This window comes from Cellvibrio sp. ARAG 10.3, from assembly GCF_051846955.1.
GTDB lineage: Bacteria > Pseudomonadota > Gammaproteobacteria > Pseudomonadales > Cellvibrionaceae > Cellvibrio.
Genome location: NZ_JBPYCU010000008.1, coordinates 1 through 216,624 on the forward strand (window position 1 = coordinate 1; position 216,624 = coordinate 216,624).

Annotated in this window: 188 protein-coding genes and 1 tRNA gene; 64 read left to right on the top strand and 125 right to left on the bottom strand. The window is 52.3% G+C overall.

Annotated elements, in window-relative coordinates; genetic code table 11:
- Window positions 1–14: 14 nt before the first annotated feature.
- From ACSV5M_RS11480 to ACSV5M_RS11500, 5 genes are all read right to left on the bottom strand, one after another.
- The gene (locus tag ACSV5M_RS11480; protein ID WP_439176337.1) at window positions 15–359 is read right to left on the bottom strand and encodes a hypothetical protein; all 345 of its coding nucleotides are present in this window, start codon (window positions 357–359) and stop codon (window positions 15–17) included.
- Between the two features lie 127 nt (window positions 360–486).
- Entirely contained in the window at window positions 487–867 is a 381-nt protein-coding gene (locus ACSV5M_RS11485; RefSeq protein ID WP_439176338.1) for a hypothetical protein, read from the bottom strand.
- 91 nt (window positions 868–958) lie between these two features.
- Window positions 959–2,014 (bottom strand): AbiJ-NTD4 domain-containing protein, encoded by a 1,056-nt coding sequence (locus ACSV5M_RS11490; RefSeq protein WP_439176339.1) that lies wholly within the window; start codon window positions 2,012–2,014, stop codon window positions 959–961.
- 1,063 nt (window positions 2,015–3,077) lie between these two features.
- Window positions 3,078–3,575: an FKBP-type peptidyl-prolyl cis-trans isomerase gene (locus ACSV5M_RS11495; RefSeq protein ID WP_439176340.1), complete on the bottom strand. Its 498-nt coding sequence runs from the start codon at window positions 3,573–3,575 to the stop codon at window positions 3,078–3,080.
- A gap of 250 nt (window positions 3,576–3,825) precedes the next feature.
- Window positions 3,826–6,078 carry an Orn/Lys/Arg decarboxylase N-terminal domain-containing protein gene (locus ACSV5M_RS11500; protein WP_439176341.1) on the bottom strand — a complete coding sequence of 751 codons (2,253 nt, stop codon included), beginning with the start codon at window positions 6,076–6,078 and terminating at the stop codon, window positions 3,826–3,828.
- 360 nt (window positions 6,079–6,438) lie between these two features.
- Between ACSV5M_RS11500 and mgrA the strand changes: the two genes are divergently transcribed.
- Complete coding sequence (gene mgrA / locus ACSV5M_RS11505; protein ID WP_439176342.1) at window positions 6,439–7,452, top strand: L-glyceraldehyde 3-phosphate reductase; 1,014 nt, start codon at window positions 6,439–6,441, stop codon at window positions 7,450–7,452.
- Window positions 7,453–7,564: 112 nt separating this feature from the next.
- Here mgrA and ACSV5M_RS11510 read toward each other — a convergent pair whose 3' ends face one another.
- From ACSV5M_RS11510 to ectA, 6 genes are all read right to left on the bottom strand, one after another.
- Complete coding sequence (locus ACSV5M_RS11510; RefSeq protein WP_439176343.1) at window positions 7,565–9,085, bottom strand: BCCT family transporter; 1,521 nt, start codon at window positions 9,083–9,085, stop codon at window positions 7,565–7,567.
- A 64-nt stretch (window positions 9,086–9,149) separates the two neighbouring features.
- Window positions 9,150–10,049 carry a TPR end-of-group domain-containing protein gene (locus tag ACSV5M_RS11515; RefSeq protein ID WP_439176344.1) on the bottom strand — a complete coding sequence of 300 codons (900 nt, stop codon included), beginning with the start codon at window positions 10,047–10,049 and terminating at the stop codon, window positions 9,150–9,152.
- Window positions 10,037–11,473, bottom strand: a complete 1,437-nt coding sequence (locus ACSV5M_RS11520) for an aspartate kinase (protein WP_439176345.1) — start codon at window positions 11,471–11,473, stop codon at window positions 10,037–10,039. The genes ACSV5M_RS11515 and ACSV5M_RS11520 overlap by 13 nt, the downstream gene beginning before the upstream one ends.
- A gap of 76 nt (window positions 11,474–11,549) precedes the next feature.
- Window positions 11,550–11,948 carry an ectoine synthase gene (locus ACSV5M_RS11525; RefSeq protein ID WP_439176346.1) on the bottom strand — a complete coding sequence of 133 codons (399 nt, stop codon included), beginning with the start codon at window positions 11,946–11,948 and terminating at the stop codon, window positions 11,550–11,552.
- 63 nt (window positions 11,949–12,011) lie between these two features.
- Window positions 12,012–13,286 carry a diaminobutyrate--2-oxoglutarate transaminase gene (gene ectB / locus ACSV5M_RS11530; RefSeq protein ID WP_439176347.1) on the bottom strand — a complete coding sequence of 425 codons (1,275 nt, stop codon included), beginning with the start codon at window positions 13,284–13,286 and terminating at the stop codon, window positions 12,012–12,014.
- Between the two features lie 135 nt (window positions 13,287–13,421).
- Window positions 13,422–13,958, bottom strand: coding sequence for a diaminobutyrate acetyltransferase (gene ectA, locus ACSV5M_RS11535; RefSeq protein ID WP_439176348.1), 537 nt, complete (start codon window positions 13,956–13,958; stop codon window positions 13,422–13,424).
- Window positions 13,959–14,205: 247 nt separating this feature from the next.
- On the opposite strand from ectA, the gene ACSV5M_RS11540 reads away from it, so the two are divergent.
- Window positions 14,206–14,679, top strand: coding sequence for a MarR family winged helix-turn-helix transcriptional regulator (locus tag ACSV5M_RS11540; protein ID WP_439176349.1), 474 nt, complete (start codon window positions 14,206–14,208; stop codon window positions 14,677–14,679).
- Window positions 14,680–14,734: 55 nt separating this feature from the next.
- Here ACSV5M_RS11540 and ACSV5M_RS11545 read toward each other — a convergent pair whose 3' ends face one another.
- Both ACSV5M_RS11545 and ACSV5M_RS11550 read right to left on the bottom strand, forming a co-directional pair.
- A complete protein-coding gene (locus tag ACSV5M_RS11545) occupies window positions 14,735–15,508 on the bottom strand; it encodes a hypothetical protein (protein ID WP_439176350.1) in 774 nt (257 codons plus the stop codon).
- 312 nt (window positions 15,509–15,820) lie between these two features.
- Window positions 15,821–17,221 carry a carbohydrate-binding protein gene (locus ACSV5M_RS11550; protein WP_439176351.1) on the bottom strand — a complete coding sequence of 467 codons (1,401 nt, stop codon included), beginning with the start codon at window positions 17,219–17,221 and terminating at the stop codon, window positions 15,821–15,823.
- A gap of 655 nt (window positions 17,222–17,876) precedes the next feature.
- Between ACSV5M_RS11550 and ACSV5M_RS11555 the strand changes: the two genes are divergently transcribed.
- The gene (locus tag ACSV5M_RS11555) at window positions 17,877–19,058 is read left to right on the top strand and encodes a helix-turn-helix domain-containing protein (protein ID WP_439176352.1); all 1,182 of its coding nucleotides are present in this window, start codon (window positions 17,877–17,879) and stop codon (window positions 19,056–19,058) included.
- Between the two features lie 111 nt (window positions 19,059–19,169).
- Window positions 19,170–21,377: an FdhF/YdeP family oxidoreductase gene (locus tag ACSV5M_RS11560; RefSeq protein ID WP_439176353.1), complete on the top strand. Its 2,208-nt coding sequence runs from the start codon at window positions 19,170–19,172 to the stop codon at window positions 21,375–21,377.
- An 18-nt stretch (window positions 21,378–21,395) separates the two neighbouring features.
- Here the strand turns inward: ACSV5M_RS11560 and ACSV5M_RS11565 are convergent, their stop codons facing one another.
- The 9 genes from ACSV5M_RS11565 to ACSV5M_RS11605 form a co-directional block, all read right to left on the bottom strand.
- Complete coding sequence (locus ACSV5M_RS11565) at window positions 21,396–23,579, bottom strand: EAL domain-containing protein (RefSeq protein WP_439176354.1); 2,184 nt, start codon at window positions 23,577–23,579, stop codon at window positions 21,396–21,398.
- Between the two features lie 471 nt (window positions 23,580–24,050).
- Window positions 24,051–25,418, bottom strand: a complete 1,368-nt coding sequence (gene gorA / locus ACSV5M_RS11570; RefSeq protein ID WP_439176355.1) for a glutathione-disulfide reductase — start codon at window positions 25,416–25,418, stop codon at window positions 24,051–24,053.
- A gap of 141 nt (window positions 25,419–25,559) precedes the next feature.
- Entirely contained in the window at window positions 25,560–25,799 is a 240-nt protein-coding gene (locus tag ACSV5M_RS11575) for a hypothetical protein (protein WP_439176356.1), read from the bottom strand.
- A 179-nt stretch (window positions 25,800–25,978) separates the two neighbouring features.
- A complete protein-coding gene (cysG, locus tag ACSV5M_RS11580) occupies window positions 25,979–27,385 on the bottom strand; it encodes a siroheme synthase CysG (RefSeq protein ID WP_439176357.1) in 1,407 nt (468 codons plus the stop codon).
- A 1-nt stretch (window position 27,386) separates the two neighbouring features.
- The gene (gene serS / locus ACSV5M_RS11585; RefSeq protein WP_439176358.1) at window positions 27,387–28,667 is read right to left on the bottom strand and encodes a serine--tRNA ligase; all 1,281 of its coding nucleotides are present in this window, start codon (window positions 28,665–28,667) and stop codon (window positions 27,387–27,389) included.
- Window positions 28,668–28,706: 39 nt separating this feature from the next.
- Window positions 28,707–29,081, bottom strand: a complete 375-nt coding sequence (crcB, locus tag ACSV5M_RS11590) for a fluoride efflux transporter CrcB (protein ID WP_439176359.1) — start codon at window positions 29,079–29,081, stop codon at window positions 28,707–28,709.
- Window positions 29,082–29,106: 25 nt separating this feature from the next.
- Entirely contained in the window at window positions 29,107–30,450 is a 1,344-nt protein-coding gene (locus ACSV5M_RS11595) for a replication-associated recombination protein A (RefSeq protein ID WP_439176360.1), read from the bottom strand.
- A complete protein-coding gene (lolA, locus tag ACSV5M_RS11600) occupies window positions 30,450–31,073 on the bottom strand; it encodes an outer membrane lipoprotein chaperone LolA (protein ID WP_439176362.1) in 624 nt (207 codons plus the stop codon). Before lolA ends, ACSV5M_RS11595 begins: the two co-directional genes overlap by 1 nt.
- 18 nt (window positions 31,074–31,091) lie before the next feature.
- Window positions 31,092–33,449, bottom strand: coding sequence for a DNA translocase FtsK (locus ACSV5M_RS11605; RefSeq protein ID WP_439176364.1), 2,358 nt, complete (start codon window positions 33,447–33,449; stop codon window positions 31,092–31,094).
- Between the two features lie 257 nt (window positions 33,450–33,706).
- Between ACSV5M_RS11605 and trxB the strand changes: the two genes are divergently transcribed.
- Complete coding sequence (trxB, locus tag ACSV5M_RS11610) at window positions 33,707–34,654, top strand: thioredoxin-disulfide reductase (RefSeq protein ID WP_439176366.1); 948 nt, start codon at window positions 33,707–33,709, stop codon at window positions 34,652–34,654.
- A 583-nt stretch (window positions 34,655–35,237) separates the two neighbouring features.
- Here trxB and ACSV5M_RS11615 read toward each other — a convergent pair.
- From ACSV5M_RS11615 to ACSV5M_RS11690, 16 genes are all read right to left on the bottom strand, one after another.
- Window positions 35,238–35,933, bottom strand: coding sequence for a YbgF trimerization domain-containing protein (locus ACSV5M_RS11615; RefSeq protein ID WP_439176367.1), 696 nt, complete (start codon window positions 35,931–35,933; stop codon window positions 35,238–35,240).
- Window positions 35,934–36,012: 79 nt separating this feature from the next.
- Window positions 36,013–36,489 carry a peptidoglycan-associated lipoprotein Pal gene (gene pal / locus ACSV5M_RS11620; RefSeq protein ID WP_439176368.1) on the bottom strand — a complete coding sequence of 159 codons (477 nt, stop codon included), beginning with the start codon at window positions 36,487–36,489 and terminating at the stop codon, window positions 36,013–36,015.
- Window positions 36,490–36,533: 44 nt separating this feature from the next.
- On the bottom strand, window positions 36,534–37,787 hold the full coding sequence (gene tolB / locus ACSV5M_RS11625) for a Tol-Pal system beta propeller repeat protein TolB (protein WP_439176550.1): 1,254 nt from the start codon (window positions 37,785–37,787) through the stop codon (window positions 36,534–36,536).
- A 26-nt stretch (window positions 37,788–37,813) separates the two neighbouring features.
- A complete protein-coding gene (gene tolA, locus ACSV5M_RS11630) occupies window positions 37,814–38,644 on the bottom strand; it encodes a cell envelope integrity protein TolA (protein ID WP_439176369.1) in 831 nt (276 codons plus the stop codon).
- A gap of 6 nt (window positions 38,645–38,650) precedes the next feature.
- Window positions 38,651–39,079, bottom strand: coding sequence for a protein TolR (gene tolR / locus ACSV5M_RS11635; protein ID WP_439176371.1), 429 nt, complete (start codon window positions 39,077–39,079; stop codon window positions 38,651–38,653).
- 29 nt (window positions 39,080–39,108) lie between these two features.
- Entirely contained in the window at window positions 39,109–39,804 is a 696-nt protein-coding gene (tolQ, locus tag ACSV5M_RS11640) for a protein TolQ (protein WP_439176372.1), read from the bottom strand.
- Window positions 39,805–39,819: 15 nt separating this feature from the next.
- On the bottom strand, window positions 39,820–40,230 hold the full coding sequence (ybgC, locus tag ACSV5M_RS11645; RefSeq protein WP_439176374.1) for a tol-pal system-associated acyl-CoA thioesterase: 411 nt from the start codon (window positions 40,228–40,230) through the stop codon (window positions 39,820–39,822).
- Window positions 40,231–40,265: 35 nt separating this feature from the next.
- Entirely contained in the window at window positions 40,266–41,291 is a 1,026-nt protein-coding gene (gene ruvB, locus ACSV5M_RS11650) for a Holliday junction branch migration DNA helicase RuvB (protein ID WP_439176376.1), read from the bottom strand.
- Between the two features lie 19 nt (window positions 41,292–41,310).
- Window positions 41,311–41,928 (bottom strand): Holliday junction branch migration protein RuvA, encoded by a 618-nt coding sequence (ruvA, locus tag ACSV5M_RS11655; protein ID WP_439176377.1) that lies wholly within the window; start codon window positions 41,926–41,928, stop codon window positions 41,311–41,313.
- A gap of 45 nt (window positions 41,929–41,973) precedes the next feature.
- The gene (gene ruvC, locus ACSV5M_RS11660; protein ID WP_439176379.1) at window positions 41,974–42,492 is read right to left on the bottom strand and encodes a crossover junction endodeoxyribonuclease RuvC; all 519 of its coding nucleotides are present in this window, start codon (window positions 42,490–42,492) and stop codon (window positions 41,974–41,976) included.
- A gap of 115 nt (window positions 42,493–42,607) precedes the next feature.
- On the bottom strand, window positions 42,608–43,354 hold the full coding sequence (locus ACSV5M_RS11665) for a YebC/PmpR family DNA-binding transcriptional regulator (protein ID WP_439176380.1): 747 nt from the start codon (window positions 43,352–43,354) through the stop codon (window positions 42,608–42,610).
- Between the two features lie 190 nt (window positions 43,355–43,544).
- On the bottom strand, window positions 43,545–45,332 hold the full coding sequence (gene aspS / locus ACSV5M_RS11670; RefSeq protein WP_439176381.1) for an aspartate--tRNA ligase: 1,788 nt from the start codon (window positions 45,330–45,332) through the stop codon (window positions 43,545–43,547).
- A 54-nt stretch (window positions 45,333–45,386) separates the two neighbouring features.
- The gene (locus tag ACSV5M_RS11675; RefSeq protein ID WP_439176382.1) at window positions 45,387–45,671 is read right to left on the bottom strand and encodes an FmdB family zinc ribbon protein; all 285 of its coding nucleotides are present in this window, start codon (window positions 45,669–45,671) and stop codon (window positions 45,387–45,389) included.
- 161 nt (window positions 45,672–45,832) lie between these two features.
- Window positions 45,833–46,549 (bottom strand): monofunctional biosynthetic peptidoglycan transglycosylase, encoded by a 717-nt coding sequence (gene mtgA / locus ACSV5M_RS11680; RefSeq protein ID WP_439176384.1) that lies wholly within the window; start codon window positions 46,547–46,549, stop codon window positions 45,833–45,835.
- A 9-nt stretch (window positions 46,550–46,558) separates the two neighbouring features.
- The gene (locus ACSV5M_RS11685; RefSeq protein ID WP_439176386.1) at window positions 46,559–49,390 is read right to left on the bottom strand and encodes a DUF349 domain-containing protein; all 2,832 of its coding nucleotides are present in this window, start codon (window positions 49,388–49,390) and stop codon (window positions 46,559–46,561) included.
- Between the two features lie 113 nt (window positions 49,391–49,503).
- A complete protein-coding gene (locus ACSV5M_RS11690; protein ID WP_439176387.1) occupies window positions 49,504–49,815 on the bottom strand; it encodes a Rieske (2Fe-2S) protein in 312 nt (103 codons plus the stop codon).
- A 218-nt stretch (window positions 49,816–50,033) separates the two neighbouring features.
- On the opposite strand from ACSV5M_RS11690, the gene ACSV5M_RS11695 reads away from it, so the two are divergent.
- Both ACSV5M_RS11695 and ACSV5M_RS11700 read left to right on the top strand, forming a co-directional pair.
- Window positions 50,034–51,377, top strand: coding sequence for a flavohemoglobin expression-modulating QEGLA motif protein (locus ACSV5M_RS11695; RefSeq protein WP_439176388.1), 1,344 nt, complete (start codon window positions 50,034–50,036; stop codon window positions 51,375–51,377).
- Entirely contained in the window at window positions 51,361–51,777 is a 417-nt protein-coding gene (locus tag ACSV5M_RS11700) for a hypothetical protein (RefSeq protein ID WP_439176389.1), read from the top strand. Before ACSV5M_RS11695 ends, ACSV5M_RS11700 begins: the two co-directional genes overlap by 17 nt.
- A gap of 6 nt (window positions 51,778–51,783) precedes the next feature.
- On the opposite strand, the gene ACSV5M_RS11705 is transcribed toward ACSV5M_RS11700, so the two are convergent.
- The 3 genes from ACSV5M_RS11705 to ACSV5M_RS11715 all read right to left on the bottom strand — a co-directional run bounded on the left by ACSV5M_RS11705 (window position 51,784) and on the right by ACSV5M_RS11715 (window position 54,897).
- Complete coding sequence (locus ACSV5M_RS11705) at window positions 51,784–53,037, bottom strand: valine--pyruvate transaminase (protein ID WP_439176390.1); 1,254 nt, start codon at window positions 53,035–53,037, stop codon at window positions 51,784–51,786.
- Window positions 53,038–53,131: 94 nt separating this feature from the next.
- Entirely contained in the window at window positions 53,132–53,497 is a 366-nt protein-coding gene (locus ACSV5M_RS11710; RefSeq protein WP_439176391.1) for a response regulator, read from the bottom strand.
- Between the two features lie 113 nt (window positions 53,498–53,610).
- Complete coding sequence (locus ACSV5M_RS11715; RefSeq protein WP_439176392.1) at window positions 53,611–54,897, bottom strand: YihY family inner membrane protein; 1,287 nt, start codon at window positions 54,895–54,897, stop codon at window positions 53,611–53,613.
- 66 nt (window positions 54,898–54,963) lie between these two features.
- Here ACSV5M_RS11715 and arsC point away from each other — a divergent pair, with 66 nt between their 5' ends.
- The 4 genes from arsC to sppA all read left to right on the top strand — a co-directional run bounded on the left by arsC (window position 54,964) and on the right by sppA (window position 58,341).
- Window positions 54,964–55,308, top strand: coding sequence for an arsenate reductase (glutaredoxin) (gene arsC, locus ACSV5M_RS11720; RefSeq protein ID WP_439176394.1), 345 nt, complete (start codon window positions 54,964–54,966; stop codon window positions 55,306–55,308).
- A gap of 64 nt (window positions 55,309–55,372) precedes the next feature.
- Window positions 55,373–55,972 (top strand): NAD(P)H:quinone oxidoreductase, encoded by a 600-nt coding sequence (gene wrbA / locus ACSV5M_RS11725; RefSeq protein WP_439176395.1) that lies wholly within the window; start codon window positions 55,373–55,375, stop codon window positions 55,970–55,972.
- Window positions 55,973–56,014: 42 nt separating this feature from the next.
- On the top strand, window positions 56,015–56,431 hold the full coding sequence (locus ACSV5M_RS11730) for a DUF2069 domain-containing protein (RefSeq protein WP_439176396.1): 417 nt from the start codon (window positions 56,015–56,017) through the stop codon (window positions 56,429–56,431).
- A 44-nt stretch (window positions 56,432–56,475) separates the two neighbouring features.
- On the top strand, window positions 56,476–58,341 hold the full coding sequence (sppA, locus tag ACSV5M_RS11735) for a signal peptide peptidase SppA (RefSeq protein WP_439176397.1): 1,866 nt from the start codon (window positions 56,476–56,478) through the stop codon (window positions 58,339–58,341).
- Between the two features lie 7 nt (window positions 58,342–58,348).
- On the opposite strand, the gene ACSV5M_RS11740 is transcribed toward sppA, so the two are convergent.
- From ACSV5M_RS11740 to ACSV5M_RS11755, 4 genes are all read right to left on the bottom strand, one after another.
- Window positions 58,349–59,434 carry a diguanylate cyclase gene (locus ACSV5M_RS11740; protein ID WP_439176398.1) on the bottom strand — a complete coding sequence of 362 codons (1,086 nt, stop codon included), beginning with the start codon at window positions 59,432–59,434 and terminating at the stop codon, window positions 58,349–58,351.
- A 152-nt stretch (window positions 59,435–59,586) separates the two neighbouring features.
- Complete coding sequence (locus ACSV5M_RS11745; RefSeq protein WP_439176399.1) at window positions 59,587–61,362, bottom strand: glycoside hydrolase family 9 protein; 1,776 nt, start codon at window positions 61,360–61,362, stop codon at window positions 59,587–59,589.
- Between the two features lie 276 nt (window positions 61,363–61,638).
- The gene (gene hda, locus ACSV5M_RS11750) at window positions 61,639–62,355 is read right to left on the bottom strand and encodes a DnaA regulatory inactivator Hda (protein ID WP_439176400.1); all 717 of its coding nucleotides are present in this window, start codon (window positions 62,353–62,355) and stop codon (window positions 61,639–61,641) included.
- 27 nt (window positions 62,356–62,382) lie between these two features.
- Window positions 62,383–63,555, bottom strand: a complete 1,173-nt coding sequence (locus tag ACSV5M_RS11755) for a DUF2066 domain-containing protein (RefSeq protein WP_439176401.1) — start codon at window positions 63,553–63,555, stop codon at window positions 62,383–62,385.
- Between the two features lie 217 nt (window positions 63,556–63,772).
- Here ACSV5M_RS11755 and purM point away from each other — a divergent pair, with 217 nt between their 5' ends.
- The 4 genes from purM to ACSV5M_RS11775 all read left to right on the top strand — a co-directional run bounded on the left by purM (window position 63,773) and on the right by ACSV5M_RS11775 (window position 66,829).
- A complete protein-coding gene (gene purM, locus ACSV5M_RS11760) occupies window positions 63,773–64,834 on the top strand; it encodes a phosphoribosylformylglycinamidine cyclo-ligase (protein ID WP_439176402.1) in 1,062 nt (353 codons plus the stop codon).
- Complete coding sequence (gene purN / locus ACSV5M_RS11765; protein ID WP_439176403.1) at window positions 64,834–65,487, top strand: phosphoribosylglycinamide formyltransferase; 654 nt, start codon at window positions 64,834–64,836, stop codon at window positions 65,485–65,487. The genes purM and purN overlap by 1 nt, the downstream gene beginning before the upstream one ends.
- Before the next feature lie 89 nt (window positions 65,488–65,576).
- Complete coding sequence (locus ACSV5M_RS11770; protein WP_439176405.1) at window positions 65,577–66,311, top strand: DUF3108 domain-containing protein; 735 nt, start codon at window positions 65,577–65,579, stop codon at window positions 66,309–66,311.
- 35 nt (window positions 66,312–66,346) lie between these two features.
- Window positions 66,347–66,829 carry an FKBP-type peptidyl-prolyl cis-trans isomerase gene (locus ACSV5M_RS11775; RefSeq protein WP_439176407.1) on the top strand — a complete coding sequence of 161 codons (483 nt, stop codon included), beginning with the start codon at window positions 66,347–66,349 and terminating at the stop codon, window positions 66,827–66,829.
- 68 nt (window positions 66,830–66,897) lie between these two features.
- Here ACSV5M_RS11775 and ACSV5M_RS11780 read toward each other — a convergent pair whose 3' ends face one another.
- The 9 genes from ACSV5M_RS11780 to ACSV5M_RS11820 form a co-directional block, all read right to left on the bottom strand.
- Window positions 66,898–67,083, bottom strand: a complete 186-nt coding sequence (locus tag ACSV5M_RS11780; protein WP_439176409.1) for a hypothetical protein — start codon at window positions 67,081–67,083, stop codon at window positions 66,898–66,900.
- 35 nt (window positions 67,084–67,118) lie between these two features.
- A complete protein-coding gene (locus tag ACSV5M_RS11785; protein WP_439176411.1) occupies window positions 67,119–67,661 on the bottom strand; it encodes a hypothetical protein in 543 nt (180 codons plus the stop codon).
- Between the two features lie 133 nt (window positions 67,662–67,794).
- A complete protein-coding gene (locus ACSV5M_RS11790; RefSeq protein WP_439176412.1) occupies window positions 67,795–70,218 on the bottom strand; it encodes an ATP-binding protein in 2,424 nt (807 codons plus the stop codon).
- Window positions 70,219–70,238: 20 nt separating this feature from the next.
- Window positions 70,239–70,817, bottom strand: coding sequence for a biliverdin-producing heme oxygenase (locus ACSV5M_RS11795; protein ID WP_439176413.1), 579 nt, complete (start codon window positions 70,815–70,817; stop codon window positions 70,239–70,241).
- A gap of 395 nt (window positions 70,818–71,212) precedes the next feature.
- Window positions 71,213–72,442 carry an NAD(P)/FAD-dependent oxidoreductase gene (locus ACSV5M_RS11800; RefSeq protein WP_439176415.1) on the bottom strand — a complete coding sequence of 410 codons (1,230 nt, stop codon included), beginning with the start codon at window positions 72,440–72,442 and terminating at the stop codon, window positions 71,213–71,215.
- 46 nt (window positions 72,443–72,488) lie between these two features.
- The gene (gene dcd / locus ACSV5M_RS11805) at window positions 72,489–73,058 is read right to left on the bottom strand and encodes a dCTP deaminase (RefSeq protein ID WP_439176416.1); all 570 of its coding nucleotides are present in this window, start codon (window positions 73,056–73,058) and stop codon (window positions 72,489–72,491) included.
- A 207-nt stretch (window positions 73,059–73,265) separates the two neighbouring features.
- Window positions 73,266–74,366, bottom strand: coding sequence for an iron-sulfur cluster carrier protein ApbC (apbC, locus tag ACSV5M_RS11810; RefSeq protein ID WP_439176417.1), 1,101 nt, complete (start codon window positions 74,364–74,366; stop codon window positions 73,266–73,268).
- A 294-nt stretch (window positions 74,367–74,660) separates the two neighbouring features.
- Window positions 74,661–77,741 (bottom strand): efflux RND transporter permease subunit, encoded by a 3,081-nt coding sequence (locus tag ACSV5M_RS11815; RefSeq protein ID WP_439176418.1) that lies wholly within the window; start codon window positions 77,739–77,741, stop codon window positions 74,661–74,663.
- 107 nt (window positions 77,742–77,848) lie between these two features.
- Window positions 77,849–78,970 (bottom strand): efflux RND transporter periplasmic adaptor subunit, encoded by a 1,122-nt coding sequence (locus tag ACSV5M_RS11820; protein WP_439176419.1) that lies wholly within the window; start codon window positions 78,968–78,970, stop codon window positions 77,849–77,851.
- A gap of 932 nt (window positions 78,971–79,902) precedes the next feature.
- Between ACSV5M_RS11820 and ACSV5M_RS11825 the strand changes: the two genes are divergently transcribed.
- The 4 genes from ACSV5M_RS11825 (at window position 79,903) to ACSV5M_RS11840 (ending at window position 81,978) form a co-directional block, all read left to right on the top strand.
- Window positions 79,903–80,061: a DUF3309 family protein gene (locus ACSV5M_RS11825; RefSeq protein ID WP_439176420.1), complete on the top strand. Its 159-nt coding sequence runs from the start codon at window positions 79,903–79,905 to the stop codon at window positions 80,059–80,061.
- Between the two features lie 53 nt (window positions 80,062–80,114).
- Entirely contained in the window at window positions 80,115–80,258 is a 144-nt protein-coding gene (locus ACSV5M_RS11830) for an entericidin A/B family lipoprotein (protein ID WP_087468767.1), read from the top strand.
- A gap of 153 nt (window positions 80,259–80,411) precedes the next feature.
- A complete protein-coding gene (locus ACSV5M_RS11835; protein ID WP_439176422.1) occupies window positions 80,412–81,005 on the top strand; it encodes a DUF938 domain-containing protein in 594 nt (197 codons plus the stop codon).
- Between the two features lie 67 nt (window positions 81,006–81,072).
- Window positions 81,073–81,978: a histone deacetylase family protein gene (locus ACSV5M_RS11840; protein ID WP_439176424.1), complete on the top strand. Its 906-nt coding sequence runs from the start codon at window positions 81,073–81,075 to the stop codon at window positions 81,976–81,978.
- Window position 81,979: 1 nt separating this feature from the next.
- Here ACSV5M_RS11840 and ACSV5M_RS11845 read toward each other — a convergent pair whose 3' ends face one another.
- From ACSV5M_RS11845 to ACSV5M_RS11855, 3 genes are all read right to left on the bottom strand, one after another.
- Window positions 81,980–82,921: a pyridoxamine 5'-phosphate oxidase family protein gene (locus tag ACSV5M_RS11845; protein ID WP_439176426.1), complete on the bottom strand. Its 942-nt coding sequence runs from the start codon at window positions 82,919–82,921 to the stop codon at window positions 81,980–81,982.
- Window positions 82,908–83,555: a glutathione S-transferase family protein gene (locus ACSV5M_RS11850; protein ID WP_439176428.1), complete on the bottom strand. Its 648-nt coding sequence runs from the start codon at window positions 83,553–83,555 to the stop codon at window positions 82,908–82,910. Before ACSV5M_RS11850 ends, ACSV5M_RS11845 begins: the two co-directional genes overlap by 14 nt.
- Before the next feature lie 121 nt (window positions 83,556–83,676).
- Window positions 83,677–84,591: a LysR family transcriptional regulator gene (locus ACSV5M_RS11855; RefSeq protein ID WP_439176429.1), complete on the bottom strand. Its 915-nt coding sequence runs from the start codon at window positions 84,589–84,591 to the stop codon at window positions 83,677–83,679.
- 265 nt (window positions 84,592–84,856) lie between these two features.
- On the opposite strand from ACSV5M_RS11855, the gene metG reads away from it, so the two are divergent.
- From metG to ACSV5M_RS11895, 8 genes are all read left to right on the top strand, one after another.
- Window positions 84,857–86,875 (top strand): methionine--tRNA ligase, encoded by a 2,019-nt coding sequence (gene metG / locus ACSV5M_RS11860; RefSeq protein WP_439176430.1) that lies wholly within the window; start codon window positions 84,857–84,859, stop codon window positions 86,873–86,875.
- A 182-nt stretch (window positions 86,876–87,057) separates the two neighbouring features.
- A complete protein-coding gene (gene rsxA / locus ACSV5M_RS11865) occupies window positions 87,058–87,633 on the top strand; it encodes an electron transport complex subunit RsxA (RefSeq protein WP_087468760.1) in 576 nt (191 codons plus the stop codon).
- Window positions 87,634–87,654: 21 nt separating this feature from the next.
- Window positions 87,655–88,275 (top strand): electron transport complex subunit RsxB, encoded by a 621-nt coding sequence (gene rsxB, locus ACSV5M_RS11870; RefSeq protein WP_439176431.1) that lies wholly within the window; start codon window positions 87,655–87,657, stop codon window positions 88,273–88,275.
- The gene (gene rsxC, locus ACSV5M_RS11875; protein ID WP_439176432.1) at window positions 88,275–90,560 is read left to right on the top strand and encodes an electron transport complex subunit RsxC; all 2,286 of its coding nucleotides are present in this window, start codon (window positions 88,275–88,277) and stop codon (window positions 90,558–90,560) included. Before rsxB ends, rsxC begins: the two co-directional genes overlap by 1 nt.
- A 76-nt stretch (window positions 90,561–90,636) precedes the next feature.
- Entirely contained in the window at window positions 90,637–91,695 is a 1,059-nt protein-coding gene (gene rsxD / locus ACSV5M_RS11880) for an electron transport complex subunit RsxD (protein WP_439176434.1), read from the top strand.
- The gene (gene rsxG, locus ACSV5M_RS11885) at window positions 91,696–92,385 is read left to right on the top strand and encodes an electron transport complex subunit RsxG (protein WP_439176435.1); all 690 of its coding nucleotides are present in this window, start codon (window positions 91,696–91,698) and stop codon (window positions 92,383–92,385) included.
- Entirely contained in the window at window positions 92,378–93,097 is a 720-nt protein-coding gene (locus tag ACSV5M_RS11890; protein ID WP_439176437.1) for an electron transport complex subunit E, read from the top strand. Before rsxG ends, ACSV5M_RS11890 begins: the two co-directional genes overlap by 8 nt.
- A 33-nt stretch (window positions 93,098–93,130) precedes the next feature.
- Entirely contained in the window at window positions 93,131–93,976 is an 846-nt protein-coding gene (locus tag ACSV5M_RS11895; protein ID WP_439176438.1) for a mechanosensitive ion channel family protein, read from the top strand.
- 94 nt (window positions 93,977–94,070) lie between these two features.
- Here ACSV5M_RS11895 and ACSV5M_RS11900 read toward each other — a convergent pair whose 3' ends face one another.
- Window positions 94,071–95,444, bottom strand: coding sequence for a DUF945 family protein (locus ACSV5M_RS11900; RefSeq protein ID WP_439176439.1), 1,374 nt, complete (start codon window positions 95,442–95,444; stop codon window positions 94,071–94,073).
- Window positions 95,445–95,784: 340 nt separating this feature from the next.
- Here ACSV5M_RS11900 and ACSV5M_RS11905 point away from each other — a divergent pair, with 340 nt between their 5' ends.
- Window positions 95,785–96,531, top strand: a complete 747-nt coding sequence (locus tag ACSV5M_RS11905; protein ID WP_439176440.1) for a peptidase — start codon at window positions 95,785–95,787, stop codon at window positions 96,529–96,531.
- 154 nt (window positions 96,532–96,685) lie between these two features.
- Here ACSV5M_RS11905 and ACSV5M_RS11910 read toward each other — a convergent pair whose 3' ends face one another.
- A complete protein-coding gene (locus ACSV5M_RS11910) occupies window positions 96,686–97,543 on the bottom strand; it encodes a diguanylate cyclase (RefSeq protein ID WP_439176441.1) in 858 nt (285 codons plus the stop codon).
- A 366-nt stretch (window positions 97,544–97,909) separates the two neighbouring features.
- Between ACSV5M_RS11910 and ACSV5M_RS11915 the strand changes: the two genes are divergently transcribed.
- The 7 genes from ACSV5M_RS11915 (at window position 97,910) to ACSV5M_RS11945 (ending at window position 107,748) form a co-directional block, all read left to right on the top strand.
- The gene (locus ACSV5M_RS11915) at window positions 97,910–101,269 is read left to right on the top strand and encodes a DUF2126 domain-containing protein (protein ID WP_439176443.1); all 3,360 of its coding nucleotides are present in this window, start codon (window positions 97,910–97,912) and stop codon (window positions 101,267–101,269) included.
- A 221-nt stretch (window positions 101,270–101,490) separates the two neighbouring features.
- Window positions 101,491–104,031, top strand: coding sequence for a circularly permuted type 2 ATP-grasp protein (locus ACSV5M_RS11920; RefSeq protein WP_439176444.1), 2,541 nt, complete (start codon window positions 101,491–101,493; stop codon window positions 104,029–104,031).
- Window positions 104,028–104,912 (top strand): transglutaminase family protein, encoded by an 885-nt coding sequence (locus tag ACSV5M_RS11925; protein WP_439176446.1) that lies wholly within the window; start codon window positions 104,028–104,030, stop codon window positions 104,910–104,912. Before ACSV5M_RS11920 ends, ACSV5M_RS11925 begins: the two co-directional genes overlap by 4 nt.
- 38 nt (window positions 104,913–104,950) lie before the next feature.
- Window positions 104,951–106,102 carry a JmjC domain-containing protein gene (locus ACSV5M_RS11930; RefSeq protein WP_439176448.1) on the top strand — a complete coding sequence of 384 codons (1,152 nt, stop codon included), beginning with the start codon at window positions 104,951–104,953 and terminating at the stop codon, window positions 106,100–106,102.
- Window positions 106,095–106,574: a GNAT family N-acetyltransferase gene (locus ACSV5M_RS11935; protein WP_439176450.1), complete on the top strand. Its 480-nt coding sequence runs from the start codon at window positions 106,095–106,097 to the stop codon at window positions 106,572–106,574. Before ACSV5M_RS11930 ends, ACSV5M_RS11935 begins: the two co-directional genes overlap by 8 nt.
- The gene (locus ACSV5M_RS11940; protein WP_439176451.1) at window positions 106,571–107,071 is read left to right on the top strand and encodes a hypothetical protein; all 501 of its coding nucleotides are present in this window, start codon (window positions 106,571–106,573) and stop codon (window positions 107,069–107,071) included. The genes ACSV5M_RS11935 and ACSV5M_RS11940 overlap by 4 nt, the downstream gene beginning before the upstream one ends.
- Before the next feature lie 242 nt (window positions 107,072–107,313).
- A complete protein-coding gene (locus ACSV5M_RS11945; protein ID WP_439176453.1) occupies window positions 107,314–107,748 on the top strand; it encodes an HU family DNA-binding protein in 435 nt (144 codons plus the stop codon).
- Window positions 107,749–107,972: 224 nt separating this feature from the next.
- Here ACSV5M_RS11945 and ACSV5M_RS11950 read toward each other — a convergent pair whose 3' ends face one another.
- Window positions 107,973–108,407: an HIT domain-containing protein gene (locus ACSV5M_RS11950; RefSeq protein ID WP_439176454.1), complete on the bottom strand. Its 435-nt coding sequence runs from the start codon at window positions 108,405–108,407 to the stop codon at window positions 107,973–107,975.
- 245 nt (window positions 108,408–108,652) lie between these two features.
- Between ACSV5M_RS11950 and ACSV5M_RS11955 the strand changes: the two genes are divergently transcribed.
- On the top strand, window positions 108,653–110,380 hold the full coding sequence (locus tag ACSV5M_RS11955) for a proline--tRNA ligase (protein ID WP_439176455.1): 1,728 nt from the start codon (window positions 108,653–108,655) through the stop codon (window positions 110,378–110,380).
- A gap of 79 nt (window positions 110,381–110,459) precedes the next feature.
- On the opposite strand, the gene ACSV5M_RS11960 is transcribed toward ACSV5M_RS11955, so the two are convergent.
- From ACSV5M_RS11960 to ACSV5M_RS11990, 7 genes are all read right to left on the bottom strand, one after another.
- Window positions 110,460–111,152: a LamG domain-containing protein gene (locus ACSV5M_RS11960; RefSeq protein WP_439176457.1), complete on the bottom strand. Its 693-nt coding sequence runs from the start codon at window positions 111,150–111,152 to the stop codon at window positions 110,460–110,462.
- A gap of 33 nt (window positions 111,153–111,185) precedes the next feature.
- Entirely contained in the window at window positions 111,186–114,314 is a 3,129-nt protein-coding gene (locus tag ACSV5M_RS11965) for an efflux RND transporter permease subunit (RefSeq protein WP_439176458.1), read from the bottom strand.
- 11 nt (window positions 114,315–114,325) lie between these two features.
- Window positions 114,326–115,408, bottom strand: coding sequence for an efflux RND transporter periplasmic adaptor subunit (locus ACSV5M_RS11970; protein ID WP_439176460.1), 1,083 nt, complete (start codon window positions 115,406–115,408; stop codon window positions 114,326–114,328).
- Between the two features lie 294 nt (window positions 115,409–115,702).
- Complete coding sequence (locus ACSV5M_RS11975; protein WP_439176461.1) at window positions 115,703–116,152, bottom strand: regulatory protein RecX; 450 nt, start codon at window positions 116,150–116,152, stop codon at window positions 115,703–115,705.
- A 73-nt stretch (window positions 116,153–116,225) separates the two neighbouring features.
- Window positions 116,226–116,798 carry a DUF4136 domain-containing protein gene (locus ACSV5M_RS11980; RefSeq protein WP_439176462.1) on the bottom strand — a complete coding sequence of 191 codons (573 nt, stop codon included), beginning with the start codon at window positions 116,796–116,798 and terminating at the stop codon, window positions 116,226–116,228.
- A gap of 288 nt (window positions 116,799–117,086) precedes the next feature.
- A complete protein-coding gene (recA, locus tag ACSV5M_RS11985; protein WP_439176463.1) occupies window positions 117,087–118,130 on the bottom strand; it encodes a recombinase RecA in 1,044 nt (347 codons plus the stop codon).
- Window positions 118,131–118,279: 149 nt separating this feature from the next.
- Window positions 118,280–118,792: a CinA family protein gene (locus ACSV5M_RS11990; RefSeq protein WP_439176465.1), complete on the bottom strand. Its 513-nt coding sequence runs from the start codon at window positions 118,790–118,792 to the stop codon at window positions 118,280–118,282.
- Window positions 118,793–119,018: 226 nt separating this feature from the next.
- On the opposite strand from ACSV5M_RS11990, the gene mutS reads away from it, so the two are divergent.
- Window positions 119,019–121,640 (top strand): DNA mismatch repair protein MutS, encoded by a 2,622-nt coding sequence (mutS, locus tag ACSV5M_RS11995; RefSeq protein WP_439176466.1) that lies wholly within the window; start codon window positions 119,019–119,021, stop codon window positions 121,638–121,640.
- A gap of 135 nt (window positions 121,641–121,775) precedes the next feature.
- Window positions 121,776–122,099, top strand: coding sequence for a ferredoxin FdxA (fdxA, locus tag ACSV5M_RS12000; protein WP_439176468.1), 324 nt, complete (start codon window positions 121,776–121,778; stop codon window positions 122,097–122,099).
- 134 nt (window positions 122,100–122,233) lie between these two features.
- On the opposite strand, the gene rpoS is transcribed toward fdxA, so the two are convergent.
- From rpoS to tilS, 12 genes are all read right to left on the bottom strand, one after another.
- Entirely contained in the window at window positions 122,234–123,241 is a 1,008-nt protein-coding gene (rpoS, locus tag ACSV5M_RS12005; protein WP_439176470.1) for an RNA polymerase sigma factor RpoS, read from the bottom strand.
- Between the two features lie 130 nt (window positions 123,242–123,371).
- Complete coding sequence (locus tag ACSV5M_RS12010) at window positions 123,372–124,214, bottom strand: peptidoglycan DD-metalloendopeptidase family protein (RefSeq protein ID WP_439176471.1); 843 nt, start codon at window positions 124,212–124,214, stop codon at window positions 123,372–123,374.
- A 209-nt stretch (window positions 124,215–124,423) separates the two neighbouring features.
- Window positions 124,424–125,068: a protein-L-isoaspartate(D-aspartate) O-methyltransferase gene (locus ACSV5M_RS12015; RefSeq protein ID WP_439176551.1), complete on the bottom strand. Its 645-nt coding sequence runs from the start codon at window positions 125,066–125,068 to the stop codon at window positions 124,424–124,426.
- 164 nt (window positions 125,069–125,232) lie between these two features.
- Window positions 125,233–126,210: a tRNA pseudouridine(13) synthase TruD gene (gene truD, locus ACSV5M_RS12020; RefSeq protein ID WP_439176472.1), complete on the bottom strand. Its 978-nt coding sequence runs from the start codon at window positions 126,208–126,210 to the stop codon at window positions 125,233–125,235.
- Window positions 126,211–126,213: 3 nt separating this feature from the next.
- Window positions 126,214–127,209, bottom strand: coding sequence for a YheT family hydrolase (locus ACSV5M_RS12025; RefSeq protein WP_439176473.1), 996 nt, complete (start codon window positions 127,207–127,209; stop codon window positions 126,214–126,216).
- A gap of 27 nt (window positions 127,210–127,236) precedes the next feature.
- The gene (gene ispF, locus ACSV5M_RS12030; RefSeq protein WP_439176474.1) at window positions 127,237–127,710 is read right to left on the bottom strand and encodes a 2-C-methyl-D-erythritol 2,4-cyclodiphosphate synthase; all 474 of its coding nucleotides are present in this window, start codon (window positions 127,708–127,710) and stop codon (window positions 127,237–127,239) included.
- Window positions 127,707–128,426, bottom strand: coding sequence for a 2-C-methyl-D-erythritol 4-phosphate cytidylyltransferase (ispD, locus tag ACSV5M_RS12035; RefSeq protein WP_439176475.1), 720 nt, complete (start codon window positions 128,424–128,426; stop codon window positions 127,707–127,709). The genes ispF and ispD overlap by 4 nt, the downstream gene beginning before the upstream one ends.
- Window positions 128,427–128,453: 27 nt before the next feature.
- Entirely contained in the window at window positions 128,454–128,732 is a 279-nt protein-coding gene (gene ftsB, locus ACSV5M_RS12040; RefSeq protein WP_439176476.1) for a cell division protein FtsB, read from the bottom strand.
- A 139-nt stretch (window positions 128,733–128,871) separates the two neighbouring features.
- A complete protein-coding gene (gene eno / locus ACSV5M_RS12045; RefSeq protein WP_439176477.1) occupies window positions 128,872–130,161 on the bottom strand; it encodes a phosphopyruvate hydratase in 1,290 nt (429 codons plus the stop codon).
- A gap of 36 nt (window positions 130,162–130,197) precedes the next feature.
- The gene (gene kdsA / locus ACSV5M_RS12050) at window positions 130,198–131,049 is read right to left on the bottom strand and encodes a 3-deoxy-8-phosphooctulonate synthase (RefSeq protein WP_439176478.1); all 852 of its coding nucleotides are present in this window, start codon (window positions 131,047–131,049) and stop codon (window positions 130,198–130,200) included.
- A 24-nt stretch (window positions 131,050–131,073) separates the two neighbouring features.
- Window positions 131,074–132,699 carry a CTP synthase gene (locus tag ACSV5M_RS12055; RefSeq protein ID WP_439176479.1) on the bottom strand — a complete coding sequence of 542 codons (1,626 nt, stop codon included), beginning with the start codon at window positions 132,697–132,699 and terminating at the stop codon, window positions 131,074–131,076.
- Window positions 132,700–132,837: 138 nt separating this feature from the next.
- Window positions 132,838–134,178, bottom strand: a complete 1,341-nt coding sequence (tilS, locus tag ACSV5M_RS12060; RefSeq protein WP_439176480.1) for a tRNA lysidine(34) synthetase TilS — start codon at window positions 134,176–134,178, stop codon at window positions 132,838–132,840.
- A gap of 122 nt (window positions 134,179–134,300) precedes the next feature.
- Between tilS and ACSV5M_RS12065 the strand changes: the two genes are divergently transcribed.
- Together ACSV5M_RS12065 and greB are read left to right on the top strand one after the other, a co-directional pair.
- Window positions 134,301–136,247 (top strand): alpha/beta hydrolase family protein, encoded by a 1,947-nt coding sequence (locus ACSV5M_RS12065; protein ID WP_439176481.1) that lies wholly within the window; start codon window positions 134,301–134,303, stop codon window positions 136,245–136,247.
- Window positions 136,248–136,252: 5 nt separating this feature from the next.
- Window positions 136,253–136,765, top strand: a complete 513-nt coding sequence (gene greB, locus ACSV5M_RS12070; protein WP_439176482.1) for a transcription elongation factor GreB — start codon at window positions 136,253–136,255, stop codon at window positions 136,763–136,765.
- A gap of 171 nt (window positions 136,766–136,936) precedes the next feature.
- Here greB and ACSV5M_RS12075 read toward each other — a convergent pair whose 3' ends face one another.
- From ACSV5M_RS12075 to cysM, 5 genes are all read right to left on the bottom strand, one after another.
- Window positions 136,937–138,163, bottom strand: coding sequence for an HD-GYP domain-containing protein (locus ACSV5M_RS12075; RefSeq protein ID WP_439176552.1), 1,227 nt, complete (start codon window positions 138,161–138,163; stop codon window positions 136,937–136,939).
- A 214-nt stretch (window positions 138,164–138,377) separates the two neighbouring features.
- The gene (gene mazG / locus ACSV5M_RS12080; protein WP_439176483.1) at window positions 138,378–139,181 is read right to left on the bottom strand and encodes a nucleoside triphosphate pyrophosphohydrolase; all 804 of its coding nucleotides are present in this window, start codon (window positions 139,179–139,181) and stop codon (window positions 138,378–138,380) included.
- Window positions 139,182–139,283: 102 nt separating this feature from the next.
- Entirely contained in the window at window positions 139,284–141,521 is a 2,238-nt protein-coding gene (gene relA / locus ACSV5M_RS12085; protein WP_439176484.1) for a GTP diphosphokinase, read from the bottom strand.
- A gap of 21 nt (window positions 141,522–141,542) precedes the next feature.
- Window positions 141,543–143,009, bottom strand: coding sequence for a 23S rRNA (uracil(1939)-C(5))-methyltransferase RlmD (gene rlmD / locus ACSV5M_RS12090; RefSeq protein WP_439176485.1), 1,467 nt, complete (start codon window positions 143,007–143,009; stop codon window positions 141,543–141,545).
- Between the two features lie 60 nt (window positions 143,010–143,069).
- Window positions 143,070–143,966 carry a cysteine synthase CysM gene (cysM, locus tag ACSV5M_RS12095; protein WP_439176553.1) on the bottom strand — a complete coding sequence of 299 codons (897 nt, stop codon included), beginning with the start codon at window positions 143,964–143,966 and terminating at the stop codon, window positions 143,070–143,072.
- 147 nt (window positions 143,967–144,113) lie between these two features.
- On the opposite strand from cysM, the gene ACSV5M_RS12100 reads away from it, so the two are divergent.
- A complete protein-coding gene (locus tag ACSV5M_RS12100) occupies window positions 144,114–146,921 on the top strand; it encodes a response regulator (RefSeq protein WP_439176486.1) in 2,808 nt (935 codons plus the stop codon).
- Window positions 146,922–146,925: 4 nt separating this feature from the next.
- Here the strand turns inward: ACSV5M_RS12100 and recO are convergent, their stop codons facing one another.
- The 8 genes from recO to ACSV5M_RS12140 all read right to left on the bottom strand — a co-directional run bounded on the left by recO (window position 146,926) and on the right by ACSV5M_RS12140 (window position 155,185).
- The gene (recO, locus tag ACSV5M_RS12105; RefSeq protein WP_439176487.1) at window positions 146,926–147,765 is read right to left on the bottom strand and encodes a DNA repair protein RecO; all 840 of its coding nucleotides are present in this window, start codon (window positions 147,763–147,765) and stop codon (window positions 146,926–146,928) included.
- Window positions 147,722–148,636: a GTPase Era gene (gene era, locus ACSV5M_RS12110; protein WP_439176488.1), complete on the bottom strand. Its 915-nt coding sequence runs from the start codon at window positions 148,634–148,636 to the stop codon at window positions 147,722–147,724. Before era ends, recO begins: the two co-directional genes overlap by 44 nt.
- 33 nt (window positions 148,637–148,669) lie before the next feature.
- Window positions 148,670–149,347, bottom strand: a complete 678-nt coding sequence (gene rnc, locus ACSV5M_RS12115; RefSeq protein WP_439176490.1) for a ribonuclease III — start codon at window positions 149,345–149,347, stop codon at window positions 148,670–148,672.
- 2 nt (window positions 149,348–149,349) lie between these two features.
- Window positions 149,350–149,754 (bottom strand): DUF4845 domain-containing protein, encoded by a 405-nt coding sequence (locus ACSV5M_RS12120; RefSeq protein WP_439176492.1) that lies wholly within the window; start codon window positions 149,752–149,754, stop codon window positions 149,350–149,352.
- Window positions 149,755–149,798: 44 nt separating this feature from the next.
- Window positions 149,799–150,644 carry a signal peptidase I gene (gene lepB, locus ACSV5M_RS12125; protein ID WP_439176493.1) on the bottom strand — a complete coding sequence of 282 codons (846 nt, stop codon included), beginning with the start codon at window positions 150,642–150,644 and terminating at the stop codon, window positions 149,799–149,801.
- Window positions 150,645–150,703: 59 nt separating this feature from the next.
- Window positions 150,704–152,503: a translation elongation factor 4 gene (gene lepA / locus ACSV5M_RS12130; protein ID WP_439176495.1), complete on the bottom strand. Its 1,800-nt coding sequence runs from the start codon at window positions 152,501–152,503 to the stop codon at window positions 150,704–150,706.
- 229 nt (window positions 152,504–152,732) lie between these two features.
- Window positions 152,733–154,199 carry a DegQ family serine endoprotease gene (locus tag ACSV5M_RS12135; protein ID WP_439176496.1) on the bottom strand — a complete coding sequence of 489 codons (1,467 nt, stop codon included), beginning with the start codon at window positions 154,197–154,199 and terminating at the stop codon, window positions 152,733–152,735.
- An 80-nt stretch (window positions 154,200–154,279) separates the two neighbouring features.
- A complete protein-coding gene (locus tag ACSV5M_RS12140; RefSeq protein WP_439176497.1) occupies window positions 154,280–155,185 on the bottom strand; it encodes an OmpA family protein in 906 nt (301 codons plus the stop codon).
- 169 nt (window positions 155,186–155,354) lie between these two features.
- On the opposite strand from ACSV5M_RS12140, the gene pyrC reads away from it, so the two are divergent.
- Both pyrC and rnt read left to right on the top strand, forming a co-directional pair.
- Window positions 155,355–156,389 carry a dihydroorotase gene (gene pyrC / locus ACSV5M_RS12145; protein ID WP_439176498.1) on the top strand — a complete coding sequence of 345 codons (1,035 nt, stop codon included), beginning with the start codon at window positions 155,355–155,357 and terminating at the stop codon, window positions 156,387–156,389.
- Between the two features lie 9 nt (window positions 156,390–156,398).
- Entirely contained in the window at window positions 156,399–157,073 is a 675-nt protein-coding gene (gene rnt, locus ACSV5M_RS12150; protein ID WP_439176499.1) for a ribonuclease T, read from the top strand.
- A 7-nt stretch (window positions 157,074–157,080) separates the two neighbouring features.
- On the opposite strand, the gene ACSV5M_RS12155 is transcribed toward rnt, so the two are convergent.
- Window positions 157,081–157,560 (bottom strand): MaoC/PaaZ C-terminal domain-containing protein, encoded by a 480-nt coding sequence (locus tag ACSV5M_RS12155; RefSeq protein ID WP_439176500.1) that lies wholly within the window; start codon window positions 157,558–157,560, stop codon window positions 157,081–157,083.
- A 155-nt stretch (window positions 157,561–157,715) separates the two neighbouring features.
- Here ACSV5M_RS12155 and ACSV5M_RS12160 point away from each other — a divergent pair, with 155 nt between their 5' ends.
- Window positions 157,716–158,534 carry a universal stress protein gene (locus ACSV5M_RS12160; RefSeq protein ID WP_439176501.1) on the top strand — a complete coding sequence of 273 codons (819 nt, stop codon included), beginning with the start codon at window positions 157,716–157,718 and terminating at the stop codon, window positions 158,532–158,534.
- 92 nt (window positions 158,535–158,626) lie between these two features.
- Here the strand turns inward: ACSV5M_RS12160 and ACSV5M_RS12165 are convergent, their stop codons facing one another.
- Window positions 158,627–159,331, bottom strand: a complete 705-nt coding sequence (locus ACSV5M_RS12165; protein ID WP_439176502.1) for a DUF3313 family protein — start codon at window positions 159,329–159,331, stop codon at window positions 158,627–158,629.
- Window positions 159,332–159,499: 168 nt separating this feature from the next.
- Here ACSV5M_RS12165 and ACSV5M_RS12170 point away from each other — a divergent pair, with 168 nt between their 5' ends.
- From ACSV5M_RS12170 to ACSV5M_RS12180, 3 genes are read left to right on the top strand one after another with little or no spacing between them, the layout of a single operon-like run.
- The gene (locus ACSV5M_RS12170; RefSeq protein ID WP_439176503.1) at window positions 159,500–160,771 is read left to right on the top strand and encodes a hypothetical protein; all 1,272 of its coding nucleotides are present in this window, start codon (window positions 159,500–159,502) and stop codon (window positions 160,769–160,771) included.
- Window positions 160,771–161,199, top strand: a complete 429-nt coding sequence (locus ACSV5M_RS12175; RefSeq protein ID WP_439176504.1) for a hypothetical protein — start codon at window positions 160,771–160,773, stop codon at window positions 161,197–161,199. Before ACSV5M_RS12170 ends, ACSV5M_RS12175 begins: the two co-directional genes overlap by 1 nt.
- On the top strand, window positions 161,196–162,782 hold the full coding sequence (locus ACSV5M_RS12180) for a diguanylate cyclase domain-containing protein (protein WP_439176505.1): 1,587 nt from the start codon (window positions 161,196–161,198) through the stop codon (window positions 162,780–162,782). The genes ACSV5M_RS12175 and ACSV5M_RS12180 overlap by 4 nt, the downstream gene beginning before the upstream one ends.
- Before the next feature lie 48 nt (window positions 162,783–162,830).
- On the opposite strand, the gene purL is transcribed toward ACSV5M_RS12180, so the two are convergent.
- The gene (gene purL / locus ACSV5M_RS12185; protein ID WP_439176506.1) at window positions 162,831–166,700 is read right to left on the bottom strand and encodes a phosphoribosylformylglycinamidine synthase; all 3,870 of its coding nucleotides are present in this window, start codon (window positions 166,698–166,700) and stop codon (window positions 162,831–162,833) included.
- Window positions 166,701–167,084: 384 nt separating this feature from the next.
- Between purL and mltF the strand changes: the two genes are divergently transcribed.
- A complete protein-coding gene (gene mltF / locus ACSV5M_RS12190) occupies window positions 167,085–168,602 on the top strand; it encodes a membrane-bound lytic murein transglycosylase MltF (RefSeq protein ID WP_439176507.1) in 1,518 nt (505 codons plus the stop codon).
- 157 nt (window positions 168,603–168,759) lie between these two features.
- Here mltF and ACSV5M_RS12195 read toward each other — a convergent pair whose 3' ends face one another.
- The 8 genes from ACSV5M_RS12195 to ACSV5M_RS12230 all read right to left on the bottom strand — a co-directional run bounded on the left by ACSV5M_RS12195 (window position 168,760) and on the right by ACSV5M_RS12230 (window position 178,293).
- Window positions 168,760–171,123 (bottom strand): hypothetical protein, encoded by a 2,364-nt coding sequence (locus ACSV5M_RS12195; RefSeq protein WP_439176508.1) that lies wholly within the window; start codon window positions 171,121–171,123, stop codon window positions 168,760–168,762.
- Window positions 171,124–171,295: 172 nt separating this feature from the next.
- A complete protein-coding gene (locus tag ACSV5M_RS12200; protein WP_439176509.1) occupies window positions 171,296–172,279 on the bottom strand; it encodes an alpha-E domain-containing protein in 984 nt (327 codons plus the stop codon).
- On the bottom strand, window positions 172,280–173,728 hold the full coding sequence (locus ACSV5M_RS12205) for a circularly permuted type 2 ATP-grasp protein (RefSeq protein ID WP_439176510.1): 1,449 nt from the start codon (window positions 173,726–173,728) through the stop codon (window positions 172,280–172,282). It abuts the gene before it with no gap.
- Window positions 173,729–173,956: 228 nt separating this feature from the next.
- On the bottom strand, window positions 173,957–174,631 hold the full coding sequence (locus tag ACSV5M_RS12210) for a 2OG-Fe(II) oxygenase (RefSeq protein WP_439176511.1): 675 nt from the start codon (window positions 174,629–174,631) through the stop codon (window positions 173,957–173,959).
- 69 nt (window positions 174,632–174,700) lie between these two features.
- On the bottom strand, window positions 174,701–175,540 hold the full coding sequence (locus ACSV5M_RS12215; RefSeq protein WP_439176512.1) for a class I SAM-dependent methyltransferase: 840 nt from the start codon (window positions 175,538–175,540) through the stop codon (window positions 174,701–174,703).
- 60 nt (window positions 175,541–175,600) lie between these two features.
- Window positions 175,601–176,230 carry an energy transducer TonB gene (locus tag ACSV5M_RS12220; protein ID WP_439176513.1) on the bottom strand — a complete coding sequence of 210 codons (630 nt, stop codon included), beginning with the start codon at window positions 176,228–176,230 and terminating at the stop codon, window positions 175,601–175,603.
- A 104-nt stretch (window positions 176,231–176,334) separates the two neighbouring features.
- A complete protein-coding gene (locus ACSV5M_RS12225) occupies window positions 176,335–177,888 on the bottom strand; it encodes a TonB family protein (RefSeq protein WP_439176514.1) in 1,554 nt (517 codons plus the stop codon).
- Between the two features lie 18 nt (window positions 177,889–177,906).
- Complete coding sequence (locus tag ACSV5M_RS12230; RefSeq protein WP_439176515.1) at window positions 177,907–178,293, bottom strand: BlaI/MecI/CopY family transcriptional regulator; 387 nt, start codon at window positions 178,291–178,293, stop codon at window positions 177,907–177,909.
- A 273-nt stretch (window positions 178,294–178,566) separates the two neighbouring features.
- Between ACSV5M_RS12230 and ACSV5M_RS12235 the strand changes: the two genes are divergently transcribed.
- The 4 genes from ACSV5M_RS12235 (at window position 178,567) to ACSV5M_RS12250 (ending at window position 183,039) form a co-directional block, all read left to right on the top strand.
- Window positions 178,567–179,310, top strand: coding sequence for a ferredoxin--NADP reductase (locus tag ACSV5M_RS12235; protein ID WP_439176516.1), 744 nt, complete (start codon window positions 178,567–178,569; stop codon window positions 179,308–179,310).
- A gap of 174 nt (window positions 179,311–179,484) precedes the next feature.
- Complete coding sequence (locus ACSV5M_RS12240) at window positions 179,485–180,243, top strand: sterol desaturase family protein (protein WP_439176517.1); 759 nt, start codon at window positions 179,485–179,487, stop codon at window positions 180,241–180,243.
- Between the two features lie 17 nt (window positions 180,244–180,260).
- Window positions 180,261–182,150 (top strand): iron-containing redox enzyme family protein, encoded by a 1,890-nt coding sequence (locus ACSV5M_RS12245; RefSeq protein WP_439176518.1) that lies wholly within the window; start codon window positions 180,261–180,263, stop codon window positions 182,148–182,150.
- Window position 182,151: 1 nt separating this feature from the next.
- Window positions 182,152–183,039, top strand: a complete 888-nt coding sequence (locus tag ACSV5M_RS12250) for a DUF6999 family protein (protein ID WP_439176519.1) — start codon at window positions 182,152–182,154, stop codon at window positions 183,037–183,039.
- Window positions 183,040–183,104: 65 nt separating this feature from the next.
- Here ACSV5M_RS12250 and ACSV5M_RS12255 read toward each other — a convergent pair whose 3' ends face one another.
- Window positions 183,105–183,755, bottom strand: a complete 651-nt coding sequence (locus tag ACSV5M_RS12255; protein WP_439176520.1) for an OmpA family protein — start codon at window positions 183,753–183,755, stop codon at window positions 183,105–183,107.
- 273 nt (window positions 183,756–184,028) lie between these two features.
- Between ACSV5M_RS12255 and ACSV5M_RS12260 the strand changes: the two genes are divergently transcribed.
- A complete protein-coding gene (locus ACSV5M_RS12260) occupies window positions 184,029–184,529 on the top strand; it encodes a leucine-rich repeat domain-containing protein (protein ID WP_439176521.1) in 501 nt (166 codons plus the stop codon).
- 58 nt (window positions 184,530–184,587) lie between these two features.
- Here ACSV5M_RS12260 and ACSV5M_RS12265 read toward each other — a convergent pair whose 3' ends face one another.
- The 9 genes from ACSV5M_RS12265 to queE all read right to left on the bottom strand — a co-directional run bounded on the left by ACSV5M_RS12265 (window position 184,588) and on the right by queE (window position 191,529).
- Window positions 184,588–184,857, bottom strand: a complete 270-nt coding sequence (locus tag ACSV5M_RS12265; protein WP_087468689.1) for a PilZ domain-containing protein — start codon at window positions 184,855–184,857, stop codon at window positions 184,588–184,590.
- 187 nt (window positions 184,858–185,044) lie between these two features.
- Window positions 185,045–185,755, bottom strand: a complete 711-nt coding sequence (gene purC / locus ACSV5M_RS12270; RefSeq protein WP_439176554.1) for a phosphoribosylaminoimidazolesuccinocarboxamide synthase — start codon at window positions 185,753–185,755, stop codon at window positions 185,045–185,047.
- Between the two features lie 46 nt (window positions 185,756–185,801).
- Window positions 185,802–186,560, bottom strand: a complete 759-nt coding sequence (locus ACSV5M_RS12275; protein ID WP_439176522.1) for an MBL fold metallo-hydrolase — start codon at window positions 186,558–186,560, stop codon at window positions 185,802–185,804.
- 9 nt (window positions 186,561–186,569) lie between these two features.
- On the bottom strand, window positions 186,570–187,787 hold the full coding sequence (gene bamC / locus ACSV5M_RS12280) for an outer membrane protein assembly factor BamC (RefSeq protein ID WP_439176523.1): 1,218 nt from the start codon (window positions 187,785–187,787) through the stop codon (window positions 186,570–186,572).
- Between the two features lie 18 nt (window positions 187,788–187,805).
- Window positions 187,806–188,681: a 4-hydroxy-tetrahydrodipicolinate synthase gene (gene dapA, locus ACSV5M_RS12285; RefSeq protein WP_439176524.1), complete on the bottom strand. Its 876-nt coding sequence runs from the start codon at window positions 188,679–188,681 to the stop codon at window positions 187,806–187,808.
- Between the two features lie 115 nt (window positions 188,682–188,796).
- Entirely contained in the window at window positions 188,797–189,855 is a 1,059-nt protein-coding gene (gene nadA / locus ACSV5M_RS12290; RefSeq protein ID WP_439176525.1) for a quinolinate synthase NadA, read from the bottom strand.
- Between the two features lie 110 nt (window positions 189,856–189,965).
- Window positions 189,966–190,041: transfer RNA gene (locus ACSV5M_RS12295), tRNA-Lys, on the bottom strand.
- 124 nt (window positions 190,042–190,165) lie between these two features.
- On the bottom strand, window positions 190,166–190,843 hold the full coding sequence (gene queC / locus ACSV5M_RS12300) for a 7-cyano-7-deazaguanine synthase QueC (protein WP_439176526.1): 678 nt from the start codon (window positions 190,841–190,843) through the stop codon (window positions 190,166–190,168).
- Between the two features lie 35 nt (window positions 190,844–190,878).
- Window positions 190,879–191,529, bottom strand: a complete 651-nt coding sequence (gene queE / locus ACSV5M_RS12305) for a 7-carboxy-7-deazaguanine synthase QueE (protein ID WP_439176527.1) — start codon at window positions 191,527–191,529, stop codon at window positions 190,879–190,881.
- A gap of 256 nt (window positions 191,530–191,785) precedes the next feature.
- Between queE and ACSV5M_RS12310 the strand changes: the two genes are divergently transcribed.
- Window positions 191,786–192,106 (top strand): hypothetical protein, encoded by a 321-nt coding sequence (locus ACSV5M_RS12310; RefSeq protein WP_439176528.1) that lies wholly within the window; start codon window positions 191,786–191,788, stop codon window positions 192,104–192,106.
- Window positions 192,107–192,111: 5 nt separating this feature from the next.
- Here the strand turns inward: ACSV5M_RS12310 and ACSV5M_RS12315 are convergent, their stop codons facing one another.
- The 3 genes from ACSV5M_RS12315 to lpxL all read right to left on the bottom strand — a co-directional run bounded on the left by ACSV5M_RS12315 (window position 192,112) and on the right by lpxL (window position 194,929).
- The gene (locus tag ACSV5M_RS12315) at window positions 192,112–192,771 is read right to left on the bottom strand and encodes an HAD family hydrolase (protein ID WP_439176529.1); all 660 of its coding nucleotides are present in this window, start codon (window positions 192,769–192,771) and stop codon (window positions 192,112–192,114) included.
- 102 nt (window positions 192,772–192,873) lie between these two features.
- Window positions 192,874–193,833 carry a magnesium/cobalt transporter CorA gene (corA, locus tag ACSV5M_RS12320; RefSeq protein WP_439176530.1) on the bottom strand — a complete coding sequence of 320 codons (960 nt, stop codon included), beginning with the start codon at window positions 193,831–193,833 and terminating at the stop codon, window positions 192,874–192,876.
- 163 nt (window positions 193,834–193,996) lie between these two features.
- Window positions 193,997–194,929, bottom strand: coding sequence for an LpxL/LpxP family Kdo(2)-lipid IV(A) lauroyl/palmitoleoyl acyltransferase (gene lpxL / locus ACSV5M_RS12325; RefSeq protein ID WP_439176531.1), 933 nt, complete (start codon window positions 194,927–194,929; stop codon window positions 193,997–193,999).
- A 172-nt stretch (window positions 194,930–195,101) separates the two neighbouring features.
- Between lpxL and ACSV5M_RS12330 the strand changes: the two genes are divergently transcribed.
- Complete coding sequence (locus ACSV5M_RS12330; RefSeq protein WP_439176532.1) at window positions 195,102–195,428, top strand: hypothetical protein; 327 nt, start codon at window positions 195,102–195,104, stop codon at window positions 195,426–195,428.
- Window positions 195,429–195,532: 104 nt separating this feature from the next.
- Here the strand turns inward: ACSV5M_RS12330 and grxD are convergent, their stop codons facing one another.
- Both grxD and ACSV5M_RS12340 read right to left on the bottom strand, forming a co-directional pair.
- A complete protein-coding gene (gene grxD, locus ACSV5M_RS12335; protein ID WP_439176533.1) occupies window positions 195,533–195,850 on the bottom strand; it encodes a Grx4 family monothiol glutaredoxin in 318 nt (105 codons plus the stop codon).
- A gap of 129 nt (window positions 195,851–195,979) precedes the next feature.
- On the bottom strand, window positions 195,980–196,369 hold the full coding sequence (locus ACSV5M_RS12340) for a helix-turn-helix domain-containing protein (protein WP_439176534.1): 390 nt from the start codon (window positions 196,367–196,369) through the stop codon (window positions 195,980–195,982).
- A gap of 213 nt (window positions 196,370–196,582) precedes the next feature.
- On the opposite strand from ACSV5M_RS12340, the gene ACSV5M_RS12345 reads away from it, so the two are divergent.
- Window positions 196,583–198,013, top strand: a complete 1,431-nt coding sequence (locus ACSV5M_RS12345) for an ATP-binding protein (protein WP_439176535.1) — start codon at window positions 196,583–196,585, stop codon at window positions 198,011–198,013.
- A 7-nt stretch (window positions 198,014–198,020) separates the two neighbouring features.
- A complete protein-coding gene (locus ACSV5M_RS12350) occupies window positions 198,021–198,692 on the top strand; it encodes a response regulator (protein ID WP_439176555.1) in 672 nt (223 codons plus the stop codon).
- Between the two features lie 59 nt (window positions 198,693–198,751).
- Here ACSV5M_RS12350 and ACSV5M_RS12355 read toward each other — a convergent pair whose 3' ends face one another.
- The 5 genes from ACSV5M_RS12355 to ACSV5M_RS12375 form a co-directional block, all read right to left on the bottom strand.
- Entirely contained in the window at window positions 198,752–200,677 is a 1,926-nt protein-coding gene (locus ACSV5M_RS12355) for a PKD domain-containing protein (protein ID WP_439176536.1), read from the bottom strand.
- Complete coding sequence (locus tag ACSV5M_RS12360) at window positions 200,667–201,017, bottom strand: hypothetical protein (protein ID WP_439176537.1); 351 nt, start codon at window positions 201,015–201,017, stop codon at window positions 200,667–200,669. The genes ACSV5M_RS12355 and ACSV5M_RS12360 overlap by 11 nt, the downstream gene beginning before the upstream one ends.
- 199 nt (window positions 201,018–201,216) lie before the next feature.
- Window positions 201,217–201,852, bottom strand: a complete 636-nt coding sequence (locus ACSV5M_RS12365; protein ID WP_439176538.1) for a carbohydrate porin — start codon at window positions 201,850–201,852, stop codon at window positions 201,217–201,219.
- 165 nt (window positions 201,853–202,017) lie between these two features.
- Window positions 202,018–204,435, bottom strand: coding sequence for an ATP-dependent helicase HrpB (gene hrpB, locus ACSV5M_RS12370; protein ID WP_439176539.1), 2,418 nt, complete (start codon window positions 204,433–204,435; stop codon window positions 202,018–202,020).
- A gap of 33 nt (window positions 204,436–204,468) precedes the next feature.
- Window positions 204,469–205,182 (bottom strand): DUF6445 family protein, encoded by a 714-nt coding sequence (locus ACSV5M_RS12375; RefSeq protein ID WP_439176540.1) that lies wholly within the window; start codon window positions 205,180–205,182, stop codon window positions 204,469–204,471.
- A gap of 174 nt (window positions 205,183–205,356) precedes the next feature.
- Here ACSV5M_RS12375 and ACSV5M_RS12380 point away from each other — a divergent pair, with 174 nt between their 5' ends.
- The 4 genes from ACSV5M_RS12380 to ACSV5M_RS12395 all read left to right on the top strand — a co-directional run bounded on the left by ACSV5M_RS12380 (window position 205,357) and on the right by ACSV5M_RS12395 (window position 208,322).
- Entirely contained in the window at window positions 205,357–205,911 is a 555-nt protein-coding gene (locus ACSV5M_RS12380) for an NAD/FAD-utilizing enzyme (RefSeq protein ID WP_439176541.1), read from the top strand.
- 204 nt (window positions 205,912–206,115) lie between these two features.
- Window positions 206,116–206,619, top strand: a complete 504-nt coding sequence (locus ACSV5M_RS12385; RefSeq protein WP_439176542.1) for a DUF6795 domain-containing protein — start codon at window positions 206,116–206,118, stop codon at window positions 206,617–206,619.
- A gap of 1 nt (window position 206,620) precedes the next feature.
- The gene (locus ACSV5M_RS12390; RefSeq protein WP_439176543.1) at window positions 206,621–207,799 is read left to right on the top strand and encodes a lipase family protein; all 1,179 of its coding nucleotides are present in this window, start codon (window positions 206,621–206,623) and stop codon (window positions 207,797–207,799) included.
- A 7-nt stretch (window positions 207,800–207,806) separates the two neighbouring features.
- Window positions 207,807–208,322, top strand: coding sequence for a hypothetical protein (locus tag ACSV5M_RS12395; RefSeq protein WP_439176544.1), 516 nt, complete (start codon window positions 207,807–207,809; stop codon window positions 208,320–208,322).
- A gap of 36 nt (window positions 208,323–208,358) precedes the next feature.
- Here the strand turns inward: ACSV5M_RS12395 and ACSV5M_RS12400 are convergent, their stop codons facing one another.
- Window positions 208,359–210,395, bottom strand: coding sequence for a TonB-dependent receptor family protein (locus tag ACSV5M_RS12400; RefSeq protein ID WP_439176545.1), 2,037 nt, complete (start codon window positions 210,393–210,395; stop codon window positions 208,359–208,361).
- Between the two features lie 246 nt (window positions 210,396–210,641).
- Here ACSV5M_RS12400 and ACSV5M_RS12405 point away from each other — a divergent pair, with 246 nt between their 5' ends.
- The gene (locus ACSV5M_RS12405; RefSeq protein ID WP_439176546.1) at window positions 210,642–213,128 is read left to right on the top strand and encodes an EAL domain-containing protein; all 2,487 of its coding nucleotides are present in this window, start codon (window positions 210,642–210,644) and stop codon (window positions 213,126–213,128) included.
- Window positions 213,129–213,152: 24 nt separating this feature from the next.
- Here ACSV5M_RS12405 and ACSV5M_RS12410 read toward each other — a convergent pair whose 3' ends face one another.
- Window positions 213,153–214,013 (bottom strand): DNA ligase, encoded by an 861-nt coding sequence (locus ACSV5M_RS12410; RefSeq protein WP_439176547.1) that lies wholly within the window; start codon window positions 214,011–214,013, stop codon window positions 213,153–213,155.
- 346 nt (window positions 214,014–214,359) lie between these two features.
- On the opposite strand from ACSV5M_RS12410, the gene ACSV5M_RS12415 reads away from it, so the two are divergent.
- Both ACSV5M_RS12415 and argF read left to right on the top strand, forming a co-directional pair.
- Window positions 214,360–215,523, top strand: coding sequence for an acetylornithine transaminase (locus ACSV5M_RS12415; protein ID WP_439176548.1), 1,164 nt, complete (start codon window positions 214,360–214,362; stop codon window positions 215,521–215,523).
- Between the two features lie 85 nt (window positions 215,524–215,608).
- Window positions 215,609–216,526: an ornithine carbamoyltransferase gene (gene argF / locus ACSV5M_RS12420; RefSeq protein ID WP_439176549.1), complete on the top strand. Its 918-nt coding sequence runs from the start codon at window positions 215,609–215,611 to the stop codon at window positions 216,524–216,526.
- The last annotated feature ends 98 nt before the right edge of the window (window positions 216,527–216,624 follow it).

Sequence of the window (216,624 nt, forward strand, 5' to 3'; positions counted from 1 at the left end):
CGGGTTATCTCCCGTTAAATATGAGGAGGCGTTTTTTCAGGGGCTCGAAAGTGTCTAGTAAAGCCTGGGAAGTCCACATCTTCCCAAACTAAATCTTTAAATTCGTAGAGAAATTTACTAAGTATTTCTCCGATACATTGATTATCGTAATCTCCAGAATCCAAAAGCGCTTTAAGTAAACTAGATTCAGTTGAATTCATTGTGCTTTTTTCTTGTTCTATCTCGCTTAGATTACAACACCCATAACCATCAAAGGATATACGAACCAAACAAAAACAGCCTTGCTGATCAAGACTCAAATCCATGAAAACACTATCTTCCTGCAAGCCTAATGAATAATCACAAGGTCTTGTAGGCATAGATATAGCTGAACTTATCTTTATCATATAATTATAAAATTTGAGAAATGATTTTAGCTAACGCCGAGTTTAGGGGCGCCGTATCACGGCGTCCCAGCACGCAAAGCGTGCGTCCTACAACGATTTGTTATGAGCTTTTACTAAAAGCTAATGCCAAACCTACCCATTTTTTCAATTCAACGTGGTTATATGGAAAAAGAAGCCAATTACCACCCACACTCTTAGCTACCACTGCACCACTTGAAATGGCTTTATTACTTAACTGCGGTGGAAGTAACAGACCAATATGTTGCATTCCAGCACCAAACGCGAAAATTGTGTTTTCTATATACCAAAAACAATACTTGAAATTTTGTATGTCAGGGCAAAAAAATTTAACCCCACTCTCACTTTGAAGAAGCCCTTGAATAGGTTCGATAATATCACCGTGACAACTCAATGGTGCAAGAAACTCCAAAACACTTTTGTTTTTATTATTTTTGAGTTCTGAAGATACTTCAATTTCCATTTTTGATTCTCATAGCGTTTGGTTAAGGGGCGGGCTTTAGCCCGTCCCAGTGAGCGAAGCGAACGGTTTGAACCACTTGTTAGCCGTCAACTCACATACGTTTAACAAGAGACTTCACCCAAGACATTGCTACCTCAATTGCCCAATCTGTTTGTTCTAGGGTCAGCACAGGCATAGGCTCCGAACCTGGGCCATGACCCACCGTATTTCGCACTTTGCGAAAATAGTCTTTCAAGATATCGCCCTCCCAAACCTGCAGAAATTGACCATTGGCCTTACTGACTAGATTGTCGATGTAATTTGCGGCTCCCTTTTCTTTGCCGTGAGTCCAGCCTTTCTTATCGGAGATGATCTTGATGGTACTTTCGAGCGCCTTTGCTGCAAATAGCGCGGGATCCTTCGAGTTGGAATCCCTCCTATCCAAAGCTTCTTTCATGTCGATATCGACATTTTCCCACAGTGGATCGGAAACAATCTCCCAGAAGGGCGTGGCTACCTGACTTTCCACCACTTCATCCCGTGACAACTGGACAAAGCCGTTGTGGTAGTTGAGAGGAACACTCGCTCGCCTGAAACGCTCGTTTAATTCGTTTACTTGGGAGTTGTACGCCGCGTTTGCCAACGCATTCCAAGATTTGACGCGATCAACTGAGCTTCCGGGGATTTGCATTCCACGCCGCGGAGCTGAGTCGCTAAGCTTTGCTTCCATAATCGCGTGAGGCAAATTTTCATTAAGTCGAGCAATTTCCTCGCCACGTAACCGTAAGCCAAGTTCAACGAAGCTAAGACGCTCTTTGATGAATTGATCCGGATTTATGTCTCCTGGTACTTGAGCAGTGACAAATTGCTCACAAACATGAATCCACGAAAAGAAACCGGATACAGGATGGGTGCCTAGCGCGGTTGTTTGTTGATACGAGTAGTACCGCTTAGAAAGTTCTGTGACGCCAAGCTCTCTGCAAAGTTTGTCGTGCAGTGACTTCCATTTTTCTTCGCCACGTTTATCGACCTTGCCGCTTTCGTCATAATACGGCAGAGCCTCTTTGACGATACCAAACGCTTGCGTCAGCAATCTCCGCTCATTTTCCGAGTACACCGACCATATCGGGGTGTTTTTGTATCGGTAAGAAAAAATATCTGTGAGCATCGGGGTTACTCAACTCTCCATTGACGGCTAACGCCGAGCGCAAAGGCAGTTTGGAAGTTGTGGCTTTGCGGAATACTTTTGCGCAGCAAAACCGCAAAGATGCAACTTACAAACTGTCCAGCACACGAAGTGTGCGATTTTGGCGCGACTTGTTAAATTTTACCTGCAATAGATTTGCACCACTCATAATATTCCTTATTTTTTCTTAATAAAAATACAACGATTAAAACCAAGAAGCTCGGAGCCAACAGAACGATAAATAATGCAAGGTTCATGTTAGTAAACATAAAAGCGATGCAGCTAAAGATAACTACAAATGCATTTGATAGCAAAGTTGCTACTCTAAACCGATAGTCGTCGTTAACTGATAGAAATACCGTAGTGCAAAATGCCAAGAAAAGTATTGCAAAAACGACCATGTAGATAAACAAGTTTTTAGTAAAGCTAATATAAGAGCTAATGCCAATAATTAGGCAAATGGTTATATGATACCCCTCAACCAATTGCAATGACCAGTGCTTTCTAATCAAGTGCTCAGGGACAAATGTTGGCTCTGAAGCCGATGATGCCCAATGCTTGAAGTTAGTATATTTTGTTTTCATGCGATTCTAATTTAACATTTATATCGTAGCCTCAAAGGCCGTTTTCTCCGAGCCTCATATTTCAGCTCACTTCGCAAAACAAATTAAGTGGAAACCCGCACCACGTCAAGGCTGAGCTTGTGAGCTTTAACTTCTGGTAGATATGCAAAACAATCTTCGAGCCTCATATCTACTTTGGAACCGATCTGGCTAAGTCAATGATTTTCTTGTTAAAACTGCCCTGCCTATGGCTCTCCCAAAAATATCATTTTCACTAAACGTTTATCCAGCATGAAAACAAGTAAAGACTATCAGCTCTTTTTACGCCAATGAAAATTACACCAGATTACCAATAATCTTTACGGGAGAATTTGACCAACCAGACAAGAAAATAATGAGGGGAGAAAGAACAGAAGGAAGAGCAGAGGGAAAGACACAAGAGCGATGCCACCAACCAACACCGCTCCCGCAAAAGAAATAAATCAATGATGGTGGTGGCCACCTACGCCGTGGGCGTGGCCGTGGGCGAGTTCTTCTTCGGTAGCTTCGCGGACGTCGACAATTTCGATTTCAAACGTTAGTTGTTTTCCGGCGAGGGGGTGGTTGCTGTCGATGTCGACATTGAATTTACCCACTTTTAATACCACCGCTTCCCAGGGGCCGTGTTCGGTATTTACCGCGACTTTCATGCCGGGTTTGAGTTTGTTTTTCAGTTTGGCGTAGTCGAGCAAGTGCTTGATAGGGATGCGTTGCACCGCGCCTTCTTTGCGTTGGCCGTAGCCTTGTTCGGGGCTGAGTTCGACGGTGAATTTATCGCCGGCTTGTTTTCCTTCCATGGCTTGCTCCATGGCGGCCAACAGGTTGTTGTGGCCGTGCAGGTAGAGTGTTGGTTCTGCGTCGTGTGAGCTTTCGAGGAGTTCGCCGTTGGTTTCGCTGAGGCGGTAGTGGAAGCTGACAACTTTGTCCGCACCGATTTGCATAGTGGTCTCCAGAGGTTATTGCTTTTTGAGCCGCGCAGTATGGCGAGGGTGTTCCGGGTTGGCAACGGGGAATTGGGGGTTTTGTGGGTTGGTAACAGAGTAAGCTATGGTCGGGCTGAGGCTGCCGGTAGGTCGGATTAGCGTCGCGTAATCCGACAGCTTGGTTGGCGTTTGGGTGGGAGTTGGATTGTTTAGGAAGGGGGAGTCGGATTACGCTGACGCTAATCCGACCTACGGGTGTGGGAGTATTTTATTGGCGGACGCAGTCGACGAAGTAGTCGCGTTTGCCGTCAACTTCGCGTTTGACCAGGCCGTGCACGTCGGTTTCGAAGCCGGGGAAGCGTTCGTTGAAGTCGCGGGCGAATTTCAGGTAGTCCACGATGGTTTTGTTGAAGCGCTCGCCGGGGATCAATAACGGAATGCCTGGCGGGTATGGAGTCAGCAAAATCGAGGTGATGCGCCCTTCCAGTTCGTCGATGGCAACGCGTTCGATTTCGCGATGGGCCATCTTGGCGAAGGCGTCCGAGGGTTTCATGGCCGGCTGCATGTCGGACAGGTACATCTCGGTAGTCAGGCGTGCAACATCGTAGACTTTGTAGAAGTCGTGGATTTGCTGGCACAAATCGCGCAGGCCGCGTTTTTCATAGCGCGGGTTGGCTTGCGCGAACTCCGGCATGATGCGCCACATGGGCTGGTTTTTGTCGTAGTCGTCTTTGAATTGTTGCAGGGCGGCCACGAGGGTGTTCCAGCGGCCTTTGGTGATGCCGATGGTGAACATGATGAAGAAGGAGTAAAGCCCGCATTTCTCCACGATCACGCCGTTTTCCGCCAGGTATTTGGTGACGATGGACGCCGGGATACCGGATTCCGCAAATTCACCGTCCAGCGATAACCCTGGGTTGATGATGGTGGCTTTGATGGGGTCGAGCATATTGAAGCCCGGCGCCAGTTTGCCGAAGCCGTGCCAGTTGTCTTCGCTGCGCAGCATCCAGTCGTCGCGCTCACCCATACCTTCGGCGGCGAAGGCATCCGGGCCCCATACCTGGAACCACCAATCCTGGCCCCACTCTTCGTCCACTTTCTTCATGGCGCGGCGGAAATCCAGCGCTTCGAGGATCGACTCCTCCACCAAGGCGTGGCCGCCGGGCGCTTCCATCATCGCCGCTGCGATATCGCAGGACGCAATAATCGCGTATTGCGGCGAGGTGGAGGTGTGCATCAAATAGGCTTCATTAAAAGCGTCCTGATCCAGCTTCACCTTCTCGGAATCGTGCACCAGAATTTGCGATGCCTGGGATAAACCGGCCAACAATTTGTGGGTGGATTGGGTGGAGAAGATCAGCGACTCTTTTGCGCGCGGGCGGTTTTTGCCGATGGCGTGCATGTTTTTGTAGAAGTCGTGGAAGGTGGCGTGCGGCAGCCAGGCTTCGTCGAAATGCAGCGTGTCGATCTTGCCGTCGAGCATTTCTTTCAGGCGTTCAACGTTATAAATCACGCCGTCGTAAGTGGACTGGGTGATGGTCAGGATACGCGGCTTTTTGTTTTTGGCTTCGCGGGCAAAGGGGTTAGCTTCGATCTTGCGCGCAATACTTTCCGGGGTGAATTCTTCCAGCGGAATCGGGCCGATAATCCCCAGGTGGTTGCGCGTAGGCATCAGGAACACCGGAATCGCGCCGCACATGATGATGGAGTGCAGGATGGATTTATGACAGTTACGGTCCACCACCACGATGTCGCCCGGCGCCACCATGGAGTGCCACACCATCTTGTTCGATGTCGAGGTACCGTTGGTCACAAAGTAGCAATGGTCCGCATTGAAGATACGCGCCGCATTGCGCTCGGACGCCGCCACCGGGCCGGTGTGGTCGAGCAGTTGGCCCAGCTCTTCTACCGCGTTACACACATCCGCGCGCAGCATGTTTTCACCAAAGAACTGGTGGAACATCTGGCCGATGGGTGACTTCAAAAAGGCCACGCCGCCAGAGTGACCGGGGCAGTGCCAGGAATAGGAGCCATCCTGCGCGTAGTGCACCAGGGCGCGGAAAAACGGTGGCGAGAGGCCATCCATATAGGACTTGGCTTCGCGGATGATATGGCGCGCCACGAATTCGGGCGTGTCTTCAAACATGTGGATGAAGCCGTGCAGCTCACGCAGGATGTCGTTGGGAATGTGGCGCGAGGTGCGGGTTTCGCCATATAGGTAAATCGGGATGTCGGCGTTCTTGTAGCGAATCTCTTCCACGAAGGCGCGCAGGGATTTCAGGGCGTGGTCGGTTTCTTCCAGCGAACCCGAGCCGAACTCCTCGTCATCGATGGACAGGATAAAGGCCGAGGCGCGGGATTGTTGCTGCGCGAACTGGGATAAGTCGCCGTAGCTGGTCACCCCGAGAACCTCCATGCCCTCTTGCTGAATCGCGTCCGCCAGGGCGCGAATGCCCAGGCCGGATGTGTTTTCAGAGCGAAAATCCTCGTCAATGATGACTATCGGAAAGCGAAATTTCATGGGGTCTCCACACGGTTTGCGTCAAATCAAACCCCGCAGGCAGCGGGGTGCGTGTTCTGGTGCCGGGGTGCACCGGGTCTTTCTTTCGGTTTAGTTTAGGCTTTTGATGCAGTTTAGGACAATCTCAAACAGGCGCTGTTCTATGGCCGGGCAAGGTCGCAAATAATGCAGCAGTCCACGCCATCTGTCGACGTCTGTGCCGGTAATTTTTTGCATTGGTGCGGGCTTGGCCAAAGTGTGAACACGGGACGCCCCTATTTCTTTCTTTACAAGCCCTTTACACAGCGCCCTTCGTGCCGACCGCCCCTTTAGGCTAAGATAACGCGCCATTCGGTCACCCATATGAATAAGAGGCGCTCCATGATTACCCATGAACCCAATCCACGCTATGTTGCCCACCCCGAACGCTACCAGCGCATGAAATATCAGCGCTGTGGCAAGAGCGGTTTGAAATTGCCGCGGCTGTCTTTGGGTTTGTGGCAAAACTTCGGCGCCGTGGATTCCCTCAGCAATGCCACCGCGATGATCCAGTGCGCATTTGATTCAGGTATCACGCACTTCGATCTCGCCAATAATTACGGGCCCAATTTTGGCTCGGCGGAAACCACCTTCGGTTCTATCTTCAAACAACATCTTTCGCCGTACCGCGATGAATTGATTATTTCCAGCAAAGCCGGTTACGACATGTGGCCCGGCCCTTACGGCATTGGTGGCTCACGTAAATATCTGGTGGCCAGTTGCGATCAGAGTTTGCAACGCACCGGGCTGGAATATTTCGATATTTTTTATTCCCACTGCATGGACCCGGAAACACCGCTGGAAGAAACCATGCAAGCACTGGACTATATTGTGCGCTCAGGTCGCGCGCTGTATGTGGGCATTTCCAGTTATACACCGGAGAAAACCAAAGAAGCGGCCGAGATTTTACGCTCACTCGGTACACCGCTGTTGATTCACCAACCGCGTTACAACCTGTTTGATCGCTGGATTGAAGATGGTTTGACAGATGTACTGAAAGAAGAAGGCGTGGGGGCGATTGCGTTTTCTTCGCTGGCCCAGGGTGTATTAACCAATAAATATTTGAATGGCATTCCGGCGGGCTCACGGGCCGCGCGTGCAGAGCAAATTTACCTGGGCAGCAAAGATATTACGCCGGAGAAAATTGCCAAGGTGCAGGCGTTAAATGCGATTGCTGAAGCACGCGGGCAATCCCTGGCACAGATGGCGTTAGCCTGGGTGTTAAATAATGAGGTGGTAACCAGCACGATTATCGGTGCAAGCCGGGTTGAGCAAATTGAAGACTCGGTAAAGGCGCTGGATAATCTGACATTTAGTGCGGCGGAGTTGGAAAAAATCGAAGCGATTTTGCGTTGATAGATTTTCGTGTAACCCGTAGGTCGGATTAGCCGCAAGGCGTAATCCGACATCCCCTCTTAAATAACCTCTATCGCACGCTGATGCATGTTTGTCGGATTACGCCTTGCGGCTAATCCGACCTACTGGTTTCTTTTTTTAGTTCTTTGGTCAGGGCGATGGCCATGAATACCAGAAGAACGCAAAACGGGAAACCCAGAGCGGTAATCACATTTTGCAAGGCAGGTAAGCCGCCGCCCAATAATAATGTGGCGGAGAGCGTGCCAAGTAATAACATCCAGAATACCCGCTGCCAGGTGCGCGATACCTGGTTTTCGCGGCGCGATAATAAATCCATCACCAGTGCCGCTGAGTCCGCTGAAGTCGTCAAGAAAATCACGATGATTACAGCGCTGACGATAGAGGTTACGGTGGCCAAGGGAAATTGTTCGAGAAAGGTGAACAGCGCGATAGAGACGTCGGCTTGTACCTGGGTTGCCAGATCAACGCCGTGATTCAGCTCCAGGTCAATGGCCGATAAACCGAACACTGAAAACCAGATTAACGTAAATAATAAGGGCGCACCCAGGGCGCCGATCACCAATTGGCGAATACTGCGACCTTTGGAAATGCGCGCAATGAATAGTCCCACGTAGGGCGCCCAGGAAATCGTCCAGGCCCAGTAAAAAACAGTCCAGCTCTGTTGCCAACTGGTGCCTTGGTAAGCCTCAGTCCATAGCGACATCCAGGGTAGATTTTGCATGTAAATTCCGAGATTTTGCACCACGCCTGAAGTAATAAATAAGGTTGGCCCAACCGCCCAGATAAATAACAGAAGCGAGATCGCCAAACCTATATTGAGGTAAGACAACCGCTTGATACCGCGATCAAGGCCTAAGGCAACTGATGCGGTTGCCACCATCGTAATGACTGCAATAATGATCATCTGCGACAGGGATGACACAGAAAAATCGAATAAATAAAACAGGCCACTGTTTAACTGCAAAGTACCCAACCCCACCGAAACCGCAACACCAAACAGGGTGCCGAGCAGCGCGATAATATCGATCACCCAGCCGATCGGGCCATAAATGCGCTCGCCCAACACACCGTAAAACACACTGCTGATCCGCATGGGTAAACCTTTGCGATAGCTGAAATATCCGATAGCGACTGCAGGCAGGGTAAAGATTGTCCAGGTGTGTAAACCGAAGTGGTATAACGCAATATTCATCGCGGTTTTAGCGGCATCGCGCGTTTGCGGCTCAACATCGACGAACGGCGGCTTGATAAAGTGCGACAAAGGTTCTGCTACGCCCCAGAACATCAGGATGGTGCCGATGCCCGCCGCAAACAACATAACAAACCAGGTAGTGGTGGAATATTCCGGCTGTTGCTCGTTGCCACCGAGCTTCACGTCGCCATAGCGACTCATGGCGATCCAGATCAGGAAGGCGAGCAGCGCGGTCACGCTCAATACATAAAACCAGCCAAAATAATAAAAGGTGAAACTACCTAGCGCCCCAAAAAAACGCGCGAATTCCGCATTAAACGGAATCGCGAAGATTACAAACACAACGGCAAGGGCAGCCGCAATAAAAAAGATTTGTGGAACGGCACTTAATCCGCACGCTTTGGCCAATCGATCAAACATGGCGTTTTCCTTTTATTATCAGAGCGTTTTATTTAACACAGTATGTAGCCGAGACTAAAAATTATTATTCGGGTGCGCGCTGGCCCAGCAAATCCTTGAATGCGGGGAACTCCGCAAGCGGTTGCAAGGCGGCATCTTCAGCTAGTTGATCGCGATAGCTCTCGACCCGCGCCAGGGTTTGTTGCAGATAATGAATCGCTTCATCGTAATGGTTCAGTGCAGTGTGCGCGCAGGCCAATTGATAAAACGCATGGGCGTTATCAGAATCAATCGCCAAGGCTTGCTGACACAGGTTAACCGCCCATTGCGGCTCGCCCAGTTCCAATACCGCGTCTGCCTTGTAGGTTAAGGCTTCGCAATCCCCCGGTTTAATCGTCAGAATATGATCATAAACCGCAATCTTGTTGGCGGGTGCTGTTTCCTGGGCGGCACGCAACCAGAGTGAATGAATTTCCTGGGTCCGTTCAATTTCTTCACGGTTGGATTCAATATGCTGCGTTTTTTGCGTTAATTGTTTCTCAATGCCTTGCAAACGCCCTTCATAAATTTCCACCAGCTTGCGCACCTCTTCATCGGCCAGGGTTCCCATCCGCTCCTTGATTTCGCGAATAGAGGTCCAGCCGACCAGTACCAGGATGGAACTGACACCGGCAATCAGATAGAAAAAATAGGTGATGGTATTGGTGGCGTAGGTTACGCCTTTATCTACGGACTCAACATGACGGTCGACAATTTGCTGCAGAATTTCCACCCGCTGATTCGCCATGTCGGTGCGCAATTGTTTTAGCTCATCCAGAACGTAGCGCTCAACAAAGGGGTTGTAGAGCGGTTCTTGCAGTTCTTCTATATGGGTTTCGGCTTGTTGCTGCTGGACGGTGGACTCCGTGTCGGCTGCTTCCTGGGCGCTGGCAGTATGCGCCAGCGTCAGGAATAACATCGCTCCCGCGATGATCAGGCGGCGCATATAGCGATCCCATGATCGTGAACTTCAATCAGGCAGCGATGCAAGCTTCGCACGGCGAGATCGTAATCATCTTCATCGATAATAAATTGCATATCCACCTGACGAATAGATTGATGCATGGCGAGAATACTGATGTTGACTTCCGCCAATGCAGATACGGTTTTAGCAAGCATACCTGGCACTTTCATATCACTCCCGATGGCCGATACTACCGCCACCTTGCGCGTATTAATTTCTGCGCCGGTATACTTTTCTTCCAGCACTTCGCGAATACGTTTAACCGTTTTCAGATTTGCCGCTACGTAATGGGTAATAGTATTCGCGTTCATGTCTTTACTGACCACATGCGCTTTGAAACGTGCCAGCACAGCGAGGATACCGGAATCATATTTGTCGATGTTGCCCATCATGTCCTGGTCAAATAACTCGACAGAATAAACCCGCTTGCGGCCGGCAATAATTTCTACGCGCGGCGTATCGCTGACATAATCACCGGTAATTAATGTGCCACGATGCTCTGGCTCAAAGGTGTTTTTAATACGCAAGGGAATTTCTGCCTGGCGCAAACCCTTGGCGGCGCGAGGATGAATCGCCTCCATGCCCAGGTTCGCCAATTGGTCTGCCACATCGTAATTGGTACGACCGATAGGCACGACTTTGCTGTCACCGACCAAACGCGGATCGGCACTGCTCAAGTGATATTCTTTATGGATAATCGCTTCGCGCGCCTGCGTTAGTACCGCAATACGGCTGAAAGTCATTTCACTGTAACCACGATCAAAGCTGGCCATCAAGCCCTCAGAACAATGGGTATAGCCAGTGGCAATTAATAATTCGTTGGCATAATCTACACCGGCAAATTGCTGGCGAATCATATCGTCCAGATTTTCTGCCTGCTCGGCTTGCCAACCCGTCAGATCCACAAAACGCGCATTCACACCGTCGCGACGCAGCAACTGGGTCATATTCCAGGCACTGTGTGCTTCACCGATACTGGCAAGCATTTCGCGTACGGTAAACAAATGCGAGGTCAGCTCAAAGTGACCATGCTGACACAGACGTTGCAGATCGCTCAGGCAACGTTCGGCATCATCAAGGCGCTGACGAATAAAATCATCGGCTTGCTGACGCAGCTCGGTATCGCCAAACAATTCACTGTTGATTGCCAACACGCGCTGGCGCAGTGCTGTAAATGCTTCCTGCCAGGATGCGTCGTTATCGGTACTGGCAAAAAAGCCGTACACACCCGGTTGGCCATTGTGCTTGTTTTCCAACAACAGGTTAGTCAAACCACCATAGGCGGACACGACAAAAACACGGTTGTACAGATCTTCGGTCTTGCCATTTTTCAATACGATGTTATCGCGCACAGCAGCATAGTCCGACATGGACGTGCCGCCAATTTTCTCAACGGTATGGGACAAAACAGGCCTCCTGTTTTCTTCATCCTTTTTCATTATGCGTTGTATAGGTATACGTTATTTTCCGGTGCAACCAGGATCAATCTGCTACCACTTCCGCTTCCAGCGGGTAAACTCCGTCGGCGTTGTGTACTTCTTTGCCGTGCAACGGTGGGTTGAACACACACGCCATCTTCATCTCTTCTTCAGCACGTAGAATGTGCTTGTCGTGCTTGTCCAGGATGTAAATAGTGCCTGGGGCAATCGGGTGTTTTTGACCGGTTGCCAGATCTTCGATCTCACCCTTGCCGCTGATGCAATACACCGACTCAAAATGATTCTGGTAATGCATATGCAATTCCGCGTCTTTATAGATCGTGGTGATATGAAACGAAAAACCCACGTTATCGCTCTTTAACAACAAGCGCGTGCTTTCCCAACCCTGCGATACAATGCGACGGTTACTGGCTTCAGCTTCTTTTAAATTTCTGACAATCATCTTAATACCTCTGGGGTGATCTACAGCGAGTAACAAATACAGGACGAGCTATTTCAATCCGCTCTAGCCCACTTTACTCAAGGTGTTTTGTTTGAAGACGTGATCAATACTTTTCTCAAGGATATCGAGCCCTTGATTCAAGTCTTTCTCGTGAATGGTTAACGGGCAGAAACACTTCACTACCTGACTGCGGTTACCGGCAGTTTCGATAATCAATCCACGCTCAAAGGCTGCGCGGCTGATTTTTTCTGCAATTTCGCCATTGCGACATTCCAGACCCTGCATCAAACCACGGCCTTTCAAACGCAGTTCAGTCACGCCATGCTTTTCGCTAATGGCTTTAAATTTTTTGGTAACGATCTGCGCCTTGGCCTGAATCTCTTCGGCAAACGCGTTATCTTTCCAATAATGTTCCAGCGCGGCTGTTGCGGTAACGAACGCGTGATTATTGCCCCGGAAGGTGCCGTTATGTTCACCGGGCAACCATTGGTCCAGTTCGGGGTGCAACAGCACTACTGCCAATGGCAGACCAAAACCGCTGAGTGACTTGGACAAGGTCACGATATCGGGCTTGATACCAGCAGGCTCAAAGCTGAAGAAGGTGCCGGTGCGGCCACAACCGGCCTGGATATCATCCACAATCAACAGGATGTCGTGTTTACGACACAGTTTTTCCAAACCTTGCAGCCAGGTTTTTTCTGCTACATTCAAACCACCCTCGCCTTGCACAGTTTCAACAATAGCTGCTGCCGGAAGATCAACCCCGCTGGAAGGGTCGCTTAATAATTTATCGATCATCTTAAGCGTGTCGGCATCGCGGCCATGGTAACCACAGAATGGCATGCGCGTTACGTTGCTCAGTTCTACGCCAGCGCCACCGCGATGATGCTGGTTACCTGTTGCCGCTACAGCGCCAAGTGAAACGCCGTGAAAACCATTGGTGAAAGAGATAATGTTATTGCGCCCTTTGACTTTACGCGCAATCTTTAATGCAGCCTCTACAGCGTTAGTGCCGGTGGGGCCAGTAAACTGCATACGATAATCCAGGCCTCGAGGCGTCATGATGCAGTCGCGAAAGGTTTGGAGAAATTTTGCTTTGGCATCGGTGTGCATATCCAGACCGTGGGTAATGCCATCTTGCTCAATGTAATCCAGCAGGGCTTTTTTCAGCAGCGGATTGTTATGACCATAATTCAGGGAACCCGCACCTGCCAAAAAATCCAGGTAAGCCTTACCTTCGGCATCAAATAAATAACTACCGCGTGCACGGTTAAATACCACCGGAAAGGAACGGGCGTAACTTTGAACAGCAGATTCCATTTCATTAAAAATTTTCATGGTACTTTCCTCTTTATAAGTTGGCTAATTCGGAGTGACAAATACAGGTTGTAGTCCTGCTTATTATCTTGACCTTTGTCGGCTCCAGATAAATGGGTTAATAACAAATGGGATTATCGCGAGGTAATGCAAAACTCAGGTTATGGGACCTATTTGCAGCAAATGTTCATCGTCATGCTGGCCGCCAAAGTGACGCTCCCGCGTATAAAACACGCGACTTTCCAGCGGTGTATCCAGATCACGCGCCAGGCTGTGGAATAAATTCCACGACGCCTGGTTGTCCGGCGTGATCGTAGTTTCAATAAAGCGGATTTTCCCAGCGAGGTTGCGCAATAACTGCGACAACATTTGCTTTGCCAAACCTTGTCCGCGCATGCTTTTCGCAATCACGATCTGCCAGACAAATAAGGTGGTCGGCTTGTTGGGAGGAATATAGCCGGACACGAAGCCTACCAATTCACCCTCTGCTTCAGCGGCGATAGCGGTATCGCTGAAATGCGTGCACTGCAGCAGGTTGCAATAAACAGAATTGGGGTCGAGCGGCGGACTGGCAGCAACCAGTTGATTCAGGGCAAAACCATCATCCGGTGTGGGTTTACGCAGGCGCGCCTTGCCTGCGTGTATCGAGTGTGTTGGTTCAGAGGTTTCCGTACTTTCTGTAATAGCGTGCATAACTGGTATCCCGTATTACTTAGACATAAAAGTAAATATTGCGGTGAATATCACGTATATATGGCTTATTTGTTACAATTTAAAGCACCTGATGCTGTTTACGCTCAAATTAAATGCATTGTACACTAAGCATTATTATTTTTCTACCCGGTCGGTCCAGAGCAACCATGAAGATCGGTTATATGCATAGGGTTTCACGGTAAAGCCCCCTATAATTCGCCGGTCCATTAAAAACAGATATAACCTTATGAATAGAGCAGAAGATGTCTTGGTCGCTCTGCGCCGCGTGATACGCGCGACAGAGTTGCATTCCAAACAATTAATCAAGACCGCCAAGGTCACCGCACCACAGTTGCTATTGATGCAAGCGATTCAACGGCAAGACAACGCCATCATCAGCAAGCTGGCCAACGATGTCAGTTTGAGCCAGGCCACGGTCACCACCATTCTTGACCGCCTGGAGAAACGCGAGTTGATTTATCGCCAGCGCTCGGAAACTGATAAACGCAAAGTACATGTACACCTGACCCCGCAAGGCCACGAAATTTTGCAGAACGCACCCACCGCATTACAAAATCAATTTGTGCAGAAATTTGATGCGCTGCAAGACTGGGAACAAACGATGATCCTTACCGCCCTGCAACGCATCGCGCATATGATGGATGCACAGGATATTGATGCATCTCCGTTTCTGGCTACGGGGGAATTGGATCGAGGTTAGGGAACGGGGAAAGCGTAATAGCCCAAAAAATTTGGGCTATTACGTGGAGATTGGATTAATGATCGTGATCGTTGTGATTGACTTGTTGTTCGACGTCATGGGGGTAAATGGCGTCGTCGACGTTAGGGTCGATTTTAAATAGCAGTGCGCTGGAAGCGATCCAGCCGTTGTTGCCGTGGGCTTGCAATACGTAGTGACCTTCCGGCGTATCCAGGCCGCCGACCGTTAACGTTTCGCCGCGCGTAAAACTGACGCTGTAGGTTTGTCCGTCTGCACCCTCAATGTGTCCGTACCAACTGATGCTGTTGTAATCGTGCTTCTCAATGCGATCTACGGTCACATTGTAATCTTCGCCGGTTTCGTCGATGGTGACTTTCACCGCATCACCTGGCATCAAGGTTTCAATCTTTAAACTGTCCAGTTCAATAAATTGCCGGCCATCCGTAAATTCTTCCGGTTGCAGGGGTAAATCTTCCGGTACCTCTTCTGCCGGAGTCCATGCCGTTTGGCGTTGGATCGCCGCTTCGACCGCAGCCGGATCAAAATGTTGATTGGGTCGACGTTGCTGCATCGCAGCAAGCCGCTCGTCAAACGACACACCCTCAGCGCTCGCATTATTCGTTTCCGCTTGCGCGGGTTTAGCCTGGGTTGCAGCCGCTTGTGTCGCCGTCATGGGCTCAGAGACCGCTACGGGCGGTTGCGATGATTCGGCAGGCGGCTCGGAAGCAGCCTGTTGCTCAATAGTTTCTCCCGAACGGTTAACAAAAAGCAGAACACCAATTGCAACCACAATCACAATGGCTGCCCAATACACTTTATTATCTTTCATAATATTTGCCTTAGCGGGCCGAGATTTTCCGATGAGGTTATTTAATTGTTTTTACCTGGATCGCCACACTAAAAAGCACCACTCCGTAACACATAAACACCATCAACACACCCATTGCCGATATTTAGGATGTCTGATCACAGGCGCTAAACCTGATGTAAATTGTTATGCATTGATACCATTCCATGCATTAGCGGAGTGATGAACAGTGGCCTACTGCAAGAACCAACCATGAGACACAAACTCTTCCGTGGAAAACCTGTTACTTGCTGCACCGTTTTTGCAACCGATGCAGCTAATACCTGCCTACCCTTAGCGTCTGATCCGCCACCAGTTAATATTCCAACCGCCCGCTGCTGCGAAGAGACCAAAGTTATAGGTTCCCGCATTGATGTTCACGGTGTGGGAAACGGTGGTCCAGTTTTGCCATCCGCCGGTGTTGGGCACATTAATTTGTCCTAATACCGTGGCGCCACCATTCAGGTCGAGCGAAATACGCCCGCCGCTGTTGGGGCTGGCGACGCGGTATTCGATGGTGTAAGTGCCGGAGGTCGGAATGGTGATATTGCTGTATGCCATCCAGTCGCCCGTTTCAATCCAGCCGACGTTCTGGCCACCGCCATTGTCAGTGGTCGCTTCAAGCTGCACACCCTGACTGGCGAAGTAATTTTCTGCCTGGACAGTTTGATTGAAACCGGTGGAGTTCTGCGCAACTACCACAGAGGTCGCTGTATCGTTGAAACCTTCATCCACCAGACAACTGTCATCAGCCGTTTTGGTCACCGCGTTACCGGTGAAGTTGTCGTGTTGATACAGGGTTACGCGATAACCACTTTGTACCCGCAGAGAAGAAATATCATCGTTGCGAATACCGCGCGCCAGCAACTGACTCAGGTTGTAACTGCCGACCGGCAGGCCCACGTTATAACCGCCATAGTTGCAATGCTCGGCGAGCGTGACCGGACCACTGGTGCCCGCCGTCGGGCGGAATGCCGCGATGTCGTTACGCACATTGTGGATGGCCAGGGCACCGTAGGCTTCGTCCGCCTGACCGACTGGAATACCGCAGGGCAAGCCGCGACAGGTCAGGTTAGGGTTGGAGAATCGGTTAACACGGGAGGCATTGAACACACCCTCGTAAGCCATGATGTCCACAAATACGTTCTGGACACCGTAGCCCACACCATAACGGTAGCGTGCACCGGAGGTATCGCCCTGGCGACGGGAGTGATTCAGACCCATGTTATGACCCAGTTCATGGGCCATCACAATCGGGCCGCATTGGGGCGCACTCACGTTAAAGGCCCAGTTGCGGTCTACTGCCACATAGCCCACGCCACAGGCGCCGGTCTGATGCAATTGGGCAACGAAGTCAGCCCCCAGTTGATCGCGCAAGGCGCCCACAGCGGCATTCTGGCGCACCGCGTGCAGCACGTCAGTCATGTTAGAACCCGCCTGTTGGTTGCGGCGTACACCGACCAGGCGCAATTGAACATCAATCTGACTATCCGCGTAGGCGGCATTCATCTGATTGACCCAGCTATTCATTGCTGTTTGGGGATCACCACCGAAGTAGTTGGACGTGTAATCATCGTATAAGACCAGAAGATCCACAGTGACCGCCTGAGCCAGACTGGCAAAGGCAGCGCTCATTGCCACGCCTGCCACCAATACCGATTTTTTTACCGCTGTTGTTATCGTTTTAGTTTTCATTGCTCACCCTCTATTGGTTCTATTTCTTACGAGTTGAATGAATGTCGTTTAGGGGAAGCAGCCCCCAAGGCTGTGAGTGGCATAAGATCGCACCTCCTGCACCAGGTGGGCCCCACCCATTACCCCAACATCGAGCCCGAGCCGAACCAGATTAAGTACCAAAACCAACACCTCTCACGTGAAAAAAAGTACCACCATCACCAAAATCATGTACAGAACTTCAATCACAACCTGCAAATATTCCCAGTTAAAGGTTTAAGTGGGAATTCGGGCGATGAGAAAGCGGGGAAAGTCTGAAAGTCCCACTATTAATCTGGGACTTCGGACATTTGTTTATATAAATCGATAAGCCGATAAGATTTTCTTTTTATTGCAAATCGCGCGGTCACGCCAGGAATGGCCGGTAGGCGAAGCACGGAAAATCACGTGTCTCACTTTTTATTTCGGGGAGGTGGGACAATCCTGGCAGTACTTGACCGGCCAAGCCGGCCATTGAGTGCTTTTAAAAGGCCGCGTTTTAAGCGATAGTAATGCCCATTCACTCGCTCATATGAGCCACCGCCATCTCACTGGTACATTGATGTACCCTTCGCACGACGGATACGCCGAGAGACCGGGTAAGAATAACAAGTCGCCTTTGTGGAGTCGGTCAACCTTGAATAAGGTACTTTTCAATTTTCACGATCTGGTCCTGATTGTTGTCATTATTGAGGGCCTGATCCTCTCGCTGATGACAATCTTTACCAAACGCAACCTGAGTAACCTGCTGCTCGGACTGTTTTTATTCCTCAGTGCGGCCATTGCCTTTGATGTCCTGATTTACTGGTGCGTCCCGCTCCGGGATATTCTGGCGGAACTGTCGCCTGCCCTGTTTTTTGCAATGGGTTTTGCTTACTTCCTGCAAGGGCCAATGCTCTACTGGTACACCAAGTCCCTGCTCTACCGCGACTTTCATTGGAAGCGCGCGGACGTGCTGCACCTGATACCCTTCTTTTTCTATCCCTTCTTTATATACTTCAGCGTCTACCGCCACGATACCGGGTATCAGTTGACCTTGATTTATGACTATCTGACGATGAGTCGGATGGATCACTTTGCGGTTTATATCTGGGCACAGAAGCTGTCGCCCCTGATCTACGGCATCTTTGCCATCAAACAGATGATCAGCTACCGGCGCCGCATCGAGAATACCTATTCCGATACCACGCATATTGATTTCTCCTGGCTCAATCTTTTGTTGTGGCTGTTCCTGCTGGCCTGGGTGTGGGCCTTGATGACCCACGTCCTGGCGCAGTTCACACCGGTCAGCGTCAGTAGCGCCATGGGTGTGACCAATAATTACCTGACGCTGATGCTGGTGAATGCACTGGTGGTTTACAGTTTGAGCCATTCGGGTGTGTTTTCCGGCATTCATATGGAATCCCCTGTACCTGCCAGTGAGCCGGAAGTCGTGGAGAGCTTGCCGCCCACTTATGGCGAGCTGCTGAAAAATGCCATGCAGGAGAATCGATTCTATCTGGTGGTGGATATCACCCTGGAGCAACTGGCCGATAAATTAGCCATTTCGCCCAAAGCCTTGTCAGCCACAATCAATAGTGATTTTGGGCAGAATTTTTTCGAGTTCATCAACTACTATCGCGTTGAACACGCCAAGCAGATTTTGATGAACAATCTCGATAAGAATCTGGATATGCAGAGTGTTATGCAGGAATCCGGTTTTAATTCCAAGTCGGCCTTCCACCGTTTTTTCAAGAAATTCACCCAGATGACGCCGGGCCAGTTTCGTAAGAAGTACCTCACCGACGCCGAGCCCGACGGAAAACACGCCAGCGTTTGATTGCCGCCCCGTACGCGGGGCATTTAACGTATTGCATCATTGGACTATTCGTCTTAGCCTCTCGACATTGGGCAGATAGCCTCCTGTTTACGTCTTAATGCGACCAGTGTTATGTCAGAAAAAACCCCGGATCAACCTGCACACCCCATCCGTATTGTCGGCGGCGGCCCCAAGAAGATTCTCTATACCCTGAAGACAGTCGGGCGTATCGGTTTATTGAATTCCGCCAAAGCGTTGAACAGCCGCAATACCTGTAAAGCCTGCGGCTTGGGGATGGGCGGTCAGCGCGGTGGTATGACCAATGAGCTGGATGAATTTCCCTCCGTGTGCAATAAAAGTATCCAGGCACAATCGACGGATATCCAGGCACCGATTCCGCGTGAAGTGTTTGATCATCCCCTCGCAGATTTTCAGCAGCTTTCCGCTTATGAGCTGGAACATCTGGGCCGCTTGAACGACCCGGTGTATAAACCGGCAAACAGTGACCGATATCAACCGATATCCTGGGAGGAGGCATTCACCCTCATGGCCGAGCGGTTCGCCAATACACCGGCGGAGCGCAGTTTTTTCTACAGCTCGGGCCGCTCATCCAACGAAGCCGGGTTTGTCTTGCAGTTACTTGCACGCTTGTATGGCACCAACAACGTCAACAACTGCTCCTACTATTGCCACCAGGCAACCGGCGTCGGTTTGCATAATGTTATCGGTACCGGCACGGCGACGATTTCGCTGGAAGATCTGGGGCAATCTGACCTGATCTTTGTGATCGGTGCGAACCCGGCATCCAATCACCCACGCTTTGTGCATCAACTTAAAAACTGTCGTGAACGCGGCGGCCAGGTCATTGTGATCAACCCGGCCAAAGAACCGGGACTGGTGCGTTTTGCTGTGCCTAAAAGCGCCAGGTCCCTACTCAGTGGCGGCACCTGGATTGCTTCTGAGTATGTACAACCCCGCATTGGCTCCGACCTGGCGTTATTGACCGGCATCGCCAAGGCGTTGCTGGAAAGCGAACAAATCCAGCAGGATTTTATTGCTGCACATACACAGGATTTTTCCGCTTACGCAGACAATGTGCGCAACACCGACTGGACGACGCTGACCACCCATTGTGGGGTTGATAAGGAACGCATTGAGCATCTGGCGCGCTGCTACGCCCGTGCTGAGCATGCCGTTTTCGCTTGGGGCATGGGTATTACCCATCATTTGCACGGTGTAGAAAATGTGGAGGCTATCGCCAACCTTGCCTTGCTGCGCGGCATGATCGGTAAACCGGCGGCAGGCTTGTTGCCCTTGCGCGGCCACAGTAACGTTCAGGGCATCGGTACTATCGGCGTGAAGCCGGTACTGCCAGACGATATTTTTCAACAGCTCGAACAAACCCTGGGCGTCACTTTGCCAACCTCAGCCGGTATGGATACCCTCGCCTGCCTGAATGCGGCCCACGACGGCAAGATAGATGCTGCGTTATTGATGGGCGGTAATTTATTTTCCGCAACCCCCCATGCAAGCTGGGCACGTGCAGCGCTGGACCGCATTGGTTTTAAAGCATTTCTGACCACAACACTCAATCGCGGACATATCACCGGTGTTGAAAACAGCGAGTCATTAATTGTGCCGGTGACGGCGCGCGATGAAGAGTGGCAGGCGACCACGCAGGAATCCATGTTCAACTATGTACGCTTAAGTGACGGAGGTATCAATCGCCTGAGCAATATCCGGCCCGAGGTCAATATACTGTGTGAACTGGGCAAGCGCCTGTTGCCCGATTGCCCCTTAAATTTTGAAGAGTTCCAGCAACATCAGAAAATTCGTAACGCCATTGCCGCGACCATTCCTGGCATGGAGGCTCTGGCAGATATCGGCACCAGCAAACAGGAATTCACGATCGCTAACCGCCTCTTACGCTCGCCCGATTTTCCGACAGCGTCGGGAAAAGCTGCATTTAAAATCACCCCGCTGACACTGCCGCAAACCAGCCCGGAATTTCCTTTTGTGCTTGCCAGCATTCGCAGCGAAGGGCAATTTAATTCGATTATCTACGAAGAGAGCGATAGCTATCGCGGCACCAACACCCGTTGGTCTGCGCTAATGAATACAGAAGATATTGCCGAATTAGGCATTGCTGCCGGCGACTATGTCAACCTGCGCTCACCCTTTGGCGAAATGCAGGCCGTTAAAGTATTTGCGTTTGATGTGCCGCGCAGAAACCTGCTGGCTTATTATCCGGAAGCGAATGTATTGATCGGTACAGCACGAGATCCGCGCAGTAAAACACCGGCGTTTAAATCCGTGGCTATTGCAGTTGAACGCGCCTAAGCCCCACGCAGCCCGTATTTACTCAGCCAGCAGGACTTCAGCTTCTCGCATGATGTTCAGCGTCTGGCCTTCCGCCGCGATGATGCGATCCAGCCATTCGCCCGCCGGACGCGGGCGGGAAAAATAATAACCCTGCATCATCTGGCAACCCATATCCACCAGATACTGATATTGCAGTTCATTCTCTACACCTTCCGCCACTAATTCCACATTCAGCGATTGCGCCAAACTCAAGGTGGTATAGACAATCTTGATATGTTGCGCGTCGGATGTGAGTTTATCGATAAAACGCTTGTCCAGTTTTATCGCATCCGCCGGAATATCAATCAACTGGGCGAGCGATGCGTGGCCAGTCCCGAAATCATCAATCGCGAGACGATAACCCAATTGTTTTAATTCATGCAGCCGTTGATTAACGTAAGGATTCAGCATGGTCAAATGGGTTTCGGTAATCTCCAGTTCCAGTTTTTCCACCAGCCACGGGCTTTCCTTGCTTAACATAACCAGCTCGTGAAAAAATTCTTCGTCCTGTAACTCGGCACCTGCCAGGTTGATCGCTAGCGAATAGCTCGCATCCACATGCCGCCAATCCTTGAGTAATTCAACCGCACGTTCCAACACTTGACGGGAGATGGCGGGAATAAGCCCCAGGCGTTCCGCCAACGGAATAAAAGCATCCGGCATGATAATTTCATCCAGCTGCGGCCATCGGATCAGCGCTTCAAAGCCGCAAATATCACCGACATGATTGACTTTAGGTTGTAACCATAATTCAAAATGCCGCTGCTGAATTGACTCGCGCAAGGATTGCGCCATGTGATAATCATTGTTCATTTGCGACGCCTGGGCTCTATCAAACAGCACGCAGGCTTCTTGCGCCGTGCATTGATCCAGGGCGATTTCACATTCCTCGATACCGGTTTCGATATGGCTGGCAGATGTCAAACTGAAGGTGATACCCACGCGGTAATCCATCACCACCACTTCACCACCTGGGTTGCAGGTTTCCGGCAGCATCTGCCGCAATGAGTGTGACAACCGCTGCGGATCAGCGGTATTTAAATCGCCGGGAATCGCGATAGCAAATTTAACCCCACGCAAACGACAGAACAACGCATTCGCCGGTAGCTGCTGTTTAACGTCCTGGGTGAAGGATTTTAATAAACGGTTACCGAATTCATAACCGTATTCATGGTTGATCATCTTCAACTGGCAAATTTTAACAATGGCCAGCAACATAAAATTATTCTTGCTAAAAGCTTTAATCTGATCGTTCACCATATCCATAAACAGGATACTGCTGGGCAACTGGGTCAGATAATCATAGTTAGTGAACAGCTGTTCCTGACGCGCCTCACTCAATTGCGAGGCCAGGCGTTTAACATCACTGATATCCTCCAGGTGAATTACACCGTTTTGATGGCGTGTCAGCTCCTGTTCTTTCAACAAAATCGTGCGCTGGGGATTGCGTTTTAATTGGTACTCAATACCCAGGGGTGGAATAGCATCAAGGGATGCATCCGCCGCCGGAAGGCGAATCAGCCATTCATCCAGGCGGGTATTCAATAGCTCGGCATCCGGTACATTCAGCAATGAATGGGCTAATGCGTTGGCTTTCAGGATCTTGCCCTGGCGGTCGCACAATAAGGTAGGAAAAGCGATGTGATCGAACATCTCTTCATAGAGTTGATGGCTATAATCCAGCTCTTTGTTGAGGGTTTTTAATCGGCGGGAATTAATTTTCAAGGTTTGCAGGATGCGGGTCGTGGCCAGCGGAAGACAAAAATTAAAGAACAGGAACATCAAACCGTGAATATACGCATGGGCGCCAGGCAAGGTAATTGAAAAATCAAAATAGCCGATGGGAAGTTGCCGGTTCACTAACAACAAAAACGGTACACAGTTGAAAGCAATGGCCAGGTATGCTGCTTTAGGTCCAAAAAATAGCAAGGCCACGATAGGCAAGCTGTAAAGAAAAAGCACGCCATATTGCGCAAGATCAATATCATCAATAAACAGCAAGATACACAATGCCGCCATCAGGACAATCAATGTCAGTCCGATAGCGCTGGTAAACAGTTTTCGGCGTGAAATAAACAGCACCAGCAACAGCGAAAAATAAAACAGACTGGTCAGCGCCACGATGTAATACAGCCCCAAATGATACGCCTGCCATGAACTATGCGCGGCGATAATAAACACCAGGCATATTCCTGAAAAAACAATTATCCGCAAAGCACTGAGCTGCCAGTTATAAGGATGTGGGGATGAGAGATCGGAAGGATTGAGCAACAAAAATTTACGCAACAATGACAACATCAAAGGCTTCCGTACACATGAAAGTGGAGTCCAGGCAGGATTGTGACTAACAATGCTGAACGCCGGCGCGAATACACCATGCCAAGGATGATTTACTGATCGGATCTCAAAAGAGCGGGGATAACAGCGATTTTTTGGCCGCGTAAGATTGCCTGATTTGGCAAAAAATGTGAAGCGTTTCAATAAAATCCTGAAGAATTATTTGCTCCCGGTAAACATTCCACCGTAAAACAATACGCAAATGGATTTTATTTCCTATCAATCGTAAAAGCCTGTTTAAAAAACACAATTGCTTGCAGTATTTTCAATAAGTATTCGATCACCACAATTGTAGCTGTCACCGTTTTCAACACATCAACCTGGATTGGCCGTGTGACGCTCTCGCAGGGTCACAAACTCTTCCGCCAGGGTTGGATGAATACCAATGGTGTGATCGAAATCCTGTTTGGTCGCGCCTGCGGTGAGTGCTACAGCCAAGCCTTGCATTATTTCTGCCGCATCAGGCCCCAACATATGGCAACCAATCACCTTGTCAGTATGGCGATCTACCAGGAGTTTGATAAACGTACGTTCATCTGTATCGGATAGTGAAAAAGCCATGGGTTTAAAGTGTGATTGATAAACATCAACAGCGGCATAGGTTTCCCGTGCGTCGGTTTCACTCAACCCGACACTGGCGACCGGTGGTTGCGAAAAGACCGCTGTGGGAATGCCGTGGTAATTAAGTGGTTGTTGCGGCTTATCAAAAAGGTGGCGTGCGAGAAGCATGCCTTCGGCAAGCGCAATCGGCGTCAACGCCAGATGTCCGACCACATCCCCCACCGCATAGATGGAGGGCTCTACTGTTTGATAATGTTTGTCCACAGCGATGGTGCCATTTTTATTCGGTTGGATGGCGGTGTTTTCCAACCCGAGATCCGCGATATTGGGGCGGCGGCCGGTCGCAAACATGATTTTATTAACGCACCATTCACGACCATCTTTTGCATGGGCAGTAAAGCGATTTTCGTCTACTTTTTCGATGCGGGTAATATCCGTATTGAAATGCAGGTTAACACCTTTTTTTGTCAATTCCTCACCAAGCAAATGGCGGATATCCTGATCAAAACCTTTTAACAACGCATCGCCGCGATGACATAAATGCGTTTCTACACCTAAACCGTTAAAGATACCTGCGAATTCCACGCCGATATAACCACCGCCCACAAGCAGAATTTTCTCTGGCAATTGATCAAGAAAAAAAGCCTCGTTTGAGGTAATAACATGTTCACTGCCGGGAAATTCCGGCACGACAGGATATCCGCCGGTAGCAATCAGGATGCGCTCTGTGGTGTAAACCTGTTCGCCCACTTGTACACAATGCGGATTCACAATACGCGCGCGTCCCTCTAATAACGTTACCCCCGCGCCGGTTAGCAAACGGTGATAAACCTGGTTCAGGCGAGTAATCTCAGTATTTTTATTTTCACGCAAGGTCGCCCAATCAAAATGCGCCTGCCTGATGTTCCAACCAAACCCGGACGCCAAGTGCAGGGTGTCGCGATAATGTGCGCTATACACGAGTAATTTTTTTGGCACACAACCCACATTGACACACGTTCCCCCCAAATAACTTTCTTCCGCAATCGCCACCCTCGCTCCGAGTTGCGCGGCCGTGCGACTGGCACGCACACCACCTGAACCTGCACCAATGACAAACAAATCAAATGTATAGGCTGACATAGTCTTCTCCTTCACGACTCTTTCTCACAACACATCTCAGGCACATCAATAATGCCAAGGCTATGGATATCAGGTAATGGAAATTTAGACAGGCATCGCAGGCAAAGTGCCTGCGGAGGGGCAAAAACAGCGAGGGAGGGATTAAACGTTTACATCAATTCTCGGACGTTTGCGGCGGTCACCGCCGACCCGGGTTTCCACCAGCGTATCACGTTGTTCACGACGCCGATCATGGGCTTTGCGACGATCCACCGTCGGCGCCACACGCACCGTGCTGTCCACCGGTTTATTGACCGGCATATCCTGTTCCGCCGAATAGCCTTTTACCGCCTTAGTTTTGGCAGTCAAGCTCAGTGTATTGATAGGACCCAGATAAACCATGACATCACCTTCAGGATTGTCTGTATTGGTAATCAGGCTATCGGCCTTAACGCCGCCAACTTAATGGCGTTATTTAGATCTTGTGATGCTTATCTCATTCCAAACGACGGGATTTTCCCCGACCTGGTTATAAGCTGCCAATGCCGCTTTTCTTTGGAAAGGTCGGCATGGCGGATGGTTCAATCAGAATCAACAGGGTTTTGCGCGGGGGAAAACCATTGCAGGGAGGCGTGCAGTTTGACCACTTCACCAATGATCAATAAGGTGGGACCGTGCACATTATTGTCAGCCACCGTCTGGGCCATAGTGGCCAGATCGGCGATCAGCACCCGCTGATCCCGTGTTGTTCCTTTTTCTACCAAGGCCACGGGTGTGTCCGGTGCACGACCATGAGCAATCAATGCCGCACAGATTTCTGCCAGTCCCACAAGGCCCATATAAAACACCAGGGTCTGACCGGGCTCGGCCAATTCCGGCCATTGCAAATTGGTGCTGTCATCTTGCAGATGACCGGTAACAAACCGCACAGATTGCGCATAATCGCGATGGGTTAAGGGAATACCGGCATAGGCAGCACAACCGGACGCGGCAGTAATACCCGGCACCACCTGAAAGGGAATATGGTGTTGAGCCAGTAATTCAATTTCTTCACCGCCGCGCCCAAAGATAAAAGGATCACCCCCTTTCAGACGCAACACACGCTTACCTTGCAGCGCCAGATCAACTAAAAGTTGATTGATATTTTCCTGCTCCATGGCGTGTTCACTGCGACGCTTACCGACGTAAATTCGCTCGGCGTCACGGCGCACCAATTCCATCACGCCGTCCGAAACCAAACGGTCGTAAAGCACCACATCTGCTTGCTGCATTAAACGCAATGCCCGCAGTGTTAACAATTCCGGGTCACCCGGACCGCCGCCAACCAAATAAACTTCACCCCGGGTCAGGCTGTCATCCTCTTGATGAATAGCATCAGACAATAGCGTGTCTGCCTGAGCATCCTGTCCGTTAAAAACTAATTCAGCTGCCGGGCCTTGCAATATTTTTTCCCAAAAACGACGGCGTTGATCCGTGTCAGCAAAACGATGCTTTATTCGCTCGCGCCAGCGACTCGCAAATTGTGCGAGTTTGCCGTAACTGGAGGGAATCAGGGTTTCCAGTTTGGCGCGAATCAGGCGCGCCAGTACCGGTGATTCGCCACCGCTGGAAATCGCAATCACCAGAGGTGAGCGATCAATAATGGCCGGGGTGATGTAGGTACACAAGGCGGGGCTATCGACAACATTGACGGGAATGTATTTTGCCTTGGCATCCTGGGAGATGACCTGATTGAGTGAATCGATATCTGTCGCCGCGATGGCAAGAACGCAATCATCAACATCGCTTCCGTGATATTCGCGCAAGTGCATCTCACCCTGACATTGCTGTACTAACTCGCGCAACTCGGTCGATATCTGAGGTGCGACTACACGCAATATCGCACCTGCTTTTACCAGGAGCCGCCCTTTGCGGGTGGCAACATCGCCGCCGCCTACGAGGAGGCAGCGGCGTTTTTTCAGATCAAGAAAGACAGGAAAGTAATCCATATCACGGGCGCAATACGTCTGCCCCACCCATATAAGCGCGCAGCACGTCTGGCACTACCACGCTGCCGTCTGCCTGCTGATAATTTTCCAGTACTGCTAACAATGTGCGACCGATAGCCAGGCCGGAACCATTTAACGTGTGCAGGAACTCTGGCTTACCTGTCTCCGGGTGACGATAGCGGGCCTTCATGCGACGCGCCTGGAAATCGCGGAAGTTGCTGCATGAAGAAATTTCACGGTATTTATTCTGCGAGGGCACCCACACTTCAATGTCGTATGTTTTCGCCGCAGAAAAACCGATATCGCCACCGCACAGAATAACGGTGCGATGGGGCAAACCTAATTTCTGCAAGATGGTTTCCGCGTGTCCAACCAAAGACTCCAGAGCCGCGTCAGATTCTTCAGGGCGAACGAATTGCACCAGTTCCACTTTTTCAAATTGATGCTGGCGAATCATGCCGCGTGTGTCGCGTCCGTAACTGCCAGCTTCGCTGCGGAAACAGGGTGAATGGCAAACCAGTCTTAGCGGCAACTGCGCTGCACTTTCCAACAGCTCATCGCGCAGGATATTAGTAACCGGAACTTCTGCGGTCGGAATCAGATAAAAACCGCGTTCGTCAGTCAGCTTGAACAGGTCTTCTTCAAATTTGGGCAACTGCCCGGTACCGAAAAGTGAATCGGCATTGACAATAAACGGCACATTAACTTCTTCATAACCGTGTTCATTGATATGCGTGTCCAACATGAACTGAGCCAAGGCGCGATGCAAACGCGCGATACCACCACGCAAAACGGCAAAACGTGAACCGGTAATTTTGCTGGCTGTGTCAAAATCCAGACCGCCGAGTTTTTCACCCAGGTCAACATGATCGAGTACCGGAAAATCAAACGCCCGCGGTGTTCCCCAACGACGAAGCTCCACATTATCTTCGTCACTTTTACCTTCCGGTACTTCGTCAGCCGGCATATTGGGTACGCCGCGCAGGAATTCCTCCAGCGAATCCTGCACCTTAACCAGCTCCGCTTCGGCGCTCGTCAGCTCCTGCTTCAATTGCTCAACAGCTTGCATCAAGGGTGCGATATCTTCACCAGCGGCCTTGGCCTTACCGATATTTTTGGAGCGGGTATTGCGTTCCTGCTGCAACATTTCTGTTTTGGTCTGGATGGCTTTGCGCTCTTCCTCCAGCGCTTTAATACGCTCGATGTCGAGGACATAGCCACGCTTGGCAAGCGCGGCGGCAACGGCTTCAGGATTGGTGCGAATTAATTTTGAATCTAACATGGCTGCTAATTACGTAAAGGTTGATAGGAATTTACACGGTTACAGTAAACGCTGCGTCAATAACACCGAGGCAGTGACCGCCATCAGGCAACCAATCACGGTAGCCAACACATAGGTCACTGCGGTCATTGGCAGGCCGTTTTCCCACAGCGCCAAAGCATCCAGGGAAAACGTGGAAAAGGTGGTGAATGCGCCGAGAAAACCCGTCATGGTCAATAAACGCCACTCGGGTGACGCTGCAAGCTTTTCATCAAGCACCACGTAACACACGCCGATTAAAAAGGAGCCGGAGATATTGACACAGAGAGTGCCCAAAGGAAAACGGTGGCCGGTGAGCGGCGCAAGATAACTCACGACGCCGTAGCGCGCCATAGCACCCAATGCTCCCCCCACTGCGACAGCTAACCATTGCATGAAACTGTTTCCGTTAGACAAGTGTTTATTTTTTATAACGCTGCGTCGGGCTTTTGGCATCCAGCGCGCGGAAGTGGGCGAGTTTTTCCTGGATCTTCAACTCCAGGCCGCGATCCACCGGTTGATAGTAACGGCGATCCGCAATCGCTTCCGGTAAATAATTTTCACCCGCCGCATAGGCTCCCGGTTCGTCGTGGGCGTAGCGGTATTCAGCACCGTAATCCATGGATTTCATCAGCTTGGTCGGCGCGTTGCGCAGATGCACGGGCACATCGTAAGCAGGTAACTGTTGCACATCCGCCTTCGCCAATTTGAACGCATTATACACAGCATTACTTTTAGGCGCTGCCGCAAGATAAACCACAGCCTGTGCAATAGCCAACTCCCCTTCCGGGCTGCCTAAACGTTCCTGGGTATCCCAGGCACTTAACGCCAGGGGTAATGCACGCGGATCCGCATTGCCGATATCTTCGGTCGCCATGCGCACCACCCGCCGGGCGATATACAGCGGGTCGCATCCACCATCCAACATGCGCGCCAACCAATAAAGTGCACCATCCGGCGACGAGCCGCGCACCGCTTTATGTAAAGCAGAAATCTGTCCGTAAAATAAATCGCCACCTTTATCAAAACGCCGTACGTCACTCGCCAGCACTTCCGCCAACACATCGCGATTGATGGTTTTTACACCCTGTTGATCATCGGCAAGGTCTGCCGCTATCTCAAGCAAATTAAGTGCTTTACGTGCATCACCATCCGCCGCCAATGCGAGGGTATTCAGGGTTTCATCATCGATGTGGATGTGTTGGTTGCCTAACCCGCGTTCACTATCCTGCAATGCTTGCTGCAGCACGTGACGCAATTGTTCTTGCCCAAGGCCGCGCAACACATACACGCGGCAGCGGGACAAGAGCGCATTGTTTAATTCAAAGGATGGATTTTCAGTAGTCGCGCCAATAAAGATCAGGGTTCCGTCTTCAACATAAGGCAAGAAAGCGTCCTGCTGGGATTTATTAAAGCGATGAACTTCATCAACAAACAGGATGGTCTTGCGCCCGCTACCGGCACGCTCCTGCTCCGCGATAGCGACAGCAGCCCGGATTTCCTTGACGCCGGCCAGTACCGCCGACAAGGTTTCAAAGCGGGCATGAGCCTGCTCGGCAAATAATTTAGCGAGAGAAGTTTTACCTACACCCGGTGGCCCCCAGAGAATCATCGAATGCAACTGACCGCGTACAACAGCTTCACGCAAAGGCTTACCCGGACCGAGCAAATGTTCCTGGCCGATATAATCATCAAGATTGCGCGGCCGCATACGTGCAGCAAGCGGTTGGTATACCGGAGGTGCGCCAAACAGATCGCGGCTCATTAATTTCTCAGTATTTCCACGCCCGGTGGAGGAGTGAATTCAAACAGTGATGAATCTATCGATTGATTGCGTTTGACTTGACTTAAGGTGAATTGCGACAGCTGACCCAGACTGTCCTGAATATGGAATTCCTTCAGTTCATTACCCGCAAAGACCAGAATCAGCTGTTGAAATAATCCATCGGTAACCTTGGGTACCAAGGTATAGCGATGCGTATTTTTATCGCCCGCTTTATAGGTAACGGTAAAATTCTTGCGTAATTTATCGACGTCTTCGCTCAACAGCAGCGCGGGAGTTTGTTGCAGATCATCTGTAAAAGGACGTTCGTTCACAGTTTCCAGATCCGGATCGTAGAGCCAGATGGTTTTGTTGTTTGACACCAATAATTGCGGAAACGGTGCTTCCGTCTTCCAATAGAATTTCCCTGGGCGCTGCAAAGCAAAACTGCCCTGGCTTTCTTCCAGTTTCTCACCTTTTTCATCGAACAGGCTTTGGCTGAATTTGCCTTCCAAAGTAGTCATCGCATCCAGATGCTTGCGCAATTGCGCTGCACTTTGATCCTGTTCCGCAAACGCTGCAGCACCGACAAGTACGCTGCATAACAACAATATTCTGATTAACATAGTCATTCCAGGAAGTAATTAACGATTGCCGCCGGGCACCAGGACTTCGCGGTTACCATTATGTCCCGCAGAAGATACGACACCGGCCGCTTCCATTGTTTCAATCAAGCGCGCGGCACGGTTGTAGCCGATACGCAATTTACGCTGCACGGAGGAAATGGAGGCTTTGCGCGATTCGATAACAAAAGCAACCGCCTCATCGTACAGCGCATCACCCTCGCCGTTCTCACCGCCATCTTCGTCGCCACCGCTGATACCAGGGACAGGAATGCTGTTATTACTGTCATCGGTAATGCCATCAATATAATTTGGCTGACCGCGTTTTTTCCAATCCCCCACCACTTTGTGCACTTCGTGGTCGTCCACAAAAGCGCCGTGCACCCGCATGGGAATGCTGGTTCCGGGGGGGAGATAAAGCATATCGCCATGGCCCAGCAATTGTTCCGCACCGCCTTGATCAAGAATGGTGCGCGAGTCTATCTTGGACGAGACCTGAAAAGCCATACGCGTCGGAACGTTAGCCTTGATAAGACCAGTGATGATATCTACCGAAGGCCGTTGGGTCGCCAGGATTAAATGAATGCCGGCGGCCCTCGCTTTCTGCGCAATACGCGCGATCAGTTGCTCGACTTTTTTCTTGTCGACAATCATCATCATATCGGCGAATTCATCGATCACGACAACGATCATCGGCAAGGTTTCCAGATTAGGAGCTGTTGCTTCCGCCTCTCCCGCTTCAAAGTTTTCTTCCGGCTTAAACAGAGGATCAGCAATCGGTGTACCGGCTTTATTTGCATCATCAATTTTGCGATTAAAACCCGCCAGATTGCGTACGCCTAACGCTGCCATTAACTTGTAGCGCCGCTCCATCTCACCCACACACCAACGCAAGCCGTTAGCCGCGTCTTTCATATCGGTGATGACCGGCGTCAACAAATGCGGAATGCCTTCATACACAGACAACTCCAGCATCTTTGGGTCGACCAGAATCAACCTGACTTCTTTGGGGGTCGATTTATAGAGCAAGCTCAACAACATCACGTTGACCCCGACCGACTTACCGGAACCCGTGGTACCTGCAACCAATAAATGCGGCATCCGCGCCAGATCGGCAATGACCGGCTCGCCGGAAATATCGTGCCCCAATGCCATCGTGAGTGGGGAACGGGCGTTTTCGTAAGCCTCTGATGCAATGACTTCACTCAAGCGCACTATCTCTCGGTGCTCGTTAGGAATCTCAATACCCATGACAGATTTGCCGGGAATCACTTCGACTACCCGCACACTGACCACCGCCAATGATCGGGCCAGATCCTTTGCCAATCCGGAAATACGACTGGCTTTGATACCCGGCGCAGGCTGGATTTCGAAACGCGTCACGACCGGGCCGGGTTGCACCGAAACAACTTCGATATCGATACCGAAATCTTTAAGTTTCAACTCCAGCAGTTTGGACATGGCTTCCAGAGATTCTTTTGAGAAGCCTTTATCACTGCGTTTATCCGCAGGGTCGAGCAGATTGAGCGCCGGTAATTCACCCACCACGCTCGTATCCAATGTTTCAAACAAAGATGCCTGCTTTTCTTTCTGGATGCGGGGGCTTGGTGTCGGCTTTTTGGGTGGTTCGGTGATGACCGGCGGAATGCGCTTGGCCTCTACCTTGGCATGCTGCGCGACCACTTCACGTCGGTGTTGTTGCGCTTCACTTGCCAGTTTTTTCTCGTGGCGCTGCCGCTGGAAATGCAGCCATTTTTCCTGCATCTTACTGATCAGCAACAAGGTGATACGGCCGATTTCATCCATCAGCGCCAACCATGACAGATCGGTAAAGATAGTCATGCCAAACAAAAATACCGCAATCAACAATAACGTGCCGCCGGTGTAGCTGAAGGCGCCGTCCACTGCTACCGATACAGAAGCGCCCAATAGCCCGCCATGTGAATAAGGAAGATCCGATATTTCGCTGCCGTAATTCATAGCAGCCAGACCGGTACCGGCAACCATTACCAGGATAAAACCCACCAAACGCAGGCCGATCAAGATCCAATCTGGCGTAGTTTGATGGGCTCGATCCCGGAACACGATCCAGGCACGGTAGGCCAGCATGAGTGGAAACAAATAGGCCAGATAACCAAATAGGGAAAAGAACACGTCAGCAATCCAGGCGCCGAATGGGCCGCCGGCATTCTGTATGCGGGCATTGGCACCTGTACGCGACCAGCCCGGATCACCCGGGTCATAGGTGAACATCGCCAACAGCAGAAACAGACAAATGGCCACAAAACCGATCAAGGCACCTTCTTTCACAATCCGCAGGAAAACCCCGGATTCAGGTGCCGCAGGAGCAGTTTTACGACTGGAAGTATTTGATTTCAAAAGCACATTCCCGAGTAATGGACAATAATTCGCGCCCTATTGTAATAATTAACGAGGTTTTTACCACCATATAAAGAGAAGCATCCAACATTCATACAATATAAAAGATAACTGTTAGCCTGACAGCTCTCTATAGCCATTGCCAATACCTTGTATTGAACCAGACAATTTTGCTCCCCCCGTGGTATTCACTTATCATGGCCACCAAATTCATACCCTATCTATCGTTTATTTATCACGCTTTAAGGATAACTATCATGAGTGACGTACAGCACCATCAACTGATTATTCTTGGTTCAGGCCCTGCCGGATATACGGCGGCCATTTATGCCGCTCGTGCCAACCTGAAGCCGGTTGTTATTACGGGGATGCAGCAAGGCGGTCAGCTGACCACCACCACCGAGGTGGAAAACTGGCCCGGTGGCCCGCACGATCTACAGGGCCCAGACCTGATGGTCCAGATGCAAGAGCACGCCGAACGTTTTGATACACAGATCATCTTTGATCACATCCATGAGACTGTGTTGACAGAGCGCCCGTTCAAACTACTCGGCACCAACACCTACACCTGTGATGCGCTGATCATTGCTACTGGTGCTTCAGCCCAGTACCTGGGACTCCCATCAGAAGAAGCTTTTATGGGCAAAGGTGTAAGCGCCTGTGCGACCTGTGATGGATTCTTTTATCGCGGCCAAAAAGTTGCCGTGGTCGGGGGCGGCAATACCGCTGTGGAAGAAGCCTTGTATTTGTCTAACATTGCCAGCGAAGTAACCCTGATTCACCGCCGGGATAAGTTAAAGTCGGAGAAAATCCTGCAGGATAAGCTGATGGCCAAAGCCGCCAACGGGAATGTACGCATTATCTGGAACCATACATTGGAAGAAGTTCTCGGTGAAGACAGTGGCGTTACGGGCCTGCGCCTGAAGAGCACGCAAGATGGTAGCACTCAGGAGATTGATGTTGCCGGTGTATTTATCGCAATTGGTCACAAGCCCAATACTGACATCTTTGCCGGCCAGCTCGACATGAAAGATGGCTACATCAAAGTGAACAGCGGTTTGCACGGTAATGCCACGGCTACCAACATCCCTGGCGTATTCGCCGCAGGCGATGTTGCAGATCATGTCTACCGCCAGGCTATTACGTCTGCGGGGGCAGGCTGTATGGCCGCTCTGGACGCAGAGAAGTATCTGGACAACCTCTAATACCCCTCCCTCCAGGGTCGCTTTCAAAGGCGACCCTGATCTTCCTCTTTTTTTATTTCTCTCCACCGTGCGCTTTCGCACGCAGGGCCTCTCGGTTCCGCTGCCTGGTCGTGTTTTCTAATAGACTGATTTCTATTGCATTTTACTCTGAGACGAGGGCAATTACGTCGGCATAGATCCCGATATCCGCGCCATCTTGTAGTCAATTTCCTACAAAAAATAGCGATTTTCTCGACTATCTGCGACACCCTCTTTTCTGGAGAATAGCTTTTAACAAGGAAGTACACATTGATGTACCCAGGCCAAGAAAGGTCAAAGGAAGCGCCCCACTCTATCTAAGGAAATACGAAGGAATGCGTGCCGCATAAGGATATAGACCACGGAAGATCAAGGCACAAGAGTGGAACAGCAGGGTTAATCAGCAGGACGCTGAGCTTTAAAAACCGGATCATCTGGTGATTTAGAGTAAAACCCGGAGAGGAGCTGGAAAGCTATGGGGCTAACCGCAAGGTTAGCCCCACTCTTTTTTGCGCAGACTATTTTAAAATAGAAAAGTAGGTTTTAAACCAACCCCAACCTACTGCTAAAAATTTTCCTGCATATATTGCCGGGCTAAACGGGCTGAGTCACCACTACCGGCGGCCACATCTTCAAGCAACTTCCTCGCCCGATCATTTTCTCCCAGTAAATGATATACCTTACCTAATTTGAATTTCGCATCAGGTACCTTGCGATCATTGGGAAATTTTTCGAGTAATTGGGAGAACCAATCGCGCGAATCAGGCAATTCGTTCTTCAACAGGTAGATTTCTCCCAACCAATAATAACTGTTACCGGCATAGGCACCATTGGGGAAACGAGTGAGATGATCTTTAAAGGCCGCAATGGCAGCATCAATCTGACGCTGCTTCAACAGATTATAAGCAGCAGCATAGACCTCGGCTTCACCGAGCGCACTATTGGAATTCGGAGGAGAAACACCGCCACCTGCGTTTTCAACGGGTGACGGCGGTAAAAGAGGGGCATCAACAGAAGCCGGGTTTCCACTGCGACCAGATAACGCTGTCAGGCGCTTGTCCAGATCCATGTAGTTATCCATTTGCTGCTGTTTCAAACGAGAGATCTCGTGAGCCTGTTCCTCTACCAAACCTCGTAGCAGAGAAACTTCTTCCTTGAGTGATTGGAGTTCAAAATATGCATTCGTTTGAGCATTTACCGATTCAATCGGTTGAGCCACCCCAGAAGGTGTTCTCTGGGGTGAGGACTCGACAACCCGCACTTGCGCCTGGGATGCAGGGACTGCGATGAACAGAACAGCCGCTAACAGGAATCTCAACATACGGGTTGCTGACTCTTGATTAATACTTCAGTTCTACACGACGGTTTTGAGCATAAGAAGACTCGTCGCTACCGGTAGCCAGCGGACGCTCTTCACCATAGCTTACAACTTCCAAAGAAGAAGCGCTTACACCTTGCAGTACCAGGAAGTCACGCACGGCGTTTGCACGACGCTCACCCAGAGCAATGTTGTACTCGCGAGAACCGCGCTCGTCAGCGTGACCTTCCAGACGGGTAGCAGCGCCAGAAGATTTCAGACGGTCAGCATGAGCCAACAACAGTGCACGGGTTTCAGGCTTGAGAGTAGCTTGGTCGAAGTCGAAGTACACGATGGTTTCCAGCGGTGCTTGCTCTTCAACGCGGTCGTTAATATTTTCGTTCACTACAGGAGCGGTAGTGGTGGTTTGGTCATCCTGAGTGCTGCTGCTGGAGCAACCAACCAGGAAAGACATAATAACAGCGAAGGTTAAACCTTGTTTTAGTGATTTAGTGATCATGTGTGTGTAACTCCAATCAAGTGGTGAACTAGCAGTACTGAGGTTTAATTAAAAAATGGCGACCATGCGGGTTCCCGCACATCACCTTGTTTTGATGGTAGACGAACTCTGGTTCTGGCATCCAAGGAAACCGCCGCCAGTATACCCTTACCACCAAAGCGAGTCGCATACATCAGCATAGCGCCGTTCGGAGCTATAGTAGGCGACTCGTCTAAATCTGCCTCTGTCAAAATGCGTAAATTTCCGGTCTTCAGGTCTTGTGCAGCGAGGTGATATATACCACCGCGTTGATGAACCATAACCAAGCTTTTACCATCAGGAGAGACGCGACCACGAGTGTTTTGCTCGCCGTCAAAGGTTACACGCTCCACCTGCAAAGTTGCAACATTTACTTGGTATATTTGTGGCTTTCCTCCGCGGTTGGAGGTGAAAATAATGCCAGTACCGTCTGTTGTCCATGCAGGCTCTGTATCAATTCCAAAATGATTTGTCATGCGCGACAGTTGTCGAGTAATTATATTTAATGTGTAAATTTCCGGATTGCCATCCTTCGACAAAACCAATGCCAGGCGCTGCCCATCCGGCGACCAGGCAGGTGCACCATTTAGTCCTTTAAAATTTGTCAGTTGCTCTCTTTTGCCCGTCGCAATTTCCTGAATATAAACCGCAGGCCGATCCGACTCGAAAGAAACATATGCAACTCGACGCCCATCCGGAGACCACATCGGCGACATGATTGGCTCACGGGATTCAAGCAATAACCGTGAACGCGCCCCGTCAACATCCGACAACATCAAACGATATTTATCTGTCGTACCCCTTTGCTGAAAAGCTTCCACGTAAATCAGCTTGGTGGAAAATATGCCACGAATACCGGTAATAGTTTCATAAACCTTGTCACTGATGTGGTGCGCCAGGTCACGCAATTGAGCTTCCGTACCGTCAACGGATAATTTAGGCAGCACTTTGCGCTGCCCCAATACATCAAACAACTGGTAGCTGGCGTAGTAACGACCAGCGCGTTGCTCAATAGAACCTACTAATAAATATTCTGCCTTGAGCACGCTCCAATCCCGGTAATGTACTTCTGCTTCGTTACGTGGGAAAGACAACATATCGGTGCGCGGGATTGCGGCAAACTGTCCGGTGAATTCCAGGTCTTTACTGATGATCTCACTGATATCTTCAGACAACGCTAACCCTTGCGTGGCCATAGGGACCACCGCAATGCGGGTCGGATTATCCGCTCCACGGGAAATCTGTATTGTTAACTGGGCTTGTGCCATGCCTGAGATCATAAGCACAAAAAACAGCAAATAACGTTTCACTGACGTAAATCCTCTGGCTGGAATAATAATCGGAATACTCGAAAGTTACGCTCAAATAAATCTGAGGGCATACCCATGATTTCGGTAAAGCGATCAACACGCTTCACTGCCTGTTCTGCAGAGCGATCAAATGCGACATCGCCACTGCTTTTGATCACCCGTACATTGACCACCTGGCCGGTGGGGACCATGTTGATTTCCAGAATCGCTTGCATGCCATTTCGGGCAGAGGGAGGACGGCTCCAGTTCTGGATAATCCGCTCCTGTATGAGCGCTTCGTAACTCTGGACATTGGCATCGTCACTACGTTCACTGAGGAACTGCTCCTCCTTTTGTAAGGCTGCGTCGAGCCGCTCCATGGCTTCACGTTGTTGTTGCTCACGCTTTTTGCGTTCAGCTTCCGCCTGACGTTTCTTTTCTTCCTCTTCCTTTTTACGTTGCTGTTCAGCTTTGGCCTTGGCCTCTGCCTGTTTGGCTTGCTCGGCTTTTACTTTTTGCAGGCGCGCCTCTTCAGCCTTGGCTTTGGCTTCCTGATCTTTTTTCTGCTGGATTCGTTTTGCTTCAGCCTGCTGGCGCTCCTGCTCATCCTGGCGTTTACGTTCCTGTTCCTGTTTTTTTTGCGCCTCAAGCACCTGAGGTTTCGGCTGCTGGGGAGCAGCGACGGCTTTGGGGGTCATGTCGACCAAGGTGGCTTTCACGTAATGGGGTTTGTATACCGTTTCTTCCGGTTTACTTTGTATCCAGTTACCGGCAACAAAGATCAATAACGCTGTATGCAACGTTACACTGAGCAATACCGGTACTGTAAAGAATTTGTCGAGCTTCATAAATACCTAACGGGGAGGCTCAGTGACCAAACCGACTGAAGGTGCCCCGGCACTTTGCAATTCACTCATCAAGGATACGACCACGCCATAATCAACACTGTGATCACCTTGCACCAGAATAAGGGTCTTGGGACTCTGACGCAGTACCTTGCTCACCATGTCTTTGATTTCCGCCAAAGGACGCGCCTGCTCTGCATCGCCCCCCAGAGTGATGTAGTAGCTTCCATCTTTTTTAACAGACACCGTTACCGGCTCTTCATCTTTGTTATCTATTGGCTCTGACGCTGCCTGGGGCAAGTCAACCTGCACACCCTGCGTCAACATCGGTGCGGCAACCATAAACACGATCAAAAGCACTAACATCACGTCGATGTAGGGCACCACGTTGATCTCAGCCATCGGCTTCTTTTTAACTTTCGGACCAAATCCGGACATATCATTTAACCCTGGATATTTGGATTAACTCAGGAGGAAACCTGTTTGCTGTGTACCTGACGATGCAGAATTGCAGAAAACTCTTCTGCGAAGGTCTGGTAATTGCCCATCAAAGCTTCTGCGCGTGTTGAGTAGCGGTTGTAAGCCAACACGGCCGGAATCGCGGCAAACAAACCGATGGCGGTAGCAACCAGGGCTTCCGAAATACCGGGCGCAACGGTGGCCAGGGTTGTCTGGTGCACATTTGCCAGGCCGCGAAATGAATTCATGATTCCCCACACAGTACCGAACAAGCCGATATAGGGGCTGACCGAAGCTACGCTGGCCAGAAAGGGTAAGCCAGCCTCCAGCTTTTCCTCTTCACGCGCAAGTGCTACGCGCATGGCTCGCTGTGACCCCTCCATCACTGCATCAGGATCGGCGCCGGTTTGCTGACGCAAACGGGTAAATTCTTTAAAGCCTGCCCGAAAAATATTTTCGACACCATCGGTGTCGTTGCGGCCATTGCTCTGGCGAAATAATTGATTGAGGTCGATACCGGACCAGAATTGCTTTTCAAATGCAAGGAAGGCGTTGTGGGCTTTGCGCTGGTACATGCCGCGCTGAAAAATCATCACCCAGGAAACCATGGAGGCAAGGAAGAGGATCAACATCACCAGTTGCACAACAAAACTGGCTTCGGCAATTAAACTCCAGATCGATAAGGTATTTTCAGCTTCTGACATAACACTCTGTAGCTCTTAGTTGGTAATGATATGCGACTTGATGCATTCAAACATGGTGGCGGGGATCGGATTGGGTTTCATAGTTTCGCTACTGACACAAGCGATGCGGATTAGACCCTCACACAATAATTCGTTCCCGCGCAAAATGTTCTGTTGAAACTCCACGTAAGTACGCGCAATTTTGACCACGTCGGTCGTTACCTCCAGTTGGTCATCCAGGCGCGCCGGGCGACGGTATGTGACTTGTGCAGTGTGAACGACAAGCAAAAGACGCCCGTCCAAAATGGCGGGCTTATCATACCCTAGGCTACGCAAAAATTCTGTACGGGAGCGCTCCATGAACTTTAAATAGTTGACGTAGTAAACAATACCACCCGCATCTGTATCTTCTATATATACACGGATAGGTAAGCTGAAAGCAGTCATCAATGAAATTCCGTGATCGTAAATGGTCGCGCCGATTATTCCGTATCATCTTGCAAGCGTTTGGGCATGGCCATGCCGAAATGCAAATAGGCATTTGCCGTCAGGACACGACCGCGCGGTGTACGCGCCATAAAGCCTTGCTGGATCAAATAAGGTTCGATCACGTCTTCTATTGTGCCGCGATCTTCACTGATGGCCGCCGAGAGACTTTCAACCCCTACCGGCCCGCCGTCAAAGTTATTCATCATTGCCAGCAGTAAGCGGCGATCCATATGATCAAACCCACGTTCATCAACGTTCAACATATTGAGTGCACCGTCGGCCATTTCGGCGGTAATGGTCCCGTTACCTTTCATCTCGGCAAAATCACGCACCCGGCGCAGCAAGCGATTGGCAATACGCGGCGTACCCCGTGAGCGTTTGGCAATCTCAGCCGCCCCTTGAGGCTCCATACTTACCCCTAACAAAGCGGCAGAGCGTGCGACAATGTGAGTGAGATCTGCCACGTTATAAAACTCCAGGCGCTGCACAATACCGAACCGATCACGCAGGGGAGAAGTGAGCAAACCGGCGCGAGTGGTCGCACCGACCAAGGTGAATTGGGGAAGGTCCAATTTAATGGAACGCGCGGCTGGCCCTTCGCCGATCATAATATCCAGCTGAAAATCTTCCATGGCGGGATACAGAATTTCTTCCACCACGGGACTCAACCGATGAATCTCGTCGATAAACAACACATCGCCGGGCTCAAGATTGGTCATCAACGCCGCAAGGTCTCCGGCTTTTTCCAGCACAGGTCCGGAGGTACTTTTTAACGAAACCCCCATTTCATTGGCGATGATATTAGCCAGCGTGGTTTTACCGAGGCCGGGCGGACCAAAAACCAGTGTGTGATCCAGGGCTTCACTGCGTTTTTTTGCTGCACCGATAAAGATCTCCATCTGTTCGCGCACCACCGGCTGACCGACATAGTCCGCCAGGCTGCGAGGACGCACCGCGCGATCCAGCTGATCTTCGCGATCCCTGGCAGTGGGAGCAATCAGACGATCTGTTTCAATCATAAGTCTCTCGTCATCAGGTTCAGGCCGGCGCTATGCTGCGCAAGGCCAAACGAATAAGTTCCTGGCTGCTCGCATCGGCCTGTTGTTTTGCCGCAGCCGCAATCATCTTCGCCGCATCCACGGGTTTGTAGCCCAGCGCAATCAATGCGCTTTCGGCTTCAGCCAGCACATCATTGGTATTCAGATGGGCCAACGGCTGATTATCGGGCAGATGTTCTGCGTGAGGCAGATCCCAGGTTTTCAACCGATCCTGCAATTCAATAACCAAACGTTCAGCAGTTTTCTTGCCGATGCCTGGCAATTTAGTCAAGGCTGTCACATTGTGCTCGCGCACGCAGCGCGCAATATCATCCGCTTCCATACCGGATAAAATCGCAATCGCTAGTTTGGGACCGACACCGTTCACCTTGATCAGCGTTCGAAACAATGCGCGATCCCGCTGATCGATAAACGCAAATAATTGATGCAGGTTTTCCGTAATGGACAGATGCGTGTGCAACACCGCCTCCGCACCCACTGCCGGCAAACGATAAAACGTCGTCATCGGGGCCTGCAATTCATAGCCGACACCATTCACGTCCAGCAATAAATATGGCGGCTGTTTTTCTACGACTGTACCGCGTAAACGTCCTATCATAAAACCTGCTCTATGTTGTTCCGTATACCGTTGTTCATGGACCGTTTAAACCACCCTGCCCCGGCGGAAACTGCTGGAGCCAGCCAGTTTAATCAAATGTTGTTGCGTATTGGCGTGACACAGCGCTACTGCCAGCGCATCCGCCGCATCCTCCTGGGGCTCCGCCGGTAACTGCAACAAGGTCTTCACCATATGCTGCACCTGGGTTTTATCCGCCGCGCCATGCCCCACCACCGATTGCTTGACCTTGCGCGCTTCATATTCAGAGACCGGTAACGCTAAGGCTACCGCCGCCACAATCGCCGCGCCGCGCGCTTGCCCCAATTTGAGTGCCGAGCTGGCATTCTTGGCCATAAACACCTGCTCAATCGCCATTTCCTGAGGGCAGTATTGCTGAATGATCTGGGTAACTGAGTCGAAGATGATCTTGAGGCGCTCGGGAAGTTCAAGTTCCGGCACGCGAATCACGCCGCTGGTGACATACTCCGTCTTCCGCCCCACAGCATTGATAATGCCGAAGCCGGTTTTGCGGGAGCCAGGGTCGATACCCAAGATCAGAGCCATAAGGATGAATGCGCATAATAAAAGGTGGAGGAAGTGTCACATGGAGTGGCGCCTGTCGCAAGCGCAAGAGCGGCGGCAAGCTGGCTAACGCCAGTTGCCACAGGGGAGGGTCGTGTTATGAGTTCAATTGCTCCATCACATCGTCGGGGATATCCGCGTTGGTATACACGTTCTGGACGTCGTCCAGGTCTTCCAGCATGTCGATCAATCCGAGGATTTTTTCCGCACCTTCTTTATCCAGCGGAACCGTCACCGAGGGGATCATCGCGATATCCGCATTGGCTGGTTTAAAACCGGCAGCCAGGAGTGAATCTTTTACATTGAGATAATCTTCAAAGGACGTCATGACGTCATAGGAACCATCATCATTGGTAGTCACATCATCAGCACCGGCTTCTAATGCAGCTTCCATTAATTTGTCTTCGTCGATACCCGGCTCGAAGCTGATCTGGCCTTTACGACTGAATAAATAGGCGACCGAACCGTCAGTGCCTAAATTTCCGCCGCGCTTGGTGAATGCGTGGCGCACTTCACCCACCGTGCGGTTGCGGTTGTCAGTCATGCATTCCACGATAAAGGCAACGCCGCCCACACCGTAGCCTTCATAGGTGATTTCTTCGTAATTATCGCCGTCTGCCGTACCAGCACCGCGCGCGATGGCTTTGTCGATCGTATCGCGCTTCATGTTTTCGCTGAGCGCCTTATCGACCGCAGCACGCAGGCGCGGGTTATCCGCCGGGTTGGGGCCACCTTTGGCCGCAACGGTCAGCTCACGAATGACTTTGGTGAAGATCTTGCCTTTTTTGGCATCCTGACGGGCTTTACGGTGTTTGATATTCGCCCATTTGCTGTGGCCAGCCATGGTTTTCCTCCAAACTTTCTTATTGTGGCGGATTATGCCTGGGGCTAATCCAACCAACCTCTTCTACACAATATCGAGGAATTGGGTTGAGGGGTGCGAGACCATCAACGGCACGGATGCCGTTGATGAGCCCCCATGGATGGGTTTACGGCGTGTCTCGCACCCCTCAATCCAATTCCCCACTCCGATATTATTCAGAAACCGGAGCTGCCTGCTCTTTCTTTCTCAAGCGAATATGCAACTCACGCAGTTGTAACTCATCCACCGCACCCGGCGCATCGGTCATGACACAGGCGGCGCTCTGGGTTTTGGGGAAGGCGATGACGTCGCGGATTGAGCTGGAACCGGTCATCAGCATGATCAAACGGTCGAGACCGAAGGCCAGGCCACCGTGAGGCGGAGCGCCGTACTTCAGGGCATCCAGCAGGAAGCCGAATTTCTCGCGCTGTTCTTCCTCATTAATACCTAGCAGGTTGAATACCGCCTGCTGCATGGGTTGGGTGTGAATACGAACGGAGCCGCCGCCCAACTCTGTGCCATTAAGGACCAGGTCGTAGGCTTGTGAGAGTGCCGTGCCGGGATTGGCGGCCAGCTCTTCCGGAGAGCAAGAGGGCGCGGTGAACGGGTGGTGCAGTGCGCTCCAGTTACCTTTGTCGTCTTCCTCGAACATCGGGAAATCCACTACCCATAAGGGCGCCCATTCGCAGGTATACAGGTTCAGGTCCGCACCCAGTTTACAGCGCAGTGCGCCCAAGGCCTCGGTGACGATCTTGTGTTTGTCAGCGCCGAAGAAAATCAGGTCGCCATTTTCGGCTCCCACGCGCTCCAGAATGGCGGCGCGCACCGGCACCGGCAGGTTCTTCACGATGGGTGATTGCAAGCCCTCTTCCAGGTCAGACTTGTCGTTGACCTTGATATAGGCCAGGCCTTTCGCGCCATAGATGCCGACGAACCTGGTGTAGTCGTCGATTTGCTTGCGCGTCAGTTTGTCGTTGCCGCCGGGCACTTTCAGTGCCGTAACCCGGGCTTTCGGGTCATTGGCCGGGCCGGCGAAAACCTTGAACTCGACATCGGTGACCAGGTCCTTGATATCCACCATCTCCAACGGAATACGCATGTCCGGCTTGTCCGAGCCGTATTTCGCGATAGCCTCAGAGAACGGCATACGTTGCAACTCGGCAAACTCCACCCCCATCAAATCGCGGAACAGCTCGCGCACCATGCCTTCAGTCACAGACATAATCTGCTCTTGCGACATGAAGGAAGTCTCGATATCGATCTGGGTAAATTCAGGCTGACGATCAGCGCGCAGGTCTTCATCACGGAAGCACTTGGCGATTTGGTAGTAACGGTCAAAACCGGCCACCATCAACAATTGTTTGAACAGCTGGGGCGACTGGGGCAAGGCGAAGAATTTGCCATCGTGGGTGCGTGACGGCACCAGATAATCGCGTGCACCTTCCGGTGTGGCGCGGGTCAGGATCGGCGTTTCCACATCGATAAAGCCGTTGGTGTCCAGGTAACGGCGAATAGCGCTGGTAACCTGAGAGCGGAAGCGCAGGTTCTTCTGCATTTCCGTACGACGCAAATCCAGGAAGCGGTACTTCAGGCGTACGTCTTCACCGACATTGGCGTAGCTGTCCAGCGGAAACGGTATCGTTTCCGCTTCGTTGAGAATCTTGAGGCCAGTACCGTAGACCTCGATTTCACCGGTCGACATATTGGGATTGACGGTTGCAGCAGTGCGGACGCGCACCTTACCGGTAACCTGCAATACATATTCGCTGCGCACTTTATCGGCGAGCGCAAAATTCTCTTTGCCGTCAGGATCGAATACCACCTGCACAATACCGTCACGGTCACGCAGGTCGATAAAAATAACGCCGCCGTGGTCGCGACGACGATCAACCCATCCGCAGAGGGTTACTTCCTGATCAATAAAAGAGGCATTTAGAGCGCCACAGTATTCACTGCGCATAGCATTTTCCTGTTGTCTTGAAAGTCACTGATAAGGTTGCGGCCATCAGGCCGCTCACGCGCTGGCCGGCGTAGAACTGGCGGCGGGCGCAGCGGCCGGTTTGGCGTCGCCGGCACTGCCTGAGCTACTGCTCTCACCGGCCAGATTTTTCTTGTTGCCGGATTTAAAGTCGGTTTCATACCAGCCGCCGCCCTTCAAACGAAAGCCGGCTGCTGAAATCTTCTTTTTCAAGGTCGGTTGCGCACAAGCCGGGCAGTCCACTAATGGAGCCTCGCTCAGCTTTTGAATCGCCTCCAATTCATGGTTACAGGATTGACACAGATATTCGTAAATAGGCATGACAATCACCTCATGAAGTAATACAGGTTTAACGATTTCCAACCGGCAATGGGTGCCGAAACATAAAAACGCGCGATTGTAACGTAAAAGCCCGCAGGCGAGAACCGTGATGCCAGGGGTTTTCACGCACCAGATGGAGGCATCAGGATTTATTGCAAGTTCTAGTCAGGCACACGGGTGTAATGCATGCGTGCCTGAATGCGGCGGGAATGAGTGACGAGGTAATCGGGATAGCGTTGCTCAAAGCGGCGCGGATTGGGCAACATAACGGCGATTCTGACCGCCTGGGCTTTGTTGAGGTTGGCGGCAGCGGTTCCGAAATAGTGACGCGCGGCGGCCTCTGCACCGTATACCCCATCACCCCATTCCACCACGTTCAGATATACCTCAAGAATACGGCGCTTATCCCATAACATCTCCATCATGCCGGCGATCACCGCTTCCTGAATTTTGCGTAAGTAACTTCGGCGAGGGGATAAAAACAGGTTCTTGGCCAATTGCTGCGTAATGGTGGAACCGCCAGCCGAGAGGCGACCGCGCCGCTGGTTTTTCTCCAGCGCCACCTTAATACCTTCCCAATCAAAGCCGTGGTGGTCGACAAATTTATCGTCTTCTGTAGCCACCACCGCCCGCTTGAGGTGAATCGAGATTCGCTCGTAGGGAACCCATTGGTGACGCAACTCGGCGGCGGGATTTTTCTCGCGTAACTCGTCGAGCCGTAGCGCCATGAAACTGGTTTCCACCGGGTTATACCATTTCCACCACAACAGATTGGCAAATACCCACAACTGATAAGCCAATAACAATAACAGGCAAACCAGCAGCGCACGCTTGATATAGCGACCGGTCACTCGCGCCACAGACAGGGGGCTGGCCACAAGAATCTCCTAGCGAACGATTTTCAGCCAACACTCATGAAATCGATTAAACAGCGGGGCATAGTCAGCAACAGACACAGGCCCCACCGCCAGCCACTCAAATATCAATTCGTCGAATGCTGTGCGCGTATCGGCAGGTTTCTGGCCAAAATTCTGTTCGAGCTGTTTGACCTGGTATTCCATCCGCAACGCCTGATCCCCTGCTGGCGTGGTTGAACCAGAGAGAATTTCGGCGCGAATGCACAGCAACCGTAAAGCCAACAAATTCTGGTTAATATCGGTTTTCGCCAGATCAAGTTCCAGTTTTTGTTGCAAGGCCTTTGCGCCACCTGTTGGCAATTGCTCTGTCTGAATACTGGCCATTGCTTCCGCCTTTGTCCTATCGGCCTGTTCGTTATCAGCAACCTTGAGCAGTGACCATTGACACTCACGCAACTGGTCGTTGGCCGCAAACAAATTTAACCAGACCTGCTGGCGAGCCAGTTGTCGTTCGCGCTTGATTTTCGTCTCAAAGGCTTCAACCGCTTGCGTGAATGCCTGTTTGATCTCGTTGGCTTTCGCTTTAGGGAGCAGGCCCAGCGCGGCAAACTGTTGTTGCAAGGCTTCTACTTCTTTACGGGCATCCATCAACGCCTGACCGCCCAGCTCCATCAACTGTTGTATGCTGCCAATCATTTGTTCGGCCGCTGTGAGATTAGCCTCTAGCTCTTCTTTGAACTCTGCGGTCTGTTGTTGCTTTTTGGCGAAGATCGCATCGCAGGCAGCGCGAAATTCACGCCAGAGTTTTTGATCGAGCGAGCGCGCCATCACCCCGATGTGCTGCCACTGCGCTTGCAACTGCTTGACCTCTTCGATCGCCGCGCGTGTATCTTCCTGCTCCAATAATTGCTGCGCCCGTATAATCAGGTTTTGCTTGAGGGCTGCATTTTTCTTTCGCTCATCATTTAATTTGTTGTCGACACGCTCAAGAACCGCCTCAAATTCTGCCAACACAGGCTGGGTGGCGGCGCGCTCTGTGGGCGAGTAGCTGCGCCATTCCTGACGCGCAAGACGCACGACTTTTTCAACCGCTTTCCAATCAGCGCTTTCCCACGCGTAATTGGCTTCATAGGTTTTCAGTTGCTCAACCAACGCCTTACAACTTTCGAGGTTGCGCTGGCGAATGGCTGCCTGCTCGGCAAAGTAGTCACGACAAGGTTGAAATGCGATCTGGGCAGCGTCGTGAAAGGCTTCCCACAACTCCTGATCCTGCTCCTGATTCTCTTTGTGCAAGCCGCCGCCTTTACTGAGGGATTTCCATTCATCCTGTAAACGTTTGATCTTGATTGACAGCGCTTCCGGATGTTCTTCACTGCCGATAAAGGCCTTCATTTGCGCAATCAGTTCGTGCTTCTTGGGCAGTACGGCGTAGTCTTTCCAATCCTGCAGTTTGTCCAGCATTTCATCGAGTTGTTGCAACTGACTCTGCAAATGCGCAGGGACTGCTTTTGCCTGCGCCAACTTGTCCTCAATGGCGCGGCGCAAGCCGGCTGCTTGCTGTAATTTTCCCGTTGTGCTGGCGTCTTTCGCTTTACGGATCAGGCCGCCGATCTGACGTTGCAGATGGCTCTGCTCCGCTTTTTTCTCCTGTCTTTGTTTGTCCCATTGTTCCAGTGCATGTTGCGCTTCAAGGATAGGTTGCGGCAGTGCATCGCCGGCAAATAGCTTTTTATTATCCAGACGTTGCTTGAGGTGGCGGTAAACGGGTGGATGATCATCACCGCTGTGATCGGTGTTAACCAGGATCGCAACATGGTTTGCAATGCTGCCGTAGCGTGCCAGATGTTGCTGTAGTGCGGGAATCATTTCGTTTAATGTGACAAACGAGTTCTGTTCCCCTGCGGTGGCAGGTTTGTGTGTTGCCGCTTCTTGCCATTGCGCTGTGAGTTGCTGAACCTGCGCTTCATCCACCGGCTCACCCACCGCCAGTTGCCGAACCAGCGCAGCCAGCGCGTGCAGGATTTCCTGGCGTTGTTGATCAGCGCTGGCCAGTTCAATCGCCTTGGCCTCTGCTTCGGCCTCGGCGGCCTCTACCGCATCAATAATTGCCTGGCAGGCCAGGATGGCCTGGTTCGCTTGCTCCCGCTGGGCTTCACTGGCCTGACCGGACAGCGGCTGCCATTGCTGCTGCAATAACTGAAATTTTGCTGTGAAGTGCACATCGAAGCTGCGCTGACTGTGTTGTACGAGTGCTTGTGTGAGGGTGTCGATAGCCGTCTGTGTGGCAGCAATGGCTTTCTCTTCTTCGCGGAATTTATCGCATTTGTCCTTAACGATTTTATAGACCGCCTTGTCTTTGCCCTTGGTCTCTTTTAGCAAAAATTGTAATTGCTCGCGGTCGTCAATTTTTTCTGCTGCAATTTGCCGCAGCTTTACCGTCGCACCCTCGCTGGCCATCTTGTATAACAATGCGCTGTCGTTGATAGCCGACAGGAGTTGCTCAAGGCGTTCTGTCTGACGGGAAAAACTCATTACTGCAAATAGTTTTGATGGATCACTCAGTTGGGTCGACAGTTGATCAAAATCGAGCGCGCCCTTGTCAACCAGCGCCGCAAGACGCTGCCGGGCAATGCGCTGCACCTGATTGCCAGCGGAACCGAACGCGATCTGAGCCAGGGTATTGACGTCATCCAGTCGCTCTATCGCCGCCACACGCAATTGCTCATCCTGTTCGCCTTTTTCCGCCAGCGCAATCGCCATCAGTGCATCGGGCGTCATACTCTCCAGCGCAGTGATTTTATTGGCACGGGTTTCAGGTTGTTGTTTTTTCGCTTTACCAAACAAACGGGACAAGACAGACATAATGATTTCCTGTTATTGACGTAAACCAAGGCAGCTATGCATACCTGGATAAATTGCAGCTAGAAGCCACACGGAAGAACCACATAAATACACACACCAAAGCACTAAAACAATCACAGCACGACACCCACCGTATTGCCTTCGTATACCAGCGGAATATATTCAAGCGAACCGACACAGGCGGCGGCATTGCCCTGGGCACGACCGTCGCGCAAGTCAAACTCGATGCCATGGGTCGGGCAGCGCAGCAGATGCTGTCGCACGCTGGCTTTATGCAGCGGTGCGTCCATATGCGGACAGCGATTGGCAATCAGGTAAAGCTGCCCTTCTTCTTGTAATAACAACAACTCGCGCCCTGCCAAACGCAGGGGCTGCCGGTAACCATCATATAACTGATGCAGTTTTTCCAGCGCCACGTAAGCCATGGGAGTTCCAGGTCGCGAGTAAGGGCTGCCATTATAAGAGCCAGCAGGTGATTAAAAACAACTCACAGGTAGCATTTTTTACCCCCGCCCCTTGTCAGCCACGTGACATGGGCAGAAGAATTTCAGTGACCCTGCTCACAATCCTTTCGCCAAGGTATAAACTACTCCCGGTTTATTCCTTTCGTTTTGCGCCACCCGGTCTGTTGTGGAACCTGTCTATGAAAAATCAAGCTTACCTGGAGCGATTGCAGGCCCTGTCCACCCGGCTGGTAGCACTTCAACGCCCCATTCGTATCCTTGATGCCATTAAGTGGCCAGCGGAGCTGGAGACAGAATTTCGCGCCAAGGGTGGACGCGTCTTGCCGCCCATAGACGCCGATTTTTATCAACGGCAGAAACTGGCATTCGACCCCGATATCGTGCACCAGGAGTTAAAAGACCTGAAGAACGATGTGCGTCGGCAATTGGGGCGCGGCGATGCGCTGGGCCACATCCTTAAGGACACGATTGAGCAGTATCAAATTGTGGTCGAATTATTGCGCCACCGGGGCCAACCCCAGTTCGGCTATTTCAGCCGCCTGCTGTACGGTTCCGCACAGGACAAGATACGCGGCGACCGCAAAACCCTGCGGCAATTGGGTGAGCGCCTGTGCCATGTGTTTTCCCTGCCGGCCGTGGACCACCTGAACCGGCCCTACAGCAACCATATAAACGCTGAGCAGGCCGTCGATATTTTATTGCAGCGCATGAATAATTATTTCTCACCCGGTGAAGTCCGGGTGCAGATCAGTGACGACATTGTGTCGGATGCTTCAGCGGGTGGCGATTGCATCAAGATCAACCGCCGCGCCCATTTTTCCGAACTGGATTTGCAGGTCCTGGAGGTTCATGAGGGTTGGGTTCACATTGGTACCACGCTGAATGGACGCCAACAACCCTGGGCTACCTGGTTGAGCGTGGGATCACCGCGTATTACCGCCATCCAGGAAGGGATGGCGGTCTTGCTGGAAACGCTCACGTTCAGTTCATTTCCCCAGCGCGCCCGGCGTATCAGTGACCGCGTGGTAGCGGTCGACCTGGCGGAACAGGGGGCGGATTTTTGCGAAGTTTATCGCTACTTCCTGGAACGCGGTATCAGTGAGCACGACAGTTATCGCGTCACCCAGCGAGTGTTTCGTGGTGGCACCTTAACGGGTGGATCTGTGTTCACCAAAGATATTTCTTACGTCAAAGGTTTCGTCGAAAACGTCAATTTTATCCGCAGTGCAATTCAATCCGGTGTACCGGAAATTATTCCCATGTTATTTGTCGGCAAAGTCACGCTGGATGATCTACCGTTACTTTACGAACGTTATCTAGAGGGTGTCATAACCGGCCCGAAATATTTACCGTCAATGTTTAAAGACCTGAATGGCTTATATGTCTGGTTCGGTTTTTCGAGCGGTATGTCGGTGATGAATATTGCGCGCGTTCAACAGCACTTCAGCAAGTTGTTTCATAAATTACCGGAAACAGCGCCATTGTATGGCAACAGCGTCAAGGGCGATGCAGAATTGGATTAACACCCGGCTGATTCAGTTAACTGAATCAGCCTTTGTTTTGAGTGAAGACATGTACTACAAAGTTGTTATTTCCGGAGCCGATATTTTCTTTGAGAATTATGGCAACACGGTACCGGTGATTGGATTTATTACCTGCCGCCTGATCGAGGCGTCATCAGAAGAATTGGCTATTGCCACGATCAAGCGCGACATCCTTGTGCACTGGAACCAAAGCTTTAATGCCGATCGAAAGATGGGTATGCCCAAGCTGGTTATCGAATATATTGCGCCCTTCAAAGGTTTGTTCAAACCGAAAAGTAAACAGGATTATTATTGGTTCACCAATGAAGAGCACAAACAACAACATCTGGATAAATTTATCAAACCAGGATCGCGTTGGTTGTGGTGGAAAAAAGCGTAAGGAAGTTTACCTGCGGTAAATGGTGCGGACTTCATCGGCAATAATGCGTGCACCCTGCTCTACGGTTTCCGGGCTTTGGCAATAGGTTACGCGAATACACTCCTGGCTGTGTTGCCAATGCCCTTCCAAACCCGGGAAAAAATGATGTCCCGACACCACCAATACACCGCGCTGTTTTAAGCGCTGATACAAATCCTCGCTGCTGATCGGCAAACCTTCAAACCACAACCACAAAAAAATCGCGCCCTCCGGCTTGTGAATGCGGTAAGGCAAACCGGCCAACTGTTCTTTAAACACCGCGACGGCATGTTGCATGCGCGCCTGATAAAACGGCGCAACCACTGTTCGGCTCAAATGCAAGATCTGTTCGTCCTGCAATAACTGGCGCGCCAGTGCCGGCCCAAAATTTCCGCATGCCAGACTCAGGATGGTATTGGCTTTGGTAAACGCATCGATCACCGCCGGGTTAGCAATCACGATGCCAGTCCGTGCACCGGGCAATCCAAGTTTGGATAAACTTAACACCAATACCGTGTTTTCATTCCAATGGGGTTGGCCATCGACAAACAAAATATTGGGAAAGGGTGTGCCATAGGCGCCATCCACAATCAGGGGAACCTGATGCGTTTTTGCCAAGTAGTCCAGCTGCGCCAGCTCATCATCACTGATCACGTTACCGGTTGGATTAGTGGGTCGTGAAATACACAAGGCGCCGGTGGATTCAGTGATATGCAACTGTTGAAAATCCACATGATATTTAAAAAAATTGTCCGGCAGGATTTCAATGTCCGGCTTGGTCGAGTGAAAAAAATCGGCGCTGATACCCAGATCACTGTAACCCAGATATTCCGGCGTCAAGGGCAATTGAATGTGTTTGCGCCGGCCATCGGCAAACTCACCCGCAAATAAATTAAACAACACAAAAAAGGCTGATTGGCTGCCGTTGGCCAAAGCGATATTGGCGCGCGTGAGTGGCCAGCCATACTCCCGGGACAAGAGACTTGCCACCCCATCCAGTACCTCAGCATCGCCCTGCGGTGGCTGGTAAATGCCCAGCAATTGATGTCGCCGCTGTGCATCGTCCAAGGTTGCTGCCAGTGCAGCCTCAAACGCCGACTCCATCGCCGGAATGCGCGCGGGATTGCCACCACCCATAAAGATCATGTCAGGATTGACACGCAGCGCCTCACCCAAATCATCCATCAGGCTGATAATGCCTGCATCACTGCTGAGCTTGGTACCGAAACGGGAAAATTCCATGGAGGTTGGTCGCTATGAAGAAATCAATCTATCGGGTGAACAGTCCGCAGCGTGGCTGTGACTAACGCGGTTATGGCGAGTGATTCGGTGATGCCTAGAGCAAACCGTAGGTGTGCAAAACATCCGCCAGTTTTTCCGGGTTAACCGGTTTTTGAATAAAATCCAGCGCGCCCAAGTGAATAACCCGCGCACGGGCAGAGGGCTGAATATCGCCGGAGATGACAATCACAATACATTTATGGCCTTCATCGCGAATGGCCTCCAGCACCTGATAACCGTCCATGTCCGGCATGGTGAGGTCCAGAAATACCATCTCGCCCTTGCCCTCGCGGATAGCCTGTAAACCTTCCATGCCGTTGGTGGCATAGCTGATATCCACATCCCAGCCGGCGGGCAGTGAACGCGCCACCTGCTTGCGCGCCATCATTGAATCGTCACAAATCAACAGAGGAATAGCCATAATCAGTCATTATCGTGGATAAATGTCGAAACCTTCGTCGCGCCGAGAGCGATGAATGGGAAATACTTTGAATTATAGTCAGCCAGTTGAAAATGACGTTAACAAATCTTTGTTTATAACGACCGTCCTGACTGCTCCTGTCTCGCCGCCGTTGTTGTCTCTTCCTGGACATGCGGCGGATGCCTTTCTTCAAAAAAAGCCGCCACACTGATTGACCAACGGTCGCCGGCAAATTCATCAATGGCCCCCAGATGCGCCTTGGCCGCATCCAGCCAGGGCAGATCATCCAGACCGGTCACTTCCGGCGGTAACTGGCGGGACAGTTTTAGCATGGCTGCCAACTCAACCAGGCTAAGTTGAGACAGGTCGTAGCACAGTACGAAATCCCCCTGGCTGGTGGCCGTGATCAATCGCTGGCTTTGCAGGGTGTCACGAATGCGTCGCCATTGCTCTGCTGATAAACCGATCTGCAACAATTCACGATTACTCAGGCTCAGCCCACTCGCGGAAGCCTGGCGAAATTTCCACAGCACCAGCAACGTGGCCAACAAATCGGGGTAACCGCGATCCTTGAGCACAATTTGATAACTGCCGATGGTATGTACCAGCACCGCCCCACCCAGGATCACCATCCAGATCATATTGACCCACAACAGGAACAGCGGCACCAATGCAAAAGCACCGTAGATCAAGGTAAAGGATGAATTGGTCACGATGAGACCGAAGAGCATCTTGAGGATTTCAAATACAATGGCCGTTACCAGGCCGCCGATAGCGGCGTCTGAAATCGGGACCTTGCAATTAGGTACCGCTGCAAACAAAAGCGTGAAAGCAGCGGCACTGAGCAGAATAGGTAAAAACTGAAACACCCAGGTTATCAGACCCAGACTGTCATACTCATCCATCAGGAAGCGCAGCGACGCCACGTAAGTGCTGATCGCCATAGCAAAGCCTAGCAAGAGCGGTCCGAGACTCAGGATGGCCCAATACAAAAGGAAGCTGCCGATACCCCGGCGCCCATATTTAACCCCCCAGATCGCATTGAAATTTAACTCGATATTTTTCAGCATCAGATAGGCAGACACCACCAGAAAGGCCACGCCGAGTGCCGTTAATTTTCTCGCCTGGTTGGAAAAGTCCTGTAGATAGCCGATCAGCTCCTGCTCGCTGTAGGGCAAGGCATGGGTAAAAATCATTGCCTGCAACTGCTCTCCTACCCCTTCAAAGGCGGGAATAATAGAGAACATGGCGTAGGTCACCGTCATCAAGGGAACAATAGCGAACAGGGTGACATAGGTGAGCGATGCCGCACTTTTCTGGCATTCTTTTTGTTGGTATTGCTTGACGATCAGCTCGATAAATTGCTGGGTTCGTCGCCAATAATGGTGCATTTTATTCATGCTGACGTGAGGCCATGATGGGTTAAATGGTTATAATCGCCGCTTGCTGCATAACCGAGGTTAACGATGATCACACTCTACCACAACCCGCGCTGCTCCAAATCCCGCCAGGCACTGGCGCTATTACAGGAACATGGCATTGAACCGACCATTCGGCTCTACCTGGAAAACCCACCCACCACCGCTGAACTGAAAAAACTCCTGGCACAATTGGGCATTGGCCCGCGGCAGTTATTGCGCACCGTTGAGGATGCGTATAAAGAACTGGATTTAAAAGATGAGCGCCTCAGCGACACGGCATTGATCAAAGCCATGGCGGCGCACCCAAAACTGATCGAGCGCCCGATTGCTATTAAAGCTGATCGGGCCGTTATCGGACGCCCACCGGAAAACGTCCTGGCTTTATTGTAGAATCCGACGCGCCCACGCCGCCCGCTAATTCTGGCTCACCTGACGAAACAAAGGCAGTACGATCATGGCTAATCCTTATGTCCTCATACTTTATTACAGCCGCTACGGCGCTACCTTCGCCATGGCACAACAGATCGCGCGCGGCGTGGAACAGGCGACCGGGATAGAAGCCCGGTTGCGCACCGTACCGGCCGTCTCCACCACCGTTGAAGCGACCGAGCCGGCCATACCGGACAGCGGGGCTATTTACTGTACGCAAGACGATCTGAAACATTGCGCCGGCTTGATACTCGGCAGCCCTACCCGCTTTGGCAATATGGCCGCACCCATGAAGTATTTTCTCGATGGCACCAGCAGCCTGTGGCTCAACGGCGATCTGGTTAATAAACCGGCTGCCGTCTTCACCTCGACAGCCAGTTTGCACGGCGGCCAGGAAAGCACTCTGCTGTCTATGATGTTGCCGCTGTTGCATCAGGGCATGGTGATTACCGGGATTCCTTATACCGAAGCGGCCCTTAACCTGACCCGCACCGGTGGTACACCCTATGGCGCATCACATCTGGCTGCAGGTGATACACCGGCACGCTTGAGCGAGGATGAAATCACATTGTGCCAGGCACTGGGTAAACGCGTTGCGCATCTGGCTGTGCGATTGCACGCCTAATGCGCTTGATGGTACTGCTCGTAAAAATGGAAACATACAACCATGTCTGAAAAAGAACCCCTGATCATTACCGACGCCCAAGCCGCTGTGATTCATCGCAAATTGCGCCGCGTGCAACGGATTTTTTTTATCAGCTTTGGTGCTCTGTTGCTGTTGTTTACGTTGAATAATCTGCTGGCCGCAGATGGCAGCCTGAAACTGTGGCTGGTGCAAAGCATCCCGTTATTGATCTTTATTCCGGGATTGATGCAACAACGTTTCCGCACCTACAGCTGGATCTGTTTTGTGATCCTCGTCTATTTCACCTGGTCGGTGGTTAACGCCATGTCGCCCCTGGTGCGCTGGCAAGACGTCGTGGTGGTGGTATTAACTGTGGTGATCTTTATCAGCGCGATGATGATCAGTCGCTGGATGCAATATTGGCAATATTACCAACGACAACAAAGTAGCATTCAATAAAAGTAACATTGAACAAAAGCAACATTGAATAAAGGATGTAGCACGTGGACTATTCCCGACAACAACGCACACCCGGCCCTTTCAGTCGTTTTTTATTTGGACTCTGGTCACTGCTGACCTGGATCCGGATCGCGGTTTTCAATCTGATTTTTCTGTTTATTGTGCTAGTGATTATTATCGCGCTGGGCGCGCAAAAAACCCCGGTACTGCCTGCTGAATTTGCCCTGCGCGTTGCACCCAGCGGCATGTTGGTGGATCAGCGCAGCTACGTTGATCCGGTCAGTTTATTACTCAGCGATGTCAGCCCGGAAGAAAGCGAAACCCTGGTGCGGGATCTGGTGGAAGCGATTAACTTTGCCGCGCAAGATGAACGGGTAACGACCCTCGTACTGGAGCTGGATTACCTGTTGGTAGGTGGCATCAGTAAATTGCAGGAGATCGGCCAGGCGTTGGAACATTTCAAAGCCAGCGGCAAAAAAATCATCGCCTACGGCGATAATTTTACGCAGGACCAATACTACCTCGCCAGTTATGCCGACACCATCTACCTCAATGATATGGGCGCGATTTTGCTTACCGGTTACGGCACGTATCGCAACTATATCAAAGGCACACTGGATAAACTGGAAATAAATTTTCACGTATTTCGTTCCGGGAAATTCAAGGACGCGGTGGAACCGCTGCTGCGTGAAGACATGTCGGCCGAATCCAAAGAACACAACGCCCGTTGGCTGAATGAACTCTGGGCCGAGTACACGCAACAGGTTGAGCAAGCACGCGACCTGCCCGCGGGTACGCTCAATGATTTTATCAATAATATGCACACCAGATTGCGCGATGCCGGTGGCAGCAGTGCGCAATTGGCATTGGAAAACGGATTGGTCGATGAGCTGAAAAATTCCCAAGCAGTTCAACAGGAGCTGATTGCGCAATTGGGTAAAAGCGAGGCTGGCAACTATTACAACGGCGTAGACACCAGTGCGTATCTGGCTGACGTTAAACGCACACAAACTCCAAAAGCGGATAAGATCGGCTTGCTGGTGGCCTCCGGCAATATCCTCGACGGCCATCACCCGGACGGCACCATCGGCAGTTATACACTCGTAGACATACTGCAAAACGTGCGTGAAGAAAAGGCGGTGAAAGCCCTGGTCATTCGCATCGACAGCGGCGGCGGCAGCTCCTTTGCTTCAGAAGTGATTCGCGATGAAATCCAGGCAACCCGCGAAGCCGGTATTCCGGTCTTTATTTCCATGGGGAGCCTGGCGGCGTCAGGCGGTTACTGGATCGCTGCCGCCGGTGATGAGATCTGGGCAACGCCGACCACTCTCACCGGCTCTATCGGTGTCTTCGGTGCATTCCCCACGGTAGAAAAAAGCCTCGCCAACATCGGTGTTACCACCGACGGTGTCGGTACCACCACCCTCGCTGGAGCCGCGCGCCTGGACCGCGAACTCTCGCCCCAGGCTAGCGATATTATTCAATTAACTGTGGATCATATTTACCAGCGCTTTATCAGCCTGGTAGCCGATGCGCGCGATGCCGAGATCAGTGAAATTGAAGCAATTGCCGAGGGCCGGGTCTGGAGCGGCACAGCCGCACAACAATTAGGCCTGGTCGATCAGTTGGGCACTCTGGAAGACGTGATCACTGCGGCGGCACGTCACGTCAACCTGGAAGATTACAGCGTGGAGGTTATCAGCCGTCCGTTGTCGCCGAGAGAAATGTTTTTGCGGCAGCTCGCGGGCAGTCATGCAGGAATGCTCGCGCCCAAAAGCCTACTGAACAACGTGACGGCGCTGCAAGTACAGCAACATTTACTGCCGTTGCTCAAACCCCTGGCAACCCTGGGCGAGATGAATGACCCTCACGCGATTTATGCCAGGTGCCTGGACTGTGTTGCGCCGTAAGATTGGGTCACGAATTCATTTCGGTCGCATTCGATTCCCGATACACACAGGTTCGATTGCGACCGGCGGCTTTAGCGTCGTAGAGCGCTTTATCCGCCGCATTAAGCCACGCGTCAAAATCTTTCATCGTCGCTGATATTTCGGCGACGCCGAGGCTGATGGTGCAATGTAAGGTTTGCTTTTCACCGAAGCGATCCGAGGCCACCGCCAGGCGCACCCGCTCTGCAATATCCTGCGCCCGCTTCGCATAGGTTTCCGGCAACACCACCGCGAATTCTTCGCCGCCGTAACGGCCGAGGATGTCAATGCTGCGCAAATTAATCTGCAACAAATAGCTCAAGGTCTCCAATACATCATCACCGATGCTGTGACCGTATTGGTCATTAATTTCCTTGAAGTGATCAATATCCAACATAATCAGGGAAGCCGGATTTCCCTGCCGACGGCTGCGATCAAATTCTTCCGCGGCGCGCAGTTGCCAATACCGGCGGTTGTATAAACCGGTCAGGCCATCCGTACGGCTTAACAGTTTCAAACTGTTTTTTTGTTCGTGCAGTCGCGTGGCGAAACTGTAAGCCATCATGCCTACCGCCAGGGGATGCACAACCAAAAAAGGCAATGACGCAACAATGACGGTGAGACTGCTGTCCCATTGCGGATGCCAGCCAAAGATCGCCACCCCCAACAGCAAACCGGCAATCTGGGCTAACACACCCCAGCCAAAAAAGCGCACGCCGGATGTCGCCATGTTGTTCATGCTCAACATGGTTAGCACTACCGCACTGGGCAGTAAGTTGCATGCCATGGCAGCTACCCAAAGGCCGCCGCAAAAGGAATCGAATAACAGCTGGCGTTTACCCGTGGCAAAGGAATCCGAGACACGTGTTGCATACAGATACGCAATATGCGGCCAGGCGAAGGCGTACATGATCAACAGAAACCAGACCCAAAAGCCGTGCGACAGGGGAATGAGCGCGGCGCCCACGGCAAAAAAACCCAAACCGAGTCCGAGTATACGAGCGGGATAAACGCGCCGGGCAAAACGACGACCTACAGGCGCTGACTGAGCGGAAGACGGAGTTTCTGCCATCATCGGTTATTCGCCGGTGCTCCAGAGAGAAGGGTATGCTTTTAACCATAGCCAGCTTTGCAGATTACGCAATCCGGGGTGATCAACGCGTCGAGAATCGCCGTCGAGATCGCAGAACCAACAGCCGAGGCTGACTGTTAGTTCTGCGGTGTGCGTTATTGTTCCGTCAGTACTTGTAAGGCACCGGAAACGTACACCAGCGGCGCATTCCAGTTGATGGCGATTTCATTACTCGCGTAACTGCACCAGTGATCCAGATAGGACTTCGCCGGTAAATCAGAGGGATAACTTACCGGGCAATCGCTGGCATCCTGCTGGCCAGCATGGGGGCCACCCGCCAAAAAGCCAGGGATGGGCGCCGCGATACCGTCAGCCTCGGAGGGACGATGGTGGATGTGCTGCGGGGTTTTCACACCGTAGCCGGTCACAAAGGAAAAATCGGTAGGGTTGCGCCCCAATACGTAATCCAGCAGCGATTGGGCAGCATTGAGGTAGTCGCGGTTGCCATTCAACTGAAAGCCCTGCAATAACATCATGGCCTGGTTCAGGGCCACGGAATTGCTGCCCCAGACAAAATTTTGCTGGCGCATGGGCACCGCGTAGGCCGATGCCTCCCAATCCTCAACCAAAGTATCGGCGAGGGCGGTAATGCGCTGGGCAATCAGCGCTTTATCAGCAACCTCAGTCAAATTGCTGAGATGGTGGGCCAGCGACACCCAGGCCAGTCCGCGCACATCGCCCCAGGAGGGCACAGTGGCCTGGGTCTGGGTGGGATTCATGCTGTTGTAGTAGGCCGCGTTGCCGGTGGTGATATAAAGCTCCGCCGCTGCCCAAGCGTGCTCGTCGGTGAGCGTGGCATCACCATAGGCGCCGGTCTTGATATCGGCAGGCTGGGTATAGGTAACGCCCGGATTGGCTTGAGCCCATGCCCAGGCTGATTCCGCAGCGGCCAGCATCTCGGACGAAAGCTCTGCATTAAAGGGTTCATATACCCGGCTGGCCACGGCCATCACCGCTGCAAAATTCAGGGTTGCGGAGGTGCCTTTCTGCACGACATAGCGCTGGGTACCGGTTTCGTGGGGCATCACCGCACCGTCAAACTCCTTATCGGTCAGTTTGTGGTAAACACCGCCGTCGTTGGGATCTTGCATATCCAGCATCCATTCCAGGTTCCACAGGATTTCATCGAGCAGATCCGGCAGCGTGTTGTCGCTTTCGGGAATATTGAGGTTTTGGCCCTGGTAGTGGTCGGGGAAATGTTCATAGGCCGCGAGCAGGCTGTAGGTGGAAATACCGGAATTGACGATGTATTTGTTGTAATCCCCCGCGTCGTACCAGCCTTTGGGTGCCTGGATCACCGTGCCTTCGGGCCGCTCAGGTGACGCAGCGGAGGCGTGCACCTGCACGTTGGTATCCGGATGACCGGCAGCGCGGGCATAGACACCGGCGTGGCTCTCCAGTAACGCGGTACTGGCGCGGTTAAAATAAAACGCTTTGATAGCGGCACCATTTAACGGCTGATAAATATCCTGTGCAATACGAAAGCGATTGGAATCCGCAATGCCCACCACCCGCACCCGGTATTCACCGGGGGTGGTAAAACTGGAGAAATCCGCCAAACGTACACTATCGCCCGCCGGTGCCCAGGTAGCGGCACCTCCCAAGTTGCCGGTATACACCTCGTTGCCGGTGCTGGCATCGATCAACGCGAAGCTATCTGCGCTTACCGGTGGCACCACCGCCAGTTTATGTGCGGCGGGTAAAAAGCCCAGTTGGTTAACCTTGATGGTTCCGCTGGCCGGAGCCACGGAACTGCTGCTGGAGGAGGAGGGAGCTGGCTGGCGGCCATCACCGCCATTGCTGCCGCAGGCTACCAGCAACCAAGGCAGTGTTAGGGTAAAAAGGGATAGGTATATCGTGCGCAGATTCATGGGCATACTCCAGATAAGCCGGTCAGGTGGGAGCCTGACCGGATTAAACTTATTTATATATATATTGTTATTTCGTGCTTAAGGTGCCTGGCAGGTTGCCAGGGCCGGTTAACAGTGTGCGCAATCACATCCACAATGTTGAGTGCAATAACACTTCTTGACCCTGACGCCGCAAAGACTAGGAAAAAGCGGAGTAGAAAGCGTCCGAACTTTGGTTAATACGTAAAGATGGTCGCGTTTTAATACCGGTCTGGACGGTCAAACGCGACGATGGGCCTAGATATTCAGGATTTTTTTCACGAAGGGGATGGTTAACTTGCGCTGCTCCGCCAGGGAGGCGTGATCCAGGCGCTGTAACTGGTTGAAGAGTTCGTTCATATCACGCGGCAGACGCTGCAGGATGTAGTGGGCCACCTCGTCATTTAACTCCATACCTCGGGCGCGAGCCCGGCGCTGCAAGGCTTCCTGTTTTTCTTCATCATTGAGCAGTTGGACCTGGTAAGTCACCCCCCATTGCAGACGCGACCGCAGGTCTTCCAGTTGAACAGGCAGCTCACGGGGGCTTTGCTCGGCGGCCACCACCAGGCATTTTCCGCTTTCCCGCAGGCTGTTGTAGAGATTGAATAGCGCCAGTTCCCAATCCGGCCGCCCCGCCACCGCCGTCAGATGATCAATACACAGATAATCCAACGCGCCCAGGTCCGCAAAGAGTTCCGCGGGCGCATAACCGGCCAGGTCAGCCAGCGGCAGGTACTGCATGCTCATTCCGCGGGATTGGGCATAGTGACAGCCGGCCTGCAGCAGATGGGTCAAGCCACTGCCGGAAGCCCCCCAGAGGTACACGAAGGTTTCCCGTGTATGCTCTACCTGATCGCGTAAAAAGGCGACGACTTCTGCATTATGCGAACCGGCAGGCGCATAGAAATTATCAAAGGTGGCGTCATCATTCAGGCTGACACCCAGGGAAAGTTGCTGCGGAATATGTGTGGTCATCAAATTATTCACCGGCCTGGGTCAAGCTTAATCCTGCCAACGGTAAACCAATGGATTGGCCAGAGAGCCGCGTGCCTGGGAGAAACTGCCGGGTTCACTGCTGCCTGAGCCGTCCGCTATCCCACTATCCGGGCCAGCCGATGAGGCGGGCGGGCGATATGCCTCCACCGGTTGTACCGGGATGGACTCGGAAACGACAGGAAAGAGTTTTTTACCCAGCTCCAGAGTACTGAGCAGTAACGGCAGATCGCCTTCAGCATGCAAGCGGAGTAACAAGCGATCCTGTTGCGCCATTATTAATTCCACCCGACTGACCATCCCCAATCCTTCCAGGTAGCGCTGCACTTTTTTATAGGTCGCAAAATCGCGCACATCCCCTACCCGGATCACAATGGCGCCAGAGCCGCCTTCACTGGGGGTGATGGCATACAGCCGGGCGAAGTAATCGGCGGTGGTATTGATGGCCTGCACAAACAGGCTGGGGGTTTCTGCCGCCTGGGTATCGAAGCTCTGGTTTGCGGAGGAGTGCAGCAACTGCCAGTTGGCACGCCACAGGCCGTCGGCCGCCTGGCGATAGCGCCCCACGAGGATAGCATCGGGCTTGTAACGCTCTGAAGCGGCACGAATGCTGGCTTCATCCATGTTCCACAAGCTGTCCGACCCCAGGGCGATGTTGTCCTCAAAGTCATGCATAGGCAGCAACAGGGGCAAACCACGCAAGGCCGCCTGGTCATACAGCGCTTTGCGTGCATCATCTGCCAGCACCCGATGGGTGGTGCCCGCGTCGTCCGTCATGATTTGCCATACGAGCAACTTGGGACGATTGGCCGGCCACAGGGGGAGACGTGCTTCGCGCAAAAGTTTTTCAATTGCCTGGGGAGAAAATTTAAGGATCAGCTTGATGGCCCGTACTGGCGCTCCCTTCACTTCAAGCTGCTCGTCAGTGGAAGCGTAGCTGTATTCATATAAATAACGCTGTGCCTGATTCAACGCTCCACGCACACTGGGATGTTCGAGCGCGGCGCTGTCACCCGTGACACGCCAGATCACCTCCCCCAGACTCACGCGCGTCGCGTTGTTGCGCTCTGCCTGCGACTGGGAAGTCACCAGGGCTTCGGCGCGGTATACCTGGATTACCTGCTCGGCCACGCTGGCAACCGCACAGACACTAAGCAGCAAAAACGTCAAAAGTCGTAACAAAATCTGCCCCTGAAAAATCCTGGTGGAAGAGAGAAACACACGGCTGCGTCGAGCAACCCGGCGGAAAGTTCGGCATTGTAACAGGCAATAGCGCGGAACGAAGCGACCTGATTCGATATTTGCGGCGGCTGCGCACCATCAATACACCCCTAACCATCGATAAGCTGGTAGAATGGCGGCCTTTTTTTGAAACCTCTGCGCGAGCGAATCCCACTCTATGAGCGAACAACAATCCCCTGCCACTTCCCTGAGTTACAAAGATGCCGGTGTTGATATTGATGCCGGTGATGCCCTGGTCGAGCGAATCAAAGGCGTAGCCAAACGTACCCGCCGCCCGGAGGTGATGGCAGGTCTGGGCGGTTTTGCCGCTCTGTGTGAAATTCCCAAGGGATACCGCGAACCGGTGCTGGTTTCCGGTACCGATGGCGTGGGCACCAAACTCCGTCTGGCTATGAACCTGGGCAAACACGATACCATTGGTATTGATCTGGTAGCCATGTGTGTTAACGATCTGGTTGTCACGGGCGCAGAACCGCTGTTCTTCCTCGACTATTACGCCACTGGCAAGCTCAATGTTGATGTAGCCGCAGCGGTCGTTGCCGGCATCGGCGACGGTTGTGAATTGGCGGGCTGTGCCCTGGTGGGCGGTGAAACCGCTGAAATGCCCGGCATGTATGAAGGTGAAGATTACGACCTGGCCGGTTTCTGTGTTGGGGTGGTGGAGAAATCCGAGATTCTTGATGGCAGCAAAGTGAAAGCCGGCGATGTGTTGATCGCCCTGACCTCAAGCGGCCCACACTCCAATGGTTACTCCCTTGTGCGTAAGATTATCGACGTCAGCAATGCCGATTTACAGCAGGACTGCGGCGGTAAACCCCTTAGCGATGCCCTGATGGCTCCCACCCGTATCTACGTAAAATCCGTGCTGACACTCATCAAGGAGTCCCAGGTAAATGCCTTGGCACACATCACCGGTGGCGGCCTGACTGAAAATATCCCACGTGTTCTGCCGGATGATTGCAAGGCGATTATCGATACGAAGAGCTGGGAATTACCGGCCGTTTTCCAATGGCTGCAACGCAGCGGCAACGTCGCGATGCGCGAGATGTACCGCACATTCAACTGCGGCGTGGGTATGGTTATCGCCGTGCCTGCCAATGAAAAAGACAATGCGTTGAAGATTCTCGCCGCCGCCGGTGAAACGCCGTTTGTCGTAGGACACATCGCCAAGGCGCAGGCAGATGAAGCCCAGGTGGATTTGCAGGGGCTGGCAGTTTAATGAGTTCATCGCGTATACGTGTTGTTGTACTGATATCCGGCAGCGGCAGCAATTTACAAGCGCTGATCGACGGCATGCAGAGAGGTGAGCTGCCGATCGAAATTGCTGCTGTTATCAGCAATCGTCCGGCGGTATTGGGTTTAATGCGCGCTGAACACGCCGGCATTCCCGCACTGGTACTCGACCACAAACAATTTGATGACCGCGAATCCTTCGATCAAAAGCTGGCCCAATTGATCGATAGCTATCAACCGGATCTGGTGGTACTCGCGGGTTTTATGCGGATCCTCACCACAGCATTTACCCGACACTACCTGGGACGCATGTTGAACATTCATCCCTCATTGCTGCCCAAATATCAGGGCCTGAACACGCACCAGCGCGTGCTGGATGCCGGCGACATTGAACATGGGGTGACAGTGCATTTTGTTACGGAAGAATTGGACGGCGGCCCCGCTGTTATCCAGGCCAAAATTTCTGTCGCGCCGGGGGATGACGCGGCCAGTCTCGCCAAGCGAGTCCAACAACAGGAACACATTATTTATCCACTCGCCGTGAAGTGGTTTGCGGAAGGACGTTTGCGGATGCGTCACGATGGGGTGCTACTGGATAACGAACTTTTATCGCCATCGGGTTATCTAATCAGTGCGTGAATCTTATGGTGGCGGCCAAGCGGGAATGGTCGCCAGCATGGATTCTTCATCCGAACCATCCATTGCAGAACCATAAGGATTGCCTGACTATGCTTAAAAAATATGTGCTAAAAAAACCTGCCTTATTGTTAGTTTTATTTTTCACCGGTTTTTCCCTCTTTTCCCGCGCCGCCGAACTGCCTGAGAGTTTTTCCAATGAGTATACGTCCACTGCTCTCGGCTTTAAAGTCACCGTTACTCATTCACTGACACCGCTGGATGACGGCACTTATCAAATGCGATTCTTCGCCCGCTCCTGGTTTGCCAGTATTGATGAAACCAGCCGCTTGCGTATCGATAAAGAAACCCAGCAAGTTATTCCCCTGCATTACAAATACAAACGCCGCGTGATGGGGCGTGACCGGGATGCAGAATTAACCTTCGATTGGGATAAAAAAACCGTCACCAATAATGTGCAAAATACCACCTGGAAGATGGATATCGCTCAACGCGTACAGGACAAGCTCAGTTATCAACTGCAGCTGCAGCAAGACCTGATCAACAATAGAAAAGAGTTGGTCTATCAGATAGCCGACGGTGGGCGCTTGAAAAAATACGGTTTTGAAATCGTCGGCGAAGAGTCGCTTGAAACACCACTCGGCAAGGTTACTACGGTTAAAGTAAAACGCAGTCGCGAAAATGATGACCGGGTTACTTATGCTTGGCTGGCTAAAGACTGGGATTACCTGTTAGTGCGCCTACAACAGGAAGAAGACGGCGACGCCTACACCATCTACCTTGGTGAGGCTAAAGTTAACGGCAAGCAAATCAAACGTTTTAATTGATGTAATCTTTAAACCACAACCCCAAAAGGCTTTTTATGAATATCTCCAACAACTGCGTTGCCAGTTTTCACTACACCCTGACCGACAGCACTGGCAAAGTGTTGGATTCTTCTGAAGGACAGGAACCACTTTCTTATCTTCACGGTGCAGGAAATATTATTCCTGGCCTCGAAAAGGCATTGGTCGGTAAAGCGGTCGGTGACAAATTAAATGTGTCCGTCGCAGCAGCCGAAGCCTACGGTGAGCGTGACGATGCCATGGTTCAGCAACTGGATTCCAGTATGTTTTCCGGCATTGATCAAATTGAAGTGGGCATGGAGTTTCACGCTGAAACCGAACACGGCTTGCAGGTCGTTACAGTTACCGGTGTTGAAGGCGATCAAGTCACCATTGACGGCAACCATCCCTTGGCTGGTGTTGACCTGAACTTTGATGTGGAAGTGACGGATGTACGCGCAGCCACCGAAGACGAAATCGCCCACGGTCATGCCCATGGCGCTGGCGGCCATCACCACTAATGGCGATAAAGGTAAATAGGGGCGTGCATTGCACGCTCCCTGTTCTGTTTACCTGATTTTCTGTTTATCTAGTGAGCTTCAACCTTCTGCTCACCGCAGCGCTCACATTTATACACCGTCACCAACCTGCCTTGCTTGACATCAAATTGCTTTTCCTTGACGACGACCCACTTATGAAAACCACTGCGACACAGGGTTTTTCCCTTGTGTTTTTCGAAAGGACTTTTTCGTTTAAATGGCAAAATGTCAGCCATAATGATACCGAAGGCATGGTGGGGTTTCTTAAAGCTTACCAGCTGAAGACATCGTCTTCATCCGAGGCATAATAACGATCAGCGGTAATGGCATCTACTGGTAGTTTATCAGCCAGTAAACCGTCGACATCATGTTGCACAATATTGATCAGTTTTAATTCTTCGCCGCGATTCATAGATTCCACCAAGGCATTACCCCAAATAGCCACATGCCGGGTAAAAATCTTACGCTTATTGGTTTTTTTGGCCCACTCTCCGGCAATGGCCCGACCGACCGAGTACATCTTAGTATTCACCTCGTCCGCTAATGGTGGGCTTTCGATCTGCATTACCAGATCCTGTGTTACATCCAGCCAACCGCGACGATACAACTCCCAGCCTTCATAGTAGCGCTTGACCCAAAGTAGATACTCATCCAGGGTTTGTTCTTGCTGATTACGCAAATCCTCAGCGTAAACCTGTTCAAAATACGCAAGGGAGGGTGCCCCTTGGGGCCAATCACGTTGAACCGATGTGTGTGTTGCACATGCTGTCAGCAGCACGAGCACAACGAGCGATTTGATAAGCTTGATCATCATGAAGCTAAGCGGCAGTCAGTGAGATTTTGGGAAGCGGTACTTTACCACAGGTATATGACCGGATGATTAATGAAACAGCGCAGATACGCCGGAAGCCCCGAACTCCCCAAACCTTGCCACTCCGGGAATAGCGTTAATCTTCAAGGAAGGAATCAGCGATCAAGGCGTCTCCCTGTCGCCTTGCCTCTACCGCACCGCGTAAGGGCAGCTGGATAAAAAAGGACGTGCCTTCACCCAAGCGGCTGCGCGCCCAAATTTTACCGCGATGACTTTCGACAATCTTGCGGCACACAGCCAAACCCAGGCCCGTGCCCTGATAATCTTCGCTGGATTTATGCAAGCGGTTGAAGAGACCGAAGATTTTTTCTTCATATTCCTTTTCAAAACCGATGCCATTATCACGGATCTCGAAGGTGGCCGTATTCGCCGTCTCCTCTACCCTGTGGACGCTAATATCTGGTGCAGCATCCTGACGCACAAACTTAATCGCATTTTGCATCAGGTTCTGGAACAGGCGATTAATTTGCGATGCATCCGCACAGATACTCCCGAGGTCGCCGATATCAATCTGTGCGCCCGACTCTTCTATGGCGATGTGAAGATTGGACAAAACATCTTTCATCACATCATTCAGATTAACGTAACGAACGCTGTCACCGGTCACCCCGATACGGGAAAAAGACAGCAGATCAACCACCAGCATTTGCATTCGATTGGCCGCCTTGATCATGCGCTGCAGATAATCCTGACTGCGTGCATCCAATTGATCGGAGAAATTATGCAGCCGATCACCCAACACCTGTATTTTTCGCAGGGGCTCCTGCAAATCGTGGGAAGCAATATAGGCGAACTGTTCGAGTTCCTTGTTTGATGCTTGCAAAGCGCGCAAGGACAATTCCAGCTCCTGCTGGATTTTCTCGCGCTCCCGGATTTCCTGCTCAAGCGATAATGTCCGCTGGGCAATCTTGCGCTCCAGATCCGCATTACGTTCGCGCAACAACTCCGTATTCACCATCAGATAATTCTGCATAGTGTTACGAAACTTCAGGACATTTCGAATTTCAATTTCGTTGAAGGGTGCCGAGGTATAACGTACTTTTTCCTTCCACAGCTCAAAAGAACGGCGCGGCATCAAACGATGACTGCCGTCATCCAGGAATTCGATAGTCTTTTCCGGTTTGCCGCCCCAGTTCTTGGTATTCATCACCTCCGGTCTAAACCACAGAAAATATTGCCGATCTGTGAATGACAGGACGATAAACAGAATACCGCTGGCCACGCCAGCAAATTCACGAAACGCCGGATTGATCTCAGACAGCTTGTGCGTGTGGAACAAGAAGGATTTTCCTACCTTGGCAAATAACCAATCAACCAGTTGTTCGGTTTGCTCTTCGGTTGGAGTGGTGCCATAACTTTCGGTATGGCCTTCAAGATTCCATACAACACCCTCAGCACTGGTGAGCCCCAACATCGCTGGAATATCTTTACGCAGGCCATCCACATAATTCACCACCTGCACCATGTTCTCGGCCAGGCGAGCATTTAACGCAAGCAACTCAGAATCATAAAGCCGCGCCTGCGAACGATCATTAGTGGTAATCAAATGCGAAATAAGCACACTTAAAAATAATGCCGCCTCCCGCGTTTCGACGGAAACCAGGTGAGGCGAATAATGGTGACACGCAATCAAGCCCCATAAATGATCATCCACGATAATACTGATCGACATGGAGGCACAAACCCCCATATTCTTGAGATATTGAATATGGATGGGCGACACGCTACGCAGCATGCTCAAACCCAAGTCGGTCGACATGTCAGAATCCGGATGCACCGGAGGCACTAACGGACTGGGAGTAGCATTCACATCCGCGATGATGCGCACTTTATTTTTAACATACAATGCACGTGCCTGCGCGGGAATATCAGATTCAGGAAAGTGCTGCCCCAGAAAGGAGTTCAACCGATCCACTTTGGATTCCGCAATAACCTCACCATTGTATTCATGATCAAAGCGATACAGCATCACCCGATCATAACCGGTAAGATCCCTCACCTCCGCCACAGAGCGTTCGAAGATTGCCTGTAGCTCCGCATGCTCACTCAATGAACGAGTGAACTCCTTGATCTTGTGGTAGTAACTCGCATATTGAATATTGACTTCCTGGGGAGATTGTTCAACATCAATCAGCACCACATCGCCTTCACAATGAAACACCGCATCATACAGCACATCTTTCGGCAAACCGGGGGACAACTTCACTTTGATGGAGTTGGCGGTGCGCGCGTACTTGGACTCAGAACCCAGCGCCACATTGATAAAGGTATAAAAACTTTCACCTAATAACTCAGCAATGCTTTTCCCTAAAAAAAATTCGGCAGGCTCACCCGTAAATTGCAAAATATTTTCACTGACCTGCTTGATCATAAAATCATGGCGCCCGATAACGATCAACATACCATGGGCTTGGATAGACCCTGGAATGTGAATGGGCTCTTGGTGGCAATTATCCAGAGTGACGACAAACGGCTTATGCGGGGATTCTTTTTTGGTCATCGTTAATCATCCTCATCAGTTCATCGAGTCTGCATCAAAAGAGAGTAGATATAATCAAAGGCAAGCTTCGCTCCGCTCACCACATGAGTAGCGGCATGCTGATTAGCCGAAGAAAAACCATTTACAATCTCACCAAACTCATTCCACATACGACCACGATTATCGCCATAATTGCTAAAAAAATTGCCACATAATTCGACGTTCATCCAGTCGTATTTCATCAGATAATTGATAATGATCTTTCCACCCAAGGTGGAGCCTTCCATTACATACATAACTCCCAAGGCCGCCGCTTCGTTAGCAACACGAGGAAGATCGGGATTGGAGAGATAAGGCACTTTAACTGAGGAACCGCTCCGTAAATAGATCAAATCTTTTTTAAGAAGTTCTATTTTTGAACGATCTTTTAATAATTGCGCCGTCAGCGGAAAATTCGCCAGGGCAGATTCCAATGAAGAATATGCCGTATAAAATACGTTAAGCACGTCACAGTAACAACTTTGTGACAACTGCTTATTGAATAGCCGCGCACGCAACAGACTTTCTGTTTGTGCGTGGTGTACGGCCGTTTCTGCTTTCATATTCAGCATCATGCTCATAATTGAGCCCTCAAGGTATTGCGCATTCAAATAATACACATCATAAAATTAACAATAATCTCCCTACCGATTTATCAACTCTCTATAACTGCCAAGGTAATATGGGGTCAACATTCTGTGTCGCAAGCCATGCAAACCATTAATGCAAAATCCTTCACATTTCTGTATTTAGAAAAATAAATAATGCACCATCAAGGTTCATCATCTGCTCACGCTTCGTTTATTTGGACCGGGAATGTCAACAATAATTCTGGGGAGATAAAAAGCGGAAATCTTGTGTATGCAAAAGAACTTAGGCATAAATCATTAACATTTGACAATAACCTGCAAAACACTGCCCAAACTCTTTGGTATTAGAAATACCTCTTCGCTAACATGTTATTTTTATATAACTTCTAGCAGAATGTACCGGCAGCATTTCCTGACGCCCAAGCCCATTGAAAGTTAAAGCCACCTAAATGACCGGTAACATCCACCACCTCACCAATAAAATACAGGCCCGGCTGATGGTTTGCTTCCAGCGTTTTCGAAGAAAGACATGAAGTGTCAACACCACCCAAGGTCACTTCGGCAGTACGATAGCCTTCGGTGCCGGCGGGCAGCAATTGCCAGGATTGAAATTGCGTGGCAATGGTTTGAATATCCTTGATCCCATATTGATTCAAGGGACGATTGCCTTTCCATTGCGCATCCCATAAATCACAAAATACCTGTGCGATATTTTTGGTGAGCAATTCACCCATCACCGTACTCAGTAAAACCTTGGGACGCTGCTGCTGTTGCATACGCAAGTGTTCAATCAAATTGACATGCGGCAGCAAATTTACCTGAATCGATTGCCCCGGCTTCCAGTAAGAAGAAATTTGTAAGATCGCCGGACCACTCAATCCCCGATGAGTAAATAAAAGATTTTCAACAAACGATTTTTCGTTACCCTTATCGTCGTTACAACTTACGCATACTTCTATTGCATTACCCACACACGAAGAAAACACAGCTAATTGTGCGGGCGTCAAGGTAAAAGGTACCAGCCCGGCGGAACGCGGCTTGAGTGGAAGGTTAAATTGAGTGGCAACTTCATAGCCCAAGCCTGTTGCTCCCATGGTGGGAATGGACAAACCACCGGTGGCCACAACCAAAGACTCGCACGAAATGTTACCGAGGCTGGTATGGACACGGTAACGCAGGGGTAAATCGGTTGTTGATAATGCAGTGATTTTTTCTATCTGGCAGTGGGTATAAATAGCAGCCTTTGCATCGGCGCACTCCGCCAGCAGCATATTAAGAATATCCTGCGCCTTGTTGTCGCAAAATAATTGACCGAGTTTTTTTTCGTGGTAGGGAATCTGGTGCTTTTGCACCAATGCCAGAAAATCCCATTGGGTAAAACGCGAAAGCGCTGACTTGCAAAAATGGGGATTATCAGAAAGAAAATTATCCGGCAGGGTGTGCAGGTTGGTGAAGTTACATCGCCCACCACCAGACATCAGGATTTTTTTACCTACTTTATTGGCATGGTCAACCACCACAACCTGGCGGCCACGTCGGCCGGCAACGGCAGCGCACATCAGGCCGGCCGCACCGGCACCGATAATCAAGACGTCTGTTTGACGGGGTAAGGGCATATTCAGTCACTAGCGCAAGTCACTAGGGGCTAGTGACTGCAAAACATCAGGTCTTGGGCAGGGTTACGCCACGTTGTCCCTGGTATTTTCCACCGCGATCCTTGTAGGAGGTTTCGCAGACCTCGTCGGATTCAAAGAACAACATTTGTGCGATGCCTTCGTTGGCATAGATTTTTGCCGGCAAGGGCGTGGTGTTGGAAAACTCCAGCGTCACATGCCCTTCCCATTCAGGCTCCAGCGGTGTGACGTTAACAATAATGCCGCAACGCGCGTAGGTGGATTTACCCAGACACACGGTCAATACAGAGCGCGGAATCCGGAAGTATTCAACAGTGCGCGCCAAGGCGAAAGAATTTGGCGGGATGATGCAGACATCACTCTTGATATCTACAAAACTCTTTTCATCAAAATTTTTGGGATCGACAACAGTGGAATGCACGTTGGTGAAGATTTTAAATTCATCCGCGCAGCGCACATCATAGCCGTAGCTGGAGGTTCCGTAAGACACGATGCGATGTCCATCGGCACCATAGCGAACCTGGCCGGGTTCAAAAGGCTCGATCATGCCGTGCTGCTCGACCATACGGCGCATCCACTTATCGGATTTGATGCTCATGCTGACTCCAACATACTGATAATTTGACGGGGCGGCATAATAGCGGTTTTCGCCCGAGCCGCCTACCGTGAATAGCCTGCAAGTAGGTCGGATTAGCGTCGCGTAATCCGACAATGCCGTTTGTTAAGGCATTGGGGGAGTGTTTGGAGATAAGAGGGTTTGGGAAGATTGCGTCGGATTACGCCTGCGGCTAATCCGACCTACGGGTTAATCTTCAGTGAAGATGATCTCTGGCATCGGGGTGGCGGAAAGATTGAGTAGCCAGAGCTGGGCGGCCAGTTTGCGTGCGATGGCGCGGTAGGCTTGGGCAATGGCTGAATCCGGCTCAGCGGCGACCGACGGCGTGCCGCCATCGGTCAGCTCACGAATCGACAAATCCAGGGGCAACGCCCCGAGCAGGTTAGTCTGGTAGTCCTGGGCGATGCGCTCACCGCCGCCAGCACCGAAGATATGCTCGGCATGACCGCATTGGGAACACACATGAACGGCCATATTTTCCACCACCCCCAGCACCGGTACATTGACCTTGCGAAACATTTCAATGCCCTTCCTGGCATCCAGCAAGGCGATGTCCTGGGGGGTCGTCACTATCACCGCCCCGGTCACCGGCACTTTTTGCGCCAGGGTAATCTGGATATCACCGGTACCCGGCGGCATGTCGATAACCAGATAATCCAGATCATCCCAACGGGTCTGCATCAGCAATTGCTGCAGCGCTCCACTGACCATCGGCCCGCGCCACACCATCGGCGTTTGTTCGGTCACCAGGTAACCCATAGAGATGGATTGAATGCCATGGGCTTCAATAGGCACCATCATCTGCGCCTTGCCTTCCCCCACGATCTGCGGACGCTGCTCGCCCACCCCCAGCATATGGTGTTGGCTGGGCCCATAGATGTCGGCGTCCAGAATACCAACACGCGCGCCCTCAGCTGCCAGCGCCAATGCCAGATTCACCGCCGTCGTGGATTTACCCACCCCGCCCTTACCGGAGGCTACGGCAATAATATTCTTAACCCCGGCGATAGCCTGCTGCGCATTAGCGGCGGGACTCGCCGGAATCACCCAATCCACATCCACCGACAGCTTCATCACCCCTTCGACCCGACTCACCGCATGATGAATCGCAGTAGCCAGCGTCTGGGCCACCCCCTCAGCGGGATAACCGAGATCAATGCTGACCGCCACCTGATCGCCCTCCACAGCAATACCATGGATGGCATTCAACTCACCCAGGGGTCGTTGCAAGCTGGGCTCCAGCACCCCTTCTACAGCGGCGCGCAATGCAGTTGAATCGATATTGGTCATGTAAAGCTCCTCCGCAGAATAATGGGCCGCAGTATAGTGCAATTGGGTGAAAGGACACCTTCTCGATATCCGCACCACGTGAGTTTGTCATTAGGGCTTTGATTTCGAAACCCTCAAGTCAAGGACGACTTGAGGGAGCTACAAGGATGTATTCATGCGTTTTCGAAACCAAAGCCCTAATGGCAAACGGATTCGGAGCGCTTACATTAGAAATCGAAAGTAAGTAGGACTTCTAACAAAAAGGGCATCAAACGATGCCCTTTTTGCCACGCAAATAACGTATCAGGACCCTGATCAGGCCGCCGCTTCCAACTCAGCCAAGCGTTGCTTGTCTTTCTGATGATCCTTGGCCAACAGCACATACACCGAAGGCAAGACAAACAGAGTAAAGACTGTACCGATCGCCATCCCGAACACCAATACCAGACCAATCGCATTACGCGCTTCTGCACCGGGCCCAGACGCAAAGATCAAAGGCGCGTGGCCAGCCACCGTAGCGATACTGGTCATCAACACCGGGCGCAGACGAATAACCGACGCTTCGCGCACCGCTTCGATCTTGCTCATGCCCTTCTCTTGCATCTTGTTAGCGAACTCCACCACCAGGATGCCATTGCGCGCAATCAGACCTACCAGCGTCACAAGCCCCACCTGCGAATAAATATTCAGCGTGCTGCTGAAGCCATCGGTAAAGAACGGCATGGGCATCGGCATCTTGAAGAAGGTAAACAGCAGCGCGCCGAAGATCGCCAGGGGCACGGACCCCGCCAGGATCACAACCGGATCGCGGAAGCTGTTATATTGCGCCGCCAACACCAGGAAGATCATCAACAACGCCAACATCAGCGCCGGCAGGAACGTATTGCCCTCACGATTGAGCTGGCGGGATTCGCCGGTGTAATCGATGCTGTAGCCCTTGGGCAGAATCTTCGCCGCCTCTTCCTGCAAATATTCCAGTGTCTCGCCCAGTGGCCTAATGGTCACACCGCTGATCTTCACCGCATTCAACTGTTGCATCCGGTTGATAGTGCGCGGTGCAGTAACGTGGGTCATGGTGGCAATCTGATCCAGGCGAATCATCTGGCCGTCAGCACCGGTGATATAAAGCTTGTTCAGGTCATCCGGTGTTAAACGTTCAACACGCTTAACCTGCGGAATCACTTTATAACTCTGCCCGGCCATGTTGAACCGGTTGACATAACCGCCGCCCAACAGGGTGCCCAAGTCTTGCGTCACAGTTTGCAGGTTCAGTCCCAGGTCCGCCACTTTTTCACGATCAATACTGAATTCATATTCCGGTTGATCCACCTTCATATCTATCAGCGTGAACGGGAAGGTGCCGCTGGCATTCATCACCTGTTGCAATTGCACGGCATACCCATAAATTTCCTTCGAATCTGCGGTAGAAGCGATAACAAATTCCACCGGGAAATCACCACCACCGGGCAGCGGCGGTGGGGTAACCGGCAGGATGCGTACACCAGGAACATTCGCCAATTTTTGCTGCAATTCCGGCATAATTTCAAACACGCTGCGATCACGTTCTTCCCAGGGTTTAGCCACCATGCCGGAGAAGCCGCCGGTAGGGAAATTTATCTGAAAAGTAAAATCCGTCTCCGGCACTTCCATAAATATCTGATTTACTAATTTGCCGTAATAGGAAGACTGATCAAGCGTAGAGTTGGCTGGCGCGTCCACAATACCAAAGATCACGCCCTGATCCTCCATGGGTGCCAATTCCTTAGCGGAAAACATATACAGCGGGAAACACAGCAAGGCAATGCCCACCCAGAACACATAGATGCCCGAACGGCTGTTGAGTGTTACATCCAGTTTTCTGCTGTAGAACTTTTGAAAACGATCAAAAACACCCGCCAGAGGCGCAGTCACTTTTTGATGCGGTTTGAGCATGCGCGAACCCAGCATGGGCGACAGGGTAATCGCCACAACCGCCGAGATAGTCACCGCACCGGCGAGGGTGATGGCGAACTCGCGGAACAGGGTTCCGGTCAAGCCACCGATCAAACCAATGGGCACATACACAGAAATCAAGGTTACCGTCATGGCAATAATCGGCCCGCCCAACTCCCGCGCAGCAGTAATAGCTGCCTGGAAAGGTTTCATACCTTCTTCGATGTGACGTTCGATGTTTTCCACCATCACAATCGCGTCATCCACTACCAGGCCCACGCTCAACACAATGGATAACAAGGTCAACAAATTGAGCGAGAAACCAAACAGCTGCATGATGAACAAGGCACCCACCAGAGACAGCGGGATGGCCACAATCGGAATAAATACTGAACGACTGAAACCCAGAAACAGAAAGAGCACCACGACAATAATCAGCAGGGTTTCGGACAGCGTCTTGATGACCTCAATGATCGCCGCATCAATGTATTTGGTTGCATCATAAGCCACCACACCACTCAAACCCGTCGGTAATTCCGCTTGAATCGCTTCCATTTCTTTCGTAACGGCTTTCATTACGTCCAGAGAGTTAGCATTAGGCGCAACCCATACCCCCATAAATACGGCCGTCTCACCACTGAAGTTAACTTCAGCATCGTAGTTTTCGGCTCCTAGTACCACGTCAGCAATATCACTCAAACGTATGACGCCCTCGCCGGTGTTGCGTACAACTAGCTGACGAAAATCTTCGACATGTTTCAGATCTGTGTTAGCGCGCAAATTTACCTGGGTGTAAGCACCGCGCGTCTGGCCGATAGCCGCCTGCACGTTATTGCTCGCTAGCGCCTGACGCACTTCCGAGGGCGTAACGTTCAGCGCCGCCATCTTCTCCGACTTCAACCAGATACGCATCGCGAAGGTGCGCCCGCCGAGCACATCGGCTTTTTGCACTCCCGCGATAGCCGTCAGGCGCGGCTGTACAGAGCGAGTCAAAAAGTCGGTGATCTGGTTCTGTTCGAGGATTTGGGAACTGAAGCTTAAATATGCCGCCGCAAATTGACTGTCGGCGGATTCAATCGTGAGCGCGGGTACTTCTGCCTCTGGAGGCAGATCGCCGCGCACCTGATTCACCTTGGCACTGATTTCTGTCATCGCACGCAAGGGATCGTAGTTCAACTGCAAGTGAACACGGATGGTTGATAAACCCATGGCACTTTCTGAAGCGATGTAATCAATCCCGCCCGCCGAAGCAATGGCACGCTCAATCGGTGTGGTCACAAAACCCCGCACCAGTTCCGCGTTGGCACCGACATAAACGGTATTGATGGTGATCATGGCAACATCGCTACGCGGATACTGACGCACGGATAACGAACTGCCCGACTGGATACCGGCGATCAGGATCAGCAAACTGACCACAATGGCAATCACCGGCCGCTGAATAAAAATATCTGTGAATTTCATAGATGAGGCTCACCACAGGACCTGCGAGGTGCAGGCCGATAATCCTTGAAGCCGCGCGAGCCGGGGTGGCTCACACAGACCATTCTTGATGTTTTAAACCTGACTGATCAACTGTCTACCGGCGTCGGCTCCAGTTTGTATTCCGGTGCAGCAATATCGCTCACGACAACGGATTGACCGTTAAACAGCTTGAACGCGCCCGCACTGACAATCACATCACCTTCCTTCAGGCCGTCCGCAATCTCGACGAAATCACCGCGCGCCTTACCCAGACGAACAAATTGCTGGCGCGCCTTGAGCTTGCCGGAGTCATCTTCTTCCACCACAAAGACCGTATCGCCAAAGGGTGCGTAGATGACGGATGTACTCGGTACAGCGAGCACCGGCTCGGGATTGGTAAGGATGACACGCGTCTCTACCGCCATACCGGGAATGAGTTTGTTGTCCGCATTCTCGAGCGACGACTGCACGATAGCGTTGCGGGTTACATGGTTAATCTCGGCGCCGATGGCGGTCACAACGCCCTTAACCATGACGTCTGAACCATCGCCCACGCGCACTTCAACATCCAGACCCTTGCCCATGCGGACCAGCCATTGCTGCGGTACCGGAAAATTGACCCGCACACGGTTGGTTGCTTGCAGGGAAACGATGCTGGCCCCGACTTGAAGATCCTGACCAAGATCCACCTGGCGAATACCGAGCCGCCCGGCAAAGGGGGCACGCACAACCTTTTTCGCAAGGGTTGCTGTCAAGTCATCCACATCACCCTGGGCGGATTCAAGCTGCTGCACCGCCATATCCAATTCGCTTTGCGATACGGTGTTTTTCTGCCGCAATTGCAGCAAACGTTCATGGTTAGCCTGAGCCAGGCGCAAGCGTGCTGTCGCGGCATTCAATTGCGCACGCTCATTACTGGACTCCTGTTCCACCAGCACCTCACCGGCTTTTACATACTCGCCGGAGGTGAATGCGATGCGCTGCACCTTGCCGGGAACTTCCGCTGCGATAGTGATGCCTTCGTCAGCTTCAACCGTGCCGACAGCGGTATAGATATTCGGCCATTCCTGAACCTCTGCGGCAAATGTGCTGACTGATTCAGGTGGCGGCACAAAGGATTCACCGGCTTCCGCCATGGCCATAAACTGGCTGGCTTTGATACCGGCAATAATCAGGAAAATAACGAAGAGGGTCGCAACTGCGATACCAATTGATTTGACTTTACTCATAGGGAACAACCGTCCAGTGGAAAAACAAAATTAATCTGAATTCAGAGGTGACCGTTTCAGAAAAACAGCCCAAAGATCAACCAGACCCTGGTTATCTCGGAGCTTGGCCATTGGGAGCACCAACCGCTCAAAAAAAGCAGCCGATTGTGGCATAGCCAAAGGTGAAACTGAAATTAACAAATGTCACAAAATGTAATGACCAGAAACGCCTCGAAACATCGATAAAAGCCGGGGCAAAGGCGATTTGACAGCGAAATAAAAGTGTCGCCGATACAAGCCTCTATCATCGAGCGGTGATGAATCATAGGGGTTTTTGGTCAGCTGTCCAATCAATATTTACAGCTATTGTTTAAGTTCTGATTAAGGGACTTAAACATACCTGTCCGGGCAGCCAGACCATTATCAACACCACTGTGTCAGATACTGTCAGTAGGCTTTCCCAAATATGAAATTATTCTCCTTCACGACTCTATTGGCTATCCCCGGAGGGTGATATTCAAACTCAAGATGACAGTAAGGGTATGGGCTCCCTGGCAGGAGACCGGCGCGGGTTAGTCGCCCCCTTCCCCGGACATAAGCAGCCGTTCTTAAGGAAAGGATTCTTTATTACTTCAAACTCCAATACATCGTTTCATCACGGACTTGAAGCTATGCCAAAGGTAGCGGATGGCAAGGGCGCTTTTGGACGAGAAAAATCGTTTACCACGCATTCAGAAACCAGAGGGCGGGTTCGCTGACAGTATGCGCACACAAATGAAAGCGGCGGCGATCATGCGAATAAATTTTTGTTCCATAAAATGCATTAAAAATTTCTACTTTTGACTGCGATCACGTTTCATCATGCTTGCAAATTCTATGTACGGGAGCGAACTGAGATTAACGTGTTTAGGTCCTATTCTGGCCTCACATGCATAAACCAAAAGGAGTGCATTATGAGTGTAGGAACATTGTTATTGATTATTGTGATTTTGATGTTGGTAGGTGCTATTCCCAGTTGGCCCTACAGCCGTTCCTGGGGGTACGGTCCCAGCGGTATTTTGGGCGTAGTATTACTGGTGTTGTTGATATTGTTGTTAATGGGGCGCATTTAGGGTACATCCGCAGTAAACGGATATTGTTAACTATCAACCGAGAGGGAAAAATTATGTCGAAGAAATTACTGACTTCATTATTTTTAATCAGCCTGGTATCTATCTTTACCGGTTGTAATACTATTGAAGGTGCAGGCGAAGACCTTGAAAGCGGTGGCGAAGCCATTCAAAGAGAATCGCGCGAAGCACGCGACTGATTTTTCTACGCTTTAAGCCGTAAAAAAACCTCCATTCAACCGGAGGTTTTTTATTTTCTACTGCATGATTATTGATGCCTTCGTCCCGTTAAGATTTACCTTCCGGTTTCCACTCGTTATAGTCTGACGACTTCTTTCGACCGGTAGCGAATTATGTCCGTCAAACCTTTCTCACAAGCCTGTGAAAACAATAAAGCGCCAATACTGGCCGTACTGCAGCGCCACTTCCAGCAGGTTCATCATGTATTGGAAATTGGATCAGGTACGGGGCAGCACGCGGTATATTTTTCAAAGGCAATGCCGCACCTGATCTGGCAGACATCTGATCGCGCTGATTATCTGCCTGGCATTCGGCAATGGATTGTGGAATGCGCACACCCGAATATCCGCCTGCCCTACGAACTGGACGTCTTACAAACTGATTGGCCTACCGGTTTCGATGCCGTATTCAGCGCGAATACGGCGCACATCATGAGCTGGCCCACCGCGCGCCATATGATTGAGCAGGTGGGCCTGCGTCTTCCCTCCGCTGGATTGTTTGCACTTTATGGCCCGTTTAATTATCAGGGCAACTACACCAGCGAGAGCAATCGCCAGTTTGATCAGCATTTGCAGGCCGTAAATCCTGACCAGGGTATTCGCGATTTTGAAATGATCAATGAAACCGCAGAAGCGGTGGGTTTGACATTGGTAGAAGACAATCCCATGCCCGCCAATAACCGCCTGATCATCTGGCGCAAGACATGATGCGTATTAACCACCGCAGCCTGACGTTGCATCCTTGCTGATCGTTTATTCGGTGTAACTTATCATCATGATCCCACTCGTCACTCATCCGGCTTACAGTTTTGACTTTGACAGCAAACATCGCTTTCCGATGGAAAAATTCCGTTTGCTGCATCGTTACCTGCAAGAACGCGGTATCGCGCAATCCGGCAATACCTTTCGGCCCGGCAAAGCCAAACAAGTGATTCTGGAATTAGCACATTCCCGGGATTACCTGGAACGATTCATCCACAACCGTCAATCGCCACAGGAAATCCGCCGGATGGGTTTGCCCTGGAGCGAAGGGCTGATGCACCGCACCCTGATTTCACCCAATGGCACCCTGCTTGCCGCATCCCTTGCGTTGCAATACGGCATCGCCTGTCATCTGGCAGGTGGTACACACCATGCCCATTATGATTTTGCCTCTGGCTTTTGCATTCTGAATGACCTGGCCATTGCCTCGCGCGCCTTGATTGCGCAGGGTAAAGCCGAACGTATCCTGGTCTTTGATTGCGATGTTCATCAGGGTGATGGCACAGCGAGCATCCTCGCGGATCATCCCGAAATCTTCACCTGCTCGATACACTGCGAAAAAAATTTTCCTACGCGCAAAGCCAAAAGTGATCTCGATGTAGAGCTGGCCGTTGGACTGCGTGATCAGGACTATCTGGCGGTTGTGGAAAACACGCTGCACACATTGTTAACCGAATTTAAACCGTCACTGGTCATTTACGATGCAGGTGTTGATGTGTATGAAAAGGATCCCCTCGGATTGCTCAACATCAGCCTGGAGGGCATACGTCACCGGGAACATCTCGTCCTTGAGCTTTGTCGACAAAAAGCCGTTCCGGTGGTCACCGTTATCGGTGGTGGATACGATCAAGACAGAATGGCGCTTGCTCGCCGCCACGCCCTGGTGGTAGAGGCCGCCGCAGCTGTTTATGGTGAATGATTCACCTGGCCGCATGCCAGGTGCCGGTTTGTAGACTTTTCGGGGACCACTCCGCGAAAGATCCACGCAGTGGCAAGGCGGCGGGCCGATAGATCATCTGTTTTACCTCAAGATGCCACAGGCGTTCGGCACCTTTGAAGGCGGCAACCGACGGCCCCGACAACACCAGTTCAGTGTCGCCCGTTAACTGCAATAAATCACCAGTGACAAAATCAATAAATAGCAACCCCGCCCGGGGATTGACCCTTAAGTTACCCAAGGTGTTGAAATGAAAGTTACCGGAGAAATCCGGAATGGTGAGACGGTTGTGTTCTACCTTGACAAAACCCACCTGACCACCCCGGTGAGAAACATCCACTGAGCGCGCCGGTTGATCCACGTAACTCGCCACAAAAAATGTATCAGCCTGGCGAATCATCCGGCGCGCGCCATCATGCAATTCGTGCGCAACTACCGGCGAGGGTATTACACCATTGTCGTTCTGCACCCAGGATAGATCGCGCTTCTGAATATACTGCGGACAATTGCCAAATGACTGCTCAACCACCAGCTCAAACCCCTGGTCATCACACTGATGAACGGTCCCGTTGACGCGATTGCGCCGCCGCGAGTGAAGCTCGATCCCCAGCATCCCCAGCGCCGCACCCTGACGCAGATTCTTGCTCGCAGGGTCCGCCGCTGCAGGCATGGTGTTAATGCGCAAATGACGAGGATCAGGCGAGACAGCAAAGCCGGGAGCGCCGGTCAGAATACTCGCCCACACCTCATCGTGCGCATCGACGCTGCCCACTATCATGAACGGCAACTGGTGAAAAAAATCCCGGTGTTGATCGGGCATATAATCGCGAATGACCCGCGCGCCCACCTGTTTCATCTTGTCCGCCATGCCGACCAGCTGTTGCAGCTGACGCTCGCCGTCATGCCAGGGATCATTGATGTCCATCGTTCGTTCCCGCATTCAAACCGGCCGCGCTTTTTTTCATTGGCGTAAAACCGGGTAAGGCTTCAATACGTTGCAGCCAGGCACGCACCTGGGGGTAATCCTGCAGTGAGACATTGCCTTCCGGTGCGTGAGCGATATAGCTATAGCCAGCGATGTCCGCAATGGTTGGTTGATCGCCGATGAGGAACGCACCGCGCAATAATTCTGTGTTCATCACTGATAACAATGCGTGCGCAGCACCGATGACTTCTTGCGAATTGTACGGCGCACCAAATACCGTAATCAGACGCGCGCGTGCAGCGCCAAAGGCCAAGGGTCCCGCCGCCGCCGACAACCATCGCTGGATGTTGGCGGCGCTCACCGGATCTTCCGGCAACCACTTACCCGGCGCGTATCGTTTGGCGAGGTACACCAGAATTGCATTGGAGTCAGCAAGAATCACGCCGTCATCATCAATGACCGGCACCTGACCAAACGTATTTAACTGTAGAAACGCCGGCTGCTTGTGCGCGCGATTCGCCAGATCCACGTCGATCAACTCCACTGGAATCCCCAGCAGGGACAACATCAATTCAACACGATGGCAATGACCGGACAGGATATGACGATAAAGTTTGATGGGTTTGACTGACATACTCGGCTCCTTAACGCGATGGTTGTTGGAGCCATTGTGGAAGACAGGGTCGCCACAGAGAATGGCCAGTTTCTGCAAAAGACTATTTCACTCTCTGCAAGAATGCGCGGCGACAACCTGATCAGGTGGAATATTGCAGCGCAGGGTCGGCGCGCAAACGTGCCACACAATAGTCAACAAAGGTACGCACTCTCGCCGATATCTTTGCACCTCCGTGATACACCACATGGATCGGCAAAGGGGGCAACTCATACTCGTGTAGCACGATCTCCAGTTCACCCTTCGCGACCTGCCGGGCGACCTGGTAGGAAAGTACGCAGGTATACCCCCAGCCAGCAACAGCCGCGCTGATCGCCGCCTGATTTGCCGTCACCACCAAGCGCGATGGCGGCAGAAATGCAATGGGGCCGGTGTCTGTTTTGAACTGCCACCTGGCGAGCAAAGGACTGCTGGCGATGACTACGGCTGACTGGTCACGCAGCTGGTCAGGGTGTTCAGGGCGCCCCTGGCGCTCAAGAAATGCCGGTGCGGCACACACCACACGCCTGACACTTCCCACACGCGCCGCATAAAGTCCACTGTCTGGCAGGTGCCCGATACGCACAGCCACATCAACCCCCTCGTCGAGCATGTTGACGACCCGGTCAAGCATCAGGGCTTTGATACTGACTTGCGGATGTTCATTGAGGTAATCAACCATCAAGGGTGTGACATACAGTTCGCCAAATAACACCGGAGCCGTCATCGTCAATTGACCACGGGCTATGGCATAACTGCCCGCTGCGGACTCCTCCGCTTCGGTTAATTCGGCAAGGATCCGGCGACAATCGTCCAGGTAACGCTGACCCGCTTCAGAGACATAAACACGACGCGTGGTGCGCGACAGCAACATAATGCCCAAGCGCGCTTCCAGCGCGGCCACCGCTCGCGTGACACTCGCCGCCGACGTGTCCAAACGCCTGGCCGCTGCAGCGAAGCTTTCCTCTTCTGCCACGGCGACAAATACCTGCATTTCCTGAAACCGATCCACCGACATTCCCCCTCTACCAAGAACAGGCGAGTGTTAACCGCCGCCGGAATATCTGCAATGCCTTTTTGCCGGGTATCGATCAGCGCTTCCGGTCCGGCCAGAGCAACTGATATCTCAGGGCAAAAATGCTATAGTGCGCCTCCTTTTTGCCAGCTGGCCGCCAGCTGATCGGTGACAACCCTTGTCATCGCGGGAGCTGACGATTTCCGTCGCGCCCTCTTGTAAAAACAAACTGTGTTGTAAAACAAATCGTGGATAGACACCCAGACCTATGACCCAAGCTCGTAAAATTCTTGTTACCAGTGCCCTGCCCTACGCCAACGGCTCTATTCATCTCGGCCACCTGGTGGAATATATCCAGACCGATATTTGGGTTCGCTTCCAGAAGCTGCGCGGTGAAGATTGTTTGTATGTCTGCGCCGACGATGCGCACGGCACCGCCATCATGCTGAAAGCGGAACAGCTGGGTCACAGCCCTGAGCAACAAATCGCCAATGTCAAAGCGGAACACGAGCGGGATTTCGCCGACTTCCTGATTGGCTTTGATAATTACCACTCGACGCACAGTGAAGAAAATCGCGAACTGTCGACCATGATCTATCAGCGTTTGCTGGCCAATGGCCACATCGCGACCCGCAGTATTACCCAAGCCTATGACCCGGAAAAAAACCTGTTCCTGGCGGATCGCTACATCAAAGGCACTTGCCCCAAATGCAAATCGGAAGACCAGTACGGCGACAATTGTGAGAAGTGTGGTGCGACCTATTCGCCCATGGATTTGATCAACCCCAAGTCGGCCATCTCCGGCGCGACACCGATTGCCAAAGACTCCGAACATTTCTTCTTTACCTTGCCCGCGTTCAGCGACTTCCTGAAAGACTGGACCCGCGCCGGCCATTTGCAGGATGAAGTGGCAAACAAGATGGCCGAGTGGCTGGATGCCGGTTTGCAGGAGTGGGATATCTCCCGCGATGCGCCCTACTTCGGTTTTGAAATTCCCGATCAACCAGGCAAATACTTTTATGTTTGGCTGGATGCGCCTATCGGCTATATCGCCAGCCTGAAACATTACGGCGACCAACACGGCATTGATTGGCAGGACTACTGGAAGCCGGATTCCACGGCAGAGGTTTATCATTTTATCGGTAAGGATATCGTTAACTTCCACGCCCTCTTCTGGCCAGCCATGTTGCATTCGGCCAAGTTGCGCACCCCCACCAAAATCTGTGTGCACGGCTTCCTGACGGTTAATGGCACCAAGATGAGTAAATCGCGCGGGACCTTTATTAATGCGCGCACCTACCTCAATCATTTGAATCCGGAATATTTGCGCTATTACTTCGCTGCCAAGCTGACCAGCGCGGTGGACGATCTCGACTTGAACCTCGAGGACTTTATCCAGCGCGTCAACAGCGATCTGGTGGGCAAAGTGGTTAACATCGCCAGCCGCACCGCCAAGTTCATCAACAACGCGGGCGGCACCTTGTCGACCGCAGTCGCTGACCCGGCCCTATGGGAAAAATTCGTGGATGCGGGGGCTACCATCGCGGCTCATTACGAAGCGCGGGATTTCAGCAAAGCCATGCGTGAAATCATGGCGCTGGCTGACGCCGCTAACGAATACATCGCCACCCAGGAACCCTGGAAGCTGGCCAAGCAAGCCGGTCAGGAACAATACACGCTGGATGTCTGCACCTTGGGCATCAATATGTTCCGCGCCCTGCTGACCTACCTCAAACCGGTATTGCCAGCACTGACAACCAAGGCCGAAGAATTCCTGGGCGAAACCCTGAGCTGGACAGCGCCAGTGCAGTTCCGCGGTGGCGATCAGATCAACACCTTTGTGCCGTTGCTAACCCGCGTTGAAAAAGACAAGGTGGACGCCATGCTCGAAGCCAGCAAAGAAGCCCTCGCCAGTGCCGCGCCCAAAGCCAGTGGGCCGTTGACAGATGACCCGATTGCCGCCGAGATTGAGTTTGGCGATTTCGCCAAGGTGGATCTGCGCATCGCGTTGATCGCCAACGCCGAACATGTGGAAGGTTCTGACAAGCTCCTGCGCTTGACCCTAGACCTGGGCGGAGAGACACGCAATGTCTTCTCCGGCATCAAAGCGGCGTATAAACCCGAGGATCTGGTGGGTAAGCTCACCGTGGTGGTAGCCAACCTCAAGCCGCGCAAGATGAAGTTTGGCATGAGCGAAGGCATGGTACTGGCAGCTGGCCCGGGTGGCAGTGACTTATACCTGCTCGAACCCCACAGCGGCGCCAAGCCCGGCCAACGTGTTATGTAACACCACACCCGCAGGTCGGATTAGCCAAAGGCGTAATCCGACATCGAGGGCCGGTAAACGCATTATCGCCACAAGTTTCAAGCATATTCCCAAATAAACCGGGTTTTGGATTGATCCCGTGCCGCTGCTTTACGATAATGCGCCCCTGAAATTTCAGGCGTCAGCCAACAGGTAGAGATTCCATGACCGAATTTGCCGTCATCATGCTCGGCACCATCCTGGTGAACAACTTTGTGCTGGTCCAGTTCCTGGGGCTGTGCCCGTTTATGGGCGTGTCCAACAAACTGGAATCGGCCATCGGTATGGCTGGCGCGACCACCTTCGTCATGACGCTCGCCTCTATCTGCACCTACCTGGTATTCACCTGGATTCTTGCGCCCCTGGGCCTGGATTACCTGCGCACAATTTCTTTTATATTGGTGATCGCGGCTGTCGTGCAGTTCACCAAGATGTTTATGGAAAAAACCAGTCCGCTGCTGTACCGCATCCTCGGGGTATTCCTGCCGCTGATTACCGTGAACTGCGCGGTGTTGGGCGTGGCCTTGTTGAATATCAACAAAACCCACAGTTTCTGGGAATCCACCCTCTATGGATTTGGCGGCGCGGTAGGGTTTTCCATTGTATTGATCCTGTTCTCGGCCATGCGCGAACGCCTGGCCGTGGCCGATGTGCCCGTGCCATTCAAAGGCGCCGCCATCGGTATGATCACCGCCGGATTAATGTCCCTTGCCTTTATGGGTTTCAGTGGCCTTGTATAGGCCGGAGATGTAACGCCGATTATGTTTGAACTGATTGTCCAGAATCCTATTATCGCTGCGCTGGTCGCCCTGATCGGTCTGGCTGCGCTATTTGGTGCAATCCTGGGTTTTGCGGCAGTGAAATTTAAAGTCGAAGGCGACCCCATCGTCGACCAGATCGATAACCTGCTGCCGCAAACCCAGTGCGGCCAGTGTGGTTATCCCGGTTGTCGACCTTACGCCCAGGCTATTGCCGGCGGCGATGCCATCAATAAGTGCCCTCCCGGTGGCCAAACCACCATCAACGCCCTGGCGGACCTGCTCGCTATACCCGCGCCGACCCTCGACGAAGAGCACGGCGAAGAGTCCGAAGTCAAAAAAGTCGCGTTTATCCGGGAAGACGAGTGCATCGGCTGCACCAAGTGCATCCAGGCTTGCCCGATGGATGCCATCCTCGGTGCCGCCAAGCAGATGCATACGGTGATTGCCGATGAATGCACCGGATGCGATTTGTGTGTGGAACCCTGCCCCGTGGATTGTATTGACATGATCCCGGTGGAAACCGGCGTTAAAGAGTGGAAGTGGGAATTGCCCGCCATCAACGCCAGCATCATCGCCACCGACCGCGACTCGCAGGATCAGCCAACAGGTAAAGCCGCTTAATGACCAGCCTGATCAAAATCCGGGAAATCCCCGGCGGAATTCACCCGCCCGAGCATAAAGAACAATCCCTGCGTCTGCCGCTGGGTTCCGTGCCTTTGCCGCCCCAGTTGGTCGTACCCGTGAGCCAACATATCGGTGAACCGGCCACACCGGTGATCAGCGTAGGTGAGCGCGTACTGACCGGGCAACTGATTGCTGCCGCCAATGGCGTCTTCAGTGCTAATATCCACGCGCCCAGCTCCGGCACCGTGGTGGCAATTGAAGATCGCGTCCTGACCCATCCTTCCGGGATGAGCGATACCTGTATCGTGATCGAGACGGACTGCAAGGATGAGTGGGTGCCGCTAAATCCCTGCGAGGATTATCACGCACTCGACAAGACCGCCCTGCAAGATAAAATCCGCCTGGCCGGGGTAGCCGGTCTGGGCGGCGCGGGTTTTCCCACGGCGGTAAAACTCAACCCGCGCTCCACTGAAGTGATTGATATCCTGATCATCAACGGCGCCGAGTGCGAACCCTATATCACCGCCGATGACATCCTGATGCAAACCCGCGCCGAGGAAATCATCGCGGGAACCCTGATGGTCAGCCACCTGCTGCATGAGCCCAAAGACCTGGTCATCGGCCTGGAAGACAATAAACCCCAAGCCCTGGCGGCCCTGCAAAAAGCGGCGCAAGGCACGCGGGTACAGGTGGTGGCTTTTCCAACCAAGTATCCGTCTGGCGGTGCCAAGCAAATCATCCAGATCCTGACCGGACGCGAAATTCCCACCGACCACCATTCCGCCTATATCGGCGTTATTTGCCTCAACGTCGGCACCGTTGCAGCGGCCTGGCGGGCAGTGCGTTATGGTGAGCCGCTGATTTCCCGCATTACGACCGTTGTTGGTGAGTCACTGGACATTCAGCGCAATGTAGAAGTACGCATCGGTACGCCGATTGACTATGTTCTTGCCCAACACGGTTTTGATGCGAAGCAAGCCTCACGCCTGATCATGGGCGGCCCGATGATGGGCTTTACCTTGCCGAACCCCAGCGTGCCGGTGATTAAAACCACCAACTGTATCCTCGCTCCCACAAAAAAAGAATTGCCACCGCCACCGCCGGCGCAAGCCTGTATTCGTTGCGGCCTGTGCGCAGAAGCCTGCCCCGCCAGTTTGCTACCGCAGCAATTATTCTGGTATGCGCAGGCGGAAGATATGGAAAAACTGCAAGCGCACAACCTGTTCGATTGCATCGAATGCGGTGCCTGCTCTTATGTGTGCCCGAGTAATATTCCCCTGGTGCAGTATTACCGCGCGGCCAAGGGCACAATTCGCCAGCACGAATTGGAAAAGGAAAAATCCGATCGCTCACGCCGTCGGTTTGAATTCCGGCAGCAACGTATCGCAAAAGAAGAAGCGGAAAAAGAAGCTAAACGTCTGGCACGCAAACAGGCCGCTGAAGAAGCAAAACAAAAGCTCGCCGAAAAAGCTGCAGCACCGGCGCCGCAAACTGCCGTTGTCGCCGAGGCCGTAGCCAAAGCCCGCGCCGTGCAGCAAACACCGGACGAACAAAAAGCCAAACTTGAACGTATGCTCGCCGCTGCACAAAACAGCCTTGAACATGCGCGTCAGCCATTAGTGCCGAATGAAGAAGGCGCAGTGGTTACGCCGGAACAATTGGAAAAGCAGCAAGCGCGGATCAAGCAAGCCGAATTAAAAGTCAATGAGGCGGAGAAAAAACTCGCTGATTTTATGGCAACACAAGATGTTACGCCGGCAGCCACGCCCGCCAGCGCCGGAGACCCGGTTGCCGCCGCCATCGCGCGCGCGCAGGCAAAACTGACCATGGCACCGAACGAAAAGCTGCGCACGACGTTAGAGTCGTTGCAATCGCGCCTCGCCAAAGCCCGGGAAAAAGCGGCCGCCGCCCAAGCCGAAGGCAGTGCTACCGCTGATGCCTTGCAGCAAGGCGTAGAAAAACTGCAACAAAAAATTGCAGAAACAGAAGCCGAACTCGCACAGTTGACCGCAACAACACCGGCCACAGAAACCACTGCTCCCTCTGTCGAACAAAGTGCGGCAGACATCGCCATTGAAAAAGCCAAGGCCAAAGCAGCGGCGCTGGCGAACATGAGCGATGCAGAAAAACGCGCGGAACAACTGAAATCCCTGGAAACCCGTTTACAAAAAGCGCGCGACCGATTGGCCAAAGCCGAAGCGGACAATGATCCAAACATTGAAGCCTTCCGCACCGGCGTTGCAAAACTCGAAGAAAAACACAAAGAACTGCAAGACGCGTAAACCTGTAGGTCGGATTAGCCGCACAGCGGCGTAATCCGACAATGCCCCAAATTCAAATCATGCATCGAGATTGTTGATGGCGTTATTGAAAGTTACCTCGCCCCATGCCCACAAAGGGCACTCAACCGGTCATTTAATGCGGCTGGTGATTCTCGCTACCCTGCCAGGCTTTCTCGCACTGGTGTGGTTTTTTGGGATGGGCGTTATTGCAAATGTATTGTTGGCCTGCCTCGCCTGCGTCGGCTTTGAAGCACTGGCAATAAAACTGCGCGGCCGCCCGGTGATGTTTTATCTGCGCGATTACAGCGCCCTGGTCACCGGTGTTTTACTCGGCCTTTCCCTGCCGCCTTATTGCCCCTGGTGGATCGTGGTGGTCGGCAGTCTCTGTGCCATCATCCTCGCGAAACAACTCTATGGCGGTATGGGTTTCAACCCGTTTAATCCAGCGATGGTCGGTTATGTCATCCTGCTGATTTCCTTTCCGGTAGAGATGACACAATGGGCTGCGCCCTCGACGATGCTGGACGCTGGTGAATCCTTACCGGGCATTATCGATAGCCTGCAGAAAATCTGGTTAGGTACACCGATTGATGGCTATACCGCAGCAACGCCGTTGGATGTGATGAAACAGAATTCCAGCTTATTGGTTGCTGACGTTTACGCCAATGAACCGGTGTTTAGCACGGGGACTTTCGCGGGTGCAGGCTGGGAGTGGGTCAATATCGGCTTTTTGATCGGCGGTATTTTTCTCTTAAGCCAGCGCGTATTTACCTGGCACGCGCCGGTCAGCATGCTTGTGGCACTGACATTGATGGCGGCACTCTTTCACGACGGTGGCAGCTCCAGCAGTGGCGGTTCGCCCCTGTTTCATTTGTTGTCCGGCGCCACCATGCTGGGTGCGTTTTTTATTGTGACTGATCCAGTCAGCTCTGCGGTCAGTAAAAAGGGACGGATCATCTACGGCGCGGCTATCGGTGTGCTGGTGTTTGTCATTCGTCACTGGGGTAATTATCCTGATGCGGTCGCCTTCGCTGTGTTGCTGCTGAATTTTGCCGCACCTTTCATTGATTACTACACCTTGCCACGTACCTATGGCCACACCAAAGCCCGCCGCGCAACCGAGAAGGAGGAATAGATGTTAGGCGCCTCCATCAGCAAGAACAGTTTATTGCTCGCCGTCTTTGCGCTGATTGCCGCTGGCGGCCTGGCGTTAACCAACGAAGGTACCAGGGAACGCATCCAGAAAGCCGAACGCGCCGCGCAACAAAAAGCCCTGTTTGAAATTGTTCCGCGCTCACGCCACGACAATGATCTGCTGCTGGATACGCTTCCGGTACCGGAAAATGCCTGGCACCTGTTGGGATTGAAAAAAGGCGGTGAGATACATATTGCCCGCCAGAATGGCCAGGTGGTGGCGATGATCATCCCTGCCGTTGCGCCGGATGGTTACAGCGGTGATATCCGTATGATTGTCGGCATCAACCGCGACGGCTCTGTGGCCGGTGTGCGGGTGTTGGCTCACAATGAAACGCCGGGCCTGGGCGATAAAGTGGACTTGAAAAAAAGCGACTGGATTTTATCCTTTAACGGTAAATCCCTGACGGCGCCCGCCCCGGCGGATTGGGCGGTCAAAAAAGACGGCGGCGAATTTGATCAATTCACTGGCGCTACCATTACGCCGCGGGCGGTGGTCAATCAGGTGCGCCGCGTATTGGAATTTGTCGAAGCCGGGGATGAAATCCTGTCCCTGGGTGCTAAAGCTGAAAAGACCGGCAGTGACACTGCTACAGAAACTCCCACATCACAGGAACGCCCCCATGAGTGACTCCGTTAATTACAAAGAGATCACCCGGAAAGGCCTCTGGGGCAATAACGCCGCGCTGGTGCAATTGCTCGGCTTGTGTCCGCTGCTGGCCGTCAGCGGTTCGGTGGTCAATGGGCTCGGGCTCGGGCTGGCTACGTTGCTGGTACTCACCTCCTCCAATACCATTGTTTCGCTGATTCGCACCAAGGTCAGCGACGCCGTACGCCTGCCGGCGTTTGTGATGATCATTGCGTCCCTGACGACCTGTATTGAATTATTAATGAAGGCGTTTACTTACGAGCTTTATCAAATCCTCGGTATCTTTATTCCGCTGATCGTAACCAACTGTGCGGTGCTGGGCCGGGCCGATGCTTTTGCGAGTAAAAACCGTTTACTGCCGTCCATCGTCGACGGTTTTACCATGGGGATGGGGTTTGCACTGGTACTGGTGGCTATCGGGGGTATCCGTGAGCTGTTGGGCAATGGCACCTTGTTTGTTGATATGCATTTATTATTTGGTGACATTGCCCGCGACTGGACACTGAATGTATTCGGTAATCGCTATCCTGGTTTCTTACTCGCTGTTTTGCCTCCCGGCGCTTTTATCGTGACCGGTTTTCTGATTGCGTTAAAAAATCTGATCGACGGTGAAATCAAACGGCGGGCTGAAGCGCGCAGAGCAAAACCGGTCAAAGGTAGCAAGCGGGTGCGGACCACCGGCAGTATTGCCTGAACATCCTGAATTTAACCACCAGAGGGATTCCTCATGAAATACGAAGAAGAAGTCATGCAAATCGTGGATATCTACGTTATACCCTGGGGTATAAACATTCTCGTCGCGCTACTGATATTTTTCATCGGCCGCATCATCGTGGGTATAGTTAGTTCCCTTGTAAGCAAGGCGCTTGCCCATACCAAGTGGGACGCCATTCTGGTGGAATTTGTCCAGCAACTGGTGCGCGCCGCATTATTGATTTTTGTGATCGTTGCGGTGCTTGATCAGTTGGGCGTAAATACAACTTCGGTAATTGCTGTGCTGGGTGCGGCGGGTCTTGCCATTGGTCTGGCTCTGCAGGGTTCCCTGCAAAACTTTGCGGCAGGGTTTATGCTGCTTGTATTTCGTCCGTTTAAATCCGGTGATTTTGTGGAGGCCGCAGGCACTATGGGATTAGTGGAGAAGATACATATTTTTTCCACGATTATGCGCAGCCCTGATAATAAAGAAGTGATTGTACCTAATGGAGCCATCTACAGCGGCAACATCATTAATTACTCCGCCCGTCAGACCCGCCGTGTCGACATGGTGTTCAGTATTGGATACGGCGATGACATCAAAAAAGCACGCAATGTTATTGCCGCTATTGTCAGCGCTGATGAGAGAGTATTGACGGAACCGGAACCGGTGATTGCCGTATCCGAACTCGGAGCCCATAGCGTTAATTTTGTGGTGCGGCCTTGGGTGAGGACAGAAGATTTCTGGCCGGTAAAGTTTGATTTAACAGAAAAGATCAAATTGGCTTTCGATGAGAACGGTATTTCTATTCCCTTCCCGCAAATGGATGTGCACTGGATTAAACCGGTTGAGGAAGGGGAGCCAAAGAAGAAAGAATAAACGTTCAAAAATAAACCGGGGGTTTGTCGGATTACGCCTTGCGGCTAATCCGACCTCCGAATACAAAAAAGCCGCGCAGTGCGCGGCTTTTTTATTACTCGTTATCGTAAACTGTTCCGGAATCATCAAACGCCGGTTGCTGCGGTTCAGCACCGCCCAGGGCTGGAAGCAACGCCAGCAACATCTCTGGTGGTATCTGGGTATTGCCGACTTTTACAACACCGTCTTTCAAGGTCGCGTGCATCACGTATTGGTCGCCGTCTTGCGTAATGTAGGTATCCATGTATTGGCCAACCATCATCACCAGCGGTGTTTGCATCACAATGGATTCGGAGACGTTAATCTTCAAATCACTGTTGACCAGCAACAGGTAATCCAGAGGATCAACAATGCTGTTTATCGTACGGCCATCCGTTAATGGCTGGTAATCTGCCACCCAATCCATCTTCGCGCTACCGCCCATAAAGTCGGCGCCCACTGCCAGTTTGAATTGCAATCCTTCCTGCAACGCGATGTTCATCAGCTCAGTCATGGCTTGACTGTTGTCGGCCATAGCGGCTTCCGGATCGGCTTGCAGGGTTTTCGCAATCTCGGCCCACTTTTGAATCGCGGCCGGGTCCAGTTGGTTAAGGGTAATGTCGTAATGCAGTGCGGTAATTTCCAGCGGGCCATTTACCTTGGCTGCGGACAAACTGACAAAGGTATCGATTTTTTCATTAACCAGCTTTTGCGTTTGCACAACCTTAATTTGTTCGATTGAACCGCTCACCATCGCCGCATTGCGAAAGGTAATCGTGGCCATTGCCAGGTTCATATTGGAGATATTGACCAGCTCGGCAATATTTTCCACATCGAAAGTACCGGTCAGGGGTGTTGTGGTGATGTGTGTTCCATCAGCCAGAGCCATATCCATCGCGCCCACATCAATTGAACCGGTCATGTCCATCTCGGTGTAGGTACCGTTCACGGTCAGGTTGAGGCCATCAATGCGCAGCGCATCGCCTTCATCACTGTATTCAATTGCCGGCACGGTCCAAGTCGAGGTGTAACTGTTGTTGAAATGGCCCAGGGTGACAATTTCGCCGATACTTTCACCGAAGATGCCCGCGAGCTTTTGATCCGCCTCTGCATCACCCGTCACTATTTTCACGGTCGAGACAGAGGAGAATAGCCCGACCCCTACCTTACCCAGGAACAGCAAAGGACCATGCTGTACACGCGAAGTACTGGACAAGCTAAAACCATCACCCGGAAGCCCGGCAACCGCATAAGTCGCCGTAAACTCAACTTCGCTGAAGAACACACCGCGTTCATAACGATTAAGTTCCAGTTGAACGCCCTGGGCTTCAGACTGTTGCTGGCTTAATGCAAATTGTTGGCGAATATTTTTCTCGCCCTGATAACCGGTATAAAAAGCTGCACCGGCATACAAAGCGATAAGAATCAGAATTCCTGCAAGTTTTTTCATCATCATTCCTTTCGGTAAGTGAGCGAAGATAGCGTCAAAAGAAGAGGCATAAGCCCAAGTGTGCAGGCGCATTTCTACGCTGGCAACGGCGCAACGTTATACCGGAAAAGGCCGGGGGGGAAAAGGTACAACTGATACGGGAGATGATTTTTGTGACTCCAGGCCTTTAGCTGCTTGAGACCAGCGCCGCCGCCAGCACAAAGACCGCACAAAGAATGAGCGGCCAAAGATGGAAAAGCCACCGGCGAATAGCCGGTACATGTCGCGGCAGATTAGCCTTGACGCTGCCCTGCACTGCTCTTACCCTAATCAGCCTTTTTGCCCCAGGGTTGCCCTCGCCATGACTTATTGTGTTGCCATTACCGTTGACGCCGGACTGGTGTTCTGTTCTGACTCGCGCACAAATGCGGGGGTAGACCAGGTCAGCACCTACAGCAAGATGTACCGCTTCGGCGTAGATGGCCAACGTCAGTTCGCCATCCTCTCAGCCGGCAACCTCGCCACCACCCAGGCGGTTATCTCGCGCATAAAGAAAGACATCAAGGAACTCGCGCCGATCAATCTCGGCAACGTCCAGACCATGGACGACGCCGCCGATTACGTGGGCGAGATAAACCGCACCGAACAGGAAAAACACAACGCCGGCAACGTGGCCACCTTTGAAGCGAGTTTTATCCTCGGCGGGCAGATCTTCGGCGATAAGCCGCGTCTGATGCTGGTCTACCCGCAGGGCAACCACATCACCACCTCCACCGACACGCCTTATCTGCAAATCGGCGAAAGCAAGTACGGCAAGCCGATTCTGGACCGTATCCTCCAGCCGCAAACGACCCTGGATACCGCCGCCCTTTGCGCACTGGTATCCATGGACTCCACTATGCGCTCCAACCTGACTGTCGGCCCGCCCATTGAAATTATGATGTGCCAGACAGACAGCTTTGTGTTGCAACACAACCGTTTTGATGAAGACGATGAATACCTGCGCGAATTAAAACGTTCCTGGGATGCACGTATTGCGGAAGCGTTTTTACAACTCCCGGCGGTGAATTGGCCAATACAAACAAACGATGGGTATGTTCAAAACTAAATGTTGATACTCCGATGGTGGGCGGGGTTTGCGAAGCGGTGTGCGAGACCATCACCGACAGGATGTCGGTGCTGAGCCTCCATGGATGGATTCACGGCGCGTCTCGCACACCGCTTCGCAAACCCTGGGTAATTCTGTTCTCTACAACCATTCCTCACGGCAAATCCTTCGGATCAAACCACAACTCCGCCCGATCCAAGGGTGTCTCGGGGGATAATGTCGGATTGTCGATATAAAACACCTTGCGGTTTTTCATATTGGCTTTTTCGATTACATCCTTCACTTCCGGCGCGTTCATAAACGCTTCATCGAAGCTGCCGTTGGCAATGGCATGGTTAAAGCCGGTCTCAATGTCGTTTGCCAACCCCGGATTATTTTTTGACACAAATAAATAGAACGGCATCTTGTATGCCAGCATGAGATTCTTCTCCACCGCCAGCTCCAACTCGGGCCGTTGCGCAAGTTCGCCGAAAGGTTCGTGCACGCCGCGCGGAAATGCGTCGAAGCGTCCTCCTTCAACCATATGAAACAGACTCGGGTATTTATTGGTTTTTATGACGGTAAAACCATTGGATTCCAGGATATTGGTATCGGCCCAGGTGCGCCCCTGCCCGAAGGTTAATTGTTTTAAATCCTCCAGGGTGTTCACCCGATCGAATTTCGCCTGGTCATGTTTATTGATTATCAGGATGCGGTAACCCAACAGCCCTTTGAATAAGGGAATGCGAATCGGTAGAACGGTGGCTTCCATCCTGGCGTCGGAGGATGTCCAGGCAAGGTCGAGATTTCCGCCGATGCGTACTTCTTCGTTCACCCGCGCCTGGGTCATGTCGTTGGTGCTGATGTCAATGCGGTAGGGTTTATCGATATGGCTTAGTGCCAGGCGCAGCATGTTGATCGCGTAGGCGGCATTGGGATCGCTGAAGTTATTGACCCGGATGACCTGTTCATCGGCAGTGGCGGTGGTGCAGATAAGGGTAATCAGGAATAAACAACAAACTCTTCTTATCATGTGTGTACTGCCTCTATTTATGGGTATGGGCATGGAGCAACTCGCGACGGGCGCGCGGGAATTTCTATGAATTGTAGTATACAAGTGCGATAAGCGTCGTCTGGATTGGCTTGGGGTGCGCGTAACCCAGGCGAGTCATTGTCGGATTACGCCGTTGGCTAATCCGACCTACGGGTGGTGTGGTTATTGCTAGCGTCAGGAAGGCGTTGCGCAATCGTGCGCTTTGGTCAAAGCTTAACGGCGGCACACATCATCAAGGCTTCATCGGTGGGGTGTTTACTGCACCAGGATAATGCAAGGCACCTGAGCACCTGCGACCAAACCAGCGCTCATCTAACCGTTGAACTGAGTACAAGGGAAATTCCTATGGCCATCCGCGTGGCAATCCACCATCAGACCGAATATGCCTTTGATCGCCTGACCACCCTCTTCCCCCATGTGCTGCGCTTGCGCCCGGCGCCCCACAGCCGCACCAGGATCCACAGCTATTCGCTCAAGGTCGAGCCGGCGGAGCACTTTATCAACTGGCAGCAAGATCCTTTCGGCAATTTCCAGGCGCGCCTGGTCTTTCCTGAACCGACCACACACCTGACGTTTACGGTGGAAGTGATTGCCGATATGACCTCCATCAACCCCTTCGATTTTTTTGTGGAGGATTACGCGGAGTTCTATCCGTTTGCCTACGATGAGCAGTTGCGGCGCGAACTGGTGCCCTATCTGGAAGTAACGGAATCCGGGCCAAAACTGACGGCTCTGCGAGAAGAGATCTACGACCAACTGACCGCCAAGGCGCGCGCGGAAACGCCCTGGCACATCAACGATTTCCTGGTGGCGGTCAATCAACGCTTGCAACAAGACATCGGCTACGGTGTGCGGCTTGAGCCGGGCATTCAAACCTGTGAGGAAACCTTGACCCTGGCCAAAGGTTCCTGCCGGGATACCGCTTGGCTACTGGTGCAATTGATGCGTCACCTGGGGCTCGCCGCCCGTTTTGCTTCCGGTTATCTGGTGCAGCTCACCGCTGACATCAAGGCGCTCGATGGCCCCAGCGGGCCGGAGCAGGACTTCACCGACCTGCACGCCTGGGCCGAGGTGTTTATTCCCGGCGCAGGCTGGATCGGATTGGACCCCACATCAGGCTTGCTGACCGCCGAAGGTCATATTCCATTGGCCTGCACCCCGGACCCGATATCCGCGGCACCAGTCACCGGTGCCACCAGCAAGTGTGAAGTCACCTTTAGCTACCACAATGAAGTCTTCCGCATCCTGGAAGATCCGCGCGTGACCAAGCCCTATACAGAGGAACAATGGGCTACCATCAATGCGCTGGGCACCTTGATAGACCAGAAACTCGAACAGCAGGACGTCCGCCTGACCACCGGCGGCGAACCTACCTTTGTTTCCATTGACGACATGGAATCCGCTCAATGGAACACCGAAGCCCTGGGCGCCGATAAACTTAAATTGGCAAAAGACCTGCTACTGCGCATGCGCAAGACGTTTGCGCCCGGCAGTTTGCTGCATTACGGCCAAGGCAAGTGGTATCCCGGCGAGGAAATTCCACGTTGGGCATTGGGATGTTTCTGGCGTACCGACGGTCAACCCCTGTGGCGCGATGACCGCTATCTGGCGCGGGCGGATAAGGATTACGATGTTGATCATCGAGGCGCCCGCCAATTCGCGGATGCCTTTTGCGCGCGTATCGGCGTTAACCCGGAACACCTGATGCCGGCCTATGAAGACACGCTCTATTACCTGTGGACCGAGCAGCAACTTCCCCCGGATGTTGACCCCACCAAGGCAGACCTGAAAGACAGCCTGGAACGGCGGCGCCTCGCTCGCCTGCTGACACGGGGCCTGAACATAGCGACCGGTTTTGTGCTGCCGATTGAGTGGCACTTTCCACAACAGCGCTGGATTACCGGCCGCTGGCAACTGCGCACTGAATACCTGCTGCTGGTTCCCGGCGATTCGCCCCTCGGCCTGCGCCTGCCGCTCGGCTCAGTGGAATCCCCGCAGCATGACGATGACCGATATCAGCCCGAGGCCGATCCCCTGGCGGAACGCCCGCCACTGGCGAATGCCGGGCAGGCTTATGTGAAAACCGGTGGTGCCACCGCTGGCGAACGACGCTTTAACAACTCGTTGGAGGCGGGCTATGCGATCCGCACCGCCCTCTGCTTTGAACCGCGCGAGGGCCGGCTGCATGTCTTTATGCCGCCGCTGACCTACCTCGAACACTATGTGGCGCTGATCGAAGCCATTGAAGATACCGCCAGTGCCTTGGGCCTGCCGGTGGTGATCGAAGGTTATGAACCGCCCAAAGACCATCGCCTGAAAAAATTCCTGATCACACCGGACCCCGGCGTCATTGAAGTGAATATTCATCCGGTGTCCAACTGGCCGGAACTGGTTGCCAATACCGAAGCGCTCTATGAAGATGCACGCCAGGCCCGGCTGGCCACCGAAAAATTCATGCTCGATGGCCGCCACTCCGGTACCGGCGGCGGTAACCATGTGACCTTTGGTGGCCCCACACCCACCGATAGTCCGTTCCTGCGGAGACCGGACCTGCTGCGCAGCCTGGTGACCTTCTGGCAGCACCACCCCGGTTTGTCCTACCTGTTTTCCGGCTTGTTTGTAGGTCCTACCAGCCAGTCACCGCGGGTGGATGAGGGCCGCGATGAGGCCTTGTATGAACTGGAGATTGCTTTCAAACACATGCCCGACGGTATCGTCGAACAGCCCTGGCTGGTGGATCGACTGATGCGCAACCTGCTGATTGATATCACCGGCAATACCCACCGCGCCGAATTCTGTATCGACAAACTCTACGCACCCGGCACCGCCAGCGGGCGCCAGGGGCTGTTGGAATTTCGCGGCTTCGAGATGCCGCCCCACGCGCGTATGTCGCTGGTGCAGATACTGCTGCTGCGCGCCCTGATCAGCCGCTTCTGGGAAAAACCCTACCACCAGCCGCTGGTGCGCTGGGGCACCCTGCTGCACGACAAATTCATGCTGCCGCACTATGTGTGGGAAGACCTGCGCGATGTGGTCAATGACCTCAATGAACAGGGTTATCCCTTCCAACTGGAATGGCTGGCGGCCTTTGAGGAATTTCGTTTTCCGCATTATGGCCGGGTGCAACTGGACGATATCGCCATCGAATTGCGCTGGGCTATCGAACCCTGGCATGTGCTGGGTGAGGAAGTGACCAGCTTCGGTACCGCGCGCTATGTCGATTCATCGGTGGAGCGCCTGCAAGTGAAAGTGACCGGGCTGACGCCGGGACGTTACCTGCTCGCCTGTAATGGCCGCAGGGTCTGTCTGAATGCCACGGGCAAGCAGGGCGAGTTTGTCGGCGGGGTTCGCTATCGCGCCTGGCAACCGCCCTCGGCACTGCACCCCACCATCGGTATCCATTCACCCCTGACCTTTGACTTGATCGATACCTGGAACGGGAAGAGCATCGGCGGTTGCTCCTATCATGTCAGCCACCCCGGCGGACGCAGTTATGATCGGTTTCCGGTCAATGCCAACGAAGCAGAATCCCGGCGCGGCAACCGGTTCTTTGACTTTGGCCATACACCGGGTCCCCTGCCGACCACGCCAGCGGGCAAGATTCTGCGGGAGTTTTTTGAACACAAACACCCGCCGCGCCCGATGGCCCCGCCGCCGGAGGAACCAGCCGATGAATACCCGTACACACTGGATTTGCGCCGCTGACCGCCGCAGTGCTCTGTGGGGTAGCGCGCGCTGGTATGGGGGTTTTGACCGCAGGGCTGAATCTGTTTGTCGACCCCGGGTCGAATCGCTACTGATTGTGCGGAAGCTATTAGGCAAGCTCCAATTAACGTGCCACAATCCTCCGCACTACGTGTATAAAAAGCATACAATGCAATATTTAACGCCACGCCCAGGCAAGCCGTATCCAGGTCATGTATTCGATGAATCCATCCGAACCGATGAAAGCTGTCCCACGCAGCCTTGATTACCCCTTCCTCAACCAGGGGGTAGACGAAGCCTTTTCACCCGATGGCGAGATCCGCGCCCATTGGCGCTACCTGCTGGAGAGCATGCAAACCCTCGGCCTCGACGGCATTGAAGAGCGGCAAATCAAAGCCCAACGTATCCTGCGCGACGATGGCGCAACCTATAAGGTTTACAACGATCCCGCCAATAACCAGAGCTGGCAACTCAACCCCATCCCCCTGTTGATCGACAGTGAAGCCTGGAGCCAGGTGGAAAGTGCGCTGGTTGAGCGGGCGGAATTGTTTAACCTGATTCTGGATGATGTGTACGGGCCGCGTTCCCTGATCAAACAGCGCGTCATTCCGCCGGAACTGCTGTACGCCCACGCCGGCTTCCTGCGGGCGTGCAATGGCCTGAAATTGAAAGGCGAACAGCAGTTGATCCTGCACGGTGTGGATCTGGTCCGTGGACCTGACGGCGTCATGAAGGTGATGGCAGACCGGACCCAGGCGCCCTCCGGTGCCGGTTATGCGTTGGAAAATCGCACGGTGATGAGCCGCGTGTTTCCCAGCCTGTTCCGCGACAGCCACGTTCATCGCCTCTCGTTATTTTTTGCCCGCCTGCGCCAGAAATTGCAGGATCTCAACCCCAACGGCGGCATTGCCCGTATCGTTGTGCTGACGCCCGGCGCCTACAACGAAACCTACTTTGAACACGCTTATCTCGCCAACTATCTCGGATTCAATCTGGTTCAGGGCAGAGACCTGATCGTGCGCGACGGTTATGTGTGGATGAAATCCCTGGACGGTTTAAAGCGTGTGGATGTGATTCTGCGCCGCGTCGACGATGTGTATTGCGATCCGGTGGAATTAAAAGGCGATTCCCAATTGGGTGTGCCCGGCTTATTGGATGCCGCGCGTATGGGCAATGTGGCCATCGCCAATCCGCTCGGCTCAAGTGTGCTGGAAAATCCGGCATGGCTGCGTTACCTGCCTGCGATTTCCCGCCATTTATTGGGCCGTGATCTGCAAATGGAGTCAGTCAACACCTGGTGGTGCGGCAACCCCGAGGAACTGGATTACGTGTGCAACAATCTGCACAACCTGTTGATTAAACCCACCTATCGGCGGCCGGGATTGTACGAAGTTTACGGTGCTGAACTGGATAAGAAAAAATTGCAGGCATGGAAAAACCGCCTCCACAAAAATCCGCTGCAATACGTGGCCCAGGAATACATTCCCTGCGCCTATACGCCCACCTGGCATCAGGGAGCTATCCAGCCGCGCGCAACTATCCTGCGTACCTTTGCGGTGGCCAGCGAGTCTTCTTACGCGGTATTGCCCGGCGGTTTGACGCGGGTCAATCTCGACACCACCGAAAAAATTATTTCCAACCAGCGCGGCTCAGTATCCAAAGATACCTGGGTGCTGGCCACTGAACCGGAAAAACTGGTTACCTTGCGCAGCAGCGAAAAATACCAGCCCCAGGAAATTACCAGCGAGCTGCCCAGCAGGGTGGTGGAAAATTTATTCTGGATGGGCCGCTATGCCGAACGGGCGGAATCCGCGTTGCGTTTACTGCGCACGGTATTTATGCAATTGAATAAATCGGAAAGCCTGCCCGATCCGGTTTATCGTTCATTGCTGAGCGCCGTGACTCACGTAACTTACACCTACCCCGGCTTTGCGGCTGAAAATCCGACATTGTTCAGCGACCCGGAGCCGGAGATGCTGTCCATCCTGCTCGACATGAATCGCACCGGCAGTGTCGCCCACAGTTTAACGGCGATGATCAACGCGGCGGAGCAAGTCAAGGAGCAACTCTCCAGTGATACCCAGCGGGTCATCAACGATATCGGCGATGAATTGCAAACGCTCAATAACGCGTTAACACCCGGTGCGCTCTCCGCCCCGGAAGAAGCCCTTGATCCACTGGTTACTACCCTGCTGGCGCTCGCCGGTTTGATTCACGAAAGTATGCTGCGCGGCCACGGTTGGCACTTCATCGAAATGGGCCGCCGTATGGAACGCGCCTTGCAGAGCATCAGTTTATTGCGCGCGCTGTTGGTGCCGAAATTTGATCCTTCAGCGCAAGACCTCCTGATTGAATCCGCCTTGCAGTGCGGCGAAGCGCTGATTCCCTATCGCCGGCGTTACCAGAACGGCATCACCATGGAAAACGGACTGGAGATGCTGGTGCTTAATAGCAACAACCCCCGTTCGTTGATTTATCAACTGGAACAACTCGAATATCATTTTGCGGAATTACCCAACACCCAAGGCCTACTGACGCGGGAACGCAAATTATTACTCGAAGCCACTACCGCCCTGAAATTAAGTGACGTGACCCAGTTGGCTGAAAGCAACGGTGCCATTCGCCAACCATTGGATCAGTTGCTGGCGCGCGCTCATTACCTGGTCGGAGCCGCTGGTAAAGAAATCAGCCAGCGCTATTTTGATCATGCACAAAGTCCGCAACTCCTGGTAAAAAATACGGAATGGCAGGATCACCTGTGAAATTTATCGTGCGTCATGTGACCAAATATACCTACGAACAACCGGTCAGCAGTTGTCACAATATTGCGTACGTTGTGCCGCGCAATACCGCAAACCAGCAGCTGGATACTATCGCTATCGCGACCTCGCCCGCCGCCTCGGTCAGTCATACACGCACGGATTATTTCGGTAACCAGCTCTATCAATTTTCTATTGAGCAGGACCATGCAGAACTGGAGGTTGAAGTAACCAGCCACATCCGCGTGGATGAAATGCCGATCAACCGCAACCTGGATTTCGGCAACACCTGCGCCTACAGCAAACAGCGGCTACACCAGAGTGCGGACCCGGAATGCCTCACGGCGCGCGAATTTTTACTGGACTCGCCCATGGTCCAGCAACACCCTGACCTGGCTGAATATGCCGCGCCGCTTTTTGTGGATGACCGGCCGTTTTTGTCGGCGGTGATGGAATTAACCGAAAAAATTTACACCGAGTTTACCTACGATCCCGGCTTCTCGGATGTCGCCACCCCCTTGAGCGATGTGCTGAAACACAAGCGTGGCGTGTGCCAGGATTTTGCACATTTCGCTATCGGTTGCCTGCGCTCGCTGGGTTACCCCGCGCGTTATGTCAGCGGTTATCTGGAAACCCTGCCCCCGCCGGGGCAGGAAAAACTCGTGGGCGCCGACGCAACCCATGCATGGTTTGCTGTTTTTTCTCCCGGCGAAGGCTGGTTTGAATTCGATCCCACCAATAACAAGATGGCGTGTGAACAACATATCACCACCGCCTGGGGCCGCGACTATTCCGATGTGACGCCACTCAAAGGCATCATCTTTGGTGGCGGACAACAACATACACTCTCCGTCTCTGTCGACGTCCAGCGTCTTGCCGATTAGAATCGCAGTCCTGTTTCACTGCCCTGATCGAGATGTCTATGACTCACCCACTTACCCACCTGGGCGATTTGCCTGTTGAAAATTTTCTGCGCGATTACTGGCAGAAAAAACCCCTGCTGATTCGCAACGCCCTGCCCGGTTTTGTCTCGCCTCTGGACGGCGATGAACTGGCCGGTCTGGCCCTGGAAGAAGAAGTAGAGTCGCGCCTGGTGCTGGAAAAAGGCAAGACGCCCTGGGAATTGCGCCATGGTCCCTTCGATGAAAAAACCTTTGCCACATTACCGGAAACCCATTGGACGCTTTTGATACAAGCCGTCGACCAATGGGTTCCAGAGGTCCATGAACTCCTGCAACACTTTCGTTTTATTCCCAACTGGCGCCTGGATGACATCATGGTCAGCTACGCACCGGATCAAGGTAGCGTCGGGCCGCACTTTGATTACTACGATGTATTTTTATTGCAAGGCGCGGGCAAGCGTCGCTGGCGTATCGGGCAAACCTGTAATGTGCATTCCGAGCGGGTCGCGGGCACCTCGCTGAATATTCTCAAACAATTTGATACCGAAGAAGAATGGGTGCTGGAACCGGGCGACATCCTGTACATTCCGCCGGGGGTCGCTCATTGGGGTATTGCCGAGGGCGAATGCATTACCTACTCCATCGGATTTCGTGCGCCCAGCCACGCGGATATTTTGTGCGAATTAACCCAGGACATCGCTACGCGCCTGACTAACGATCACCGTTTTAGTGATCCCGACCTGACACTGCAAACCAATCCCGGCGAAATCAGCCACACGGCACTACAGCAACTCAAGAATATTCTGCTGGCGCAGTTGACCGATGAAAACCTCGCTCACTGGTTTGGCAAGCACATGACCGAACGGAAATACGCCGAAGACATGGAACACGATGAGGCCATCGAAGCCGACGACTGGCAAGCCGCCATGCGCGACGATAATCTCCTGCTCTGGCGTCATCCTGCGGCACGCTTCGCCTACCATGCGTTGCCGACCAAAACCTTATTGTTTATTGATGGCCAAGCCTTCAGCTGCTCGCGCGAGCTGGCTGAAACCCTGTGCCAGGTAACCGAGATCGACTGGGCCACACTGGAACCTTTACTTGAGGACCCGCTCAATCTTCCCGTGCTCAACGCATTGATTCATCAGGAAAGCCTGTTACTGGATGAATAACCTTGCCTATCACCATCAGCAGGTAAGCTGGCCAGTAGCACAGCGAGCGCTGCGCGACATTCGCACGCATGTTTTTATCGATGAGCAACACGTTTCTGCGCAAGATGAATGGGATGGGCTGGATGAAACGGCCGTGCATTTTATGACCCATCTGGATGACGGCAAGGCAATCGCGACAGCACGTGTGCTGGTAGAAACTGATACACAGGGAAGGCCCCTGTATCACATCGGGCGCGTGGCCGTATTAAAAGCCTATCGCGGTCAAGGCGTCGGCCGCACATTGATGGTTTATGTGATGAACTGGTGCCTTCACCAATCCCCCGACGCCCGTTTATATCTGCATGCACAAACGGCACGGGTGGCGTTTTATCAACACCTCGGCTTTGTGCCCCAAGGCACAGAGTTTATGGATGCCGGCATTCCCCACATAACGATGTGGTATGGTCGCGTCCATCAGGAGCCTTTACCATGAGCCAGGTTTCTTCCGTCAGCGACCAATTAATCTTGCTGGAAAATTGTGCGGACTTTCAGCAGCACGCCCTGGCTCTGGCGAAAGATGCCCGCCGCCATATCGCCATCCTCAGTACCGACCTGGATTTTCCACTTTACGACCAAGACGAATTTGTCAGCGCGCTCTCGCAATTGGTGCGCGGCAGCCGCTTCGCTCAAATACAACTGCTGGTTAAAAACACGAAGCCGTTAATTGAACGGGGCCACAAGCTGGCACGTTTATCCCAACGGTTATCCAGCAAAGTGTTACTGCGTAAATTAACCCTCCAGCCAGAAAATACCGACATGGGTTTTATGTTGCGCGATAATGACGGCTTGCTGTTCAAGAACGATGATCTGGTCTACCGCGGCTTCGCCAATTATGCAGCCGCTGTTGAAGTTAAACGCCTGCGCGAAACCTTTGATTATCTGTGGCAGTACGCCGAACCCGAAGCTGATCTTCAACAACTGCATATTTGATGGCCAAAAACCGTGTTTTTTTCGGGAAAAACGCTACTTTTTTGTTGCCGATTCAATTTTTATACTATATATATAGCGTCAACCTTTGTGGTGGGCGATTTAAGCCTATAAAAACAGGGTTTTTTGAAGACGCCTTCAACAAAACTTTCTGTTTGAACAATGGTCAGGTATTTCGATTCAACCCTTTATTGCACACAGCTAACCCTTGTGTGTTTTACGTGAATAATTAAAAGGAAACCAATATGGCCGCTAAAAAACCAGCCGCAAAACCAGCCAAAGCTGCAGCCAAGCCCGCCGCTAAAAAAGCACCAGCCAAGGCGCCTGCTAAAAAAGTTGCTGCCAAAGCTGCTCCTGCTGTTGTGAAGCCCATCGCAGAACGTCAAAACAAAACCCAGATGCTGACTCAGATTTCTGATGCGACTCAGTTGAGCAAAAAGCAAGTACAGTCTGTTCTGGACGAGCTGACCAACATTATTGAAGGTCACGTTAAGAAAAAAGGTGTAGGTGAGTTTGTACTGCCTGGCCTGTTAAAGATCACCACCGTGAAGAAGCCGGCAACCAAAGCGCGCAAGGGTATTAACCCTTTCACTGGCGAAGAAGTGATGTTCAAAGCCAAACCAGCCAGCACATCCGTCAAGGTGCGCCCGCTGAAAAAACTGAAAGAAATGGCGCTTTAATATCAGCCTGATTTTGGTTAATAAAAAACCCCGCAATTGCGGGGTTTTTTATTTGTGGTCGGTGATGCGGGTAAAGGTGCTTCGTTGTCCGTTCGTCATTAGGGGCCTTGGTTTCGAAAACGCATGAATACATCCCTGTAGCTCCCTCAATTCATCCTTGAATTTAGGGTTTCGAAACCAAGGCCCCTAATGACAAACTCATATTGTGCCAAGACTCGGCCGGATCACATAGACGGCCGGATAATCTCAAAGCCTTCACCGACTAATGCATTTTGCAAACGTTTGATGCGATCCTGCAGTTGTTCGGGCGTGTAATCCACTATATTGACCTTGCCCCAGATGGGTTGTGGCCAGGCCGGGTCGTCGGAGAAACGGGCGATATGATGAATGTGTAGTTGGCGCACCACGTTACCCAAGGCCGCAACGTTCATCTTGTGTGCGTCGAATAAACTGGTCATGACTTCGGAGAGGCGACAGGATTCGCGGATCAGTTGCAGTTGATCTTCTTCGCTGAGGTGGTGGATTTCGTAAACATCCTCCCGCTCCGGCACGAGGATACACCAGGGGTAGTTGGCGTCTTTGCTTAACAGCAACAGGGATAGTGTGAAGCGCCCGATGATTACAGAGTCCTGCGCGAGTCTGGGGTGAAGTTCAAACATGGTCATTACCTTTTTAGCAAAGTCCGGAATCCTGCCGCCGCATAAATCGACGAATCTGAAGATGCCTTCTGTACCGCGCGCATCAAGCACCGTAGAATAAGCGGCTTTGATCCCGGGTGTCACGATGATTTGAGCCGTTGCATGGCTTAAGACACAGGTTACCGTGCCAGGTTCGCTCCACCCTGAGATCCACTAGAAGCCATCTCACATTCCCAGTATAGCCACTGAAAAAAGAAGCCACGTTTATGCGCGCTACCCGTTTTTTAATTGCCACGCTCAAAGAAACACCCGCCGATGCCGAAGTGATCAGCCATCAGCTGATGCTGCGTGCCGGCATGATTCGTAAACTCGCCTCCGGTCTTTATACCTGGTTACCGTTGGGCTTGCGTGTCCTGCGCAAGGTTGAACGTATTATCCGCGAGGAAATGGACCGGTCCGGCGCCCAGGAAGTGTTGATGCCGGTGGTACAACCGAGTGAACTCTGGGTTGAATCAGGCCGTTGGGAACAATATGGTCCGGAGCTGTTGCGGATCAATGATCGGCATGATCGCGCGTTCTGCCTCGGCCCAACCCATGAAGAAGTCATCACGGATTTGATTCGCAATGAATTGAACAGCTACAAACAATTGCCTGCGAATTTTTATCAAATCCAGACCAAATTTCGCGATGAAATCCGTCCGCGTTTTGGTGTGATGCGTTCGCGCGAATTTATTATGAAGGACGCCTATTCCTTCCACCTGACCCAGGATTCCTTGCAGGAAACCTACGATGTGATGCATCGCACCTACTGTAATATCTTTAGTCGCATTGGCCTGGCGTATCGTCCGGTATTGGCGGATACCGGTTCCATCGGTGGCGCTTTCTCCCACGAGTTCCACGTACTCGCCGCCAGCGGTGAAGATGCAATTGCGTTTAGCAGCGGCAGTGACTACGCCGCGAATATTGAAAAAGCCGAGGCGCTGCCACCGGCATCTGCACGGCCAGCACCCAGCCAGTTACTGCACGAAGTGGCCACGCCTCAACAACACACCATTGAAGAAGTGAGCACCTTCCTCAAGGTGTCGCCGGCACAAGTCGTCAAGACCTTGATTGTGCTGGGCGAAGCAGAGACCGGTAAAGAACAGCCCCTGGTCGCTCTGGTACTGCGCGGTGATCATGAGCTTAACGACATCAAAGCGGAAAAATTAACGGGCGTTGCAGCGCCCCTGACGTTTGCGCCGGAAGCTCGCATTAAAGCGGAACTGGGTGTAGGCCTCGGCTCAATCGGACCCGTCGGTTTGCAAATACCGATCATCGTGGATCATGCCGCAGCGCATCTCGCTGATTTCGTGTGCGGAGCCAACAAAGACGGCTTCCATTTGACCGGCGTGAATTGGGAGCGCGACCTTCACGTGCCGATGGTGGCCGATATTCGCAATGTGGTAGCAGGCGATCCGAGTCCGGATGGCAAAGGCACCCTGGATATCAAACGCGGTATTGAAGTGGGTCATATCTTCCAGCTCGGCACCAAATATTCTGAGGCGCTCAAGGCGCGCGTGCTGGATGAAAACGGCAAAGAGCAAACCATGATCATGGGCTGTTACGGTATCGGTGTCACGCGCGTCGTCGCCGCCGCTATCGAACAAAATTTTGATGAGAACGGTATTATCTGGCCCGATTCCATCGCGCCCTTCCATGTCGCGTTGATCCCGATCAACATCAGCAAGTCACCTGCCGTCGCACAACAATGCGAAGCCTTGTATGCAGAGTTACAGGCTGCCGGCATTGAGGTGTTGTTTATGGATGATGAGAAAGCACGCCTGGGCGTCATGCTCGCCAACACCGAATTGATGGGCATTCCGCATCGCGTGGTGGTGGGCGATCGCGGTCTGGAAAGTGGCACAGTGGAATATAAAGGTCGTCGCGATGCCGACAAGCAGGAGATTCCGGCGAATGACATTGTGAATTTCCTGAAAGAAAAAATTAATCGCTAGATAATAAAAAGCCGGTTCATCAAACAGATGAACCGGCTTTTTATTTGGTCGCCTGTTCCAGCGCTTGGCCCATCCAGTTTTACTTCAGCAAAAAATCGTCTAACCGTAAAAACTTCTCCGGCGGTAATGCCCGATGCGTAATACGCGCCGCCAGAATCGCTCCGTTAAACCAATGTACTTCATTCATCCGCGCACCGATTGATGTTTTGCCAGTTGGCGCGATAGGCAGGTAATCAACCTCGGCTGACAATTCTTTTTTTCCGTTAACAAATGCTGTGAATTGTCGATCCTTATACGTAATCGCTGCGTGGGTCCATTGCTCCATTGGGTGAACCAGACTCGAATCAATCAGTGTGTACTGCGACAATTCGGATTTGATATAGGTATCCAGATACCATTGGTGCTGATCATTCAAACGCAGCTCAATAGTGATGCGGCGATTGGGATTTTCCGGTGCTTCAATATGAAAGAAGCGCGGCTCCAGATTGTTCGGATAGGCGTCATTGGGTTTGAAGATAATCTCCACGGTGAATTCACTGGCGCCGTCTAATGGATTATTGTCCACCACCAAGCGGTCACCATCACCGTCAAACATCACCGCGTTGCCGTAGGGCGACTCCACGAGCTGTGGATTACCTTGCACCGCCACGGGCAGGCCGGCAATTTGCTCCAGCGAATCGATACGCCATAGCGATTGCGGCGGATGAGTCGCACAACCCGTGCCCATCCATACAAAATATAACAGCAAAATTTTTATTATGGTTGACTTCATAGCCTTCTCTCTTGTTAGTTTTTGTAATAATTTTTAATCTGGTTTTGATGGTTCATCGTGATAATAATCGCGATGGGCCTGTTCCAGCTTGCGACTGACATCACCGGGAGAGCCTGTGTTACGCGCCAGTAAACTATAAGCCACAGGCACTACAAATAATGTCAGAAAGGTGGCCAGGAGTACTCCAAAAATCACCACGATACCGATAACAAATCGGGTTTCCGAACCGGCGCCACTGGAAATAACCAAAGGCACCGCCCCCGCAACGGCCGTTAAACTGGTCATTAGAATCGGGCGCAGGCGTGCGGACGATGCCTCCAGCAGTGCCTGATGAAATTCCACGCCGCGATCGCGTAGCTGATTGACAAATTCCACGATCAAAATGCCGTTCTTGGCCGCCAGCCCGATCAGCATAATCAAGCCGATTTGCGAATATAAATTAAAGGAGTTTCCGGTGATGTACAGCCCCAACATGCCACCAAGAATTGCCAGGGGCACCGTGAGCATAATAACAAACGGGTGAACATAACTTTCGAACTGCGCTGCCAGCACCAGGAAAGTAATCAAGATACCGAGCAAAAAGATAAACATGACCGAGCCCCCGGCGGTTTGAAAATCCCGGGATAAACCTTTGTAATCCACAACGGCAGAATCGGGTAAATGTTCTCTCACCAGACCATTGAGATAATCCAGTGCTTCACCCAATGCCAGGTCTTCAGAAAGGTTAGCCTCAATGGTCAGTGAGCGAACACGGTTGTAACGATTCAAACGGCTGGCATCGGCCATCTCACGCAATTGCACCAGGTTCGCCAGCGGAATCAGTTCGCCGGAACGTTCCGAGCGCACGTACATGTTTTGCAGGCTGGTCGTGGTGCGTTGCTCGTCGCGCTCGCCTTGCAGAATCAGATCGTATTCTTCACCGTCGTCAATATACGTGGTGACGCGGCGCGACCCCAGCATAGTTTCCAATGTGCGGCCGATGTTGTTGACGCTCACGCCCAGGTCCGCCGCGCGATTGGTGTCGATGATGACCTCAACCTGGGGTTTGGTTTCCTTGTAATCCCAATCAATACTTTCGAGGCCGGGATTACTGGCTTCAATTTTTTCCAACATGATATCGCGCCACTCGGCCAGTTCATTGTAAGACCCGCCGCCGATAACAAATTGCACCGGCTTTTGGGTCTGTGAACCAAAGCCCTGCCGCATCACCGGCGCTGCTGTCACGCCGGGCAAGTCGCTGAGCTTCGCGCGGATTTCATCCATCACCACAAACGCATTGCGCCGCAAACTCCAGTCATTCATCACCGCGATGATGATCCCACTATTAAAATTTTCCGCTGTCCCGAATGATCGCGGAGCACGGACCATCAAGCGATTAATTTCCCCGCTATCAACATACTCCATCATGCGCGCTTCAATCTCATTCATATACTCTTCCATGTAAGAATAACTGGCGCCTTCCGGCCCGTTTACCATCACAAAAAATGTACCGCGATCTTCTCGCGGAGCATATTCGGACGGAATCAAACGCGACAGCATAAATGTCGAAAGCAATAAGATTGCAAAGATCACCACCACCATTTTGTCGCGCTTCAGGCAGGCGTTGATGGCGCGGGTATAGTAATGGCGCAGGCACATGGTCCACTCATTGATCTTATCCACCAGTTTATTTTTATGGTCATTACGTTTGAGAAACTGGGACGCGAGCATGGGCGAGAGCGTCAATGCAATGAGTGATGAAAAGGCTACAGAGGCGGCCATGGTGATCGCAAACTCGGAAAACAAGCGACCGATATCGCCTTTAAGGAACACAATCGGAACAAAAATAGCAATCAACACCAGGGTCGTCGCAATAACGGCAAAGCCCACTTCGCGCGCACCGTCAAATGCCGCCAGCAAAGGCGGTTTATTTTTTTCTTCCATGTGGCGCACAATATTTTCCAGCACCACAATCGCGTCATCCACCACCAGGCCAATAGCCAACACCAACGCCAGCAGCGTTAGCATATTGACCGAAAAGCCGAGCACGGCTAGCACAGTAAACGTTGCAATAATCGAAACCGGCACCGCCACGGCCGGCACCAACATGGCACGCACGCTGCCGAGAAAAAGATAAATCACCAGCACCACGAGAAAAATAGCAATGCCCAAGGTGAGATAAACTTCTTCGATAGCGCGCTCCACAAAGATGGAACTGTCATAGCTGTCTTCAATACCCATGCCGTCCGGCAAGGTAGCGAGAATACGGTCACGCTCGGCTTTTACGCCCCGCGCCACATCAATGGTGTTGGCGGTGGATTGTTTGCTGATGCCGATCCCCACTTGATTGATGCCGTTGCCGCGAAACATATTTCGATCTTCTTCGGTGCCTTTCTCAACCCGGGCGACGTCACCCAGGCGAATCAGATAACCATCTTCACCGCGGCGCAACACCAGCCGGGAGAAATCTTCAGCAGTAAGATAGTTGCGCGCCATGCGCACGGTGAATTGACGATCTTCCGATTCAATACTGCCCGCCGGCAGTTCAATATTCTCGGCGCGCAAGGCATCTTCAACATCATTAACGGTAAGGTTGCGCGCGGCCAGTTCGCGCCGATCCAGCCATATGCGCATGGCATAACGTTTTTCGCCACCGATCCTGACCCGCGCAACCCCGTCCACAACAGAAAAACGATCCACCAGGTAGCGCTGCGCGTAATCGGACAACTCCGGTGTGGTCATATTGTCGCTGGTGAAATTGAACCAGAGGATAACGTCTTCATCCGAGCTTACCTTTTCAACCTCCGGCGGCTCGGCTTCGATAGGTAAATTACCCAGCACGCGCGATACCCGGTCACGAATATCGTTTGCTGCCGCGTCCATGTCCTGCCCAACATCGAATTGCACTACGATGTTGGAGCGTCCGTTCTCGCTGCTGGATTCAATATAGCGGATGCCCTCCACACCGGAGATGCGGTCCTCAATTACCTTGGTGATGCGCGTCTCGACGATACTCGCCGCTGCGCCGGGATAGTCGGTGCGAATGGATACCACCGGCGGATCAATGTCGGGATATTCGCGCAATGTGAGGCGTTCAAAAGCAACCAGGCCAAAGGCGATAAGTAGAATGGAGATAACGGAAGCAAAAACCGGGCGCTTGATCGAAACATCAGAGAGTAGCATCGGCGTTACCCTCAGGACTGAGTTGAATTAAGCAGTTCGGATAAACTTTCCTCACCGGTTTCTTCAGCGGTGATGTTGATCAGTGTACCGGCGCGAATTTTTTGCAGACCATGGGTTACCACTTTTTCATCGGCTGCCAATCCATTGAGAATTTCAACCGCACCGCGCAGACGCTGCCCGATGTTCACCTGACGACGCTCAACCGTCAGTTCATTGCCTTTGGGTTGAACGACAAACACAAAATTATCACTACCCAATGGCACTAGAGCTGCCTCAGATATCACCAGGGCTTCTCGCTTATTGGCATAGAGATCAATACTCATCAACATGCCCTGCTTTAATTCACCCTCATCATTAGGCAACAACGCGCGCACGGTAATCGCACGGGTAACCGGATCAATCTGATTATCAATACTGTAAATCTTACCCTCAAAGACTTTATCGCCCAACGCACGGCTTTTGGCCATGATGGGCAAATCCACTTGCAAACTGCGCAGGTAAATTGCCGGGACGGTAAAATCCAGTTTCATACGGCTGTCGTCGTTGATTGTGGTAATGAGATCACCGGGAGACACCAGCGCACCGACGCTGATATTGCGTAAACCAACAACACCATTGAAAGGTGCATCGAGGTGCAAGTCCTGCAAACGCGCCTCAATAGCGAGATAGCGCGCGTTGGCAGATTCATATTCACGCATCCGTTGATCAAGCAGTGATTGGGATGCGGCTTTTGTTTCGACCAAGGAGCGCACCCGCTCCATTTGTTTGCGCGCCTCTTCGGCATTGAAGCGCGCCTCAGCTAACAGGGCACGCTCTTCAGCATTGGTCATTTCTACCAGTACCTGCCCTTTCTTGACGCGCTGACCATCTTCAAAATTAATATGGGTTACCGTCTTGGTAACGTTAGAAGTCAAGCGGATGGATTCGTTGGCCCGCAAGGTGCCCAACGCTTCGATGCGGCTCTCCAACGGCTGCAAACTGACAGCCTGGACAATAACGTCCACGGCTTTTGCGGTTTGAGCCATCAGCGGTTGAGTGAACATCATCAATGAGCCAATGAATATGGCTCCCGGCAGGTGCAATCGCATCATCATTATCTCTCTCGTATACCCAAATGCCCTAAGAGCAGGAATCGTTTTTTGGCGCAGACTTTACCATATCTTCCCGATGTGAAGTACAACACATCCACACCCGTACACAGCTGATGCAGGTGGTGCGAAGAGCGATCATTCCGGAGTAGATTAAAGCGCGTGTTAACAGAAGTTTATTTCAAAAGATTACGCTGAAGAGGGAACGAACGATAAGCAGTTAACAATTGTTTACAGTGATATAACACTTGTTAACGGGTTGCAGTGAGAGATCAACTGCGCAACCAACAAAGAAGGCTATTACTCTGTTTTTAGAGCAGCAAGAATCTGGGGCTGGGTGAAACCCCGATATTGCAGAAATCGCATCTGACGCGCTTTTTCTTTTACATTCTGCGGTTCAGCAACACCGAAGCGCTTTTGTCTTTCTGCAAGTGCCAGATCAAACCAATCGTGATCCGAGGTACCGAGATAAATACCGATAATGGCTTCACTGACACCTTTCTCTTTTAATTCCAGCGCAATACGTACCGGCCCTTTGCCTTGCCGTTTACGCATATTGATAAATGCTTCGGTATAACGCTCATCGCTTTGCAGATTCTCTGCGCTTAACACGGCGACGGCTTCAACAATATCAGCGTCATCAAACCGCCGGGCAAGTTTACGTCGCAACTCAAATGCTGAGTGTTCCCGCATGGCCAATAAATTCATGGCTGCCAGCCTGATATCGGACATTATCGTTTTATCTGCCATGATTCCTTTTCCCGCACTCGGTATTCAAAAAAATGGCCGCAAAGCGGCCATCAGTCACCCGATAAATTTACTCTCAGATCGGTGGGAATTTACTGATAATCTCAATCACTGCACTGGTTAAAATGTCGCGCTGCTCTTGCGGCGTCAAACCACTGCGCAAACGTTTTTCTGATACACCACGCCAAATGGGTTTTTCTGTTTTCGCATCGACAATATCAATAATCAAACTACCCTGGTTATAGACCCGGGGAGCTCCGGTGGTGCCATAAAAAAGAGGAGCCGGATAATAATAACGATAGCCTCTGCCGTAATAACCATATCCGTACAGGCGATCATAAGTGCCCGGATCCAGCTTCTCTTCAATGACGATATGATAATTCACCAGGAAGTCCGGCTTGGCATCAGCCGGTGCTTGTTGATAACGCTGAGCCAGCTCACGATCCACCACCGAGTGGATGTGGCTAAAGGTAAACGGAGAGATAAGGATATTTTCGTTAGTGTCTTGTCGAGCTTCTGCAACCTGGTAGGTTTTCAGGGCAGAAAAGTCATAACCCGAAAGGTAATCAGTGACAACATAGGGTTTGTTTGAGCAAGCACCCAACAACGCGAGCACCAGTAACAACCCCATCTGCTTAAAGCGAATCATTTCACACCTCTCTAGTCGGCCTTTCGGCTATCGGTTTTAACGGGTAATGATGAAATCTGGCGTTCAGCATACCCACCGCCTTATCAGCACGCAACTAGTCTACACACTCTAACTAGTCTAACGACAGACCAACAAAGTCTTCCGGGTGGTAGCGCTGGATAAAAATTCGACTCTGCCCCAATAATGAAGTTCAGCCGCAGATAATGAAGGGATTCTGTGATGAAAACGTTCTATGAAAGGAGCGACGGAAATCAAGCCATCAGTAGCATGATTTCCGTCGTAGAAGACTTAGGATATCTCTACTTCGTCTTCTGAGTCGGCACTGGTGCCCAGTGACAACTGCGGTGTATTAAGCAGTTCCGCGCGAACTTTCTGCTCCAGCTCTTTGGCGATCTCCGGATTTTCCTGCAGAAATTTCATAACATTGTTTTTACCCTGGCCAATCTTGTTGCCTTGGTAGCTATACCAGGCTCCCGCTTTATCGACCATACCAAGCTTGACTCCATAATCAACGATCTCACCCATACGGTTAATACCGCTGCCATACAGGATCTGGAACTCTGCTTGCTTGAAGGGTGGAGCAACTTTGTTTTTCACGACTTTAACGCGCGTCTCGGAGCCAATAACTTCTTCACCTTCTTTCACGGCACCGATGCGACGGATATCCAGGCGCACAGATGCATAGAACTTCAACGCGTTACCACCGGTGGTGGTTTCCGGGTTACCGAACATAACCCCGATCTTCATGCGGATCTGGTTAATGAAGATCACCAGGCAATTGGCATTCTTGATGTTACCCGTGATCTTACGCAGGGCTTGTGACATCAAGCGCGCCTGTAAACCGACGTGATGGTCGCCCATCTCACCTTCGATTTCCGCCCGCGGTGTCAGTGCAGCTACCGAGTCAACGACCAGTACATCTACCGCGCCGGAGCGCACCAGCATATCGGTCACTTCCAGAGCCTGTTCGCCGGTATCCGGCTGGGAGATAATCAGGTCGTCAACATTGACACCGAGCTTGGCGGCATAGATGGGATCGAGTGCGTGCTCCGCATCGATAAAAGCACAGTTACCGCCCAGGCGTTGTGCTTCGGCAATAACCTGTAAAGTCAGGGTTGTTTTACCGGAAGACTCCGGTCCGTAAATTTCAATAATCCGGCCTTTGGGCAAGCCACCGATTCCCAGTGCTACATCGAGCCCCAGCGAGCCAGTAGAAATCGCTGGAATGGCAACCTGTTCCCGGTCGCCCATGCGCATCACAGTACCCTTACCAAATTGACGTTCGATTTGACTCAGGGCTGCTTGTAGCGCCTTTTCTTTATTCGCATCCATCCGACACCTCAACATTAAAATGAAAAAAATGATCTGATTTTTTGTGTGGCTTCTTTGTCAGTTTTTGCGCCAGCTTTTACTTACCACTGGTACTGACTACTGGCCAAAGCATACACCAAAAAGCTGTATACGCAAACAGTACTGTTAATTTATTCAGGTTTTTTTGGGTTCTCATTTAAGAGGACCAGCAACCCTTCCAATGCGATCACTACAGCCTGCTGCTGAACTTTATTGCGCTCACCCTCCAGGTGGTGGCACTGGACGCTGTATGGTCCTTTCGCAATTTCCCAGGCAAACCATACGGTGCCGACCGGCTTGGCTGCGCTGCCTCCGCTCGGACCGGCAATACCGCTGACCGCCACCGCAATATCGGCGCCCGATAACGACAGCGCACCAGCAGCCATCTGGCGGACAACGCTTTCGCTGACAGCCCCCTCCTTTACCAGGGTACGACCGTCAACCCCCAACAAGTGCTGCTTCGCCGCATCGGCGTATGTGACGAGCCCGTATTCAAACCAGGCGGAGCTGCCGGGAATGGCGGTAATCGCTGCTGCCACACCTCCGCCTGTGCAGGATTCCGCTGTAACCACTCGCCAATGCCGCTGTTGCAGGGTTTCCCCCAAGTCGGTGGCCAGCTGAATCAGGGACCGGTTATCTGTCATCGATAAGCTCCATGTAAGCTTCAAAAAAGTATGCCAGCCCAGGGCGGAGGGCAAGCATTTTAATGATCTATCAGCGTCAGGCCGAGCGACTTTTTGCTATTGGAGGCGAGTTTTCGTTAATTGAAAGCGACTCTCAATAAACGTAAACTTGATCCCCTTTTCCGGCGGCTTCAGGCGGCAAATCCGGCTGGTCTCATCCTCCAATCCTGCTGATATAACACATCCTATGACCATAACGACCCAAGATCTCTCATCACAAACACCCATGATGCAGCAATATTTGCGTATCAAGGCCCAACACCCCCATGAGCTGGTGTTTTATCGCATGGGCGATTTCTATGAGTTGTTCTTTGACGATGCAAAGAAAGCAGCCGAGTTGCTGGATGTGACATTAACCGCGCGCGGCAAATCCAATGGCGAGCCTATTCCCATGGCCGGCATTCCTTTTCACGCCGCCGATGGTTACCTGGCCAAGCTGGTACGCGCGGGAGTATCGGTAGCGATCTGCGAGCAAATTGGCGACCCCGCCACCAGTAAAGGTCCGGTAGAACGCAAGGTCGTGCGCATTGTGACACCCGGCACGGTCAGCGACGAAGCGCTGCTGGATTCACGCCGCGACAACCTGCTGGTTGCGATACATCAACATCTGGATACCTTCGGTATCGCCTCGCTGGATATGGCCAGTGGCCGCTTTCTGGTGCTGGAGGTGGAAGGCCTGGATGCGGCACTCGGTGAGTTGCAACGCCTTAATCCGGCTGAATTGTTGATCAATGATCATCTGTCTTTGCCGGAACTGACTGAAAATCGTAAAGGCCTGCGCCGTCGCGGCCCCTGGGAATTTGAACTGGAGACAGCGCAACGCTTGCTCATCCAACAATTCGGCACCCAGGACCTCGCCGGCTTCGGTTGCGATCATCTCCCGGTGGCGATTGCCGCCGCCGGCTGTCTGCTCAGTTATGCTCGGGAAACCCAGCGCACTGCCCTACCCCATGTGCGTAGCCTTGCCCATGAAAATCGCGACGAAGCGGTCATCATGGATGCCGCCACGCGACGCAATCTCGAGTTGGATACCAACCTGAATGGCGGTGATGAACATACGCTGTTTTCCGTGCTTAATTGCGCGGCTACCAGTATGGGCAGCCGTCTACTGCGTCGCTGGCTGAATCGCCCGCTGCGCGATCTGGCCAGCTTGCGCTCGCGCCAGGCTGCCATTGCAGAATTGCAACAAAACTACGGCTTTGAACTCGTCCACGGCATCCTCAAGCGGGTCGGTGATATGGAGCGCATCCTGGGGCGTCTGGCCTTGCGCTCCTCTCGTCCGCGCGATCTGTCACGCCTGATGATGTCCCTGGCGACCTACCCGGAATTACAGAGCGAATTAGGCACTGCCCAGTCACCCCACCTGCAACACCTTGCACAACAGATTGGCACCTTTCCTGAATTGGTAGATTTGCTGGCGCGGGCGATTATTGAAAATCCACCGGTGGTGATTCGTGAAGGTGGCGTCATCGCTCCAGGTTATGACGCGGAGCTGGATGATCTGCGCAATATCAGCACCAATGCCGGGGATTATCTGGTCGAACTGGAAACACGTGAACGCGAGCGCACCGGCATTCCAACCTTGAAGGTGGGCTATAACCGCGTGCACGGCTATTTCATCGAACTGACCAGCGCGCAGTCCGACAAAGCACCCTCGGATTACATCCGCCGTCAGACCCTTAAAAATGCCGAGCGCTACATCACACCAGAGTTGAAAGAGTTTGAAGACAAGGCACTCTCCGCTAAAAGCCGGGCGCTGGCACGTGAAAAAGCGCTGTATGAAGCGCTGCTGGATATCCTCAATGAACAGCTGGTGCCATTACAGGATTCCGCGGCTGCGGTCGCAGAGCTGGATGTCATCACTACCCTGGCAGAGCGTGCTGATAGTCTCGGGTTTTGCCGCCCCACACTCAAACCCGAACCGGGCATTCATATTCTTGGCGGACGTCACCCCGTTGTGGAGCAGGTAACCAGTGCGCCATTTGTACCCAATGACCTGATGTTCCGCGCGGACCGCCACATGCTGATCATCACCGGCCCGAATATGGGCGGTAAATCCACCTATATGCGCCAGGCGGCGCTGATTGTGCTGCTGGCGCATATCGGCAGCTTTGTACCCGCCCAGGAAGCAGAAATCGGTATTGTAGATCGCATCTTCACACGTATCGGTTCTTCCGATGACTTGGCGGGCGGGCGCTCTACTTTCATGGTGGAGATGACCGAAACCGCCAATATCCTGCACAACGCCACAGATCGCAGCCTGGTGCTGATGGATGAAATCGGGCGCGGCACCAGCACCTTCGACGGCCTTGCGCTGGCCTGGGCTTGCGCACGACACTTGGCTGAACAGCTGCGCGCCTTCACGCTGTTTGCCACGCATTATTTTGAAATCACCAGCCTGCCGGACACGATTCCCGGCATCGCCAACGTTCACCTGAACGCGACGGAACATAACGACAATATCGTCTTCCTGCATAAAGTACAGGAAGGTCCGGCCAGTAAAAGCTATGGCCTCCAGGTGGCCAAGCTGGCCGGTATACCGACGGCGGTTTTACGCCAGGCCCAGGAACAGTTACATCTGCTTGAGCAAGGTGCCCATCCTCACCAACCTGCAAATACGGTGAGCGTGCACCTGGAACACTCCCCCGTTGTGCAACAAGCGGGCATGCCCTTACAAGGTGGTTTATTTGATGCCATGCCCGATCCAACGGTGGAAGCGTTGAAGAAAATTAATCCCGATAATTTGTCACCGCGCGAAGCGCTGGAACAGCTTTATCGATTGAAAGACATTTTGAGCGAGGGAAGGTAGGCGGCCCCAGTTATAAATAATCATTCTCATGTGAAAAACCTCTTCAATTTTAGTGATAAGCAAAAGCCTACCAAAATATCTAAAGGGTGTTTAAAATGGCCGCTCTTTTGAAAACGGTAATTTTTGGAGTCACCTATGACTTTTGTGGTTGGGGAAAATTGCATTAAATGTAAACACACAGATTGTGTGGAAGTGTGTCCCGTTGATTGCTTCTACGAAGGCCCCAATTTTTTGGTGATCCATCCTGACGAATGTATTGATTGCGCCCTGTGTGAACCGGAATGTCCGGTTGATGCCATTTTTTCTGAAGATGAACTACCCGAAGATCAGGCAGTATTTTTGGAGCTGAACGCAGAGTTGGCGGAAGTGTGGCCCAATATCACCGAGATGAAAGACTCTTTGCCTGATGCAGAAGAATGGGATGGCGTGCCGGGTAAATTGCAGCATCTGGAACGCTGAGTTCGGCAATAAAAAAACCGCGCAATGCGCGGTTTTTTTATGTCTGTTTTTCGCATCAGGAACAAGGATCCACGCAATAAACATTTCAAATAGCAAAAGGGCAACCGAAGCCGCCCTTTTTACGCTAAAACATACTAGACGCTAAACAACGCTTCGCTGTTCAGGCCCTGCTTTTCCATAATGTCGCGCAGACGCTTTAATGCTTCAACCTGGATCTGCCGTACACGCTCGCGCGTCAAACCAATTTCATGCCCGACTTCTTCCAGCGTACTCACTTCGTGGCCCCGCAATCCAAACCGGCGCGCCAATACTTCACGTTGCTTCTCAGTCAACTCTTCCAACCAACCATCCAGGCTGGCGGTGAGGTCACTGTCTTGCAAAAGTGCAGCAGGGTCTGACACATGGGTGTCGGCGATAGTGTCGACAATCGTCCGGTCAGACGAAGCGCCTACCGGTGTGTCAACCGAGGTAACACGCTCATTCAGGCCGAGCATGCGCTCCACATCGGAGACCGGTTTTTCCAAAAGATTAGCAATTTCTTCCGGCGTCGGTTCGTGATCCAGCTTCTGCGCCAACTCGCGGGCTGCGCGCAGATAAATATTCAATTCTTTGACGACGTGAATAGGTAAACGAATCGTGCGCGTCTGGTTCATAATCGCACGCTCGATGGTCTGACGAATCCACCAGGTGGCATAAGTGGAAAAACGGAATCCACGCTCGGGATCAAATTTTTCAACGGCGCGAATCAGGCCAAGATTGCCCTCTTCAATTAAATCCAGCAATGCAAGACCGCGATTAACGTAGCGACGAGAAATCTTCACTACCAAACGCAGGTTGCTTTCAATCATGCGCTTACGTGCAGCCTCGTCGCCCTTCAGCGCCTTGCGGGCAAAATAAACTTCTTCCTCCGCGCTGAGCAGGGGAGAGAAACCAATTTCGTTCAGGTAAATTTGAGTGGCATCAAGTGTCTTGTTGAACTTGTCGTCAACGATTCGCTCGCTGGCAACGCGTGGGACAGGCTTGGGAAGATCATCGTCATCATCACTGTCTGCTAACAGGATATCGCTTTCATCAAAATCGATATCTTGCGCAAGGAATACATCGTCGCGATCGTATGTAGATTCCCTATTTTCTGTAGTCATTGTTTTAGCCCCTTATTTCAGTTTGCTGGCTGGGCTTTCTGTGCCCGTTTTTCCAGCGTACACAAGCTGCACCTTGTACTTCCCGTTTGGTAACGGTGGTCGGCTTACGCCAAAACAGGGTGAATTCATTTTAACGCTTGGGCAGGTATTTCATGGGATCTACCGGAGTGCCATCGCGACGTATTTCAAAATGAAGTTTTACCCTATCGGTACCGCTTGAACCCATATCGGCAATTTTTTGCCCGGCTTTAACCACGTCGCCTTCCTCTACCAGCAGATGATGGTTGTGCGCATAGGCACTCAGGTAGGTTTCATTGTGTTTAATGATGAGCAACTTGCCGTAACCGCGCAGTCCGCTTCCTGCGTACACGATCTGTCCCGAGGCTGCTGCAAGCACAGGCTGTCCCAAATTGCCGCCGATATCAATACCCTTGTTGAGGCCATTATTGCCATGAAATCCAGAGAGCACCCTACCTTGGGCCGGCCACTGCCAATTCGGCGCGCCAGCTAACAGCGGCGGCTGGGATGTCGCTGGTGTGTTTGGTGTTTTATTTTCCGAACGAGACGCCGTTGTTGGTCGTGCAGGGGTTGCTTGGGGCGGGCGGGTCACCGGAGCGGCCTGGGGTCTGGAGGTCACCGGATTCGTTCGGGGGACAGACGCGGAGGCTGGCGGAGCAATGCCTACATCGAGACGAATTTTTTGACCGGGGTAGATGGTGTATGGCGGGTTGATTCTATTGTGATTTGCCAATTGCCGATAGTCGAGGCCGTAGCGCCAGGCAATTGAAAACAGGGTTTCTCCACGACTGACCTGATGCTCCCCGGGATTCTGGATTTTTCGACTGGGTGGCTGTGCGCGATCAACAACGTGCGCGGGCTGCGGCGAGCCACAGGCGAGTAACCCAAGGAACATGATCGATATAGCGATCAAGCGACCAAAGATTAACGGCGTTGTGTAAGACCGCTGTAGCATACTAAAACTCAGTCCGGCAGGTTAATTTTTAATCGCCTTTATTAATTTTAGAACTTAATAAAAAAAACTTATTATAAAAATATCTAACTTTTTATTACTCACTGAGGCATAAAAAGGGTCATTTTTCGTGTTTTTCCGAAGTTAAGCTCTAAAAACCCAATTCTTTGGTGAAAATTTTTACACATGTTATTAGATGTGCCACATCTGCTTCAGCGAGTCGTACCAGATAAAAGAGGTACAAATTTAACCGGTTCCAGCTTTTGGGTAACGAACTTATCTGTGTCGCCATCCCGCATAACCAGATGCAATTCCTGCTCCTGTCCGCCCACTGGAATCACCAGCACACCATTGGGGGCCAGCTGGGCAAGCAACTCGTCAGGAACGGCGCGCGGTGCAGCCGTGCTTAGAATGCCGTCGTAGGGCCCCATCTCTGGCCAACCATATCCCCCGTCGGCATGTTTAAGTTGAACGTTGCGCAGCCCCAGTTGCCGCAACCGATCACGCGCTTTGTCCTGTAGCGGTTTGATACGTTCCACACTGAACACCTGACCGACCAGTTGTGCGAGGACTGTAGTTTGGTAACCGGACCCTGTTCCTACCTCCAAAACCTTTTCAAGTTTGCCGCCACTGGCGCCCAGCAGGATCTCGGTCATGCGCGCCACAATATAGGGTTGGGAGAGGGTTTGTCCGTAGCCGATAGGCAGCGCCGTGTCTTCATAGGCGCGGTGGGAAAGAGCTTCATCGAGGAAGATATGGCGTGGCGTGTTGCGGATAACATCCAATACCCGAATATTGGTAACACCCTGTTCGCTTAACCGTTGGATCAAACGTTCACGGGTGCGTTGCGAGGTCATACCAATGCCCTCGAAGATCAAACTACTCACGCTCAGCCCTCACCTTTTTCTGTACCCGGTTCTTTAGCTGACGGGTTCACTTGTTACCTGACTGCCTTGGCAGTCACCCCAAAATTGGCCAACTATACCACAATCTCATTGCGCCTCCGGTTAACCTCGGGGGCTCATTCGGAACGCGCGGATTGCACTCTCACCAGCTCACGCAAGACGGCCGTCGCAAATTCACCGCTACCCAGCGTAAAACTGATCACCAGATGCCGGGTTGCTACATCAGTTTCCCAAGTCCAGGTCAGATCACGGGGGCGCAATACCAGAGGCCGCCGCTCCTGTTGCAGACCCACATGTTCCAGCGCATCGCACCATTCAGCCCAGGCGTTTAGTGTTTGCTGCTCATGCGCAAGAGTGGCCAGGCTACTGGTCAGCCGACCGCGCCCCCACAGCGGACCACTGGGAACATTTTCAGGATCGCCTGCCAACAGCATAGACCAGTTGTGCTGCTGCACCCGATTGGCCAATAGTTGATTAAAGAGGTAGGAACGTGCCGCTGATAACACCAGGCCACGCTTTTGTTTATCGCGTATGGCTTTTCCGCTGAAAAGCTGCTCTGCCATCAATAAATTATTGCCTTGGTGACCAAAGCGTTGCTCTCCAAAATAATTTGGCACACCCTGGGTAGCGACACTCTGCAATCGTTGCTCAACCTCACTTACGGCTGCCTGTTCAAGGTTGCGCAACCGAATAACAAACTGATTCTCTTCGTGTTCACCACGACGCAGTTTGCGCGAATGCCGATGCCGCGCGAGAAGCTGTACAGAATCGCTGTTCAATCCTTGCCAGTCAGGCTCTTCCGTTTTAGGTAAATAAATGCTGAACCATTGGGTGGTGACTGCATGACGATCTTTGCGACCGCCGTATCCAACATCGATGATACCGACTTGCGCCAAACGCGCAATCTGCTCTGCAACCCAGGCCGTATTTTCACCGCGCTTGCGAATATGCAGATACACATGCTCGCCCTCCCCTTGCGGTTCAAAACCCAGAACCTCATCAACCTGAAAATCTTCCGGCTGGGTGCGGAAGTCCCCTGCATAGGTGGGTGTGCCGTACGCACAAGGAAAATCCAGCGAATAAGAAACAGACATAACTCAATACGGCTCGCGAAAGGTGATTGTTGCGTGTTGTGAAAAATATTGCAGAAACCGTTGGTCCATCCACCAATCACCAGAGCTGCTCAAATAGCCGACGTGACCACCGGTTCTGGTTAATTCAAGGGTGAGAGTTGGATGATCTCGCGCTTCGTCCATGGGATAACAGGCGGCGTTCAGGAAGGGATCATTTTGTGCATTGACCAATAAGGTGGGTACCGCAATACGATGAAGAAAATATTTTGCGCTGCAGCGCGCATAAAGTTCGTCCGCACTGCTAAAGCCGTTCAACGGCGCGGAAACATGGTGGTCGTAGTCGCGCAACGTGTGGATTTTTTCCAGCACCGATAAATCGATCAGGTCCGGAAATTTTTTTGCTTTACGCCGCAAACGTTTTTTCATATCACTCACAAAACGCAGGCGATAAATCATCTTGCTCCAATGATCCAGCGTCTCCACGCACCCGGCCAGATCTACCGGCACTGATGCTGTTGCAACACATTGGATACCGCGTATTTGCGCGTTGCTGCCCTGCTCGCCCAACCATTTCAGCACTACATTGCCACCCAATGAATAGCCGGCCAAATAAATCTGGTGGTATCCCTGTTGTTCAGCCCAGGTCACCATCGCATCCAGATCTTCACTGCAGCCCGAATAATATAATGTGGCCAGACGGTTATCGATATCGCCACAACCGCGCAGGTTCCAGGCCAGCACATCAAAACCGGCCCGTCTCGCCGCATGGCAAATGCCTAACACATAAGGTTGCCGCGAGCTGCCCTCCAGGCCGTGAGTAGCAATCAATAATTTACGCGGCTGATCGGCGGGAACATCCGCCGTGTAAAAATCTGCGGCGAGTTGATCACCATCCGGAAGGTGGATAAAACGAATATCTGTTGAAGGCGCTAGCGGTCGCATAATGACCGGCAACAAGGTTTGCATATGCCCGCCGGGCATCCACCAGGGAGAACAAAACTCAGACTGGATGATGGGCATGGTGGAATATCCTTTTCGCGGTGGGCATCACAGCCTGGCCAGCAACACCACCGCATAAGCGGCAATGCCTTCTTCACGTCCGGTAAAACCCAAACGCTCGGTTGTGGTGGCTTTGATATTGATCTGACTCAGTTGGCTTTGTAAATCCTCTGCGACATGCTCAACCATGTGAGGAATGTAATTAGCCATTCGCGGCGCTTGCGCGACGATAGTCATATCCGCATTTTCCAGCCGCCAGCCATTGGCTTTCACTTTGCTGTACACCATGCGCAGTAATGCGCGGCTGTCGGCATTGCGGTATTGCATATCAGTATCGGGAAAGTGTTTACCGATATCACCCAGGGCCGCGGCACCCAATAAGGCATCGCACAATGCGTGTAACAGGACATCGCCGTCAGAGTGCGCAATCAAGCCATGGTGATGCGGGATAACCACGCCGCCGATAACAATCTTGTCGCCGGCACCAAAAGCGTGAACATCGTAGCCGTGTCCGATTCTCATTGAGTCGTTTCCTGTTGTTGCAAAATGGTGTGTGCCAAAGCCAGGTCTTCTGGCCGGGTAATCTTGATGTTATCGGCGCGACCTTCCACTACCCGGTGTGGGTGCCCATTCGCTTCCAGGGCCGACGCTTCGTCGGTGATGGTTTGCCCTCGCGCCCGAGCGCTGGCGAGTGATGCACGCAATAAACCATAACGAAAAAGTTGCGGCGTTTGCGCCTGCCACAGTTGCGTGCGATCCAGGGTTTGTACAATGGTGTGATTCGCATCAACCCGTTTGATCGTGTCGCTGACCGGCACGGCGAGGATGCCGCCCACCGGATCGTCCACCAATACAGCGCATAAGTTTTGAATAGCTGACAGCGTAATACAAGGACGCGCCGCATCATGCACCAGCACCCAATCCTGCGCTTGCGCCTGATCGGCCAATGCCTCTAGCGCATTTAACACGGAATCACTGCGCTCAGCGCCGCCATCTATGCGCGTGATGCGCGGATTGGCACTGACAGGAAGTTGCGGCCAGATGTTATCTGTCGGGCTGATAGCAACCAATACGCCCGTTACATTCGGCAGACCGAGCAACCGCTCAAGGGTGTGTTCAAGGATGGTTTTACCCAGCAGGGTTAAATACTGCTTCGGCATTCCCGCGCCCATGCGAGCACCAACACCGGCGGCCGGTACAATAATCCAATAGCGAGATGGGGTATTTGTGTGTGTCATGGGCGAGTGAAATAAGGACTGATCGAATCAGCGCCGGGGTTCGAGAATCATAAAAAATGTCTCGTCTTTTTTGATCATACCGATGTCATTGCGCGCGCGTTCTTCTACGCTGTCGAGACCGGTTTTGAGGTCTTCCACCTCAACCGCCAGAATCCGGTTGCGCTCACGCAAGCGACTGTTATCGGCCTGCTGTATTTTGATTTCCCGCTCCAAACGGTTCACGTCAGCCAGGCTGCCTTCGCTGATCCAGAGGCGATATTGCAGCGCAGCCAGCAGAATAATCAAAATACCCAGCATCCATTTCATAATGGCGTCAGTTGCTCATGAGTGATGATCGGCAATCTTACACAATTGTGGCGGGGAATAGCACCCGCTGATGAACGACATGTTAAGTAGAAAACAAAAACGGGCCACTGAGGGCCCGTTCTGTATAACAAGGAGTAACTTATGCCTTGAACTCTGCGCGACCTTTGTAAGGTGCGGCGGCGCCCAATTCGGCTTCGATGCGCAACAGACGGTTGTACTTGGATACGCGGTCAGAGCGGCACAGTGAACCGGTTTTGATTTGACCGGCAGCGGTAGCCACAGCCAGATCGGCAATAGTGGTGTCCTCAGTTTCACCGGAGCGGTGAGAAATCACAGCGGTGTAACCGGCGTCCTGCGCCATCTTGATCGCATCCAGGGTTTCAGACAGCGAACCGATCTGGTTGAATTTGATCAGGATAGAGTTAGCAATCTTTTTCTCGATACCTTCTTTTAGGATCTTGGTATTGGTCACGAACAGGTCATCGCCCACCAATTGCACTTTGTTACCGATCTTATTGGTCAGGTCAGCCCAACCGTCCCAATCGCTTTCGTCTTTACCGTCTTCAATAGAAATAATTGGGTATTTGTTGGCGAGGTCGGCCAGGTAATCAGAGAACTCGGTGGAGCTGAATACTTTGCCTTCACCGGCCAGATCGTATTTGCCATCTTTGTAAAATTCTGACGCTGCACAATCCAGTGCCAGAGTCACATTGTCACCCAGTTTATAACCCGCTTTGGCCACTGCTTCCGCGATAACTTTCAGGGCTTCTTCGTTAGACGGCAGGTTAGGTGCAAAACCACCTTCGTCGCCCACCGCCGTGTTCAAACCTTTATCGTGCAGGATTTTTTTCAGGTTGTGAAAAATTTCTGCGCCCATGCGCAAGGCTTCAGCAAAGGTTTTGGCACCGACCGGCTGCACCATAAATTCCTGGATGTCGACGTTGTTGTCGGCGTGCTCACCACCATTGATGATGTTCATCATTGGCACCGGCATGGAGTATTTACCGGGGGTGCCGTTCAGGTCAGCAATGTGTGCATAGAGCGGGACTTTTTTAGCAATCGCAGCGGCTTTTGCTGCAGCGAGAGACACTGCAAGAATCGCGTTGGCGCCGAGTACTGATTTGTTGTCTGTGCCATCAGCTTTAAGCATGGCATCATCCAATGCGCGTTGGTTCAGCGCATCCATACCTACCAATAAACCTTTGATAGTGCTGTTGATGTTATCAACGGCTTTCAACACACCTTTACCCATATAGCGGGACTTGTCGCCATCGCGCAGTTCCAGGGCTTCGCGCGAGCCGGTTGAAGCGCCAGACGGTGCACAGGCTGAACCTACCGCACCGTTTTCCAGAATGACTTCCGCCATGACCGTGGGGTTGCCGCGGCTATCCAATACTTCAAACGCTTTAATGTCGACTATCTTGCTCATGGTTACTCCAATGTTTCTCTTTAAAAAATTAATAGATTACTTGATGTCCAGGGGAGGAAAGTGTTTTACGAGGTCATCAAGCGCTTTCATTTGTGCAAGGAAAGGTTCCAACTTGTCCAGGGGCAACGCGCTGGGGCCGTCGCATTTGGCGTTATCCGGATCGGGATGCGCTTCCAGAAATAAACCGGCAAGGCCCACCGCCATACCTGCACGGGCCAGCTCGGCCACTTGATGCCGGCGCCCACTTGATGCGGCGCCCATCGGATCGCGACATTGCAGGGAATGGGTTACATCAAAGATTACCGGCGCATTGCCGCTGACATCGCGCATGGTACGGAAGCCCAGCATATCCACCACCAGGTTGTCGTAGCCAAAGTTAGTGCCGCGGTCACATAAAATAATTTTATCGTTGCCGCACTCGCGGAATTTTTCCACGATATTTTTCATCTGTCCTGGGCTGAGAAATTGCGGCTTTTTAATATTGATAACAGCGTTGGTTTTGGCCATCGCCATCACCAGATCGGTTTGACGTGCAAGGAATGCGGGCAATTGAATAACGTCGCAAATATCCGCCACCGGTTGGCATTGGTAAATTTCGTGCACATCGGTAATCACAGGAATACCAAAGGTTTGTTTGATTTCCTGGAAAATCTTTAAGCCTTCTTCCATGCCCGGACCGCGGTAGGAATGGATGGATGAGCGATTGGCTTTATCGAAAGACGCTTTAAAAACGTAAGGAATACCCAGCTTTTGGGTCACTGTTACATAGGCTTCAGCCACCTGCATCGCCATGTCGCGCGACTCAAGTACATTCATCCCGCCGAATAACACAAACGGCAGGGTGTTACTGACGTTGAGCTTACCAATCTGTACTGTTTTTGCTGTCACACTTTTCTCCAATCGCTGAACGACTCAGGATTTTTTATTTGCCAAAGCGGCTTTGACAAAGCTGCTGAACAAGGGGTGTCCATCGCGCGGCGTTGAGGTAAATTCCGGGTGGAACTGACAGGCCACAAACCAGGGATGATCCGGCAGTTCCACCACTTCAACCAGGGTGTCGTCCGCCGACCAGCCGCCGATACGCAAACCGGCTTTTTGCAGTTGATCGACATAATTGTTGTTCACTTCATAACGATGACGGTGACGCTCAACAATCACATCGGCTCCGTATATTTCGCGGGCTTTTGAACCGCTGACCAGACGACATTCCTGTGCACCCAAACGCATGGTGCCGCCCAGGTCAGAGCTTTCATCACGCTTTTCCACCGCGCCGTCGGCGGTGATCCACTCGGTGATCAAACCAATCACAGGATGCGGACTGTTCTTATCAAACTCGGTGGAGTTGGCACCCTTCAGGCCCAGAACATTACGGGCGAACTCAATCACCACGGACTGCATTCCCAGACAAATGCCCAGGTAAGGCACTTTGTTTTCACGGGCATATTGCACGGCCATTAATTTGCCTTCGACACCGCGCTCGCCAAAACCGCCGGGCACAAGGATCGCATCGGCATCTTTCAGGATACCCACGCCTTCAGTTTCAACGCGCTCTGCGTCAATGTAATTCACATTGACTTTGGTGCGTGCGTGAATACCCGCATGGGTCAGCGCTTCGTTCAGGGACTTGTAAGCGTCGAGCAGATCCATGTATTTACCGACCATGGCAATGGTAACGGCGTGTTCAGGATTCAGTTTGCCGTCCACAACGCGATCCCATTCGCTCAGATCAGCGGGTGGACAATTCAGGCCAAACTGATCCACAACAATTTGATCGAGGCCAAATTCGTTCAATAAACGGGGAATGGCGTAAATAGTATTGGCATCGGGCAGGGGCACCACCGCGCGTTCAGCAACGTTGGTAAAGAGTGCGATCTTGCGGCGCGAATCTTCGTCCACCAGTTTTTCCGAACGGCACAGCAGCACATCCGGCTGCAAACCAATAGAACGTAATTCTTTTACCGAGTGCTGGGTAGGTTTGGTCTTGGTTTCACCGGCGGTGGCGATGTATGGCACCAGGGTCAAATGCATCAGCAAGGAGTGCTGCGGGCCCAGTTCAACTTTCAGTTGACGCACCGCCTCAAGAAACGGTTGGGATTCAATATCACCTACTGTGCCGCCGATTTCTACCAGCGCCACATCCACATCGCGCCCACCTTCAACGATACGGCGTTTGATTTCATCGGTGATATGCGGAATAACCTGAACCGTACCACCGAGATAATCGCCGCGACGCTCTTTGCGCAACACCGTCTCATAAACCCGACCGGTGGTGAAATTATTGCGGCGAGTCATCTTGGTGCGGATAAAACGCTCGTAATGACCCAAATCCAGGTCGGTTTCCGCACCGTCTTCGGTGACGAAAACCTCTCCATGCTGGAAGGGGCTCATGGTACCCGGGTCCACATTGATGTAGGGGTCGAGTTTCATGATGGTCACTTTCAGACCACGGGATTCGAGTATGGCAGCCAGAGAAGCTGAAGCAATGCCCTTACCGAGAGACGATACAACACCGCCTGTGACGAATATATAGCGTGTCATTTGAAGCCTTGTAGAAATTGAATGATGCAGTGCAGATGCGTGGGCAAGTCAACCAGAGGGGCTGGCCTTTACCTTTCAGGACGGGGCGCCAGACTACCAGAAAGCCGGGTTTGCCTCAACGGAAAGCTGCCGGCCGTTTCAGCGAATGTGCCACTGCAAACGGTACCCCGGCGCACCGGGCGCGGCCACAAAATCAGCGCACACCCATAAATCCCCTACCGCTGCCAACTGACCATCGACGTAGACAAGCGGCAGTTGTTCGCGCCACCAGGGTTCCAGGCCGTGTTCCTGCAGCAGTTTTTTTAAGGTTTGCGAGTGGGCGCGGCCGGCGGGACGGCAGCGCTCACCACCGATGCGCCAGCGCAGCTCAACCCGGCTGATGTCAGCGCGCAGGCATGATGCGGGAGCGGCTGAGGAACAATATTCAAACGTCAGTAACGAATTGGCCGATAAAACCACGTCCTGCGTAGTGCCGATTAAATTCCCTGCGGCGGGTGGCGATTCCTGTTGCGCGGGTACCGGGGTCATTGCAGGCAGGGCATATAACCGTTCCCGAAAGCGTTGGACCGCCACATCGCCCCAACGCACATCGGCCTCAGCGTCAACGCGGCCATTGATGAGTTGGTCGTCAAGTTGCTGCAAGTGGGCGTGTTCGGGAGCGGCATAGCACTGCTGACGAAACCAGTAGCGCAAGAGGTTATGACGACGCGCCACTGACATATCGCGCAACACGGAAAGCAACAGGCTGACACCTTGTCGTTCCGGTCGCGGTGCTGCACGCGCCAGATCCTCAGCAGCCAGCTCCTGCAAAAGTTGTTCACTATCCGCACAAGCCTGCGCACTTTGCTGCCAGCGGCGCGTGTAATCCGGCCAGCGCGCCACCAATGAAGGCATAACCTGTTGGCGAAGATAGTTGCGATCATAGCGGGTGTCGGCGTTACTTTCGTCGTTCACCCAGATCAGTTGATGCGCGATAGCATAAGCTTCCAGGTCAGCCCGTTTGATATCCAGCAGTGGGCGTACCAGTGTGCCCGCTCCCAGCGGACGCTGACGCGCCATGGATGCCAACCCGCGCGGGCCGCTGCCACGCAGTAAACGCAGCAGCATGGTTTCAGCCTGATCATCCGCGTGATGCGCCGTCAGTAAACAGTCACCTTCGCGCACGTGGGCCTCAAAGACGGCATAACGTGCCGCGCGTGCCGCGTCCTCCAAACCGCGACCGCTGGGCTCAACCACGACGGATTGCGCAATGTATTCAACACCCAACGCAGCACACAACGCCGCGCAGTGTTGCTGCCAATCAGATGCATAGGGAGAAATCTGATGGTTAACGTGGAGCGCGGTGATCGGCGTCGGCAACCTGAGTTGCACCAGGGCATGCAGCAATACCACAGAATCCAGTCCACCACTCAGCGCTACCCACAGACGCCGCGCGTCTGATGGCAAGTGTTGACGTAACGTCGTGGAGGTAAAAACCATAGTAAAAATCCAGCCATGAATGCCGCCATTAAACCCGAATCGACACGGAATAAAAACCGGCGGTTGAAGTCCCAAGCGGGACAAAGGCACAATGCGGGCCACTTAACCGACAGGCGTCATGTATGAAAGAGACACGCTTATCCGCCGCCTATGGCAGTTGGACATCGCCCATCAGCGCAGCGTCGCTGACGGAGAAAACCGTACAACTGAGCGAACCGCGTTTTGATGGCGAAGTCATCTATTGGCTGGAGTCACGCCCGCAGGAAAAAGGACGCAATGCCCTGGTCCGTCTGCATGACGGCGTGCGCGAAGAACTATTGCCTGCCCCTGCCAGCGTGCGCACCCGCGCCTATGAATATGGCGGTGGCAATTATGCGGTTCACCATCAGTTTGTCTATCTGGTGCTGGATGCCGACCAGCGGGTATATCGGCTGGATACGACTCACCACACGTTGCAGCCATTAAGTCCGGAAGGCCCCTACCATTACGCAGATTTTTGTGTGGATGAACAACATCAACAATTGATTTGTGTGCGGGAAGACCATTCGCAAACAGGCCAGGAGCCCGTCAACACAATTGTCGCGCTGGCGCTGGACGGTTCACAACAGGTGCACGTACTCGTTAGCGGCGCCGATTTTTATAGCAACCCGCGTGTGAATCCCGATGGCAAGAGTCTGTCCTGGTTGTCCTGGCAACACCCCCAAATGCCGTGGGACGGCACCGAGTGTTTTATTGCTGACTTTACCGATAAACACGCCCTGGCCACGCCCGTAAAAATAGCGGGCAGTATGCAGGAATCCATCTTTCAACCAGAGTGGTCTCCCGCTGGCGACCTAGTGCTGGTTTCGGACAACAGTAACTGGTGGAATTTATATCGCTGGACGCGAAACAATCCGCAACTCGATCCCCTGTGCAACAGGGAGGCAGAATTTGCTACGCCGCGTTGGGTATTCGGCATGTCCACCTTCGGCTTTCTTGATGCCAACACGCTTTTATGTTGTTACAGCCAACAAGGTCGTTGGCATCTAGCCTGCCTGAATCTGTTGGATAAAAACCTGCACACCATCGCGTGCGATTTAACCGACATATCAGCCATTCACTGTCGCGCCGGCAAAGCCTTATTGCTCGGCGGAAACCCACAGCGCAGTATCTCTCTGTATCTTTACGATCATGCGACGCGCACCTTAACGACACTGGCCCAATCTGCCCAACAAACACCGGACGCCGCGTATCTTTCTCAACCCCAGGCGGTCAGTTTTCCAACACAGGATGATGAAATGGCCCACGGGTTTTATTATCCGCCGCACAACCCGGACTTCACCGCGCCAGCGGAGTCAAAGCCCCCCTTGGTAGTGATGTGCCACGGCGGCCCGACAGCGGCAACCTCATCCACATTGAATCTGAAAATCCAGTTCTGGACCAGCCGCGGTTTTGCCGTACTTGACGTGAACTATCGCGGCAGCACCGGTTACGGCCGACAATATCGGGACCGGTTAAAGCATAACTGGGGCATAACCGATGTGATTGATGTGTGCAGTGGTGCGGATTTTTTAATTGCCCAAGGCCTGGTGGATAAAGATAAACTGGCCATTCGCGGCAGCAGTGCCGGCGGCTATACCGTGTTAGCTGCATTGACCTTCAGCAAACGTTTTACCGCAGGCGCGAGTCTTTACGGCATTGGCAACCTCGAAACCCTGACACAAGACACGCACAAATTCGAAGCACGTTATCTCGACACACTGGTCGGCGCTTACCCGGAAGAAAAAGCACTCTACCTTGCCCGCTCTCCGATCTACCACATTGAGCAACTACAATGCCCGGTGATTTTTCTACAAGGTTTACAAGACAAAGTCGTACCGCCCAACCAGGCCGAAGCCATGGTCAAGGCGCTCACTGAAAAAGATATTCCCAATGCCTATGTCACCTTTCCCGAGGAAGGCCACGGTTTTCGTCAGGCAAAAAATATCGAGCGGGCTATCGAAGCAGAATTATTTTTTTACAGCAAAATCTTTGGTTTCGCCCTGAGCGAATCCATCACACCCGTTCACATTACCCACCTGGAGCACTGAGCATTATGGGTCGTTGGCGTCCTCCATCAGTCAAAGGCTCGGCCTACATCACCGCCGCCGGCGCAAAGCGCTTAAAAGATGAACTAACTCACCTGTGGAAAGTTGAACGCCCGCAAGTCACCCAGACGGTTCACGAAGCCGCAAAAAACGGCGACCGCTCCGAAAACGGCGACTACATCTACGGCAAACGCCGCCTGCGCGAAATTGACTCGCGCGTACGTTTTCTCAGCAAACGCCTGGAAGTATTAACCGTTGTAGACCGACTGCCGGAAGATCAAAGCCGGGTATTTTTTGGCGCGTGGGTTACATTGGAAAACGAAGACGGCAACGAACACATCTGGCAAATTGTCGGCCCGGATGAATTCGATGTGAGCCAACGAAAACTCAGCATGGACTCGCCGTTAGCCAAAGCCATGCTGCGCAAACAAGTGGATGATGAAATTGTGTTACGCAAACCCGAGGGGGAAGAAATTTATTACATTACTGCGATTGAATATCGCGATTACGGTGAGAGCTGAGTATCGATAAAATTGAAGCTGGCACAATACAAGTTTGGCATTAGCACTTTTATTTTGAAACCCTCAAGTCAAGGACGACTTGAGGGAGCTACAGGGATGTATACATGCGTTTTCAAAATAAAAGTGCTAATGCCAAACGAACTACGAAGTACCTCTATCACATTAAAACCCTCATATCCTAAACACCAACCCCTTCTCCTTATAATCTCGCACAAAAACATCATGACTACCATCGCGCAACGCGCGCTTCACCAAAAAACTTTTATCCAGATTCCCCTGCTCTATCTCCGCAAGATTCAACACCTGCTCTTTCTCCAACTTACCATGCTGATCATGCACCACAATCACCCGCGGCAAATGGCGATAACGGTGATTGGTTTCCAACACAATACCCACACTACCATTAACCAACTCCACCAGACTGCCCGGCGGATACAAGCCGATACACTTCATAAACTCCAGGGCCAGCCGCTCATCAAAATGCGTACCGCGATCCTTAAAGATATTTTTTAACGCATCCGTACTGGGAATAGAGCGGGAATAACAGCGGTCCGCCGTCATCGCATCATAGGCGTCAACAATGGCAATAATGCGCGCAAAATCCGAAATACCGGAGGCTTTTAATTTACGCGGATAACCGGTGCCGTCAATACGTTCGTGGTGACTGTAAGCCACATCCACAGCACCATGAAAAATACCCGGGGAGGACATCAACAAATTGCGCCCATGCACCGTGTGCGCCTTGATCATATTGAATTCTTTGGGCGTCAGCTCCGCCGGTTTATTTAGTATTTCATGGGGCACGCGCATCTTGCCCACGTCATGCAACAAACCACACAAGCCAAGTTTTTCAAGCTCCGGTTCGCTCATGCCCAGGTGGCGACCAAAAGCGATGGCGAGAATGCACACATTCAGACAGTGTTCCGAGGTGTACTCATCTTCGCTGCGCATGCGCGACATCCACAGCAGGGCATCAGCATTGCGCAACACGCTTTGCACACAATCTTTTACCGTGGATTTGGCTTGTTCGGTATTGATGACGCCACCCAGACGCACGTCGTCCAGCAGGGTCTTGGTGAGACGGCGGGCCTCGCGGTAGACGTTGACCACTGCAGCGCGTTCCTGGTCTGCCGAGACTTTATTGATGTAGGTGATTTTGGCTTTAGGATTTGGACCAAGGATTGCCCGCTCTTCCGGCGGCACCCAGGTTTCTTGTACCGCATCAACCCAGATGTATTCGGAGTACTCCGCAACCGCGTCGATATCGTCCAGACTCTCTACGATAAAACCCTGCATCAGAAACGGCGTTTCCAGCCAATCCCGATCAAGTTTAGACACATACATACCGATTTTCAGCTCTGAGATGTGGATCTTGACCGTTTGCTGGCCAACCTCCACATGTCCCGGCTGTACTTCACGCCGATCCAAGCTAACCTCTCTCTGACTTCATCTTATTCTTTGGACGGAAACAACAAACCTGAAGATTGTTGCAACCACCTTGCGCATTTTTCATCACGAAGAGCGTGCTCAGAGCATAGCTGGTTTTGATGCAGGTCACACTAGACAAAAAGTTATGAATCGATTCTTTTTTATACGAAGCGATACAAGTATGTCAGTGACTTTTCTTGGCCGCATCCCATAGACGGTTCATCTCATCCATTGAAGACTCAGCCAAAGGGCGAGCACTATGTTGTTCCATATACTGGAAGCGCTGTTCAAATTTCCGATTGGCCGCGCGTAAGGAGGCCTCGGCATCTATCTTGAGATAGCGGGTAATATTCACGACCGCGAACAACAAGTCTCCCAGTTCTTCTTCAATCGCCTGGCTATCCTGTTGCGCCAACGCCTCTTCCACTTCGATAAGTTCTTCGCGCACCTTGGCAATCGGCCCCTGGATATCATCCCAATCGAAACCCACCGATGCCGCACGTTTTTGCAGTTTGGTGGCGCGAGTGAGGGATGGCAGGCTGAGCGGAACATCGTCCAGCAAACCGGTTTTACCCTTGGCTTCCCGTTCCTGTTGTTTGATCGCTTCCCAACGGGCTTTTACATCCACCGGCAGCGTATGGCGATTATCGATCTTGCTATGCAGCGTGCCGTCGGGAAATACGTGGGGATGTCGTCGCACCAGTTTGGCCACCAAGTCGGATACCACGCTGGCAAAATCAAACCGGCCTTCTTCTTTGCCGATCTGGGTGTAGAAGATCACCTGAAATAGCAGATCGCCCAGTTCTTCGTTCAGATGAGCAAAATCCTGTTTCTCAATCGCGTCGACGACTTCGTAGGCTTCTTCAATGGTAGAGGGGGCAATACTGGCGTAATCCTGTTTGATGTCCCAGGGACAACCGGTGTCGGGATCGCGCAGTCGGGCCATGAGATATAAGAGATCATCAACGGTGTATTGCGGTGGGTTCACGCGGAGTCCTTTGGGTGATGGGTTGAATGTTGAACACTGTGGTGTCGGATTACGCGGCGCATGGCGCCGCTAATTCGACCTACATATCCGGCACAAAAAAAATTAATGTTTTCGGCGCGCCGAGGCGATGTTGGGTAATTGATTCAAGCGCGTCAATATCCGGCTCAATTCATCAATGCTGCGAATCTCGGCGGTGATCAACATGTCCACCGTGTTCTTGCGTTTGTCCGATAAGGTTTGTAGCGCGCTGATATTGATCCGTTCGTTATCCAGCAACGCGGTGATATCGCGCAGCAAACCATAGCGGTCGTATGCTTCGATGATAATATCCACCGAGTAGGCACTTTGCGGGGCGGAGCCCCATTCCACCTTGATGATACGCTGCGGTTCGTCAGCCTGTAGTTGCAACACATTGCTGCAATCCTGGCGATGAATGGAAACGCCTTTGCCAAGGGTAATGTACCCGGTGATCGCATCGCCCGGCACCGGGTTACAGCAATTGGCGATCTGGGTCAGCAGGTTACCCACACCTTCGATATAAAAATCCGATTCTTTTTTCTTGTGCGACGACTTGGCCCGAAACGGAATAACCGGCTCTTTCGGGTTGGCCAGATCCAGCAATTTTTGCGCGGCGTTGAGCACCTGGCCCACGCCGACATCGCTCGCACCGACCGCTGCATAAAGATCGTCGAGGCTGGCAAAGTGCAAACGTTTGGCCAGCTCTTCAAAGTCCAGATCAAGCAGTGCCAGACGTTTGAATTCCCGATCCAGTAGCGCCTGGCCTTCCGCGATATTCTGATCCCGCGCCTGCACCTTAAACCAATGCTGCACCTTGGCCCGCGCCCGCGCGGTATTCACATAACCCAACGCCGGTGATAGCCAATCGCGGCTGGGCGCTTCGCGTTTGCCGGTGAGGATTTCTACCTGATCGGCGTTATTCAAGTGGTAGTTGAGCGGCACAATCCGGTTGTTGACCTTGGCCCCGCGACAGCGGTGCCCCACATCCGTATGGATGCGGTAGGCAAAATCCAGCGGCGTGGCGGTTTTAGGCAAATCAACGACGTGACCTTCCGGTGTAAAGACGTAGATGCGGTCCTGATTGACGCTGCGCAAATCGTCTTTCAGAGGCTCGCCGCCCAGTTCGTCGTGCCATTCAAGCACCTGACGTAACCAGGAAATTTTTTGCTCGTAGCTGTCCTGCACGTTTTCCTTGTCGGTGCCTTTGTAGCGCCAATGTGCGCACACACCGTACTCGGATTCCTCGTGCATGGTGTGAGTACGAATCTGGATCTCCAGCACCTTGTTTTCCGGCCCCATCACCGCCGTGTGCAGCGAGCGGTAACCGTTCTCTTTGGGCGAGGCAATGTAGTCATCAAATTCGTGGGGGATGTTGCGCCACAGGCTGTGGACGATCCCCAACACCGTGTAGCAATCACGCACCGTGGGCACAAGAATGCGCACCGCGCGGATGTCGTAAACCTGGGAAAAATCGATGCCCTTACGCTTCATCTTGCGCCAGATGCTGTAGATATGTTTCGCGCGCCCGGTGACTTCGCCATCAATATGGGCCGCCTGCAATTCCGAGCGCAGCAGAGCCAGCATATTGTCGATATATTCCTGCCGCGCCATGCGCCGCTCGTCCAGCAAACGGGCGATGCGTTTGTATTCTTCCGGCTCCAGGTAGCGGAACGACAGGTCTTCCAATTCCCATTTGATATGACCGATCCCCAGACGATGAGCCAGGGGCGCATAGACATCAGCCACTTCTCGCGCAACCTGGCGGCGACGTTCCACACTGGCCGTTTTGACCGAACGAATGGCGCAGGTACGTTCGGCCAGCTTGATCAGGGCGACGCGCACATCGTCCACCATGGCGACCAGCATCTTGCGGATATTTTCCGCCTGCTCCTGGGACTGGCGGCCGAGGATGCGCTCTTCGTTGTCGTTGCGCTGGTAGCTGATTGCCGCCATACGCAACACACCTTTCACCAGCTTGGCGACGGTATCGCCAAATTGTTGCTGGACCTCAACCAGGGGAATCTTGTTTTCGCGTACAGCACGGTAAAGGATAGCGGCGACCAGCGTGTCCTGGTCCAGTTGCAGATCGGCGAGGATTTCCGCCATCTCCAGGCCAATCTGGAATGAGTTGGCATCACCACCCCAGTTGTGCTGGAAATCACTGTGAATATCCACGGCGGCGAGGCTGACCTCGCAGGCTTTACGCAGTTCTTTTCGGGTGGCTTCCGGTTGGGAATCGATGCCGTTGATCCGCTCGATCCAGGCATCGATGTCGACATTGCCATCGGCGGCAATGGGGTGGTCCTGTCTGACTTTAACCATAGTAAATCCACTAACGACCAATTAAGGGCGCACAAACAACGCCATGGATTCCACGTGGGCGGTGTGAGGGAACATATCCAGCACGCCCAGGCTGTCGAGCTGATAGCCGCTCGCCGCTAATAACTTGGCATCACGCGCCAAGGTGGCCGGATTGCAACTGACGTAGACAATGCGTTTGGCGGCAAGTTGCCCAATGCTGGAAACAATTTCACGCGCCCCATCGCGCGGCGGATCAAGCAGGATGGCATCGATCCTGCCGCAGCGCTGGTGTAACTGATTGACGCTTAATTTACTCAAATCCGCCGCCATAAAGGTTACGTTCTGTAACCCATTGCGCGCCGCATTTTCGCGCCCGCGCACCACCATGGCCTCCACCGCTTCAACACCAAACACCGCTGCACTGCGCTGTGCCAGCGGCAGGGTGAAATTGCCGATACCGCAAAACAGATCCAGCACACGCTCCGTGCCGCCCAGATTAAGCAAGTTCAATGCCTGATTAACCATCTGCCGGTTAACGGTGGGATTCACCTGGATGAAATCCTGGGGGTGGAAACCCAATTCCACGGCAAAGTCCGGTAAGGAATAGTCTAGTCGCGGATCGCTGGCCTCACCCTCGATTGTCGAAAGCGCCGCCCCTTTATCACCTTGTAACCATGCCTGGCACTGTTGCTCATCAGCCAGTTGTCGCAGACCTTGCTTGTCGGCGGTGGTCAAGCGCTTGATATGGCGAACAATCACCCCGGTACCAGCGCCAGCTTCGATGAGTTCAATATGCGTCACCGCACCGGCGGACTCCAATTCACCCAACCAGGCTCGCAACGGTGCCAACAGGCGGTTTAACGCCGGCGCCAATACCAGGCAGGCATCGATTTGGGTGAGTTGTTTACTTTGCCGCTGCCGGAAACCGAGGGTGACAGTACCGTCGTTTTCGTACCACACACCTAAACGCGCCCGGCTACGATAACCGGTGCCGGGGGATTGAATAGCGGGAAGGATGTGACGTGGCGTGAGTCCGCCCCAGCGCTGCATCTGTTCCAGCAATGCATCCTGTTTAAGCTGAATTTGCAGTGCCTCGGGGATGTGCTGTAACTGGCAGCCGCCGCACAGCCGGTAATGGGGGCACGGCGGCAGTTGGCGCTGTACTGCGGGCTCGATAACCTCATCCACCACCGCCTCGGCATAGCGTCCGTGTTCGCTGATAAACCGTGCCGTGATGCGTTCACCGGCCAGGGCATCCGCCACAAACAAGGTCTTACCCTGCCATTGGGTCACACCGCGTCCGTCATGGCTTAATCGATCAATGACAAATTCGCCCAACCGTTGATTGGGTCGCGCCGCTGGCACCGTTTCATCACGCCGTACCGCATTGCGTTTGGGGACTTGACTGAAGTCAAAATCCAGGGAATTTTTGGGCTTTTTACCGGCCCGCGGCTTGCTGCCCAATTTACCGGGATTCCTGCCTTTGCCGCCGTTTTTTCCGTGGGACATAAAATGGTATCGCTGAATGAGGTGATAGCCTGAGAGGCCGCTGGGGGAGAAGTCGGCGTATCAGGCGCCGACGTTAAAAACACCGGACGATAAATAACGATCACCGCGATCACACACAATCGCCACGATTACTGCATCGTCAACCTGTTGGCTGAGCCGCAGCGCCGCCGCTACCGCGCCGCCGGAGGACACGCCACAAAAAATGCCCTCTTTACGAGCCAGGTCGCGCATGGTGTCTTCCGCTTCCTGTTGCGACATGCTGACAATTTCATCTACCCGCGACTTGTCGTAAATCTTGGGCAAATAGGCTTCCGGCCAACGGCGAATACCGGGGATGCTGGCCCCCTCAGCAGGTTGTAAACCAATAATACGAATCGCCGGATTGCGCGCTTTTAGATAACGGGAGGCGCCCATGATGGTGCCTGTGGTGCCCATAGAACTGACAAAGTGGGTGATGGTGCCGCGCGTCTGTTGCCAGATTTCCGGGCCCGTCGTTTCATAATGGGCCAGCGGGTTGTCGCTGTTGCCGAATTGATCCAACACCTTGCCTTTGCCTTCGGCTTGCATCTTCAACGCCAGGTCGCGAGCGCCTTCCATACCGGCCGCTTTGGACACCAGAATGAGTTCTGCGCCGTAGGCACTCATGGAGGCTTTGCGTTCAGCGGTGCTGTTATCCGGCATGATCAAAATCATGCGATAACCCTTGATCGCCGCGACCATCGCTAACGCAATACCGGTATTACCGCTGGTCGCTTCGATCAATGTGTCACCGGGCTGGATATAGCCGCGAGCTTCGGCGTGGCGAATCATGGAGAGTGCCGGGCGATCCTTGACCGAGCCGGCGGGGTTATTGCCTTCCAGTTTGAGCAAGATGGTGTTGGTCGTCTTGCCGGGTAAGCGCTGCAAACGGACCAGCGGCGTGTTGCCGACAAAAGATTCAATCGTGGGGAAATCCATGCTCATCTCAATACCTGAAAGTAGATTGCCGGGGGGCGCAAAGGGGGGGCTATTCTACCGCCGAATGTGCTATGGTGAAACCAACAAAAAAATCCGCATGACACCTCGTTAACCTCGTCTGTCCGTGCTCACAAGGCTTGTGTTTTCATGAAATATAACAGTATCAAGGCGCAAGTCTGGCGCCTCATATTAATTCCTGCATTGTCCGTCAGCCTGATGCTGGCCGGTACCCTCACCTATCTTTACGTCAAACAGCTCAATAAATTTGTGTCGCACCGGGGCGGCATGCTGACGCAAAAGATGGCACACCTGAGTCATTACGCGCTACGCAGTGGCGACGAAAACATGGTGCCGTCGATCCTTGAAGCGTCACTGGAAGAACCGTTTATCCGCGCGATTCATCTGTATCACCATGAAACCGGCCAACACTTTCACGTTGGTCCACAATTTATGGAGATCACCCACGGCAACGCGCCCACGATGGAACAGCCGAGCACCCGCATCACCGTAAAATCGATTCTGTTTTCGCATCCGGTGGTCGATAACAAGGGTAAAAATCCCATCGGTTGGGTGGAGATGGAATTATTGAATTCCCCCTTCCTGGTATTGCGTTACGAAACCCTGCTGATCAGCGTGTTAATTACCGTTTTATGTCTGATTCTTGCCGCCTGGCTGGCGATTCGCCTGCACCAGAATATCACCATTCCGCTCAGCCATATCAAAAGTGTGGTGCGTAAACTCGCGAAAGGAAAATTACATAGCCGGGTGGACACACAACACGGACAGGAATTTTTAGAGTTGGGGGAAACGGTAAACGCCATGGCGCTATCCATGGAAAAAGCGCAACAGGATATGCAAGCCTATATTGACCAATCCACTGAAGACCTGCGCGAAACACTGGAAACTATCGAGATTCAAAATATTGATCTGGATATTGCGCGCAAGGAAGCACTGGAAGCCAGCCGTATCAAATCGGAATTTTTAGCGAACACCAGCCATGAAATCCGCACGCCGCTCAATGGGATTCTTGGTTTTACCAACCTGGCTTTGAAAACCGATCTGGATGAACAGCAACGGGAATACCTCAACACCATTCGCGATTCATCGCAACACCTGCTCACGGTGATCAACAGTATTCTCGACTTCTCCAAGATTGAAGCCGGCAAACTCACACTGGATTATGTACCACTACCCTTGCGCCGTTCTATTGATGAAGCCATTCATATTCTGGCCCCCGATGCGCATGAAAAAAACCTGCAAATCATTACCTACATTGATCCGGAAATACCGGCTAACTTATTAGGCGACCCCTTACGGTTTAAACAGGTGATTACCAACCTGGTTAGCAACGCCATTAAATTCAGTAATAAAGGCAACATCATTGTTGATGTGGTGTTACTCACCCGGCAGGAATCCCAGGCAACCATTAAAGTGACGGTCAGTGATGAAGGTATAGGCCTCGCCCGCAGTCAAAAAGACAGCCTGTTTAATGCCTTTGCCCAGGTCGATACGTCCAGTGCGCGGGAACACGGCGGCACCGGGCTCGGCCTTGCCATCAGCAAAGGTCTGGTGGAGCGTATGGGCGGTGATATCGGTGTGGAAAGCGAGCCAGAAAAAGGGTCGAGCTTTTGGTTTACCGCCCGGCTCGGCATTGATAAAAAACAACCGACGACCAACTTCAAACCCAATTTCAATAAACGGAAAATTTTAGTCTGTGGCGAAAATTCGGCGTCCGCTGCCCAAATCAATCGCCTGCTACAGGAATGGGATACGGATACCCAGGTGATCAGTGCGGTGCATGATATTTTCCCGACCCTGCGCCAGGCGCGCGATGCTGGTCAGTCGTTTGATGTGGTAATCCTCGATATTGCTCCGGCAGAACGCAAGATCCAGCCGATTCTGCTGCATAACCTTACCGAGCAATTGACCGAGGAATTTAATTGTAAAGTCATCGCCTGCTGCACCGCCGCGCATCAACGCCTGTTGCGCAACCAGGCAGATAAATTGCAAACCACCTTTGTTAATAAACCCATCACCTATGACTCGTTATTGCAAACCCTGGGCCGCCAGTTAAACATCACCGTCAAGGACAGCCGTGCCCAGGAAGCAGAAAGTGAGGAGCACCGCAACCGTCCGAGTGCATCGGTATTAGTGGTGGATGACAACCCGGCCAACCTGCAATTGGCTTCCGAATTATTGCGCGGGTTAAATACCAATGTTGTCCAGGCAAGCAGCGGCAAAGAGGCACTGGATATCTGCGCCAACCAAAATTTTGATGTGATATTTATGGACATTCAAATGCCGGGCATGGACGGCATCGAAACCACCCGCCGCCTGCGCGCTACCGAAACCAGCGGACGCCGCACGCCTATCATCGCCTTGACCGCGCATTCCATGACGGAACAAAAATATGAGCTGTTAGTGGCGGGGATGGATGATTGCGTCAGCAAACCGGTAAGCGAAGCCCAGCTGGCGCATATTGTGAATCGCTGGGTGTCACAAACCGGTAAGAAAGAAGTCGTGGTAACACCACAGGAATTACAAAATTCCGTCACCCAGCCGCGTATGCCTGCTATCGCTGACCTGACAGAAGATGTGACCTCAGTGGATATTCTGATGTCTCTGCGTCTGGCCAATAACAAACCGACACTCGCGCGCGATATGCTGGTCATGCTGCTGCAAAATCTGGAAGCAGAACGCACAGATATCAACGCCGCATTTGAGCAGGAAGATTTTTCCAAACTGGAAGAATTGGTGCACCGCCTGTATGGCAGTTGCTGCTATTGCGGCGTTCCGCGCTTGAAAAAAATCAGTGGCTTGCTGGATAAATTATTGCAAGCCAAACAGTATGAACAGGCACCGGGTGCCATGGTGTCATTGAACAAGGCCATTGATGATGTGCTGAGCTGGGGCCACAACCGCGACATCAATGCTATCTTTTCTTTGGATGAGTAGCTGATTATTCGCAACGCAGGGAAGCAAATAGCTCACGACTGCGCAGCGGACGATTGCCCAGCAAGGGTTGCAACATCATTCGGCTCAACCGCTTCGCCGCCCGGCGAGTTTCCGGTGTCGCAAAATCTCGTTGCGCCATGGCGATGATGTCTTTGCCCTGAAACAGCGGCATGGTGGGACCAGCCTGTTGCGGGTTATCGGCCTGATAAAAGCCAGCCTGGGTATCAAACCAATAACAGGACCCCACCGCAATTCCAGCACCGCTGTGAGCATCTGCAAAAAAATCAATGGCGTAACCCAATTCCTGCAAAAAAGCGAATTCGAAATCACGCAACAAGGGTTCCACATCAGTGTGGTCACGCAGTTGTTGCAAACTCTGCTGATAGCGGTAATACAAGGGTGGGTGAGCGTCCATCTCCGGTAACAGGCGTACCAGCAATTCATTGAGATAAAAACCGCTGTATAACTGGGCACCACTCAAATGGCAGGAGGGACCATCGGCCTCAATGGCCGTCAACAATTTCAAATCCGTTTTGCCCTGCAAGGAAATCAGTAACCGCACAAAGGGATTAAAGAGGACGCGCTTATTACCCTTGCCCTGGCGAACGCCGCGTGCGACGGCACCGATACGACCAAACTCAGGTGTGAAAAAATCCACCAGCAAACTGGTATCGCGGTAAGGGCGTGTGTGGAGGATGTAAGCGGGTTGGAGTTCAATGCGCATAGCAAGGCTCGCAAATGAGAAAGTCGCTGAAAACGTGCGCTGCTGTTCCCGGCTTGCGTCGTTGTTCAGCGTTTCTTTAGATGTCGTTGTACCCCAGGCTGCGCAATGCGCGTTCGTCATCGGACCAGCCGGATTTCACCTTGACCCACAGGTTGAGCATGATCTTGCTTTCAAACAGTTTTTCCATATCGAGACGTGCTTGCTGACCGATCTGTTTGATGCGTTCGCCTTTTTCGCCGATCAGGATTCTTTTTTGTCCGTCGCGCTCCACCAGGATCAAAGCCGAAATCGTTAACAGCGCCCCTTCCTGTTTAAATTCCTCGATCTCAACCGCCATCTGATAGGGCAGTTCATCACCCAATTGGCGAGTAATTTTTTCACGCACAATTTCCGCTGCCATAAAGCGCGAACTGCGGTCGGTGATCTGGTCTTCCGGGTACAGATGAATGCCTTCTGGCAAACGTTCAACCAGCAACGACTCCAGGCGCTCGAGATTAATATTGCGCAGTGCCGAAACGGGAATGACTTCATCGACTTTTAGTTTTTCGGCGAGTTTTTGCAGGTGAGGCAAAAGCGTTTCCTTGTCTTCCACCTTGTCCACTTTATTCACGGCGAGGATGATCGGGCATTGCACGCGGCTGAGTTGTGCAGCCACTGCCTCGTCCTCATCATTCCAGATAAACCGATCCACCAGGAACACCACGACATCCACGTCTTTCATCGCGGTACTGGCAGCGCGATTCATATAGCGATTGATTGCACGGGTTTCATTGAGGTGCAAACCGGGGGTATCGACAAAGATAATCTGCACATCGCCTTCGGTTTTAATACCCACCACCGCATTGCGGGTGGTTTGGGGTTTACGCGAAGTGATGCTGATTTTTTGTCCGAGCAGGTGATTCAGCAAGGTGGATTTGCCCACGTTGGGCCGGCCCACGATTGCTACGTAGCCACACAGTGTGCCAAGCGGTGCATCGTCATTGCTCGACATAACCATCTGCCTTTGTAGATAAAAATGTGTACATCAGATTTTGAGCAGCCGCAGCGCTTCGGCGGCCGCCTGCTTTTCCGCCTCACGGCGATTTGACGCGCGCGCGCGCGTCGCTTTTTTCAACAGCGACACCCGACACTCGATGGTAAACATATGTTCATGGGCTTCGCCTTCCACTTCTACCACAGCATATTCCGGCAAGGGTTGCTGAACCGATTGCAGGTATTCCTGAAGCCGGGTTTTGGCGTCTTTCACCGGCGAATCCAGTGTCAGTGCCGCGAGGCGGGCGGCATACCAGGTGGTCACACGCTCACGGCACGCGGCAAAACCTTTCTCGACGTAAATTGCACCGATCAAGGCCTCCAGCGTGTCCGCCAGGATGGAGTCGCGCCGATGTCCGCCGCTCTTCATCTCACCTTCGCCGAGGATCAGGCACTCGCCCAATTGAAATTCGCGGGCGATTTTAGCCAGGGTTTCACCTTTGACCATTTGTGAACGCAAACGGCTGAGCTGCCCTTCGCGTCCGTCGGGAAAGCGTTGAAACAGGGATTCGCCGATGATGAAGTTAAGGATTGAGTCGCCGAGGAATTCCAGCCGTTCATTGTTACGCGCACCGCAACTGCGGTGCGTCAATGCCAATTCCAGTAATGCCTGGGTTTCAAATTGGTAGCCAAGGCGATCTTGCAGATGTTGGTATTTAAGATTTAACACTATTACTCGGTCACGGGTTTGCAGCACTGATGGGGCGCAGTGCTGTCGAGGTGGTTTTTAAAATCAACAACCACATCCAGGTTGTAAAATAGATTGACGCGGGCCTCATAATCAATTTTGACCACCACGCGGCGCGCGTCGCGGTCCACAACAATGTTCTGCGCGTCTTTCGAGCGAACATTGTTGATCATGTAGAAGTTGCCCATTTTTTTCTTGATTTCGGCAGTGGTCATGTCTTCCAGTTTGGTGCCAGGCTCAACCAGCGCTTTAAGGCCGGAGATGACATAACGGTTTTCCGCGTAAAGCGGAATAATCTTGAACGCACACAACAGAAAAAATCCGGCAATCGCCAATACCACCAGCCATGCCAACATCCCCAAGCCTTGTTGCTTTTTTAAGGTTCTCATCGTTGCATCCTATACATTTATGGGTTTACAACCAGGATTAACACTTACTGGATTTTACCGACGCTATCAAAACTGGGCAGACTGAAGAATGAATCCCAGTGCATCCAGACCGCAAATGCCTTACCTACGATAGCATTTTCCGAAACCTCACCCCAAGCACGGCTGTCGGCACTATTGTCGCGGTTGTCGCCCATCATGAAATAGTGCCCCGCTGGTACCCGCCAGGTACCGCGTACGCTCAACCCACCGGGAGTCAGATCTTTTTTTACGGTGAACTCTTTGCCATCAATCGTTTCTGTGGCGAGCCGGTAAGTCGGGTTGCCCGCGGGGAGTTCAGCGATCAATTTTTCAGGAACCACTTCGCCATTAATGGTGAGCACATGATTATTGTAGGAGATCAAATCACCCGGCAAACCAATCACGCGCTTGATGAAATAGGTATCCGGCTGGTGCGGTGGGAAAAACACCATTACATCGCCCCGCTCGGGTTCATTAACCGGAATCACTTCGTTGTTAAGCACCGGCAGGCGAATACCGTAAGTGTATTTATTCACCAGGATAAAATCGCCAACATCCAGGGTAGGCTCCATGGAGCCCGAAGGAATCTGAAACGGCTCCACCAGAAATGAACGCAGGACAAATACCACCAGCAACACCGGAAAGAATGACTTGGCGTACTCCACCAAAACCGGTTCGCGGCCAGCGGCTTGCTGAGCCTCGGCGTAGGCGACCTGCTTTTGATCGTCCGCTATGTTCAGCTTACTGAATTGTTGGTCTACTGCTTCCAATGCCGCTTTACGCGGACGCGCCAGAACCAGGGTGTCATAAAGCCAAATCAGGCCAGTGATCAGCACCGCCAGGGTAAGAATCAGGGGGAGGTTAATACTCATCAGTATTCCTTGTTCTACGGAATTCACATTGTGCAAAACCGCAAGGGTTCAACAGAATGTCAGCTATCAATTTTTAATACAGCAAAGAACGCGGCTTGTGGAATTTCCACACTGCCAACCTGTTTCATACGTTTTTTACCGGCTTTTTGTTTTTCGAGCAGTTTTTTCTTACGTGTTGCATCGCCACCGTAACATTTGGCCGTGACGTTTTTGCGCAAGGCTTTTACCGTGGTACGCGCTACAATTTGTCCGCCGATTGCGGCCTGGATGGCAACATCAAACATTTGCCGCGGAATTAATTCTTTCATCTTTTCCGTAAGCGAGCGGCCAATGTTGTGGGCTTTGTCACGGTGCACAATCAACGCCAGCGCATCTACTTTTTCGCTGTTGATCAAGACATCCAGACGCACCAGGCGCGCGGGCTGAAACCGCAAAAAACTGTAATCCAGCGAGGCAAAACCGCGGCTCACGGATTTCAATCGATCAAAGAAATCCAGCACCACTTCGTTCATGGGTAACTCATAACGCACCGACACCTGACTGCCGGTAAATTGCAAATCTTTTTGCACACCGCGTTTTTCAACGCAGAGTGTAATCACATTACCCAGGTGTTCCTGGGGGACGAGGATATTGGCTTCCACAATGGGCTCGCGCATCTCGGAAATCAAACCCGGCTCAGGCAGTTTGGAGGGGTTGTCGACGTAGATGGTCTCACCTTTATTATCGACTACCTCGTATACCACCGTCGGTGCCGTGGTAATCAGATCGAGATCGTATTCCCGCTCCAGGCGTTCCTGGATGATTTCCATGTGCAGCATACCGAGGAAGCCGCAACGGAAACCGAAGCCCAGGGCATCGGAACTTTCCGGCTCGTAAAACAGTGAAGCGTCGTTCAGGGTTAACTTGGCAAGCGCTTCACGGAAGTCTTCAAAGTCATCAGAGCTGACCGGGAACATACCGGCATACACCTGGGGTTTGATCTTCTGGAAGCCCTCCAGCGCCGGGACGTCCGGGGTACTGGCGTGGGTGATGGTATCGCCCACGGGCGCGCCGTGAATATCCTTGATGCCGGCAACCACAAACCCCACTTCGCCGGCTTTTAATTCTTTTAACTGAGTCAGCTTCGGACTGAATACACCTACGCCATCGACACCGTGGACCTTGCCGATGGATTTAGTAATGATCTTGTCTTTCAGGCGCAGCGTCCCCTGGGTCACCCGCACCAGCGACACAACACCGAGATAATTATCAAACCAGGAGTCAATGATGAGCGCTTGCAGTGGCGCATCGACATCGCCCACCGGGGGCGGCACCAAGCGTACCAATTCTTCCAGTACATCCTCCATTCCCAGACCGGATTTAGCGCTGCAACGCACCGCTTCGGAAGCATCAATACCGATAATATCTTCAATTTCCTGGGCGACCCGATCCGGCTCGGCCTGGGGCAGGTCCATCTTGTTGAGAACCGGAATTACCTCAAGCCCCTGTTCGATGGCGGTGTAGCAGTTGGCGACCGATTGGGCTTCAACGCCCTGTGCCGCATCTACCACCAATAGCGCGCCCTCGCACGCCGCCAAAGAGCGTGATACTTCATAGGTGAAGTCCACATGGCCGGGCGTATCAATAAAATTCAACTGATAGGTCTTGCCATCGCGGGCCTTGTAGAACAGCGTCACGCTGTGGGCTTTGATGGTGATACCGCGCTCGCGCTCAAGGTCCATCGAATCCAGAACCTGGGCTTCCATCTCACGATCACTTAAGCCACCGCATAGCTGAATAAAGCGGTCTGCAATGGTGGATTTGCCGTGGTCGATGTGGGCGATGATAGAAAAGTTACGAATATGGCTGAGGTCGGTCACTGGATATCGAGTACTTATATGGATGACGAAGAAAGATGTGACAGGGTAGCCCCTGCCGGGAAAGGCGGCAGTTTAGCCTATTTGCCTGCGGCTTGCTACGCGGCTGAAAGCAGCTGTTAGCGTACCTGCGCCCGTGGGTTCTGATGCCTGAAAAACAGCTTCAGACCTGGGCCCGAAGCTGTTTTTATAAGGTTGTCAGCCGCCCGGGGTGGGCGGCGCGATAGCGGTGTTATCGCAAGGTAATGGTATGGAACACCGGACGACCGTTGCGCAAAAACCGAATCGCTTGCGGTGTCCTTTTCTCCAGCGTAGCCAGAATGTCCCGGTAACTTTCTACAGAACCAACTTCATTAAAGCCCAGTTGATCGATCACATCCCCGACCATCAGCCCCGCCTGGGCCGCCGGGCTATTGGGCTCAACATAGCGAACAATCACTCCACCACTGCTGCTTTGGCCAGGAGCGTCCTCGATATCTTCCACCACCAGGCCAAGTGAATCCGCGTTCGACGAGGGTACCTTCTCGGGCAAAACCGGAGCCGCGGCTTGCATTTGCGGCTCGGGCAAGACACCGATGGCGACGCGAATGGTCTGTTCCTTACCTTTGCGAATCACCACCACCGGCACCTTGGATTTCGGTGACGTGCGCCCTACCAGGTAAGGCAAGTCCGCCTGGGTGTCCACATTACGCCCATTGAATTTGATGATCAGGTCGCCGGCCTTGATGCCGGCTTTCGCCGCGGGTCCATCGGGCTCCACATCCGCTACCAGTGCCCCGGTCGGTTTATCCAGCCCAAGCGAGCTGGCCAGATCGCGGTTCACCTCCTGAATCGCCACACCAAGCCATCCGCGATCAACCCGACCTTTGTCTTTCAACTGCTCGACCACTTCTTCCGCTACGCTGGACGGGATGGCAAAGGATAAACCTATAGAACCGCCGGAGCGGGTATAGATCTGGGAATTGATGCCGACCACCTCGCCATCAAGATTGAACAGGGGGCCGCCGGAGTTACCGGGATTAATGGCGACATCCGTCTGGATAAAGGGAACATAGCTGCTTTCGTTGCGCGCTGAAATATTGCGACCCGTGGCACTTACGATGCCCGCACTGGCCGAGTAATCCAATCCAAATGGCGAGCCTATGGCTAACACCCACTGGCCGACTTTCAAGCTATCCGCTTTGGCGAACTTCAATTTGGGCAAGCCTTTGGCGTCGATCTTTAGCAATGCCAGATCGGAGCGTTGATCACTGCCCACCAATTCCGCTTTGAACTCTCGCTGGTCAATCATGCGCACCGTAATCTCGGAGGCATCATCCACTACGTGGTGGTTGGTTAGCACATAGCCGTTTTCCGAGATAATAAAGCCGGACCCCATGGAACCGTAATCCCGCTCCGGCGCTTGATGGCGCTCGAACAGCTCACGAAAAATATCGGGAATGTCCTGGGGATAAGGGTAATTTTGTTGCGGGGGAATACGTAGATGATCGGGGGAACTGCCGCGCACTACCGTCGTGATCTTCACCACGGCGGGTGAATTCTTTTCGATCAACTCAGTAAATTCCGGCAGGGCGGCCGCACAGACTTGTATGGCGACACACTGCATCACAATAAACATCACAAGGCCCATGAATTTGCTGCCCGGTTTTAACATGCACTGCACCTCGATCTCACTGGAAAAATGGGGTTTATTACTCATGATCGACAGAAGGTCAAGAAGAATTAGCCGACAGGCGTCAGACAAAGTCGAGGAGAATTAATTCCCGGCGGGAGGAAGGGTCAGCGCTCCAGGCGCACCGTCACGCGGCGATTCTTTTGTCGCCCCTGGTCCGTGGTATTACTGGCAATAGGATAGCGTTCGCCATGCCAACGGGCGGTGATTCTATCCTTATCAATCCCGGCAGCGACCAGATAATCAGCAATATGTTGGGAACGCGATTTAGCCACATCAAGATTAGTCGGGCGCGCTCCGACACTGTCGGTGTGGCCATCAATCAGCACACGTTTGATCCCCTGGTCCTGCTTTACATAGAGCGCCACCCACTCCAGCTTGCGCTGCTCGCCTGCGGCAAGTTCATCAGACGCGCTATCAAAATACAGCGTGGTGCGTGACACCTCTGCATAACTTACCGGCAATAATTGCTTCAGGCATGTTTGATAACGGGTCACGGCACTGCGAAATTTAAGCGGCTCAACCACCACCCGGACAGGGTTGCGCGAGGTATTGCCAGGCTTGCCGGTAATGATCACACGCAAACCTTTAAGCAATTCAGCTCGCAACGTCTCCACCAGCGAAGTGTCAACCCGGAATGGAATCGGCTCCGCCATAACGCGAGTATCTACCAGGGGCTGGGGAAGATTGCCCGGTTGCTGCCAGGACGGACCTCCCAGGCTGATAGTCGCCGCGCCCTCAGGCATCAGGATCTGTTTTTGCTGGAGATAGAATATCTCGGACTCACCCGCACGACGGGAAAAGATGGCCTGCCCAAAACCGGCCACAGGTTGTGATAACTTGCACTCGAAGACAGACTGGTCCACCTGCCACTCAACGTCGGACAACATGGTGTTGAATGTTGCCGCCCAGGCCGGTGCGGCAATCATTAGCAACCCTCCGCTGAGCGCATTGATGCATAGCAGATTGATAATCCTGGTAAATAGGTGCACGGGAATGTGGGCCAATCTCATTGTCTGTCACCTGCCGGGCAGGCTTTCATTAACCATAGCATACTCAAGCTATCGACCAGATTGGATCAGGCTTTAGCCTGTTCAACGGCACCCAAACCGGCTGCGCTTTAGCGACAAGTTTGATAGCATGCGGCCTCGCCCTGAAAGTGCTTCTGAGACGTTACGCCCTATGACTGACCGTATCACCCTGACTCGCCCGGACGACTGGCATATCCACCTGCGTGATGGTATCGCCCTGCAACGTACCGTTGCCGATGCTGCACGTTACTTCGGGCGCGCTATCGTTATGCCTAACCTGGTGCCGCCGGTGACCGACACTGAGCTGGCGCTCGCTTACAAAGAACGCATCCTCGCGGCGTGTCCGGTGGGCAGCACATTTGAGCCGTTAATGGTCTTGTATCTCACCGATAACACCTCCCCCCAGGAAATCTTCCGCGCCAAGGCAGCGGGCATTCATGCCTGCAAGCTTTACCCTGCGGGGGCCACAACCAATTCCGCCTCCGGGGTTACCGACCTTAAAAAGATTTACCCGGTGCTGGAAGCCATGCAGGAAACCGGCATGCTGTTTCTGTTGCACGGTGAAGTGACCGATAGCGCCATTGACATCTTTGATCGCGAGAAAGTCTTCATTGATCGCACCTTGACCCAGGTCGTCAGCCATTTTCCTGCGTTGCGCATGGTGCTCGAACACATTACCACCAGCGATGCAGCAGGTTTCGTCAGTGAGGCGCCAGCTAATGTCGCAGCCACCATTACGGCACACCACCTGCTATACAACCGCAACCATATGTTGGCTGGCGGTATTCGCCCCCATTACTATTGCCTGCCTATCCTCAAGCGCAATACACATCAGCAAGCCTTGATCAAAGCAGCCATCAGTGGCAGCCCGAAATTTTTCCTGGGTACCGATTCCGCGCCCCATGCGCAGAACAAGAAAGAGGCAGCGTGTGGTTGTGCAGGCAGCTATACCGCTAATGCCGCCCTGGAGCTGTATGCAGAAGTCTTCGAAGACGCCGGTGCCCTGGACAAACTCGAGGGTTTTGCCAGCCACTTCGGTCCGGATTTCTACCAGCTGCCGCGCAACACCGATACAGTTACCCTGGTGAAGCAAACCTGGCAGATACCAGAAAGTCTGACCCTCGGCGACCAGCCACTGATTCCTCTGCGCGCCGGGGAAACCCTGCGCTGGCAAGTACAACATTAAGGCAACCTAGTGAATCCACCTGATAACCCCAGAGATCCCGCCTCACTGATTGCTCAACGCTTCCGGGGCTTTCTACCTGTTGTGATTGATGTTGAAACCGGCGGCTTCAATGCGCGCACAGACGCCTTGCTGGAGATTGCCGCTGTTACCGTGCGGATGGACGAAGAGGGGTTGCTGCATCGACACGAGACCTTTTCATTCCATGTCGATCCCTTTGAAGGAGCCAACATCGAGCAGGCCGCGCTGGATTTTACCGGTATCGATCTGGATAGTCCGGAACGCATGGCAGAGCCGGAACTCATGGTCATGACAGATTTATTCCAGGCCATCCGCCGGGCGGTAAAGGAAAACGGCTGCACCCGCGCTGTGATGGTCGGGCATAATGCCCATTTTGACCTCAGCTTTGTCAATGCTGCCGTCGAGCGGTGTGATATCAAGCGCAATCCTTTCCACCCCTTTTCGTGCTTCGACACCGCAACGCTGGCCGGCCTCGCCTTCGGCCAGACGGTATTGGCCAAAGCCTGCCGGACAGCCAACATCGAGTTCAGCAATAGCGCGGCCCACTCAGCAGCCTATGACGCGGAAAAGACCGCCGACCTCTTCTGCTACATCGTGAACCGCTGGCGGGAATTGGGCGGTTGGGCACCGCTGATGGTGGAAGAGAGCGACGAAGAAACGGAATAAACCGCGTTCATTGTGAATCTATGGTGATACGTGGCAGCTGGCCGGCCGGCAGTGATTGTTTCTCTGCCGGTGCGATGACTTCCGCCACCCCTTTGGCAATCAATTTGCCCTCCTGATTGTGGGCCTCACAATCCAGCACCACCAGGCGCATGCGCTCCTTCGTCTCAGTCACCGTCAGGGTCACCGTGACAGTGTCTCCCAACTTTACCGGATGTTTAAAACTGAGGCTCTGGCTGCGATACACCGAACCCGGCCCCGGCAAACGTGTGGCAATAGCGGCGGAGACCAGGGCACCCGTCCACATCCCGTGACCGATAGGTTCCCCAAAAGGTGTCGTTGCCGCGTATTCGGCGTCCAGATGAATCGGGTTTACATCGCCGGAACAGCGGGCAAATAACACCACATCTTCATAGGTCAGGGTTTTACTGTAGGTGGCTGTTACCCCGGGGTTCAACTCTGCAAGTGTATAATTTTCCAGCATATTCATCGCAATACAGACTCCTTAACAAAATTTTCGTGCAGTTTAATCCATATCCTCACAGCGCCCTACTTTTGCCCTGTAAAAAAATGGCGGCGATTGCTATGCTAGGACAAATTTATAAATAACAACCTCCCCGTATTCGGGTACAAGCAGGAGCCACTATGTCTACGCAACAAAAGCTGTTCGTCGTTGTTGACCCTACCGCTGAGACTCACATTGCACTCGAGCGCGCCATCATCATTTCCAAATTGCATGCGGTAACACCCTTTGTCTACGTGTTCGTCGCTGTTGATCCGGATGCGGTAGATACCCGTTCCAGCAACGACCAATTATTCCGCGATCAAAAATGGTTTGATGAAACCATTAAAAAACCGTTGAATGACGCCGGTATCGAATATCTGATTCAGGTGTCCTGGTCGAGCGAGTGGCAAAAGTCCATCATGGACTCCGCCAAGCGTATCGATTCCACTGTGATTTATCTGCCGGTTCACGCCAAGAGCAACAATCGCCGCTTCAGCTTTACAGAATCCAAGTGGGAACTGTTAAAAGGTGCCTACTGCCCGGTGGTATTGATTCGTCCGGGTGCCGGCGCCCAGCGTAAGGTGATCCTTGCAGCGGTTAACTTCCAGGCGCAACGTGATGTGCAGCGCGAGCTGAACAAAAAGATCGTTGAACAAGCCAACTATTTTGCTGAAATGTACGGCGCGACGGTACACGTAGTGAATGGTTACCTGGATTCCATGAATTACCCGGACCGTGGTCGCCTGGTCAATGAAACCGGCATTCCCGCTGAGCGCATCCACGTCAGAAACGGTTATACCTCTGAAGCCGTTTCCGAAGTTGCTGAAGAAATTAATGCCGATCTGGTGGTGATGGGAACGCTCGGTCAAAACGGTATGACGACCACCCGTCGCGGTAATACTGCAGAACGTTTGATTGCCGCCCTGGATACTGATGTGATGGTCATCAATCACGAATAACGCACGCAGTAAAAACCCACAAAAAAAGCCGGCCTGTTTTTTTAAAAGGCCGGCTTTTTTATGGGTGCATGGACTGGCGAGGATAATGCTCTTTACCGAAGATATTTTTCCAACGGCGATTGCCGCCCGGACAACGTGTCCAACTCCGTTCGCAGGGTTTTCAACCAATCAATAAAGGCTTGTCGGATAAGCACGTTAGCGGCCACACGGTTATTATTTATCTGCATGTGTCCCAGATCGCGACTGTCGGTGATCGTCCCAATAAGTCGATGGGTCATTGAATCAAATAACTCCATTGAGATGGTGATCTCGGCTGCGCCTTCGTTGTACATGGTAAGCGCTTCGTTTTTTTCAGCCGCCGCTGGCTTACCGGCGGCGATCTGCACGATCCGTGATTTCACCAGCAACACGTCTTCCGCTGGATTAATGGCCGTGGTGTAGGTGCCATCGGCGATTAAATTGCCTACCACCGCATGCGTGTATTCACTGCGTAGAAAACTCTTGTCTTCATTCGTCAACACCCAGGATGTATCACTGCGTTGCTTCGCTGGAACGCTTACGTCAATCTCATTGAGCCCCAACTCTGCCACAATCAGCCGACGATAACGCGCGAAATCAACACCGGGAGCAACAAAGGTTCCTTCAATAATGTGCGGATCCGGGGTCGCCGGCGTATTATTTTGCGCCTGTTGTGTCACCGGCTTTTCTGGAATTTCCGGGGTAGAGGTGCACGCCCAAAGCATCGCAATGGCACAAAACATCAGGATTTTGGAAAATAACATTTTTAGTTGTCGCATAAGGCCCTCATCTGGCACTACCGGATCACGGGATTATCCGCTACCCCATTGCGCGTTACAACGTGCACAGTAAATCCTGTGTGTAATGGGCAAACCCTGTCTATACTCAACAAGTCATATCAACCCGCCTTGCTTTTCGGCAGGTGTACCGATACAGGATTCTTTCCGGTGTTTGTGAAAATAAACGTCTCCCGCTATACAACCCTGCTGAGCTTCGTTGCAGGCCTTGCCATTACTGCTACAGCGACTGCCGATTCGATAGATCACCGTTTTTCCGGATTTGCCACATTGGGTATCGTCGTCAATGACAACCCTGACCTGCGCTTTCGTCGCGATGTCACCCAGGCTGATGGCTCTTACGATGACGAGATTGCGTGGAAAACAGACTCGCTGATTGGCGTGCAATGGCAAAGCCGCTGGTCAGATCAGTTTGATACCACCGTCCAGTTGGTCGCCAAAGAGCGCTACAACAATAATCTCAACAAGGCGATTGAATGGGCCTTTGTCGGTTATCGTCCGGTAGACGGTCTGGATGTTCGTGTCGGCCGGCTCGGCAGCGACCTTTTCATGTTGTCTGAATACCGGCAAGTCGGCTACGCCTTTCCCTGGGTTCGACCACCGCAGGAGTTCTACGGCTTTTTATCTTTCTACCATTTCGATGGTATGGATGTTAATAAACGCTTCGACTTGCGGCACGGTACATTGAACATCAAATTATTTTACGGTAACTCCGATGAGGATTATCCAACGGCCGATGCCGATACGCCCGGCGTCAATATGGATTTTGATGTAGCGGGCATCAGTTTCAAACTCGAGTGGGATGACTGGAAATTTCGCTACAGCTATTCCCATGTGGATATCAACAACAATGTTGTTGAAGGGTTGTCCGCAGCACTCACCAGTGCAACACCACTCTGGCCTGACGCCAATCGATTGGCCCGCGATCTGAGCACACAAAATAAATACATCGCTTACAACGAGTTCGGTATCGGGTACGACAACAATGAATGGTGGGCACAGGCAGAAGCAACCGATCTGCGCAGTGATTCCAGCCTGATGCCAAACAGCCACCATTTTTATCTCAGCATTGGCCAGCGCTTCGGCGCCGTATCTGTGTACGGCATCGGTGGTTACGTCAGCCCCAAAAACGATGTACCGGCCATTATCCCACCGGCGGGTTATCCATCGCCTGTCGCAGAACAACTTGCCCTTCTGGCCTATGTCACCTCCGCCAGTCTTGAAGGCGTACGACTCGAACAAAAAAGTTATGGCCTTGGCGCGCGCTGGGACTTTGCCAGTAAGATGGCATTAAAGTTACAGGTGGAAAAATTTGACGTTGAGGTTGATGGCAGCGGTTTGTGGGTTCGTAATCAACCCATTGGGGCGGATATTGATCGACACCCCACCGTGGTCAGCCTGGCGATGGATGTATTGTTCTGATGTGCATTAAACGATTGATTATTTTATTGAGCCTGTTTATCGGCAGCCTGGCGCAAGCTGATTTGCTGGTGATCGTGCACAAAGACAATTCACTGGAGCGACTGGAACGCAAACAGGTGGTGGATTTATTTATGGGGCGCGTGACAGCATTTCCCAATGGTCAATCAGCACAAACTCTGGATTTTCGCGCAGGCACACCACTGCGAGCCCGTTTTTATAAAGCACTGACCGGCAAGAGTGAAGCTCAGGTGGATGCTTATTGGGCCACCCTGATCTTTGCGGGCCGTATGTCACCCCCCAAACAATATGGTGACGACCAGGCTATTATCCAGGCGGTTGCTGAAAACCCTGCCGCTATTGCGTATGTACCCAGACAAGCATTACCTTCAACGGTGAAGGTAGTGATGGAGTTATCCCAACCGGAATGATTAAAAGCCTGCACATAAAACTTTCCTTGAGTGTTGCGGCGGCTGCGCTGTTCGTCGTGATTTTATCCTCCTATTTTTTTTACAAACGCAGTTATGAAAATTCGTTTGCCGACAGCGAACGGTCTGTACGCCAGCTGCTGGAAACCGTCAGTAACACAGCGGCGATTGCTGCCTATGTCGGCAACCGTGAGCTTGCCCAGGAAGTGGTGGCGGGTCTGTCGATTAATGACATTGTTGTGGGTGCACAAATACGCGCGGGCGATGACATTATTGGCCAACAAGGCAAGCCTGTTAATGGCAGTCAGCAAACGCCTATTTCACTGAATCTGAAAGCGCCCTTTGATGAGCAGGAGGTGGTCGGTGTTGTCGCAGTGCTACCTAACCTTCCCTTGATAGCCCTGCGCGCGCGGGATTCCGCTACCGCAACGACCATCGGCCTCGCCGCCCAGGCAGCCGTGGTTGCCTTGTTGGTTTTGATTATGGTGTATTGGATGATGACCCGCCCACTGGCGAGTTTGTCGGGACGCTTGCACCGCATCACACCCGGTGACGGCAATCGCCTGGATGTGGCAGGATTGCACCGCAGCGATGAAATTGGCTTGCTGGTCGGTGACATTAATTCACTGCTGAATACCGTGGAAAAAATGTTGGAAGAAGAACGGCAGTTACGTCATCGCGTTGAGTTGCTTGAGCATCGCTTTCGCGGCATCTTTGAAGACAGCAGTGCCGGTATTTTTTTAGTGCATGACCACGGGTTATTGGTCACGGCAAACCCCGCTTTTTTTCGCATCACCGAATTGACCGATCAGACACCGGCTTCCCTGGGCACCACCGATATCATCAAAAGAATATTTATCGATGCCACGAAAGCTGAAGAATTAATCCAACAGGCATTGCATACACAACATCCCTGCTCTGCCGATTTACGCATTAAAAGTCATCAACAGGATATTCGCTGGGTTCATTGTATTTTTTCACCGGCGGGTAGCGAGCAGCAGACACCCACGGTTGAAGGCGTCATCTACGATATTACCCAGCGGAAAATATCGGAAGAACATACGCGCGAACTGGCAGAAAAAGACAGCTTGACCGGCTTATTCAATCGTCAGGCCGCGGATTCCTTTTTGGCAAATCTCTCAGGTATTGCCGGGAAGGGCTGGATCATGATGATGATTGATCTTGATGGCTTTAAATATGTGAATGACACCTATGGCCATGAGGCAGGCGATGAAGTCCTTAAGACCGTGGCTTCACGTTTGCGCAGCCTGGTGCGCGATTCCGATATTGTCGCGCGCCTGGGTGGTGATGAATTTTTAATTGTATTGAACCAAACCAAAAATCTCGCCATGGCACGCACCATTGCGCAAAAAATTGTGACTGCCCAACAGGATGCGATTGAGATCCAGCCCGGCGTTTATGAAACAGTCGGTATCAGTATTGGCATTGCACTGTATCCGGATCACGGAGACAATGAGATCAGCGTGCGTCGTCACGCAGATCAGGCAATGTATGCGGTGAAGCGGCGAGGAAAAAATGGTTACGCGGTTTATGATGAAGAAAGTGTACCGCCCGAGAAAACCTGAACATTGGTGTGAAAAAAGGAGGCTTTTGCCTCCTTTTTTCATCGCGCATTAATTAACAAATACGCGCGCGTTGCGGAATAACCGCATCCAGGCACCGTCTTCCTGCCAATCATCGGGATGCCAGGAATTGCTGACCGTACGGAACACTCGCTCCGGGTGCGGCATCAGGATGGTGGCGCGACCATCACGGCTGGTGACGCTGGTAATACCCAGCGGTGAACCGTTGGGGTTGGCCGGGTAGTACTCCGTGGCATTCAAATTATTGTCGATAAAACGCATGGCCACCGTGCCACTCTGATCACAAGCTTGCAGCGCCGAATCGTTAGCAAACTCTGCACGACCTTCACCGTGAGCCACCGCCACCGGTAAATGCGAACCGGCCATGCCACTGAACAAGACCGAAGGCGATGACTGGATCTGTACCAGACTGAAACGTGCTTCGAATTGTTCAGACAGGTTGCGTACAAAACGCGGCCAATGGTCTGCACCGGGAATCAGGTTTTTCAAATTGGACATCATCTGGCAACCGTTACACACCCCTAAAGAAAAGGTGTCATCACGATGGAAAAATTGTTGAAACTGATCGCGCACACGGTTGTTGAACAGGATTGTCTTGGCCCAGCCCTCACCTGCCCCCAGAACGTCACCGTAAGAGAAACCACCGCAGGCCACCACACCTTTAAATGCATCCAACGCAACGCGACCGGACAGCAGATCACTCATGTGGACATCCACCGCCGCAAAACCGGCGCGCGTAAATGCCGCCGCCATCTCCATCTGACCGTTGACACCTTGCTCACGCAAAATCGCAACAGAAGGACGTACGCCGGTATTGACATAAGGTGCCGCGATATCCTCATTCGGATCGTAAGTCAACGATGCACTTAAGCCAGGGTTATTGCACAGCAGTTGTTCAAATTCCTGTTTTGCGCAGTCCGGATTGTCGCGCAGTGCCTGAATCCGGTAGCTGGTCTCTGCCCACAGACTTTGCAGGATCACGCGGGATTGATCAAAGATCATCTCGCCGTCCTGCTCAATGTGCAGCCAGTCTTCTTCATTGGGCTCACCGATCACCTGCACGTTTAGTCCCGCCTGGGCGAAACGCGCGGTCACCGCCGCCGATTTTTCCCGCGCGACCTGCAATACCGCACCGGGTTCTTCACTGAACAAGACCGCCAGCGCATCTTCACCCAATCCGCTGATATTGATGTCGATACCACAGTGGCCGGCAAAGGCCATCTCCGCCAGGGTTACAAATAAGCCGCCGTCACTGCGGTCGTGATACGCCAACAGATCGTCTGCCGCCAGGCTGGTTTGCATAACGTCAAAGAAAGCTTTCAGTTGCGCTGCGTCATCAAGGTCTGCCGGTCCATCACCCAATTGATTGTATACCTGGGCCAGGATAGAACCACCGAGACGATTCTTGCCGTTACCCAGGTCCACCAACAGTAAATCCGTTGCGCCCTTATCCGTGCGCAATTGCGGGGTGAGGGTTTTGCGCACGTCCACCACCGGTGCAAATGCCGAAATGACCAGCGATAAGGGGGCAGTAACGGCTTTGTCGATGCCATTTTCCTGCCACGCCGTACGCATGGACATGGAATCTTTACCGACGGGAATCGTAATTCCCAGAGCCGGGCACAACTCCATACCCACGGCCTCCACGGTGCGATAGAGTTTTTCATCTTCACCCTTGTGGCCGGCAGCGCACATCCAGTTTGCCGAGAGTTTTACATCGGAAAGCTTTTCAATACGGGTTGCGGCAATGTTGGTGATGGCTTCTGCAATCGCCATACGGCCGGAAGCGGGTGCATCCAGTAACGCAACGGGTGTACGCTCACCCACGGCCATGGCTTCACCGCGATAACTGTCGTAACTGACCGTCGTCACTGCACAATCCGCCACCGGCACCTGCCAGGGGCCAACCATTTGGTCGCGCGCAACCATACCGGTTACCGAACGGTCACCAATAGTAATCAGAAAGCTTTTAGCCGCAACGGCAGGATGTTTGAGCACTCGCTCAGCGGCATCGTTGATGTTGATATCGCCGGTATGAAAACTGTGGGTCGCGCCTTGGTAACGCTCCGCGGTGCGGTGCATCTTGGGCGGTTTGCCAAACAACACTGACATCGGCAAATCCACCGGTTTTGCATCAAAATGTTTGTCATTTACCAGCAGATGCTTCTCGCTGGTTGCCTCACCCACGACCGCGTAAGGGCAACGCTCGCGTTGGCAAATCGCTTCAAAGCGCGGCAAATCTTCCGGTTTGATGGCCAGTACATAACGCTCCTGGGACTCGTTACACCAGATCGCCAGCGGGCTCATGCCAGGTTCATCATTGGGCACATTGCGCAGCTCAAACTTACCGCCGCAGCCACCGTCTTTAACCAGTTCCGGAAAGGCATTGGATAAACCGCCGGCACCCACGTCGTGAATAAAGGCAATGGGGTTCTGCTCGCCCTGCTGCCAGCAGCTATCGATGACTTCCTGACAGCGCCGTTCAATTTCCGGGTTCTGCCGTTGCACAGAAGCAAAATCCAGGTCTTCTGATGAGCTGCCGGACGCCATAGATGACGCCGCGCCGCCGCCGAGCCCGATCAACATCGCCGGCCCGCCCAGCACCACTAACTTGGCGCCCGCCGCAAAAGGCGGTTTTTCAATATGTTCCTGTTTGATGTTGCCGTAACCACCGGCCAGCATGATCGGCTTGTGGTAACCGCGGCGTTCGCCGTCAAAGCTCTCTTCAAAGGTCCGGAAGTAGCCGCAAATGTTGGGCCGGCCGAATTCATTATTAAAAGCAGCACCACCGAGAGGCCCGTCGATCATGATATCTAGCGCACCGACGATGCGACCAGGCTTACCGTATGGTTGCTCCCACGGTTGAGTGAAGTCAGGAATCTGTAAGTTGGAAACCGTAAAACCGGTGAGTCCGACCTTGGGTTTGGAGCCACGACCTACCGCACCTTCATCGCGAATCTCCCCCCCTGCACCGGTACCTGCACCGGGGAACGGGGCAATAGCGGTCGGATGGTTGTGGGTTTCCACCTTCATTAACAGGTGAATAGGTTCTTGATGGTAGGCGTAGGTTTTGCTGGAAGGCTCCGGATAAAAGCGGCCGGCTTCCGGGCCAGACACCACAGCCGCATTGTCGGCGTAGGCGGACAAGACATTATCGCCACCGACTTCGTGGGTGTTCTTGATCATCTTGAACAGGCTGCGCGGCTGCTCAACGCCATCGATAGTCCAACTGGCATTGAAGATTTTGTGGCGGCAGTGTTCGGAGTTGGCCTGGGCGAACATCATCAATTCCACATCAATGGGATTGCGCCCTAACGCCTGGAAGCTTTCCACGAGGTAATCAATCTCGTCTTCCGCCAGGGCCAGCCCCAAAGAGCGGTTGGCATCAGCCAGCGCTGCCCGGCCACCGCCCAGAATATCCACGCTGGTTTGTGGGGCCGGTTCTTGTTTGATGAAGAGTTGTTCTACGGCTTCCAGTGAATCGAAAACGGTTTCCACCATCCGATCATGGAGCTGTGCAGCGATCAGCGATTTGTCCGCATCGGCGAAAGTGCCGGTCACGTAATAGGCAATACCCCGTTCTATCCGACGAACTGATGAGAGTCCGGTGTTTTTGGCGATGTCCGTCGCCTTGGATGCCCAAGGGGAAATCGTGCCAGGGCGCGGCACTGCGAGGAACAATTGCCCATCGTGACTGACTTCGCCATCAACCTTGGGGCCATAGGTCAGCAACTGACGCAGGATAGATTGCTGCTCATCATTCAGCGGAGCGGTAAGGTCAGCGAAGTGGACATATTCCGTAGCAATGCCCGTCACAGCGGGAACCTGTTGTTGCAGCGAGGCCAGAAGTTTTTGGGTGCGAAAGGTGGAAAGAGCGGGGGCGCCACGCAGAATCAGCATAGGGGAACGAGCCTCAAGCGTCGGGGGGTGTTAAAAGAGGGCGCAATTGTACTTGATCCTCTGGCCGTTAACATCATTTGTAATGGCCCCTCGTCCCTCTGCTTGTGGTCTGCAGCTGACTTTTACACAGCCTGTGGTGTTTTTTACCAATTTAAACAATTTTTTCGAAGATTTTTTACTGGGTTAACCGGCTTCTGGTGTCGATAAAACCCTGATGGAATCTGGGTTTGGCGCGAAAATTGATTAATTTTCATTCAAGAGCTACACTATTTTTGAGTGAAAAACAAGCTAGCGGCGCACGGTAAGAGGCATTAAGATCGCGCAAATTTTGCACGGGTCAGCAATGGAATAGATTCGGCATCCGTAAATCCGGAGACACCGTATATGGAGATAGGCAAACGCAAAGCCGCCCAACGAATGATTTCCAACCTGTTCAGCGGGTTGTCCATCATTGCCATTTCACTGATGCTGGTACGCAGCTACTTGCCCAGCACACTGGAAAAAGTCCTTACCGATGGCCAACTACGTGTTATCTCACGCAATGGCCCAACCACCTATTATGAAGGCCCAGAAGGCTTGACCGGGTTTGAATACTCACTGGTCAAGGGCTTTGCCGATGAGCTGGGGGTTGATCTGGTTATACAGGATGAGGACAGCTTCAGCCGGATCTTTAATGCTGTAGGCAAAGAACAGAATCACCTCGCTGCTGCCGGTATTACCGTCACACCCGCCCGCAGTAAAGGCGTGAAGTTCACGCGCCCGTTTATGAAGGTCAAACAACAGCTGATCTATAACAGTCGTCAACCGGCGCCGCGCAGTATTCTCGACCTGATGGGCAAAGACCTGGTCGTTATCTCTGAATCATCCCACGTCGAACGTTTACAGGAGTTGCGCGAAACCTACCCCGAACTTACCTGGCGGGAAGAGCCGGCACTGGAGATGATCGAGTTGCTGGAGATGATCCACAAGGGCCTGGCAGATTACGCCATCGTCGACTCCAACTCCTACGACCTGAATCGCCACGCCTACCCACGCGCGCAAACGGCATTTGATATCAGTGATGCGCAAGATCTGGCCTGGGCTTTCGCCTACAGCATCGATACCAGCCTGTTTGATGCAGCCCAGGCTTACCTGGAACGCATCGAACAAGACGGCACACTCGCCGCGTTAACCGACCAGTTTTATAAACCCATCGTTGAAGTCACCACGGGCGATGCCCTGCTCTTTTCCTATCGGCTGGAAAAGCGTTTGCCGCGTTGGGAAGACGGTTTAAAAGAAGCCGCCGCAAAATTTGATCTGGATTGGCAACTGCTCGCAGCAATCAGTTATCAGGAATCCCACTGGAATCCCGCCGCCGAATCACGTACAGGCGTGCGCGGTTTGATGATGTTGACCCTGGCCGCCGCCAGCGATATGGGCGTAAAAGACCGTATCGATCCGTCACAAAGTATTTATGGTGGGGCGAAATATTTCCGCAACTTACTGGATCGGATTCCAGCGCGGGTAACCGGCGATGACCGGATGTATATGGCCCTGGCCGCCTATAACGTCGGCATGGGCCATCTGGAAGATGCGCGGGTGTTAACGGAAATCCACGGCGACGACCCGAATAAATGGGGTGATGTGCGCAAGTATTTACCGCTGCTGGCAAAACGCCAGTACTACAGCAAGACCAAGCATGGTTATGCGCGCGGTTGGGAGCCGGTGGCTTACGTTAAGAATGTGCGCAATTATCACAAGATCCTGGCCTGGCACTCCCAACATGAACAACGCCGCTTGGCAGTGACGCACGATGATGAGACGGATGTGCAGATACCGTTAGAGTCAACCGAGTCGTTGCAACCGGTGAAGAGCAAGTTCAGCCGCAACAGTTTCAATACTTCTTCGCTTTCGGTTTTATAGCTTCTACTGTGTTGCAGGTAAGTACTTTGGAATCCGTTTGTCGTTAGGGCATGTATGCCAAAAACGCATGGATACGTCCGTGTAGCTCCCTCAATTCATCCCTGAATTGAGGGTTTTGACATACATGCCCTAACGCCAAACTCACATCGTACCAATATCAATCAACAACCACTTCAGCTTCCGGCGCCTCAATATTCTCCGGCGCACCAGCACCAATAGTCACTTTTGCCTCATTTAACACAAAGGTCACCACCTGGGTCTGCAGCTCTGTTGTGATATGCGCGGTTGCCGGGCTACCGGGGCGCAGCAGTGAGGCATGATCACCTGCGGTGAGCTTCACGATACCCTGCCCCAGCGCCTGACCAATACCAATATCCAACTGCTCCGCACCCAACAGATCGGCCAATGCTTCGGTGCCGGCCAAGGGCGCGCTTTCCGGGCCATTGGGAATGACCAGGTCATTATTAACCTGCTGCAATAACACCGGCACATTTAACATACCCAGGGTTCGGGCAAAGCTGACCGGGTCGCCGGAATCCAGTGTGCTTTGAGCGGCGTAGAGGAAACGTTCGTAGTTGCTGGTGCCGACATTCACGCCCGCCGCGGCCAAGCCATTATTGATAACCGGCGCAAAGGTGGCGGAATTTACCAGGATCTGCGATACCTGCGAGCCCGCCGTAGAAGCAACCAGACCGCGAATCGGATTCAGATTGGATGCCAATCCGACCTGAGCGTCGTTGGCAATCGCCATCTGATTAACTGTGGTGAATACGCTGCCGATAATGCCGCCGAGCGATTGCCCCACGACATACACCCTATCCAGATCAAAACTGACCGCAAGCGAGTCCTGCAATGTTGCCTCAATGTCTGCCAGGCTCGCATTGAGGTTGAGCAAATCCATCACCGCCTGACGGTTGTTGTCACGGGTGTTGGCAAGGTATCCCAGATTAATAAATTGCGCGCCTGAACCATCGGTCGCGCCCGGTGTTTCGAAATTCATCGGCGCCGGTGCACCGCCCGGTCCCGCTACGTTGAAGTGGCGCTCGCGCGGTGCGTTGTCACCGTAGAGGATATCGAAGGGGATCATGCTGCTTTGCTCGGTATTGAGGACATTCACAAAGGCACTGGTGGCAGGAATCCCGTGCATGGGCAAATCGATAGCCACAGTAGCCACACATTGACTGGCCAGGGTATGGCCAAGCGCCAGTACTGAGGTGCGATCACTGGTGATACCGTGGATATAGATAACCACCGGATAGCCGGAGGCGGCGTATATCTGGCCACAGGTCAGGACGCCAGCATAACCAGGCACATGACTTCCAGATGGCAGCGTCACTTGCAAGGGTACCGATTCATCCGCCGTCCTGGCCGCAAAAGGATAGCGGTAGGTCACATTGAAACTGCCATCTACATCCGCCGGGACAGTCACACCCAATGCGCCAGCCAAGGTAGTGTCCGGCTGCCAGTTGCGGCTCAGGAACGCGCCAAACGGCAAACCGTCCGGGCCGGTTTGATAGTAAGGCAACTGGATATACCCGGTATAAAGAGAGCCCACATTGCCGGCCAGCAAACCTTCCGTGAGGATCGCAAAGTCCAGGCCGGTATCAGCCGATATTCCCACTGGCCGAGGCTTGGGTGTGGGCAATAGGCCGGCACCGTCCAGCGCCATCACGTTACCGACTGCCGTGGCCGGTTCCTCACCTGCGGCTATTTGCATGGCGGCAATTGCGGCGCGGGGCGAGGCCATGGCAACCAGCGGTGCCTGGGGATCCGTTGTGGTAAAAGTGTAAGTCAGCACCAGCTTTTCCGTTGCCGCCGCTGCAGTCAGTGGGGTCACGGCGGACAGGAAACCTGCAGCCAGTTGTTCCCAGCCAAGAATGGCATTGCGCACTGGCACCAGGGAAGCCAGTGTCGGGTATCCAGGATCGCCGAGGGCGTTGTAGGTCCAGGAGGGTGTCAAGGGCTGCCCGCCGGCATCCATGATGTCATTCGTCAGAACGACCAGATATTTTGTTTTGGGTTTAAGCGGCGCAGTGGGACGGATGCGAATGGCATTGTTGGTGCCGCCATCAACGGAAACCACCTGGGTATCAAAAGCGGCAGGACCGACCAGGCCGACCACATTGGCCGGATTCAGCGCATCATTACCGCCAGTATCGACTTCCAGCAGGAAAACCGTCTGCATGGGAACGACCGTGGCTGCATTAACGCTGCCCTGGATCAGCACATCGAAAAATGCCGAAGTGGAAAAGCCATCCAGCATATTTAACGCGGCACGGACAGGATCGGTAGCAGCGCCAACATTTGCAGTGCCGTCACTGGTGGCGGCTGCCGCAAAGATCAAATCGGTATTAAAGGGAAGATCCTGGGCAACGGGATCAAAACGTGGGTGGGTGCCCGGTTCAAACACGGCTGGCCCGGAAGGTTCGGGACCGCTGTTGGCATTATCATCGCTGCCACACCCTTGTAATATCAACGAAAAACAGACAACGGTAAGTAAGGCATTCGTTATTTTTTTCATCACCACTCTCCAAGAGAAAACAACCAGTCAAACGTTCCAGCCCCAGAAGATAACCTATTACCAACAAACAGTGTAGACAGGATTCGGCATTGTGTGACAGGAAAGGATTCTGACGACAAACGATACTGCGCCAGATTCCTGGAAGGTAGCTTAGGGAGTAAATTGGCGCGAATCAGGCTGCCGATTGCTTCTGCGATGAGGTTATTTTTACCGGCAGGAACCAGGTTTCGGTAATCACGGAATGCAGGTTACCGATTTCATATTGAATCTCGTCGATATACTCATGCAGCCCTTTCTCCAACAACTGCGGTATGTCGGCGGCCTTGACATGTGCAATGGCCGTGGCGACCGCGTTGGACGCGAATTTACTATTGGGTAATTTTTTCAGGCACCCTTCCAGCTCACCCAGTGAATGAGCCACGGCACGCGGAAAGTTTTCGTTTTGTAATAAAAATGTCACCACATCTTTCGCGTTCACCCGATCCCGCACATGTTGGCGATACATCTGATAACCGCTCAACGAGCGCAGCACGCTCATCCACAACACATTATTGTAAGGTTGCAACACGTCACTACCACTGCCACTGCCAGACGACAAATGCGGCAACAAATGCACAAGGCCGGCATCCACGATACGCGTGGTCATGTCGGCGCGCTCAAGGTTGCGTCCCAGGCGAATAAAATCGTAGGCATCGTTATGCGTCATGCAACCGGCCAGCAAACCGGTAAACTGTTGGACCTGATTGATGACATGCAACAACATTCTGCTGCGCTCGCGCCGTGCGGTCATGGCATTAGCGTTGTCCTTGATGCTGTGATACAGATCGTTGACCAACTCCCAGGCTTCCATGGGCATGGTCTCGCGCGTGATCCGCGCATTTTCCCGCGCCCAACTGAGTGAATTTAATAGCGACGAGGGATTATCCTTATCCGCCAGCATGAAGCGCACGACCGTGCGTTCATCAGCCTGATCAGTATCGCGGTTAAAATAGTTGCCAGTGCCGCTGATGTCGATCAGCGAGCCCCACCCCACCTTGACACCGCGCGGCAGGTCGAGCAGTAAGTTGGAGTTCACATTCACCATGCGCGCCACATTTTCACTGCGTTCCATGTAGCGGCCCAACCAATAAATACGTTCAGCTACGCGAGATAACATTTATTTATCCCCCTCAACGACAATCCAGGTATCTTTACTGCCCCCACCTTGCGATGAATTCACCACGTAGGAACCTTTCACCATGGCCACTCGTGTCAGCCCACCGGGCGTGACGTAATGCTCTTTACCTTGCAAAACAAAAGGCCGTAAATCGATATGGCGCGGCTCAGCATTTTTGTTCGCGAGAATCGGCGCGGTGGACAATGAGATCAGTGGTTGCGCCATGTAATTGCGCGGATTGGCTTTGATACGCAAGGCAAATTCATCGCGCTCTTTCTTGCTCGCCTGAGGCCCAATAATCATGCCGTAACCGCCGGATTCATTGGCTGGCTTCACCACCAGTTTATCGAGGTTGGCCAACACGTATTCGCATTGCTTGGGATCGATGCAAAGGTAACTGGGCACGTTGGGCAGGATGGGTTCTTCGCCCAGGTAATATTTAATCATCGCCGGCACAAAGGTGTAGATCACCTTGTCATCCGCCACGCCGGCACCGGGCGCATTTGCCAGGGCGACGTTGCCTTTAAGCCAGGCGCGCATCAAGCCGGGTACACCGAGCATGGAATCCGGGTTAAACATTTCCGGGTCGAGAAATAAATCATCAATGCGTCGGTAAATGACATCTACCCGCGACAAGCCTTTGATGGTGCGCATATAAACGCAATCGTTTTCCACTACCAGATCGCTGCCTTCTACTAACTCCACACCCATTTGCTGCGCAAGATAGGAATGCTCGAAATACGCGGAGTTATAAATGCCCGGCGTCAGCACCACGACCTCCGGTCGATCTAACGGGCGTGGTGATAATGCGGCAAGCGTATCGAATAATTGATTGGGATATTCGGTGACAGGAACAATATTATGATTTTCAAATAACTCGGGGAAAACCCGTTTGGTCACCTTACGGTTTTCCAGCATGTAGGACACACCGGAGGGCACGCGCAGGTTGTCCTCCAGGACAAAAAAATCACCTTTTTCGTTGCGAATCAAATCACTGCCGCAAATATGAGCCCAGACACCGAAGGCCGGTTTCATGCCCATACATTCCTTGCGGAAGTTGACCGAGTCCGCCAGTAATGCCATAGGCAGGACTTTGTCTTTAATGATTTTCTGATCGTTGTAAATATCGTTGATAAAACAATTCAGAGCGGTCAAGCGCTGGATCAGACCCTGCTCGGTTTTCTGCCATTCTTTTTGCGGGATAATGCGCGGGATAATGTCAAACGGCCAGGCGCGGTCGATATTGCCAGCATCACTATAAACCGTAAATGAGATCCCCATGGTTTTGATAGCGAGTTCGGCGGACTGCTTGCGCTCCTGTAACTCATCGCCGGTTAACGAGCTTAAATATTTGGCCAGGTGACGAGTCGCTTTGCGCGCGTTACCGGGAGAACTGATGAGTTCATCATAAAATTGACCGGGAGAGTAAGTGCGCCAATCTATCTGCATAGAGTAATCCCTGTTGCCTGAAAACGATGATCGGAAAAATCACTTCTCCGTCAGCAGCTTGCTTGCAAAGCTCCTGCCAACCAACTATCTCTCCTGTAAGCACTGCGCCGGGCTAGTAAATCCACCGCCATAAGGCGCGCGCCCAACAGCCGCCGCCCCATGCTGATGCAGCACGCACAGCTTCAGGGCGCTTCTGGATAATAGCAAAGTCTTGCGAAAAGGGCGGGTTTACATCGGTCCGCTGACGCGGAACCAGCCAGCAATGCTGTGGCGTTCGCGCTTGGCGACCAGGACTTCGTGAGGAAATTTTTCGCTGAGGAAGATCACCAGCTTGCCATATTCCGGTGCGATGGTTTCCAGCACCAGTGCATCGGCTTCGTCGTAGAGGCGTAATTCTCCGCCATCGCCAGTCTGCCAATCCGGATTGAGGTAAAGCACGGTTGAGAGCACACGACTGGGCTGTGCCTGAAGCGGTGAAATCTGGAGCGGCGCTTGTAACAAGGGCGCGGGGCGCTTGAACGCATCCAGATGTTTTTTGTAAAACGCGCCAATGCCATAGCTGGCAAAGTGACACTCGTAATCCATTAATCCCATAAACAAACGGCGGTTCAGGGCGAGCCGCAGTTCATCCATCCATTTCAAAAATGCCACCTCGGCTGCGTGTTCCTGTTGCAACCAGCGAATACGGTCACGGCGCACGCTGGTATCAATCTGAAAATCATCCTGGCGCCCGATGCCGGCGCGCTTGAAGTCTTCGTCATCCAGCGCGTGCAACCGCGCTACCAGTTGATCCACCAGCGAGACAGGCAAAGCTTGGGGCAGGACGATATAACCGACCTCAACCAGCGCGTCGGCAATGCGGTCAAATAGCTGATCATTATGAACAAACGCGGTGTCGCACAAGGCCGGCTCCCATCACAGACCCAAGAGGAGCGCGTATATACTACAAAGGTTGTGATTACGCCAATGGTTTCAGTGGGGTGGCAATGCGACCGGGAGTTTACGCAACGCATAAATATCGAAACGGCTGGATTTGCCTTCTAACTGATAGGAGGGCTGGCGACCGCCTACAAAGGCAGCTTTGCGCGGCCGCTTAACCACCACGCGATAGCGTGCTTTGGTCAAACACACGGCGAGGAGTTCATCGGCATCATCATCCTTACCGACCAATGAATGAAACGCACGCATCTCCTTTTTGACATCTGCCGATTTGTCCCGCTCAGGAAACATCGGGTCCATGTAAATTACATCAGGAAAATCCACCTCGGTGAGCGACACCAGATAAGCACGACCATCAGCATGGAGTAACGACATACGGTGCACTATATCGGGCAAGGCAGGATCGTGTTCTGCTGCGGTGTGATGCGCGCGCTTCAGGCCATCCTCCAACAAGGCGTGAACCACCGGAGACCTTTCGAGCAGTTGCACCTGACAGCCAAGAGTGGCCAGCACAAACGCATCTTTTCCAAGCCCGGCGGTGACGTCCAGTACGCGAGGATAAACGCCAGCTTTAATACCTACCGCCTTGGCAATCATCTGGCCTTTTCCCCCACCAAATTTACGCCGATGATCCACTGCCCCTTCTACAAATTCAGCGCGTATGGGGCCGGGCGCTTTGCGGCCAGTGTGTTGCAAAGCTACGCCTTGCTCGTTCAACAGCAGTACAAAGTCACTTTGGGTCAGTGCCTGCGGTTCTGCGTTCAACAGCAGCGGTTGCTGTAACTTATGGGCCAGTGCCGCTGCCTGTTCACGATACATTTCATCGTTACAGACAACCGGCAGACTACATATGGCGAGTGGGGTATCAGTCATATTATTAATCGGTACGCAGCAGGGTGGAGCATTATCCATCCTGCCCGCCCGCAGGACAACCTACCCCTTTGCTAATTCAAAAGTAATGCGCTCGCGAACATCATAGGATTTAACCGGTGTGTCATTGACCATCCTGGGTTTGTATTTCCAGCGCTTAATCGCCTGGATAACACTGCTGTTAAAAATAGTTGAAGGAACCGCATTGATGATCCGAATATTCTCGGTCGCCCCTGTTGGCGCCACGTCAAACATGACATCAACATAACCTTCAATACCGCGCGAGGATGCAGAGGTGGGGTAATTGGGTTGTACTTTAATAAATGGCATCGCCCGATCACCGAAAGAACCGTCAAGCTGAACATCGATTTTCGGTTTGACAAGCGTCAACAAACCCTGCGTTGTCGTTTTTACGTTTGGATCAACCGGGTCCAGTTCCGGCGCTTCCGGCGGTGTTGTTGGCGGTAGCGGCTTGACGGGCTTGTCCAAATTTTCATATCTGTTTTTAATGTCAGTGGATGCATCATTGATAAATGCTGTAATTGCCTCGTCGTCTTCCGGTTCAATAATGTCAACAAAATCTGTGTGTACCAACTGATGCATCAGATACAAAATCAACAAAGTCGCAACAGATGCAGCCGGTAAAATTCCCAACAAACGTACAAACGGGTTGGCCAAGGTAAGTGTAGTCATAGGATGATCCTCGTTAATAATGAAAAGGTTTAACAAATTCCGGGCATGACTTCCCCCGTCCCGGTACGGGCAAAAAGCGGTAGGTTTAACGGGATAAAATCAGATTATCGTCGTCGTTTTTCAGCGATGAGGGGTTGCTGGATCTGAAAGGTAAATACTTCTGTCACGCCTTCGATAATGACGGGAACGCCGTTGATAATCTGCGGATGGTAGCGGGACTTTTTTAAAGCTGTCAGTACAGCCTTGTCGAATACCTGGCGGGGTTGCGATTGTAAAATACGCGGGGCAAAGATAGATCCGTCCTCAGCGATGGAAAATGAAACGATAACTTCGCCCTCCGTCCCACGGTCCAGTGCATTGCGCGGATAGGTGGGGATCACCATCTCTGCCGGCATATAGCCCTGCATCTGGATGAACGGTTGCGGAAGCTGCACAGGGCTGATGGACTGCCGTTCATTAGCGGGGCGCCCAAGATCACGGCTGGCAGTCACAATAAGTGCTTCCTGAGGCAGGCTGGGTGACTCTCCTACATGCAACTGTTGCTTTAATTGGCGCAAGGTGTCCGCATCCAGCCGATACACAGGTGTCGTACTTTTTTCTGCAGCAATGGGTGTGGCATCATTGCCAGCAACATTCGACAAGTGAATCTTTAAAACCTGCGCCATCAACGTCTGCTGTATCGGCATGAGTTGCAAACTGGCCAGGGGCAAGAGCAACATCAGCAATGCCAACACCCAATATTGTCTTGCTTCCGGCGTGGCGTTGTTGCGCTCGCGACGGCGATCCAGAATGGCTTCTATGCGATAAAACACCGGCGAATGTCCTGCCATGGGCAACGCCGGTTCGGGAGGATTTTTTTCTGCCTGCGCCATGGCCAGCAGATTCTCCGCGTAAACAATTTCTTTGTTACGCAGCTGCCAGTTGTTATGCAAACGGTAGATATAGTCATCACAAGCTATTTCGGCGTAGTGATATAAACGGCTTGCCAACCACCACACCGGGGGTAAAAACCAGAAAAACGCGCAACATAGTTTCACCAGCAGCATGGTTAGCCAATCGTAGCGCGCCACATGCCCCAACTCATGTAGCAGCACGGATAATTTACGTTCGCTACTCCAATGATTCGCTGCCGTGGGCAACATAATGACCGGGCGAAAAACACCCCACATTTGCGGCGAATTCACCGCAGTGCTGGAGAGCAAAGTCACTTGGCCAGCCACGTCCATCTCTTCACATAACTCAGCCAGGATCTGCTGCAATTCACTATTGTCACAGGGCTTTGCCCGACGAGTTTGGAGTGCAACCCCGAGAATCCCGAGCAGTAAATAAAATAACAGCCAGAACAAGCCCAATGAATAAAGCGCTACTATCACTAGCAAATTTTCGGAATCGTTGAACCAGTTAGCCATGTCATACAGTGCATTTAAAACAGGCGATGTCTGTTCAGCAAAAGGGATTACCTGCCACTGAATCTCCGGCAAAAAACTGAATAATAATGGGAGCAATAATAACGCCAGCAAACCGCTCGCCAGCCAGAAGTGTTGCAAGGCAGCAGATTTTTTACGTAACAAAAATAATCCGGTGGCAACAACGAAGATGATCAATAACGGTTTGATCAGCAACAGTGTCAGTATGCTTAAAGCACTTTCTGTGGCCATACCTGCCTCGCTCTTTCATTATTGCTTTTTTGCTTTCTCAATCGCGGCTTTTAATTCGGTAATTTCTGCATCGCTCAATTGCTGCTTGTTCATTCCCAGCAGCGCATTGACGGCGGCAACCGTAGAGCCATCGAAGAACGTCTTGATCAACTTTTGTAATGCATTGGCGCGCGCCTCGCTGCGTTCAACAACAGGGAAATAAATGTAGCGCGGCCCGTCTTCCCGGTAAGCGACTAATTTCTTTTCCACCAATTTGGCGATCAATGCACGTACAGCAGAATAACTCGGTGGGTCAGGAATAGCTGAACGAACACCCTGGGCAGAGAGCTCGCCCCGCTCAAAGAGGGCATCCATAATCTGGCGTTCGCGCCGACTGAGCTGATTGTGCAAGGGATCTTTTGCCATAACCTTTCCATCAATGTGATTCAGTGAAGAGTGCTAATTTTTTAGCACTATGCTAAAAAATTAGCACCGATAAAATATAAGTCAAGCGCCTTGTGCTAAAAATTTAGCACCATCCTATAGCCGATGCGATATCTAATTGATTAATAAGCACTTTTTATTCAGACTGTCAGAACGGAATAGCGCAGATGCGCGTCGGTAAGGCACGGTGTGCCGGAGGCAGCTATGCTTATCAAGAAGCAGCATGATGAATGTGAGCTGTTACCAGGAGCGGATATGCCAAATTGGTTAACTGGCACCATTGTAGAGCGACATCAATGGAACAATCACCTCTGTTCCCTGCGGTTGTTGTTGGATTTACCCGAATTTGAAGCCGGTCAGTTTGTTAATCTGGGGCTGGAGATCAACGGCAAAACGGTCACTCGTCCCTACTCTTTGGTGAACCCGCCCGGCAAACCTGTCCAGGAAATCTTCTTCAATCGTGTAACAGGCGGCCTGTTGTCGCCACGTTTATTTCAACTGCAACCGGGCGACAAGGTGATCAGCAGCCCCAGAGCCGGGGGCTTTTTTGTCCTGTCACTGGTACCAGCAGCCCAACAACTGTGGCTGTGTGCCACCGGCACAGCGCTGAGCCCGTTCCTGTCCATGTTGCGCACCGTTGACCCTTGGGAAAGTTTTGAACAGGTGATACTTATCCACGGGATACGGGACCATAGTGAGATGGCCTATCACAAGGAATTGGAACACATCAAGCAATCGCATTCGCAGCAATTCCATTATTTTTATTCGGTTACTCGGGAAGCGGATACACCGCATTTTACGCAACATATTCCGGATCTTTTATTAAGCCACGAAGTAGAAAATCTGCTGGACTTAACCCTGACGGCAAACAATGCCCAGGTCATGTTGTGTGGTAATAGCGGTATGGTCAACAGCTGCCTTTCGGTGTTAACCGAACGCGGCTTGAAACGGAATGAGCGTCGCGATCCGGGCCAAATTACCATTGAAATCTATCAATGATCCCTCCTCTATTACCGCGCTTTGCCCGTTGAGTATCAACAGCTAAAACCTTCGGTATTGTTTTTCCGCCCGGTTCATAAATTAACGAAAAAGATTTGACCCCTACCCACAGACTGCGCAGTATAGGCACGCATTACGCCAGTGAACGGCGATCATTTTTTCAGGGTTGGTTTTATGCGCGAATTTTTCCTGACGGCTTCGGCATGGCAGATTGTAATAGCGGGAACGGTATTTTTTGCCGGTATCTATCTCATCTATGGTTGCCTGACCTGGTTGCTGACTGAGCGTCTCCTGCCTGCGTGGGGCATCGGCCGAAAGCTCGACCCCCGGCCGCTCACCAAAGGACAGTGGCAACGTGAGATCGGATTGTCTTTATTATCTATCCTGATTTTCGGTGTAGGCTTATTGCTGCCATGGGGGCTTCTGCGGCAGGGTTGGGTAAACCTTGCTCTTGAGCCATCCGCCGTGCAGGTTATTCTGGAAATGCTCGTCTTGTTATTATGGAATGAAGTGCACTTTTATATTACCCACCGTTTGTTGCATACACCTTGGTTAAGGCAATTCCATCTCGCCCATCATCGCTCGGTGGTCACTACGCCCTGGTCTACTTACAGCTTCCATCCGGTGGAAGCCATACTGTTGGGCAATGTGATTGTGTGGCCCATGTGGGTACATAATTTCAGCATTGCAGCGCTGATTACCCTGCCCTTAATGAGTTTATTGTTCAACAGTATTGGTCATTCGAATTATGAAATTTATCCGCATGGAACCAAGCCCTGGTTTCAGGCAAGCCGACGTCATCAGCTGCACCACGCCTGCTTCAAGGGTAACTTCGGTTTTATGTTTGCTTTTATGGATCGCCTATTGGGCACCAGCCTTCCTGATGACGCTGCCGCATCACAGCTTGAAAAATGGCACGCTCGTCAATCGTAAATTATTAAGGACAACTTATGCCTATTCGTTTTAATCAGGTTTATATCGATGCAGCCGGTTATTTTCTGCCCGGCGATCCGGTGGACAATGACGCGATGGATACGTTTATTGCGCCGATCAATCGACTGTCAAAACGCATCAAACAAAAAATTCTCAAAGAAAATGGCATTCAGACTCGCCACTACGCCATCGACGAACAGGGCAACACGCGCGTGTCCCATACACGCCTGGCCGTAAACGCCATACAGGATTGCCTGAATCGCAGCCACACCACTCTGCAAGACATCAGTTTGTTAGCGGTGGGTGCCTCTGGTAGCGATGCGCTTATACCAGGTTTTGCCGCTATGGTTCACGGCGAACTCGGCGCTCCGCCCATGGAAACACTTTCAAGCCTTGGTGTGTGTGCCGCCGGTGTCAGTGCCCTGGCATTTGCCGCACAGGCAATTGAACTCAATGGTCATGAACAGGCATTGGTCGCTGCGGCAGAATTGCCGTCGCGTATGTTCAAGCAATCCCGTTTCGCACCGCGCGGTTACCACAGTGATTTTGACGCGCATTTTTTACGCTGGATGCTATCAGACGGGGCGGGCGCGCTATTGTTGACCCGCAAACCTGGATCAACGCGCCCTGTACGCCTGAAGTTAAACTGGATTCACCAGAAAAGTTTTGCCGGTGACTATCCCGTTTGTATGCAACTGGGCTTAACAGAAGATCGACAAACCTCCTTTCTTGATTTTCCCTCCAGTAGTGAAGCTGAAGCCGCCGGCGCACTTTCATTGCGCCAGGACATTCGCTTACTGCCACATTTGTTCGACGTGAGCATCCATGAATATGTGAAGCTGGTGAGCGAAGGCTGGATCGATTCCCGGGACATTGATCACTTTCTTTGTCATTACTCCTCCGAACGTTTTATTCCTGTTGTTGAGGAATTGCTGGACAAAGCCGGGTTAAGTATTCCGCGCGAACGTTGGTACAGTAACCTCACCACCCGTGGCAATACCGGGGCGGCTTCCATTTTTATTATGTTGGCGGAATTTCTGGAAACGCGGGAGCTGAAACCGGGCGAGAAAATTTTTTGCTTTATTCCCGAGTCCGGTCGCATCAGTGCGGCTTATATGTTGATTGACGTAGAGTCATCCGATACAGAAGTGAAGCCTTCACCAGCACCAGGCACTATCGCCGAGCCAGTTAACCATCCCCCATTCCCCGTCATTGAGGCACCACACGATCCACGCACCGCTCCCGATCATTTGCGCGAGCTTCTGACGAGCCTGGCAAATATCTGGCACAACTACCGTTCCGATGTCTGGCGTAGTCCCGTGATTCACAAACTGGTCTCCCGGAAGTTTACTCAGGATGATTATCGTCAATGGACGGCGCAATGGGTTCCGCAAGTCAGGGAGGGCAGTAAGTGGATGCGCGAAGCTGTGCAGTCTCTCAGCGAGAAGTATGCAGCACTGGGCGAGTTGATTGAAACCCACGCGGGCGATGAGCAAAACGATTTTATGATTTTGTATCAGGATTATCTGGCTGCCGGCGGCACTACAGCACTGGATGATCTGCGTCGTAATCCCGGCGGCGATGCCTTGAATACGTATCTTCATGCATTGGCTGCGTCTCCCGATCCAGTCGGTTTGCTGGGAGCCATTTACATTATTGAAGGCACGGGACAACGTATCATCCCCGCGCTATTGCCCCTGTTGCGCAAACACGTCGACTTGCCGTCCAGCGCGTTTCGTTTTCTCGAATATCACGGCGCTAACGATGAGCATCATCTCGCGCGCTGGCTTAAAGCGGTTGAAATAACCCTGACCATCAATCCGCGCGCCGCAAAGTTGATATTGCAAACAGCCAAGCGCACAGCCCAACTGTATCAAATGCAATTTGACCACATTCTGGAGGAATAACATGAAACAGGATGCACCGCTTCCGCCTTTTCTTCAGGAAGCATTTGATCCCCGCGACCCCAACCCGTGGTTGGCCTTGTATCTGGATCGCAGCACGCCCCTGCCCGATCACGTTAAAGCTGCATGGCTCACTGATTCAGGCTCACGGTCACGGCAATTTCTATTGCCTTTCGCGCGTCCCATCGCACGCACGTTTATTGTACTGATACAAATCCTGAAATCTGTGTTGCCACGCCACTGGGCCGCATCAAAATTACTTCACTGGATTCTCGCCACAGGCCTGAAATATTTTGTTACGCCCGAAGCCAACTGGCTGGTCTTGCGGCACTTCCACCTGGGTTCACAGATCCTGGGGTTTATCGCGGCCAATGCGCCCGTAAAGACCATCACCGATCCCCTGGAACCCAAAAAACTGGATGACTTGAAAGATGAGTTTTTTCTGAAACACGATTTGAATTTATTTAATTTTGTTATTCGGCTGAATCAGGGGCTGCGCGATCAAGGACTGGCACTGGCGCCAGTATCCAGCCCTGATTTCAGTATGATTCATGAACCGGATCTGGATTTACCTTCGTTGCCCAACCGCTGGACAAATTTCATTGATTTACAAACGGCAATCGAGTTGTTTACGCCGACGTACCAGTTATTCCTGACCGACAATGATTTCTGGCGTGCCTCCAACTCGCTGCAACTGGACGAAGTCATCGGGATTTACGTCGCCACAATATTACAGTCACCGGAACACCTTATCCTGCTGAATAACAAACATCCGCTGGTGCCAATGAGCACCTTGCGTGCAGGTCACCGACTGGTACTGCATGGATTGTCTACCGAAATGCTGCATGCTTTATTGATGGAAATGAAAAATAAATCGCTGAACCATTCATAAAAATCACTGAGTTATGCATAAAAAAGCCGCCTTCAAGGGGCGGCTTTTTTTAACACGCTCTGTTATTACTCAAGCGGCAACAATTCCAATTCAACCCGACGGTTTGCCTGACGACCGGCTTCAGTATCGTTGGTTGCAATGGGGTAGCGTGGTCCATAACCATAAGACTGGATACGACCCGCAGCCACTTTACGTTCTGACAGGTAATTGCGTACGCTGTTTGCACGCTGCTCACTCAATGTCTGGTTCAATTGTGCCCCGCCAGTGGAGTCGGTGTGGCCGCTGATCTTGATTGCTGTCTTGTTGAATTCAGCCAACACCAGGGCAACAGAGTCCAGCACATCGTAGAAGTCGGAACGGATAACAGCGCTGCCTGTAGCAAAGGTGATATTGCCGGGCATAATCAAATAAATCTTGTCACCTTCACGACGTACCTGAACACCACTACCCTGCAAACGCTGACGCAATGCCGCTTCCTGGCGATCCATGTAGTAACCGACACCCCCACCGATAGCACCGCCAGCCAATGCGCCAGTCAATGCACCTTTTTTACGATCACTCTTGCTAGCGGATGCGGCACCGACAACGGCGCCGGCTACGGCACCGATTCCTGCACCCTTCGCTGTGTTGCTGGCTTTTTGCTCACCGGTGTAAGGGTCTGTTGACATACAACCGAATAAAAACAATGCGGACAATAATGCAATCAACGGTTTCATGAAGCTTCCTCTTGTGGGACAGATGATGGAATTTGGTTAGCAAGATATCAGTATTTTAAGAAAATTAAATGGTGTTTTGTCAAAGTTTTATCGGCACAATAGACCAGCACGCCATTCGGCAGTTCAATCGTTTGGTTTTGTGTAGCCACCCTGCAAGATTCAGCATGGGTTCAGCTTTAGGCTGGATAGCCATATTAAATTGTTTTTTAATAGACTGCTGTCTGACATTCCTCTGACACTTAGGCGGATAACATTGCAATGAACTCTTTTTATATGGGCAGAATGCTAGCGTTGATTGGCGCAGGCCTGGCAGGAGCGTGCGGTTATTCTGTCAGCGTCAATGATAATGTTGTTTATACACCGGCGCCTTTATTCACCGACTATCAAATAGCTGACGACAACCTTCGCCAGTGTGTAGAGCAAACCATAACGGATGAAAAAATCACCGGAGCCTCGCAGTTAAACTTTCTTAATTGCAGCAATGCCGGTATTTCCAGCCTTGCGGGACTGGAGCGGTTTGGTGCATTACAAGAGCTTAACCTGGCCGAAAATCAGCTGCGCACATTAGCACCACTCGTTAAACTGACGCAGTTGAAAGTCCTTGTGCTGCGCAAAAATCAACTTGACGACGTTGCACCGCTGTTAGGGTTGTTGAAGCTGGTGCAAGTGGATCTGGAGCAAAATTCTCAACTTGAATGTACCGATGTCAACCAGTTGGCTGAGAATATGAGGGAAACCGGTGCAGAGATATTGAAACCGGAACAGTGTCGCTAGGCACTGTGCGCTGTTTCCGGAGCGGCTGACACAGAAATGCGTCAGCCAGGAGAGATAATTAACGGCCCACAAACATCAAGCCAATGGTATTACGCAACTGGTGAACGACCTTCATCTTCACCGGATCAATATTGATAGGTCCTACCGCTTTCTTGAAACGTACCATCACCTCCGTACCGACCGGCGGGTTAGGCTGGTTTTCAATCTGAACAAGTGCACCACCATCAGATATATCCTTGGTAAATCCTACAATCGTACCGAAGCTCGGATGACTCATTTCTACTCTTACCGAGGTCGATGTGCGTTCAAACATGCGACGTTCAATCACAGTCAAGCTCCTGATTTTCTGAAAGTTAATTGTACTCGGCGCAAAAATGCCTATCTCCGGCAAGCTTTAACAAGCATAGAACAGTTCTGCCACATTGAAAGCGGACTGGGCCAAAATTTGGCTGAAGAAAAGGGGCCGGAGCCCCTTAGCGTGATGCACGACACACGGGCATAGCGCCCATCAGGACTTAGAAACTCAGCCCGAGCCGCTTGCCTACCAGTTCGTAGGACTCCACGACATTACCGAGATTCTGACGGAAACGATCTTTATCCAGCTTTTCACGGGTGTCTTTGTCCCACAAACGACAACCATCGGGCGAAAATTCATCGCCCAGGATAACCTCACCCTTGAACAGTCCGAACTCGATCTTGAAATCCACCAGTAGCATATTGCCGCTGGCAAACAAGCCCTTTAGCACGTCGTTGACCTTGAAGGTCAACTCTTTCATCCGCGCGACCTGCTCAGCCGTGGCCCAGCCGAACGACTGGATATGGGACTCATTGACCATCGGATCGCCCAAGGCATCATTTTTTAAGAAGAATTCAAAGGTAGGTGGGTTGAGTTCAATACCTTCCTGCACTCCCAGACGGCGGGTGATGGACCCGGCAGCAATATTACGCACGACACACTCCACCGGAATCATGTCCATCTTTTTTACCAGGGATTCTGTATCGGAGAGCAATTTTTCAAAATGCGTGGGAATACCGGCTTCCTGCAATTTACCCATGATGAAGGCATTGAACTTGTTGTTCACCATGCCCTTGCGATCCAACTGCTCAATGCGCTTGCCATCAAACGCCGAGGTATCGTTGCGGAATAACAGGATCAAGCGATCCGGATCATCAGTCTTGAAAACAGATTTTGCCTTACCCGCGTAGAGTTGTTCGCGTTTTTCCATCATGGTGCCTGCTGTAAATAAGAAACTATCGGTTGGTTAAATCAGGTTACACCAACGTCAGCCAATCAAAACCTTCGTTTTGACAAGCGTAGGTTACCTGTTTGATCTGGGACGTTACCGGCATCAGGGCCGCCTGTGCCAATGCCGGTGTATTGTTTTGCTGGCTGATATGCGCCACTACCAGGTGTTGCAGTCGCCGGGTATCAACACGCTGCAAGAAGCCGGCAGCCTGTTGATTACTCAGATGCCCCCATTGCCCGCCTACACGCTGCTTGAGCGAGGGGGGATAGCTACCATAAGCCAACATCGCCGGATCATGATTCGCTTCGAGCACCATCGCATCGCAGGACTGGTAGCAGGCCTCAACGTGGGGCGTAATACTACCCAAATCGGTCAGTATTCCCAAGCGGAGACCGGCAAATTCAAGAACAAATTGCGCCGGTTCCCGGGCATCATGGGGAACAGCCACTGGCCTGACGGTCAGGCCGTTAATCTCAAACGGCGTGTAGGCGTGAATCAGGCGCAGGTCAGGGAGTTCACCCAGGTTGCGACTGTGAAAGGTACCGGGCGTCATGTAAACCGGAATCTGGTAACGACGCGCCAAGGCGGCAACGCCTTTTATATGATCCGAGTGTTCGTGGGTAACGAGAACCGCCGCCAGCTGATCTGGGCGGCGGGCGAGCCTTAAAAGACGCTGTTCGGTTTCCTTTAGGCTGAAACCACAATCGATGAGCAGTGCACCTGTCGCCCACTCCACCAGGGTGGAATTACCACGACTGCCACTGCCCAGCGATGCAAAACGCATGGCGTTTCCTTAAATGAGGTTCTTCCGCAGGATAGTCAGCATCTCGCGCGCCTTGCGCGGCTCAAGACGCTTGCCGTATGGGTCACGCACGCGCACCACCAAATCGCCTTCTTCGCCCGACACCATCACCAGATAACCCGGTGCATCCGGAAGGTTCTGCTCTTTTTTACGGTTCGATAAAGGCGCCTCATCAAGCTCCGCACCTTGGGGCAAGTGTGCTGTCAGCTCTTCCAGAGTGTAGGGGCTTTTTAACTTGATCAGCTCGTCTTCCGGCTGACCAAAGATCGCAGTCACCCACCTGGCGTTTCTGATACTGCTCCACTTGCGGCTGAACCAGCCTGGCCCTTCCGGATCTATCTTGCGGTAATGCACATAGAAGATGCCTGTCGCCGCATCGCTTTCATAGGGTGAAAAGCCTTCTTGTTTGACGGCGTGAGATAAGGTACCCAATGTACGTGCACGATCCAGCTTAAGGCGCATCACCGGCTCGTTACGTAGAATCCCCAGATTGGCTTTGGTAGAGCCGCCAATGGATTGGGCCAGCAACGAAGTGCCACCTTCCGTTGTATCGCTGGCTAGCGTGGCTGCCAACTCATCCAATAACCATTTTTCTTTTTCCGCATCGACGGAGGCCTGCGGCCAATTGACTGGAGAGGGCGGTGTTGTACCCGTTGGCACACTCAAATGAATGATATGAATCTCGCTGGTTTCCGGCTGGACGCCCTGGTCTATCTGAATGCGATATTTATCGTAAGTACTGAGATCAGTCTTGAACTGAATCCAGTCAGTTTCAATAACACCACTGCTGATATCAGAAGACGCTACCGCCAGCCCGTTAACATTAAGGAAGTGGCGTACACGCGGCCAGACTTCTCCCGGTGCCACATTCATCAGGATCCAGGTCTGTTGTCCGAGGCGCTGAATCTTGACGCTTTCTTCCAGCATGTTTGCCGAAAGCGGTAATGGCCGGGGAATTTCGTTGTTTTCCGGATCAGCTTCATAGCCGAAATCCGACTCGGTAATGGGGGGAATAGGATAGAGTTCACCCAAGGCGCTTTTATCCAGACTTTCATCCAAAACCAAAGGAGGAATATTATCGGCCATCAGGTAGTCATTTTCGCGATTGCGAAACACGCCATCATCACCGAAGAAAAAACCACAACCAGACAGTGAAACATTCAGCAGCGCCAGTAACACATAAAAAGCTGGCGACTTTTTAACAGTCATTATTCTCATGAATCGTCTCTACAACAGCCCGGCGGATTGCAGGGCGGATTTAACCTGTGGGTGATACTGCGCCGACAGACGTGTCAGCGGCAGGCGAATACCGGACTGGATCAAACCCAACTGCTCTACCGCCCACTTGACGGGTATCGGGTTGGATTCAACAAACATGGCGGCATGCAAGGGTAGCAAGCGGTCATTAATTGCGCGCGCCTCTTCAGCCTGTCCGGCAATTGCCAGCTCACACATCCGAGCGATGGCAGCAGGTACGACATTTGCGGTGACAGAAATATCCCCTTTGCCACCTAAAAGCATCAATTCCACAGCGGTAGCATCATCGCCGGAGATGACAACAAAATCTGCCGGAGCTTGCTCGATCAGGGTCTTTGCGCGTTCAAGATCACCCGTGGCTTCCTTAATCCCGATGATGTTATCAACCTGCGCCAGACGCAGCACCGTCTCCGGTCGCATATCCACGCCGGTGCGCCCCGGTACGTTGTACAGGATTTGCGGAATAGCCACCGCCCTGGCGATAAATTCATGGTGCAGGAAGAGACCTTCCTGGGTGGGCTTGTTGTAATAGGGCGTTACAAGAAGGCAAGCATCCGCGCCTACCGCTTTGGCGGCAGCAGTCAGCTCCACCGCTTCGTCGGTCGAATTAGCGCCGGTTCCGGCAATTACCGGAATACGGCCATGGACCTGATCAACGATTTTGCGAATAACTTCCAGGTGTTCCTCAACATTCAAGGTAGCAGACTCACCCGTGGTGCCGACCGCAACAATGGCGTCTGTGCCCTGCTCCAGATGCCAATCCACCAACTTATGCAAACTGGCCCAGTCCAGTGCATTGTCGGGGGTCATGGGGGTTACCAGGGCAACCATACTGCCTTGAATCATTAGAAACTCCGTTGTTAACGAACACCAGACGGATGATGTTCATGAAAATGCAAAGGCGCAATGGTACTGAGAGGAGCCGCACGAAACAAGCGCGTTGCGGCGCAATCGGCCCGGCTTACTTTTTAAAATCCAGCATACGCTGCAGCGGAATCATCGCTCGGCGAGCCAGCTCTGGCTCAACATGGATTTCGTTGTCATCGCGCTCAAAAACGGTGGCGAGATTATCGAGCACATTCATGGCCATCCACGGGCAATTGGCACAGCTGCGACACGTGGCACCACTGCCAGCGGTAGGTGCGATATGAAATACCTTATCCGGATTCAACTGCTGCATCTTATAAAAAATGCCCTGGTCCGTGGCCACAATAAATTCACGGTTGGGCAGCGTCTGCGCGGCCCTGATCAATTGCGAGGTAGACCCGACCACATCAGCCAACTCAACCACTGCCGCCGGCGATTCGGGATGAACCAGGATGGCCGCTTCCGGGTAGAGGGTCTGCAAATCGATAACACCGCGCGCTTTGAATTCTTCATGCACGATGCAGGCGCCGTCCCACAGCAGTACATCGGCGCCGGTCTTTTGTTGTACATAGCTTCCCAGGTGTTTGTCCGGTGCCCAGAGAATTTTCTTGCCCTGTTTGTCCAGGTAATCCACCACATCCAGCGCGATACTTGAGGTCACTACCCAGTCGGCGCGCGCCTTAACCGCGGCGGAGGTGTTGGCATAAACCACCACGGTGCGATCCGGGTGCTGGTCACAAAAGGCTGAGAACTCGTCAATGGGGCAACCAATATCCAGCGAGCAAGTTGCCTCCAGGGTCGGCATCAGTACGCGTTTTTCCGGCGTGAGAATTTTGGCGGTCTCGCCCATAAATTTCACGCCGGCGACAATCAGGGTCGTGGCGGGATGGTTCTTGCCAAAACGCGCCATCTCAAGGGAGTCAGACACGCAGCCGCCGGTGGCTTCCGCGAGCGATTGAATCAGGGGATCTGTGTAATAGTGGGCAACCAGCACCGCATTGTGCTGCTTGAGTAATGTGGTAATGCGAGCTTTATAATCCGCCTCTTGCTCAGGCGTGTACTGCGGCGCACTCCAGGCGCGGGCCAGATGTTCCTGCACCAGCGCTTGTGCGGATTGGGCATGATTAGTGGCAATCATCACAGGTTTTGACATCACAGTTGCCTCAAGTGAAGGTGACGGATTCTACCACAAGGGCCAGACAGCCCTTTCACATTCATTTGACAATAAAAAAGGGGAAGCCATCTGGCATCCCCTTTTTGTTATGGTGGGTCGTGCGCGATTCGAACGCGCGACCAATTGGTTAAAAGCCAACTGCTCTACCGACTGAGCTAACGACCCAAAAGAGGCGCGTATATTAAAGACTTAAACAAAAAAAACAAGCGCTTTTTGGCGATTGGCCATGAAAAAATGCTCTGTCAAACAATGGGTTAAAAGATGCACAACCTCGGCGAATCGGACGGGATCAACTGCGATAAAGTGTTGGGTCTGCGACGCCAGCCTGGGCAAATCCGGCGCTGCGCAACCGGCAGCTGTCACACTTGCCGCAGGCTTCGCCGCGATCATTCGCCTGGTAACAGGAGACTGTCAAACTGTAGTCCACACCTAGGGCAAGCCCCTGCTTTATGATGTCAGCCTTGCTCAGATCAATAAGCGGTGTGCGGATTTTGAGGCGGTTGCCTTCCGCGCCGGCACGGGTCGCCAGATTCGCCATCACTTCATAGGCGGCGATGTAATCGGGCCGGCAATCCGGGTAGCCTGAGAAATCCACGGCATTGACACCAATAAAAATATCATCCGCACCCAGGACCTCAGCCCAACCAAGGGCAATAGACAGAAACACGGTATTGCGTGCCGGCACATAAGTAACCGGAATCCCGCTGGTTTCTTCTTCCGGTACCGAGATGGCATCATCGGTTAACGCCGACCCACCAATACTCCGCAGATCCAGCTTGATAACCTTGTGCTCCACGCTGCCTAATGAAGTCGCTGTGCGCTCTGCCGCCAACAACTCACTGCGGTGACGCTGACCGTAATCAAAACTGATGGTGTAGCACGCGTACCCCTGACTGCGGGCAATGGCCAGCACAGTGGTGGAATCCAACCCACCGGAAACAAGTACCACAGCTTTTTTTTGACTCATACGTCTGAACCTCATTAAGTCTCAGGTGCGGATTGTCAGTGACCGGGCGTATCGTTCCACAATAGTTTGTGGAGCTGTAATTGGAAGCGCACCGGCAGATTGTCAGCAATGATCCATTCCGCCAGTTGCACCGGTGCTATCTGGCCAAAGCTGGGCGAGAAGAGCACCTCACCGACCCGTTCATGCAGGCTATGTTCGTCCAGCTTGAAGCGCGCCCATTCATAATCTTCGCGATCGCAAATAACAAATTTCACCTGATCCTGCGGTCGCAGCAACGGCAGGTTTTCCCAGCGGTTACGATTCACTTCACCGGAACCGGGCGTCTTGAGGTCCATGACCTTGATCACCCTTGCGTCCACATCATCCAGCGGCAAGGCGCCGCTGGTTTCCAGCGATACCTGATAACCCGCATCACATAACCGTGTCAGCAAGACCGTGCAATCCCGCTGCGCCAAGGGCTCACCGCCGGTAACACACACATAGCGCGGGCGATAACTGCCCACTTTTTCCAGAATCGCCTCCAGGGTAAACCGCTCGCCACCGTAGAAGGCATATTCCGAGTCGCAGTAACCGCAACGCAAGGGGCAGCCGGTCAAGCGAACAAACACCGTCGGCAACCCGACAGTGCTGGACTCGCCCTGGAGGGAATAAAAAATCTCGGTGATTTTCAGGGTTATATCGGTCATAAGACATTTGGCCGCGATGGGCGATGGACGAGCTCCCGCTACGCCCGCCAAGCAGGAAAAGACGCGCAGTTTACCCAAACCCTTACGACTATGCGAGCGCCAGGTTTGTCTGCCACAGAGCGGGCTGGTATCCTGAGTGGTCGTCTGCACGCTTCAGGCAGAGGGCACATACCGGCAACCGTTTCGGCTCCCCCGGCTCCAGCGAGAGGGATCTGACTAGAAAGATATCTGATGAAAGAGATACCTGATCAGCACCATGAAACCGATCAAAACCAAGCGTCAATTGCGCGATGAACTCAATCAACAGGTTAGCGAGTTTCTCGGTCATGGCGGCGCCGTAAAAGAGGTGCCGCGTGGCGTAAGTGGTCGCGAGAACGCCCACGGCCCCTTGGTCAGCATCTTTGATGGCCAGGGTGCAGAAGACCGTACGCCGGTCCCGGAGGTTGTCGCTGCCATAGAAGCGCGCCGTAAGCCTCAACTTCCACTTCACAAAAGCCAGCGCAGGCCGCGACCACGCAAGCGCGTCATCCTGGATGATTTCGGCCAGCCCTTGCGCTGGGAATGGGTGGAGGAATAACGGCGTTAATCTTGCGCCTGTTTGAACAGCGGCATGAATTGCTGCCATTCGGTAAACACGCAGGTCACCCCAAATTCATCCAGCTCTTCCTGGGTTAAATGCGGCCGATAGCACCACACAGTCGCACCACTGTGAACCCCGGCGCTGACTCCCGGGAAGCTGTCCTCCACAATCAAACATCGTTTGATATTCAAGCCCAGGGCCGCTGCGGCCCGCTGATAGATTTCCGGGTTTGGCTTGGCAACACCCACCGTCTCTGTGTCAAAGCGACGTTCTAACGGAAAAAAACTATCCAGTCCGGTATGGGTCAATTTCACATCCAGCTCGCGGGTCTGGGAATTGGTCACCAGGGCATAGGGCACATCCAGGGATTGCAAAACCTCTGTGATACCGGGCATCGCCACCAGCTCCCGCTCCATCAGCTCACGGAAATAGCGGCGATTATCTTCCATAAAGTTTTCCGGCAACGGACTGCCGCGATGCGCCTCTATCAATGCAACACACTGGGCAAAGCTTTGTCCGGTAAAGGTTTTGCCCACCTCATCCAGACTCATAACAATATCGATGTCTTGCAAGGATCGATGCAACGCACGGGTCGCGATGACCTCGGAGTCCACCAATACACCATCACAATCAAATAACACCGCTTCAAAAACAACAGACATAACATCAGGGTCCTCAATTAAGGAGAAAGAGCACAGAAGCTAAAACAGGGGAATTTCTTATTAGAAGGGACACACCAACAAGGCGAGCAGTGCTCGCCCCGCTTACAACCAATCCTTGCTCTTGAAATACCAGTAAGGCGCCAAGGCGCTTAACACCATCAGACACAAACCCAACTCGAATCCATACTGCCAATGGATATGAGGCATAAATTCGAAATTCATTCCGTACAAACTGGCCACCACGGTTGGCGGGAGGAAAATAACGGCAGCAATAGAGAAGGTTTTGATGATCTGGTTTTGCTCGATATTGATAAAACCCTGGGTGGAATCCATCAGGAAGTTTATCTTGTCGAACAGGAAAGCGGTGTGGGACATCAGGGTATCCACATCGCGTTTAATTTCCCGCGCCGTTTCCTGCAATTCAAAGTGTTCACGCAAATGGCGCTGCATAAATGAAATGGAGCGTTGGGTATCCATTAGACACAAGCGGATTTTACCGTTGCTGTCTTCCAGCTTGGCGAGGCGGTCAATGGCATCTTCCAACTCGGCGTCGGCATCTTCCAATACCATGTGGCTGACCTCTTCCAGTTTGCGATGGATATCCTCCAGGGCATCCGCGAGATTCTCCACCTTTTGTTCAAACATGGTGATCAATAAATCTTGCGGCGAGCTGACCTGCACCTGCCCGCGGCGTGCGCGCATGCGCAACAAACGGAAATCGGCCAGATCCCCCTCACGCACGGTCAGCAGACGTTTGTCCTGCAAGATAAACGCAACCGTCACGGTGTTGTGCCGGCCTGCCTCACCGGGCGAAAGAAACAGGGAGTGAACATGAATGCCCGCGCTGTCCTGAAAATAGCGGGCAGAGAATTCGATTTCTTCTACATCGTCCGATTCCGGCAGCTCGGCCCGTAAAAAGGTGTTGAGGTTTTCACGTTCCTCTTCGCTGGGCTCATGGGCATCAACCCAGACGGCATTGGCGAGCGAAACTTTGGTATCTTCTTCCTGTTGCGCGGGCACTTCACGCAAGGTGGTACCTTGAATCTTGAACAATCTCAACATCAGTGCTGCTCCTCAAGGAATGCATTACAACCATGCAAGGGCTTATAGCATATCCTGTTGACGCGTGACGGCTTTTTTGGGAGCTATCGAAAAAAATAAGCGCATCATTTGCCCAGGTACTTTTCGAAGCTATTCCGGATGAAATCGGTCTTGAAAGGCCGGCTTAGCGCTTCTTGCGATAAAAGCTTGCCTCGCCGGGTGGCCGCGTTTTAAAACGTCGGTGGACCCAGAGGTACTGGTCCGGTTGACGCCGGATAATTGCTTCAATCACCGCATTGGTACGCGTCGCGTCAGCCACATCATCGCCGCTGGGGAAATTGTCCAGCGGTGGGTAAAACTCTATCTCGTAATGCCCTTCGGCGTTCCGGTAATACGACATCGGAATGACCTTCGCCTGCCCCATTTGCGCAATGCGTCCGGTACCTACAATCGTTGCCGCATTTACGCCGAAAAACGGGGCAAATACCCCGTGCTTTAAACCATAATCCTGATCCGGGGCGTACCAGACGGAGTGCCCCTTGCGCAGGTTGCGGATCAACTGACGGGTATCGTCACGGGGAATGGCGGACTTGGCAAAGCGCTCGCGCGCCTGGGAGATCATATAGGACAACAAGGGATTCGGATCGCGCCGGTAAAGGACATCAAAGGTAATGTGGCTGGATAAAATACGCCCCACAAGATCAAGGGTGGTTTGATGGCAGCCCATCAGGATGATGCCTTTGCCTTCTGCCTGTACCGCTTCAATATGCTCCACACCTTTGATGGTGTAACGACCTTTGAACTGTTTATCACTGCCCCAGAAAGCGATGGCAGTCTCCACGACACTGATACCAACCGCGCGCATGATATCGCGCACCAGTTGGTTTTGCTCTCGCGCACTTTTTTCCGGAAAGCACAGGGCTACATTCACTTCGGTGATATGACGGCGGGGTCGGGCAAAGTAGTAAAACAAATAGCCGATACCTGCGCCAAGCCGCATGCTGATGGAAACCGGCAGACTCGCCAGCAATTTAAAAAAGCCCAGACCTAACCAGGTAAACCAATAACGCGGGCCATAGAACGAAGGGTGAAATTGAGGATCAGTTTTTCTATCCACGAGCGCTGATAACTCCAGAAGGGAAAATCACGCGGGCTGCCTACCCACAAAAAAGTTGATTAATTATAACAAGCCGGCATCGTTTATAAACGAGCTCGCTTTTCCACGCCCCTCGGTGGCCGATATCTGTTAAGGTAAACGCCATCGTTTTTATGCAAGAGCACCTTAATGTATGAAGATTAACGAGCTGTCCGCCAATATCGATCAGAAAATCGCCGAGTTGGAACAGCAACTGGAAAATCTGCATGCGCAACGCGCACAGGCCAGCGATCCGGAAAATCAGCAAAAAATTGTTGCCGACATTACGGCGCTAAACAAGATCAAGTTAAAACTGCTTAAATCCCGCGACATTGCCTGGCGCGCTCATCAATTACTGCGCGACCAGGAAGACCAGCGAAGCAATGATCGCCAACGCTTGCTCGGTCTGGCTTTGTGTATATTCAGTGCCGTTGGGGCAATAACATTGATCGGAATTTATTTCTGGAGCGGGTTATTTTGAGCTGATGAAACCGCTATTAAACAGACATCAACAACTGCCAAGGCAAAACGGAGCGTTCATCACGCTCCGTTTTCATAACTGCCAAGAGCCTGACGGCTCGGCTATCAATTAACAACAGCAGCATCAACGAGTGGTTTTAACTCACCCTTTTCATGCATTTCGGTGATGATGTCACATCCGCCAACTAACTCACCCTTGACCCACAATTGCGGAAACGTCGGCCAATTGGCGAACTTGGGTAACTCGGTGCGAATATCCGGGTTGGTCAGCACGTCGACATAAGCGAAGCGCTGGCCACACGCCATTAATGCCTGGGAAGCGCGCATGGAAAACCCGCACTGGGGCGCATTGGGCGATCCCTTCATGTAAAGGATGACCGGGTTTTCGTTGATTTGTTGCTTGATCGTTTCCAAAACGTCCATAAACGTAACTGACCTCTGTTTGCGGTGAATGCGGCAACGCGCAGTAGATGAAATAGTGGGGGCTGTACAGCAGAAAGCAAGCCGAATCGGGTGAGTATTCTAACCGGGGAATGCCCAATACGGCAGTGATTATGTTTTGTCGTCCCGCGACGGGTGAGCCTTTTTGAGAGTCTGCACCAGGTTAAGCGCCAGCTCGCGCCCTTCCGGAGACAGGGAGCAAAAGTAGCGAGTGAGTTGGTTAACCTGCTTTTCCAGCTCAGCGGCCCGCTTTTTATCGGTCTTGTACCGATCACTGGGTTCCTTGACAGCTGTTGCCTGGCTTTCCACCTCCGCATAGATAGCGGACACGGTCAGCCCTAAAGCGCGGGCAATCTCTTCCAGAAGATCCAGGGACGGGCGTTGTTCATCCCTTTCGATACGCGACAGATTACCGGCATCCGTGCCTGCCACAAATGATACCGCTTCCAGGGTCTTGCCCTGGGCGTTGCGGTGTTGCCTGAGTACTTTGCCTATTTTCATTTCGCCATTTTCTGCGCCGCGCGCAAACCTAACAACGCGAAATACGCAAATAAAATCCTACTGAGATTGCGTCGATAACAAACAGCCGCCGGATAAACTGACAAAACAGCCCTTATCCAACAATGATTTATGTGTCAATCTCGCGCACCATTGATCATCCCCCTGCCTGAGTGCAAACTGCAAAGCCTGCCAACCTGAAAGATTGAACCCGGTATGTTTAAACTCCGCACCCAGTTTTTTCTCGCTTTACTGACCACCAGTGCCGTTCTGACCGGTGCACTCTATGCATTCTTCAGTTTCAGCTTTGAGCGCGGTTTCTGGCATTACATTGAACAGAAAGAAATTGCACGTGCGGCGCCTTTGATTGAAAAGCTGGAACAACATTATCAGGAGCACGGCAATTGGGATTGGTTCAGGAATAATCCCGACGCCTGGCCCGAATACCTCACTGTGTTTATGGTGGACAATTTTCGGAGCCGGCGCCCGCCTCCCGAGGCTATACCCGGCACGCCATCCGAGAGGATGGCGCCGCCGGTTAATGTCAGCCGACGGGTCAGTGCATTGTTCCGCGCCGTGGTCTTGCTCGACAGTGAGCAGCAACTCGTCGCGGGCGATCCGCGTATGCGCCGCGACATTTATCGCCATAAGTTACAGGTAAATTCGCGTACCGTGGGTTATCTGGGAATGCCGCTGAACCCGGCCTTACGCGATCTGCATGATGCGGAATTCGCCGGCGATCAAACCACCAATCTGGCGCTGATTGCTGTCGCCGCGTTTTTGTTCGCGCTGCTGTCAGCCTTACCGTTGTCTCACTTTTTAACCAAACGCATCCACGCACTGGTGCAACATATTCAGCGGCTAAGCCAGGGCCAGTACGATAATAAGATTCACCTCAAGGGCGAAGACGAATTAACCACCCTGGCAGAACACCTCAATGACCTGGGAAACTCACTGCAACAAAGTGAACAGGCTCGCCGGCGTTGGGTAGCCGATATTTCCCATGAGCTCCGCACCCCACTGGCGGTCTTGCAAGCAGATATTGAAGCGCTTGAGGATGGTGTCAGATCCCTGGACCAAAAAGCCCTGGCGCGGCTGCAACAACACACCCGACGTCTGACCAACCTGGTGGACGACCTTTATGATCTCTCGCTGACGGATATCGGCGCCTTGACTTATCGCAAACAACCTTGCGATCTGCATGCGCTTTTGCACGAGCTGGTGACGATGATGCAGCCACGTTTCGAGGTTGCAGGATTGACGCTGAGCGCGCATTTGCCTGCGGGGGACGCACCGGTTCTAGGTGATCCGCAACGCCTGCACCAGCTATTTTTGAATTTATTACAGAACAGCCTGAACTATACGCAGGCGCCTGGTCGCGTTGAGTTACACATGCAGCGCGAGGCGAATCAGTTTGTCATCACACTGGATGACAGCGCCCCCGGCGTCGATGCCTCACTGCACGAAAAATTATTCGAACGTTTATATCGCGCAGAGTCTTCCCGCAATCGCGCTACCGGTGGTGCTGGATTGGGCTTGACCTTGTGCCGCAACATCGTGGAGGCGCACGAAGGAACCATCCATATCACAAACAGTCAGTTAGGCGGTTTGACTGTCACCGTTACCCTGCCCTTGTCGCGAGCCTGACTTTATGATGCGTATCCTGATTGTGGAAGATGAACCGGAACTGGGTGAGATAGTGCAGGATTACCTGCGCGCTCAGGAATTTGATACCACGCTGATCAGCGATGGAAAAACGGCGCTGCACAAAATCCTCCACGAACATTGGGATCTGGTATTACTGGATTTAATGCTGCCCGGCAAAGACGGTTTGAGCGTTTGCCAGGAGGTGCGGCGCGTCTCCCAGGTGCCCATTATTATGATGACCGCCAAGGTTGAAGAAATTGATCGTCTGCTGGGCCTCGAATTGGGGGCGGACGATTATATTTGCAAACCCTACAGCCCACGCGAATTGGTTGCGCGTGTAAAAGCCGTATTGCGGCGCACCCAACCGCCCACCGCCGATACCCACTTTCACCTCGACCAATCAACGTTATCCGTGCGCTTTGGCGAACAACAGGTCGAAATTACCGCAGTGGAATATCGTTTATTGGAAACCTTGATGGCCAACAAAGAACGGGTGGTTTCCCGCGAACAATTGATGAAGCATGCTTACAAGGATCACCGCGTGGTGAACGATCGGACGATGGATTCGCACATCACAAAATTGCGCAAAAAATTATTGCCGTTAACTGACGAAGAAATTATTCATTCGGTATACGGTGTCGGCTACAAATTACAAATTCCGCGCGCTGAATTGCCCTGAAAAGTTAATCATCCCGGCAATAAAAAGCCGGCACGGAAAGTGCCGGCTGCGTCATTCAACTACGACTCACAAAGCGCACCGATGATAGCGGGAATTTCCGCTGCAGTGCCCTGGGGTTTTGTGCCCTGAAATCCAAATTCAATGGATTGCCCCGGTTGGATAACGGCATTCCAGCCTAGGTTGGCAGCCGAGTAAGGATTGCTTCCGGTAAGCTGTGTATTCCACGTGTGGCTAACGCGGTCGCCTCCGGTGTACTGCCACCCTACCGTCCAACCGTTCAGCGGTGTCACGCCTTGATTGGTGATACGCACCACGGCGACAAAACCGGTGCCCCACTCGCTGGTGAGGATGTATTCACACTGCGCCGTCCCCACAGCACCGTAGGTGCCCGTGTGGGTAACCGCGTGCGATGCCAAGCCATCACTGACGGTCAACGTGGTTGCATAACGGCCGGGACTGGCAAATTGATGGGAAGTGTTGACACCGGTGGCCGTTGTGCCATCGCCAAATTCCCATTGATACGTCAGGGCATCGCCATCCGGGTCTGACGAACAGCTCGCATCAAAGATCGCATTCAACGGCGGCGGATAGATAGCGTTTTGAATAATCCGGAAGCAGGCGGTGGGCGGCGTGTTGTTATCCGGTATGGCAATACCGCTGGATTCAATTTGCCGGGTGATGGTATCGGAGAATTCACCATCGCTCACCGTCATGGTAACTGTGTAGGTGCCGGCAACCTGGTATTGATGAAATACCGTATCAATAGACCGTGTCGTTTCATAGGTTGCCCCGTCGCCCATGTCCCAGGAAAAGATCAGATCATCGTCCTCATTGGGATCGGTGGAACCGACACCACTACAGGCTGTGAAATATTGATCCACGCTTGAGCCATCCGGTTGTGCCACTGCACGCTCAACTTCAGAACATGCCACTGCTGCGACCGGGGGTTCGTTGGGCTCCTCTATTTGACCGGTAGATGTCCAGTTAAATTGCTGGGTCACCGTGTGCAAGGTGTCTGACACCGTCAAGGTGATGACATAGTTGCCGGCTTCTTCGTAGACATGAACGGTTTCAGTATAGGAAATCACACCGGTTGATGAACCATCGCCCCAATCCACGATGTACGTCAGGTAATCACCGTCCGGGTCAATAGAACCGGATAAATCACACGCCGTCACGATGTCATCAATGTAAGAACGCGTGGTTTCCTCACAGGTTAACACCGCAAGGGGCGGCTCATTATCCTGTACATCACCGACCACCAACGTCACCGCTTCGGTATCTGAAAAGGGAATGCCTGATGCCGATAAAACCAGTCGATAAATACCAGGTTCTGCGTAGGTGTGCGACGTCACCAGATCATTACTGGTGGCACCATCGCCAAAGTGCCAATTAATGTTGTATGCCGCCTCTGAATCCCGCGCGTCAACATAGACCGTCATGTCTTCCAGGCGATATTCCAGATTGGCTGACGCACGGAAGTCATACCATGCACCACACCGCGCGGGTGCAAACATTTGTTTGGTGTCAGCCAGTTCGCCGTCACTGACGGTCACCGTGATATAAGCGCCGCCGTCGACACCGCGGCTTGGGGAATTTGCGCTGGATGATGTCGTGGGCCCCGCTCCCAGGTCCCAGATGTACGTCAATGCATCGCCATCCTCATCAAATGAGGCATTAGCCCTACCATGAATGAGCCCCAAACCGGAACTCACCGCCAGCATCGCTATCGGTGCACGATTGCCGCCGCTGTGTTCCGTTACCGTAATGATATCTGTCTGGGTATCTGTGAGTTCACCATCCGACACGGTGACTGTAACCGTGTAATTCCCCGGCGCGCGGTAGGTGTGCCAGGCATTGCTGTAACGGATGACCTCGCCATCACCAAAGTCGATTTCATACGTCAGGGAATCTTTATCCGGATCGCTTGAATCACGCGCATCAACAAAAATTGTCGGGCCGTGAACGGCGGTGTCAACCGCCACATCCGGCGCGTGGTTTGGCCCGCTGGCAACGGATGAACTGCTGGAGCTGGACGATGACGATATATAGCAAGCAGATGGAAAACTCATACTTGATGAAGAAGAACATGCGGATGAAGAACCTCCGCAGGCTGAGGCTGAAGATGAGCTGAAGGAAGATTGCGCAGACGCAATGGAGGTAAGCAACAGAAAAACGCAAGAAAAAAATAGCTGTAAAAACGTCGTGATTCTCATCAGATGAAATTCCTTTGGACAAGTGGTTGCTGTTATTAACCATCAACAGCCGCTTCCATGACAAAGCCAGGCTCACATACCGATAAGGATCCGGCAGGAAAATCGGCACAACACGGTTCGCCGCTTTGTCACACCTTTAAACTTATTGTTATTGACAACGCGATATCATCCTTCCCGAATAACACAACATCAGCTTCAGCTGATATTTTTATTCATAAAATAATGTGCATTATTTTTTCAGGAAAAATGATTACGACAACGCGTGTGCTACATCTACACGTTCATCATGACCATTTCAAGGAGAAGAATCAAAATTTGAAATGCACGCGCAATTGCGCGGCAATGGAGTCGCTGATCTCGACATCCTGCACGGGGTGCTGAATATAATACACACTGGTTTGCGCGTTGAGGCGGTTGAGCAGGTTGCCAAAATAACTTAGCTCCCACGCCATCTCTGCTGACTCCCAATCCGGATAAACCTGTTGCTGAAGATCACTGGAACGCGCGTGAGCGATACCCAGGCCGATGCCATCTCCCGCACGCCACCGATTATTCAGCAAGATGCCAGTGCCGATGTAGTCATGGCTCAATGCGGCGTTGTATTCGGTATGACTGACCTGTAGAAATACCGCGAGGTTATCGTTAAGGTGTTTTTCAGTAAAGCTGTAGACCACATCACTTTGTTGGCCCCGATAGGCGACCTCAACCACGGATAAGGCATAACGGGAGCCAACATCCACTGAGGATTGCGGGTAGCTGATCAGGCGCCATTCGGCATGAATATCGGAATGCGGCAGGAGTGTATTGCGGGTGGGGTCAACACGCAGCATTTCGTCAAAATAAGCTACGTCTTCTGCTGATAAATCGTCACTCCATTGCAAGCTGTCATCCGCCTGGGCGAACGCAGCAAGGCCACTAATAAACACCGCAGCGATTTTTTTCATCCCGTCACCTGCCAGTTAACAGATTGAAGCCCCAAGTCAGATATCGCGCAGAAACGCTTTAAAGTATAGCCAAGTTTAGCCAGCCCAAGTGAGAGTTCCACAGCAATTTACGCGATAAGTGCCGTAACGAACATAGGCCTCCGACATAAGGATAAATCCGCCAGGTTATACCGGCGGATTATGCTGCAAACGTTTTTTTGTTAGCGCCGTTGCCACATGCTCGAGCGGATTATCCGGCCAGGGATGACGGGGATAACGCCCCCGCATTTCTTTTTTTACCTCCGGGTAAGCCTGCTGCCAAAAAGAACCCAGATCGGTTGTGATAGCCAATGGACTGCCGTTGGGAGACAACAAATGAATGCGTAAGGGTATACGGCCCTCTGCCAGCCGCAGATCGCTGCAACCAAAAAATTCCTGCAACTTGGCGGATATTTCCGGCGTGGCATCGGCAGCAAATGCCAGGCTGACCTGGCGGCCGCTGGGGAGCTTGATCGCATCGGGTAAGATGGCCTGAATCGTCTGGCAATTTTCATAGCCGAGATAAAATTCCAGGCCCGCACGCCAGGGCAAATTATCCAGGCGCGTTTGGGCCGTCAAAAACGGTTGTAACCATGAGGCTAAAGAAGCCATCAAACTGGCATCGTCGAGTGATGGAAGTGCGAGCAAATCGTAGCGCGCTATCAATCTGGCGCGTTGCAATAATCGTTCGGCGTCGGGCGTCCATGACAGGCCGTGCAAGCCTTTTTCATCGATGATCGTTTGCACATACCCGAGCAACGCCGCTCCCATCTCATCATCAGCGATAGCCTCGGTTTGCTCCGCAACGATTACACCACCCATCTTCCATTGTAACTGGCGTTGCCATTGATATTGTTTAAAAACCAGTTGGGTTTGCCGTTGGCTGAGCTGGCGTTGCTGTTCTGTGGTTAAGGTTAATTCGATGCCCAAACCCGTGTGGCCTTTTGCACGCGCTTGTATCACCGGAAAAATCGCCCAGGGCGTATCCAGCGCAGGAGACGGCTCGATACTGATTCCGGAATTTAGTCGGTAGCGTCCTGAGTCCTGGCGGAAGCCGATGCGATCATTGAAAGCCATTGCCAATGATTGCGCCGGTAAATTTGCGTGCGGTTTTACCTGAACCTGTAAGACCGCCAGCCAACGCTTTTTTTGCAGTCGCCAATGCGACTGGCGCTGCAGTTCCTGCGCCGCCTCGGCCAGCCAGCCCGCGATATCGGTTGCCGGATTTAATTCAAAATGCAGAGCCAAAGCGAGCAAGAGTATGGGCTCAGGTAGCTCGCCTGCGTGAACCACCGACTGCAAGAGCGCGGCAATGCGCGGGTGGGTACCCAATTCGCTGACCTGCTCACCGGCGGGCGTCACCTTGCCGGCGGCATCAAGCAAATGCCACAGATGTAATTGTTGCTGCGCTTGCACCAGAGCCAGATGATTGGGTGTCTCAAGCCAATTCAATTGTTCCGCCCCACTCCCCCAATGCGCCAGGCGCAACGCCAGAGGCAGATAATCTGTGGTACGAATCTCCGGTAAATCGGCAGGCGCCTGAGGTTGATCCTGGGACCACAGGCGAATACATTGCCCGGCCTGGACGCGGCCCGCCCGGCCGCGCCGTTGGTCCGCACTGGTCTGACTGATACGCGCCGTGCGCAAACGCGTAATGCCTGTGCGTTGCTCGTACTCCGCACGCCGCACCAGACCGGAATCGATCACCAGCGTGACATCGGCAATGGTCAGCGATGTTTCGGCAATATTGGTGGCCAGAATCAGGCGCGGACCTTGAGCGGGATCGAGCGCTTGCAGTTGTTCCTGCGCGGTTACGCGGCTGTGAAGACGCACAATTCGCTGCGCGGGAAAACGCTGCCCGACGGTTTGGGCACAGGCTTCAATATCACGCCAGCCCGGCAAAAAAACCAGCGTCGTTTGTTGTTGCCAATGAGCGCAGGATTGCAAAGCGCGCAGCAAATGATCTTCAAGTTTTTCCACTTGACCGTAGGCATTTTGCTTTGCCGGTAAATAATCTGTGGTCACCGGAAAGCAACGGCCCGGTGCAAACAAACGCTGGGAAATCTGCCGTTGCAACGCGGGGTCCGGCGTTGCACTCATCAACACCAGTTGCAGGTCATCACGCAAAATCTGGACTTCTTGCAACAGCGCCCAGGCGAGATCCTGGTTGACGGCGCGTTCGTGGATTTCATCGAGCATCACCATGCCAACCCCGTTGAGCAGCGGATCGCGCAACAGGTGTTGCAATAAAATACCCGGTGTCATCAGTAACAAGCGTGTGCGGTTGCTACTGCGATTATCGTAAGGCACCTGGTAACCCACGGTTTCACCGGGCGCCTCACCCACCAGGCTGGCGAGGCGCACCGCCAGCGCCTGGGCAGCCAGCACACGCGGTTGCACCAGCCACACTGAGTGCCCTTCACCGATGGCATCCAGTGCCCACAAGGGCGCTAGCGTCGACTTACCGGCGCCCGGCTCGGCCTCCAGCAACAATGTCCCCGCCCGAAGGGTTTCCATAAAGGACGTGCGGTGAGCACTCAGCGGTAATTCAGGTAAATTCATCATCAACTTTCAGACACCAGCGGGACCAGAGCGAAACTAGTCCCGACAGAAAATAAAGGTATTTATGGATAAACGTCCACGACGCGGATCAGCATCAAACACAAAATCCTCGGGAATATTACCGGAATGAAGACTGGTGCAAGGATAAATAAGAATACGATTAAACAACGCACCATATTCCGCTATCTGTTCAAACAATGGCGTACTGCCGTTCATATACCGCGCGGGTAAGTCACCCTGTTGTTTTACCTCGGCTTCCAGCGTCGCGCGATAATGTGCAAGCCGCGAATGATCGACAAATTCGTAGCCAGTTTGGCGGTGCCGATAAAATGCTGTGCTCCCTTGCGGACCGGAACATAAAAAATGCACAGCGGCCAGTTCAGCACGTTTATTGGAATCATAATGCGGAATACGGTGGGGTAGTCGCAAATGTTGAGGTGGTGTCATGACCATCGAAAAATCCGCTTGCGCCCCGGTAATGTCCTGTTCGTCCAAATCAAACGTTCGGTAAATCAAATCTCCCAACAGCTGGCGGAGCGCCACCAGATATTTGTCCGGCGCCGGTGAGCGCACGCCGGGATATCCCGGCCCCGCCAACTGGAACTGGCCGAAACGGATCACATAATTCACCAGGCTTTCGGCGTTAGTGAGAAAATTATCAATCACCAGAACCGGCTCGCCCTCTTGCCCCACCCGGTCTACCCGATAGCGAAAATGCTCATGCAGCTGTGCAGTCGACTGTTGATACATAAATTATTCGTCTTTAGCTGATTTTTGTTAGAAGTTCTTATTCTACCAACACCGATAAAACGCGGAATATTTGCGCTTTATAATGAGTCTAGTGTTTACGATCCGTTTATCTCAGTACTCAGATCGCCGTTGTCAGGAGGCCGCACAATAACCATGATCCCCGAAGGAGGATTTATGAAGCGCTTTTACTACATCAGCGATGATCTTGATGATCTTGCACAAGTAGAACAGGAACTTGAAATGGCGGGTATTGCGAAGCCGCAAATCCATGTGTTCAGCCATGACGACGCCGGCGTTGAACAGCGTCACCTGCACAATGTACAAGAATTTATGAAACGGGACGTCGTCCATTCCGCACTGTGGGGCGCACTGATTGGTTTCGTGGCGGCTGTACTCATTTTACTGGCAGCCCATTTTTCCGGTATCGCCGAGCGCGTCCATTGGGCCCCTTTCCTGCTGCTTGCCCTGGTGGCCTGGGGTTTCTGCACCTGGGAAGGCGGACTGTTCGGCATGCATGTTCCGCATCACGAATTACGCCATTTTGAAGCGGCCTTGAAAGAAGGAAAACACATTCTTTTTGTCGATGTAGAACCGAACCAAATTGATTTGTTATCCAGCATTCATGCACGTCACTCCCATCTGAAACCTGCCGGCCAAGGCACATCCACTCCAAGCTGGGCAATCCTCTGGCAAAAAAAATGGCATGACTTTATTCAGGCTATGCCATAACCACACCATGGCCGCTGCCTCGCAGCGGCCCGCCTCACATAAACTCCCGCCATCTCTCAGCTGTGAAAAATATCACATTTTTCAGCAGATCAGACTTATCTTTGCCACCATCTTGGCAGACAATGCAGGCTCTCTAATCGGTCAGTCTGGTTAGCAGGCTGACCGGGTATTCTTATTCCGATGCATTTTCGGCGTGGTGGCAATGTGAGCAATTCACGTATTTTACATATTGTGGTGTTATCACTTTCTTTGATGGCTAGTGGGGTGTTTGGCATGAGCTTAACGGACGCAGGCAAGGTATGTTTGTTTTCCGGTATTTCCGGTGTGATCACGTTGGATGGTGAGCCGGTCGCCAATGCGCGAGTTGTGCGCAAGGCAGATCGGGATGGCGAAAAACAGGACGAAACCACCACCGACGAGCAGGGGCACTTTTCCCTTCCCCCGATGTTTGAACGAACCATCGCCAAATATCTACCCCAGGAATTTGCAGCCTCTCAGGACATCACCGTGTTTCATGGTGATCAATCCTATTCGATCTGGCGCGGCGTGAAACGCAAACCCGAAGAGAATACTGAGTCGCGTGGAAAGCCCCTGGTGGTCGCATGTGAATTACATGCTGAAGAGAAGATGATCAAAGTCAACAACTCGCCCATCATCAGTTTATGCACATGGGACGTCGAACCAGACCCAATCGAAAAGGTATTTTGATATGGCCGAACTCACAGCTTTCCAGGCAGCAAGATTAGCGGATGATGTTTACTCTCTGACCCGACTTCCCACCTTGAAAGATGCCGTCACTTATTTGAACGGAGAATACGGAGAGGTATTCAATTTTTCAGAGCAGAGTTTATTAAAAGCGAAAACAGGAGGTCCCTGGTTCATCAAATGCCGCACGGCTTTTGGCTTCACATTACTAGGACAAGGTTCCTTAAAAGGCCATGCATTTTTTCTCTTTCGCGGCACCCAATATTTAGCAGACTGGCTTACCAATCTCAACATCAGCGTTTCCCGCTCGTCATCCGGACAACCGGTTCACGACGGCTTCAAACGCGCTTTCTTCACCATGGAACCAAAACTTAAAGAGTTCATGGCGATTGTTGCTAAAAATAATATCTCTCACATTCATTGCATTGGTCACAGCCTCGGTGGTGCGCTGGCCACGCTTTGCGGTGACTGGATCAAGAGTGGCTATAAGATCAAGCCTTATATTTATACCTTTGGCAGCCCACGGGTTGGGCTATATGGTTTTGCGGACTTCTGTACAAGTAGTATTGGTGCTGAGCGCATATTCCGGGCCTACCACAAAACCGATATTGTTCCCTGTATTCCCATCTGGCCTTTTATTCATACACCAAATTCGGGCCAGGATTATTTCCTTCCATCGCCCGGCATCGTGCCCATGGCTGAATACCATGGGATGAATCACTACATTGATTCTGTCAGAAACAAATCCTGGCCCACCCTCGCCGCACTGGAGTCAGAAAGAAAAAGTGATGACGGGATTGTTCGCTGGCTTAAATCCACATCTCCCATTGGATTAACCATTACGGCATTGGAGTGGTTAAACCAAGCTCTTGTGTATGTGTTAAGGAAATGCCTGAAGGGTGTTGCCTGGGCAATCTCGGGGGCTTTCGGCACCTCGTTTACCCTGATGGACCAACTGGCTTATGTGTTGAAGAAAGGCATTGATATTTCAGAAAATGTTTCTTCACTGGTACTGAACCTGATCAAGAAGATGATGGAAATCCTGGGAATGAAAAAGGTGCTCAAGGCGGCGGAGCTGACCCGGGAATTTATCCGCTCCATCTTCCTGAAGCTGCAACAGAAGGTGAATGATTTTACCCAGGCCGCATTGAGCAAGGTGTTGGTGAAAGGGCGCGCTGTCTAGCATACCAATGACGCCTGCCAATTTATTTTATTACAGCCTGCTGGTGTTTATCGGCACTTTCGGGGCAATGCTATTTTGCTTCGCCGCCACCAAAGCGTCGCAGAAACGACTTAACAGCCCACGCCATTCGCTGGAGATAAAATCATCGCCGGTATTTTATTTTATGAGCGGTGCCAGTTTTATCGCGGCGCTCAGCATTATCGGTATGGGCGCCAGTGGAATCTGGTATGGGGTCAGATGGATTGCGCCATTTTTTACGTTTCATTTCACGCCCGGCAGACTCGCCATGGTGAGTATTGCAATCGGCGTATTCCCACTGGCTGTGGGTTTACTGGCGTCACTCATTGCCAGACTGCTCGGTTGTCAGCTCGACGAGGGTGGTGTCAGCGAATGTAAAGTGTGGGGCCGCGATATCGGCCCACTGCTGTATGCCATGTTTGTGTTTACCTGGATGACGATGTTCACCATGGGGTTTGCGGTGTTTGGTATCATCGGCAGTGTGATCTGGGCATTTATGCAATAAATACCCAGCCTCCTGCCGTAATCCCGTTTGGTGTTTTTAGAATCGATACGCCACATCAATACCCGCACTAAAATGTCGTCCCGGTGCGGGTTCAAATGCGCGGCCATTGCTTTGGTTAACAATCACCGAACCGACATATTTTTCGTCGGTAAGATTGGCCAGTTTCATCCAGCCCCCCAGCGCCCAGTTTCCCCATGGCAATTGACTACTGAGTGCAATATCCGCCGTCGTCGACGCAGGAGCAAAGGTCTCGTTTGCATCGCTGGTGGCGACGCGCGCGCGGTGTTGCGCAGCCAGGGATAATGTCAGCCGTTCATCCATCAAGGGTTGCCAGCGCAACTGCGCATAATGATTTTCCCGCGCAACCCCCGGCAGGTTATTACCTTGATATTCCCCTGCGCTGTATTCAGCATCAAGATAATTAGCACTCAAGCGCAACGACCAGTTATCAGCAAGGGAAATATCGCCAGACAATTCAATGCCCTGTCTTTCTGTTTCGGCCGCATTGCGGTAAGTGGTCCGGCCGTTGAGCGATTGATCAACCACAATTTCATTGTTGGTATCGATAGTGAACACCGTGAGATCCATTGCAACACTGTCGCCCTGGCGATATTTAATGCCCACCTCTTGCTGGCGGTTGTCCGCTGCATCAAGCGCGGTATTAAGGCCAGTGGTGTCATTGCGATACGCAGCTTCAGTAAGCGTCGGTGTTTCAAAACCCCGCCCGGTACTGGCAAACAACGTCCACTGTTCGTCGAGCAGAAAATTCACGCCGAATGCAGAAGACCATTCAGCAAAACTTTTTTTGCCGCTGTCATCCGGGTTGCCAGTCACAACAAAATAATCGTTCACATCAAACTGCACATCGCTGTGACGCACACCGCCAAATACTTGCCAACGGGTGGCCGGTTGCCATTGCAACAGGCTGTAGATATCGCGGCTTGTTGCTTCACCCAATTCGTCGCGGCGCAGATCGCCGGCGACACCGAATTGATTGATATAACCCCGGCGTCGATCCTCCATGTGTGAAATTTCTGCGCCCAGCGTCACCGTCGCGGGCTGCGCCAGAAAATTAAAGTCACGGCTGTAATTACCGTTAGCACCTCTGAAATCACGCTGCAAATCAACCACACCGCCGGCGCTGGTAATGGCATCGCCGGCAAATCCCAAATATTGAACAATGTCCCGTTCGCCCCGCCATAACACGGTTTGCCAGCGCCCTGCGCCTCGCTGCTGACGCAACGTCAGGGATGCCTGCTGATGAGTAATTTCCTTGCGCGTATTAAACAATTCGGCCATCGGATTAGGTTGATGCGGGTCCTCGCGCCATTGCGTTTCTGTGACGCCTAATGGATCTTGCAGCAAGGGGTCGCGGCTGGTATCCAGGCGTATTACCGCTTCCACACCGGAGTCGCCGGTGTAATACAACTGGGCACCAGCATGGCGCCGTTCAGCGCTGGCATGAGGGCGATTACCATCTGTTTCCAGGTGAGCGGCTTGCACCCGCGCGCCCCATTTACCGTCTCGCCATTGGCCGGTTATAGATTGCCGCGTCAAATTATCTTCCCCCGCTGACAGTCGAGCGCCAATCTGCGAGGTTTCCGGTACGCGAGTTTGCAATCCAATAACGCCGCCGGCCCCGTTGCCATAAAGCCCGGCCACGGGGCCGCGCAACACCTCAACTGAGGTAATTTCATCAAGCAATACACTGGATAGCTGCCCTTGTCCGTCGGGCGTCGAGAGCGGAACGCCATCCACCGATAAGTCAATGCCGCGCACACCGAAGGCCGAGCGCGCGCCAAAGCCGCGCAAGGTAACGCGGGTGTCCTGCGCGTAGTTGGAGCGGCTGTCCGCTTGTACGCCCGGTAGGCCCTGCAATATTTCTGCGCTGTCAATTCGCAAACCAGGCAATTGATCGGCAGTCTCTAGTTCAACGGTGCTGGAGGCCAGAGGCATGGAAGGAGAGCCGGTCACTACCAGTGTTTCCAGGGTGCTGGAGGACCCGGCACCGGCATTCACTGATGTGACAAATAACAATCCCGGCCATAAGGAAGCGGCATTTTTGAAGCGCATAATTCTCCCTATATATAATTGACACAAAAAATCAGGTCGACGATGTGAAATAACAGGTGAGCTATTAAGAACATCTGAATCACCAAATAGTCTCATAAGAAGACAAAATTTGGCGTTGATGTTTGCAAACTTTTACGCGATGAAATTATTTTTTGTCTTACGTGCCTCAATCTTTGATGGCATGTTATAAGTGCCCGGCAGGTTTACGGTCGCCTTTACTTTCACAAACGATGCGAGATCAACTCCATGCCTGATACGTTTGCCAAAGAATTCCAGCTGTTGCGCAGCAAATACACCAACAGCCTCGCTGAACGCGCCAACCAGATCAGCGAACTCTGGAGCATGTTGCGTTACCTCAAGTGGAGTGACCAGGGAATCCGCACGCTACAGCATCTGGCACACCAGTTGGCAGGCTCCGGAGATACTTTTGGTTTTCCCGCCATCAGTCAGGCAGCGAAACAACTCGAAACCTATTTAATTGAACACCAAAACCCTGCGCAACTTATCGGTGGCATGGAGCGCAAGATTATTGATGAACACATCAAACAGTTAACCCATCTGCTGCGCGATGCGGGCCAAGCATCACCGGAAACGCCCGCACAAACAGCCACCACAGCTGAACCGGTAAAACAGGGCCACGATAAAAAAATCTTCATTGTGGATGATGACACCGCGCTCTCTGCACTGCTGGCGGTTTATTTGCGTAATGCGGGGTTCATCGTAACCACCTTCGAATCACCGGCGACCTGTATTCAGCAGTTGGATCAAGGTCAGGGATTGCCGGACGCCATTTTAATGGATCTGCTTTTTCCAGCCGAAGGCCGTTTCGCCAATCCGATCCCGGGCATCACTGCCCTGCAGGAAATTCACCAGCGGGTGGGCGAAGGCATTCCGGTCATCCTGATTTCTTCTCGCAGCGATCTCAACGCGCGCTTGCAGGCATTGCGCGCGGGCGGTGCCGGCTACCTGACCAAACCGCTGGATTTCCCGGCGCTGGTCAAAACACTCCTGGCGGCCATTGAGCAACACGAGCCAATGCACCGCGTCATTATTGTGGACGACGACCCGGCCGTGGCCGAATTTCACGCCGGCATCTTGCGCAATCAGGGCATGGAGGTGATGTGCATCAATCAGGCGATGCAAACTTTTCAACGCGCCGCGCAATTCAAACCGGCGTTGATGATTCTGGATATGCATATGCCCGATATCAACGGCGTAGAGCTGGCGACCCTGTTGCGCCAGGAACCCCTGTTTACACTGTTGCCTATTATTTTCCTGACCGCTGATCATTCAGAAAAATTGCATCAACGGATACAGGCACTGGGGGTAAATGCATTACTGACAAAACCTGTCGAGCCGGCGATGCTGGTGCAAGAATGTCAAGCCGCCTTGCATAATACGCAACTGCTCAAAAGCCGAATTGAACACGTGATTCGTAAACGCGACAATCATCAGGTTACCCGCCACTTTTTATTCGCGGCGATCGAAAATGAATTACAGCGTGCACATGCATCTGCGCAACCGGCGGCGGTTTATTACATCGCTGTGGATCAATTGGACAAATTGGATAAAACCTACGGTTATTCGGGCATGGCCGAACTGCACGAAGCCTTTTGCCAGCGGCTGGCCACCACCATCGGCAGCCAGGAACAATGGGGAGCCATTGCTAACCTGACCGCCTGCGTATTGGTTTCGGCGCGGACACCAGAGCATCACCAGCAACGGGCCAAACACATTGTCCAGCGTCTTACGGCGGACCCGTATCTCGTGCAAGGCGAGGAGCGCCAGTTACACGTCAGGATTGGTATGGCCTATCTGAATTCACCGGACCTCAGCGTGAACGATGTCATTTATCATGCGGAGATGGCCCGGGATTCTGCACAGCAAGCCAGCGCTGGTGCTGTCATGCAGATGCCTGCCGAATCGGTGAATAAAGTACATGCACCACTTGCCGACACCGTCATCAATGAACCTTTACTGGAGATCACAGATAATTTGCCGAGAGAGAAATTGGCCTTGTCCTATCAACCCGTGGTGAATCTCACCAACAACGACATCAATCACTACGATGTGCTGGTGCGTTGGCGGCGCGAAGACGATGAATTGATCTCTGCAGCGAAATTTCTACACCGTATTGAAAACCCAAAATTATTGGTTGAACTGGATCGCTGGATTTTACAAAGTGCTGTCAATGCGATGATGGCCGATAGCAGCACGCGCGAAAGCGCTACCCTGTTTTTGCATCTTTCCACCCACACACTGCAGCAGACATTATTTTTTTCCTTTGCCACAAACCTGATGCGCAACACGCGTTTGCGCGGCAACCGGCGGATTGTTTTTATCCTTGAGGAATCCTGGGTTATTGCTGAGCTATCAACGGCGCGAACCCTGGTCAACGCGTTGCGGGATGTCCACTGCGGCGTATGCCTGTCACGTGCGGGCGAAACACCCAATACGCCGCACGTGCTGGACGACATCCAGTTTGATTACATTCGTCTTTCTCCTCTGGTAACTGGGCAGTTGGCGGAGCATCAGGAAAATATTGCGCAAATAGTCGCCGTAGCGCAGACGCAAGGTACCCAGGTCATCGCCACACAAGTTGAAGATGCCCGCCACCTGGCCGCACTGTGGCAACTGGGTGTAACCCTGTTCCAGGGATTTTTTATCCAGCCGCCGGGCAATGTTTTCTATAAAAAAGCTGAACTGGCCTACACCAAGGTCCATGAGATTTAGCGAACCGGCCTGTAATTTTTATTTTCACAGTTCATCCCGCACGCGCAGGAAACTGGCAAAGCGCGGCAATTGGGTGCTGGTCTTGCCGAAGTATTTATAGGTAATCGTGCTACCTATCGGCGGCGGATCAGCGCGTTGCGCATCACTGAAACCGGTGCCGATCTTGAAGCGCCGCTGATCCGGCATCTCCACCAGCAAGGCGCCCATCATCCCCAGATACTTTCCTTTGCCCGGCATATGCGCGATGACCACAGCCTCTGCATCCTCGTAGGTTTTTAGCTTCAATAAATCGTCGGAGCGGGCGGCCCGATAAAGCGAGGTGCCGCGATGTAACATCAGTCCCTCACCGCCCCGGGCGACGACCTGTTCCAGGTCATCCATCAACGCCTGCTCGTTATTCACCTTGTACTGCTTGACCAATTGCAACTGGTCGATCCCCTGTTCAGTGATCAGTTGCGTCAGGCGGGCAAGGCGCTCATCAAAGGTCAAATCAGGTACCGGCATATCGAATACCATATAACGGACCTTGCGCCACTGGGCATCATCCGGCATTTGCTGGCGAACGGTACCGGACAGCTCATCGAAAGTACCCCGCCCCATCCACAGCTCGCCATCCAGGGGTGTATCCGGAAAGCCAGCCGTAAACCAGGCCGGCGCCGCAAAACGGTTGCCCTGACGAGAGATAAGCTGGTGCCCATCCCAATAAGCGCGGACACCGTCCAGTTTTTCACTGACCCACCACTGTGCAAGATCCTCTTGATCGGAATACACCTTGGCCAGTAACAATCCCGGCGCATCGGCCAACACCGGCGGCATGAATAAAAGTAACAGCAGGTAAACGCTATAGATAAGGCGGGAACAAACAGGAAAAATGACTGACGACATGGGTAAGCTTCCTTGATAAGTATGGGCTGATCAAACGGCCCGGAATCCTTTGTATTAAATAACTTTGCATTAATAGAGAATACAACGAGTCGGCAGTCTAAAAGCCCGTCCATGAAATGTCACCCCTGGATTGCTGCGCAAAGCCGCCCTGGATGCCGCGGCAGTGATTTGCCAAGCTGGCCATTTGCTTATACTATTGCCGCCTTAGTCTTTCCCGCAGGCAGCCCAGATGCTGCCTGTTTTGTTTTAGACTCTCTGGTTTATATCCCATTTCGCCTGACAAAAGCCTGTTCCTGTAACGGGCTTTTGGCGGTTTTGTTTTTGGTACTTTTGCGTGGAGATTGTGATGGCAACGCTGATGAACACCTACGGCACCAGAACCCTGACCCTGACCAAGGGCGCAGGCAGCCGAGTGTGGGATGATCAAGGCAAATCCTATCTGGACGCCATCAGCGGTATTGCGGTCTGTGGCCTGGGCCATGCCCACCCGGCTGTAACGGCCGCCATCAGCCAGCAGGCAGCTACGCTGCTGCACGTCTCCAATCTGTACAACATCCCCCAACAACAGCGGCTGGCGGATTTGCTGATCGAGCAATCCGGCATGCAAAAAGCGTTTTTTTCTAATTCCGGCGCCGAAGCCAACGAAGCGGCCATCAAGATCGCGCGCAAATATGGCAATGATAAAGGCGTAAAAAATCCCGCCATCATCGTCATGGCCAACAGTTTCCATGGCCGCACCCTGGCAACCCTGAGCGCGACCGGCAACAGCAAAGTCCAGATCGGCTTCGAGCCTCTGGTGGAAGGTTTTATCCGCGTTCCCTACAACGATGTGGCCGCCGTCGAGGCTGCTGCCAACGAACACGCCAATATCGTGGCCATCCTGGTTGAACCGGTGCAAGGCGAAGGCGGTGTGCGGGTACCGGCAGCAGACTACCTCAACCAACTGCGTGCAATCTGCGACGCGCACGATTGGTTGTTGATGCTGGACGAAATCCAGACCGGCAACGGGCGCACCGGCACTTACTTCGCTTTCCAGCACAACGGCATACTGCCGGACGTCGTCACCACCGCCAAAGGACTCGGCAATGGGATGCCCATCGGCGCCTGTCTGGCTGCCGGCAAGGCAGCGGATGTGCTGCAACCGGGCAACCACGGCACCACCTTTGGCGGCAATCCTCTGGCATGCAGTGCCGGGATCGCCGTGATCGAAACGCTGAAAGCGGAAAACCTGGTGGCGCGGGCCCGGCACCTGGGCGATAAATTACTGGCTGATTTCAAAGCGGCGTTGGCCAATCATCCGAAAGTTGTCGATATCCGCGGCAAGGGTTTGATGATCGGCATCGAACTCAATGCCCCCTGTCCTGAGCTGGTCGAAAAAGGCCGCGCCAAGGGCATTTTAATTAACGTAACTTCCGTCAATACCATTCGTTTACTGCCGACGTTTATCCTGACTGATGCAGAAGCGGAGGAGCTGGTCACGAAAGTGGTCGAACTGGTGACGGAGTTTTAACCAGGTGCGGGAGTTCTTCATCCCGCACTGTAATGAAAGAGCGCGAGGGCTTTTTTTATCGCGCTCCGTAGAAGAGTAGGCAATTATGGTTCCCTCAAAGGCACCGAGACATTTTTTAACCCTCAACGATATTTCGCGCGATGAGCTCAATCACATCATCCAGCGCGCGATAGAACTCAAATCTCTGCAACGCAAAGGCCAGTCGCCCGAGCTGTTCAAGAACAAAGTGCTGGGTATGATCTTCGAAAAATCATCTACCCGCACCCGCGTCTCCTTTGAATCCGGTATGGCGCAAATGGGCGGCCAGGCGATTTTTTTATCGACCAAAGATTCACAGCTCGGGCGCGGCGAACCCATCGAAGACGCAGCGCGCTGCATCTCCAGCATGGTGGATATGGTGATGATCCGCACCTTTGCCCACAATACCGTGCAACGCTTCGCCGACTATTCCCGCGTGCCGGTCATCAATGGTTTGACTGACGATTTCCATCCCTGCCAATTGCTGGCCGATATCCAGACGTTTGTTGAGCAACGCGGTTCAATGAGCGGCAAGGTAGTTGCCTGGGTGGGTGACGGCAACAACATGTGCAAAACCTACATCCAGGCCGCCGCACTGTGTGATTTTGAGTTGCGCATCGCCTGCCCGAAAGGGTTTACGCCGCGCAGTGATCTGGTAGAAGCCCACGCCGACCGCGTCAAGCTTTGTGCTACACCACAAGAAGCCGTTGCCGGTGCCGACCTGGTGGTGACAGACACCTGGGCATCGATGGGTCAGGAAGAACAAAAGAAAGAGCGTGAATTGATTTTTTCCGGTTATCAGGTCAATCGCGAATTGATGAACCACGCTAATTCCGATGCGTTATTTATGCATTGCTTACCGGCGTATCGCGGTAAGGAAGTCAGCGCGGAGTTGATGGATGATGTGTATGCGATCGTGTGGGAAGAAGCGGAAAATCGTTTGCATGCGCAGAAAGCATTGATGGAGTTTTTGTTTAATCAATAAGCGTTTCAAAGTACTTCGTAGTCCGTTTGTCATTAGGCCTTTTGTTTCGAAAACGCATGAATACATCCCTGTAGCTCCTTCAAGTCGTCCCTGACTTG

Excerpts from the sequence above, each read along its gene's own strand:
- ACSV5M_RS11480 (WP_439176337.1), bottom strand. The coding sequence starts at position 359 with ATGCCTACAAGACCTTGTGATTATTCATTAGGCTTGCAGGAAGATAGT.
- ACSV5M_RS11485 (WP_439176338.1), bottom strand. The coding sequence starts at position 867 with ATGGAAATTGAAGTATCTTCAGAACTCAAAAATAATAAAAACAAAAGT.
- ACSV5M_RS11490 (WP_439176339.1), bottom strand. The coding sequence starts at position 2,014 with ATGCTCACAGATATTTTTTCTTACCGATACAAAAACACCCCGATATGG.
- ACSV5M_RS11495 (WP_439176340.1), bottom strand. The coding sequence starts at position 3,575 with ATGCAAATCGGTGCGGACAAAGTTGTCAGCTTCCACTACCGCCTCAGC.
- ACSV5M_RS11500 (WP_439176341.1), bottom strand. The coding sequence starts at position 6,078 with ATGAAATTTCGCTTTCCGATAGTCATCATTGACGAGGATTTTCGCTCT.
- mgrA (WP_439176342.1), top strand. The coding sequence starts at position 6,439 with ATGATTACCCATGAACCCAATCCACGCTATGTTGCCCACCCCGAACGC.
- ACSV5M_RS11510 (WP_439176343.1), bottom strand. The coding sequence starts at position 9,085 with ATGTTTGATCGATTGGCCAAAGCGTGCGGATTAAGTGCCGTTCCACAA.
- ACSV5M_RS11515 (WP_439176344.1), bottom strand. The coding sequence starts at position 10,049 with ATGCGCCGCCTGATCATCGCGGGAGCGATGTTATTCCTGACGCTGGCG.
- ACSV5M_RS11525 (WP_439176346.1), bottom strand. The coding sequence starts at position 11,948 with ATGATTGTCAGAAATTTAAAAGAAGCTGAAGCCAGTAACCGTCGCATT.
- ectB (WP_439176347.1), bottom strand. The coding sequence starts at position 13,286 with ATGAAAATTTTTAATGAAATGGAATCTGCTGTTCAAAGTTACGCCCGT.
- ectA (WP_439176348.1), bottom strand. The coding sequence starts at position 13,958 with ATGCACGCTATTACAGAAAGTACGGAAACCTCTGAACCAACACACTCG.
- ACSV5M_RS11540 (WP_439176349.1), top strand. The coding sequence starts at position 14,206 with ATGAATAGAGCAGAAGATGTCTTGGTCGCTCTGCGCCGCGTGATACGC.
- ACSV5M_RS11545 (WP_439176350.1), bottom strand. The coding sequence starts at position 15,508 with ATGAAAGATAATAAAGTGTATTGGGCAGCCATTGTGATTGTGGTTGCA.
- ACSV5M_RS11550 (WP_439176351.1), bottom strand. The coding sequence starts at position 17,221 with ATGAAAACTAAAACGATAACAACAGCGGTAAAAAAATCGGTATTGGTG.
- ACSV5M_RS11560 (WP_439176353.1), top strand. The coding sequence starts at position 19,170 with ATGTCAGAAAAAACCCCGGATCAACCTGCACACCCCATCCGTATTGTC.
- gorA (WP_439176355.1), bottom strand. The coding sequence starts at position 25,418 with ATGTCAGCCTATACATTTGATTTGTTTGTCATTGGTGCAGGTTCAGGT.
- ACSV5M_RS11575 (WP_439176356.1), bottom strand. The coding sequence starts at position 25,799 with ATGGTTTATCTGGGTCCTATCAATACACTGAGCTTGACTGCCAAAACT.
- cysG (WP_439176357.1), bottom strand. The coding sequence starts at position 27,385 with ATGGATTACTTTCCTGTCTTTCTTGATCTGAAAAAACGCCGCTGCCTC.
- serS (WP_439176358.1), bottom strand. The coding sequence starts at position 28,667 with ATGTTAGATTCAAAATTAATTCGCACCAATCCTGAAGCCGTTGCCGCC.
- crcB (WP_439176359.1), bottom strand. The coding sequence starts at position 29,081 with ATGCAATGGTTAGCTGTCGCAGTGGGGGGAGCATTGGGTGCTATGGCG.
- ACSV5M_RS11595 (WP_439176360.1), bottom strand. The coding sequence starts at position 30,450 with ATGAGCCGCGATCTGTTTGGCGCACCTCCGGTATACCAACCGCTTGCT.
- lolA (WP_439176362.1), bottom strand. The coding sequence starts at position 31,073 with ATGTTAATCAGAATATTGTTGTTATGCAGCGTACTTGTCGGTGCTGCA.
- trxB (WP_439176366.1), top strand. The coding sequence starts at position 33,707 with ATGAGTGACGTACAGCACCATCAACTGATTATTCTTGGTTCAGGCCCT.
- pal (WP_439176368.1), bottom strand. The coding sequence starts at position 36,489 with ATGATCACTAAATCACTAAAACAAGGTTTAACCTTCGCTGTTATTATG.
- tolB (WP_439176550.1), bottom strand. The coding sequence starts at position 37,787 with ATGATCTCAGGCATGGCACAAGCCCAGTTAACAATACAGATTTCCCGT.
- tolA (WP_439176369.1), bottom strand. The coding sequence starts at position 38,644 with ATGAAGCTCGACAAATTCTTTACAGTACCGGTATTGCTCAGTGTAACG.
- tolR (WP_439176371.1), bottom strand. The coding sequence starts at position 39,079 with ATGTCCGGATTTGGTCCGAAAGTTAAAAAGAAGCCGATGGCTGAGATC.
- tolQ (WP_439176372.1), bottom strand. The coding sequence starts at position 39,804 with ATGTCAGAAGCTGAAAATACCTTATCGATCTGGAGTTTAATTGCCGAA.
- ybgC (WP_439176374.1), bottom strand. The coding sequence starts at position 40,230 with ATGACTGCTTTCAGCTTACCTATCCGTGTATATATAGAAGATACAGAT.
- ruvB (WP_439176376.1), bottom strand. The coding sequence starts at position 41,291 with ATGATTGAAACAGATCGTCTGATTGCTCCCACTGCCAGGGATCGCGAA.
- ruvA (WP_439176377.1), bottom strand. The coding sequence starts at position 41,928 with ATGATAGGACGTTTACGCGGTACAGTCGTAGAAAAACAGCCGCCATAT.
- ruvC (WP_439176379.1), bottom strand. The coding sequence starts at position 42,492 with ATGGCTCTGATCTTGGGTATCGACCCTGGCTCCCGCAAAACCGGCTTC.
- ACSV5M_RS11665 (WP_439176380.1), bottom strand. The coding sequence starts at position 43,354 with ATGGCTGGCCACAGCAAATGGGCGAATATCAAACACCGTAAAGCCCGT.
- aspS (WP_439176381.1), bottom strand. The coding sequence starts at position 45,332 with ATGCGCAGTGAATACTGTGGCGCTCTAAATGCCTCTTTTATTGATCAG.
- ACSV5M_RS11675 (WP_439176382.1), bottom strand. The coding sequence starts at position 45,671 with ATGCCTATTTACGAATATCTGTGTCAATCCTGTAACCATGAATTGGAG.
- ACSV5M_RS11685 (WP_439176386.1), bottom strand. The coding sequence starts at position 49,390 with ATGTCTGTCTTGTCCCGTTTGTTTGGTAAAGCGAAAAAACAACAACCT.
- ACSV5M_RS11690 (WP_439176387.1), bottom strand. The coding sequence starts at position 49,815 with ATGGCTTACGTGGCGCTGGAAAAACTGCATCAGTTATATGATGGTTAC.
- ACSV5M_RS11695 (WP_439176388.1), top strand. The coding sequence starts at position 50,034 with ATGAAAAATCAAGCTTACCTGGAGCGATTGCAGGCCCTGTCCACCCGG.
- ACSV5M_RS11700 (WP_439176389.1), top strand. The coding sequence starts at position 51,361 with ATGCAGAATTGGATTAACACCCGGCTGATTCAGTTAACTGAATCAGCC.
- ACSV5M_RS11705 (WP_439176390.1), bottom strand. The coding sequence starts at position 53,037 with ATGGAATTTTCCCGTTTCGGTACCAAGCTCAGCAGTGATGCAGGCATT.
- ACSV5M_RS11710 (WP_439176391.1), bottom strand. The coding sequence starts at position 53,497 with ATGGCTATTCCTCTGTTGATTTGTGACGATTCAATGATGGCGCGCAAG.
- ACSV5M_RS11715 (WP_439176392.1), bottom strand. The coding sequence starts at position 54,897 with ATGAATAAAATGCACCATTATTGGCGACGAACCCAGCAATTTATCGAG.
- arsC (WP_439176394.1), top strand. The coding sequence starts at position 54,964 with ATGATCACACTCTACCACAACCCGCGCTGCTCCAAATCCCGCCAGGCA.
- wrbA (WP_439176395.1), top strand. The coding sequence starts at position 55,373 with ATGGCTAATCCTTATGTCCTCATACTTTATTACAGCCGCTACGGCGCT.
- ACSV5M_RS11730 (WP_439176396.1), top strand. The coding sequence starts at position 56,015 with ATGTCTGAAAAAGAACCCCTGATCATTACCGACGCCCAAGCCGCTGTG.
- ACSV5M_RS11740 (WP_439176398.1), bottom strand. The coding sequence starts at position 59,434 with ATGATGGCAGAAACTCCGTCTTCCGCTCAGTCAGCGCCTGTAGGTCGT.
- ACSV5M_RS11745 (WP_439176399.1), bottom strand. The coding sequence starts at position 61,362 with ATGAATCTGCGCACGATATACCTATCCCTTTTTACCCTAACACTGCCT.
- hda (WP_439176400.1), bottom strand. The coding sequence starts at position 62,355 with ATGACCACACATATTCCGCAGCAACTTTCCCTGGGTGTCAGCCTGAAT.
- purM (WP_439176402.1), top strand. The coding sequence starts at position 63,773 with ATGAGCGAACAACAATCCCCTGCCACTTCCCTGAGTTACAAAGATGCC.
- purN (WP_439176403.1), top strand. The coding sequence starts at position 64,834 with ATGAGTTCATCGCGTATACGTGTTGTTGTACTGATATCCGGCAGCGGC.
- ACSV5M_RS11770 (WP_439176405.1), top strand. The coding sequence starts at position 65,577 with ATGCTTAAAAAATATGTGCTAAAAAAACCTGCCTTATTGTTAGTTTTA.
- ACSV5M_RS11775 (WP_439176407.1), top strand. The coding sequence starts at position 66,347 with ATGAATATCTCCAACAACTGCGTTGCCAGTTTTCACTACACCCTGACC.
- ACSV5M_RS11780 (WP_439176409.1), bottom strand. The coding sequence starts at position 67,083 with ATGGCTGACATTTTGCCATTTAAACGAAAAAGTCCTTTCGAAAAACAC.
- ACSV5M_RS11785 (WP_439176411.1), bottom strand. The coding sequence starts at position 67,661 with ATGATGATCAAGCTTATCAAATCGCTCGTTGTGCTCGTGCTGCTGACA.
- ACSV5M_RS11790 (WP_439176412.1), bottom strand. The coding sequence starts at position 70,218 with ATGACCAAAAAAGAATCCCCGCATAAGCCGTTTGTCGTCACTCTGGAT.
- ACSV5M_RS11795 (WP_439176413.1), bottom strand. The coding sequence starts at position 70,817 with ATGAGCATGATGCTGAATATGAAAGCAGAAACGGCCGTACACCACGCA.
- ACSV5M_RS11800 (WP_439176415.1), bottom strand. The coding sequence starts at position 72,442 with ATGCCCTTACCCCGTCAAACAGACGTCTTGATTATCGGTGCCGGTGCG.
- dcd (WP_439176416.1), bottom strand. The coding sequence starts at position 73,058 with ATGAGCATCAAATCCGATAAGTGGATGCGCCGTATGGTCGAGCAGCAC.
- apbC (WP_439176417.1), bottom strand. The coding sequence starts at position 74,366 with ATGACCAATATCGATTCAACTGCATTGCGCGCCGCTGTAGAAGGGGTG.
- ACSV5M_RS11815 (WP_439176418.1), bottom strand. The coding sequence starts at position 77,741 with ATGAAATTCACAGATATTTTTATTCAGCGGCCGGTGATTGCCATTGTG.
- ACSV5M_RS11820 (WP_439176419.1), bottom strand. The coding sequence starts at position 78,970 with ATGAGTAAAGTCAAATCAATTGGTATCGCAGTTGCGACCCTCTTCGTT.
- ACSV5M_RS11825 (WP_439176420.1), top strand. The coding sequence starts at position 79,903 with ATGAGTGTAGGAACATTGTTATTGATTATTGTGATTTTGATGTTGGTA.
- ACSV5M_RS11830 (WP_087468767.1), top strand. The coding sequence starts at position 80,115 with ATGTCGAAGAAATTACTGACTTCATTATTTTTAATCAGCCTGGTATCT.
- ACSV5M_RS11835 (WP_439176422.1), top strand. The coding sequence starts at position 80,412 with ATGTCCGTCAAACCTTTCTCACAAGCCTGTGAAAACAATAAAGCGCCA.
- ACSV5M_RS11840 (WP_439176424.1), top strand. The coding sequence starts at position 81,073 with ATGATCCCACTCGTCACTCATCCGGCTTACAGTTTTGACTTTGACAGC.
- ACSV5M_RS11845 (WP_439176426.1), bottom strand. The coding sequence starts at position 82,921 with ATGGACATCAATGATCCCTGGCATGACGGCGAGCGTCAGCTGCAACAG.
- ACSV5M_RS11850 (WP_439176428.1), bottom strand. The coding sequence starts at position 83,555 with ATGTCAGTCAAACCCATCAAACTTTATCGTCATATCCTGTCCGGTCAT.
- ACSV5M_RS11855 (WP_439176429.1), bottom strand. The coding sequence starts at position 84,591 with ATGTCGGTGGATCGGTTTCAGGAAATGCAGGTATTTGTCGCCGTGGCA.
- metG (WP_439176430.1), top strand. The coding sequence starts at position 84,857 with ATGACCCAAGCTCGTAAAATTCTTGTTACCAGTGCCCTGCCCTACGCC.
- rsxA (WP_087468760.1), top strand. The coding sequence starts at position 87,058 with ATGACCGAATTTGCCGTCATCATGCTCGGCACCATCCTGGTGAACAAC.
- rsxB (WP_439176431.1), top strand. The coding sequence starts at position 87,655 with ATGTTTGAACTGATTGTCCAGAATCCTATTATCGCTGCGCTGGTCGCC.
- rsxC (WP_439176432.1), top strand. The coding sequence starts at position 88,275 with ATGACCAGCCTGATCAAAATCCGGGAAATCCCCGGCGGAATTCACCCG.
- rsxD (WP_439176434.1), top strand. The coding sequence starts at position 90,637 with ATGGCGTTATTGAAAGTTACCTCGCCCCATGCCCACAAAGGGCACTCA.
- rsxG (WP_439176435.1), top strand. The coding sequence starts at position 91,696 with ATGTTAGGCGCCTCCATCAGCAAGAACAGTTTATTGCTCGCCGTCTTT.
- ACSV5M_RS11890 (WP_439176437.1), top strand. The coding sequence starts at position 92,378 with ATGAGTGACTCCGTTAATTACAAAGAGATCACCCGGAAAGGCCTCTGG.
- ACSV5M_RS11895 (WP_439176438.1), top strand. The coding sequence starts at position 93,131 with ATGAAATACGAAGAAGAAGTCATGCAAATCGTGGATATCTACGTTATA.
- ACSV5M_RS11900 (WP_439176439.1), bottom strand. The coding sequence starts at position 95,444 with ATGAAAAAACTTGCAGGAATTCTGATTCTTATCGCTTTGTATGCCGGT.
- ACSV5M_RS11905 (WP_439176440.1), top strand. The coding sequence starts at position 95,785 with ATGACTTATTGTGTTGCCATTACCGTTGACGCCGGACTGGTGTTCTGT.
- ACSV5M_RS11910 (WP_439176441.1), bottom strand. The coding sequence starts at position 97,543 with ATGATAAGAAGAGTTTGTTGTTTATTCCTGATTACCCTTATCTGCACC.
- ACSV5M_RS11915 (WP_439176443.1), top strand. The coding sequence starts at position 97,910 with ATGGCCATCCGCGTGGCAATCCACCATCAGACCGAATATGCCTTTGAT.
- ACSV5M_RS11920 (WP_439176444.1), top strand. The coding sequence starts at position 101,491 with ATGAATCCATCCGAACCGATGAAAGCTGTCCCACGCAGCCTTGATTAC.
- ACSV5M_RS11930 (WP_439176448.1), top strand. The coding sequence starts at position 104,951 with ATGACTCACCCACTTACCCACCTGGGCGATTTGCCTGTTGAAAATTTT.
- ACSV5M_RS11935 (WP_439176450.1), top strand. The coding sequence starts at position 106,095 with ATGAATAACCTTGCCTATCACCATCAGCAGGTAAGCTGGCCAGTAGCA.
- ACSV5M_RS11940 (WP_439176451.1), top strand. The coding sequence starts at position 106,571 with ATGAGCCAGGTTTCTTCCGTCAGCGACCAATTAATCTTGCTGGAAAAT.
- ACSV5M_RS11945 (WP_439176453.1), top strand. The coding sequence starts at position 107,314 with ATGGCCGCTAAAAAACCAGCCGCAAAACCAGCCAAAGCTGCAGCCAAG.
- ACSV5M_RS11950 (WP_439176454.1), bottom strand. The coding sequence starts at position 108,407 with ATGTTTGAACTTCACCCCAGACTCGCGCAGGACTCTGTAATCATCGGG.
- ACSV5M_RS11955 (WP_439176455.1), top strand. The coding sequence starts at position 108,653 with ATGCGCGCTACCCGTTTTTTAATTGCCACGCTCAAAGAAACACCCGCC.
- ACSV5M_RS11960 (WP_439176457.1), bottom strand. The coding sequence starts at position 111,152 with ATGAAGTCAACCATAATAAAAATTTTGCTGTTATATTTTGTATGGATG.
- ACSV5M_RS11965 (WP_439176458.1), bottom strand. The coding sequence starts at position 114,314 with ATGCTACTCTCTGATGTTTCGATCAAGCGCCCGGTTTTTGCTTCCGTT.
- ACSV5M_RS11970 (WP_439176460.1), bottom strand. The coding sequence starts at position 115,408 with ATGATGATGCGATTGCACCTGCCGGGAGCCATATTCATTGGCTCATTG.
- ACSV5M_RS11975 (WP_439176461.1), bottom strand. The coding sequence starts at position 116,152 with ATGGCAGATAAAACGATAATGTCCGATATCAGGCTGGCAGCCATGAAT.
- ACSV5M_RS11980 (WP_439176462.1), bottom strand. The coding sequence starts at position 116,798 with ATGATTCGCTTTAAGCAGATGGGGTTGTTACTGGTGCTCGCGTTGTTG.
- recA (WP_439176463.1), bottom strand. The coding sequence starts at position 118,130 with ATGGATGCGAATAAAGAAAAGGCGCTACAAGCAGCCCTGAGTCAAATC.
- ACSV5M_RS11990 (WP_439176465.1), bottom strand. The coding sequence starts at position 118,792 with ATGACAGATAACCGGTCCCTGATTCAGCTGGCCACCGACTTGGGGGAA.
- mutS (WP_439176466.1), top strand. The coding sequence starts at position 119,019 with ATGACCATAACGACCCAAGATCTCTCATCACAAACACCCATGATGCAG.
- fdxA (WP_439176468.1), top strand. The coding sequence starts at position 121,776 with ATGACTTTTGTGGTTGGGGAAAATTGCATTAAATGTAAACACACAGAT.
- rpoS (WP_439176470.1), bottom strand. The coding sequence starts at position 123,241 with ATGACTACAGAAAATAGGGAATCTACATACGATCGCGACGATGTATTC.
- ACSV5M_RS12010 (WP_439176471.1), bottom strand. The coding sequence starts at position 124,214 with ATGCTACAGCGGTCTTACACAACGCCGTTAATCTTTGGTCGCTTGATC.
- ACSV5M_RS12015 (WP_439176551.1), bottom strand. The coding sequence starts at position 125,068 with ATGACCTCGCAACGCACCCGTGAACGTTTGATCCAACGGTTAAGCGAA.
- truD (WP_439176472.1), bottom strand. The coding sequence starts at position 126,210 with ATGTCTGTTTCTTATTCGCTGGATTTTCCTTGTGCGTACGGCACACCC.
- ACSV5M_RS12025 (WP_439176473.1), bottom strand. The coding sequence starts at position 127,209 with ATGCCCATCATCCAGTCTGAGTTTTGTTCTCCCTGGTGGATGCCCGGC.
- ispF (WP_439176474.1), bottom strand. The coding sequence starts at position 127,710 with ATGAGAATCGGACACGGCTACGATGTTCACGCTTTTGGTGCCGGCGAC.
- ispD (WP_439176475.1), bottom strand. The coding sequence starts at position 128,426 with ATGACACACACAAATACCCCATCTCGCTATTGGATTATTGTACCGGCC.
- ftsB (WP_439176476.1), bottom strand. The coding sequence starts at position 128,732 with ATGAAATGGATGCTGGGTATTTTGATTATTCTGCTGGCTGCGCTGCAA.
- eno (WP_439176477.1), bottom strand. The coding sequence starts at position 130,161 with ATGAGCAAGATAGTCGACATTAAAGCGTTTGAAGTATTGGATAGCCGC.
- ACSV5M_RS12055 (WP_439176479.1), bottom strand. The coding sequence starts at position 132,699 with ATGACACGCTATATATTCGTCACAGGCGGTGTTGTATCGTCTCTCGGT.
- tilS (WP_439176480.1), bottom strand. The coding sequence starts at position 134,178 with ATGGTTTTTACCTCCACGACGTTACGTCAACACTTGCCATCAGACGCG.
- ACSV5M_RS12065 (WP_439176481.1), top strand. The coding sequence starts at position 134,301 with ATGAAAGAGACACGCTTATCCGCCGCCTATGGCAGTTGGACATCGCCC.
- greB (WP_439176482.1), top strand. The coding sequence starts at position 136,253 with ATGGGTCGTTGGCGTCCTCCATCAGTCAAAGGCTCGGCCTACATCACC.
- relA (WP_439176484.1), bottom strand. The coding sequence starts at position 141,521 with ATGGTTAAAGTCAGACAGGACCACCCCATTGCCGCCGATGGCAATGTC.
- rlmD (WP_439176485.1), bottom strand. The coding sequence starts at position 143,009 with ATGTCCCACGGAAAAAACGGCGGCAAAGGCAGGAATCCCGGTAAATTG.
- cysM (WP_439176553.1), bottom strand. The coding sequence starts at position 143,966 with ATGGATTTCCCCACGATTGAATCTTTTGTCGGCAACACGCCGCTGGTC.
- ACSV5M_RS12100 (WP_439176486.1), top strand. The coding sequence starts at position 144,114 with ATGAAATATAACAGTATCAAGGCGCAAGTCTGGCGCCTCATATTAATT.
- recO (WP_439176487.1), bottom strand. The coding sequence starts at position 147,765 with ATGACGAACGCGCATTGCGCAGCCTGGGGTACAACGACATCTAAAGAA.
- era (WP_439176488.1), bottom strand. The coding sequence starts at position 148,636 with ATGTCGAGCAATGACGATGCACCGCTTGGCACACTGTGTGGCTACGTA.
- ACSV5M_RS12120 (WP_439176492.1), bottom strand. The coding sequence starts at position 149,754 with ATGAGAACCTTAAAAAAGCAACAAGGCTTGGGGATGTTGGCATGGCTG.
- lepB (WP_439176493.1), bottom strand. The coding sequence starts at position 150,644 with ATGAGTATTAACCTCCCCCTGATTCTTACCCTGGCGGTGCTGATCACT.
- ACSV5M_RS12135 (WP_439176496.1), bottom strand. The coding sequence starts at position 154,199 with ATGAGTAATAAACCCCATTTTTCCAGTGAGATCGAGGTGCAGTGCATG.
- ACSV5M_RS12140 (WP_439176497.1), bottom strand. The coding sequence starts at position 155,185 with ATGAGATTGGCCCACATTCCCGTGCACCTATTTACCAGGATTATCAAT.
- pyrC (WP_439176498.1), top strand. The coding sequence starts at position 155,355 with ATGACTGACCGTATCACCCTGACTCGCCCGGACGACTGGCATATCCAC.
- ACSV5M_RS12155 (WP_439176500.1), bottom strand. The coding sequence starts at position 157,560 with ATGAATATGCTGGAAAATTATACACTTGCAGAGTTGAACCCCGGGGTA.
- ACSV5M_RS12160 (WP_439176501.1), top strand. The coding sequence starts at position 157,716 with ATGTCTACGCAACAAAAGCTGTTCGTCGTTGTTGACCCTACCGCTGAG.
- ACSV5M_RS12165 (WP_439176502.1), bottom strand. The coding sequence starts at position 159,331 with ATGCGACAACTAAAAATGTTATTTTCCAAAATCCTGATGTTTTGTGCC.
- ACSV5M_RS12175 (WP_439176504.1), top strand. The coding sequence starts at position 160,771 with ATGTGCATTAAACGATTGATTATTTTATTGAGCCTGTTTATCGGCAGC.
- ACSV5M_RS12180 (WP_439176505.1), top strand. The coding sequence starts at position 161,196 with ATGATTAAAAGCCTGCACATAAAACTTTCCTTGAGTGTTGCGGCGGCT.
- purL (WP_439176506.1), bottom strand. The coding sequence starts at position 166,700 with ATGCTGATTCTGCGTGGCGCCCCCGCTCTTTCCACCTTTCGCACCCAA.
- mltF (WP_439176507.1), top strand. The coding sequence starts at position 167,085 with ATGGAGATAGGCAAACGCAAAGCCGCCCAACGAATGATTTCCAACCTG.
- ACSV5M_RS12195 (WP_439176508.1), bottom strand. The coding sequence starts at position 171,123 with ATGAAAAAAATAACGAATGCCTTACTTACCGTTGTCTGTTTTTCGTTG.
- ACSV5M_RS12200 (WP_439176509.1), bottom strand. The coding sequence starts at position 172,279 with ATGTTATCTCGCGTAGCTGAACGTATTTATTGGTTGGGCCGCTACATG.
- ACSV5M_RS12205 (WP_439176510.1), bottom strand. The coding sequence starts at position 173,728 with ATGCAGATAGATTGGCGCACTTACTCTCCCGGTCAATTTTATGATGAA.
- ACSV5M_RS12215 (WP_439176512.1), bottom strand. The coding sequence starts at position 175,540 with ATGACTGATACCCCACTCGCCATATGTAGTCTGCCGGTTGTCTGTAAC.
- ACSV5M_RS12220 (WP_439176513.1), bottom strand. The coding sequence starts at position 176,230 with ATGACTACACTTACCTTGGCCAACCCGTTTGTACGTTTGTTGGGAATT.
- ACSV5M_RS12225 (WP_439176514.1), bottom strand. The coding sequence starts at position 177,888 with ATGGCCACAGAAAGTGCTTTAAGCATACTGACACTGTTGCTGATCAAA.
- ACSV5M_RS12230 (WP_439176515.1), bottom strand. The coding sequence starts at position 178,293 with ATGGCAAAAGATCCCTTGCACAATCAGCTCAGTCGGCGCGAACGCCAG.
- ACSV5M_RS12235 (WP_439176516.1), top strand. The coding sequence starts at position 178,567 with ATGCCAAATTGGTTAACTGGCACCATTGTAGAGCGACATCAATGGAAC.
- ACSV5M_RS12240 (WP_439176517.1), top strand. The coding sequence starts at position 179,485 with ATGCGCGAATTTTTCCTGACGGCTTCGGCATGGCAGATTGTAATAGCG.
- ACSV5M_RS12245 (WP_439176518.1), top strand. The coding sequence starts at position 180,261 with ATGCCTATTCGTTTTAATCAGGTTTATATCGATGCAGCCGGTTATTTT.
- ACSV5M_RS12250 (WP_439176519.1), top strand. The coding sequence starts at position 182,152 with ATGAAACAGGATGCACCGCTTCCGCCTTTTCTTCAGGAAGCATTTGAT.
- ACSV5M_RS12255 (WP_439176520.1), bottom strand. The coding sequence starts at position 183,755 with ATGAAACCGTTGATTGCATTATTGTCCGCATTGTTTTTATTCGGTTGT.
- ACSV5M_RS12260 (WP_439176521.1), top strand. The coding sequence starts at position 184,029 with ATGGGCAGAATGCTAGCGTTGATTGGCGCAGGCCTGGCAGGAGCGTGC.
- purC (WP_439176554.1), bottom strand. The coding sequence starts at position 185,755 with ATGGAAAAACGCGAACAACTCTACGCGGGTAAGGCAAAATCTGTTTTC.
- ACSV5M_RS12275 (WP_439176522.1), bottom strand. The coding sequence starts at position 186,560 with ATGCGTTTTGCATCGCTGGGCAGTGGCAGTCGTGGTAATTCCACCCTG.
- bamC (WP_439176523.1), bottom strand. The coding sequence starts at position 187,787 with ATGACTGTTAAAAAGTCGCCAGCTTTTTATGTGTTACTGGCGCTGCTG.
- dapA (WP_439176524.1), bottom strand. The coding sequence starts at position 188,681 with ATGATTCAAGGCAGTATGGTTGCCCTGGTAACCCCCATGACCCCCGAC.
- nadA (WP_439176525.1), bottom strand. The coding sequence starts at position 189,855 with ATGTCAAAACCTGTGATGATTGCCACTAATCATGCCCAATCCGCACAA.
- queC (WP_439176526.1), bottom strand. The coding sequence starts at position 190,843 with ATGAGTCAAAAAAAAGCTGTGGTACTTGTTTCCGGTGGGTTGGATTCC.
- queE (WP_439176527.1), bottom strand. The coding sequence starts at position 191,529 with ATGACCGATATAACCCTGAAAATCACCGAGATTTTTTATTCCCTCCAG.
- ACSV5M_RS12310 (WP_439176528.1), top strand. The coding sequence starts at position 191,786 with ATGAAACCGATCAAAACCAAGCGTCAATTGCGCGATGAACTCAATCAA.
- ACSV5M_RS12315 (WP_439176529.1), bottom strand. The coding sequence starts at position 192,771 with ATGTCTGTTGTTTTTGAAGCGGTGTTATTTGATTGTGATGGTGTATTG.
- corA (WP_439176530.1), bottom strand. The coding sequence starts at position 193,833 with ATGTTGAGATTGTTCAAGATTCAAGGTACCACCTTGCGTGAAGTGCCC.
- ACSV5M_RS12330 (WP_439176532.1), top strand. The coding sequence starts at position 195,102 with ATGAAGATTAACGAGCTGTCCGCCAATATCGATCAGAAAATCGCCGAG.
- grxD (WP_439176533.1), bottom strand. The coding sequence starts at position 195,850 with ATGGACGTTTTGGAAACGATCAAGCAACAAATCAACGAAAACCCGGTC.
- ACSV5M_RS12340 (WP_439176534.1), bottom strand. The coding sequence starts at position 196,369 with ATGAAAATAGGCAAAGTACTCAGGCAACACCGCAACGCCCAGGGCAAG.
- ACSV5M_RS12345 (WP_439176535.1), top strand. The coding sequence starts at position 196,583 with ATGTTTAAACTCCGCACCCAGTTTTTTCTCGCTTTACTGACCACCAGT.
- ACSV5M_RS12350 (WP_439176555.1), top strand. The coding sequence starts at position 198,021 with ATGCGTATCCTGATTGTGGAAGATGAACCGGAACTGGGTGAGATAGTG.
- ACSV5M_RS12365 (WP_439176538.1), bottom strand. The coding sequence starts at position 201,852 with ATGAAAAAAATCGCTGCGGTGTTTATTAGTGGCCTTGCTGCGTTCGCC.
- hrpB (WP_439176539.1), bottom strand. The coding sequence starts at position 204,435 with ATGATGAATTTACCTGAATTACCGCTGAGTGCTCACCGCACGTCCTTT.
- ACSV5M_RS12375 (WP_439176540.1), bottom strand. The coding sequence starts at position 205,182 with ATGTATCAACAGTCGACTGCACAGCTGCATGAGCATTTTCGCTATCGG.
- ACSV5M_RS12380 (WP_439176541.1), top strand. The coding sequence starts at position 205,357 with ATGAAGCGCTTTTACTACATCAGCGATGATCTTGATGATCTTGCACAA.
- ACSV5M_RS12390 (WP_439176543.1), top strand. The coding sequence starts at position 206,621 with ATGGCCGAACTCACAGCTTTCCAGGCAGCAAGATTAGCGGATGATGTT.
- ACSV5M_RS12395 (WP_439176544.1), top strand. The coding sequence starts at position 207,807 with ATGACGCCTGCCAATTTATTTTATTACAGCCTGCTGGTGTTTATCGGC.
- ACSV5M_RS12400 (WP_439176545.1), bottom strand. The coding sequence starts at position 210,395 with ATGCGCTTCAAAAATGCCGCTTCCTTATGGCCGGGATTGTTATTTGTC.
- ACSV5M_RS12405 (WP_439176546.1), top strand. The coding sequence starts at position 210,642 with ATGCCTGATACGTTTGCCAAAGAATTCCAGCTGTTGCGCAGCAAATAC.
- ACSV5M_RS12410 (WP_439176547.1), bottom strand. The coding sequence starts at position 214,013 with ATGTCGTCAGTCATTTTTCCTGTTTGTTCCCGCCTTATCTATAGCGTT.
- ACSV5M_RS12415 (WP_439176548.1), top strand. The coding sequence starts at position 214,360 with ATGGCAACGCTGATGAACACCTACGGCACCAGAACCCTGACCCTGACC.
- argF (WP_439176549.1), top strand. The coding sequence starts at position 215,609 with ATGGTTCCCTCAAAGGCACCGAGACATTTTTTAACCCTCAACGATATT.